General features: G+C 37.3%; 195 protein-coding genes, 3 tRNA genes and 2 riboswitches (2 of these 200 only partly in view). Of the genes, 87 read left to right on the top strand and 111 right to left on the bottom strand.

What is annotated here, in order from left to right:
* The 8 genes from LC418_RS03205 to LC418_RS03240 form a co-directional block, all read left to right on the top strand.
* On the top strand, positions 1-1,344 hold the 3' portion of the coding sequence (locus tag LC418_RS03205) for a GH92 family glycosyl hydrolase (RefSeq protein ID WP_223558083.1). It extends 891 nt beyond the left edge of the window; 1,344 of the gene's 2,235 nt are visible here — the last part of the coding sequence; its start codon lies beyond the left edge, outside the window; the stop codon is at positions 1,342-1,344.
* Between the two features lie 29 nt (positions 1,345-1,373).
* Entirely contained in the window at positions 1,374-2,801 is a 1,428-nt protein-coding gene (locus LC418_RS03210) for a glycoside hydrolase family 125 protein (protein ID WP_223558084.1), read from the top strand.
* A gap of 34 nt (positions 2,802-2,835) precedes the next feature.
* Positions 2,836-5,160, top strand: a complete 2,325-nt coding sequence (locus LC418_RS03215; RefSeq protein ID WP_223558085.1) for a glucosamine-6-phosphate isomerase — start codon at positions 2,836-2,838, stop codon at positions 5,158-5,160.
* A 76-nt stretch (positions 5,161-5,236) separates the two neighbouring features.
* Entirely contained in the window at positions 5,237-7,375 is a 2,139-nt protein-coding gene (locus LC418_RS03220; RefSeq protein WP_223558086.1) for an endo-beta-N-acetylglucosaminidase H, read from the top strand.
* A gap of 56 nt (positions 7,376-7,431) precedes the next feature.
* Entirely contained in the window at positions 7,432-9,846 is a 2,415-nt protein-coding gene (locus LC418_RS03225; RefSeq protein WP_223558087.1) for an endo-beta-N-acetylglucosaminidase H, read from the top strand.
* Between the two features lie 142 nt (positions 9,847-9,988).
* A complete protein-coding gene (locus LC418_RS03230; RefSeq protein ID WP_223558088.1) occupies positions 9,989-10,864 on the top strand; it encodes an ROK family protein in 876 nt (291 codons plus the stop codon).
* 4 nt (positions 10,865-10,868) lie between these two features.
* The gene (locus LC418_RS03235) at positions 10,869-13,139 is read left to right on the top strand and encodes a GH92 family glycosyl hydrolase (protein ID WP_223558089.1); all 2,271 of its coding nucleotides are present in this window, start codon (positions 10,869-10,871) and stop codon (positions 13,137-13,139) included.
* 54 nt (positions 13,140-13,193) lie between these two features.
* Positions 13,194-13,691 carry a cupin domain-containing protein gene (locus LC418_RS03240; RefSeq protein ID WP_223558090.1) on the top strand — a complete coding sequence of 166 codons (498 nt, stop codon included), beginning with the start codon at positions 13,194-13,196 and terminating at the stop codon, positions 13,689-13,691.
* Positions 13,692-14,003: 312 nt separating this feature from the next.
* On the opposite strand, the gene LC418_RS03245 is transcribed toward LC418_RS03240, so the two are convergent.
* The 5 genes from LC418_RS03245 to LC418_RS03265 form a co-directional block, all read right to left on the bottom strand.
* A complete protein-coding gene (locus LC418_RS03245) occupies positions 14,004-16,688 on the bottom strand; it encodes a TonB-dependent receptor domain-containing protein (protein WP_223558091.1) in 2,685 nt (894 codons plus the stop codon).
* A gap of 68 nt (positions 16,689-16,756) precedes the next feature.
* Entirely contained in the window at positions 16,757-17,116 is a 360-nt protein-coding gene (locus LC418_RS03250) for a hypothetical protein (protein ID WP_167409440.1), read from the bottom strand.
* 19 nt (positions 17,117-17,135) lie between these two features.
* Positions 17,136-17,774, bottom strand: coding sequence for a hypothetical protein (locus LC418_RS03255; RefSeq protein ID WP_223558092.1), 639 nt, complete (start codon positions 17,772-17,774; stop codon positions 17,136-17,138).
* A 79-nt stretch (positions 17,775-17,853) separates the two neighbouring features.
* On the bottom strand, positions 17,854-18,540 hold the full coding sequence (locus LC418_RS03260; protein ID WP_002982671.1) for a response regulator transcription factor: 687 nt from the start codon (positions 18,538-18,540) through the stop codon (positions 17,854-17,856).
* 162 nt (positions 18,541-18,702) lie between these two features.
* Positions 18,703-20,250, bottom strand: coding sequence for a sensor histidine kinase (locus LC418_RS03265; RefSeq protein WP_111958796.1), 1,548 nt, complete (start codon positions 20,248-20,250; stop codon positions 18,703-18,705).
* 199 nt (positions 20,251-20,449) lie between these two features.
* Here LC418_RS03265 and LC418_RS03270 point away from each other — a divergent pair, with 199 nt between their 5' ends.
* Positions 20,450-20,935, top strand: a complete 486-nt coding sequence (locus LC418_RS03270) for an SRPBCC family protein (protein ID WP_223558093.1) — start codon at positions 20,450-20,452, stop codon at positions 20,933-20,935.
* A gap of 139 nt (positions 20,936-21,074) precedes the next feature.
* Here the strand turns inward: LC418_RS03270 and LC418_RS03275 are convergent, their stop codons facing one another.
* From LC418_RS03275 to LC418_RS03295, 5 genes are all read right to left on the bottom strand, one after another.
* Positions 21,075-21,413, bottom strand: a complete 339-nt coding sequence (locus tag LC418_RS03275; protein WP_111959025.1) for a hypothetical protein — start codon at positions 21,411-21,413, stop codon at positions 21,075-21,077.
* Between the two features lie 8 nt (positions 21,414-21,421).
* Positions 21,422-21,592 (bottom strand): hypothetical protein, encoded by a 171-nt coding sequence (locus LC418_RS03280; protein WP_223558094.1) that lies wholly within the window; start codon positions 21,590-21,592, stop codon positions 21,422-21,424.
* Between the two features lie 34 nt (positions 21,593-21,626).
* On the bottom strand, positions 21,627-23,669 hold the full coding sequence (locus tag LC418_RS03285; protein ID WP_223558095.1) for a S9 family peptidase: 2,043 nt from the start codon (positions 23,667-23,669) through the stop codon (positions 21,627-21,629).
* A gap of 168 nt (positions 23,670-23,837) precedes the next feature.
* Positions 23,838-24,578: a uroporphyrinogen-III synthase gene (locus LC418_RS03290; RefSeq protein ID WP_223558343.1), complete on the bottom strand. Its 741-nt coding sequence runs from the start codon at positions 24,576-24,578 to the stop codon at positions 23,838-23,840.
* A gap of 12 nt (positions 24,579-24,590) precedes the next feature.
* Entirely contained in the window at positions 24,591-25,259 is a 669-nt protein-coding gene (locus tag LC418_RS03295) for a DUF4271 domain-containing protein (RefSeq protein ID WP_223558096.1), read from the bottom strand.
* Positions 25,260-25,335: 76 nt separating this feature from the next.
* Here LC418_RS03295 and LC418_RS03300 point away from each other — a divergent pair, with 76 nt between their 5' ends.
* The 4 genes from LC418_RS03300 to LC418_RS03315 all read left to right on the top strand — a co-directional run bounded on the left by LC418_RS03300 (position 25,336) and on the right by LC418_RS03315 (position 28,743).
* Complete coding sequence (locus tag LC418_RS03300; protein WP_111958802.1) at positions 25,336-26,052, top strand: polyprenol monophosphomannose synthase; 717 nt, start codon at positions 25,336-25,338, stop codon at positions 26,050-26,052.
* Positions 26,049-26,417, top strand: a complete 369-nt coding sequence (locus tag LC418_RS03305; RefSeq protein WP_111959031.1) for a DUF4296 domain-containing protein — start codon at positions 26,049-26,051, stop codon at positions 26,415-26,417. Before LC418_RS03300 ends, LC418_RS03305 begins: the two co-directional genes overlap by 4 nt.
* Positions 26,418-26,487: 70 nt before the next feature.
* Positions 26,488-27,618, top strand: coding sequence for a tRNA guanosine(34) transglycosylase Tgt (gene tgt, locus LC418_RS03310; RefSeq protein ID WP_111958804.1), 1,131 nt, complete (start codon positions 26,488-26,490; stop codon positions 27,616-27,618).
* Between the two features lie 15 nt (positions 27,619-27,633).
* A complete protein-coding gene (locus LC418_RS03315) occupies positions 27,634-28,743 on the top strand; it encodes an LptF/LptG family permease (RefSeq protein ID WP_223558344.1) in 1,110 nt (369 codons plus the stop codon).
* Here the strand turns inward: LC418_RS03315 and LC418_RS03320 are convergent.
* Complete coding sequence (locus LC418_RS03320) at positions 28,737-29,453, bottom strand: biotin--[acetyl-CoA-carboxylase] ligase (RefSeq protein ID WP_223558097.1); 717 nt, start codon at positions 29,451-29,453, stop codon at positions 28,737-28,739. The two genes, LC418_RS03315 and LC418_RS03320, sit on opposite strands and share 7 nt — an antisense overlap.
* Positions 29,454-29,538: 85 nt before the next feature.
* On the opposite strand from LC418_RS03320, the gene rsfS reads away from it, so the two are divergent.
* From rsfS to LC418_RS03360, 8 genes are all read left to right on the top strand, one after another.
* Positions 29,539-29,907, top strand: coding sequence for a ribosome silencing factor (gene rsfS / locus LC418_RS03325; protein ID WP_111958808.1), 369 nt, complete (start codon positions 29,539-29,541; stop codon positions 29,905-29,907).
* Positions 29,908-29,923: 16 nt separating this feature from the next.
* Positions 29,924-31,939 carry an ATP-dependent zinc metalloprotease FtsH gene (gene ftsH, locus LC418_RS03330; protein ID WP_223558098.1) on the top strand — a complete coding sequence of 672 codons (2,016 nt, stop codon included), beginning with the start codon at positions 29,924-29,926 and terminating at the stop codon, positions 31,937-31,939.
* A gap of 135 nt (positions 31,940-32,074) precedes the next feature.
* The gene (locus tag LC418_RS03335) at positions 32,075-32,656 is read left to right on the top strand and encodes an LUD domain-containing protein (RefSeq protein ID WP_185116555.1); all 582 of its coding nucleotides are present in this window, start codon (positions 32,075-32,077) and stop codon (positions 32,654-32,656) included.
* A gap of 24 nt (positions 32,657-32,680) precedes the next feature.
* Positions 32,681-33,553, top strand: coding sequence for a phosphatidate cytidylyltransferase (locus tag LC418_RS03340; RefSeq protein WP_223558099.1), 873 nt, complete (start codon positions 32,681-32,683; stop codon positions 33,551-33,553).
* The gene (locus LC418_RS03345; RefSeq protein WP_111958816.1) at positions 33,553-34,206 is read left to right on the top strand and encodes a phosphatidylserine decarboxylase family protein; all 654 of its coding nucleotides are present in this window, start codon (positions 33,553-33,555) and stop codon (positions 34,204-34,206) included. The genes LC418_RS03340 and LC418_RS03345 overlap by 1 nt, the downstream gene beginning before the upstream one ends.
* Positions 34,207-34,444: 238 nt before the next feature.
* Entirely contained in the window at positions 34,445-34,858 is a 414-nt protein-coding gene (locus LC418_RS03350) for a transposase (RefSeq protein WP_223558100.1), read from the top strand.
* Positions 34,855-35,184 carry a helix-turn-helix domain-containing protein gene (locus LC418_RS03355; RefSeq protein WP_111958820.1) on the top strand — a complete coding sequence of 110 codons (330 nt, stop codon included), beginning with the start codon at positions 34,855-34,857 and terminating at the stop codon, positions 35,182-35,184. Before LC418_RS03350 ends, LC418_RS03355 begins: the two co-directional genes overlap by 4 nt.
* A 667-nt stretch (positions 35,185-35,851) precedes the next feature.
* Complete coding sequence (locus tag LC418_RS03360; RefSeq protein ID WP_223558101.1) at positions 35,852-36,241, top strand: helix-turn-helix transcriptional regulator; 390 nt, start codon at positions 35,852-35,854, stop codon at positions 36,239-36,241.
* 147 nt (positions 36,242-36,388) lie between these two features.
* On the opposite strand, the gene LC418_RS03365 is transcribed toward LC418_RS03360, so the two are convergent.
* The 4 genes from LC418_RS03365 to LC418_RS03380 form a co-directional block, all read right to left on the bottom strand.
* Complete coding sequence (locus LC418_RS03365; RefSeq protein ID WP_223558102.1) at positions 36,389-36,733, bottom strand: DUF1801 domain-containing protein; 345 nt, start codon at positions 36,731-36,733, stop codon at positions 36,389-36,391.
* A gap of 27 nt (positions 36,734-36,760) precedes the next feature.
* Positions 36,761-38,593, bottom strand: coding sequence for an ABC transporter ATP-binding protein (locus LC418_RS03370; RefSeq protein ID WP_223558103.1), 1,833 nt, complete (start codon positions 38,591-38,593; stop codon positions 36,761-36,763).
* Positions 38,594-38,781: 188 nt separating this feature from the next.
* Entirely contained in the window at positions 38,782-39,705 is a 924-nt protein-coding gene (locus LC418_RS03375; RefSeq protein WP_223558104.1) for a M28 family peptidase, read from the bottom strand.
* 418 nt (positions 39,706-40,123) lie between these two features.
* A complete protein-coding gene (locus LC418_RS03380; RefSeq protein ID WP_111958828.1) occupies positions 40,124-40,513 on the bottom strand; it encodes a DUF4293 domain-containing protein in 390 nt (129 codons plus the stop codon).
* A 145-nt stretch (positions 40,514-40,658) separates the two neighbouring features.
* Between LC418_RS03380 and rho the strand changes: the two genes are divergently transcribed.
* Positions 40,659-42,515 carry a transcription termination factor Rho gene (gene rho, locus LC418_RS03385; RefSeq protein ID WP_223558105.1) on the top strand — a complete coding sequence of 619 codons (1,857 nt, stop codon included), beginning with the start codon at positions 40,659-40,661 and terminating at the stop codon, positions 42,513-42,515.
* 358 nt (positions 42,516-42,873) lie between these two features.
* Positions 42,874-43,470 carry a superoxide dismutase gene (locus LC418_RS03390; RefSeq protein ID WP_111958832.1) on the top strand — a complete coding sequence of 199 codons (597 nt, stop codon included), beginning with the start codon at positions 42,874-42,876 and terminating at the stop codon, positions 43,468-43,470.
* An 88-nt stretch (positions 43,471-43,558) separates the two neighbouring features.
* Here LC418_RS03390 and LC418_RS03395 read toward each other — a convergent pair whose 3' ends face one another.
* Both LC418_RS03395 and LC418_RS03400 read right to left on the bottom strand, forming a co-directional pair.
* Positions 43,559-43,978: a DUF6146 family protein gene (locus LC418_RS03395; RefSeq protein ID WP_111959037.1), complete on the bottom strand. Its 420-nt coding sequence runs from the start codon at positions 43,976-43,978 to the stop codon at positions 43,559-43,561.
* Positions 43,979-44,032: 54 nt separating this feature from the next.
* Entirely contained in the window at positions 44,033-45,220 is a 1,188-nt protein-coding gene (locus LC418_RS03400; protein ID WP_223558106.1) for an endonuclease/exonuclease/phosphatase family protein, read from the bottom strand.
* Positions 45,221-45,464: 244 nt separating this feature from the next.
* Here LC418_RS03400 and LC418_RS03405 point away from each other — a divergent pair, with 244 nt between their 5' ends.
* Entirely contained in the window at positions 45,465-48,341 is a 2,877-nt protein-coding gene (locus LC418_RS03405; RefSeq protein WP_223558107.1) for a carboxypeptidase-like regulatory domain-containing protein, read from the top strand.
* Positions 48,342-48,358: 17 nt separating this feature from the next.
* On the top strand, positions 48,359-49,756 hold the full coding sequence (locus LC418_RS03410) for a M949_1556 family lipoprotein (protein ID WP_223558108.1): 1,398 nt from the start codon (positions 48,359-48,361) through the stop codon (positions 49,754-49,756).
* 334 nt (positions 49,757-50,090) lie between these two features.
* Here LC418_RS03410 and LC418_RS03415 read toward each other — a convergent pair whose 3' ends face one another.
* From LC418_RS03415 to LC418_RS03435, 5 genes are all read right to left on the bottom strand, one after another.
* Positions 50,091-50,561 carry a DUF6702 family protein gene (locus tag LC418_RS03415; protein ID WP_223558109.1) on the bottom strand — a complete coding sequence of 157 codons (471 nt, stop codon included), beginning with the start codon at positions 50,559-50,561 and terminating at the stop codon, positions 50,091-50,093.
* Between the two features lie 58 nt (positions 50,562-50,619).
* Positions 50,620-51,372: an LOG family protein gene (locus LC418_RS03420; RefSeq protein ID WP_111958840.1), complete on the bottom strand. Its 753-nt coding sequence runs from the start codon at positions 51,370-51,372 to the stop codon at positions 50,620-50,622.
* 6 nt (positions 51,373-51,378) lie between these two features.
* Complete coding sequence (locus tag LC418_RS03425) at positions 51,379-52,092, bottom strand: nucleotidyltransferase family protein (protein WP_111958842.1); 714 nt, start codon at positions 52,090-52,092, stop codon at positions 51,379-51,381.
* A gap of 75 nt (positions 52,093-52,167) precedes the next feature.
* Positions 52,168-52,584 carry an RNase adapter RapZ gene (locus LC418_RS03430; RefSeq protein ID WP_223558110.1) on the bottom strand — a complete coding sequence of 139 codons (417 nt, stop codon included), beginning with the start codon at positions 52,582-52,584 and terminating at the stop codon, positions 52,168-52,170.
* Positions 52,585-52,675: 91 nt separating this feature from the next.
* Positions 52,676-53,695: an aminoglycoside phosphotransferase family protein gene (locus LC418_RS03435; protein ID WP_223558111.1), complete on the bottom strand. Its 1,020-nt coding sequence runs from the start codon at positions 53,693-53,695 to the stop codon at positions 52,676-52,678.
* Between the two features lie 221 nt (positions 53,696-53,916).
* Between LC418_RS03435 and xrtF the strand changes: the two genes are divergently transcribed.
* Together xrtF and LC418_RS03445 are read left to right on the top strand one after the other, a co-directional pair.
* Positions 53,917-54,447: an exosortase family protein XrtF gene (gene xrtF, locus LC418_RS03440; protein ID WP_223558112.1), complete on the top strand. Its 531-nt coding sequence runs from the start codon at positions 53,917-53,919 to the stop codon at positions 54,445-54,447.
* Positions 54,434-54,874, top strand: coding sequence for an exosortase F system-associated membrane protein (locus LC418_RS03445; RefSeq protein WP_223558113.1), 441 nt, complete (start codon positions 54,434-54,436; stop codon positions 54,872-54,874). The genes xrtF and LC418_RS03445 overlap by 14 nt, the downstream gene beginning before the upstream one ends.
* A gap of 24 nt (positions 54,875-54,898) precedes the next feature.
* Here the strand turns inward: LC418_RS03445 and LC418_RS03450 are convergent, their stop codons facing one another.
* The 18 genes from LC418_RS03450 to LC418_RS03535 all read right to left on the bottom strand — a co-directional run bounded on the left by LC418_RS03450 (position 54,899) and on the right by LC418_RS03535 (position 79,651).
* Entirely contained in the window at positions 54,899-55,900 is a 1,002-nt protein-coding gene (locus LC418_RS03450; protein WP_223558114.1) for a cation diffusion facilitator family transporter, read from the bottom strand.
* A 53-nt stretch (positions 55,901-55,953) separates the two neighbouring features.
* Positions 55,954-56,946: an aspartate-semialdehyde dehydrogenase gene (locus LC418_RS03455; RefSeq protein WP_111958854.1), complete on the bottom strand. Its 993-nt coding sequence runs from the start codon at positions 56,944-56,946 to the stop codon at positions 55,954-55,956.
* Between the two features lie 75 nt (positions 56,947-57,021).
* Positions 57,022-57,453, bottom strand: a complete 432-nt coding sequence (locus tag LC418_RS03460) for a hypothetical protein (RefSeq protein WP_111958856.1) — start codon at positions 57,451-57,453, stop codon at positions 57,022-57,024.
* Between the two features lie 84 nt (positions 57,454-57,537).
* Positions 57,538-60,216, bottom strand: a complete 2,679-nt coding sequence (locus LC418_RS03465) for a TonB-dependent receptor (RefSeq protein WP_111958858.1) — start codon at positions 60,214-60,216, stop codon at positions 57,538-57,540.
* Between the two features lie 209 nt (positions 60,217-60,425).
* The gene (gene nadC / locus LC418_RS03470; RefSeq protein WP_223558115.1) at positions 60,426-61,286 is read right to left on the bottom strand and encodes a carboxylating nicotinate-nucleotide diphosphorylase; all 861 of its coding nucleotides are present in this window, start codon (positions 61,284-61,286) and stop codon (positions 60,426-60,428) included.
* Positions 61,287-61,296: 10 nt separating this feature from the next.
* Positions 61,297-62,868, bottom strand: a complete 1,572-nt coding sequence (gene nadB / locus LC418_RS03475; protein ID WP_223558116.1) for an L-aspartate oxidase — start codon at positions 62,866-62,868, stop codon at positions 61,297-61,299.
* Between the two features lie 30 nt (positions 62,869-62,898).
* Complete coding sequence (locus tag LC418_RS03480) at positions 62,899-63,525, bottom strand: NAD(P)H-dependent oxidoreductase (protein ID WP_223558117.1); 627 nt, start codon at positions 63,523-63,525, stop codon at positions 62,899-62,901.
* A 125-nt stretch (positions 63,526-63,650) separates the two neighbouring features.
* Complete coding sequence (locus tag LC418_RS03485) at positions 63,651-65,912, bottom strand: T9SS type B sorting domain-containing protein (RefSeq protein WP_223558118.1); 2,262 nt, start codon at positions 65,910-65,912, stop codon at positions 63,651-63,653.
* Between the two features lie 248 nt (positions 65,913-66,160).
* Positions 66,161-68,413, bottom strand: coding sequence for a T9SS type B sorting domain-containing protein (locus LC418_RS03490; RefSeq protein ID WP_223558119.1), 2,253 nt, complete (start codon positions 68,411-68,413; stop codon positions 66,161-66,163).
* Between the two features lie 158 nt (positions 68,414-68,571).
* Entirely contained in the window at positions 68,572-69,048 is a 477-nt protein-coding gene (gene rnhA / locus LC418_RS03495; RefSeq protein ID WP_111958870.1) for a ribonuclease HI, read from the bottom strand.
* An 85-nt stretch (positions 69,049-69,133) separates the two neighbouring features.
* Positions 69,134-70,723, bottom strand: coding sequence for a replicative DNA helicase (gene dnaB / locus LC418_RS03500; RefSeq protein ID WP_111958872.1), 1,590 nt, complete (start codon positions 70,721-70,723; stop codon positions 69,134-69,136).
* Between the two features lie 275 nt (positions 70,724-70,998).
* A complete protein-coding gene (locus LC418_RS03505; RefSeq protein WP_223558120.1) occupies positions 70,999-73,119 on the bottom strand; it encodes a T9SS type B sorting domain-containing protein in 2,121 nt (706 codons plus the stop codon).
* A gap of 100 nt (positions 73,120-73,219) precedes the next feature.
* Positions 73,220-75,358 (bottom strand): T9SS type B sorting domain-containing protein, encoded by a 2,139-nt coding sequence (locus LC418_RS03510; RefSeq protein ID WP_223558121.1) that lies wholly within the window; start codon positions 75,356-75,358, stop codon positions 73,220-73,222.
* 91 nt (positions 75,359-75,449) lie between these two features.
* On the bottom strand, positions 75,450-76,685 hold the full coding sequence (locus tag LC418_RS03515; RefSeq protein ID WP_223558122.1) for an MFS transporter: 1,236 nt from the start codon (positions 76,683-76,685) through the stop codon (positions 75,450-75,452).
* Positions 76,686-76,777: 92 nt separating this feature from the next.
* Positions 76,778-77,140 (bottom strand): hypothetical protein, encoded by a 363-nt coding sequence (locus LC418_RS03520; RefSeq protein ID WP_111958880.1) that lies wholly within the window; start codon positions 77,138-77,140, stop codon positions 76,778-76,780.
* Between the two features lie 68 nt (positions 77,141-77,208).
* Positions 77,209-78,708, bottom strand: a complete 1,500-nt coding sequence (locus LC418_RS03525; protein ID WP_223558123.1) for a GH3 auxin-responsive promoter family protein — start codon at positions 78,706-78,708, stop codon at positions 77,209-77,211.
* A gap of 130 nt (positions 78,709-78,838) precedes the next feature.
* Positions 78,839-79,087: a hypothetical protein gene (locus tag LC418_RS03530; protein WP_111958884.1), complete on the bottom strand. Its 249-nt coding sequence runs from the start codon at positions 79,085-79,087 to the stop codon at positions 78,839-78,841.
* A 171-nt stretch (positions 79,088-79,258) separates the two neighbouring features.
* A complete protein-coding gene (locus tag LC418_RS03535) occupies positions 79,259-79,651 on the bottom strand; it encodes a hypothetical protein (protein ID WP_111958886.1) in 393 nt (130 codons plus the stop codon).
* Between the two features lie 256 nt (positions 79,652-79,907).
* Here LC418_RS03535 and mfd point away from each other — a divergent pair, with 256 nt between their 5' ends.
* The 7 genes from mfd (at position 79,908) to pth (ending at position 88,726) form a co-directional block, all read left to right on the top strand.
* A complete protein-coding gene (gene mfd / locus LC418_RS03540) occupies positions 79,908-83,276 on the top strand; it encodes a transcription-repair coupling factor (protein WP_223558124.1) in 3,369 nt (1,122 codons plus the stop codon).
* A gap of 355 nt (positions 83,277-83,631) precedes the next feature.
* Positions 83,632-84,450, top strand: coding sequence for a hypothetical protein (locus tag LC418_RS03545; RefSeq protein WP_223558125.1), 819 nt, complete (start codon positions 83,632-83,634; stop codon positions 84,448-84,450).
* A 5-nt stretch (positions 84,451-84,455) separates the two neighbouring features.
* Positions 84,456-85,271, top strand: coding sequence for a hypothetical protein (locus LC418_RS03550; protein WP_223558126.1), 816 nt, complete (start codon positions 84,456-84,458; stop codon positions 85,269-85,271).
* A 7-nt stretch (positions 85,272-85,278) separates the two neighbouring features.
* The gene (locus LC418_RS03555; protein WP_223558127.1) at positions 85,279-86,022 is read left to right on the top strand and encodes a hypothetical protein; all 744 of its coding nucleotides are present in this window, start codon (positions 85,279-85,281) and stop codon (positions 86,020-86,022) included.
* A gap of 151 nt (positions 86,023-86,173) precedes the next feature.
* Complete coding sequence (locus tag LC418_RS03560; RefSeq protein ID WP_223558128.1) at positions 86,174-87,046, top strand: hypothetical protein; 873 nt, start codon at positions 86,174-86,176, stop codon at positions 87,044-87,046.
* Positions 87,047-87,144: 98 nt separating this feature from the next.
* Entirely contained in the window at positions 87,145-88,077 is a 933-nt protein-coding gene (locus LC418_RS03565; protein ID WP_223558129.1) for a hypothetical protein, read from the top strand.
* Positions 88,078-88,162: 85 nt separating this feature from the next.
* A complete protein-coding gene (gene pth, locus LC418_RS03570) occupies positions 88,163-88,726 on the top strand; it encodes an aminoacyl-tRNA hydrolase (protein ID WP_111958900.1) in 564 nt (187 codons plus the stop codon).
* A gap of 133 nt (positions 88,727-88,859) precedes the next feature.
* Here pth and LC418_RS03575 read toward each other — a convergent pair whose 3' ends face one another.
* The 8 genes from LC418_RS03575 to LC418_RS03610 form a co-directional block, all read right to left on the bottom strand.
* Entirely contained in the window at positions 88,860-89,495 is a 636-nt protein-coding gene (locus LC418_RS03575; protein WP_111958902.1) for a carbonic anhydrase, read from the bottom strand.
* Positions 89,496-89,538: 43 nt separating this feature from the next.
* Complete coding sequence (locus LC418_RS03580; protein ID WP_111958904.1) at positions 89,539-91,131, bottom strand: SulP family inorganic anion transporter; 1,593 nt, start codon at positions 91,129-91,131, stop codon at positions 89,539-89,541.
* A gap of 138 nt (positions 91,132-91,269) precedes the next feature.
* Positions 91,270-91,569 (bottom strand): hypothetical protein, encoded by a 300-nt coding sequence (locus LC418_RS03585; protein ID WP_040993425.1) that lies wholly within the window; start codon positions 91,567-91,569, stop codon positions 91,270-91,272.
* A gap of 21 nt (positions 91,570-91,590) precedes the next feature.
* Entirely contained in the window at positions 91,591-92,259 is a 669-nt protein-coding gene (locus LC418_RS03590; RefSeq protein WP_111959041.1) for a carbonic anhydrase, read from the bottom strand.
* Positions 92,260-92,607: 348 nt separating this feature from the next.
* Positions 92,608-97,539: a T9SS type A sorting domain-containing protein gene (locus tag LC418_RS03595; RefSeq protein WP_223558130.1), complete on the bottom strand. Its 4,932-nt coding sequence runs from the start codon at positions 97,537-97,539 to the stop codon at positions 92,608-92,610.
* A 436-nt stretch (positions 97,540-97,975) separates the two neighbouring features.
* Positions 97,976-98,527, bottom strand: a complete 552-nt coding sequence (locus LC418_RS03600; protein WP_223558131.1) for a serine acetyltransferase — start codon at positions 98,525-98,527, stop codon at positions 97,976-97,978.
* Positions 98,528-98,538: 11 nt separating this feature from the next.
* Entirely contained in the window at positions 98,539-99,690 is a 1,152-nt protein-coding gene (locus LC418_RS03605) for a glycosyltransferase (RefSeq protein ID WP_223558132.1), read from the bottom strand.
* Complete coding sequence (locus LC418_RS03610; RefSeq protein WP_223558133.1) at positions 99,691-100,254, bottom strand: DapH/DapD/GlmU-related protein; 564 nt, start codon at positions 100,252-100,254, stop codon at positions 99,691-99,693. It lies immediately after the preceding gene.
* Positions 100,255-100,298: 44 nt separating this feature from the next.
* On the opposite strand from LC418_RS03610, the gene LC418_RS03615 reads away from it, so the two are divergent.
* Genes LC418_RS03615 through LC418_RS03625 form a run of 3 tightly spaced genes read left to right on the top strand, consistent with a single transcriptional unit; the run spans position 100,299 to position 102,295 of the window.
* Positions 100,299-101,273, top strand: coding sequence for a 3-oxoacyl-ACP synthase III family protein (locus tag LC418_RS03615; protein WP_223558134.1), 975 nt, complete (start codon positions 100,299-100,301; stop codon positions 101,271-101,273).
* Positions 101,274-101,303: 30 nt separating this feature from the next.
* Entirely contained in the window at positions 101,304-101,537 is a 234-nt protein-coding gene (locus LC418_RS03620; protein ID WP_111958916.1) for a hypothetical protein, read from the top strand.
* Entirely contained in the window at positions 101,537-102,295 is a 759-nt protein-coding gene (locus tag LC418_RS03625; protein WP_223558135.1) for an SDR family NAD(P)-dependent oxidoreductase, read from the top strand. Before LC418_RS03620 ends, LC418_RS03625 begins: the two co-directional genes overlap by 1 nt.
* On the opposite strand, the gene LC418_RS03630 is transcribed toward LC418_RS03625, so the two are convergent.
* From LC418_RS03630 to LC418_RS03640, 3 genes are read right to left on the bottom strand one after another with little or no spacing between them, the layout of a single operon-like run.
* On the bottom strand, positions 102,292-103,458 hold the full coding sequence (locus tag LC418_RS03630; RefSeq protein WP_223558136.1) for a glycosyltransferase: 1,167 nt from the start codon (positions 103,456-103,458) through the stop codon (positions 102,292-102,294). The two genes, LC418_RS03625 and LC418_RS03630, sit on opposite strands and share 4 nt — an antisense overlap.
* On the bottom strand, positions 103,458-104,297 hold the full coding sequence (locus tag LC418_RS03635) for a glycosyltransferase family 2 protein (protein WP_223558137.1): 840 nt from the start codon (positions 104,295-104,297) through the stop codon (positions 103,458-103,460). Before LC418_RS03635 ends, LC418_RS03630 begins: the two co-directional genes overlap by 1 nt.
* A 6-nt stretch (positions 104,298-104,303) precedes the next feature.
* Positions 104,304-104,846, bottom strand: coding sequence for an acyltransferase (locus tag LC418_RS03640; protein WP_223558138.1), 543 nt, complete (start codon positions 104,844-104,846; stop codon positions 104,304-104,306).
* 105 nt (positions 104,847-104,951) lie between these two features.
* On the opposite strand from LC418_RS03640, the gene LC418_RS03645 reads away from it, so the two are divergent.
* The 8 genes from LC418_RS03645 to LC418_RS03675 all read left to right on the top strand — a co-directional run bounded on the left by LC418_RS03645 (position 104,952) and on the right by LC418_RS03675 (position 111,750).
* Positions 104,952-105,722 carry a class I SAM-dependent methyltransferase gene (locus tag LC418_RS03645; protein WP_111958926.1) on the top strand — a complete coding sequence of 257 codons (771 nt, stop codon included), beginning with the start codon at positions 104,952-104,954 and terminating at the stop codon, positions 105,720-105,722.
* A gap of 128 nt (positions 105,723-105,850) precedes the next feature.
* The gene (locus LC418_RS03650) at positions 105,851-106,879 is read left to right on the top strand and encodes an acyltransferase family protein (protein WP_223558139.1); all 1,029 of its coding nucleotides are present in this window, start codon (positions 105,851-105,853) and stop codon (positions 106,877-106,879) included.
* A gap of 30 nt (positions 106,880-106,909) precedes the next feature.
* Entirely contained in the window at positions 106,910-107,041 is a 132-nt protein-coding gene (locus tag LC418_RS20875) for a hypothetical protein (RefSeq protein WP_262901760.1), read from the top strand.
* Between the two features lie 8 nt (positions 107,042-107,049).
* The gene (locus LC418_RS03655) at positions 107,050-108,777 is read left to right on the top strand and encodes an HAD-IIIC family phosphatase (protein WP_223558140.1); all 1,728 of its coding nucleotides are present in this window, start codon (positions 107,050-107,052) and stop codon (positions 108,775-108,777) included.
* Positions 108,778-108,784: 7 nt separating this feature from the next.
* Positions 108,785-109,024: an acyl carrier protein gene (locus LC418_RS03660; protein ID WP_111958932.1), complete on the top strand. Its 240-nt coding sequence runs from the start codon at positions 108,785-108,787 to the stop codon at positions 109,022-109,024.
* A complete protein-coding gene (locus tag LC418_RS03665) occupies positions 109,024-109,404 on the top strand; it encodes a VOC family protein (protein ID WP_111958934.1) in 381 nt (126 codons plus the stop codon). The genes LC418_RS03660 and LC418_RS03665 overlap by 1 nt, the downstream gene beginning before the upstream one ends.
* Positions 109,404-110,822, top strand: a complete 1,419-nt coding sequence (locus LC418_RS03670; RefSeq protein WP_223558141.1) for an MBOAT family O-acyltransferase — start codon at positions 109,404-109,406, stop codon at positions 110,820-110,822. Before LC418_RS03665 ends, LC418_RS03670 begins: the two co-directional genes overlap by 1 nt.
* Position 110,823: 1 nt before the next feature.
* Positions 110,824-111,750: a hypothetical protein gene (locus LC418_RS03675; RefSeq protein WP_223558142.1), complete on the top strand. Its 927-nt coding sequence runs from the start codon at positions 110,824-110,826 to the stop codon at positions 111,748-111,750.
* Between the two features lie 71 nt (positions 111,751-111,821).
* On the opposite strand, the gene LC418_RS03680 is transcribed toward LC418_RS03675, so the two are convergent.
* From LC418_RS03680 to LC418_RS03835, 32 genes are all read right to left on the bottom strand, one after another.
* Positions 111,822-112,760: a glycosyltransferase family 2 protein gene (locus tag LC418_RS03680; RefSeq protein WP_111958940.1), complete on the bottom strand. Its 939-nt coding sequence runs from the start codon at positions 112,758-112,760 to the stop codon at positions 111,822-111,824.
* 2 nt (positions 112,761-112,762) lie between these two features.
* The gene (locus tag LC418_RS03685; RefSeq protein WP_223558143.1) at positions 112,763-113,698 is read right to left on the bottom strand and encodes a glycosyltransferase family 2 protein; all 936 of its coding nucleotides are present in this window, start codon (positions 113,696-113,698) and stop codon (positions 112,763-112,765) included.
* Entirely contained in the window at positions 113,695-114,843 is a 1,149-nt protein-coding gene (locus LC418_RS03690) for a glycosyltransferase family 4 protein (RefSeq protein WP_223558144.1), read from the bottom strand. Before LC418_RS03690 ends, LC418_RS03685 begins: the two co-directional genes overlap by 4 nt.
* Positions 114,843-116,645, bottom strand: coding sequence for an asparagine synthase (glutamine-hydrolyzing) (gene asnB / locus LC418_RS03695; RefSeq protein WP_223558145.1), 1,803 nt, complete (start codon positions 116,643-116,645; stop codon positions 114,843-114,845). Before asnB ends, LC418_RS03690 begins: the two co-directional genes overlap by 1 nt.
* A 5-nt stretch (positions 116,646-116,650) precedes the next feature.
* Positions 116,651-118,249 (bottom strand): hypothetical protein, encoded by a 1,599-nt coding sequence (locus tag LC418_RS03700; protein ID WP_223558146.1) that lies wholly within the window; start codon positions 118,247-118,249, stop codon positions 116,651-116,653.
* A 5-nt stretch (positions 118,250-118,254) separates the two neighbouring features.
* A complete protein-coding gene (locus LC418_RS03705) occupies positions 118,255-119,043 on the bottom strand; it encodes a class I SAM-dependent methyltransferase (protein WP_111958950.1) in 789 nt (262 codons plus the stop codon).
* 48 nt (positions 119,044-119,091) lie between these two features.
* Positions 119,092-120,018 carry a glycosyltransferase family 2 protein gene (locus LC418_RS03710; RefSeq protein WP_223558147.1) on the bottom strand — a complete coding sequence of 309 codons (927 nt, stop codon included), beginning with the start codon at positions 120,016-120,018 and terminating at the stop codon, positions 119,092-119,094.
* Positions 120,019-120,050: 32 nt separating this feature from the next.
* Positions 120,051-120,971, bottom strand: a complete 921-nt coding sequence (locus LC418_RS03715; protein WP_223558148.1) for a glycosyltransferase family 2 protein — start codon at positions 120,969-120,971, stop codon at positions 120,051-120,053.
* Between the two features lie 7 nt (positions 120,972-120,978).
* Positions 120,979-121,647, bottom strand: a complete 669-nt coding sequence (locus LC418_RS03720; protein ID WP_223558149.1) for an NAD-dependent epimerase/dehydratase family protein — start codon at positions 121,645-121,647, stop codon at positions 120,979-120,981.
* A gap of 75 nt (positions 121,648-121,722) precedes the next feature.
* Positions 121,723-122,649, bottom strand: coding sequence for a glycosyltransferase (locus tag LC418_RS03725; RefSeq protein WP_223558150.1), 927 nt, complete (start codon positions 122,647-122,649; stop codon positions 121,723-121,725).
* A gap of 14 nt (positions 122,650-122,663) precedes the next feature.
* Positions 122,664-123,530, bottom strand: a complete 867-nt coding sequence (locus tag LC418_RS03730; protein WP_223558151.1) for a glycosyltransferase family 2 protein — start codon at positions 123,528-123,530, stop codon at positions 122,664-122,666.
* On the bottom strand, positions 123,530-124,384 hold the full coding sequence (locus LC418_RS03735; RefSeq protein ID WP_223558152.1) for a glycosyltransferase family 2 protein: 855 nt from the start codon (positions 124,382-124,384) through the stop codon (positions 123,530-123,532). Before LC418_RS03735 ends, LC418_RS03730 begins: the two co-directional genes overlap by 1 nt.
* On the bottom strand, positions 124,377-125,501 hold the full coding sequence (locus LC418_RS03740) for a glycosyltransferase WbsX family protein (protein ID WP_223558153.1): 1,125 nt from the start codon (positions 125,499-125,501) through the stop codon (positions 124,377-124,379). Before LC418_RS03740 ends, LC418_RS03735 begins: the two co-directional genes overlap by 8 nt.
* Positions 125,502-125,504: 3 nt before the next feature.
* A complete protein-coding gene (locus tag LC418_RS03745; RefSeq protein ID WP_111958966.1) occupies positions 125,505-126,119 on the bottom strand; it encodes a DapH/DapD/GlmU-related protein in 615 nt (204 codons plus the stop codon).
* Between the two features lie 11 nt (positions 126,120-126,130).
* Positions 126,131-127,282 carry a dTDP-4-amino-4,6-dideoxygalactose transaminase gene (gene rffA / locus LC418_RS03750; RefSeq protein ID WP_111958968.1) on the bottom strand — a complete coding sequence of 384 codons (1,152 nt, stop codon included), beginning with the start codon at positions 127,280-127,282 and terminating at the stop codon, positions 126,131-126,133.
* Complete coding sequence (locus tag LC418_RS03755; protein ID WP_223558154.1) at positions 127,279-128,418, bottom strand: acyltransferase family protein; 1,140 nt, start codon at positions 128,416-128,418, stop codon at positions 127,279-127,281. Before LC418_RS03755 ends, rffA begins: the two co-directional genes overlap by 4 nt.
* A 4-nt stretch (positions 128,419-128,422) precedes the next feature.
* Positions 128,423-129,055, bottom strand: a complete 633-nt coding sequence (locus LC418_RS03760; protein ID WP_223558155.1) for an acetyltransferase — start codon at positions 129,053-129,055, stop codon at positions 128,423-128,425.
* Positions 129,052-129,687, bottom strand: a complete 636-nt coding sequence (locus tag LC418_RS03765) for an HAD family hydrolase (protein WP_223558156.1) — start codon at positions 129,685-129,687, stop codon at positions 129,052-129,054. The genes LC418_RS03760 and LC418_RS03765 overlap by 4 nt, the downstream gene beginning before the upstream one ends.
* 3 nt (positions 129,688-129,690) lie before the next feature.
* Positions 129,691-130,671, bottom strand: coding sequence for an ATP-grasp domain-containing protein (locus LC418_RS03770; RefSeq protein WP_223558157.1), 981 nt, complete (start codon positions 130,669-130,671; stop codon positions 129,691-129,693).
* Positions 130,650-131,471: an NAD-dependent epimerase/dehydratase family protein gene (locus LC418_RS03775; RefSeq protein WP_223558158.1), complete on the bottom strand. Its 822-nt coding sequence runs from the start codon at positions 131,469-131,471 to the stop codon at positions 130,650-130,652. The genes LC418_RS03770 and LC418_RS03775 overlap by 22 nt, the downstream gene beginning before the upstream one ends.
* 3 nt (positions 131,472-131,474) lie before the next feature.
* The gene (locus LC418_RS03780) at positions 131,475-133,328 is read right to left on the bottom strand and encodes a DCC1-like thiol-disulfide oxidoreductase family protein (RefSeq protein WP_223558159.1); all 1,854 of its coding nucleotides are present in this window, start codon (positions 133,326-133,328) and stop codon (positions 131,475-131,477) included.
* Positions 133,309-134,640: a glycosyltransferase gene (locus tag LC418_RS03785; protein ID WP_223558160.1), complete on the bottom strand. Its 1,332-nt coding sequence runs from the start codon at positions 134,638-134,640 to the stop codon at positions 133,309-133,311. The genes LC418_RS03780 and LC418_RS03785 overlap by 20 nt, the downstream gene beginning before the upstream one ends.
* Before the next feature lie 6 nt (positions 134,641-134,646).
* Positions 134,647-135,882: an ABC transporter ATP-binding protein gene (locus LC418_RS03790; protein ID WP_111958980.1), complete on the bottom strand. Its 1,236-nt coding sequence runs from the start codon at positions 135,880-135,882 to the stop codon at positions 134,647-134,649.
* Between the two features lie 39 nt (positions 135,883-135,921).
* Entirely contained in the window at positions 135,922-136,767 is an 846-nt protein-coding gene (locus LC418_RS03795) for an ABC transporter permease (RefSeq protein WP_111958982.1), read from the bottom strand.
* A 258-nt stretch (positions 136,768-137,025) separates the two neighbouring features.
* Complete coding sequence (locus LC418_RS03800) at positions 137,026-138,126, bottom strand: DegT/DnrJ/EryC1/StrS family aminotransferase (protein WP_223558161.1); 1,101 nt, start codon at positions 138,124-138,126, stop codon at positions 137,026-137,028.
* A gap of 18 nt (positions 138,127-138,144) precedes the next feature.
* Positions 138,145-139,116, bottom strand: a complete 972-nt coding sequence (locus LC418_RS03805; RefSeq protein WP_223558162.1) for a ketoacyl-ACP synthase III — start codon at positions 139,114-139,116, stop codon at positions 138,145-138,147.
* A gap of 10 nt (positions 139,117-139,126) precedes the next feature.
* Complete coding sequence (locus tag LC418_RS03810; protein ID WP_223558163.1) at positions 139,127-139,357, bottom strand: acyl carrier protein; 231 nt, start codon at positions 139,355-139,357, stop codon at positions 139,127-139,129.
* 4 nt (positions 139,358-139,361) lie between these two features.
* A complete protein-coding gene (locus LC418_RS03815; protein ID WP_111958990.1) occupies positions 139,362-139,889 on the bottom strand; it encodes a GNAT family N-acetyltransferase in 528 nt (175 codons plus the stop codon).
* Positions 139,890-139,942: 53 nt separating this feature from the next.
* Positions 139,943-140,356, bottom strand: coding sequence for a sugar 3,4-ketoisomerase (locus LC418_RS03820; RefSeq protein ID WP_223558164.1), 414 nt, complete (start codon positions 140,354-140,356; stop codon positions 139,943-139,945).
* A gap of 200 nt (positions 140,357-140,556) precedes the next feature.
* Positions 140,557-141,420 carry a glucose-1-phosphate thymidylyltransferase RfbA gene (gene rfbA / locus LC418_RS03825; RefSeq protein WP_111958994.1) on the bottom strand — a complete coding sequence of 288 codons (864 nt, stop codon included), beginning with the start codon at positions 141,418-141,420 and terminating at the stop codon, positions 140,557-140,559.
* A 12-nt stretch (positions 141,421-141,432) separates the two neighbouring features.
* Positions 141,433-142,512: a dTDP-glucose 4,6-dehydratase gene (gene rfbB, locus LC418_RS03830; protein ID WP_111958996.1), complete on the bottom strand. Its 1,080-nt coding sequence runs from the start codon at positions 142,510-142,512 to the stop codon at positions 141,433-141,435.
* Positions 142,513-143,829: a UDP-glucose dehydrogenase family protein gene (locus LC418_RS03835; protein ID WP_223558165.1), complete on the bottom strand. Its 1,317-nt coding sequence runs from the start codon at positions 143,827-143,829 to the stop codon at positions 142,513-142,515.
* Positions 143,830-144,045: 216 nt separating this feature from the next.
* On the opposite strand from LC418_RS03835, the gene rimP reads away from it, so the two are divergent.
* From rimP to pckA, 16 genes are all read left to right on the top strand, one after another.
* A complete protein-coding gene (gene rimP, locus LC418_RS03840) occupies positions 144,046-144,513 on the top strand; it encodes a ribosome assembly cofactor RimP (protein WP_111959000.1) in 468 nt (155 codons plus the stop codon).
* A 15-nt stretch (positions 144,514-144,528) separates the two neighbouring features.
* On the top strand, positions 144,529-145,764 hold the full coding sequence (gene nusA / locus LC418_RS03845; protein ID WP_111959002.1) for a transcription termination factor NusA: 1,236 nt from the start codon (positions 144,529-144,531) through the stop codon (positions 145,762-145,764).
* Between the two features lie 77 nt (positions 145,765-145,841).
* Positions 145,842-148,793: a translation initiation factor IF-2 gene (infB, locus tag LC418_RS03850; RefSeq protein ID WP_223558166.1), complete on the top strand. Its 2,952-nt coding sequence runs from the start codon at positions 145,842-145,844 to the stop codon at positions 148,791-148,793.
* Positions 148,794-149,403: 610 nt separating this feature from the next.
* Entirely contained in the window at positions 149,404-152,262 is a 2,859-nt protein-coding gene (locus tag LC418_RS03855; protein ID WP_223558167.1) for a SusC/RagA family TonB-linked outer membrane protein, read from the top strand.
* Between the two features lie 22 nt (positions 152,263-152,284).
* Positions 152,285-153,898, top strand: a complete 1,614-nt coding sequence (locus tag LC418_RS03860) for a RagB/SusD family nutrient uptake outer membrane protein (protein ID WP_223558168.1) — start codon at positions 152,285-152,287, stop codon at positions 153,896-153,898.
* A gap of 19 nt (positions 153,899-153,917) precedes the next feature.
* Positions 153,918-154,721, top strand: a complete 804-nt coding sequence (locus LC418_RS03865; protein WP_223558169.1) for a hypothetical protein — start codon at positions 153,918-153,920, stop codon at positions 154,719-154,721.
* Between the two features lie 170 nt (positions 154,722-154,891).
* Positions 154,892-155,545 carry a hypothetical protein gene (locus LC418_RS03870; RefSeq protein WP_223558170.1) on the top strand — a complete coding sequence of 218 codons (654 nt, stop codon included), beginning with the start codon at positions 154,892-154,894 and terminating at the stop codon, positions 155,543-155,545.
* 369 nt (positions 155,546-155,914) lie between these two features.
* Positions 155,915-158,749, top strand: coding sequence for a SusC/RagA family TonB-linked outer membrane protein (locus LC418_RS03875; protein ID WP_223558171.1), 2,835 nt, complete (start codon positions 155,915-155,917; stop codon positions 158,747-158,749).
* Positions 158,750-158,769: 20 nt separating this feature from the next.
* Entirely contained in the window at positions 158,770-160,152 is a 1,383-nt protein-coding gene (locus LC418_RS03880; protein WP_223558172.1) for a RagB/SusD family nutrient uptake outer membrane protein, read from the top strand.
* 70 nt (positions 160,153-160,222) lie between these two features.
* A complete protein-coding gene (locus LC418_RS03885; protein WP_223558173.1) occupies positions 160,223-160,912 on the top strand; it encodes a hypothetical protein in 690 nt (229 codons plus the stop codon).
* Between the two features lie 33 nt (positions 160,913-160,945).
* Positions 160,946-162,883: a putative porin gene (locus LC418_RS03890; RefSeq protein ID WP_223558174.1), complete on the top strand. Its 1,938-nt coding sequence runs from the start codon at positions 160,946-160,948 to the stop codon at positions 162,881-162,883.
* A gap of 14 nt (positions 162,884-162,897) precedes the next feature.
* Positions 162,898-164,484, top strand: coding sequence for a bacillithiol biosynthesis cysteine-adding enzyme BshC (bshC, locus tag LC418_RS03895; protein WP_223558175.1), 1,587 nt, complete (start codon positions 162,898-162,900; stop codon positions 164,482-164,484).
* 38 nt (positions 164,485-164,522) lie between these two features.
* A complete protein-coding gene (locus LC418_RS03900) occupies positions 164,523-166,469 on the top strand; it encodes an amino acid ABC transporter substrate-binding protein (protein WP_223558176.1) in 1,947 nt (648 codons plus the stop codon).
* A 70-nt stretch (positions 166,470-166,539) separates the two neighbouring features.
* On the top strand, positions 166,540-167,415 hold the full coding sequence (fabD, locus tag LC418_RS03905) for an ACP S-malonyltransferase (RefSeq protein ID WP_111956933.1): 876 nt from the start codon (positions 166,540-166,542) through the stop codon (positions 167,413-167,415).
* A gap of 10 nt (positions 167,416-167,425) precedes the next feature.
* The gene (locus LC418_RS03910) at positions 167,426-168,331 is read left to right on the top strand and encodes a GYDIA family GHMP kinase (RefSeq protein WP_223558177.1); all 906 of its coding nucleotides are present in this window, start codon (positions 167,426-167,428) and stop codon (positions 168,329-168,331) included.
* 127 nt (positions 168,332-168,458) lie between these two features.
* Positions 168,459-170,075: a phosphoenolpyruvate carboxykinase (ATP) gene (gene pckA / locus LC418_RS03915; RefSeq protein ID WP_223558178.1), complete on the top strand. Its 1,617-nt coding sequence runs from the start codon at positions 168,459-168,461 to the stop codon at positions 170,073-170,075.
* A 109-nt stretch (positions 170,076-170,184) separates the two neighbouring features.
* Here the strand turns inward: pckA and LC418_RS03920 are convergent, their stop codons facing one another.
* Positions 170,185-170,592 (bottom strand): type II 3-dehydroquinate dehydratase, encoded by a 408-nt coding sequence (locus LC418_RS03920; RefSeq protein WP_223558179.1) that lies wholly within the window; start codon positions 170,590-170,592, stop codon positions 170,185-170,187.
* Positions 170,593-170,633: 41 nt separating this feature from the next.
* Positions 170,634-171,617: a helix-turn-helix domain-containing protein gene (locus LC418_RS03925; RefSeq protein WP_223558180.1), complete on the bottom strand. Its 984-nt coding sequence runs from the start codon at positions 171,615-171,617 to the stop codon at positions 170,634-170,636.
* Between the two features lie 586 nt (positions 171,618-172,203).
* On the opposite strand from LC418_RS03925, the gene LC418_RS03930 reads away from it, so the two are divergent.
* The 3 genes from LC418_RS03930 (at position 172,204) to LC418_RS03940 (ending at position 178,356) form a co-directional block, all read left to right on the top strand.
* The gene (locus LC418_RS03930) at positions 172,204-173,451 is read left to right on the top strand and encodes a hypothetical protein (protein ID WP_223558181.1); all 1,248 of its coding nucleotides are present in this window, start codon (positions 172,204-172,206) and stop codon (positions 173,449-173,451) included.
* A 282-nt stretch (positions 173,452-173,733) separates the two neighbouring features.
* Positions 173,734-173,830: riboswitch (SAM riboswitch) on the top strand.
* Between the two features lie 83 nt (positions 173,831-173,913).
* Positions 173,914-176,844, top strand: coding sequence for a SusC/RagA family TonB-linked outer membrane protein (locus tag LC418_RS03935; protein WP_223558182.1), 2,931 nt, complete (start codon positions 173,914-173,916; stop codon positions 176,842-176,844).
* Between the two features lie 18 nt (positions 176,845-176,862).
* Positions 176,863-178,356: a RagB/SusD family nutrient uptake outer membrane protein gene (locus LC418_RS03940; RefSeq protein ID WP_223558183.1), complete on the top strand. Its 1,494-nt coding sequence runs from the start codon at positions 176,863-176,865 to the stop codon at positions 178,354-178,356.
* Between the two features lie 60 nt (positions 178,357-178,416).
* Here the strand turns inward: LC418_RS03940 and LC418_RS03945 are convergent, their stop codons facing one another.
* The 14 genes from LC418_RS03945 to LC418_RS20880 all read right to left on the bottom strand — a co-directional run bounded on the left by LC418_RS03945 (position 178,417) and on the right by LC418_RS20880 (position 193,377).
* Positions 178,417-179,031 (bottom strand): hypothetical protein, encoded by a 615-nt coding sequence (locus LC418_RS03945; protein WP_223558184.1) that lies wholly within the window; start codon positions 179,029-179,031, stop codon positions 178,417-178,419.
* Between the two features lie 5 nt (positions 179,032-179,036).
* The gene (locus LC418_RS03950; RefSeq protein ID WP_223558185.1) at positions 179,037-179,510 is read right to left on the bottom strand and encodes a hypothetical protein; all 474 of its coding nucleotides are present in this window, start codon (positions 179,508-179,510) and stop codon (positions 179,037-179,039) included.
* Between the two features lie 7 nt (positions 179,511-179,517).
* Entirely contained in the window at positions 179,518-180,177 is a 660-nt protein-coding gene (locus tag LC418_RS03955; protein ID WP_223558186.1) for a hypothetical protein, read from the bottom strand.
* Between the two features lie 115 nt (positions 180,178-180,292).
* Positions 180,293-180,517 (bottom strand): hypothetical protein, encoded by a 225-nt coding sequence (locus tag LC418_RS03960; protein WP_223558187.1) that lies wholly within the window; start codon positions 180,515-180,517, stop codon positions 180,293-180,295.
* A gap of 40 nt (positions 180,518-180,557) precedes the next feature.
* Positions 180,558-181,112: a hypothetical protein gene (locus LC418_RS03965; RefSeq protein ID WP_223558188.1), complete on the bottom strand. Its 555-nt coding sequence runs from the start codon at positions 181,110-181,112 to the stop codon at positions 180,558-180,560.
* Positions 181,113-181,122: 10 nt separating this feature from the next.
* Complete coding sequence (locus tag LC418_RS03970; RefSeq protein ID WP_223558189.1) at positions 181,123-181,662, bottom strand: hypothetical protein; 540 nt, start codon at positions 181,660-181,662, stop codon at positions 181,123-181,125.
* A 327-nt stretch (positions 181,663-181,989) separates the two neighbouring features.
* Positions 181,990-182,361, bottom strand: a complete 372-nt coding sequence (locus tag LC418_RS03975; protein WP_223558190.1) for a hypothetical protein — start codon at positions 182,359-182,361, stop codon at positions 181,990-181,992.
* 132 nt (positions 182,362-182,493) lie between these two features.
* A complete protein-coding gene (locus LC418_RS03980; protein ID WP_223558191.1) occupies positions 182,494-182,961 on the bottom strand; it encodes a hypothetical protein in 468 nt (155 codons plus the stop codon).
* A 193-nt stretch (positions 182,962-183,154) separates the two neighbouring features.
* The gene (locus LC418_RS03985) at positions 183,155-183,649 is read right to left on the bottom strand and encodes a hypothetical protein (protein ID WP_223558192.1); all 495 of its coding nucleotides are present in this window, start codon (positions 183,647-183,649) and stop codon (positions 183,155-183,157) included.
* Positions 183,639-190,271, bottom strand: a complete 6,633-nt coding sequence (locus LC418_RS03990; protein WP_223558193.1) for an RHS repeat-associated core domain-containing protein — start codon at positions 190,269-190,271, stop codon at positions 183,639-183,641. The genes LC418_RS03985 and LC418_RS03990 overlap by 11 nt, the downstream gene beginning before the upstream one ends.
* 52 nt (positions 190,272-190,323) lie before the next feature.
* Positions 190,324-190,800, bottom strand: coding sequence for a hypothetical protein (locus LC418_RS03995; protein ID WP_223558194.1), 477 nt, complete (start codon positions 190,798-190,800; stop codon positions 190,324-190,326).
* 8 nt (positions 190,801-190,808) lie between these two features.
* Positions 190,809-191,984: a hypothetical protein gene (locus LC418_RS04000; protein ID WP_223558195.1), complete on the bottom strand. Its 1,176-nt coding sequence runs from the start codon at positions 191,982-191,984 to the stop codon at positions 190,809-190,811.
* Between the two features lie 6 nt (positions 191,985-191,990).
* Positions 191,991-193,055, bottom strand: coding sequence for a hypothetical protein (locus LC418_RS04005; protein WP_420837277.1), 1,065 nt, complete (start codon positions 193,053-193,055; stop codon positions 191,991-191,993).
* Positions 193,056-193,251: 196 nt separating this feature from the next.
* The gene (locus tag LC418_RS20880; RefSeq protein ID WP_262901761.1) at positions 193,252-193,377 is read right to left on the bottom strand and encodes a hypothetical protein; all 126 of its coding nucleotides are present in this window, start codon (positions 193,375-193,377) and stop codon (positions 193,252-193,254) included.
* Between the two features lie 405 nt (positions 193,378-193,782).
* Here LC418_RS20880 and LC418_RS04010 point away from each other — a divergent pair, with 405 nt between their 5' ends.
* The 18 genes from LC418_RS04010 (at position 193,783) to LC418_RS04095 (ending at position 216,788) form a co-directional block, all read left to right on the top strand.
* Positions 193,783-194,106: a DUF6660 family protein gene (locus LC418_RS04010; RefSeq protein WP_223558197.1), complete on the top strand. Its 324-nt coding sequence runs from the start codon at positions 193,783-193,785 to the stop codon at positions 194,104-194,106.
* A 135-nt stretch (positions 194,107-194,241) separates the two neighbouring features.
* On the top strand, positions 194,242-198,603 hold the full coding sequence (locus LC418_RS04015) for a CusA/CzcA family heavy metal efflux RND transporter (protein WP_223558198.1): 4,362 nt from the start codon (positions 194,242-194,244) through the stop codon (positions 198,601-198,603).
* Position 198,604: 1 nt separating this feature from the next.
* On the top strand, positions 198,605-199,867 hold the full coding sequence (locus tag LC418_RS04020; protein WP_223558199.1) for an efflux RND transporter periplasmic adaptor subunit: 1,263 nt from the start codon (positions 198,605-198,607) through the stop codon (positions 199,865-199,867).
* Positions 199,868-199,996: 129 nt separating this feature from the next.
* Positions 199,997-200,878 (top strand): bestrophin family protein, encoded by an 882-nt coding sequence (locus LC418_RS04025; protein ID WP_223558200.1) that lies wholly within the window; start codon positions 199,997-199,999, stop codon positions 200,876-200,878.
* 21 nt (positions 200,879-200,899) lie between these two features.
* Complete coding sequence (locus LC418_RS04030; protein ID WP_047450562.1) at positions 200,900-201,319, top strand: Fur family transcriptional regulator; 420 nt, start codon at positions 200,900-200,902, stop codon at positions 201,317-201,319.
* A 356-nt stretch (positions 201,320-201,675) separates the two neighbouring features.
* Positions 201,676-203,328, top strand: coding sequence for a heavy metal translocating P-type ATPase (locus LC418_RS04035; RefSeq protein ID WP_420837278.1), 1,653 nt, complete (start codon positions 201,676-201,678; stop codon positions 203,326-203,328).
* Between the two features lie 456 nt (positions 203,329-203,784).
* The gene (locus tag LC418_RS04040; protein WP_223558202.1) at positions 203,785-204,147 is read left to right on the top strand and encodes a hypothetical protein; all 363 of its coding nucleotides are present in this window, start codon (positions 203,785-203,787) and stop codon (positions 204,145-204,147) included.
* A gap of 156 nt (positions 204,148-204,303) precedes the next feature.
* The gene (locus tag LC418_RS04045; RefSeq protein WP_111956984.1) at positions 204,304-204,579 is read left to right on the top strand and encodes a YHS domain-containing protein; all 276 of its coding nucleotides are present in this window, start codon (positions 204,304-204,306) and stop codon (positions 204,577-204,579) included.
* Positions 204,566-205,249 (top strand): SCO family protein, encoded by a 684-nt coding sequence (locus tag LC418_RS04050; RefSeq protein WP_111956986.1) that lies wholly within the window; start codon positions 204,566-204,568, stop codon positions 205,247-205,249. Before LC418_RS04045 ends, LC418_RS04050 begins: the two co-directional genes overlap by 14 nt.
* A gap of 295 nt (positions 205,250-205,544) precedes the next feature.
* Positions 205,545-206,219 carry a superoxide dismutase gene (locus tag LC418_RS04055; RefSeq protein WP_223558203.1) on the top strand — a complete coding sequence of 225 codons (675 nt, stop codon included), beginning with the start codon at positions 205,545-205,547 and terminating at the stop codon, positions 206,217-206,219.
* Positions 206,220-206,222: 3 nt separating this feature from the next.
* Positions 206,223-206,591 carry a hypothetical protein gene (locus tag LC418_RS04060; protein WP_223558204.1) on the top strand — a complete coding sequence of 123 codons (369 nt, stop codon included), beginning with the start codon at positions 206,223-206,225 and terminating at the stop codon, positions 206,589-206,591.
* A gap of 193 nt (positions 206,592-206,784) precedes the next feature.
* Positions 206,785-207,612, top strand: a complete 828-nt coding sequence (locus LC418_RS04065) for an MbnP family protein (protein ID WP_223558205.1) — start codon at positions 206,785-206,787, stop codon at positions 207,610-207,612.
* A complete protein-coding gene (locus LC418_RS04070; protein ID WP_223558206.1) occupies positions 207,605-208,651 on the top strand; it encodes a cytochrome-c peroxidase in 1,047 nt (348 codons plus the stop codon). Before LC418_RS04065 ends, LC418_RS04070 begins: the two co-directional genes overlap by 8 nt.
* A 2-nt stretch (positions 208,652-208,653) precedes the next feature.
* Positions 208,654-209,595, top strand: a complete 942-nt coding sequence (locus tag LC418_RS04075) for a transporter (RefSeq protein WP_223558207.1) — start codon at positions 208,654-208,656, stop codon at positions 209,593-209,595.
* Between the two features lie 192 nt (positions 209,596-209,787).
* Positions 209,788-209,972, top strand: a riboswitch (cobalamin riboswitch).
* Between the two features lie 166 nt (positions 209,973-210,138).
* Entirely contained in the window at positions 210,139-212,112 is a 1,974-nt protein-coding gene (locus tag LC418_RS04080; protein WP_223558208.1) for a TonB-dependent receptor plug domain-containing protein, read from the top strand.
* Complete coding sequence (locus LC418_RS04085) at positions 212,109-213,242, top strand: YncE family protein (protein ID WP_223558209.1); 1,134 nt, start codon at positions 212,109-212,111, stop codon at positions 213,240-213,242. The genes LC418_RS04080 and LC418_RS04085 overlap by 4 nt, the downstream gene beginning before the upstream one ends.
* 14 nt (positions 213,243-213,256) lie before the next feature.
* Positions 213,257-214,465 carry a cell surface protein gene (locus tag LC418_RS04090; protein WP_223558210.1) on the top strand — a complete coding sequence of 403 codons (1,209 nt, stop codon included), beginning with the start codon at positions 213,257-213,259 and terminating at the stop codon, positions 214,463-214,465.
* A gap of 28 nt (positions 214,466-214,493) precedes the next feature.
* Positions 214,494-216,788, top strand: coding sequence for a DUF5074 domain-containing protein (locus LC418_RS04095; protein ID WP_223558211.1), 2,295 nt, complete (start codon positions 214,494-214,496; stop codon positions 216,786-216,788).
* A 131-nt stretch (positions 216,789-216,919) separates the two neighbouring features.
* Here the strand turns inward: LC418_RS04095 and LC418_RS04100 are convergent, their stop codons facing one another.
* The 9 genes from LC418_RS04100 to LC418_RS04140 all read right to left on the bottom strand — a co-directional run bounded on the left by LC418_RS04100 (position 216,920) and on the right by LC418_RS04140 (position 222,242).
* On the bottom strand, positions 216,920-217,693 hold the full coding sequence (locus tag LC418_RS04100; RefSeq protein WP_223558212.1) for a T9SS type A sorting domain-containing protein: 774 nt from the start codon (positions 217,691-217,693) through the stop codon (positions 216,920-216,922).
* A gap of 157 nt (positions 217,694-217,850) precedes the next feature.
* On the bottom strand, positions 217,851-219,056 hold the full coding sequence (locus tag LC418_RS04105; protein WP_223558213.1) for an MFS transporter: 1,206 nt from the start codon (positions 219,054-219,056) through the stop codon (positions 217,851-217,853).
* 52 nt (positions 219,057-219,108) lie between these two features.
* On the bottom strand, positions 219,109-219,765 hold the full coding sequence (locus LC418_RS04110; RefSeq protein ID WP_111957010.1) for a FadR/GntR family transcriptional regulator: 657 nt from the start codon (positions 219,763-219,765) through the stop codon (positions 219,109-219,111).
* A gap of 153 nt (positions 219,766-219,918) precedes the next feature.
* A tRNA-Glu gene (locus LC418_RS04115) sits at positions 219,919-219,990 on the bottom strand.
* 93 nt (positions 219,991-220,083) lie between these two features.
* Positions 220,084-220,155: transfer RNA gene (locus tag LC418_RS04120), tRNA-Glu, on the bottom strand.
* Positions 220,156-220,165: 10 nt separating this feature from the next.
* Entirely contained in the window at positions 220,166-220,420 is a 255-nt protein-coding gene (gene rpsT / locus LC418_RS04125; protein WP_040993501.1) for a 30S ribosomal protein S20, read from the bottom strand.
* A 67-nt stretch (positions 220,421-220,487) separates the two neighbouring features.
* Entirely contained in the window at positions 220,488-220,808 is a 321-nt protein-coding gene (locus LC418_RS04130; RefSeq protein ID WP_111957012.1) for a hypothetical protein, read from the bottom strand.
* 11 nt (positions 220,809-220,819) lie between these two features.
* Positions 220,820-220,894 (bottom strand) — tRNA-Glu (locus LC418_RS04135).
* Positions 220,895-220,952: 58 nt separating this feature from the next.
* Positions 220,953-222,242: an N-acetylmuramoyl-L-alanine amidase family protein gene (locus LC418_RS04140; RefSeq protein ID WP_223558214.1), complete on the bottom strand. Its 1,290-nt coding sequence runs from the start codon at positions 222,240-222,242 to the stop codon at positions 220,953-220,955.
* Between the two features lie 51 nt (positions 222,243-222,293).
* On the opposite strand from LC418_RS04140, the gene LC418_RS04145 reads away from it, so the two are divergent.
* The 3 genes from LC418_RS04145 to LC418_RS04155 all read left to right on the top strand — a co-directional run bounded on the left by LC418_RS04145 (position 222,294) and on the right by LC418_RS04155 (position 225,858).
* Positions 222,294-224,879, top strand: coding sequence for a putative LPS assembly protein LptD (locus LC418_RS04145; protein WP_111957016.1), 2,586 nt, complete (start codon positions 222,294-222,296; stop codon positions 224,877-224,879).
* A gap of 143 nt (positions 224,880-225,022) precedes the next feature.
* The gene (locus tag LC418_RS04150) at positions 225,023-225,403 is read left to right on the top strand and encodes a RidA family protein (protein ID WP_062700765.1); all 381 of its coding nucleotides are present in this window, start codon (positions 225,023-225,025) and stop codon (positions 225,401-225,403) included.
* Positions 225,403-225,858 (top strand): hypothetical protein, encoded by a 456-nt coding sequence (locus tag LC418_RS04155; RefSeq protein WP_111957020.1) that lies wholly within the window; start codon positions 225,403-225,405, stop codon positions 225,856-225,858. Before LC418_RS04150 ends, LC418_RS04155 begins: the two co-directional genes overlap by 1 nt.
* A 61-nt stretch (positions 225,859-225,919) precedes the next feature.
* Here the strand turns inward: LC418_RS04155 and LC418_RS04160 are convergent, their stop codons facing one another.
* Positions 225,920-227,446 carry a trypsin-like peptidase domain-containing protein gene (locus LC418_RS04160; RefSeq protein WP_111957022.1) on the bottom strand — a complete coding sequence of 509 codons (1,527 nt, stop codon included), beginning with the start codon at positions 227,444-227,446 and terminating at the stop codon, positions 225,920-225,922.
* A 370-nt stretch (positions 227,447-227,816) separates the two neighbouring features.
* Here LC418_RS04160 and trhO point away from each other — a divergent pair, with 370 nt between their 5' ends.
* Both trhO and LC418_RS04170 read left to right on the top strand, forming a co-directional pair.
* Entirely contained in the window at positions 227,817-229,169 is a 1,353-nt protein-coding gene (gene trhO, locus LC418_RS04165; protein ID WP_223558215.1) for an oxygen-dependent tRNA uridine(34) hydroxylase TrhO, read from the top strand.
* A 21-nt stretch (positions 229,170-229,190) separates the two neighbouring features.
* Positions 229,191-229,766, top strand: a complete 576-nt coding sequence (locus tag LC418_RS04170) for a 5-formyltetrahydrofolate cyclo-ligase (protein WP_223558216.1) — start codon at positions 229,191-229,193, stop codon at positions 229,764-229,766.
* On the opposite strand, the gene LC418_RS04175 is transcribed toward LC418_RS04170, so the two are convergent.
* Together LC418_RS04175 and LC418_RS04180 are read right to left on the bottom strand one after the other, a co-directional pair.
* Positions 229,715-230,296 (bottom strand): hypothetical protein, encoded by a 582-nt coding sequence (locus LC418_RS04175; protein ID WP_223558217.1) that lies wholly within the window; start codon positions 230,294-230,296, stop codon positions 229,715-229,717. The genes LC418_RS04170 and LC418_RS04175 overlap by 52 nt on opposite strands.
* On the bottom strand, positions 230,280-230,686 hold the end of the coding sequence (locus tag LC418_RS04180) for a hypothetical protein (protein ID WP_223558218.1). Its footprint extends 775 nt past the window's final position; only the last 407 of its 1,182 coding nucleotides appear in the window; its start codon lies beyond the right edge, outside the window; the stop codon is at positions 230,280-230,282. Before LC418_RS04180 ends, LC418_RS04175 begins: the two co-directional genes overlap by 17 nt.

The raw sequence follows: 230,686 nt of genomic DNA on the forward strand, positions 1-230,686 counted from the left end.
AGAGATCTAATCAACAGATTCCAGGTGACCGGCGGTACGGACGACCAGAGAAAAATCTTCTATACCGGAGTGTACCACACCTTTATCGCCCCTAATCTGTATATGGATACCAACGGAGATTATGTGGCCGCTCAGGAAAATATGAATACCAAATCGTTTACGAACTACAGCACCTATTCCTATTGGGACGGTTTCAGAGCAACCCATCCTTTGCTGACCATTATGGATCAGAAACATACAAAAGAATTTGCCAACTCGCTGATCAGCAGGTATACAGACCGCAAAGATCACATGCCAATCTGGGAACTTTGTGGTTACGATAATTTTTGCATGCTTGGTTATCACAGTGTATCCGTAATCTGGGATGCCATTTCCAAAGGCGTACCGGGTATTGATCAGGAAAAAGCATTTGCAGCAATGAAAGATGCTTCTTTAACGGATAAAATGAGCAGCAGTGATGGTGGCGGAGGCCTTAATGATTATATCAAATTAGGGTACACACCATCTGAAAACGGTGCTTCAGTTTCTGCAACGCTGGAATACGCGTATGATGACTGGTGCATTCAGCAGCTTGCCGAGAAATTGGGTAAAAAAGAAGAGGCAGAAGTTTATAAGAAACGTTCTATGAATTTCCTGAATACATTCAACAAAGAAAACAACCATTTCTGGCCAAAGCAGAAAAACGGAGAATTCCTACCGGACTTTACTTTAAACGACTGGAAAAAACTACAGCCACACTGGGTTTCCGGAAATATATGGGCGTATGATTTCTTCGTTCCTCACCAGATTGATGAAATGATGAATCTATACGGAGGTAAAAAAGGATTTGAAGAAAAACTGGACAAAACTTTTACCGAAGAGCTTAAAATGATCGGTGAGCAGCACGTGGATATTTCAGGATTCATTGGTTCTCTGGGATTCGGTGATGAGCCGGGACACCATGTTCCATACCTGTACAACTATGCGGGAGCTCCTTACAAAACCCAGAAAATGGTCAAATTCATCCGCGATAATATGTATGCGGCAAAACCGGACGGGATTGTCAATAACGAAGACTGCGGCCAGATGTCTGCATGGTATATTTTCTCATCATTAGGATTCTATCCTGTAACTCCAGGAAAACCAGTATACGCAATCGGAGCACCACAGTTTCCGAAAGTATCTTTAAAGCTGGAAAACGGGAAAACTTTCACGGTGATTGCTGATAAAATTTCCGATAAAAACATCTATGTTCAGAAAATGTTCCTGAATGGGAAAGAATTCAAAAGCTGGGAAATCAATCACAGCGACATTATGAATGGTGGCGAGCTGAAATTTGTAATGGGAAGCAAGCCTGTAAAATAGATCAAACAATAACGAAATATAAAAGTATAATGGAAAGGAGAAAGTTTATAAAGACAAGTGCACTGGCAGGAGCGGGACTGATGTTTACTCAAAATGTTTTCGCAAAAACATTAAGCGTAGAAAATTTCCCTGTAGTCCGCGTTCCGAAAGATAAAAGACATTTTACGAGTGAAGCGGTAGAAAGTGCAATTGAAGCTTTTAAAAAGAAAGTGAAGAATAAAGAGCTGTCGTGGCTTTTTGAAAACTGCTTTCCCAATACTTTAGATACCACCGTTTTTTATAAAGAAATCAATGGAACTCCGGATACTTACGTTATTACGGGAGATATTGATGCCATGTGGCTTCGCGATAGTTCTGCACAGGTTTTTCCATACCTGCAGTTCTCAAAAAAGGATGAAAAACTTCATAAGCTGATCTCCGGGGTTATTCATAAACAGACAGAATTCATCCTTAAAGATCCTTATGCCAATGCTTTCTATAACGACGAAAATAAAATAAGCAAGTGGAAAGAATACGATCACACAGATATGAAACCCGGCACCCACGAAAGAAAATGGGAGATCGACTCATTATGCTATCCAATCCGTTTGGCTTACCACTTCTGGAAGACGACGGGAGATACAAAACCCTTTGATAACAACTGGCTGCAGGGAATCAAGCTTACTTTGCAAACCTTTACAGAGCAGCAGAGAAAAACAGATCTGGGACCCTATAAATTTGAACGTACAACAGCCTGGGCAACAGACGGAATTCCAATGGGCGGTTACGGCTATCCGACAAAACCTGTAGGATTGATCAATTCTATGTTCCGTCCGAGTGATGATGCTACCATCTATGCTTTCCTTATCCCTTCTAATTTATTTGCAGTCGTGAGTTTACGTCAGGCAGCGGAAATGGTTTCACAGATCAAAAATGAAAAAATGTTAGCCCAGCAGCTAAATAGCCTGGCTGATGAGGTAGACGCCGCCATCAAGAAGTACGGAATCTACGATCACCCTCAATATGGAAAGATTTATGCGTTCGAAACGAATGGATTCGGGAGTTATAATTTAATGGATGATGCCAACTGTCCAAGCCTTCTGGGCCTTCCTTATCTGGGCGCTGTAAAAGCTGATGATCCGGTTTATGTAAATACCAGAAATTATGTTTGGTCACAGGATAATCCGTTCTTTTTCAAAGGAAAACTGGCAGAAGGAATCGGCGGTCCGCACATCGGTCTTGATATGATCTGGCCGATGAGTATCATCATGAAAGCGCTTACTTCCAATGACAAGAAGGAAATAAAATGGTGTATAGAAACCCTGCAGAAAACTCATGGAGGAACAGGATTTATGCATGAATCCTTCCACAAGGATAACGATAAGAAATTTACCAGGGAATGGTTTGCCTGGGCCAATACATTGTTTGGAGAACTATTATGGAAAACTTTTAACGAGAATCCTGACCTGCTGACTTAAGGTTGTTCCCGTATAAAACAAAATACAAAACGTAATGGAAAAGAACAAAACTTTTACGCCCGTAGAACAGTCATTTTTAAATGATGTTCCACACAACAATAAGGTAAATGTTCCCTATATCGTTGTAGATAACTTTCCGAATTTAGGGATGCTTACAGCCCTGCGCTTTCTGGAGTGGGTTCATGAAAACCCGGCAGGAGTCATCAGTCTTCCCACGGGTAAAACGCCGGAATATTTTATTTTCTGGACCCAACATATTCTTGAAAACTGGGACAACGAAAGCATCCTTGAACTGAGGAAGAAACATGGATTGATGTTTCAGGATAAACCCTCACTGGCAGAACTTTATTTTGTTCAGATTGATGAATTTTATCCTATACAGTCATCACAGGCGAATAGCTTTTATCATTACGTCAACAAATATTATATTGAAGGTTTTGGACTGAAACGTGAAAATGCACTGCTCATCAATTCCAATGAAATTCCTTTAGCAGAAGGCAAGGGTTTTGAAGAAATTTTCCCGGATCATAAAGTAAACCTTGAGCTGAGATACCGCGAAGCCCGGAATCCTCAGGAAAAACTACAGAAAGAATCTATTTTTTTAATTGATAACTGGTGCTCGGAATATGAGCAGAAGATCCGTGGATTAGGTGGAATAGGTTTTTTTCTGGGCGGAATAGGTCCCGATGGCCATATCGCTTTCAATATCAAAGGTTCCGATCCTTACTCTACCACACGGCTTACATCAACCAATTTTGAAACCCAGGCTGTTGCAGCAGGAGATCTCGGAGGGATTGAAATTTCAAAGGAAAGGCTGGTGATCACCATTGGTCTGGAAACCATTACCCATAACAAAGATGCCGTAGCTATTATTTTCGCGGCAGGAGAAGCAAAGGCTCCTGTGATAAAAAATGCTCTTGAGCTTCCGCCATCCAATATATATCCGGCCTCTGTTCTTGCAGGGCTCCCGAATGGAAGATTCTATATCACGTTGGGAGCGGCAAGTATGCTGAATGATTATATTGATGATTACTACCGTTCCGGCAGCTGGTCACAGGAAAAAACAGACAAAGCCATCATGTCCCTGACTCGGAAGCTGAATAAATATGCGGAACATCTAACACTGGATGATCTCAGAGAAGATCAGTATACACAGCTTATTCCCGGCCTTGGCGAACATACCGTTCAATCTGTCATTGATTCCATTAACGGGAAAATTAAAAAAGGAACAGAAAGGCTCAGCAGCGAAGTTTTTTACCATACCGGACCACATCACGATGATATTTCTTTAGGATTGCTGCCTTATATCCACTATCAGTCGCGTAATGAGACCAATGCATCCCATTATTCGGTTCTTACTTCAGGATTTACGGCGGTTACCAATAAGTTTCTGATAAAAATTCTGAATGCCACTCTTTATTTTGTGAAGAAAGACGAAATAGAAATGCTTCAGTACCCCGATTTTTTTGAAGCAGGATATAAAAATAAAAAAGATAAAGACGTCTACCATTACCTGATCAATATTGCCTCCGGAAGTGCTTACGAAAGGTCGAGAGCTGTTTCCCACAGAATGGTAAGGAATATTGTTGAGCTCTGGAATCTCAAAAACAGACAGGATCTGGAAACCAGGATCAGTGAAATCATCACTGCCGTGAATTTTAGCTATGACGGACAAAATCCTGAGCCAAAGATCCAGACCTTAAAAGGAATGATCCGTGAATACGAAGAAGAGCTGGTATGGGCCCACTTCGGAGTGAGAACCAAAAATGTTCATCATCTGAGACTGGGATTTTATACCGGTGCGATTTTTACGGAGAAACCCAATCGGGAAAGAGATGTTATCCCGATCCTCAAACAGCTGCGGGAGATAGATCCTACCGTAATCAGTCTGGCATTTGACCCCGAAGGCAGCGGTCCTGACACCCATTACAAAGTTCTGCAGGCCATAGCCGAAGCTGTAAGGGAATGGGGCAAAGAAAAAGATCTTTCAAATATTAAAATCTGGGGGTACAGAAATGTTTGGTATCAGTTTAATGCAGCGGATGTCACGCATATTTTCCCTGTATCGCTGAATGCCATGAGTACGATGGATGAAAGCTTTACCAACAGCTACATGAGCCAGGTGGATGCTTCATTCCCGAGTTACCGTTACGATGGAAAATTCAGTCACCTTTCCATTCAGACCTGGGTGGAGCAACTGAAAGATGTTCAGCTGGTTTTAGGAAAACCTTATTTCTACGACAATGAAAGTCCGCGTCTCAGGGCGACCCATGGTCTGCTCTTTTTCAAAGAAATGGATGTGGAAGAATTTTTGAAATCGGCCCGTGAGCTGGAAAAGTCAACGGAAGGAGCCTTCTAGTCTGCATTTATATTGCAAAATTAAATTTCAAGGAATAAATTTCAGATCATACCAAAAACAACTTAAAAAAAACATTATGAAAAAAGCCATTACTATGTTGATCGTAATGATCATTCATGCCATTCCTGTGCTGAATGCACAACAGCTTAATCCTACAGGAATATGCTATGTGGAGGTAAACAACAACAATATCCTGAATGCAGGTTCATACAAACTGCAGACATCAGGTAAATATTTGTTTAATGTCGTCAATATTTTTGCTGCCAACATCAATTATGATACAGGCAGAGGCAGGCCTTATCTGTACTGTAATAACAACGTTACAAAAGTGTTGACCAACGCAGATACTTACATAAAACCCCTTCAGGCAAAAGGAATGAAGGTGGTACTGACTATTTTGGGAAATCATCAGGGAGCGGGTATTTGTAATTTTCCAACCCGTGAATCAGCCAGGGATTTTGCCCAGCAGCTTGCCCATACTGTAAATACTTATGGGTTAGACGGAATTGACTTTGACGATGAATATTCTGATTACGGACAAAACGGAACCGGCCAACCCAACGCAAGTTCTTTTGTGATGCTTGTACAGGAATTAAAAGCTTTACTGCCGGATAAAATGATCACTTTTTATTACTATGGCCCTGCTGCTTCAAGACTTTCATGGAACGGACTTAGAGTAGGGGATTATGTCAACTACAGCTGGAATGCTATGTACGGAACTTTTTCCGCCCCTAATGTTCCGCCTCTTACCAATGCACAGATCTCTCCGGCAGCTGTATGGCTGGGAAATACTTCCAATTCCACTACAACCAGCCTGGCTACCCAGACAAAGAACGGCGGATACGGAGTATTTATGTGGTACGATCTGCACGGAACCAATGAAACATCACAACTTTCAGCTGGAACACAGACGTTATATGGGGAACAGACTATCTTAAGCACTGCCTTACAGTCATGGACACAGGGAACCAATTGTGATGCCCCGATAGGATTATTTACCAGCAATCTTACAGGAATAAGTGCAAAATTAAACTGGTCAGCCGTAGGAACCAGCACTTATGATGTAGATTATAAACCGGCTACTTCTACTACATGGACGAATGTTGCAACAGCTACAACAGCTACATCTGTAACCATATCAGGATTAACAGCCAATACGGAATACGACTGGAGAATCAGAACCAACTGTAGCGTAAAGAGTACCTATATGTTTGCCCCGAGATTCAACAGTGGAACAGGAACAGCTCCTTCGGGATCGACCTCTCTTTCTTTGGATGGAAGCACGGAATCTGGTGCGGCGGGAACCATCAATCTAAGCGGATCTGCATTATCACTGGAGGGCTGGATAAAACCATCCTCTTTTAAATCGGCATCCCCTTATATTTCATCTCTTTTAGGAACGGAGGTAAGCGACAGCAATTCAGCATTTTTAAGATTAGGCGATGCCAATATTGCCAATAACAAACTGCAATTTGTGGTAAGCATCAATAATGTGCAGCAAAAACTGACCGCTGCTACAGCATTGAATGCCAATACATGGTATCATGTTGCAGCAACCTACGACGGTTCTGCCATGAAAATTTATATCAATGGAGTTCTTGATGCCACTAAATCCCAGACCGGAAGCGTTTCCTCCAACGGAGCTTTCAATGTAGGATATTTATACAATACATCAAGGAATTTCAATGGTAAAATAGATGAGGTTAGAGTTTGGAAAAGAGCATTAAGCCAGACAGAAATCAGCCAGAATATGTGTAATGTGACTCTTCCGGCAACTTCTCTTACAGCTTATTGGAAATTTAATGAAGGGAGTGGTTCTTCGGTTCAGGACAGTTCAGGAAACGGAATTACTCTGACATTAACTGGAGTGGATGCTTCCAACTGGGGAACAGACGTGCCTTGTCCGGCAGGTTCTCAAAAAGTTTCAACAGCAAGAATCCAAAATGCAGGTCTTGAAGAAGTTACAGCAAAAAAGATAAAGTTATACCCGAATCCTGCAAGTAAATCTTTGCCATTTACAGTTTCAGTTCCCGACGAATATAATAAAGGAAAACTAACGGTATATAGCCTTACCGGGAACCCTCTGGAAACAAAAACAATCAATGCGGGAGATCAGCAGTATGATCTTTCAAGACTTAAAGAAGGCAATTATATCATTCAGTTTGAATCTCAAAATGGAAGCCTGAAACAAGCTGAAAAATTAATTATAAAATAAAAAATCAACATCATCGGGCTCCGGCCCGGTGATTTTACCGAAACTAAATTAATACTGTGAAAAAAAAATCTATTCTTACCGCCCTGATCTTACTGGTCATTCACGGGGCAACCATACTTAAAGCCCAGCAACTTAACCCTGTGGGGGTCTGCTATGTGGAAGTGAACAACAATAATATGCTGAATGCTGGATCGTATACTTTGCAGAACACAAACAGACAGCTTTTTGATGTAGCAATTATTTTTGCAGCCAATATTAATTATGATGTTTCCAAAAGCAGGGCTTATATTTCGAATAACAATAACGTCACAAAAGTCCTGAATGACGTCAATACCTATGTCCGCCCCTTACAGCTGAAAGGAATTAAGGTACTTCTGGATATCCTCGGAAATCATCAGGGAGCCGGAATTTCCAATTTCCCGAACCGTGAGGCAGCTCGTGATTTTGCCCGGCAGCTAGCCCATACCGTTTACACCTATGGTTTGGATGGGGTGGATCTTGACGATGAATATGCAGGCTACGGAAATAACGGGACTGGGCAACCCAACAGCAGCTCTTTTGTAATGCTTTTGCAGGAGCTAAAGGCAGCAATGCCGGATAAGCTGATCACCTTTTATTATTTAGGACCGGCAACTTCAAGACAAAGCTACAACGGTGATGCAGCCGGAAATTATATCAATTACAGCTGGAATCCCTATTATGGAACTTACAGTGCGCCTTCCGTACCGCCTCTTACCAATCCCAAGCTTTCTGCAGCAGCTACATGGATACAGAATTCAAATCCTCAGTCCACTTCTGCTGCTACTCTTTCCACTTTGGCAACCAATACAATTAATGACGGTTATGGCGTTTTTATGTGGTACGATCTTAACGGAGTTAATAATGCTAGTTATTTAAGCACTGGGTCAAATATTCTGTACAACGAAAATACCCTGCTTACCGGACCGCTTTATTCCTGGGCCCAGGGAGATGCCTGTGACCCGCCTCTAGGACTTGAAGCGACTAATACCACCGGAACTTCAGCTAAATTAAACTGGACAGGCAATGCTTCCCAGACTTATAATATTGATTATAAACCAGCTAATTCAACTACTTGGACAAACATTGCAAGTAATTATTCCGGAAACAATATTATGGTTAATAACCTGACGCTGAATACGGATTATGACTGGAGAATACAGTCGAACTGCTCAGCAACTATAAAAAGTACCTATTTGTTTGCTCCCCGTTTTAATTCCGGCAGTACATGTGGAACACCCTCTGGGATGAAGTCTGAAAGCTTTTTGGGAACAACAACCAAAGTGTCATGGGATGCGGTAGCAAGTGCTTCCGGCTATAATTTACAGTATAAAACAGCTGCAGCAACAACCTGGACTGATGTTCAGAATATTTCCACAAACTCTTATACCTTACCGGGATTAACGGAGAATACAAATTATGTATGGAAAGTACAGGCTGTATGTGGTGGAACAACCACCAGCGTATATTCGGGAGAGTCAACATTCAACAGTGGATTTGCTCCCGTGCAGAGCCCTGGCGCAAGATCACTTTCTTTTAACGGAAGCACAAACTACCTGAATGCAGGGCAGTTTAATCTTAGCGGGAATGCCGTAACGTTTGAAGGATGGGTAAAAGTAAATGCCTTCAAACCCAGTTTTCCCTATATCTCATCAGTAATTGGAATTGAAGTGGGAGATAGTAACTCTGCAATGCTGAGATTTGGAGATGGGAACCTGGCTAATAATAAGCTGCAATTTATCTTAAGTTTCGGATCTGCTCAGGTAAAACTTAACAGCGTTACAGCATTGGCAACTAATACATGGAATCATGTAGCTGCAACCTACGATGGATCAGCAATGAAAATCTATATCAATGGGGTGCTTGATACCAGTGTAGCTGCTTCCGGAAATTTTACAGCAAACGGAATTCTTTATCTGGCCAGAAATTATGATAATTCCCGTACCCTTAACGGATTCCTGGATGAATTCAGGGTTTGGAAAAGAGCATTGACCGCTTCAGAAATTCTTACCAATAACTGTAACGTTCCGGCCGGTTCTCCCAATCTTGAAGCCAACTGGAAAATGAACGAAGGCAGCGGAAACGGGGCTTTAGATGCTACAGCAAACACTCATTTTGCGACTCTGGTCAATATGTCAGCTTCCAACTGGCGAACAGATGTAGCCTGTGCTGCAGCGTTATCAACAAAAGATATTGCTTCAGAAAAAAATAACATGAACTACGCTTATCCAAATCCTGTTAAAAAAGGAAATGATATTCATTTTACCATTAAAGATAAATCTGCCAGTGAAATCACGTTATATGATATGGTAGGAAAATTAATAATGAACCAAAAAATTAATAAGAATGATGTGGTTATTAATACCGGGAACTTATCTGCAGGAACTTATATTTATAAGATCAATTCAAAAGACGGTAAGATGAAATCTTCAGGAAAGGTGATCATAGATTAAAATTTGAATCCTCAACAGGCGTATAAAAAGTAAAAATAAAATTAGGGGATTTAGGATGACAGGCGGGGAGTATAAAATACTTTCCTGTCTGTCCCTTTTAATGAAAAAGAATAATTTATACAGAATATAAAGAAAGAATATAATGCAGAATATAGTAGGAATAGACATTGGTGGCTCGCACATCACCATGGCCCAGGTTGATCCTGAAAAACGTGAAATTATCAGTTCTACCTATGTGAGAGAACATGTGGACTCCTTCGGGACACGCGAAACCATTTTTTCTTCCTGGATCTCAGCCATCGAAAAAGTGATCCATAACCTTGTCAGAAATGAACTTCTGATCGGTATAGCCATGCCGGGTCCTTTTGATTATGAAAATGGAATATCGCTGATGCAGCAGGGAAAATTTATTGATATTTATAAAGTCAATATTAAAGACGAATTAGCTCAAAGACTTTCAGTTTCCCCGGATCAGATTCATTTTGTGAATGATGCCGGAGCCTTTCTTGAAGGGGAAGTTTTTGGAGGTTGCGTACAGGACTATAATAAGATTTTTGGTGTAACCCTCGGAACAGGTCTGGGAACAGCTTTCTATAATGGAGAAACAGCTTCAGATGAAGATTTATGGGATTCGCCTTTCAAAGATTCTATCTGTGAAGATTATCTGGCAACACGCTGGTTTGTGAATCAGTATGCGGCATTAACCGGTAAGAAAATTTCTGGCACCAAAGACCTGCTGGACCAGCCGGAAGATATACAGACTCAGATATTTGATGATTATGCAGATTCATTTGCCAGGTTCATTATAAAATATGTAAAAGACTATAACCCTGAAGTGCTGGTCATTGGCGGAAATATTGCAAAAGTATATCCTTACTTTAAAAAGAGGTTAAATCAGCATTTAGCAGAGCATAAAATCAATCTTCCTATTAAAATTTCTGCTATTTTTGAAGATGCAGCTATTCTTGGTGCTGCGGGGTATGCTTTGAAAAAAGCCAGGATCAATTTAACAAAATGATATCATGAAGTCTTTATTCTCAAGTTTTTTTATTCTATTCAATATCTTAGCATTTGGCCAGGAAGTGTCTCTTGCCGATTATGTAAACCCTTTAATGGGAACACAATCCAAACCTTCCTTGTCCAATGGAAATACCTATCCTGCCATAGGACTTCCCTGGGGAATGAATCTCTGGACTCCTCAAACCGGAAAAATGGGTGATGGATGGGCATATACCTACGACGCAGATAAAATAAAAGGTTTTAAACAAACCCACCAGCCGTCTCCCTGGATGAATGATTACGGTGCTTTCGCCATTATGCCGGGAGTCGGTAAACTAAAATTTAAGGAGGAAGAACGGGCAAGCTGGTTCAGCCATAAAGCAGAGAATGCAAAACCTTACAGCTACAGCGTTTATCTGGCGGATATCAATGTGACCACAGAGCTTACTCCCACAGAAAGAGCAGCTTTCTTCAAATTCGATTTTCCTAAAACAGACAGTGCCTATATCGTTATTGATGCCCTGAATAAAGGATCTTACATTAAAATTCTTCCCAAAGAAAGAAAAATCCTTGGGTACACCACTAAATATTCCAGAGGAAAATATAACAATTTCAAAAACTATTTTGTGGTCCAGTTTGATAAGGATTTTGATTTGACGACTACCTGGAAAGACAGTGTTTTTGTGAAAAACCAGCTGGAAATCACAAGTGATCATGCCGGGGCAATTGTCGGATTTAAATTAAAAAATAAAGAAAGCGTTTATGCAAGAACAGCTTCTTCATTCATCAGTTTCGAGCAGGCAGAACTGAATCTTAAAAGAGAAATCGCGGACAGAAATTTTGAACAGGTAAAAACAGATGCAAAAAATATCTGGAACAAAACCCTGGGAAGAATTGAAGTAAAAGGCGGAACGGATCAGCAGATCAGAACATTTTATTCCTCCCTTTACAGGACATTATTCTTTCCTCAGAAATTATACGAAATTGATGCTCAGAACAAAGTAAAACACTGGAGTCCTTATAACGGAAAGATTCTGGACGGAAAAATGTTCGCAGGAACCGGATTCTGGGATACCTTCCGTGCTCTTTATCCTTTCCTGAATCTTGTATATCCAAGTATGAACGTAGAAATGCAGGAAGGTTTATCCAATACATTTAAAGAAGGCGGATTTCTTCCGGAGTGGAGCAGTCCTGGATATTCCGATATTATGATCGGGAACAATTCCGCTTCAGTGGTTGCCGATGCTTATATCAAGGGACTTCGCGGATATGATGTGGAAACACTTTGGCAGGCAGTGAAACATGGAGCCAATAACGAAGGCCCGATCGATGCTGTAGGCCGTAGAGGAGTGCAATATTACAATACTTTAGGCTATGTTCCTTATGATGTAAAGATCAATGAAAATGCTGCCAGAACCCTGGAATATGCTTATGATGATTTTGCCATTTATCAGTTAGGAAAAGCATTGGGAAAACCAGCTTCAGAAATTGATATTTATAAAAAAAGGGCTTACAACTATAAAAATGTATTTGACCCGGAAACAGGTCTGATGCGTGGAAAAAATAAAGACGGAAAATTCCAGTCGCCATTCAATCCGTTCAAATGGGGTGACGCCTTTACCGAAGGAAACAGCTGGCATTATACATGGTCCGTTTTCCAGGATATTGACGGTTTATCCCAATTGATGGGTGGGAAAAAGAAATTTGAAGCCAAGCTGGATGAGGTATTCTCACTTCCACCGGTATTTGATGACAGCTATTACGGAAGCGTAATTCACGAGATCCGCGAAATGCAGATTATGAATATGGGACAGTATGCCCATGGAAATCAGCCGATCCAGCATATGATTTACCTGTACAATTATGCCGGTGCCCCGTACAAAACGCAATACTGGGCAAGACAGGTGATGGATAAGCTTTATTATGCAACACCGGACGGCTATTGCGGGGATGAAGATAATGGTCAGACTTCCGCCTGGTATGTATTTTCTGCCTTAGGATTCTATCCGGTGACCCCGGCTACAGACCAATATGTTTTGGGAGCGCCGCTTTTTAAAGAAGCTGTAATCCATTTGGAAAACGGCAAGAAAATTGTAATAAAAGCACCGGAAAACAATGCTGAAAATCTATATGTAAAATCTTTAAACGTAAATCTTCGGCCGTATTCGAAAAACTGGCTGAGCCACAAAGAGTTGATGAGTGGAGCTGTACTGGATTTCCAGATGGATAATAAACCGAATAAAGAAAGAGGGTCCCAGGAAAAAGACTTTCCTTATTCGATGTCTAAAGAATAAGAAATACAAACTTTTATATATTTAAAAATAATTTAGAAAAGAAACGCAATTTATATGAATGCAGAGAAAACAGAAATATTTGATAAAGTAGAAAAAATGCTTGGATCCCAGGGATTTACTATTGCATCAAAAGATAATACCAGACCTTGGGGAGGATTTTTCGTGATCGATGAAAACCAGGCGCAGGATTTTGCCAATCAGTATTTTGATGGGATTGATGTAGAAAGCCTGAAAATAGGTGGAAAACTGAGCCCGAAAATACTTCTTGTTGCCCCGAATGCCCGCTTAAGCTGGCAGTACCATCACCGCAGAGCCGAGATCTGGCAGGTAGTGGAAGGAACAGTTGGGATAAAAACAAGCAATACCGATGAAGAAGGCGAGCTGAAAGAATACCATCCAAAAGATCAGATTAAACTTCAGCAAGGTGAAAGACACAGGCTGATCGGTTTAGACGGCTGGGGAGTAGTGGCGGAAATCTGGCAGCATACCGATGCTTCCAATCCTTCAAATGAAGATGATATTGTACGTGTACAGGATGATTTCGGAAGATAATTGCAAAAATAAAAAAAGACTGTCTTAACAACAGTCTTTTTTATTTGTATCAAATAACCTTTAAACCAAATTAATTTTTCCTTATTTGTGTTTTTAAGTTTTCAAAAAGTTCTTGAGGTTATCTGTACATCAATATTTTTGTTTCATCATTTTTGTTTCCAGTAACATTCCCCGTTGGTTAATTTTACTGGTACAAAGTAACAGCTTTCTAAAATAAAATACCTTATAAAAAGCATCGATATATATCGACAGACTATAGATGTTTATCGACAGGAGCCGGCAATGTCAATCATGAACTTTTGTTTAAAAAACTTAAAAAGTTACATCCAGTCCCACATAAAAGTTAGCCTTCATGATAGGGGCATACACCATTCCGCCATCAAAATAATTTCCAAATGGATTTCTAAAATCAACAATTGCATTTTTTTGATAATATGATGTAAGGTTCTCACCTCCTAGATAAGCTCTGATTTTTTTATTAAAATTTCTGGAGATCTGTGCATTCAGCACAGCATAAGAATCAGAATATATTGGCAGTTGGAATTCAGCAGGGTTGCTTGATGTATTGGGAAGCCTCTGCTTTCCTACCCAATTCAGGGTGGTATCAAAACTCCAGAATCCTCCTTTATCATTTTTATTTGTTGCATAGGCAAGGTTCACAAAGCCTCTGTGCTTTGCCATGAACGGAACTTCTCTTCTGCCGTCCAGATAATCTGCCTGAACATCATAATATTTATAAGCCAATCTTACATCAAAATTTTTGAAAGGTGTAAAATCCCACTGCGTCTGGAAAGAATTCGCAAAAGATTTTCCTTCTAAATTATAAAAAGTAAGCTGTTGTGGAGACTGGTCAAGATCAACAAGCACCTGGTCCTGGAAATCTGTTCTGAAAAAATCAGCAACAACCGAAGATTTTCTTCCAAAGAGTTTAAATTCCTGCTGAAGGCTGGCTCCGTAGTTCCATGCGATCTCAGGTCTTAAACCATAAATATCTCCACCATTCTGCAAAATCTGGATACTTCTGTTTGATGCAAAATACTGTTGGTTTTCAGCAAAAACGTTAGCAGTCCTGAATCCTCTGCCTGCAGAAAGCCTTAAGATTGTCTGCGGCGTGAAATCATATTTAAAATTAAGTCTCGGAGTAAACTGAGTACCTGCAAGATTATGAAAATCTGCTCTGGCTCCTGCTACCAAAGTATATTTTAATCCCGTTAATGTATATTCTGCAAAAATCCCCGGAACGATTTCATTTCTCTTCATATCGTCTGTTAAATACGTTTCCTCGTAGCCGTCATATAGAAAACTGGCTCCTGCCTTGTACTTATGATTAGTATTTCCGATAATGCTTTCAAAAATTAAATTTGAATAATAAGTATGCTGTTTCCCGGCATAATTTCTCAATCCGAAAAAACTGTCCTGCTGATGATATACATACTGATTCATCCATCCCAGGCTCTGGTAAGGCTTTCCTTTGAAGACATACCCTGTTTTATTCCAGACCTGGAATCTTGAAATATCAATACCCACACCATATGCCCCCTGTTCGTCCTGAGGCAGTTTTTTATCAAAAGCAACCTGTCCGGCTGTTCTTTCGTCTCTGATAAAATTGATCCCGAAATGAGACCCGAATCCCGATTTTTCAAGATCATTATAATTAAGGAGATAAGCTGCGTTAATCTGGGTTCCCTTGGGTCTGTCCAGGAAAGTATCATGATTCATATCCGTGTCTCCAAATGTTCCGTTTCCGTGCAATAAGAATGTCTGTGACCATTTCTCATTGATAGGAGAGACACTGGTGATATTGGCTTCCGCTCTTCCGTTGAAATCAGCGAATATATTCAATGACGTTTCAGGTTCCTTGGCATTTTTCAGAAGCTCAGTATTGATCTGTCCTGTAATACTTTCATAGCCGTTCGTTACCGTACTTCCGCCTTTTGTCAGCTGGATGCTTTCGATCCATCTTCCGGGAATGAAATTCAGTCCGTAAGCCGAAGCAAGACCTCTGATTTCAGGAAGAAGCTCCTTGGTTAAACTGGTATATTTTTGGTCCAGGCCGAGCATTTTCAGCTGTTTGGTTCCCGTAACAGCATTACTGAAAGAAACATCTACGGTGGCATTGGTTTCAAAGCTTTCAGACAGGTTACAGCAAGCTGCTTTTAGTAATTCTTTTTTATCAATATTAAAAACAAGACCTGCCTCTTTTTTGCTCAATGCAGTTGCTGCTTTTGAACCGGTAACCGTTACGCCTTCAATGCTTTTCTCATGCTGTTCATGAGTTTCATTAAGAGTTGCACCATGTTCTTCATGATCGTCGTGTTTTGCGCCCTCTTCATAGTGAACATTTGGGTTGGCTTCTCCAAAAGGAATATCTCTGTCATACAGACAACATCCGGGAAGGCTTTTGTAAACATCGTCTGAAGCTTTGTATTTTTCATTGTCATGACCGGCATCTGCAATCGCTTTTAAAACCTGATCCGACGAGGTTTTTGAAGGATCAAAATTTAAGGTTACCGTCTGTTTTTCCGCATTCCATTCTGCGGAATCTGCACCGGTATCTTTTGCGGTTTTTTCTATTCTGGCTTTACATGAAGCACAGTTTCCTTTTACATAAAACTCATTTCCTTTTTTAGAATGATGCGGATGAGCTTCTGCAATGGAAGGCTGAAGGTCTCTTTCATAATGGCAACATCCTGGAAGACTTTTATAAATTTCGTCAGGGGACTTGAATTTTTCATTGTCGTGACCGGCATCGGCTACTTTCTTTAAAATTTCGTCGGGAGAAACTTTGCTGTCGGTTTCCAGGGTTAAAGTCTGCAGATCAATAGAATAAACAGCGGTTTTGGCTCCTGCTTTTTTAGCGGTAGTTTCTATTCTGGATTTGCACATCTCACAGTTTCCTTTGACTTTGAACTGGGATTTTGAAAGGTTTTGAGCGGATATAAAGTGTACAGACACGATCATTAGACCAAGAATGAACTTGGAAATATATAATTTCATTTTGTTTAAAAGTTTAGATTAATTATAAACGGTCCCTTAAAATGCTTAACGGACTCACTGTTTGATAATTAACCTATTTTAGGCGGCTGCCAGATCTCTTTTAAACGGTCTGATAAATGAGGCGGTGAATATTGGAACTGCGGATTCTTATTCGCTTTGTAATAAGACGGTTCAAAATGTAAATTCTTTGAAAACGGAGTTTCTATATAAGTATAGCACGCAACGCAAGTTGAGCAGCAGTCGTCATTACATGAAGACTTGGTTTGGCTGTCCTTACTCTCTTTTGAAGAGTGATTTTTGCAGCAGTCGCTTTTTTCAGACTTGGTTTTGCAGCAGGTATCCTGCATAGATTGCGAGTAGAAGCTGTCTTTAGGAACTAAAAAAATTCCTAGACAAAAAATAACTGTAAGAATGTGAAACAGCTTCATCTTTGCAAAAATACAAAAATTATGATAAAGGATCACCAACTTTTAAAGCACAGTTGTGCCATGGTTCTCCGTGTGCAGGGTTCAGTTTAGGTTTTTCACCTGTTGGAGGAGCGGCTGTTACAGGTCCCGGAACATTTTGCGCTGCGCTTTGAACAGGTTGTGGCATTGGAGCTGGCGCCGGCGCCGGCTTACTATTTAAGGGCTGTCCTACCGGGATATCACATCTGTGGCCGGGCTGTCCGTGCGGAGGATTCATTCCCGGAGCCGTTTTAACCGGCTGTGCATTATTGTTGATTGCCACTTTGCCTGCTGACATAGAATTGGCATCTATTTTAATGGAATTATTGGGGTTTTGACCGGGTGTTGTCTGGATAGTTGTCGGATTTACATTGAGCGGTTGTCCTACGGGAATATCGCATCTGTGGCCGGGTTGCCCATGTGGAGGGTTTTTAATTCCCGGAACTACCGTGGCAGAAGCCGGATTTGGATTGGACTGTACACCTGCCTGCTCCATCAGGGCAGTTTGAGAAGTTGAATTAACGGCAATGCTGGGCTGCTGAACACCTGCTTCTTCTTTTATATAAGTAGGCTTTTCGTCCTTTTTGCATGAAACAGCTAATATTGAAATGGCAATAATGCCCAAGAATGTATTTTTCATATCCAATCGGTATGAAACAAAATTAGCAAAACATTTTTAATTGTTTTGCTAATTTTATATTTATAATTGGTATATAGGCTTAATTTTTAACTAAAAGCCTAAATCCTTCACCATGAACGTTGATAATTTCCAATCCTTCATCATCTTTTAAGAGTTTACGGAGTTTGGCAATATACACATCCATACTTCTTGCGGTAAAGTAATTTTCCTTTTTCCAGATTTTTCTCAACGCCAGATCTCTCGGCATGAAATCGTTTCTGTGGATACAAAGAAGTTTTAACAGCTCATTTTCTTTTGGAGAAAGTTTGTATTCTTTATCACCAACTTTAAGCTGTCTCAGCATAGAGTCGAAGAAAATGTTACTGATCTTGAACTGCTCCTGCTCCTCATTTTCCAAAGTAGAGCTTCTCTGCAAAATCGCTTTGATCTTATACAAAAGAAGTTCTGTATCAAACGGCTTTGTAATATAGTCGTCCGCACCCAGTTGGTATCCTTTTAGGATATCTTCTCTCATATTTCTTGCTGTAAGGAATATGATAGGGGTGTTTTTATCGATTTTTTTTACGTCTTCGGCTAATGAAAATCCATCTTTTTTAGGCATCATCACGTCGAAAATACAGATGTCAAATTCATTTTCTGTAAATTCTTTCAAACCCTGCTCTCCATCTGTAGCAAGGGTTACCTCAAAGTTATTGATCGTTAAATAATCCTTCAGCACTGCTCCGAAACTCTGATCGTCTTCTACTAATAATATTCTGTTGCTCATGATTTTAATAATTAAAATTAATGATTAAAAATTAAGAATGAACCTCCTCACTCTATCTTCTATATTTGTTATTTGGTTTCTATTTTTAATGATAAATGATCTTGATCTCATTGATTTTTATAGGATCTTCTCATTCATTACTCATTACTTATCATTGATGATTTAGCTCATCGGCAGTTTTATCGTAAACGTACTTCCTTTGTCTTTGTGAGAGTCTACAATTATCTGCCCTTTGTGCAGTTCTGCGATTTTCTTTACGTAAGAAAGCCCCAGTCCCTGTCCTTTTACATTGTGGATATTTCCGGTTTCTTCTCTGAAGAACTTTTCAAAGATTTTAGTTTTATTATGGGTCTCCATTCCCATTCCCTTATCGGAAATTTCTATGACATACCAGTTTCCTTCATTACTTGTTTTTACTTTAATCTCAGGGGTTTCAGGAGAATATTTGTTGGCATTGTCCAGTAAGTTCACCAGCATATTCGAGATGTGGAACTCATCTATTTTAAAAGTATAGTTCGTTGCAGTAAATTCCTGTGTCAAAGAACCGTTTCTCTGCTGCACAATGAGATTAAAAGATTCTGTCGTTCTTTTGATCAGTTCACGTACATTGGTCTCCTTTAGAAATAGCTCTACCTCATTTCTTTCAAGCTTGGACATATTCAAAACGTTTTCCACCTGCTTTTTCATCCTTAAATTTTCCTGTTTGATCAGTTCCGAATAGTATTTTACTTTATCTGGATTGGTAGCAATCTTATCATTGGCTAAAGAGTCTGTGGCTACAGAAATTGTTGCCAGTGGTGTTTTAAACTCATGGGACATATTATTGATGAAGTCTGTCTTCACTTCAGCCAGTTTTTTCTGTCTCATCATATAATTGATGGAGATAATATAAATCCCAAGAATAGTCAGTAATGACAGGAAAGTTCCCAGAAGCATGGGCCAGTTGTTCATCGCCAGGGAATATTCTTTTTTAGGAAATACTAAAGCCAGACTGTATAAAGTCCGGTCTTTTTTATCTGTAAAAAGGGGATAGCTATAGGTATTGCTGTCTTTTTTCTCTTTATAAACCTTATTGACAACACTGGTAAGCTTGTTGTTCTTATCAATTACCCCGTATCCGAATTTTGCAGTGATGCCTTTTATTTTCAGTTCTTTAGCGATTACCGAATCAAGAACTTTAGTGTCTACTCTTTTATCGATGGGCAGATTGGTGCCAACCACTTTCACAAATTCTTTTATGGCATAATCCCCGTTTTCAATATCATTGTTAAGGTCTGTGGTAAGAAGCTCGCGGTTGGTGGTGTCTTTCTTTATTTTATAAGTTGCATCGTCTGTATACAGAGTTGTCAGTTTTACCGAATCACCTTTCTGAGAGATCGGAAGCTGTGTTTTTGATATGATGTTTTTAGAATAGATGATCTGACGCTGTGCGCCGGAATCTTCTACCTGCTGAATGGTTGTTAAAGAAGGCTGGTCTTTGCTGGCAAGGATATTGTTTCTTAAATTAGTATAATCCTGGTTCAGGTATTTATCAGCTTCAATTTCTTCAATATTTTTTGAAGTGTTTTCTAAAGCAGCATATACTTTATTGGAAAATTCCTGCTCAAGAGCACCATAATAACCTTTCAGCCAATAAAATTGGAGCGTAACAAATACAATCAGTGAGATTGTCATAAACACCGAAATTATTGGGATGAACTTATTATTCATTATTGGATTTTATATATTGAAAAAAATGAATGTTAAAATTAATTATTTTAAGACTTGATAAACAAAAAACGAGCCAAAAAATTGTTTAATTTCTCTTAAAAGGGAGTTTTTTAACAATTATTTATGAATTTACAATAACTTGTCATATGAAAAGTCCTGTAAATGGATAAAGGAGTAGCTTTAACAAAAATAATTACTTATGGAATCTAATATCATTTTTAACAAAGATTTTGATTCAAACAGTGTATATGTCATGAAAATATATGACGCTGACGTTTCAAAAGTGTGGGACTATTTTACCAAATCCGAATTATTGGATCAATGGTGGGCACCGAAGCCCTGGAAATGTGAAACTGTAAAACAGGATTTTAAAGAAGGTGGAGTCTGGCACTATGCCATGGTAGGACCTGAAGGTGAAAAAATGTATGGTCAGATGGCATATGGTGAAATCACAGAGCATAGAAATTTTGATGGTGTAGATGCTTTCTGTGACGAAAAAGGAAACATTAATGAAGATTTTGCACAGGCAAAATGGCTGCTTGGATTTACAGGAGTAGAAGAAGGTACAAAAGTGACCATCAATATTTATTTTCCAGCTTCTGAAGCTATGAAGCAACAGCTGGAAATGGGTTTTGAAGAAGGTTTTAAAATGGGACTGGCGCAGCTGGAAGAAATTCTCAAATAATATGAAAATTTTTAAAGGCCGGAATATGTTTATCTTTGGCTTTATAAAAAAAGACGGGCTAAACCCGTCTTTTTTTTATTTATATATGCATTGTAGCATTCATCATTTATTGCCTGATTGGCAAATTACCATCAGTACATCAAATCAGCTCCTCTTCCTGAAAATATTGTATAATTGCTTTTTTCATCAAAAGAGACTGTTCGTTTGGCTTTAGTTCCGGAAGCTCTTCCAGCTTGTCATACTGTGGCCATCCATCTTCATAATGAGTAAACTTATAGTAACCGAAAGGTTCCAGCAATCTGCACACTGCAATATGAATCAGGTTTACTTTGTCTTCTTTGGTGTATTTCTGCTGGCCGCTTCCTAATTCCTGCAGTCCGATCAGAAATAAAAGTGTTTCAATCGGAGGATTTTTCTCAGTATCAAAATTGTCTATAAAAAACTGTTCTATTTTTTGCCAATATTCAGATTCGTTCATAGTATTCGTCATTTTTTTTCTTTAGCTTCTGCATCTTCTTCTCTTGCTTTTTCAAGAAGCTGCTGCAGTTTTTTTTCTTGTTTTTCTTTAAAAATTTCCCGCTTCTCTGCCTTTCGGATTTTATCCTTTTGTATTAAATAATACACAATGGCTATTGCAAGAAATATTAATAATAACATGATTTTGTTTTTAAAGCTGAAGAAAAGATTAAAATTATTTTTTATCTATTTTCAGCAAGAATGCATATTCCAGAGCGTCTTCCTTCAACGATTCAAACCTTCCGCTGGCTCCGCCGTGACCTGAGCTCATATCAGTTTTGAATAATAAAAGATGATCATCTGTTTTCAATTCTCTCAGTTTTGCAGTCCATTTTGCAGGTTCCCAGTATTGGACCTGAGAATCGTGAAGGCCTGTTGTAATCAATATATGTGGGTAGTCTTTCGCTTCAACATTATCGTAAGGCGAATATTCCTTCATGTACTCATAGTATTCCTTGTCATTAGGATTTCCCCATTCATCATATTCTCCGGTTGTCAATGGAATAGTTTCATCCAGCATTGTTGTCACCACATCTACAAATGGAACCTGTGCTACAATTCCGTTAAAAAGCTTAGGCTCGTAATTCACAACGGCTCCTACCAGAAGTCCGCCTGCGCTTCCGCCCATTGCATACATGTGGTTTGATGATGTATAATTTTCCTTAATTAAATGCTTTCCGGCATCAATAAAATCGAAGAATGTATTTTTCTTGAAAAGCATTTTACCGTCTTCATACCATTCTCTGCCTAGATATTCACCACCGCGGATATGAGCAATGGCGTAAATAAATCCTCTGTCTAAAATGGAAAGCCTTACATTAGAAAAACTTGCATCTACAGTATGTCCATAACTGCCATAACCGTATAACAGTAAAGGTATGTCTGCAGATTTTTTGGTGTCTTTATGATAAACCAATGAGATCGGGATTCTTGTTTCTCCATCCCTCGATTCTGCCCAGATTCTTTCTGAAATATAATTTTCAGGAACAAATTTGCCACCAAGAACTTCCTGCTGTTTCAGGAGCTGAGTCGTTTTCTCCTTCATATTATACTCATAGGTTGAGCTTGGCTGCGTCAGTGACGTATAGCCATAACGGAGAACCTCAGTGTCAAACTCCATGTTGATCCCGATATAGGCCGTATATGTTGGGTCGGAAAAAGGAAGATAATAAGATTCCTGGGTTTTTTCATCGATGATTTTAATCTGGAGAAGCCCTTCTTCTCTTTCTTCAAGGACCAGATAATCCCTGAAAATTTCAAAACCTTCCAGCAGAACTTCAGCACGATGTGGAATAACATCTACCCAGTTTTCCATTCCACAGTTGTCAATTTTGGTCTTTACGATTTTAAAATTGATTGCATCATCTGCATTGGTGATGATATAAAATTCATCTTCAAAATGCTCTACCGAATATTCCAGATCATCAATTCTGGGCTGGATGATTTTCCATTCTGCAAAAACATTGTCAGAAGGAATGAACCTATGCTCGTCGGAAATTGTGCTGGAGCTGGCAATGAAAATATACTCCATGGATTTTGTCTTGAAGACATTCACATCAAAAGTATCATCCTTTTCATGAAAAATCAAAACATCTTCCGCAGCATCAGTGCCCAGCTTATGTCTGTACACCTGGAAAGCCCGTAAACTTTCATCTTTTCTGATGTAAAATACATGCTCATTATCATTGGCCCAAACTGCTTTTCCTGTTGTGTTCAAAATCTGGTCAGAGAAGACTTCACCTGTTACAAGATTTTTAAAGCTAATGGTATAAATCCTGCGGCTTACGTTATCCGATGAAAAAGAAACCAATTCATTATTCGGGGAAACTGCAATGCTTCCCACTTCAAAATAGGTTTCGCCTTCTGCTAAAATATTAACATCAACAATAATTTCCTCTTCATTATCCAGACTTTTATGCTTTCTGCAGAAGATAGGATATTCTTTTCCTTCTTCATAGCGTACAATGTACCAGTATCCGTTAAAGAAATAGGGGAGAGATTCATCATCTTTTTTGTAGCGAGCCTTCATTTCTTCAAAAAGCTCTTCCTGAAAGGCCTCGGTGTCTTTCATCATAAACTCTTCATAGGCATTTTCCTCTTCAAGATATTGTATCACTTCCGGATTTTCCCTTTCATTAAGCCAAAAGTAATTGTCAATTCTTCTGTCGCCGTGTATTTCTAGTATTTTCTCTATTTTTTTTGCCTGTGGAGCTTTCATTTAAATATTTTAAATTTATTTGGCCTGGTGTAATGTGCTATAGATTTTCATAATTTGAGAATAATTTATAGGACATTTCATTCAATATTAATTCTTGTTCAAATTTAGTTAAAAAAAAGCCATCTTTCCTGTATTGAAAAGACGGCTGTTTATATTGAGTATTAAAGTCTACTTATGAAGAGCTTTAATATACTTTTCAAGTGCCATTGTCATAGATGGGGTTTCCTTTGTAGGAGCCATAAGATCTACCTTTAAGCCTGCGTCTTCCGCTGCTGCTAAAGTAGTGTTTCCGAAAACACCGATCTTTGTTTCTTCCTGCTTGAAATCCGGGAAATTCTGCTGAAGAGATTTGATTCCCTGTGGGCTGAAAAAGATCAGCATATCATAATCTTTAGCATTGATACCCGTAAGGTCGCTGCATACCGTTCTGTACATGATTGCTCTTGTCCAGTCCACATTGGCTGTTTCCATCGTTTTTACGATATCCGGGCTTAATACATCTGAAGACGGCAGAAGGTATTTTTCAGCAGGGAATTTCTTAAACAGAGGCAGAAGATCCGAGAAGTTTTTCTCCCCAAAACTAATTTTTCTCTTTCTATAAACAATATGTTTCTGAAGATAGTTGGCAATCGCCTCAGACTGGCAGATATATCTCATCGTATCCGGAACCGCAAAACGCAATTCTTCGGCAAGTCTGAAGTAATGGTCTATCGCATTTTTGCTGGTGAAAATAATCCCAGTAAACTGCGTCAGATCTATCTTCTGAGTTCTTAGTTCTTTGTTGTCAACTCCTTCGACGTGGATGAAAGGACGGAAATCAATCTTTATTTTTTCCTTCTTTGCTATATCCAGATATGGAGAAGACTCACTAGGCGCTGGTTGAGAAACCAATATAGACTTTATTCTCATCATTGACTTTTATTAAAAAAATAACAACTTCCAAAGCAACAATAAAGGTGCGATTTGGAGGGTGCAAATATACAAAAATTTATAATACCATTTTTCGGGAAGTATATTGTTTTTGTGAAACAAATAGAAGAAAATCTTGAAAACAGCAACAAACGCAAAGAAGTAGAAGTAATACGAAAATATTTTATTTCTGTCTATCGGGAAATAATAATGGGTTACACACAGGATTATTAACAAAAATGAAAGGATAAAGTAGAATTTTGTGGAGGTAAAATAAAAAATAGTCCATTTTCTGCCGTCACCTATGCTTTGGTAGAATAAAAAGCCCAACGCAGATTTCGAGGCATAAAAAAATATGACCGCAAGCAGTGTATATCCAAATTTATTAAGCTGATACCCGAAAAACTGCAGATCATTAATGTATTTCGGAACGATGGGAATATACTGTGAAACTAAAGCAGATAGTGTAAGTGCCGTTACGCAGGAAGTAATGATCCAGCTCGGAAGGTTATTGCTGGCATCAAAATATTTCTGGAGCAGAAAGTCTTTCAGGCTGGCATCTCTTTCGATGATATTCATCATGAAAACATACAGAAATATGCATCCTATTAATATAAAGATTACCCAGTCATTGTTCTCAGGTATTCTTACGTGGTTTATAAAGTTTTGTGATAACAGCAAAAGAATATTTTTTGCAAAATTATAGATTATTTTGTATAAAATAAAAAGGTTAAATAAACTATCTTTGCAAACTGAAATGAAAAAACTCGTCATCATCCCTACCTATAACGAAAAGGAAAATATAGAAAATATTATTTCCGCGGTTTTTGCATTGGAAGATGACTTTCATATTCTGGTGGTGGATGACTCTTCTCCGGACGGAACAGCAGAAATAGTTAGAGACCTGCAAAAAAAATTCCCACACCATCTCCATATGTCGGTAAGGCATGTAAAAGACGGTTTGGGGAAGGCATATATCCACGGATTTAAATGGGCTATCGAAAACAAATATGATTATATTTTTGAAATGGATGCCGATTTTTCACATAATCCAAATGATCTGCCCAAACTTTTCGAAGCCTGTCTGAATGCAGACATGGCAATAGGATCACGCTACTCCAAAGGAGTCAATGTAGTGAACTGGCCAATGGGACGGGTTCTGCTTTCCTATTTTGCTTCCAAATACGTAAGGTTTATTTTGGGGCTCCCCATTCATGATACAACCGCAGGCTTTGTCTGTTTTTCCAGGAAAGTTCTCGAAGAGATTGGCTTGAATAATGTGAAGCTTAAAGGATACGGCTTCCAGATTGAAATGAAGTTCAGAGCTTTTAAAAAAGGTTTTAAAATTGTAGAAGTTCCTATTATATTTACAAACAGAATTTTAGGAGAAAGTAAAATGAACGGCGGCATTATTCATGAAGCTGTATTTGGAGTTTTAAATTTAAAATGGAAATCAATAATCAACAGATTATGAAAAAACTGGTCTTCATTTTCGTTACCCTGTGCATGTTCTCATGTGGCGACTATATCGACAAGCCTAAGAACCTGATCGAGCCTGAAAAGATGGCTGAAATCCTGGCTGATCTTGCTATTACGGATCAGGCAGTCATTATCTATCAAAACAAAAATTTAGAAGCAGGAACAAGGTTTATCCTTAAAACCCACAAGATAAAATCTGAGGATTTTGTAGAAAGCTTTAAATATTATGTCGTTAAAGACAAAATGAAAAATATTGCGGAAGACGCACAAAAAATAGTATTAAAAAAAGACCCCAAAGCGGATAAATATATACAAGATAAGCTGAAAAACAGTGGAAATGCGCCCGTTTTAAACAGGTAATTATGATGCGGAAACGTTTTCTGCCACCAAAGCAGAACCGTTAATAGCGGCGAATTAAAAGAATATACGAATGAAATTTTTTAATATAGAAAAAACCTCTGAAGGAAAAGCGAGAGCAGGAGAGATCACTACAGATCACGGCAAGATCCAGACGCCTATCTTTATGCCTGTAGGAACTGTTGCAAGTGTGAAAACAGTTCATCAGAGAGAATTAAAAGAAGACATTAAAGCCCAGATTATTCTGGGTAATACCTATCACCTGTACCTTCGTCCAACAATGGATATTATGCAGGAAGCAGGAGGACTGCACAAATTCATGAACTGGGATCTGCCGATCCTTACTGATTCAGGAGGTTTTCAGGTATTTTCGCTTTCCAAAAGCAGAAAAATGTCTGAAGAAGGCGTGAAGTTCAAATCTCATATCGACGGAAGTTATCATATGTTTACCCCGGAAAAGTCTATGGAAATCCAAAGACAGATCGGGGCAGATATTTTCATGGCTTTTGATGAATGTACGCCTTATCCGTGCGAATACAATCAGGCCAAAACATCTATGGAGCTTACACACCGTTGGCTGAAAAGATGTATTGAATGGACCGAGCAAAATAAAGAGATTTACGGTCATAAGCAAAGGCTTTTCCCGATTGTTCAGGGATCTACCTATTCAGATCTTAGAAAAATATCGGCAGAAGTTATTTCCGAAGCAGGAGCGGAAGGAAATGCTATTGGCGGGCTGTCTGTAGGGGAGCCGGAAGAGGAAATGTACAGAATTACAGACGAAGTGACGGATATTCTTCCTAAAGACAAACCAAGGTATCTTATGGGAGTAGGAACTCCATGGAATATCCTTGAGTCCATTGGTTTAGGTATCGATATGATGGACTGTGTAATGCCTACCAGAAATGCCAGAAATGCAATGCTTTTCACATGGCAGGGCGTAATGAATCTTAAAAATGAAAAATGGAAGCGTGACTTTTCTCCTCTCGACGAGTTTGGAACAAGTTATGTAGACAGAGAATATTCAAAAGCATATCTGCGTCATTTATTTGTGTCAAAAGAATATCTTGCAAAACAAATTGCCTCAGTACATAATCTGGCATTTTATCTGGATCTTGTGAAAGTAGCGAGAGAGCATATTGTGGCAGGTGATTTCTATGAATGGAAAAAATCTGTAGTGCCAGTTCTTAGACAAAGACTTTAAACAGAGAAGAATATGATCAAAATTATAGACAGATATATCATTAAGAAATACCTTGGAACATTCAGTTTCATGCTGATATTGCTGTCTATAGTTGTATTGGTAATCGATGTACAGCAGAAGATTCCGAGGATAGAAAATGCAAAAGCATTGGACCCTAAGCTGGATCTAATGTACTTCCTGATCAATTTCTATCCATTCTGGATCATTAACCTGATAGTAACATTTCTTTCTATTCTGGTGTTTATTTCCGTGATTTATTTCACATCCAGAATGGCAAATAATACTGAAATTGTTGCAGTCATCAGCAGTGGAGCCAGTTTCCACAGATTCGCAAAGCCTTACCTGTATACCTCACTTTTCATTGCGCTAATATCACTTCTGGTGAATCATATGGTGCTTCCATGGGCTAATATCAAGAAAAATCAACTTGAGGCCTATACCTATAATGCGGCGAATAAAGAAAAGATCCTGGGGACGGGTCCTGCCTCTGCACAATTAAGCAAAATGGAATACATTTTCGTGAATTCCTGGAACAAAAGAGAAACGAGAGGTTCAGGTTTTGTGTATCAGAAATTTGATAAAACCAGAAAGATGACTTACGAGCTTAAGGCATCGGAAGTATATTGGGATAAGGCTAAAAAACAATTTACGCTTACCAACTATCTGGAAAAGACCATCAATAAAGATAACTCTGAAAAACTGGGCAGTGGTGCTGAAATAAAGAAAAGCTACGGGCATTCCCCGGAAGAGCTTTTCCCGAACGAGCTTCTGGGACAGAATAAAACTACTCCGGAGCTTATAAAATTCATTGACAGGGAAAAAGAAAAAGGAAACAGCAACCTGAATTCTTATCTTAATGAGTTCCATCAGAGAACTTCAATGCCTGTTTCCATTATTATTTTGACGTTTCTGGCGCTTTCGCTGGCATCCCAGAAAAAAAGAGGAGGTCTCGGAGTTAACCTTGCCATAGGGATTTCCCTTGCGTTTGTTTTTGTTTTCTCATTTGAAGCATTAAAAGTGGTTTCAGAGAACAAAAGCCTGTCGCCTGCTGTTGCCATGTGGCTGCCTAATATGGTTTTCTTCCCACTTACACTATACCTGTATCTGAAAAGAGCCAATCAGTAAAGAAGCTTGATTTCTTTATGATAGAAGGCCTTTAAGCCATCTCTTTCAAGCTCTATCCAGAGCTCTCCCTTTTCGTCAGCATTCCTGATGATGCCATTTTGTCTCTCTTTTTCTATTTCGAAAACTGAGATCTCATCTTTACGGAATAAATTCCGGTTGAATTGATCAATGATTTCCTGTTCCGAAGGAATATTTTTCAGTTTTTCTGATAGATATTCGTGAAGATTTAAAGCAAAATCATCAAGGTCGTAAGCCTGTCCGGTCTGCGTCAGAAGTGATCCTGCCTGCGATATTTCCTCAAAATGATCCTGCAGAACATTGAAGCCTGCCCCAATGATAAAATAATTATTTTGATTAATTTTTTTCTTTTCAATTAAAATTCCGACGATTTTTTTATTTTTAAGGATAATATCATTCGGCCACTTTATCTTTACATCATTATCAGTCAAATTGGCAAGGAAATCCCGGATAACCACTGCGGTATAGTAATTGAATATAAAATCTGAGAGCAGAACGCTCTGAGCCTTAACAGCCAGCGTATACGCAACATTTTTTCCGGCCGCCGCCGCCCAGGTATTTCCATATTGTCCGCGGCCTTTAGTTTGGTTGAATGTATATAAAGCGATAAAATCTGAATTTCCGTAAAGTAAAAACCGGGATATTTCGTCATTAGTAGAAGAACACTCTTTTAAATAAAATAATTGACCCATTTAAGAAAACTTTAAGACTTTAAAGGGCTAAAAATAAGGCTAAAGTAAAAGAAAAACAATAAATTTGCAGATTATAGATATTTTAATGAATAAAACAGCAGAAAAGCAGGCACTAATAGATAAAATTGTTGAAGCCATCCAGGACGTAAAAGGAGAAGATATAATGATTTTTGATCTTTCAAAAATTGAAAATTCTGTAGCGGAAACTTTTATAATTTGTAGCGGAAACTCCAATACTCAGGTTTCTGCATTGGCAGGAAGTGTAGAGAAAAAAGTAAGAAACGATCTTAAAGATAGACCTTGGCATGTAGAGGGTACCGAAAACTCAATGTGGGTTTTGGTAGATTATGTAACAGTGGTAGTGCATATTTTCCAGAAAGAAGTACGTGAATATTACGATATTGAAGAACTTTGGGGAGATGCAGCAATTACCAAAATAGAATATGAATTTTAAATTTTAAAAAGTATAAATGAACAATAAAGGATTCAACTGGTTTTTTCCAATTGCAATCGTGGCTCTTTTGTTATTTTTCGGTTCCAATTTTTTAGGAGGCGACAGTGCAAAATCTATTGATGAGGATGCTTTCTTTAGGGAAATGCAGGCAGGAAAGGTCCAAAACGTTATCATATACAAAGACACAGAGAAAGCTGATGTTTTCCTGACAAAAGCAGCAAAGACAGCAATGGTCAGTAAAACGGCCAACCAAAGCAATCCTCTTTCTGCATTCGATATGGCTCCAAAAGCAGATTTTTCCGTAAAATATGGAGATCTTCAGCTTTTCCTTCAGAAATTTGATCAGATAAAAGCTGCAGACGCTAACATCAAAACCACAAAAGATTACGGAGCAGGCAAAAATCCATTCATGGATATCCTGGTTTCAGCATTGATATGGATAGCGATCTTAGGTCTTTTCTACTTCCTTCTTTTCAGAAAGATGGGTGGAGGCGGAGGTCCTGGCGGACAGATCTTCTCAATAGGAAAATCTAAAGCGAAACTTTTTGACGAAAAAGAAAGAATCCAGGTGACATTTAAAGATGTTGCAGGTCTTGAAGGCGCTAAAGAAGAAGTACAGGAAGTAGTAGACTTCTTGAAAAATTCTGAAAAATATACAAAACTGGGAGGTAAGATTCCTAAAGGAGTTCTACTTGTAGGCCCTCCGGGGACCGGGAAAACATTATTGGCAAAAGCTGTTGCAGGCGAGGCCAAAGTACCGTTCTTCTCCCTTTCAGGTTCAGATTTCGTAGAAATGTTCGTAGGAGTAGGAGCTTCAAGAGTTAGAGACCTTTTTGCCCAGGCAAAAGCTAAATCCCCGGCTATCATCTTTATCGATGAGATCGACGCTATCGGACGCGCAAGAGGGAAAAATAATTTCTCAGGCGGAAACGACGAAAGAGAAAACACCCTGAACCAGCTTCTTACAGAAATGGACGGTTTCGGAACAGACGTTAACGTTATTGTAATGGCTGCAACCAACAGAGCGGATATCCTTGATAAAGCCCTGATGAGAGCCGGACGTTTTGACCGTTCGATCTATGTAGACCTTCCGGAATTGCACGAAAGAAGAGAGATATTTGATGTTCACTTGAAAAAAATCAAGCTGGATGACACCGTTGACAGAGATTTCCTAGCAAAACAAACCCCTGGATTCAGTGGAGCGGATATTGCGAATGTATGTAACGAAGCAGCATTAATTGCAGCAAGAAACAGTCATACTTCTGTTACAAAACAGGATTTCCTTGATGCTGTAGACAGAATCATCGGAGGTCTTGAGAAAAAGAATATGGCGATCAAACCTTCTGAAAAAAGAAGAGTTGCTTATCATGAAGCAGGTCATGCTACGATCTCCTGGCTGGTAGAACATGCAGCACCACTTTTAAAAGTAACAATTGTTCCGAGAGGACGTTCCTTAGGTGCAGCCTGGTATCTTCCGGAAGAAAGGCAGCTGACCACTACTGAGCAAATGCTGGACGAATTGTGTGCAACATTAGGAGGCAGAGCAGCAGAGCAGGTTATTTTCAATAATATTTCTACAGGAGCATTATCTGATTTGGAATCAGTAACGAAAAGAACGCAGGCTATGGTTACTGTTTACGGTCTAAGCCCTAATATTGGGAATATTTCCTACTATGACAGCTCAGGCCAGTCTGAATATTCTTTCGGTAAACCTTATTCCGAAGAGACGGCTACGAAAATTGATGCAGAGATCAAATCGATCATCGAAACTCAATATGAAAGAGCGGTAAGAATTCTTACTGAGAATAAAGATAAGCTTGATGCTTTGGCAAATAAACTTTTGGAAAAAGAAGTGATCTTCCGCGAAGATCTTGAAGATATATTCGGTAAAAGAGCATGGGATCCTGAGTTAACAGAAAGACCTGTTACCAGCACGATTTCTACTGTGAAACAACCCGATGAGCAAATCATTATCCAAGATAAAGAAGAAGAAAGTGAAATTCAGGCTCCGGAAAGCCCGACTCAGCTTTAAAATACTTCCAAAATATATTCAAATAAACCTGACATTCTTAGAATTGTCAGGTTTTTTCATATTTAAGGACTATTTTTAGAATCTATTGTAATTAATTTTCTATTTTTGTATAAAGTTGACTAAAAATAGATTAAGTTGAATTTATTCAAGAGGATTGTAAGCAAACTTACCAACCAGCCTGAGGAAGAAGAAAAACAGAGTCTGGAAAAGCTCGGGGATTCGCTGAAAAATGCGGATCTTGACTATAAGTTTGCGCAATTATTTACGCATTCAGGAGGTTTTTTTAATTACTGTGCAGATGAAGCGGAAGCTCTACAGACTTTAAACCAGATTGTGAAAATAGAAGGAATCAGTAATGTTTTCTGCTGGGACAAGGAGCTTCAAAACTTCTTGAACGTAGTGAAAATACCCTATACTTCTGAAATGGAGCATAGCAACGATGCTGCTTTCATTACCTGCGAATATCTTATTGCCTATGACGGCAGGATCATGCTTTCGCACAACAATATCCTGCATTACCACTCTTCAAGACTTCCGGGTAAAATCATTATCATGGCCAATGTATCACAAATTGTGAACAACCTTAATGATGCGATGGGAAAAATAAAAAGAAATGGGAATATCAAGAACCTTACTTCCATCAGTGGAGGTCAGTCAAGCTTAGATACTTCTTCCAATACGAATACAAAACTGTTTTTATTGCTGCTTGAAGATTAAGCATCAACTTATAAATTTTACATTTTGGACAAAAACCTTATTCAAAGAACCATTTCCGGACTTGTTTACGTTGCCGTTATCATTCTTTGCACAACACCGCTGGGTGCCCAGCTGATCAACAAGATCCATCCGGATCTTATCAGACAGGAATACCTGTATTACGGTCTGATAAGTCTTTTGCTGCTGGTAGGTACCTGGGAATGTGTTAAGATCATGAAGTTTGGGAAAGGCTATGAAAAATGGATTGTACTTCCGCTGGTCATTTTTATTTATTATATTTTTTCCAAAAGATATTTCAAGCATGATTTCTTTTTCGATTTCAGACTGAACGAAATACTGGCTATTTCCCTGATTGCTATTGCGGTAGTTACATTATTCAAATATTCCAATGAATTATATTATGACAGCGGAAAGCTGATATTTACGGTAATCTATGTGGCATTGCCTTTCAGCTTTGCATTAGGTCTGCCCAAGTTTTCCAGCTTTGAAGGAACGTTCTCACTTGAGGTCCTTTTCCTGTTTATCCTGATCTGGAGCAGTGATACTTTTGCTTACCTTACCGGAAAGTTTTTCGGGAAACATAAAATGGCCCCTAAAATCTCCCCCAAAAAGACCTGGGAAGGATATGCCGGAGGAGTTATCCTGACGCTGGTTTTATCTTACTTTGTAGAGCATTACCAACCGGAACTTCGCGGAAACTGGATGGTGGTAGGATTCCTGGTTGCTGCATTCGCTCCGTTGGGTGACCTGGTAGAAAGCCAGCTTAAAAGAAATTTCGGGGTAAAAGACAGTGGAAACATCATTCCGGGGCATGGAGGTGTACTGGACAGACTGGACAGTTTTTTAATCTGCGTTCCTGTCGTATATTTGTACTTTATTTTAGAAAAATTTATTTAATGAAATTACATAAGGAATCAAAAGGAACGATTACCGTAGCAACGATACTGTTTATCATCATAAGTATATTGGCTATTTATTTTCTTAAAATATGGTCTTTGCTGATCATTATGCCATTATTGGTGGTTTATAGTTTGGTATTTTGGTTTTTCAGAGTTCCAGACCGTAATATACTTGAGCATAGAGAAAATGTGATTGCTCCGGTAGACGGAAAAGTGGTTATGATCAAAGAAGTGGATGAGACTGAATTTATTAAAGGAAAAGCCATTCAGGTTTCCATTTTCATGTCACCGCTGAATGTTCATATCTGCCGATATCCGGTTTCCGGAAAAGTGATCTATAAGAAATACCATCCCGGAAAATATCTTGTGGCATGGCACGAAAAGTCATCTACAGAGAATGAAAGAACTACGGTAGCTGTAGAAACAGCAACCAATCATCAGGTAGTATTCAGACAGATCGCGGGATATGTGGCAAGAAGGATTGTTTTCTACTGTAATGAGGGAGATCAGGCCAAAGCAGGACATGAGTTCGGTTTCATTAAATTCGGCTCAAGAATGGATGTTTTCCTGCCCTTGGATACCGAAATCATCTGCAAGATAGGAGACATTACAAAAGGAGGTCTGGATGTGATCGCCAAAATGAAAGATTAATATAGAATAAGTCAAAATATAAAAAAGGAGAAATTAAGTTTTCTCCTTTTTTGTTTTCATATGAAGCTGACAGTTTGAAATTATTCTGATTCCTCCATAATCTCTTTGTGTATGAGTTTTACTACTCATGCGTAATATTGAGTAGGTTATGATGAGGGGGCTACGTGGGTTGTCAATAATTTTGTACCCGCGACAGCAATAGTTAATATTTTCAGTCAATAATAAAAACAAATGAAGGATGAATTTAAAAAGTATACATATTGGAAAGCTTATACATGAACGGGTTCGTGAAGTTGGGATGCCTGTCGGCAGAATTGAGAAGTTTATGAAATGCAGTGAGAACGAGATTGAAAGTATGTATCGGGAAAGCAGTATTGATACCTTTTTATTGTTAAGATGGAGCAAGTTACTGGAGTATGATTTTTTTAGAGTGTATAGCGGGCATTTGATTCTTTATGCCCCTCCCAGTAAGAGGCATGATATTTCTAGGCCAAAAGATAACTTTCCGGCTTTTAGAAAAAACATATATACTGAGGAAGTGAAGAGTTTTATAATAGAAAAGATTGTCAGCAAAAAGATGACAATGAATGACGTGGTCCTGAAATACAGAATACCTAAAACCACTCTTTCCAAGTGGATTAAAAAAGCATGAAAGATACAGGGCCGGATTATAAAAAAATATATACTGATATTATTGAGGAGAAATTCCCTGATAAAATGAATAATTTCAGGATCATGCAAAAAATTGAAACGATTAATACTGTTATAGATATTATAGCATTAAACAGAATGATTTTTGGTAAGCAAGAGCTTTTAGTGGAAAGTAAAAATCAAAAACTTCGCTCCTATGACCAAAGGTCCATTCTCAATATCCTTGAATATCAGAAAAAAAATAAACTTAATAATACGCAAACGGCGAACTATTTCCGAATGAGCCGGAATACTCTTTCCAAGTGGAAGCGTATTTTTAAAATATAAGTTTGTAATCAATCTGTGGGAGAATTATCTTTACTGTGTATTTTGTAATACAGTCACATTTTAAACGTTTTGGAATATGATAAACAGGATTTCTAAACTAATTAACAGTGAAAATGAAGTATATGATAATTATTTAGACCATAACTATATAAAGCTGATCAATCGTTATCTTTTATTTCTTTTTTTACTGTTTTTATTTTATTCGGTATTTTTCTTTGGAGATGGTGGGAGATCTACATTTCTTATCTGTATTACTTTTTTCTGGTTATTTTTAATATTTTTTATAGGAAAAATCAGTAAATTCAGAAGAGTTTTAAAAGCAACAATAATAATTGTTTTTATAGCTCTTACATTCATAATAAGTTTTTTCTATATATATACTTCTAGGAATGCAGGTGTTGAATATTTCTATTTTTCGCTTTTATTTGCATTGCCTTTCTATTTCAATTACAAAGAAGATTATTATCTTATATTGTTTATTGTGATCATTATTGCTCTAAACTTTGTCGGCTGTTTATATTTTGAATTGAATTTTTTACCAAGAAGCAAATATATCAAGGAGGCAGACTTTAAGATAATACAATTGCTTAATATCATTTTTTGCTTTACGAAATTTCTCATAGATGCGTTCTTTATATACCAGAAAGATAAACTCATTAACGGTTTAATGAAGGAAACGGAGATTAAAGATTCAACCATCGAAGACCTGCTTAAGACCAATAATGAATTGATGAAACAGCAGATCACTAACAATAATCTTACTGAAGACAATATTGCCGAAATTTTAGAGCTGGCAGAAGTAGATTCACCTCTCTTTATTGAAAAATTTCAGATTTATTTTCCGGATTTTATGCCTAACCTTTTAAATATCAACTCAGGTCTTATTAGTTCCGAAATCCATATCTGTGCATTAATGAGACTGAATTTTGATACTAAAAAAATTGCTTCATGTACCAATAGCAGTGTGAGAGCGATTGAAAGCAGAAAATATAGAATCCGAAAAAAATTGGATATCCCCTCTGATATTAACATCAACAACTTTATACTTAAAATATAAGCCTGGTATCCTGAATTTTTCTACTCATGCATGATGTTAAGTAGTCCTATTTTGATTATACCAGATTGATTTAAATTCTTTTGCATTTCGTTAAAGCAAAAGAATTTTCAGCTGTATTTTGTTGAGCTTAGTCTCTGTATTGGCTGTTCACAGGTACTGTTTTATATCATCAATGACATTCATAATAAAAGAAACAGGTAAATCCTTTTCCATATCAATTAAAAGGATTTTAAATTTCCTTCTGCCATCCCGGATAAGTTCAGGGTAATCGAGTTTATCGCCGTGATAAAAGCTTACATAATGCTGCTTATACTTTTTGCTGTAATAAAGATAACACAGCATTTTCTTTTTGTATTTAAAGAATGGAAGCCCGAAGCTTAATGTTTCTGTTATATTTTCCGTATCAGATTCCAGAATTTTTTTGCGTAAAAACAAAAGAGCACTTCTTTCAGGTTCTTTAATTCTGTAGAAATACTCTTGTATAGGATTCATTTAAATGAAATTTAATTCAATCAACGATTAGTCGAAATTTTGAAGCTCCACCAGTTTGTGGTACATTCCTTTCTTAGCGATAAGGTCATGATGTGTTCCCTGTTCCACTACAATTCCTTTCTCCATTACTACAATCCAGTCTGCTTTTTGTATGGTTGAAAGGCGGTGGGCAATAACCAGTGAGGTTCTGTTTTCCATCATTTTATCCAAAGCATCCTGAACAAATCTTTCGGATTCAGTATCCAGGGCAGAAGTGGCTTCATCCAGGATCATTACCGGTGGATTTTTCAATACGGCTCTGGCAATAGAAACCCTCTGTTTCTGTCCACCGGAAAGTTTATTCCCATCATCCCCGATATTGGAATCATAGCCTTCGGGAAGATTCGAAATAAAGGTATCGGCATTAGCAATTTTTGCCGCCTCAATAACTTCTTCTTTTGTGGCCTCAGGTTTCCCCATCAGTATATTATTATAGATGGAATCATTGAACAATACAGACTCCTGGGTTACCATTCCCAGAAGCTGACGGTATTCTTTTAATTTTAAATGTTTAATATTAGTTCCGTCAATTAAAATTTCACCTTCATTCACATCATAGAATCTGGCCAGAAGGTTGGCAATCGTTGTTTTTCCGCTCCCGCTCTGTCCTACAAGGGCTATGGTTTTTCCTTTCGGAATGATCAGTGAGAAATTCTTAAGGATAACATTGTCTTTATCATAATAGAATCCAATGTTTTTGAATTCAATTTGGTTGCTAAGGGTAGAGATAGAAACCGGCTCTGCAATTTCTTCTACCTTTAAATCATAATCAAGAACTTCAGCTACTCTTTCCAAACTTGCCATACCTCCCTGGATAGAAGATATTGCACTGGAAAGCTTTTTGGCAGGATCCAGGATTTGGAAGAACATTCCGATGAAAACCAGGAAAGCCTGAGGTTTCATAGTCTGTTCCTCTAAAATCTGAGTTCCGGCATACCACGTAATAATAAGAATAGTGATGGAGCCAAGGAATTCGCTCATAGGAGAGGCCAATTCTCTTCTTCGGCTCATATCTATGGCGAAATTCTGCCAGTTGGTTGTTGTTTCGTTGAATCTGTTCTTAAGGATCTTATCCGCATTAAAGATTTTGATTACTTTAGAAGATTTTAAAGTTTCGTCTACCAGTGAAAAAAGATTTCCCAGTTCAGCCTGGGCAAAATGAGCCTGCTTTTTTAAGCTTTTCCCCGTCCAGGAGATCAATAATCCCATAACCGGGAAAACCACCAGTGAAAACAGGGTAAGCTGGGGAGAAAGTAAAAATAATGCGATTAATGAAGAGATGATCATAAACGGGGAATTAATAATATCCACCAAGACCCCCATAATTCCACCTTCTACACCCCCGATATCATTGGAGATTCTGGACATCATATCTCCCTTTCTCTGCTCCGTAAAGAATGAAACAGGAAGCTGTAGGAATTTATTGTACATCGCAGTACGAAGGTCACGGGTAATCCCCACACGGTAATTCACTAAAAGGAATGCGCCTACGTACCTGAAAATATTTCTTAATAAAAATGAAACTGCTGTAATCGCACACAGAACAGCAAGTACATAAACAGCACCATGCTGATCAATTTGTACCTGTACAAAATAATAAGCTTTATCTTTTATATAATTGAAATAATCGCCGAAGGCACCGCTCCATACCGGTTCTTTTCCTTGTTTTTCAATCGTACCGAACATCAGCCCCAAAATAGGAAGCATAGTTCCTACAGATAAGATATTGAGTAAGGAGTACAGTATATTGAAAAACATACTTCCGAAAAGGTATTTTTGATGCGGTTTCGCGAAATAAAGTATTCTTTGTAATGGTTTCATTCAATGAAAAATTGGATAGCAAAATTACGTAAAATTAAAGGAAAAGACGTTCTTAATCCTGTTTTACTTTAATTAATATGTTTCAGTAAATTGTTTTTTGTTACAAACGTTTGTTTAATTTTCAGTGATTAGAAGGGTTCAGGGCATGAAAAAACCGCCAGTCCGGCGGTTTTGTTTTTTATTATTTATTATTGAAATTTTACTTTGTTATTATATTTCGGAGCAAAATTCTGTGGTGTCAGTTTTTCTAAAGTTTTTCCAACATTATTGATGATGGTTGTTAAATTATCAAAATCTACAACCTTTACATCATCACTTTCGTTATGGTAATGGGACGCTTTTGTCATGTCCACGGTAGAAAATGAATGAGCAATAATCTTTTTCTTGACAAAGCTCACATTGTCTGATCTGTAGAATAATTTTTGTGCAGCATACGGATCGGAATTGATTTTTAATCCGTTGGCCGCATACTTATTAAAAAGCTCATCAAAATCAGAAAATTCATCGCCTGTCATAAAAAGAGCATTCTTTCCGAACTGGGATTCTGTAGCCACCATTTCAAAATTGAAAAGTGCAGTCATATTATTATATACCTTATCTAAGCCGGTATCTGTAGAAATAGCTCTTGAACCCAGCATTCCTTTTTCTTCACCGTTGAAGGCCATGAAAACCATTGAGAATTCAGGCTTTTTATTTTTAAAATAGTCGGCAATACCTGCTAAAGTGGTAATTCCGCTCGCATCATCATCTGCCCCGTTATAAATATTGTCACCGGTTTTATTACTGGTCCCGATATGGTCGAAATGCCCTGAAAATCCTAAGTATTTATCTGTTTTTCCTTTTTTGATTCCACATACATTATAAACTTTCTTTCCTTCATATTCGAAAGGAATCAGGTAAGAATTTCCCGTACAGTATTCAAGTTTGTTTTCTTTAAAAAGCGTTGCAATGTATTCTGCAGCCTTATCATTTTCCGGAGTTCCGATCTCGCGGCCTTTCATTTCATCTGAAGCAAGAGTTGCAAGTATGGTGGTTACTCTTTCTTTTGAAACTTCCTGTGCAAATGTAAATATTGAACAGAATGACAGGACCAGGTAGGTTAGTTTTTTCATTTTTTGATACAATTTATAGGATCAGTCGTATTCTTAACGGAAATGTTGCATGAAATGATATAAAATATCTGGTGAGCATACATTTTTGAATCATTAAGAAGGTTAAAGGGGGTAAATATAATTAAGAAAATCATCTGCTTTTAAGTGAAGCTGAACTTAATATTCTTAAAAGCCTATTCAATCTTAATGGTTTATTTTAAACGCAAAGTTTAATTTAAAAATGTAAAAATTAAGGATGCAAAGTGAAAATCAATCTTCGATTGATTGAATAAGCGCTCGTATTACCATCCGCTTAATCAACGGCGAAGCCCGCATCTTTGCCCCACTTAAAATAATAAAACTTAGATGTGAAACTTTGCGTTAAATAAAAAAAACAGCTCCTTTCGGAACTGTTCTCACTCAAAAAATCGTTGTAAGGCTATCGAAGTCGGTCTACAGATTTCACGAGCCTCTCATCTCTGCGGATATATGCGTTTGCAATAAACAGACATATTACCGCGATCAATGGGAAAACCGGCTCAATACCCTTCTCAGGAATCTGAATTCCTCCGGATAAGTTTAGTAACCAGTACGCCAATACACCAATCAACAAAACGTTTATAATGATGCTGAATGTATTCAGCAAAATTTGTCTTTTCCTGTTTTTAAAACTGAAAATACTCAATGCTCCTGCTAAAACAAGTACAATACAGCCAATATTAATCACCGGAATATTGCCGAAAACGTCAACATCCTGTCCCGTAATGAAAAGGAAAACAGCAGCCAAAACTGCCAAAAGGGTCCATATAGTCTGTATTCTCTGTAACATAGATTATTAAATACCTGGCAAAAATAACATAAATTTTGCACAATTCAAAAATAAGTGTAGATTTGCATTATACATATGTACTTGAAAACAAAAGTCACCGGACTTACTTTTCTTACTCACAATTAATTACATTTTTACATTAAGTATGTTTAACATAGAAACGTTAAGGTCAAAATCCGTAACGGAACTGACTAAAATCTTAAAAGATTTAGGCGTTAAAGTTGCTAGAAACAGCAATGATAATGATAAGATCTTTGCCGTTCTTGACTTTCAGGCTTCTAACCCTAAAGTTGCAAAAGATTATTTCAACGCCACAGAAACCAGTATGGATACTGAAGAAAAACCGGCAGATAAACCTGCAAAGGCTCCTGTAAAAAAAGCAGCGCCTAAAAGACAACCTGCCAAACCCAAAGCAGAAGCAAAAGCACCTACTGAAGAAAGCCCTAAAGCTGAAGAGAAAGTAGAAGAAAAGATGCCGGCTGCTGAAGAAATAAAGCAGGAAGAGCCTAAAGCTGAAACAGTTTCCGCTCCTGAAGAAAATAATTCAGCACAGGCTAGGAAAAAAAGAAAGAGAGTAACTGCCAACACAGGCAATACAGAAACTCCACAAGAAAGAGCAGAAGCTCCTAAAAATGCAGAACCTCAGGGATCTGCTCCATCAGAAGAAAAGCCTGCTACTTCCCAACCTCAGGCCAGATCCCAACAAAAAGGACACAACAATCCGCAAAACAGCGGAAACCAAAATAAGAACCCTAATCAACACCAAAACCAGGGTCAGAACCAAAATCCTAATCAGCACCAGAATCAGAATCCAAATCAAAATCAGCAAAGACAACATGCTGACAGAAATGAGGAGCATCATTCTGAGCACAGAAAAGAGTTTAGTTTTGACGGGATGGTTAGTATTGAAGGGGTTTTGGAAATCCTTCCGGATAACTACGGATTCCTTCGTTCATCTGATTTCAGCTATATCTCTTCTCCTGATGATGTGTATGTTTCTACAGCACAGATCAGAAATTTTGGTCTGAAAACCGGAGATACCGTTAAAGGAATTGTAAGACTTCCAAAAGAAGGTGAAAAATACTTTTCCTTGCTGAAACCTACAGAAGTGAACGGACGTGATCTTGCGTTCATCAAGGACCGTGTTGCCTTTGAATATTTGACTCCGCTTTTTCCTGAAGAGAAATTTAACCTTACAGGAAATGGATCTACACTTTCAACAAGAATTGTGGATCTTTTCGCACCTATCGGAAAAGGACAGAGAGCGATGATCGTTGCCCAGCCTAAAACAGGTAAAACGATGTTGCTTAAGGATATTGCCAACTCTATTGCGGCCAATCATCCTGAAGTATATATGATGGTTCTTCTGATTGACGAACGTCCGGAAGAAGTTACCGATATGGAAAGAAGTGTAAATGCGGAAGTAATTGCCTCTACATTTGATGAAGCAGCAGATAAGCACGTAAAAGTAGCGAATCTTGTTTTAGCAAAAGCCCAGAGAATGGTTGAATGTGGACATGATGTAGTGATCTTGCTGGATTCAATTACGAGATTGGCAAGAGCTTATAACACCGTTACGCCGGCATCAGGTAAAGTTTTATCAGGTGGTGTGGATGCTAATGCACTTCACAAGCCGAAAAGATTTTTTGGAGCGGCCAGAAAGATTGAAGGAGGCGGTTCATTAACCATTATTGCTACAGCGCTTATCGATACAGGTTCTAAAATGGACGAAGTAATCTTCGAAGAATTTAAAGGAACAGGGAACATGGAACTTCAGTTGGATAGAAAAATTGCCAACAGAAGAATTTATCCTGCAATTGACCTTGTGTCTTCAAGTACGCGTAGAGATGACCTTCTCTTAGATGAAGTTACTTCTCAGAGAATGTGGATCTTCAGAAAATACCTTTCTGAAATGAATCCTGTAGAAGCAATGGAATTTGTAAATAAAAACATCAGAGGAACTTTAAATAACGAAGAATTCCTGATGTCTATGAATAAATAGATTAATTTAATTGTTAATAAAAAAGCACGGGGATCAGCGATCTTCGTGCTTTTTATTTGGATAGGAGAGTTTTTGAAAATCTTAGCGCTTGAAAGTCTTAGAGTTTAGGTATTTAAAAAGCTTGAAGTTGGGGACTGTTAAGGAAAGACAGCTGCTCATATTTTTATTAATAAGTACAACTTTGAGATGTATTTTATACTGCGATACCTCCATCTTCCGACTTTCTGCTTCCCTCCTATAAAAATTAATTCATTCTAAATCAATATATCAATGTTAAAGATTTATTAAAGTAATCCCCAATTGTTGATAATCGCTTAAATATTGGCTAAATTTGGATATAACATTAAAAATAAAAATTATGTCATTTGAATTACCTAAATTAGGATATGCATACGATGCATTAGAGCCAACTATTGATGCAAAGACTATGGAGATCCATTATACAAAACATCATCAGGCTTATATTGACAATCTAAATAAAGCAATCGAAGGAACTGAATTGGCAGGAAAAACAATCGAAGAGATCTGCCAGACTGGGACTGACAAGCCGGCCGTAAGAAATAATGGAGGAGGACACTTTAACCACTCTTTATTCTGGGAAATTTTAACCCCGGGTGGAAGCAAAGAGCCTGTAGGAAATGTAAAAGCTGCCATTGAAAATTATGGAGGTCTAGAAAAATTCAAAACTGATTTTTCTGATGCGGCTAAAACCAGATTTGGTTCAGGATGGGCTTGGCTGATTAAAAATGCAGATGGATCCGTATCTGTTTCTTCTACTCCAAACCAGGATAACCCGTTAATGCCTGTTGCAGACGTGAAAGGAACTCCGGTTCTTGGATTAGATGTTTGGGAGCATGCTTATTATTTAAACTACCAAAACAGAAGACCTGATTATGTTTCAGCATTCTTTGATGTTGTAAACTGGGATAAAGTGGAGGAATTATTCAACAAATAATTTTCAGCTATTATAAAAATAAAAAGGTTCAGAAGAAATTCTGAACCTTTTTTATTGTAGATCAAATGTATAAACATTAGTGTTTATTTTATCTAACAGCATCGCTTCCGGAAAGTCCATTCATTCTTAGTCCGTATTTCCAGCTGACATAGGCAAAAACCTGATACAGCTTATACTCGAATTTTATTCCGTAGTTTTCTCTTGGGTCGTAATCTATACCTGACTCTATAATATTCCGGTATTTCCCTGAATTGTAGTAGGAATTCCATTCGGTAACCAGAAATGTATTTTTTGTTTTCAGATAAGATTCTGAGTACTGGCTGATCGGTTTGGCTACAGCATTTAAAAAGTAATCAAACTGGGTATCAATCACAGTAAGCTCCCATTCTCCGTCTTCGTTCTTAGAAGGCTTCATTTCTGATTTTTCTTCTTCTTTCTTGGGACTGTTTTGGGAAAAACAGCTGAAAGGAATAAAGGCGAAGAAAAATAGTATAATAAGATTTTTCATAATGAACATTGTATATAAAATAAGCACTCAAAATGAGTGCCTAAGTCAATTTTTTTATGGTTCTTTCTGAAGAATAACAAATGCCGGGAAGTGATCACTGTATCCTCCTGTAAATCGGTCTCCATCCCAGGATCTGAAAGGATATCCTTTGTAATTTCCTTCTTTATTCACTAAATAAGGTGGAGCAAAGATTTCTGCTTTGTATACAGAATATTCTTTTGTCACCTGATCAGCTATTAAATTTTTGGAAACAATAATCTGGTCAAAAAGGTTCGGAGCATCCTGGTAAGCCAGAGAAGCGATCCCTTTTTTATATAAAGGATACATTAAATTAAGATATGGTGTAGTTTCGCTCAGATCTTTGGGGCCTGCAACAGCTTTTAGATAATTTTTCAAACTTGCGCTCACAGGATCATCATTAAAGTCACCCATTGCAAAAAGTTTAGTGGAAGGGTCTGCTGCTCTTATACTGTCCATCTGCTGTTTCAGTAAAGCGGCAGCAGCATTTCTTTTAGGTAATGAAACGGCTTCGCCACCTCTTCTTGATGGCCAGTGATTCATGAAAAATGCAACTTTTTCATTGTCCAGGAAACCTGTTACTACCAAAATGTCCCTTGTATATTCTCTTTTACCATCATCACCGAAAACTTTTAGTTCTTTTTTCAATGAATTGGTAGGGGTAAATCTTCTTTTCTGATAAATTAATGCAACATCAATTCCTCTGTAATCATAAGAATTATAATGAATAATTCCGTAGTCATATTTGGCAAGAACAGGCTGCTTTACCAGGTCTTCAATGACCTGCCTGTTTTCAACTTCAATAAGTCCAACTACTGCAGGTGCTGTTTTCGTATACTGTGCACCCATTTCAGATATTACCTTTGCTTCGTTGGCAAGCTTGGCCTTATAAATTTTAGTATTATAATTTTTACTGCTGTTTGGCGTAAATTCGTCAGATCCGCTTTGATATCTTACTGCTTTTTTGCCTATTAAAGCACCGTCACTCCAAGGCCCGTCATGTTTCTCTGCTTCTAAAAACTTAATGGAATCCATTGGAATGCTTCGGTGGAAAGCCGGATTACGGATATCTTTTGTACCATCAATATAGTCTGCCGAACGGATGGTGTCCCAAAGGTTTTCAACATTCAAAAAGCCAACAGTAGCCACTTTCCTAAGTTTTCCCTGTTGTGCAAAAGCCATTATTGAAAAAATAACAGCGATAAAGCTCATCAATCTCTTCATCCTCTAGAGTATTAAAATTATTTAAACCACAAATTTACCTTTTTTTAATTCACTCCATTTAAATATTTGTAAATTTAAAACAAGATAAAACAATTCTTTTATATAATGAATCTTAAAAGGTTGCAATGTTAAGAAAAAATATTGTTAAAAAAGTTGGAGATTCCAAATTTTGATTAAATTTGTGCCCCCAACTTTTAAACTGTTGAGAATTAAGAAGAAAAGTATTAAAAAAAATAATATACTCATGATTAAAAAACTATCATTAGTCTCTTTATTTACTTTACTTCCTGCTTCATTCTATTTTGCGCAGACTACTGTATTTGCGTATCTTAAGGATGCTGATGGAAAGCCTGTTGAAAGGGCAGAAGTAGATCTTAAAGGGAGCGAAAATGATGTAACGGCTGACAAAATTGGATACTTCCAGTTTGTAGACCTGCAGCCGGGCCATTATCAAATTATGATTACGAAACCAAACTTCGAAACCAAAATGATGGAGTTTGACGTAACCGATGAGAAAAGAAAGGATCTAGGGGTCATAACTCTATATTCTGCACTTACCAACGCAGATCAAGGATTAGCGATTATAGACAATGATGATGATGACAGCAACAGCAGCGGGCAAGCTTCTACAGTGGGATTATTACAATCTTCTCAGGATATTTTCAGCAGAATTGCTGCTTTTGATCTAGGATTTTACTGGTTCCGTCCGAGAGGAATTGATGGGAGAACAGGAGAATCTATGCTGAATGGTGTCTCAATGGTAAAATCTGATAATGGTAATGTTGACTTCAGCAATTGGGGTGGATTGAACGAGATCACGAGATATCCGGAGATCGCATCTAACCATTCTCCGTCTGAATACGCTTTTGGTGGAAACAGCTCTGTTGTTTATAAGAATACGAAAGCCAGTGAGTATAGAAAAGGATTCCAGTTTACACAGTCCTTGACTAACAGAAACTACAGAAACAGAACCTCTTTACGTTATACCTCAGGAATGAGTAAAAAAGGGTGGGCATTTACTGTAATGGGAGCCAGAAGATGGGCTGAGGAAGGAATTCAGGAAGGAACTTTCTACGATGCTTATGGTGCTTACCTGGGTATAGAAAAGAAATTCAGTGACAGCCATACGATAACATTCAATGCGATAGGTGCACCATATAGAAGATCTACAGCCAGTCCAAGTACTCAGGAAGTATATGACTACAGAGGTGTACATTACAACTCTTACTGGGGATGGCAGGATGGAGAAAAAAGGAGTGAAAGAGTTCGAAAAGGATTCCAGCCGCTTTTTCAGGTTCAGGATTTCTGGAAGATTAATAAAAATTCCAGCCTTTGGACAACTGCATCTTACCAGTTTGGAAAAGATAAAGGTTCGCGTTTGGACTGGAATGGGGTAACCAATCCGTCACCTACTTATTATAGAAACTTACCAAGTTACTATATCAACAGTATTATTTATAACTCCGTTAATAACACTGAAACTGATCCCATGCAGTATAACACGCTTTGGGATGCCTATAATACAAGCATGTCTAATTGGCAGAATGGAGATCCCAATGTTACTCAGATCAACTGGGGGCAGATCTATGCCAATAATCAAAAGAACGATGCTGCAGACCAGGCTGAAATGGCTCGTTTGTACGGATTATCAGGGAAACGTTCCAAGATATATCTTGTAGATGATGTAAGTGATGATAAGATCTTCAACGCAGGTACACACTACACGTACAACTTTAACGACCGTATAAAGTTTATCATGAACGTTTCTTATCAGAACTACAAATCTGAACTTTACCGTGAAATGAAAGACCTTTTAGGGGGTGATTATGCTATTGGTGTTGATCCGTTTAAAGAGTCTGCTAAACCTGGTTCTACAGGATTCTATAATACGTTGGATCCTAACGTTCAGTTGAGAGTGGGAGACCGTATGACTTATAATTATATTTTGAGAAGACAGGAAGCAAAAGTAAATCCGGGACTGAAATTCTCTACCGGTAATTTCGATGTATTTGTTTCTGCTATGGCAGGATATTCCACTTCAAACAGAGAAGGTCTTTTCAAGCATTATTTATATGAAAACTCTTACGGGAAAAGTAAAGATTACAATTTCTGGAACTTCGGTCTGAAAGGACAGATCGTTTATCGTATCAACGGACGTAATTTCTTAGTGTATAACGGAGCGATGTACAATCAGGCACCATTCCTGGAGGATTTGTTTATCAATCCTAGAATCAATGCCCTTGTTAATCCTAATATTAGGAGTACGGTTTACACGGCTAATGATTTAAGCTATGTTATCAATACACCTTTCCTTAAATTAAGAGCATCAGGATATATTGTAGATACACAGAATGAAACCAACGTACAGCGCTTCTTTGCAGACGGGATCCAGATGAGCAGCACCAATCCAGACGGATCTGTTTCTCAGGTACAGAGTGCATTCGTTACTCAGGTGATGTCTAATCTTGAGAAAAGAAATATGGGAGTGGAATTAGGTGTTGATCTAAAAGTTATTCCTACTTTATCTTTACAGGGACTTGCAAGTTTAGGACAGTATACGTACAGAAATAATCCGGAAGTTTATTTGGTTTCTGATGCATCAGGAAGCAGTGTGACTTCTTTCGGTAAAGCATATCTGAAAGATTATAAGCAGGGAGGTACTCCTCAGAGAGCTTTCTCATTAGGTTTCCGATATAACAATCCAAAATACTGGTGGGTAGGAGCCAACTGGAACTATTTCGATAATAATTATCTGGATCCGGCTCCGGCTTTGAGAACGAATAACTTTATTCAGAACCCATATTCAAGTACTCCTTATTTAGGTCTTACCGATGGTGATGTACGCGATATGCTGAAACCGGTAGAACTTCCTTCTGCATTTTTCCTGAATGCTAATGCAGGGAAATCATTCATGATTGGAAAGTATTATATATTATTGACCGCTTCTGTAAATAATATCCTGAACAACAGAAGATTCATCACAGGAGGTTTCGAACAGACAAGAGAAACAAAAGCTATGGATTTCGCTTATGATTATTATAGCCCTAAACCCTCTTTCGGACCGAAATACTGGTATACTCAGGGGCGTTCGTACTTCGTTAACTTACAATTCAGATTCTAATAAATAAAAAAATAACAATGAATAATTTCACTAACTTTTTCAAAACGGCATTTGTGGCAGTAGGTGTACTGTCTGCAGTGTCTTCTTGTGTAAAGAATGATGATTGGGAAACTCCTCCAATCGCTTGTTCAAATAAATTTGAGGCGCCTACCATTTCAATGGCTGATTTTGCAGCTCAGGCTCCTGCAACTGGATACAAATTAATTACAACAGATCAGATTTTCGACGGTTATATCGTTTCTTCTGATGCTCAGGGAAATTTTTATAAAACGATCTCCTTCCAGGATAAAACGGTAAACCCTACTGTGGGTCTTCAGATCGAAGTAGATAAAGCAAGTAACTTTGCAGACTTTCCGGTAGGGGCACATATCAGAATTAATGCTAAAGGATTACGTTTAGGGCTTGACAGAGGATCAATTAAACTTGGTTCTGAAGATCCGAATTTTGCCATTGGTAGAATTCCTCAGGCTCTTGTAGGAAGATATGTTTCCGGAGTTTGTGGTGGAAACGGATTGGATATCCAGACTATTATTCCAACAAAGCTTAATTCATTAAATGATGCAAAACAGGCTAATCTGATCAATACTTTAGTAACGGTGTCTGATGTGCAGTTCAATATAAGTGAAATTTTCCCGGTACAGAAAAAATATCTTGATTATGATGCAGGAGGCCAAGGCTTGGATACAGACAGAAATATTGAAGATAAATTAGGTGGTACTGCAGTAATCAGAAACTCAGGATTCTTCAAGAGTGGAGGAGAGCTTTTACCGAAAGGGAGCGGAACTGTTACTTTTGTGGTAAGCAGATACAATACAACATGGCAGATGCTGATCAGAAGCTTGTCCGATATTAATTTCACTGGAACAAGAGTAGATTCAACGCCGCCTAAAGGAGGTACTGAGATCACTTATTCAGGTTCTTTCCTTGAAAACTTTGAAAGTTACTCGCTGACTCCTGCTAACCTTGAAGTGTATCCTAAATATGTAAATGATGCGGTATTAGGAAACAGATACTGGCAGTTAAAAACTTTCAGCAACAATAAGTATATTCAGCTGGGAGCTAATTCAGGGTCTGGAAATTATTTGACCTATTTTGCGGTACCTGTTGATTTTACAGTTGCCAATACGTTGAAATTTGATGTAAATGTTGGATTCTGGAACGGTAATGCTTTAAAAGTATACTACACAACCAATTATACTCCACTTGGAGATATTACCGCAGCAACAAAAACAGATATTACATCTGCATTTACAATTCCACAAACCCCTGTTAGCGGGTACGGTACATTAACGCCTGCGGGAACTTATACTTTACCTGCCGGATTAACGGGTAATGGATTTATACTGTTTGAATATACCGGAGCATCAACTGGTGTTACAACGACTATTCAGTTAGATAATATTCAGGTTCAATAATTTAAATCTGATATTTTAAATACAGGCCGTCTTTCGCAGGACGGCCTTTTTTATGTTGTGATAAATGATAAGAGCAAATGCAAATGGAGAATTAATAAAAAAGCATGACATATCTGTAGCTTTTGATTTAATGATATTGAAAATGAATTTATTATGCTCGAGAAATATGATATCACAGATTGCTTAAGCGGATTCCCTTTTAAATATGCTAAGGGGTGATCCGGAATATGATTGAAAAGCCACATATGAAGAAGGTTTTAGATTGAGTTATATAAAACTGTAAAAACAAAAAACCACCGCAGATGCAGTGGTTCATATTTTAAAATTATTCTGTTTAGAAAGCAACTTCATTCACTTCCTTGCCTCGCTGGAAGTTCATTACTTTCTGGCTTCCTTTGTAAGCAACACTAACAATGTTGATCTGCTTAGGAAAAGCACTTAAAAGAATAGTGTTTTTAATTTTTAAGGTATTGATATCGGAAACACCACCGGTCTCAAAATATACCCATACAGTTTCTCCGCTTACCTGACTTCCGGTGAAAGTTATAGTTTTTGGAGAGCCATTGACGAACACATCAAAATTATTATTTACATATTTTTTTACTTCTGCTTCAAATCCTGCTGTATTAGGATTGATTTTAATAGCATCAGAAATATGGTTAGTATTCATTTTTGTGGTAAACTTCAATGTTTTGCTTCCATCTATATAATCAACTTTGGTCATTGAAGAGAAAAAGTCTACATACATAAAACTCATTAACACAAAAAATGTTAAAATTCCTGATATATATAAAAGTTTTTTCATCTTAATTAATAGATTTACAATCATTCTTGCTAATTATAGGTCACAAATAATATGCCAATTAAAAATTTACGTTCACAGAATATTTATCATAGAATGCCTTGATGTGTGCAACAGCCTCGTCAGCAGTGTCTACCACACGGTATAAGTCTAAATCATCTTCGGCAATCATTCCTTCTTTTAACAGTGTTGCTTTGAACCAATCCAATAATCCGCCCCAGAATTCACTTCCTACCAGAACAATCGGAAACTTGCCTATTTTATTGGTCTGAATCAGGGTCATTGCTTCCGTAAGCTCGTCCAGAGTACCAAATCCGCCCGGCATTACTACGAATCCCTGGGAATATTTTACAAACATAACCTTTCTTACAAAAAAGTAATCGAAGTTCATAGAATAGGATTTATTAATATACGGATTGAAATGCTGTTCAAACGGCAGATCAATATTGAGCCCGATGGATCTTCCCTGTGCATTAAAAGCGCCTTTATTTCCAGCTTCCATGATCCCTGGGCCGCCTCCGGTAATGATTCCGAAGCCCAGTTTGGTGATCTTTTCAGCAATTTCAACAGCCATTTCATAATACCTGCTTTCAGGCTTCAGTCTTGCAGAACCAAATATAGAAACGCATGGTCCTATCTTGGCCAGCTTTTCATATCCGTCCACAAATTCAGCCATTACTTTGAAAACCATCCAACTGTCTTTGGTGATGGTTTCGTCCCAGGTTTTCTGTCTGAGACTGTTGTGAAGTTTTGTTTCGTTAATATCAAGTGCAGGATTTACTAAACTTTCATCCCTGGTTCCATCCATTTCCATTGCAAATTATTTAAAATATTTTTCGGCTTCTATTACAGATTCCGGTCTTCCCACATCTATCAGAATGCTGTCATGTACAAATCCGTGGATATGCTCAGTCTGCATCAGGTCAAGATACTCCTCCATAACAGAAAACTTGCCGGTTCTCTTTATTTTTTCAAAGATAGCAGGGTTGATGCAGTGAACACCACTGAAGGCAAGAGCCTTAAAGCCTTTGTTGAATTCCGCAAGCCTCTGCTCTCCCGACTGTACATTAAGCCAGCCTCTCAAAACCATATCATCATTGAAAAGCAGCTTTCTGGAACTGTCTCTATCGGAAACCGCTAAAGTAGCGAAATCTTTTATCTTTTTATGATATTCAACGAGCGCATCAATATTGATATCCGTTAAAATATCAGCGTTCATGATTAGAAAATCTTCCCCGTGATCGAGGAATCTTCTAGCAAAAATCAAGCCGCCACCGGTTTCCAGCAGTTCGTCCCTTTCATCTGAGATTTCAATGCTGCAGCCGAAATTACTGTTTTTATTTAAAAATTCAACAATCTGATTTCCAAAATGATGGATATTGATCACAAAATCTTTTATTCCAAAGCCTTTAAGATAATTGATATTTCTTTCCAAAAGCGGTATGCCGTTTACCGGAGCCAGTGCTTTTGGATGGTGATCCGTAAATGGTTTTAGCCTTGTGCCTTTTCCGGCAGCGAAAATTAAAGCTTTCATATAGTCTAGGTAATGAGTGATACGTAATGAGTAATTTCAGGAATTGATGAAAAGTAAAATATTACTTATTGCTCATTATCCATTACTCATATTCAGGTGGTGCTGTTCGTCATGGTGGAGGCTTATTTCTATTCCTTCAGGATATTTTTCCCTGATGAATTCAGCAATCTTGATCGCAGAATACACGGATCTGTGTTGTCCGCCTGTACACCCGAAATTGATCTGCAGGTCTTCAAAACCTCTTTCCAGATAATTGTCAATATTAATTGAAATAATGGATTTTACCAGCTCGAGAAACTTAGGCATTTCGGTTTTTGTTTCAAGGTATTCCTGAACCCCGATATCATTTCCTGTTTGGATTTTGTATTCCTCAATTCTTCCTGGATTTAAAATTCCTCTGCAGTCGAAGGTAAAACCTCCGCCGTTTCCTGAATGGTCTTTAGGAATTCCTCCTTTTTTGTAAGAAAAACTGTGTATGTCGATGTGTAACATTATTCTTTATTTTTATTTAAACCATTAAGGCTTATTTAGTTTTATTGATAACCGGTTATCTGTAAGCTGTCGGCTTGATCGGAGTCGAAAGCTAGCTATTTAAAATGTAATTAATTTTCAATTTTGATTCTTCCGAAGACAGTTGTTCTATTACTTTTTTCAGTTCCGGATAATCCTGCATCTGTTCCCAGGATGCGGCAAACTGCGTGATATTGTGAATTCCTTTTTCAAGGCTGACTATAAAATGCTGTTTCCTTTGGATTAGCCCTCTGAAGCCATAGGCTCCAAGTACCTGCAGAAATCTCATCATCTGAATTGGTTTTACCGAATTTTTTAGTTTAGTTTTGATTTCTTCATTTTCAAACTGCATGATATAATAGTCAAGCATTTCATTTTTAAAATCTTCCGGAAAGTTGGCCTTGGCCTGGAAGAGGAAAGAAATCACATCATACATCAATGGCCCTTCCATCGCAGATTGGTAATCGATGAACGAAACTTTACGATCTTCATTGACCATAATATTCCTTGCCTGAAAATCGCGGATCATCATTCCTTTGGGTTCAAGACTTTCAATAAGCTGGGCAATATGTTTAAATTCTTTCAATAAAACAGATTTACTGTATTCGAGCTCCAGAATATCAGCTACAAAATTTTTAAAATAATACAGATCATGAATCACGGGAAGCTCGTCATACCTTTCGTATTCAAACGTTTTTGAAAAATCAATTTTCGCCTGGGTCCGGATTTGGAGCTGGAAAAGCTTTTCTAATGTTTGCTTTACCAATGTTCTTACGTTATCGGAAAGTCCTTCTGTTGTAATAACATCTGAAAGAGTTTGTTCTCCTAGAAATTCCTGTATATACATCTTTTTGTCGTCTGAAACAGCAAAAATATTGGGTGTGTTGAGGTCAAGCTCTGAGAAGATTTCAGAATAATAAAGGAAGCTTTCGTTTTCTGCGGTATTTTCATTGCTGGTGACAATGTATTTTCTGGTGTTGGATTTAGCCAGGAAATTTATTCTCGCAGAACCACTTTGAGCCAGTGTAACGAACTCAGAAGATGGTTCACCCAGATAATTTTCAAAAAATCGTTTTGCGTTTTCGGAAGTCATAATATGGAAACAAATATACTAATTTAATGGGAGTTTGATTGTTTTGATTGTTTTGGCTGTTTGAGGGTTTGAGATATTAGAGCTGGAGTAGGATTATCAGTGGATTTGGAGCTCTGGATGGTGATTGAGACTTGATGTTAGTTAAGTTATTTTGTAAAATCTAACGTCTGATATCAAATATTTATTAACCTAAGTTTCAGTCTAATTTCTATCTTTGTATCATGTTAAAGGATTTTAAACCGGTTTTAAACATTTTGCTGAGGTTCATCGTCATCTACCTGGTGCTGCTTCTAGGGTATCAGTTTTATCTGAACAGCGGTAAAGAAAGTGGGCTGGATCCTTTTTCCCGGATGATTGCTGATCAGGTTGCCGCCGTTCAAAAGACTATAGGGTTTCCTACATTGCTTTATGATGATGTAAAAAATGAACAGGTTTGGTTTTATGTAAAGAAAAACTATGTGACAAGAATGGTGGAGGGATGTAATGCTGTTTCCGTCATGATCTTGTTTATAGCTTTCGTTTTTGCATTTTATAAAGGTGCTAAAACATATATTTTCGCATTGGCTGGGCTTGTTTTGCTTTACATTATGAACCTTCTGCGAATCATGGGACTAAATATCGTTATGGTAGATCATCCGGAATATGGAAAAATATTCCATGATTTTATTTTTCCAGCAGTTATTTATGGGACTGTTGTGGTTCTGTGGCTGGTTTGGATTAAATTCTTTGCTTTGAAAAATGAAAATTCTTAACTGGCTTCTGGTGATAGCGGGAATCTGCGGTCTTATAAGCGTACGGATGCTTGAAGACAAAATTTTTTATGACCCTTTTCTCGAATATTTTCATGAAGCGATTAAAAATATTGCATTTCCCCAGTTTGAATGGGGGAAATTAATTGCAGGACATCTTTTCAGGTTTATGCTTAATCTTGCCTTTTCGTGCCTGATCATTCAATGTCTTTTTAAAAACCGCCAGTGGACGGCACAGGGAGCATTGCTGATTACCATTATTTTTGTGATTACTTTTCCTATTTATCTTTACTGTATACATGATAAGTTCGAGATAGGATATCTTTTCTCTTTTTATATGAGAAGGTTTGTCATCCAGCCGCTGGCTTTGCTTTTGATTGTTCCGATGTTTTATTATAGAAAACAATTAATGGAAAGAGCAGATAAATAAATCTGACAAATTTATTATTACAGGCTAATCTGCAGTATGTTTATCCACACTGGTGACATTTTCAGGAGTCCACTGTACTCTCTTTACAAAATCTTTTTCGCGGACAGGGCAGTCTTTTATCTGGCATACAGGGCATGATACTGTTTTGCAGTCATCCATATGGAAATTAAATTCTACGCTTCTTTTTGTATTTTTAGCTAAAAGAATAATCATTTTTTCCATTTCATTGTGCGCTTCCCGAAGGCTGTAGTACCAAGGTAAGGTAATATGGGCATCAATATGGAGATTGGCTCCGAATTGCTGAATTTTCATATTGTGGACATCGATCCATTCTATTCTTCTGTTCTCTTCGAGTACTCTGATAATCTGGTTCAAAAGATCAGGATCCTGTTCATCCATAATACCGCTTAAAGATTTTCTTACGATTTTATAGCCTACGTAGATGATGTAAAGTCCAAAAATAAGGGCTACAACTGAATCCAGCCAGTAGATTTTAGTGAAGTAAACAATCATTAAGCTTATTACGACACCCAATGTCGTGATGGTATCGGATTGAAGATGTTTCCCTGATGATACAAGAACCAGCGAGTTTTCTGCCTGCCCTTTTTTAATGGAAATATATCCCAGGAGATAATTAACAATAGCGGTTGCAGCAATGATCCATATTCCCATATCTATTTTGCTCAGGGTTTTCCCTACAATAAGGCTATTGACGCCTTCATAGATGATCATAATACCGGCAATGGCGACTAAAGCCCCTTCGATACCGGATGTTACAAATTCTACTTTTCCGTGGCCGTATGGGTGGTCCTCGTCTCTAGGTTTTGCGGCAAGATGAAGGGAGTAGAGCCCCATAAATGCACTGATGACATTGACGATGCTTTCCATGGCATCAGAAAACACGGCATCGGAATTGGTGAGCTTCCAGGCAATAATCTTTCCTATGAATAGAATGACCCCGAAAGCAGCAATCAGCTTTTGGAATCCTATTTTGTCTTTGCGGGTAATGGTTTTTTTATTTTCCATAGTTTGATAAAAAAAAGAATCTCAATTCTGAGACTCTTTTTTATTTTGTTAGTTTAAACTAAGTTGTTGGCTGCTAAGTATTCTGCAATCTGTACAGCGTTCGTTGCGGCTCCTTTTCGCAGATTGTCTGCCACGATCCAGAGATTCAGCGTTTTGGGCTGTGAAAGATCCCGTCTTATCCTGCCGACGAAAACTTCGTCTTTCCCTTCGGAGTACAGCGGCATTGGATATTCGTTGTTTTTCACGTTGTCCATTACCACTACGCCTGGTGTCTCGGATAATATCTTTCTTACTTCGTCAAGGTCAAACTCGTTTTCAAATTCAATATTTACACTTTCTGAGTGTCCTCCCTGAACAGGAACTCTCACTGCAGTTGCTGTAAGATTAAATGTATCATCACCTAAAATTTTCTTAGGTTCTTTCATCAATTTGATCTCCTCTTTCGTGTAGTCATCATCGCTGAATACGTCACAGTGAGGAAGAGCATTTTTGAAAATCTGATAAGGATATACTTTGGCAACGCTGTCATCTCCGCTTATTTCAGCATTGAGCTGATCCACGGCAGCTTTTCCTGTTCCCGTTACAGACTGGTAGGTAGAAACAACCACTCTTTTCAGGTCATATTTTTTATTCAGTGGCCCCAGAACCATTACCAACTGAATGGTAGAGCAGTTAGGATTGGCAATGATCTTATCTTCTTTGGTTAAAACATTAGCATTGATCTCCGGAACAACCAGTTTTTTGGTAGGGTCCATTCTCCATGCTGAAGAATTGTCAATCACTGTGGTGCCAGCTTCCGCAAAAAGAGGGGCGAATTCAAGAGAAGTGTCTCCTCCGGCAGAAAAAATAGCAATATCCGGTTTGGCAGCTATAGCGTCCTTCATGCTTACGATGGTAAATTCTTCCTGTTTATACTTCACCTTCTTACCTACAGATCTTTCGGATGCCACCGGAATTAATTCTGTTACAGGGAAGTTTCTCTCCTCCAAAACTTTAAGCATAACTTGTCCAACCATTCCTGTTGAACCGACTACAGCTACTTTCATTGATTTAATTAAAAAATTTAAGGTTAAACTATTACAAAGTTATAACTCATCATTGATAACTTATTATTTTATGTTTTAAGCCCCAAAGACTCTCGTCCAAGGGAAGGCAAATGCAAATAAACCTGCAGCGATAAGACCCATGATCACAATACCTAAAGAAATCGTGTCATTGGACTTCACTTTTTTGTTGATGATGGTCATCAATACAGCTGCAATCAGCATAGAAAATGGGTGCTCCACATACTGGAATCTTAAATCGGCATTTTTCATTACTGATCCCATATCCAATCCTTTTGTGAAGTTGATCACCAGCATGACGATCCCTATTAAAAACTGAACATGGAAGAAAATCATCGTAAAGAGAGTCGTCTTCTTTAAAAATTTGTTCACTTTACCACTGAAGCCAAACATTGTGGCTAAAAGGGCAATAATAAATAATGAGACCAAAAGAAGTTCAAGATACCCGAATCCTTTGTGTGCATTAAGCAAAATCTTGTAAAAATCCATATTCAATTTTTTGTACACAAATATAGCAAAAATCCCGGCGAAAAGCCGGGATTGATATTTATAAAATCTAATATTGTGATCTTATTAGAATCTGTAAGAAAGTGAAGCTGACCAAGTTCTTCCGAATCCGAAATAAACGTTGTTGCTAACATCCAAACCTTTGTAGAAGTTATTTGGATTTGCGTTGTAAGCATCTAATTGCTGTTGAGCAGTCTGCCCACCCGCAATATCTTTATAATCAGATATTGTTTTTTTGTTAGATGATCTTAAATCTGAAATGTATGTAGTGTCAAATAAGTTGTAAACATTTGCAGATAAAATCAATCTCTGTCCATTTTTCAGATCAAATGTATAAGATGCTCCAACATCAGTGAGGTTATAAGAAGGTGCTTTTAAAGAACCTTTTTCTGCTCTGGCTGCAGGAATTTGTCCATTTTCTCCAATGATAAAGCCACTGTTGATACTAAATGTTCCATAAAGGTTGTCATAATATCTCCAAGTTCCGTAAATATCAAGGTTTTTAACTGGTTTCACAGTAGCTCCAATAGCTGCTGTGGTTTGCGCAGCATCAGATACTTTAAGACCATCTAAAGCTAATGTAACCTCGTTTTTTCCGTTTGAGCCAACAATAGGAGCTCCGTTTTCATCAACTAAAAGACCTGTAGGATTGTTTTTATATTTCCAGTTTCCTATAGATAACATTCCGTTAAATTCTAAAAAGTTCAAAGGCTTGTAGAATAATTCTAGCTCAGCACCCATATGCACCTGCTTTACACCATTTAAGCTAACAGTTGCTCTTTCCAAACCATAAATAGTAAGGTTTGTAAGACGAACGAATCTGTCATCCCAAGAAGTATAATATAAGTTAAGGTTTGCTCTTAATTTGGAAGATCTGAAACCGTAACCAAATTCTGCAGAAGCAATTTTTTCATTCTGAAGATCTTTATTTACAACTTGTAGGTTACCTGTTTGTCTTCCGTCTGAAACAGAATAAGGATAAACTCCGAAGAAGTTTGGCTGTTTAGAATAATAACCCGCGTTTACAAATACGTTATGATTATCATTGATATTATAATTAACACCTGCTTTTACATTATAACCAAACAGATATTTCATCTCTGTTTTTGTATTTACCTTTTCTCCTAATTGTTCGGTAACACCATCTATAATCCAGTTGTCAATTCTTGAGAACCCTTGTTCGGAAGCAGAACCCTGTACAAATGCTGAAAGATTGTCCTTAGAATACTCTAATTGTCCAAAAACTCCACCCCAAAGAACTTCTCCGTTATAGTTTCTGTATACAATTTGGTCTTTATCTTTTATAGCTTTAATGAATGGGTTAGCAGAAGGTGCTGCATTGTAAACAAGGTTTACATCCATATTAGGATTATTCTTGTTGTCTTTTTCAATAAATTTGTTATTTCCCCAAAGATCGGTTAAAACTCCCGGGTGATAACCGTAGTAATATCTTCCATCTAGACCAACTGAAAAATTAAAATTATCATTGATTTTATGTTGGAAATTGGTAAGGAATCCGTACCAATCGTGAGAGTTTACTGAAGCTCTTCTTACTAGACCATTCGTTCTTTGTGCAATTCCTGGCGTTGCATTAACTTTATTGATTGGAGCTGCAGGATTTGATGGGTTCCATAATACTGATTGTCCTTGGTTCCACGCAACAATGTCATCAAAACGGATTAAACCATCTTGAGTTTTCGGAAGGCTGTTTATACTTGTTCCATTAATGGATCCGATAACTCCGGTCCCTCCTCCACGTCCCCAAGAAGCATAAACAACAGTTGATAATTTAGATTTTTCGCTCATTGTCCAATCCCAGTTGATGGATGCAACAGGCTTACTATAATAATTTACAGATTGAGAATATTGTCTTCCATTCAAATATCCCCAGTTAGAATTATATTTTCTGTTTGGCTCATCCCCAAAAACCTTATCCAATTTACCATCACCCATATCTAAATATGTAGCAATACTTCCGTTAAAGTTTTGGTTGTGCCATTGAGGAGCCCCAGTAAACGTGAATTGGAAATCATGCTTTTTATTTGGCTGCCATCCAAGAGCAAAATAATAGTTGTATGCTTCAAAATCAGAACCATCTATATATGTTGCACCAGCAGTTCTTGCCATTAAGAATGAAGTAGACCACCCGTTTGCAGATTTACCAGTATTGTATGAAAATAATGTTTTCAGGTATCCGTCATTACCAAGACCTAAAGTTACATTACCCTCTTTCTTTTTATCAGCAGCTCTTGTAATAACGTTAATGGTTCCTCCAATAGATGCAATAGCTAATTTAGATGATCCTAAACCTCTTTGAACCTGCATAGCAGAAGTAACATCTGATAAACCAAGCCAGTTTGACCAGTATACTGTTCCTCCTTCCATATCGTTTACAGGAACACCGTTAATCATTACTGCGGTGTTATTAGTATCAAAACCACGAATGTTAACACGGCCATCACCGAAACCACCACCACCTTTTGTAGCATAGATAGAAGGAGTAGAATTTAAGATTTCCGGGAATTCCTGATTTCCTAATCGTTGTACAATTTGTGCTTCCTTAATGGTTGAAACTGCTACCGGTGTTTTTCTATCTTTAGCAATATCAGCAACACCAGTGATTACAACTTGTTCAATGTCATTGGATTTGGTTTTCACCGTATCCTGAACTTCTTGAGCATAATAAACACTTGCTGTAGATAATGTAATTACTACAGATAGCATCGATTTGTTGATTAATTTCATAATCGTTAGTAATAGTTAGATTTAATTTTCTGCAAAATTCGCGAAATAAAATTTAACTAATATTAACTGTATGTTAATTTTTACTCAATCTTAATAAGATTTAACTTATTGATTTTCAGATTCATAAATAAAAATTGAATTTTTACATGAAAAAAATCATATTATTGAGTTTTTAACAAATAGGGGCTGTTTTTATTAAAAATATAACGCTATTTCACGGCTTTGAGACTCAAATCAATATTTTCAGCCGAATGGGTAAGGGCACCGGCAGAGATATAAGTGACCCCGGTAGATGCAATTTCTTTTAACATATCACGGGTAATTCCACCTGAGGCTTCAGACTCACAAGAGCCGTTAATCATTTCTACTGCCTGCTTCATCATAGATACGCTCATATTGTCGAGCATGATTCTGTCTACTTTTGCTTTGATGGCTTCTTTTACCTCTTCAAGGTTTCTTGTCTCAACTTCGATCTTTAATTTTTTCTTAGCATTTTTAACATAATCTTTTGCCATTTTTACGGCATTCGTAATACTCCCATTATAATCGATGTGGTTATCTTTCAGCATGATCATGTCATAGAGTCCATATCTGTGATTAGTTCCGCCACCTATAGCAACGGCCCATTTTTCACATACTCTGAAGTTAGGAGTTGTTTTTCGGGTATCTAAAAGTTTTGTTTTTGTTCCTACCAATCGCGAATCCCAGTCGTGGGTAAGGGTAGCAATACCGCTCATTCTCTGCATGCAGTTCAGAATAAGTCTTTCGGTGGAAAGAATAGATCTTGCGCTGCCGGTTACTATTAAAGCTACATCACCAACTTTCGCTGCTTTTCCATCTTTAATGAAAATTTCAACTTTCAGATCTTTATCAAAAGTTTTAAAAATAATTTCCGCCAACTCAACACCTGCCAAAATACAGTCCTGCTTTACCAGAAGTTTGGCACTCTGCTTCAGGTCCTTTGGAATTGTGGAAAGGGTAGAGTGGTCACCATCCTGAATGTCTTCTTCCAGGGCGTTTTTGATGAATGATTTTAATACTTTATCTGTAGCGTAAGCTGGTCTTTTCATTATGTATGTTTTAAGCTAAGTCTTTATTATAAAATGCCCCTTTATTTTCAGTCATTTCCATAGATTGGGTAATGATGAGGTGGGCAACGGTTGTCAGATTTCTTAATTCAGATAGTTGTGGCGAAAGAATAGAATAGTGGTAAATCTCGTCCACGGCTGCTGCAATCTCCTGATGCTTCTGTAAGGCCATGTTAAGACGTCTGTTGCTTCTTACGATACCTACCAGATCGCTCATCATTTCCTGAAGCTGTTTTCTGAGGTAGCTTATGATCACCATTTCGTCCATGATTTTCATTCCTTCCTCATTCCATTCCGGAACGGCTTTAAGATCATCGAAGTTGAAGTTATTTTCATTGAGGAGAGCAACTGTTTTTATAGCGGCATTATGTCCGAAAACCAAGCCTTCCAATAATGAGTTTGATGCAAGTCTGTTCGCACCATGCAATCCGGAATTGGTACATTCTCCTACTGCAAAAAGATTACGGATGGAAGACTGACCGTCCCTGTCGACTTCAATACCGCCCATCAGATAATGGCATGCCGGTACTATAGGAATCAATTGGATAAAAGGATCAATTCCTTCTTCTTTACATTTTTTATAAATATTCGGGAAATGTTCCAGGAATTTTTCATGATCCATATCGCGGCAGTCAAGACCGGCAAATTCATCACCTGAGATCTTCATTTCATTATCAATGGCTCGGGCTACAATATCTCTTGAGGCTAATTCTTCACGCACATCATATTTATGCATGAACTTTTCACCGTTTTTGGTTCTTAATTTAGCACCATCTCCCCGGACTGCTTCAGAAATCAGGAAAAGCATTCCGTTGATCTTGCTATACAGAGCCGTTGGATGGAACTGGTAGTACTGCATATTGGAAACTTTGCCCTTTGCGCGGGCTACAAAAGCAATTCCGTCACCGGTAGCAATGGTAGGATTTGTTGTGTTTTTATAAACATGTCCCGCACCTCCTGTAGCAACCAATGTTATTTTGGAAGTGATCTTTTTGATCTTTTTTGATTTTTCATCAAGAATATAGGCGCCGTAACAGTTGATATCACCTTCGCTTACTGCCTTTCCTGGAACATGATGCTGGGTGATGATATCAATAACATAATGATGGTCGAGGATCTCAATATTCGGGCTGCTGTTGGCTGTTGCTAGAAGAGCTCTTTCGATCTCGAATCCGGTAATATCTTTATGGTGTACGATTCGGTTTTCCGTGTGGCCGCCTTCTCTTCCCAAGGCAAACTCTCCATTTTTCATATCGAAATTAGCGCCCCATTCTACAATTTCGTTGAATCTTGTGGGAGCTTCCCTTACGACCATTTCTACAACGTCTCGTTTGTTTTCCCCATCTCCGGCACGCATGGTGTCTTCGATATGCTTTTCGAAATTATCGTTTTTAAAGTCGGTGACTACGGCCAGTCCGCCCTGTGCGTATTTGGTATTGCTTTCGTCTTCGTCGGATTTTGTTACGATGATGATCTTGGCATCAGGGAGTTGTTCAGAAACTTTAATGGCATAGGAAAGTCCCGAGATGCCGGAACCAATTACTAATACATCCGCTTTTATCATATGCTTGCTTTAGGTACGATCGTTTAAATATTAAATAAATTTAAACAATTTTTCGTTTGGTTTTCTTACTTTTTTCATGTGTTGAAAATGATCTTCCTGAGAACGGTAGCCTAAAGCCAGAGTGACAGTTACTTTTTCTGTTTCAGAATTGATGTTGAGAATTTCCTCTATCATCTCCTGCCGGAAGCCTTCCATAGGACAGGAATCTATATTTTCAATAGCGGCGGTATACATTAGATTGGCAAGTACGATATAAGACTGCTTTTCTGCCCAGTTGAAAATTTCATCCTGTGTTTTTTGGGTAATATGTTGGTTAATACTTTTTCTGAAAAGGTCGAGTTTCTCAACAGGAGTTTCCCTTACCTCAGAAATATGATTAAAATAACCGTGAATATAGCTTTCCTCAATAGTTTTCTTCGAAATGATAACAATAAGGTGCGAGCAGGTAGAAATCTGTGAGGGATTATAGAAAGCCGGAATTAATTTCTGCTTCATTTCCTCGCTTTCAACTACCAGTATTTTGTATGGCTGAAGCCCAAGTGAACTGGCAGACAACTTTCCTGACTCTAGAATATTGTGCAGGATGTCCTGGGGAATAATCTCATGATTAAATTTCTTCACAGAATATCTTCTGCTTAAAGCTTCCAAATAATTCATAGGGCAAATTTAAGAATAGAATGCGAATAAAGTGCGTTTATAATGAAATATATCCTTTTATAAAAATAAAAAGATCACTCCAAATTTGGAGTGATCCCGGTATTTAAAAAATAATCAATTTTAATTTACTCTCTGTTTTTTACCATAATCCAGCCTGAGAATTTGATTGGAGTATTCTTGCTGTTATTTTCATTCCATGTGATAGAATACCAGTAATTTCCTGTCGGAACTTTTTTGCTTCCATTAGTGGTGCCATCCCAGACATATCTGTTGGACTTATCAGCCTGGAAAAGCTTGTATCCATATCGGTCGAAAATTCCGATTTCCAGATTCTTTTTATTGGAAAGTGCTGAATAATCAATAGCGTCGTTTACGCCGTCTCCATTTGGAGTGATCACGTTGATAATATTAGGAACCGTGATGTCGATCTGAATGGGCTCACAATCATAGTTGTCCTTTACATAAATCTTAGTTTCACCTCTGGGAACATTTGAAAATATATTGGAATCCTGCCATTGTATATTATCCATTGAATATTGGTAAGGCGGTGTTCCTCCGTTAACAAAGACAGTTACGGTGCTTCCTGAAATATCAATATTGGTAACAACGGGCTGCTCTGAAGCATATACCTTTACGGTCTGCAGTGTAATACAGTCTCCGGTTTTTAATTTTACCCAGTAAGTTCCTACACCTACATTGGTGATGGCCTGTGTCGTTGCTCCTGTGCTCCATTGGTAACCATTGAATCCAGGGCCTGCATCCAGTGTGGTTTTGTCCTCAATACAGATGATTTTGTCCTTTAATACGCTGGATGAAACCGGAGATAAGACGGTGAGGGTAACTTTTGCAATAGAATAACATCCCTGCGCATTGAATACTTTTATATAAATGACTCCGGATGGAGCAGTATATGCTAAGAAATTTAAAATTTCATTCGTTCCGTTTTCAGCATCTGTAAGGGATGGATAATATTTTTTTATTGCTCCCGTCAATACTGTTACCGGTGCATTGCTTAAATTGAATGTTCCCAGTGAAGGATTGGTTTCAAGGAAGCATGTTCTTAATGATGCATCGGTAACGACCACAACCGGATTGAGATTCAGGGTAACTTTTGCTACACTCACACATCCCTGGGGAGTGGTCACTTTTGCAAATAATATGGCCGCTCCTGATGCGTAAGTTGTAGGATTGGGAATCTGGTTGATCCCTGCATTCAGGTCTGACATTGTATTGTAAAATTCCATTGTACAACCAGGAACTGTTGTTAAAGCAGCTGTGGTAAGGTCAAATGTTGCAGTACCTGCATTATTGTTGTTACATCCCGTAAGCGAAGCATCAGTGGCTGCAAACGGAGTGGGGTTCAGCTGTATGACTCCGTCTCCATTATCGCAGAGTGTAGAACTAGGATCTTTAATGACTACTTTAATTGTAGTGTTGCCGGAATACGGGAAATTTGAAGGATTGGCAATAGGTGTTGAACTTCCTAAAACATAATAGGTGAATATGTAATTTGCCGGATTATTGACAAATTGAGCATTGAAAGACGTTAGGTCCACAGTTCCGGTACCGGTTGCAGGATTGGTACATACAAATGGAGTTACTGTAGCATTCAGAATGGGAACTTTGTCTACAAACACTTTTACATTTTTGATAGAATGTCTTGCGCTGGCACCTCCTGTAGCTGCCGAAAATCCAAAGTATCCCTGTGACATTCCAATGGCAGCGCCCGAAGGAGCGAATGACTGGTCTGCAATAAGAACACCGTCAATTTTTATTTTAATGATCCAGTTCGTAGGGTTGGTAAGGTCTGTTTCCCCGTTTACTTCTACGTGTTTATAGTTTGGTCCTACGAATGGCTGAGTAGGGTTGAGGTCTGGAGAATGAAATGTGCTGCCGGGTGTTGTGTTATATTCAATATTGTTCCCGGCTGTATTGTTGGTGCCATAAAGAACGTGTACTTTACTCATCTGTCCTTCCGTGGTATTATTGAAAATATCAAATCCTACCATCAGTCCGGAAGCATTTCCGGGAATTCCAAGTCCACCACCGGATACGAATCCTGTCGGCGGATTGGCAAGATACCAGAAAGTAAATCCGTCTCCTCTTCCGAATTGTGTCGTTCCGTTTCCGTCAATTCTAAAGTCAAATTCTACCTTCCATTTGTCACAATAACTTAATGTGATAGGGGTAGCCAGTTTTATAGCGCCATACAGGTTTCCGTTATCGGTTGTAAGCCTGATGAAATCTGTATCAACAGCTGCATTTGAAACAAGGTCCCAGCCCGTTGTGTTGACAGGGTTTCCTGCAAGCTGATATGTTTGTGAAAACAGCTGACCTGAAAAGCATAGAAAAATAGTTAAATAATAAAGGAGTAGTTTTCTTTTCATATGAAGCGATTAGTTTTTGAGGTTATTCCTGTAAATATATTTATTTTATTTTCTAATATATAATGTATAATTGTCAAATGATTAACAAAAATTGTCAATTTTATAAGTAATTTTTAAAATTTATATGAAATGGTTAAAAATAAAATATATCTTATTTATTAAGTTAAGATATGATAAGCCTTGATCCCACAAGCCCAATCCTATTAAAAAATCACTCCGGTGAAGGAGTGATTTTGTATGAAAAGCTATTATTCTCTGTTTTTTACCAATACCCAGCCTGAATATTTCGTAGGAGTATTGTTTTTATCATTTTCATTCCATGAAATAGAATACCAGTAAGTCCCCGTGAGGATCTTTTTGCCGAAGGCAGTTCCATCCCATTTGAAATTTCTTGTTTTATCGGCTTCATAAAGTTTATTGCCATATCTGTCATATACTATAAAAACCAGATTTTTCTTATAGGCCAATGCGGAATAATCAATAAAGTCATTCACGTTATCGCCGTTCGGTGTAATGGCATTGATCAGATTGGGAACGGTGATCTGAACTTCAACGGGTGAACAGTTGTAAAAGTCTTTGACAAAAACTTTTACCTCTCCTCTGTGCAAGCCTGTAAATATATTTGAATCTTGCCAGTCGATACCATTTAAAGAATATTTATATGGTGGAGTGCCTCCTGAAACATTCACAGTTACCGTTGTATTATGAATATCAATGCTTGAAATAACAGGGTTTGCCGAAGCAATAACCTTCACGGTCTGCAATGTAATACAGTTTCCTGTTTTTAGCTTTACCCAATAAAGACCAACACCTACTCCCTGTATAGAAGGAGTGGTTGCTCCGGTAATCCATTCGTAACCATCAAAGCCCGGACCTGCATCCAGATCAGTTCTTCCGTCAATGCAGATAATTTTATCTTTTAAAACGTTTGATTTCACTGGTGAAAGTACAACGAGGTTAACTTTTGCTATAGCGAAACATGCGTTTGAGTCAGTTACCTTTACATAGACTGCAGTACTCACGGACATATATTGAGATGGATTGACAATCTCATTGGTTCCGCTTAATGCATCTGCCACGCTTAAATAATATTTCTTTGTAAACCCGCTCGTCAGTGTCGTCACATTGGCTGAAGTAAGGTCAAATATGGCAGTCGTAATATTATCCTGCAGAAAGCATGACTGTAGCGTGGCTTCTTTTACCGGAGTTTCAGGATAGAATGTTAAGGTGATTTTTGCCGTACCGGTACATCCCTGCGGCGTAGTCACTTTTACATAGACTATGCCGGGTGCGGAAGTGTAAGAATTGGGATTCGTGATTTCATTGGTTCCGGCATTCAGATCATTCAGTGTTTTATAATATTTTTTAGTGGCGCCAAGTACATTCGTTACATCTGCAGTATTAAGGTTGAATAATCCTGTTCCTGCTTTATTGTTGTTACATGCCGTTAAAGTTTTATCGGTAAGTGTAAGAGGAGCCAGGACCAGCTGTATTTTTCCGTCCGGATTATCACATAATATTCCTGCATTGTCCTTTACAATCACAGTAACCGTAGTATTGGCATTGAATTGGAAATTAGTGGGATTTGTAATAGGTGTTGAGCCTTGCAAGTACGTGAATGTATAATTGGAAGGGTTACTAACGAATTGAGAATTGAAAGTTGTTAAATTTACAGATGCAAACCCTGTAGTCGGATTTGGACAGAAAGTCTGTGTCGCTGTACTTTGTAAAATAGGAACTTTATCGGTGTAGATTTTTACATTTTTAATAGAATGTCTTGACCTTGCCCCTCCTGTAGAAGCCGAAAATCCAAAATATCCAATGGTCATAGCAGCTGCCGTGCCCGATGGGGCAAAAGACTGGTTACAGATGGTCGTACCATCAAGTGTTATTTTTACAATCCAATTCGTAGGAATAGCCGGATCTACCTGAGCTGTTACTTCAACATGCTTATAAGTTGTTCCCTGAAAAGGTTGGGTGGTATTCAGGTCCGGTGAGTGAAAAGAGCTCCCCGGAACATTGAAGAATTCTACATTGTTGCTATCTGTTGTATTGGCAACCTGCCCGTAAGCAACATGTATCTTACTCATTGTAGCGGTAGTGGTGTTGTTGTAAGTATCAAAACCTACAATAAAACCGACTGCATTTTGGGAAACTCCAAGGCCGGAACCCAATACACTTGCAACAGGCGGGTTCGCCAGATACCAAAATGCAATTCCGTCTCCGTTGGAAGTTTGGTTAGAGTCCATTCTGAAGTCGAATTCAACTCTCCATTTATCACAATATTTTAAATTAATCTGATCATTCAGTCTTATAGATCCGGATTGGTTATTGGTATCCGGAGTAAGCTGAACAAAATCACCTAGTACCTGGGTTGGAGCAACCATGGACCATCCTGTGGTATTTACAGGGTTTCCGGTTAACTGGTAAGTTTGAGAAAACACTCCCCCTGACAAAAAAAACAGAAAGAGAGAAATGTAAGACAGTAAAGATTTATTCATTGAAGTGGAATTACTTTATTTTAGACGTTGTAAATATATTAAATCCTAACCGATTAATATGTATTTAATGTTAATTTAACTGAAAATATTAATGATTTGTCAATGAATTGTAAAATGAATAGGTGAATAGAGAATTATAAAGATGTTAATTTAGATTTTTAAAAAAGAGAATTGCTTTCCAGCCCTTCAAAATAAGTATCGACTTCCAGATCAGGTGAGCTTGCAGCTGCCACGGCAAGTTTATCGCAGAGCTCATTTTCAAAGTGCCCTGCATGGCCTTTTACCCAATGCATTTTTGGGTTGTGTTTGTTGTACATTTCAATGAATCTTTTCCAGAGATCGGGGTTTTTTACATTTTTCCATCCTCTTTTGATCCATCCTGCAATCCAGTTTTGGTTCACGGCATCAGCTACATATTTGCTGTCTGTGTAAATATGAATATCGTTCTCCGAAGACTTTAGTTTTTCCATAGCGGAAATAACAGCCAATAGCTCCATTCTGTTATTGGTGGTTTTTCTGAATCCTTTGGAGAATGTCTTCTGATAATTTTTTTCAGGAACACGCATAAGAATTCCATAGCCTCCTTTGCCGGGGTTTCCGCTGCATGCACCGTCGGTGTATATTTCTATTCTCAAAAGTTAAGTCTATATAAAACTGGTATTCTGTAAAAACTAAGTTTGAAGGAATGCCAAGCTGTTGTTAATTTAAAATAGTATGTTTCTAGAATGGGAAATCGTCATCATCATCAAGGTCATTCATTGAAGATCCTGAAAGCTTTGAACTGTCTGGTAAATCAAATGCAGCTCCAGGTTGAATAGTAGTTCTTATTTTATCAAAACCACTAGGCTCGTTAGATCCGAAATTAGAAGGATAACCTCCCATACCACCGTCTAATGCTGCTTCAATATCCCCGAATTTTGCAAAATGTTTTAAGAATGATAATCTGACATCGGCTGTAGCACCATTTCTATGCTTTGCGATGATCAGTTCAGCCTGATTTTCCGTTGGAGTTTCCTGGCCTTCTTCATCATTGTCCCAAACGGCAATTTTATAATATTCAGGTCTGAAAATAAAAGATACAATATCCGCATCCTGCTCAATCGCTCCGGATTCCCTAAGGTCAGAAAGCTGAGGTCTTTTTCCCGGGCGTGCCTCCACACTTCTTGATAACTGTGAAAGGGCAATAACAGGTACATTCAGTTCTTTGGCAATAGCCTTTAATGAACGCGAGATCATGGAAATTTCCTGTTCACGGTTTCCGACTCCTTTACCTCCACCTCCTGCAGTCATCAGCTGAAGGTAATCCACCATGATCAGCCTTACACCATGCTGCATCACCAGTCTTCGGCACTTTGCACGGAAGTCGAATATGGAAAGAGAGGGGGTTTCGTCAATAAAAAGTGGGGCATTTTCAAGCTCGGATACGTTGGAGAACAGTCTCTGCCATTCTTCATCATCCAAAGTTCCCTTTCTCAGTTTTTCAGAAGAAATTCTCGTTTCTGAAGCAATCATCCTCGTGATAAGCTGTACAGATGCCATTTCCAGGGAGAAAAGCACCATCGGAATCTTATGGCCAACGGCAATATTTCTGGCCATCGACAGAAGGAATGCTGTTTTACCCATCGCCGGACGGGCTGCAATAATGATGAGGTCAGAATTTTGCCAGCCTCCCGTTTCTTTGTCAATATCCCTGAATCCGGAAGGAACTCCTGAAAGCCCTTCCTTATCTTTCAAAGATTTAATGGTATCGATAGCCTGCTTTACCAATGAATTGGCGGTGTCGAATCCTTTTTTGATCGTACCGTTGGTAATTTCAAAGAAAGATTGTTCAGCCTTATCCAAAAGTTCGAATACATCAGTCGATTCTTTATAGGATGAATCGATCACGTTGGCAGAAACATTAATCAGACTTCTTAAGATATATTTTTCAAGAATAACTCGGACATGATATTCAATGTGAGCGGAGGAGCTTACTCCCATGGTAAGATCAATAATATAATGATCACCTCCGGCCTGGCTTAATTTATCCTCTTTTTTTAATTCCTGGATAATGGTCATAAGGTCTACAGGATGGTTGCCTTCGTAAAGTTTTAGAATTGTGGCAAAAATAACCTGATGTCTGGGATCATAAAATACTTCAGGAGTAAGAAGGTCAATAGAGTGGTCAAGACCTTTTTTGTCTATCAAAAAAGTTCCTATAACCAGTCTTTCAAAATCTACAGCATTGGGTGGCATTTTTCCATCCGCAATAGACAGTTCTCTTGCAAAATTTCCGTGCGTAAGGGATGATAATGTTTCTTTCTGCGCCATGATGCAAAGATAGCTTATTTAAAAAAAATAATTAAAAAATAGTAACTAACAAGTTATCAGCAATCCTGCCTTAACCTATAGCAGTAGAACTCAAAATAAATGTTAGTAAAAATGTGGGGATCAAAAATAGAAAAATTTCAATAAGTACTATCCATCAGAATGAAAATAGTCAATGATTTTTTATTGAATAATGAAATTGAATGGTTGGTTAATAATGAAATACAAAAAAAGACTGCCACAACTGGCAGTCTTTTTTTGTATAGCTAAAAATAATCTTATTCTTTATTCTTCAACAGTATCCATCCTGAATATTTCGTTTCAGTATTGTTCTTGTCGTTTTCGTTCCATGAGATCGTATACCAGTAAGTGCCGGTAGGGATTTTCTTGCCGGAAGCTGTTCCGTCCCATTTATAATCTCTCATTTTATTAGCTTCATAAAGCTTATTGCCATATCTGTCATAGACGATGAAAACAAGATTTTTCTTATAAGACAGGGCAGAGTAGTCGATCTCATCATTGATCTTATCCCCGTTTGGAGTGATCGCATTGATCAGATTAGGTACAGTAATGGTGATCTGAACAGGGGTACAGTTATAAAAATCCTTTAAGAATATTTTATTATCCCCTCTAGGAAGCCCGCTGAATGTGTTAGTCGACTGCCAGTTGGTACCGTCAATTGAATACATATAAGGAGGAGTTCCACCTGAAGCGTTCACTGTTATAGTATTGTTGCTGATGTCTACACTGGAGATTACCGGTTGCGAAGAGGCAAAAATAGTTACAGTCTGAAGTGTAAAACATTTCCCGGTTTTTAGCTTCACCCAATAAACTCCTATTCCTGCGTTATTGATAGATTGTGTGGTAGCGCCGGTGCTCCATTCGTATCCATCGAATCCAGGCCCTGCATCCAAAGTTGTTTTTCCTTCCGCACAAATCGTTTTGTCTTTCAGCACAGCAGATTTTACCGGAGGAAGAACTTTCAGTGTGATTTTGGCGATAGAATAACACTGATTGGCATTGGTAACTCTTACATACACTTCAGTACTTGTCGTAAGGTAAGCGGTCGGATTACCAATAGGATTAGTTTCGGCTTTAGCGTCGTTTAAGGTCTTATAGAATTTTTTTGTTTGCCCTGCTACAGCGCCTACATTAGCTGTTGTCAGGTCAAATTTAGCCTGCATGATATCATTTTCAATATAACATTCTTCCAGTAGTGCATCCCTTAGGGCAACAACGGGATGATATGTTAATGTTATTGTTGCTATAGCTGTACATCCGAATGCGGAAATCAGCTTAACATATATTGTTGTAGGAGCAGAAACGTAATCGGTAGGATTGGTGATTTCGTTAGTGTCAGCATTCAGGTCAGCAAGAGTAGGGTAGTATTTCTTAGTAATAGGGCCGGTAAATACATCTGCTGTTGTCAGGTCAAATTTTCCTGTTCCTTCGCCATTATTGTTACATGCAAAAATACTGGCATTTTTCCCGGTAATGCTGGCGTTTACAAATTTGAATTTACCACTGATAAAACATTTGTTGACGGCGCTATTAGGGTTGTTTGGATCAAAATAACGGATTCTGTAGTAATAAGTGGTCGTTCCGTTTACTGTAGCAATGGTAAGAGGATCTTCTCCTGTTACAACATCGTTGGTATTGTCATGGTAAGTAACCAGGAAATTAGGATTATTTCCATTGATAATACCAGGTGTAAGCGTAGTGAAGTTAAATTGTGATGGCAGTCCGCATACCATAACCGTTGAAGGATCTGTCGGGTTAGCCGCAGGAATTCCTGGCGGGATAAAAGGATTAGGAGCAAGAACCGGATCATTGAACGCAGAGCTTAAGGTAGCTGTACCGCCCCAGATCAGCTTGAACCCGTCGTCAGAACTTTCGAAATTGTCAACAATAAGATAATAGGTTTCTCCAGCCTGTACCTGCATATAAGGACTCCATTCTCCCTGGTTTCCTGCCGTTCCGGTACCATTGGGGGCTCCTGGAGGCGGGATAGTCATGCTGAGTCCGGTATCCCCATTGGGTACCCTTCCTGCATAATTACACCTGATTGGCGTTACAAAGGTGTTGTTGGTGTTCAGAGATGTGCACCCGTTGGTGGTAGGACCGTATACTGCAAAATCGTAATCATCTGAATTAACGTTTGGATCGATAGTGAATGATAGAGTTCCTGATGTTGCTATCGTAAAAGTATACCATACTGAGTAATTTTCATCTCTGCCCAGGCATCCGTTTGCTGACAGCTCCTCTTCTATATTTCCATGCCCTGAGGGCGTGTATGAGATATCCGAGTTTCCACAGAGCGGAATGGCTGTAACACAGTCGGACTGTGCGTAAAATACCTGAGCTATAAATAAAATTAAAAGAAGTAATGTTTTTTTCATGTTTAAAATGATTTTGTGAAACAAGATTTGAGTAAATAAAGTTATCAGCATTTATGTTGAAAAAACCGCCCCGTAGAGCGGTTTTTATTTTAACAAGAGATTATTCTCTATTTTTTACCATTACCCATCCTGAGAACTTGAATGGAGTATTCTTTTTATCATTTTCATTCCAAGTGACAGAATACCAGTATGTTCCCGTAGGAATTTTTTTGCCGGCAACTGTTCCGTCCCATTTATATCCATTAGACTTATCTGCCTGGTGGATCTTGGTTCCGTATCTGTCAAAGATGCTGAATATAAGTCCATTTTTGCCAGATAATGCTGAATAATCTATTACATCATTTACACCGTCTCCGTTTGGAGTGATCACATTGATAAGATTAGGCACCACAACTGTTATCTCAATAGGTTCGCAGTCATAAGCATCTTTTACATATACAGTATGGTCTCCTCTTGAAACATTGGTGAAGACATTAGAGTCCTGCCAGTTGATGTTGTCCATAGAATATTTGTATTCAGGTGCTCCGGCAATAACATTTACAGTTATAGTAGTGTTGGAAATATCAATGCTTGAAACAACCGGTTGTTCAGAAGCATATACTTTTACAGCCTGTAGTGTGATACAGTCGCCGGTTTTTAATTTAACCCAATATGTTCCTACCCCTACATTGTTGATAGCTTGCGTAGTTGCTCCCGTGCTCCACTCGTAACCATTGAATCCAGGGCCTGCATCCAGTGTTGTTTTATCCTCAACACAGATGATCTTGTCCTGAAGAACATTCGAATAAACAGGAGAAAGTACAGTTAATGTTACTTTTGCAATAGAATAACATCCCTGTGCATTAAATACTTTTACATAAATAACTCCGGCTGGAGCAGTATAGGCTAAGAAACTCAGAATTTCATTGGTTCCGTTTACCGCATCTGTTAGAGACGGATAGTATTTTTTGACCGCCCCTACTACAGTTGTTACTGTGGCATTGCTTAGATTGAATGTTCCAAGTGAAGGATTTGTTTCAAGGAAACAAGATCTTAAAGAAGCATCAGTGACAGCTACCAGGGGATGAAACTTCAGAGTGATTTGCGCTGTTGCAGTACATCCGAATTCATTGGTTGCTTTTACATAGATTTTTCCTTCAGCAGAAACAAACTGATAGATAGCAGGACTGGTGATCTCATTCGTTCCAGCGTTCAGATCAAACAAGGTCGGGTAATACTGGAGAGTATGAGTGGGACCGGCTCCTATAGCGGCAGTAGTAAGATCGAACATGGCTGTTCCTGAACCGTTGTTGCTGCAACTCGTAAGCGTGGCGTTGGTTAATGTAAATCCGCCGTCCCTGAATTTGAATTTTCCTGTAATAAAACAGCCATTCATGGGGTTTGTAGGATTCGCAGGATCCTGATATACGATCCTGTAGTAGTAAACTGATGTAAGGTTTACAACCTCTGAAGTGACAGGATTTCCTCCTGTAATGGCATCATTCGTATTTTTATGGTAAGATACTTTGAAATTTGGACTGTTGCCATTGATGATTCCTGCGCTTAGACTAGCAAAATTGAATGGAGTGGCAAGTGAACATATCGTTACTTCATTCGGGTCTGCAGGATTAGCTGCAGGAAGTCCCGGAGTAACAAACGGAAACGGAGCCAGGGTAGGATCGTTGAATGCAGAGCTTAAACTTGCAGTACCTGTCCACGTTAGCGAGAATCCATCTGGTGAACTTCTATAGTTATCTACCACAAGATAATAAGTCTCACCAGCCTGTACGACCATATGTGGACTCCATTCAGCTTGATTTCCGGCACTTCCATTGGTGTTTGGCGGCGGCGGTGGCGGTATTGTCAGAAGTAAACCTGTATTTCCCTGAGATGAACCTGTACCATTGAAGTTACATCTTAATGGAGTTACAAAAATGTTATTGTTATTTAAAGAAGTACATCCGTTTGTAGTAGGACCATAAACAGCAAAGTCATAGTCATCAGTATCAATGGTCGGATTAATCACAAATGCTAATGTTCCTGATGTTGACGCTGTGAAGCTGTACCATACAGAAAAGTGTTCGTTATCCGTATCACTCAGGCAGGAATTGACACCAATACCTTCCAGGACATTCCCTGGTCCCGAAGGGGTGTAAGAGATGTCCGAGTTTCCACAAATAGATATTGCACTAATACAATCTGATTGGGCATATAAGATGCGTGAGCAGATGATTAGGAAAACGAGTAATGCTTTTTTCATAAAGGGGGATTTAAAAAAGACAAATATAAAAAATTATTAAAGTTAAATTAAAGTTTTTGTGATATATTTAATAGAATCAATATATTATTGTCTAATAATTCATTTTTCCCAGCTTGGGATTTGTGCTCCCTACAAGAAGGGCTACCAACACCGTCATAGTTCCTCCGAAGACTACAGACCGAACCACACCGAGTAGTTTTGCCATGAGTCCGCTTTCAAACTGCCCCATTTCATTGCTGGACATGATGAATATAGAATTGACGCTCAGTACACGTCCTCTGATATTGTCAGGAGTTTTCAGCTGTACTATAGTCCCTCTGATTACCACCGAAATTCCGTCAAGCATTCCGCTCATGACAAGGAACATAAATGAGAGCCAATACAGTTTGGATAAGCCAAAACCAATGATGCAAAGTCCAAATCCGGCAACAACGGCAAGAAGAATTTTTCCCTGATTTTTCCTTAACGGAATAACCGCCAGAAGAGTGATGATGCACATAGAACCTATATCTGAAGCAGCATTCAAAAGACCGAAACCTTCTGCTCCCGCATCTAAAATGTCAGTGGCAAATACCGGAATCATAGCAACGGCCCCACCAAACAGAACGGCAAACATATCAAGGCATAATGCCCCTAAAATTTCTTTTGTCTTAAAGATATAGGAAATACCCTCGCGCATGCTTTCCACCACATTTACATTCGCCTTTATATACTCGGAATGCTGTTGTTTCAGCTGCCAGAAGAACAGAGAAGCGATAAATATTAAAGAGATAATAACGATTAATGTCCATTTTACACCGAAAAATCCTATAAGAAGCCCTCCCGCAGCATGTCCGCATACAGAAGAGATCAAAAATGTAGCCTGGTTCAGGGTTACTGCATTCGGAAGATTTTCTTTCTTTACTATTTTAGGAATCATTGAAGGAACGATAGGCCCAATAAAGGCTCTTGCAATTCCGGTGAAAAATATAACGGTGTATATAAAATAAGTGATTTCATGTCCGTTAAAATGCATTTCGACATTGAAAAATGCAGGGATCAGCAGCAGGCCAATCAGGAAAATATATGCATAATTGCAGATCAGGAGCAGCTTTTTTTTCTCATTCATATCAATGACATGGCCAGCATATAAAGCACAGCTTACCGCAGGAATTACTTCCGAAAGTCCGATAAGGCCTATTGAAAAAGGATCTTTTGTCAACTGGTACACCCACCATCCCAATAAAGTAGCGAGCATTCTGAAGGCTAAAACAATAAAAAATCTTCCCGTAAGAAGATTCCTGAATTCAACATTTTGCAATGTTTTTAACGGTGTAAAGGAAATCATGCACAAAAATAGCCTTAAATATTTATTTAAGGCTGCTTATATACTGTTTTTCTGAATGATAAATCAAATAGGTACCGAAAGATAAAATCTATTTAGTCAGCTCTCAATGCACTGATCACAATGGCTGCAACACCGGCTGCGCCAATGACGGTAGCGCCTGCTGTTACTCTTGCTTTAGATCTGTCTTTTACAGCAGCTACATTGGATTTCGGGATAATTACCTCTGTACTGTCCTTTTTACCTGCAGTTCCTATAAGGTTGTCACCATCTATGTTTCGGAATAGCATTTTCTGTTTGGCAGAACCATCTTTCATGGTAACAACATACATTTTTCCAGCCTGAAGATTAGAATAATTGTTTTTTGAAATATCCTCGCTGTACTTTGTAGTAGCGCAGGATGAAATGACAAATAAGGATGTTAGTAAAGATGACTTTAAAAGTACAGATGCTTTCATTATTATTTTTATTTTTTCAAATTTATAATTTTTTTCGAATATATGTTTTGGGAATTGAAAAAATATCTCTAAAGTTTATAAATTTCCAATAGATCTGCAATTTTTCTGTCATTGGCAAGTCTTGGTGTTTTATTCTGGCCTCCCAGTTTGCCCTGCGATTTTGCATACTCATGGAAAGCATTCCTTTTAAGTGGGGTAATATGCAGTGGCTGAAGGATATTTCCGGTAATAAGATCATCGTAGTACGTATTTCTCTCCCGAAGCTGACGATCCAGCTCATTTCTGAACAATTCTAAATTTTCCGGTTCCTTTTCAAATTCTATCAGCCATTCATGATATGGAAGACCCTCCGTAGGATTTACCTGTGGGGCAAGATGGAATTCTGTGATCTGTGATGTATATTTTTCTACAGTAGCCTTCATTGCTTCCTCTACCTCAAAGGCGATCACATGTTCTCCAAAAGCAGAGGTGAAATGTTTGGTTCTGCCACTCACCAGGATTCTATACGGATCTTTATCGATGAACCTTACAACATCACCTATTGAATAAGCCCATAAACCTGAATTCGTAGTGAGGATCAGTGCGTAATCTTTATTAAGCTCTACATCTTTTAATGTTAATCTTCTTGCAGCAGGCTTGCCATACTCTTCCAGAGGAATGAATTCATAAAAAATTCCATGATCCGTTAAAAGAAGCAGACCTTCCTTAGTGTAATCATCCTGAAAAGCAAAAAAGCCTTCAGATGCCGGAAACGTCTGGATGATATCCACTTTTCCACCCAGCAGGTCATTCATTTTATCCCGGTACGGCTCATAGTTGACACCTCCTGTTACAAGAAGCTGGAGGTTGGGGAAAAGCTGCTTGATCTTTTTACCGTGTTTTTCAGTAAGCTTTTCAAAATACATGATCAGCCATGGCGGAATTCCGGAGATCAGCGTCATATTTTCGTGTTCTGTTTCTTCAATAATCTTATCTACCTTCGCTTCCCAATCCTCCATAATATTGGTGCTCCAGCTTGGAAGGCGGTTCTTTTGAAGATAGGCTGGGATATGGTGAGCCACAATTCCGGAAAGCCGTCCCGTTTTAATACCGAAAACTTCCTCCATTTCAGGACTTCCCTGCAGAAAGATCATTTTTCCGTTCACAAAATCAGCATTGTTTTTCTGGGCGATATAATGGAACAGTGCACTCTGTGCACCTGCAATCTGAAAAGGCATTCCCTCCTTTGAGATGGGAATATATTTCGAACCGGAGGTTGTGCCTGAAGTTTTTGCAAAATATTCAGGAGTTTCCGACCAGAGAATATTGGCCTGTCCTTTTTTTACCCTCTCAATATAAGGTTTCAGATCTTCATAATCCGAAACAGGAACTCTGTCCTGGAATTCTTTGATAGACTGAATGTTTTCAAAGTCATGTTCCCTTCCGAAAAGAGTTTTCTGAGCCGTTTTCACCAAAGCCAGCAAAAGGGCCTCCTGATTTTTTACTGAGTTTTTTTTGAATTCCCCGGTTTTCTGAACATGCTTTTTTGCCCAGACAAGTGCCACATTTTTCTTGAAGAAATTTAACATGCCTCAAATTTATAAATAAGTATAGAATATAAAATTATTTTTCAGCCATATATGCCACAAAAAAAACCGGCGAATGAGTTCACCGGTTCTTCGAAATTTGATTATGAAAATAACAACTATATGTTAAAGTTTACTTGTTTTCTTTGTACCTCTTATCTGGAGTGCCGTCTTTTTTAAGTTTTTGGTTTTCCTTATACCTCTTGTCAGGGGTTCCGTCCTTTTTCATTTTTGCTGCAGGTTTTGCAGTTTTTGCTTCAGGAGCTTTTACTGTTTTTGCTGTCTGGTGATGAGGGGCAGCAGGTGTTGCCGGAGCAGTCTGTTGAGCAGTTGCAAAGCCTAGTCCTAGAGCCAGGGACATTGCTGTTAATAATTTTTTCATAGGTGTACGGTTTGTTTTTCCTTGAGTAAAGATATACAAAAAGCAGGCTGGAAATCCAGAATTTTCAACCTTAACTAAAGTTTATTACTGCTTAAAAAAAACTTAATGAAAGCTTTTAAAAGAAAAAAGCCTGCTTCATAAAGCAGGCTTTCATGTGTATGAATAGTTGGGTTAACGTGTACAGTTGGCGGTCCAGGTTTTACCGTCCTTGTTGTATAGAATTTTCAATTCATTATTGTCAATTCTAATATAAGTTGTGGCATTGGAACCAACCATTACAAGCGTATGGTCTCCTTGCTGTTGAAATTCTACTCCGTTAAGATCCGGAATACCGTTCGAGAATGCGAAATTATATTTCGTACCGCTCGCGATTTTGGTTACAAATACACTTCCGTTATCTGTGCTGTTGTTGGTAGATCCATCATTATAAGAAATGCTCCCCTTATATGTTCCTGCGAAGAAATCGTTGTTTACTGGATCATCATCATCACTACAAGATGCAAAAGATAATGCGGTAACAAAGACCAACATAAAAATTCCTAAGATTTTAATTGCTTTTTTCATAATTTTATTTCTTTAAAAAGTTTGATAGGTTGAAATTTTCAAACACTATGCCATGCCAGAATATCCGTATTTTTTTTAACTTTTAATTAGATAAATTGGTAAAAAATTAAGATTTGGGTAGGTGTTGCGTATTTTGATTGTGTTTTTAGTAATCCCTGATTTCTGAGGGAAGAAAAAAATATCCTTATCTTTGTTGTAAGCAAACGGTTTCGGAACACTCCCGAAATCGCTTTTGTCGTTTATACTATTACTATTTATGCAGCTAAAACCTATTCACGAAAAGTTTCTTCCCGACCTGCTTCAAAAAGAATTTGGAAAAGAGATCTTTACCCAGTTAGAGAAAAGCCAGCATATTTCCGTGAAAGGAAGTGCAGGATCTTCGGTTTCTATTTTTGTTTCCGAACTTTTTCTAACTCAGAAGAAGACCATTCTTTATCTGGTGGATGATAAAGAAGATGCCCTGTATGCCAATACTGAAATGGAAGATCTGCTTGGAAAGGACAAAGTGCTGTACTTTCCGGCAACACATCTTGAACCTTATCAGGTAGAAAAGACACAGAATGCAAATCTTGTACTCCGGACTGAAGTTCTGAATAAAATCAATTTCGGGAAAGCTCCTAAAGTTATTGTGGCTTATGCGGGCTCTCTGTCCGAAAAGGTTTTGAAAAAAGAAGACTTTAAGGCGATCTCCCATCACATAAAAGTAGGTGATCAGCTGGATTTTGATTTTGTAGACGAGCTGTTGAATCATTATAACTTCCAGCAGGCAGATTTTGTTTCCGAACCGGGAGAGTTTTCGGTAAGAGGAGGAATCGTTGATGTGTTTTCGTATTCCTATGAAAAGCCTTACCGTCTTACTTTCTTTGGAAATGAAGTGGAGAATATTAAAACCTTTGATATAGAAACACAGCTTTCCATAGATAAGGTGAAAGACTTTCAGTTGGTTTCCAATATGAATTTTTCAGTAACCGGAACCCGGGTTTCGCTGCTGGAGCTGCTGCCTAAAGAAAGCTTTGTTGTTTCCAGAAATGGTGCCGTTGGAATGCAGAAGATCAGAAACTTCTATGAGAAAGCACTGGAAAAATATGATACTTTGAATAAAGATATTGCTCACAAGGCACCACAGGACCTCTTTATTTCAGATCAGGATTTTCTGTTTGATTTTAAAAAATTTAAAACAGTTGATTTTGCCGGAATTCCTATTGAAGGGCTTAAAGAAATCACTGAAATAAAAGTTGAGCAGGTTCCGCAGCCTTCCTTTCACAAAAACTTTGAACTGCTGATAGAAGACATTGAAGAAAGACAGGCCGAAGGTTTTGATACCTGGATCTCTTTCTCTACAGAAAAACAAAAAGAAAGACTGGAATCTATATTTGAAGAGCTTGAGCACGAACTTCCTTTTAAAAGTTTCAAATCTGAGCTGCATGAAGGTTTTGTAGATAATGGCCATAAGCTCTTAGTATATACTGACCATCAGATTTTTGACCGCTATCAAAGATACAAAGCAAAAAACACCTTTGCAAAATCCGAACAGCTTACCCTGAAGGATCTGATGTCTCTGAAAATAGGCGATTATATTGCCCACATCGACCACGGAATCGGTAAATTCATGGGGCTTGTCAAAGTAAATAATGATGGAAAAATCCAGGAATGCTTCAAATTGACTTACAAAAACGGAGACCTATTATATGTAAGTATTCACTCCCTGCATAAAATTTCAAAATATAACGGTCCGGACGGAAAAGAAATTGTGCTGAGTAAGCTGGGATCTCCGGCCTGGAAATCATTAAAACAGAAAACAAAGGCAAAAGTAAAACAGATTGCTTTTGACCTTATAAGATTATACGCTGAAAGGAAAACGGCAAAAGGATTTTCCTATACTCCGGATTCCTATCTGCAGAATGAGCTGGAAGCCAGTTTTATTTACGAAGATACTCCGGACCAGGAAAAAGCAACCATAGATGTAAAACGGGATATGGAAGCTGATACAGTAATGGACAGGCTGGTTTGTGGTGACGTAGGTTTCGGAAAAACTGAAGTAGCAATCCGTGCTGCATTTAAAGCGGCAACAGATGGGAAACAGGTCGCTGTATTGGTTCCTACAACAATTCTGGCGTTTCAGCATTACAGAAGCTTTAAAGAAAGACTGAAAGATTTTCCGGTGAACGTTTCTTATGTCAACAGATTCAGAACAGCCAAACAAAAAGCAGAGGCTTTAGACGGCCTTAAAAACGGGAAGGTGGATATTATAATAGGAACCCATCAGCTGGTAAGCAGTTCCGTAAAGTTCAAAGATCTTGGACTGCTGATCATTGATGAGGAACATAAATTCGGGGTTTCGGTGAAAGATAAGCTGAAAACACTGAAAAGCAATGTAGATACCCTTACGCTAACGGCTACTCCCATTCCGAGAACACTGCAGTTCTCCCTGATGGCAGCTAGAGATCTTTCAGTGATCAAAACACCACCGCCTAACAGGCAGCCTGTTGATACACAGCTGATAGGTTTTAATGAGGAAACCATCAGGGATGCTGTTTCTTATGAGATTCAGAGGGACGGGCAGGTATATTTTATCAATAACAGGATTGAAAACCTTAAAGATATTGCCGGACTTATCCAGAGGCTGGTTCCGGATGCAAGAGTTATTACAGGGCACGGGCAGATGGAGGGCAAGCAGCTGGAAAAGAATGTGCTCGATTTCATGGAAGGCAAATATGATGTTCTTGTTTCTACAACGATTGTTGAAAGTGGGGTGGATGTTCCTAATGCGAACACCATATTCATTAATGATGCCCAAAGGTTCGGAATGGCAGATCTTCACCAGATGAGGGGAAGGGTAGGGCGTAGCAACAGAAAGGCTTTCTGCTATTTAATCACGCCTCCTTATGATATGATAACCTCTGATGCCAGAAAGCGTCTTGAGGCTATTGAGCAGTTTTCAGACCTTGGAAGCGGTTTCCAGATTGCTATGAAGGATCTTGAAATCCGTGGAGCGGGAGATCTTCTCGGGGCTGAACAGAGTGGCTTTATTAATGAAATGGGCTTTGAGACCTACCAGAAACTGATGCAGGAAGCATTGGAAGAATTAAAGGATGATGCGGATTTTGAAAACCTGTTCGATAATGAGGAAGACAGACAGAAGCTGTTCAAATCTGTAAAAGATGTCAATATTGATACTGACCTTGAACTAATGCTTCCGGATTTTTATATCTCCAATACGGAAGAAAGGTTATTGCTGTATCAGAAGCTTGCAGAGATTGATAATGAAAAGGAGCTCTATAAATTTGAGCTTGAGCTGATCGACCGTTTCGGAGCTTTGCCAAAAGAAGCGGTGAATCTATTGAAGAGTGTTGCCTTGAAATGGCTTGCTGCAGACATAGGATTTGAAAAGATCGTCATGAAAAATGGTGTGTTTTTAGGATATTTTCCTGCAAATCCCCAGGATAAGTTCTATCAGACAGACAGGTTCAGGCATATTATCAGTTATTTAACCCAAAATCCAAAGGAAGCTCAGCTTAAAGAGAAGATCGGGAAAGATGGAAATCTGCTGATGATGAGAAAGGAAAAAGTGAAAAATGTAGATGAGGTTAATGTACTTTTGAAAACGATTATCGGACATAATTAAAAGGGAAATACCTCATTTTAATAATCAAAAAACAAGGAAGACCTAAAAATTTACTTTTTAAGGTCTTTTTTTATTGAAAAAAAACATGATTTTTACACGAAAAAAATAGGGTATCATGCGGATTTAGAAGCATTTGAAGTCACAATATGATGATAAAAAATAATGCTGAATCATCGGCTGACATTGGGTTTAACTGATGCAATCTCATCAGGACCGGTTTTAAAAGTATTTTTTGTAGTAATAATTCTACTTTTTAGTACATTAAATTCTACAGCATAATCGCTTTATTAGTACGGGTTTACGGGTTTGTAAATGGTTTTTTATGATTTAAATTCATACCTTTGCAGCCCTTATTATGAAAAGAATTATTTATTGCGCAGCCGGGCTTTTATCGCTTTGTGTGAGCGCGCAGGTGGGAATTGGGACATCTGCTCCTAAATCTACTCTCGATGTCAACGGGAAAACCACCTTAAGAAAAGAACTTAGAGTAGGCGGCACATCCGCCCAGGTTGGAAATGCAGGACTGAACGGCCAGGTTTTGGTGTCACAGGGAGAAGGTCTGCCCCCAGCCTGGAAATCGTTGAATGTTTCCTTTATGGAGGAAGGACAGTACAAACTGATCAATTCATACCTGTCATCCGATCAGGCTGGTATTACAGAACTTTCAAATGGTATTGCAGCAGATAATGTTTACAAGAACAATGTTGGGGATGATATTACCGATGTCACGAAAGGGAAATGGTCAAAAATTGCCGGACTTGAAAACAATTTTATTATCAAAAACGGAAGAAACAGGCTTACCTATCAGTTTCAGACAGGTATTGAAATGAAGGCTCCATCTGCAACAACTTCCCAGTCTGTCACTTTTACCTGCGGGGTTTTCAGAAATGGCAAATTGGTAGCGGTACGTCCGGATAAGATCGTTTCGAACAATAATACAGAGAAGCTGGGGATTCAGGATTATATTTTCACCCTTAATTATACAGAGCAGAATGTTCCGCTAGGCGCACAGAAGCTTGAGGTGGCCTGTAGAAAAATCAATTCCTCAAATCTAAGTTCACAGTTTACAATCGGGCGTAATGTATCTGATATCAATACGGTTTCCAATGCATTTACTCTTGAGTCTGTTATGAAGATTGATGTTATTGAATACGTAACTTATAAAAGCAATTAATTGTGATGAAAAATATTATTTCGATCCTGTTTTTTATGACAGGGCTGTCTCTTTCTGCCCAAGTGGGAATTAAAACGGATTCACCAAAAGCGAAGCTTGATGTAAACGGTGATATGAATCTAAGGAATAAAATCGTTGTTCTTAACGTTACAGATAATACTTTGTCTCAGGGTAATAATGACCAGATTCTTGTTTCTCAGGGAGAAGGTTATCCTCCGATATGGAAGTCACTGCGTATTCCTGAATATGAGCCGAATAAGTTTTACCTTATCTTCAATAACTCCTTTTCAGACAGAACCGGAGTAAAATTTACCAATAGTGAACAATCCAGTATTACTGCCAAAAATACGGCTTTTACTAAAGGAGCAGACATTTCAAGCCTCCCGGGATTTAAGAAAATCACAGGCCTGTCACAGCCTATCAGTGTATTCAGTACGGAAAGTAAAACGTATTTTCAGTTTGAAACTGTGGTACAGGCTAATCTTCCTGTAAACGGGACACCCGATATTTCCATAGATTATGCATGCGGTATTTTTGTGGATAATAAGCTGGTTAATCTCAGACAGAGAAACCTAAAGGCAAGTAGTGCCGGAAGTACCTTTATTACTCACAATCAGATCGGGATAGTAACCAATCTTTCCAAAGGACAGCACGATGTAAGTGTTGCCTGCTCAAGGCTAGGATCTTACAGAACAGCAAGTGATGTTGTATTGGCTATAGGAATAAATGCAGATACCAACATTAACAGTTTTATTACTCAGTCTTCCCTGAAAGTTGATGTGTATGAGGTTCCTCAGGTATTTAATCCAATTATAAATTAATCCAGGCATGAAAAAAATTATTATCATAAAGTCTTTATTTTTTGCAGTGTGGGCAACTGCGCAAGTAGGAGTGAACACGCCAAATCCCGTGAACATGCTGGATATAAACGGCGACTTAAACGTTACAAGAGAAATCAGAACCGGTGGAACGAATCTGCTGAGAGGATCTGCCGGATCTGCGGGAACTATTCTTCATAACAATTCAGAGCTGAATGTGAATGACTGGAAAAGCATAAAAATTGCCGATGGGCAGGGAAGTATGTCTGTGTTTTCATTGAATACCGTTGCAGATCAGACTGGAGCAAGCTTTTCTAATCCTAACGGTTCCACCTCTCCTTATTCGGAAGGGACAACGATTACCTCTGAATGGACGGTTCTCCCGGGAACTGTTGACACTTTTTCCATTACCAATGCAGTGAATAAAGTGGCGTTTACCTTTCAGACCACCGCCCAAAAAACGGGAAACTCGAATGCTTCAACAGGTTTTGCATGCGGTATCTTCGTAGACAATTCACTCAGAGCAGTGAGGACAGATGTTTTAATAGGCTCGGAAGGAAGTTATAAGATTTTCAACCTTAACGCAACACTTACCAACCTTACACCTAAAAATAATTATAACGTGAAGGTGGCCTGTACAAAAAGAAACCTTAATTCAGGAACATTGGGAATAGGAAGGGCAGTAAACACAGATTACCTGAACAATGAAATGTCTCAGTCTGTTTTAACGACATCTGTCCTGCAGCCTTATTAATTTCATGATATATCATAAATAAAGACCTGAAGACACTATGTTTTTAGGTTTTTTTTGTAAAAAGATATAGATTGTTATGAATTTGTTGAATAAGTAAATGTTTTCGTCAAAAAAATGAATTATATTTGTCAACTCACTAAAATATTTTTTCATGGGAAAAAACTACCTTTTTAAAATCATTGCCGGGGTATTTTTCGGACTAATGGTTTCATGTGACAATTCTTCTTCAGATCAATTCGAGCCCAGTGCCAATACAGGAAACAATGGGAATACACCACCCCCTCCAGCGAGAGTTCTGGAAAAGATTACGTTAAATGGTGCTATCCAGGAAGAATATACAGTCAACGGTACTGCTTTTCAGAAAGGCATGCTTAGAGATGGGAATACCAGTAATTATTATACGGGCACTGTAACCTACATCAGCAATAAAATTGGAAAAATAAAGTTCCTTGGAAGCCTGGCAGGAAGCATGACTTATGATTTTAGCGTAAGTGAAGACAGCAAAGGCAATGTTTACAGTGCAACGTGTACCGGTACCGCTGCTACTGCAATAGACTCTTTTGTAAGTGATTACATATTTACTTATGATGCCAGCGGTAAAAAACTTGTGAAAATCCTTGAAAAAAGAAAGGTGGCTGGAAATACAGCATACAGCTTATTCACGGAAAGCACTTTTACCTATATGGGAGATAATATTTTTAAAGCTGAATGTGCGAAAGGAACACTGACAGCAACCGGAGCGCCTAATATGGCTACTGCAAAAATGACTGTTTACAGCTATCAGAACTATGACTCTAAAGTTAACCCGTTCTCTACGCTTCCTAAAACATTCTTTACTGCCTGGAGTCTTGTCCGCCCTGAGAATTTTTATAGAATTTCTCCGAATAACCCGACCTCGGTATATGTGATGCCGCCATCTCCCGCACCGGCAGTAAATACACCTATGACCTATCTTTACGATGGTTATAACTATCCCGTTTCGGATAAAGATCAAGTTCTTAAATATACTTACAGAACTCTGTAAAGCCCAATTGGTTATCAGTTTTACTGGAATATAAATAAAAACATAACTTTTGTTCAAAAAAAAGTTATATTTGTCAAAAAATAAACAATTACCTGGAAATGAAACAGCTTTTCTACTTTATTTTATTAATAGCAGGATTTTCATCAATACATTCCTGTAAAGACATGCTAGACGAAGACGGAGATCCTTTATTGGACCTGAATGAAACAGGAGGGCTTATCGGTCCAAGAGCATTATACAGAGAAATTACAGATAAGGATACATTAGCAGAATATCACTACAGTGGACTTTTGGTAACGAAAGTAATCACAGACAGTGCTTCAATCACCAATATTGCATACAGCGGCGACAAAGTAAGCCAAATTGACTTCAATGGATTTTTGGATCTGGATGGAAACGGAAAGCTTGATAAAGATAGCGTTTCTTACAGCCAGTTATTTACTTATGGGCCTAATGACAAACTGGTAGTTATTTCTGAAAACCGTTCTGTTTTCAGAAGACCTCCACCGGTGCCACCGGCAACTAATCCTGGTCCACAGACTCTGTTAAGAAAAACAAAAACCCATTATGAGCTAAAGTATAACGGTTCTACTGCTAAACTGGATTCTATTATTATGAAAAATGGTCCTGATGTTTCAGGAACTCAGTTTGCATTTATCAGTTATTCTAAAACCGGGTATACTTATTTGGGAGATAATGTATCTAGGGTAGTAAGAAATTATGGACCTATGGCCGCAGGGGTATTTGGAAGACCTACCACCAGATTTGCATACGATTTCGTTAATTACGATACTGAGATCAGTCCATTTACACTGCTTCCTTCAGCATACAAAATTTCAAGACTTTTATCAACTGAAATTAATGATAAGGAAAGTCATATCTTATCCCCGAACAACCCTAAGAAAAGATCGGTAACAGATCTTATACCTCCTATTCCGTCCCCGATTAACTGGACAACCAACTACAACTACGATCCGCAGACTTATATGACAAAAGGATTTGGTATAAACTACATTTATAAACCTTTTTAAAAGAATCTTTACAATATATAAGCCCAATCTTTTGTAAGATTGGGCTTTTTATTTTTTATCCCTTAATTTTGCAAAAAATTTCTGAATGAAATATTTAATAGTCGGACTTGGAAATAAAGGTCCTGAATACGAAAATACACGCCATAATATAGGATTCAAAGTAGCTGAGAAAATAGCTGAAACATTGGAAGCTTCATTTAATACGACCAATTTCGGCTGGATGGCAGAGGGGAAATATAAAGGAAGAAAGGTTCTCATTCTAAAGCCGGATACCTATATGAATCTTTCGGGAAACGCTGTGAGATACTGGATGCAGAAAGAAAATATCCCATTGGAAAATGTGCTGATCATTACAGATGATCTGGCCCTTCCGTTCGGGACCTTACGGATGAAGATGAAAGGTTCTGATGCCGGCCACAACGGACTGAAAAGTATTAATGAAACACTTAATACCCAGAATTATGCAAGGCTGAGGTTTGGGATTTCTGCAGACTTTTCCGAAGGCCGCCAGGTAGATTATGTGCTGGGGACCTGGAATGAGGAAGAATCTGAAAAGCTGGGCGAAAGAATTGAAAAATTTTCTAAGGCCAGTCTGTCTTTTGTATTTGCCGGAATTAACAATACAATGTCAGCATTTAACGGAAAATAGGAATAACTAAAATACAACAAAAGACCATCGGAACATCCGATGGTCTTTTGTTGTATTTTAAAAATCAATTTCCAATCTAACTATAACATGATTTTTTATTTATATGTAATAAAAATGTACAGATTTTTATCTCTTAAAGCCAGGTAACAACTCCGGTTTCAACATCGTAATTGGCTCCGACTATTTTGATTTTACCTTCGTCTTCAAGCTTTTTAAGTGTTGAACTTTGCGTACGGATATCTTCGATGGCATTTTTTACGTTTTGCTGATTCAGTCTTTCCAAAAGTGAACCGTTTTTTGATGAACGTTCTTCGCCTTCTTCAATGATTTCATTAATGATGGGATCGAAATGATTGATTAAGTGGTTGAGATTATCCATTCCCATCCCCTGAATTTGTGCAGCATCCAGACCACCTTTTAATGCACCGCATTTAGTGTGTCCTAAAACGACAACAAGCTTGGAGCCTGCAACGTTACAGCCAAATTCCATTGAGCCTAAAATATCCTGATTGACAAAATTACCGGCAATTCTGATACTGAAAATATCTCCTAATCCCTGATCAAAGATAAGTTCCGCAGAAGTACGGCTGTCTATACAGCTTAAAACTACTGCAAAAGGCCACTGGCCTTCACGTGTTGCATTAACTTGTTCTAAAAGATCTCTGTTTGCTTTTAGGTTGTTCACAAACCTTTGGTTTCCGTCTTTTAGAAAATTTAATGCTTTTTCAGGATTAATGGTAGATTGGGTTTCGTATGTATGTGCTTTCATATGATTGATTTATTCTTTTAAATTAAAAATTACTGTAATGAGCTTACATAGCTCTTCTGTGGGTGATAAGGATGTGAGAGTCTTCATCTGTTTCATAATCCTTGTATGAAGTTTTGAAGCCTAAAAGTTCCACATTAATATCTTCTTCTTTGGCCCGGATATTGGCGAAATCCTGGATCATTTCCAGTACATCTGTAGCAATATATGAAGTTCCCCTTGCATCGATGGTCACAGTAGAATTGGGTTTCACATTTTTTAATGTTTTTTTGATGGCTGCCTTATTCAGGAAAGAAACTTCTTCAGCAAGCTTAATATTGATTTCATCGGCATCATTCAGCTTTTCTCTGCTCAGATAATAAGCACGCTTCATATTTCCCTGTAGGATATAGAATACGGAAATAGCCAGGCCAATACCCACTCCTTTAAGAAGATCGGTTGCCACAACAGCTACAACAGTAGCGACAAAAGGAATGAACTGGAATTTACCCAAATGCCAGAAATGCTTGAATGTGGCAGGTTTTGCCAGTTTATATCCTACAAGAATCAATACTGCAGCAAGTGTAGCAAGCGGTATTAAATTCAGTATGAATGGAATAGTAAGCACACATACCAATAAAAGGACACCGTGAATCACAGCTGAAAGTTTTGAAGTGGCACCGGCGTTGGCATTGGCAGAACTCCTTACCACTACAGATGTCATTGGCAGGCCTCCGATAAATGAACTTATTAAATTTCCGATTCCCTGTGCTTTAAGCTCAAGATTGGTGTCGGTAATTCTTCTCTGCTTATCTAACCTATCTGAGGCTTCAATACAAAGCAGGGTTTCAATAGAAGCTACAATGGCAATAGTTGCCCCTACTATCCATACCTTAGGGTTGGTGAATCCATTAAAATCAGGCATCGTAACAAGATTTTTGAAATCATCCAAGGACTGCGGTACCGGTAATGAAACCAAATGCTGAGTATTGATCGCCAAAGAGCTGCCGGACAGTTTGAATGCTTCATTCAGAAGTATGCCTGCCACTACTGCAACCAATGCTCCGGGAAGCATTTTCATTCTTTTTAAAGCTGGAATTTTATCCCATGCAATAAGAATACCTACAGAAACCAGCGTTACCAGGATAGCTCCTATGTGTATGGCTCCGAATAATTCTGTAAAGTATCCGAGATTTAAACCATTGTCAAAAATAGATTCATGACCTTCGTAATCTTTATCGAATCCCATGGCATGTGGGATTTGTTTCAAAATAATGATGATACCGATAGCGGCAAGCATCCCCTCTATAACATTATTCGGGAAATAATTGGATATACTTCCGGCTCTGATGAATCCCAGGATTAACTGGATAAGTCCGGCAATGATTCCTGCACAAAGGAAAAGCTCAAAAGCTCCCAGATCTGTAATAGCTGTTAGAACAATAGCTGTAAGACCGGCTGCAGGACCAGATACCGATATATTTGAATTACTGAGAAATCCCACTACTATTCCTCCTACAATTCCGGCAATTACACCCGACAAAGGTGGTGCCCCTGATGCTAAAGCGATTCCGAGACATAATGGAAGCGCGACTAAGAATACAACGAGCCCAGAAGGGAAATTCTCCTTGATTCCTCCTATAAATGATGTTTTTTTCATGATGTTTTGAAAAATACTATAACCGATTGATCTGTCTTTAGATAATCAATTATAAAAGATTGGAAATTTAATTTTAAAGCACAGGTATCCGATATCAACGTTGATATGAATACTATGAAATCTAATGATACTTAAAAATTAAGCTTCCGGAGGCGGAGAAAATATGGTAAGTAGCGGCGACAGATGAAAGGAATCATCTATCAGCTCAAAAGACACCCCCTGAAGATCAGGCTCGGAAAACTTCACGTAATCGAATACGTCCAAAGTTTTCGGAAGGGTCTTTTCGTAAACAATAAAGGATGATGGGTGAGAATGTGGTTCTTCTTCATTGATGATTACATTGGTCCTTGCTATATCCCAGCCTGCAACCGCAGCAATGCCCGGCAGTGCTGTGAAGTTTAGGAAGAAGGTCAATACAATAATACTCCAGAATTTCATCTTACATTCATTTTAGAAAAACTAATCTGTTTTTCTGCTCATTACCCAATCAGAACTTGTAAGGTTGTAGATTTTTTGGATGTCTTTCAGAATTTTCTCGAAATCAATTTCCAAATCAATGATCTTACCTGTTCTAAGGTCAAATACCCAGCCATGTACAATAGGATATTCATCTATGATGTATCTTTCCTGTACGCAGGCCATTTTAATCACGTTGATGCACTGCTCCTGAACATTCAGTTCTACAAGTTTGTCATAACGTTTTCCTTCATCTTCGATAGCGTCTAATTCAGTCTGGTGCAATCTGTAAACATCACGGATGTTCCTTAACCAAGGGTTTAATAACCCAAGATCCTGAGGGGTCATTGCTGCTTTTACTCCGCCACAGTTGTAGTGTCCGCATACGATAATGTGTTTTACTTTAAGGTGTTCTACAGCATATTGAATCACCGCTGTGGAGCTCATGTCTAAAGTATTTACAACATTAGCAATGTTTCTGTGGACAAAAACTTCTCCAGGTTTTGCACCCATAATCTCTTCCGCTGTAGCTCTGCTGTCTGAACATCCGATATATAAATAATCAGGATTCTGAGTTTTTGCCAGCTCGTGAAAGAATTCCGGGTCTTGTGAAATTTTAGACTCTACCCATTTTCTGTTGTTTTCGAAAATAATTTCGTACGACTGTGACATAATTTTAAAAATTAAAAAAGGTTTATAATTATTTATTTCGTTTAAATTATTTTCAAATTCAATAGATTAAATCAATAATTATGCAAAAATATAATTTTTGCCGAAAAAGCAGCTACTTTTAACAAAATTTAATATTAAAATATGCTTAAAATCATGTTTAAAATGGCTGCTACATGGTGTTTCCATACAATTTCTTTAGAAAAAATGATTATTCACACTTCAAGAAACTTGGATAAAATTACAAACTATAAATGATAAAAATTAAAATTGAGGATTAAAATATTCTTAATTCTATAAAAAAACCGCCTCATTTTTGAGGCGGTTCAAATTTTAAACAGTTGTTTTCTGTTATTGTTTAATAATTTTCACTATTGTTTCAGAATTATTGATTCTTACTAAATAAATTCCGGATATTAAAGATGAAAGATCTGTTCTTTCGTTTTCAAACTTACCTGATTTTACCAGCTGACCGGATAGGTTGTAAATCTGATAATAATATTCTTTAGCGATATCATTTCCTTTGATATACAGCATATTCTTCACAGGATTCGGGAAGAACTCAAGTTTGTTCTGAGCTACTTTTTCCTCGATCACTGATTTTGCAAGAACATTGTTTGCCTTAGCTAAAGCATTTGGCGCAACTGGGATGGTGAACGGTTCATACCTTCCTATTTCATTTCCATTGGCATCGTATTTAATTTCAGCACAACGGCAGGACATAGCTGCCTGCGGACGGAAACCGAAAGTTGGCGTTAAGAAATAATAAGGATTGGAAGTTGTTTTAAATAGCATCCCTAAAGAGCTTCCACCACTACCTTGGCTGGCGGATGTCCAGATACCAGAATACTGGAAAGCCTTTAAACCTGAGGTGCCATTAAGATAATCGCTCATCGCATTACCTCCGTTAAAACCTCTTATACCCGTATTAGGAAATAAACCTATATTGTATTCTGGTCTATTTAATATATATCCGTAAGCTACGGCTCCTTTTCCTGAATAATAGGCATATAGAGTACCGCCGATATAGTTATATTTAGCCGGGTCGTAATTTTCATACTTCACCAGTGCATTGATATCTCCCGGATCTATACCATAAGCAGTATTAAATTGCTTATTATAGAACCAAGGTGTATTTCCTTTTGAAATAAAATTACCAAGGATAATTCCAGTGGAAACGCTTTCAAGATCTACTATTCTCCAGCCTGCAGGACATGGATCGTATGCAGATTTTTCGGTAGCATGCCCCCATCTTTCCGGCATGTTTCCATTCTCATCAGAAACCCAGTCTAATTTTGCTGTATCGGTTTGATATAGATAATTTAGTGGGTTGTTAACAGAATACTTTACTATTTTCTTCAGTTTATCTGCTTTTGAATCGGATGTAGAAACATTAGCGGCAGCTGAATAGGTAGGGTAAGCCTGAGTATAAGAAGTTAAATAATCTGATTCAGGCATATTAGCTGTATAAGGTATTGCCCCGGTAGTAGCATTGGCAGGGTTATTTTGTCTGAATACATTATATGCAGCGTAATTGGTCCCATAGTTATAATAAGACGGTCCCGGATTGTAAAACACTGGCAATGGATCTTTTCTGCCCCATTGATAGTGTAAACCTCCACTTTCACTTATTTGAGCTAATCTGGCTAGTACGGCAGGATTTCCTGTTGGAAAGCTAGCTGTAGTAGGAGCAGCCAGACCTGATGCAAATACGGAACCGGAAGGTTCATAAATATGCTCATTCACCAGCTTATCTTTGGCTCCGAGATCCCTGTCCATAAAGGTCGTTTTCATAGGTACACCTGCACTGGTCATCGGATCTACAAACTGCTCGTTAGCAGGAATAACCCCTCCATTCCCAGCGTTTTCAGGATCTACATCATACTTTGTGATTATAGATCTTGGTGCCCATATATGCCAGCTCCATAATACCGGATCATTATGCTTGTTTGCTGACCAGGTTCCACTACCCATGTGGAACGCAACCACAGCATTACCATATGTTTTTGAATTTAAGGTAACTCTTAATATGGCGCTCTCTATAGGGCCGTCTCCACCTATAATTTCCATTGTTTTGATCAGACTCGTATTGGTGGTCCAGACTACGGATGAGGTTTTCGTGCCGTCTGCCGGGAAAGAGAAGTCCGTACTTAAATGGAGTTTATACATTGCATATGCCTTTCTTAAAGGGATATCAATAATCCTGTCATTATCCCTGTTTGAATCTATACTATTTCCGTTTGGATTGGGTGTTACCAGGTCAGAATTGGTATATTCTACATAACTGTTTGGAAGTTTGGTCCATGATTTTAAAGTTTCAGTAGAATAAATCTCGCTTCCTGAATAAACATATTGAGTGTCAAATTCCTGCGACATAGAGGCGGCGTTAGGGTCATAAATACAACGAACACCACCACTGCCTGTATAAGCACTGCTTGAGAATCTATGCCACCCCGGTCTTGGCTTGGATCCACTTAAAGGATCTGATATTAAAGCCAGTCCGGCAGCTCCGAATGAAGGATAACGTACGCCATTGATAACTTCAGAGGCAGTCATGAATGTAGAAGTTAATAAACCTCCATCAGCACTTTGGTCCTGGAAATTAAGAACCGGCGTGATCCATCCTGTCCCGTATTTTAATGGGCCTGTGCCATTTGGATATGATTCATAATTTCCATTAATAGGGAATTTGCCCAGATTCATTCCTGAAACCCCTGAAAAATCGAATCCAAACTGAGGATAAACCTTTATGCCCGGATAGTCTGCATTTAATGTAGTAGCATTGAATTCCGGGTTAACGGTATTTCCGGTATGTTTTCCCCAAGGGCTGTATCTGTTTTCATCCGGCATTGGAGTTCCGGAATTTCTTCCTCCTGAAAAATAACTTGAAGGGACTCTCCAGTTACACGGACATGGGTCATATGATGATTTCAATGCGTATCTGGTACTGGCTTCCCCAACAACAGCATCGTCTATATCGGAATAGTTACCCTGACGTGTATCTCCCCAAAGATCCCACGCAATGATGTTTTCACGGTAAGGAGGTTCATATTTCTTATATTTTTGCTTCGAGAACCATGTAGTAATTCCTATTGATGTCCAGCTGTTATCACCGTTCTGTTTTAAAAAGTCTTCACCATCATTTGATAATGTCTGGTCTTTTGTAGCAACAAAAATTGGTGTTGCAATAAAGCTGATAGGGTTTTGAATGGAAAACCGGATGTTTCCGTTTGGCGTATCTGTCCCCGTATTGATTTGGGTAGAATATTTATTACCTCTTACTTTTATGAATTTAGACTGGAATGCCGGATCATTATAATTTAGATTAATCTCTCCATTAATAGGATACAGGCTTAAGTCTTTAAGTCCGAATGGCGGGAACGGGTCTTTTCTTCCCCACTGATACTGTAGTCCGGCTGATTTATGCCAGTCGTTTCCAACGAAACTTGCATTGGTAGCACCCAGGTTTCTGTCCATCCATTTCCAGTTTGTCACGGTATTTCCATCTTTATTCTTTTCAAATCCATGATGGTAGGTACTTCCATTGATTCCCGGATCATCGGTAACCCATACGTGCCATGACCAGTAGATTTTGTCATTTACTTTGTATGATATTACTGCATTACCTTCTTTTACTTTGTTGACCATTACCTTGATCCTGGCATTTTCTCCTGTCCCTTCTAAAGCAACGGATTTTATAAGTCCTGGTTCATCTTCCCAATATAGTCCTGCCTTTGCAAGTCCCTGCTCAGGAATAGGTGTATAGTTGCCACTGTCATCCTTCATAAAATCTCCACCTTTGGACCACATTTCGTGGGCTTTTTTCACAGGAATATAAAGACCGTCCACATTAGTATTGTTTTTTGGATCCTTACCTGTGAAGATATAACTGTTCGGAGCTTTGGTCCAGTCTGCATAATCAGATTGAGCGCCGGCATTTATAGTAAAGCAGGTAACAGGACAATCCTCCGTGGTTGGATTTCCGAAAATTCCTACATATTTTATAAATTTGTTGATCTCACTTTCTATATCCATCAAAGGTCTGGACGGACCATTCCAGCCAGTGATCACTTTTCGGTTTCTAATAGCTCCAACACCATACAGCGAAGCCTGGGAAGTATTACTTAATGAAAAATTCTCAGAACCCGGCCCTCTTTGTTTGTTATTAAGCGGAGGGTAACCAAAATCATCAGTAGTATTATAGTTGCTTATGGCAGTAAGGGAAACGTATTGTCCATTAGCTTTATAAACTCTTAGTCCTGTGATCTTACTGATAACAATAACTACCGGCTGCTGATTGGCGAAAACATCACCCAGCTTTTCATTGATGTAATTATAAAGGTTGTAGTATCTGTTAAGAAGAGAATTAGGATTGGTAAAGTCTAAATATCCTCTTCCCCAGTCTTCTCCTCCTTCTTCCGGAGGTAAGAACCAGTTACTGAAGTTAATAAAGAAACTTTCATTAGAAAATTTTCCGGCAAACATATAAACCGGATCATGATAAGAGAACTCAAAGGGACTTGTATCACTATTCTGATAAATATATTTTTGGGAACTTGCAATAGTAGCAAGATTATTAGGGTTTGTAATATTAACAACCGGTGAATTAGCGTTGGCATTATCCAATGCTGCATTTCCCTGGAAAGATAAAACAATATCATCCAGTTTTCTTGCCAAATGCTGCGAAGTCACCCTGTCTTTTACTCCCGAAACGGTTCCGTTGGAGTTGTATAAAACGGTTCCGTTTTTTTTAGGCGTGAATAGAATAGTGTATTGGTTTTCATCCAGGTCGCAATTGGCGTAAGCATAATTCGATTGTTTGTAATGGCTTACGGTTTTGTCCCAAATGACGGACTGCCAGTTGGTAATGGTGGCGTCTGAGCTTAATTCAACCTTAACGGAGTGCGTATTCAAAGCCGATTGAGGTAATTCAAAATTGGCTGTAAGCTCTTCATTATATTCATAGTTGCCGGCAAAAGTCTTACACCATAAAGAGACCCAGTTGTTTTGGGCGTCTTTGTACTTGATGGTAACTTTTACATCTCCGGCGGTATTGGGTTTCTGGAAGTTTCCTTTAATAACCACTAACCCCTTTTCATTCACATTTTGTGGAATGACGATAAGAGGATCCAGATCATAGACACTCGGTGGGAGAGGTGCCCTGTATTTGAATCCAATACTGATCTCATGATGTCCGGGGACGGGAATTGCCCTCGGGAAAGCATGAGACGATGCAATACAAAATACTGCAGCAAAAATCTTTAGTGTCGATTTTTTTTTCATACGTATAAAATTAAAAGTGTTTTTGTGCGAAATAGGATACTAGGCTTTATAAACTGTAGTAAATGACTAAAAACAGTAATATTCCAATCCCAACCTGGTTATTGGTAAATGGAGCTTTGCAATAAATAAAATATTTACCGGTTTTTATATAAAGACTAGGTTGGTGATTTAGATCAGATTCGTGAAAACAGGTTTCAGGAATGATAAAAATGGGGCAATATAGAAAACTGCGCCATGCTTAGAAAGTGAATTTTTTTCCATGTTGTTGTGTTTTAAAGTTATATTGTGTTTTTTTGAAAAGAGTTTAAAATTTTAAGCTTGCTCAAATCTTAAAAACTTTTTAACAAAAGTCGATAAAAAAATATTTCCCTACAATAGGGAAATTAATTTTTAAGGAAAATGTTATATAGATTTATAAATTTATAACAAGGATTTTTTATATTTTATTATTGATATAAGCTTCTGTAGCACTTTCTGTCGGGTAAATTGTTCCGGGATTTCCAACTACCACAGAATTGGCAGGAACATCAAAATTAACATACGAATTGGGTGCAATTAAAACATTGTTTCCGATAGTAATTCCACCTACAATTACGGCATTGGCTCCTATCCATACTTCATCACAAATTGTAGGGAAACCTTGAAGCTTACCTCTGTTTTGTTGGCCGATCGTAACGCCTTGCGCAATATTGCAGTTTTTCCCGATTTTAGCTTTAGGATTGATCACTAAGCTTCCCCAGTGGCCTAAGTAAAACCCTTCTCCAATTTCCGTTTCGGGATAAATCTGATAGCCGTATTTTATTTGATAATGTCTGAGGACAAACTTCCAGAATATTCCTAAAACAGGGGTTTTATTATATTTCTGAGCTTTTCTTAGGATATAAATAAAATGCAGATTCGGATTGATACATTTTTTCCAGATCTCAAATGAAGAGAGCCATTTTCCGCTTTCCCTGTAAAAATCCTTTTGTATGACAGTATAATCCATTTTAAGCTTTTTTATAATTCATCAATGATTTCCTGAAGCTGTGCCACAGATTTCTGCAGTACAAAAGGCAGATCAGTCATTGCAATTTCTTTTTCATAGTGAGCTGCAAGCTCATGGTTGGTAAGAAGCTTCTTCATCCCCTCATAAATTCCATCCTCTGAATTTGGAATAATGACACCCAATTTTCCTTCTTGGAGAAGATCTTTTATTCCTGAAACATCTGTAGAGACAATCGGTTTGTTCAAAATCAAAGCTTCCGCGATAATGGTAGGGAAACCTTCATGTCTTGAAGACATCACATAAAAATCAGCCCTTTTCAGATAAGGGTAGGGATTACTTCTGAAGCCTAGCATTTTTACAGTTTCCTGAAGACCCAATTGGTTAAGTTTGGTCTGAATATTCTCAAAATCAAAACCATCACCAATAATGATGATCTGGTGTTTCAGTCCCTCGTCGATCAGTTTTTTATGCACTTCCAGAAGCCTGTCGTAGCCTTTCTGCGGATAAACCGTCCCAATGGTGATAAAAGTAGGAAGACTACTGGAAAAAGGATAATCATCAATTGCTGTATTTGCCTTGTTGAGAGTATCATCTTTATCTATCGGGTTATAAATTTTAATAACCGCCTGCTTTTCCATATCAGTTTTTGCCACCTTCTGCATTTCCTCTTTCAGTTTATTGGAAATAACCAGTATCCTGTCAAAGCGGAAAAGCTGTCTGATCACATCCGGCGTATATTCTTTCAGATTAAAAATGTCGTTCTGTATCCAGATAATTTTTTTTGAATCCTTTTGAGGACTGGAAAGAAGTTCTCTGTACATTCCGTGAATAGCTGCTATTTCTACGTCGTACTTTTTATTTTTCAGAATAAACCGGTAAAGAAGAGCCGGAAACCAGAGAAATAGCTTCTGATAAAGCACTCTGAATGCTTTCACAGGGATTTCGTGAGGTCTGTTGGTGGTAATCATCTCACCCTTAAGAAGATATTGCAGATTGACCCATGACGGAACCTCCTTGATATACATTCCTGTATAAAGATTGATCAGCAGATCTATTTCATATTTATCTTCAGGAAGGTTTTTGAGAAAGTTGATGAGAACTTTTTCTGCACCGCCATGCCGGAGAGAGCCTATACGAATAAGAACTTTCTTTTTTTGTGACATTTATTTTTTTACGGGTTTATAATTGTGAGGGAGATTTTTGATGAGGTATTTTTCTAAAGCAGATCGGTCAGCTTCCAGCTCTAAAGGGTAAACCGTATTGTTGTCTAATAATTTTTCGCCATACTGCTCAATGGTACAGATAAATTTTGCAGGAGCTCCTGCATACACTGAATTATCAGGAATGGAACTGCTGACAACACTTAATGAACCTACAATACAATTGCTTCCGATAGAAACCCCGGGTAAAAGAATAGTGCCTTTTCCAATAAAAGTATTGTTGCCGATTTTTATTCTTCCGAAAGTTCTCCCATTTTTATATTTCTCAATTCTTTTGGTTACCCGGCCATCTCCACCGTGATTGATGAAAGAAACACCCTCTGCAATCGTTACATTATCACCCATTTCTATAAGAAAACATTCTGAGCCAAAGTTTGGAATACCTTGAACATACAGATTGTCACCAACTTTCATTCCTCGATGAATGGCTACTTTTATAGCAGCATTTTTCACTAAGTCTTCATACAGGGAACGGATTTTCAATATGATTCTAAATAGGAGCATCATTATTGTGAATTTGTTTTTTATTTTTACAAAGAAAAAGAATTTCTATGATAAAAGTTTCCAAAATAGAATATTATTTGCCCGATAAGGTTCTGACCAATGAGGACCTAGAGAAAGAATTTCCTGACTGGAGCTCTGATAGAATTCATGAAAAAATAGGGATCAGACAGCGCCATATTTCTTCAGACAACGAAACTGTTCTTGAGCTTGCTGTAAAATCTTCAGAAAAACTTTTCGCGAACTATGACAGGAATAAGGTCGATTTTATTCTCTTTTGTACCCAGAGTCCGGATTATTTTCTTCCCACTACCGCCTGTATTCTTCAGGATAGACTGGGCCTTAGAAGGAATATCGGAGCAATGGATTTTAATCTTGGGTGCTCCGGATTCATTTATGGACTGGCTTTTGCTAAAGGATTGGTAGCAGCCGGTATTGCGAAAAGTATTTTACTGATCACATCAGAAACCTATACAAAGCATATCAATCCAAAAGATAAAGCCAACCGAAGCATATTCGGGGACGCATCAGCTTCTGTAATTGTAGAGAAGGATAAAAATGCTAAGGATTATCAGTTCTGCCTGGGTACAGACGGGAGTGGTGCCGAAAATCTTATTGTAAAGAAAGGAGCTTTCAAAAAAGATTTTGAGCTTAATCCTGAAAATGATTTTGATCCGGAGAATCTTTACATGAACGGACCCGAAATTTTTAATTTTACCATCGAAAATATTCCGGGACTGGTAAAGGAAACTTTGGAAACAAATGGGCTGACGATAGAAGATATTGATCATTTTGTTTTCCATCAGGCCAATTCTTTTATGCTGAATTATTTAAGGAAGAAAACTAAAATACCGGCAGAAAAGTTTTATATCGATATGGAAAACACTGGAAATACTGTTTCGGCAACCATTCCAATTGCCCTGAAAGATATGATGGAAAAGGGAATGCTGAAAAAAGGAGACAGGGTATTGATGGCAGGTTTTGGAGTAGGATATTCCTGGGGAGCAACCGTGCTGGAAATTTGAAATAGAATATAATGTAGTAAAATAAAATATATGAAGACATCCGTTTTTTTAGAGAAATTGCAAGAAGAATTAGAAGAAAAGGAAACATTAACAATCGAAACAAACTTAAAACAGCTGGAAAGCTATGATTCCATCAGCCTGCTTTCTGTAATTGCATTTGTTGATGAGAGTTTCGATAAGAAAATTGATTCAAATTATTTTAAAGATATAGAAACTGTTTCTGATCTTATGAATATTATCGGTAAAGAAAACTTCGAAGATTAGTGAATCAGTTTTCTTTAAAAGACAAAATAATTCTTATTACAGGAGCTTCTTCCGGTATCGGGAGAAGCTGTTCTGTAGAATGCAGCAAGAGCGGAGCAGATCTTATCCTTATTGCCAGAAACGAAGAAGAGCTGCAGAAAACAGTATCTCTGCTGGCTCCGGATAGCAAAGCTGAAACCATTATTGCAGATATCACTAGAGCTGAAAATCTTGAAGAACTGATCGCTGAAAAAGTATTGGTTTTAGGTAAAATCTCAGGATTCATCCACTGTGCGGGGATAGAAAAAACACTTCCTCTGAAAAAACATACTCCCCAGCTTTATGCAGATATTTTTGCAGTCAATGTCATGTCAGGTTTTGAAATTGCCAAAATTTTATCCCTCAAAAAATATAAAAGTGAAGTTGCCAGTTTTGTCTTCATTTCTTCAGTAGCAGGAATGGTGGGCGAAATAGGAAAATCAGCTTATTCAGCAAGTAAAGGTGCCGTGATCGCAGGCGCCCGGTCCATGGCTATGGAGCTTTCAAGAAGTGGAATAAGGGTGAACAGCATAAGTCCGGCAATGGTAAATACTCCGTTGCTCGAAAAAATGTTTGAAAACGTTGGTGAGGAGGCTGCAGAAGAGATCATTAAAAAACATCCGTTGGGAATAGGGCAGCCTGAAGATGTAGCCAACGCTTGTGTTTTCCTGCTTTCGGATGCCTCAAAATGGATTACAGGCTCGAATCTTGTTGTGGACGGAGGATATTCCGCCCATTAATTTTTTTTGTAGAGATCTTCAAGAATTTCTTCCACTGCACTAAAGATTTTCTGATTGTCAAACTGGTCTTCTATGGTTTCCAAGTTTTTTCTGATCCTGGCAATAAGCTCCGGATCTGTAAGAAAAGTCTTCATGGCAGCATACATCTCATTCGTTTCATAATTGATGAGGTAACCGGTTTCTCGGTCTTTGATCATCACTCCTACATCTCCTGTATCGGTAGCAATAATAGGTTTCTGAAGGATTAAAGCTTCAGCGATTACCAGCGGCCAGGCTTCGGATTCGGAAGGCAGAATAAAATAGTCTGCATTTTTCACATAAGGATAGGGATTCATCTTATTACCACTCAAAATAAACGTATCCTGAACATTATTTATCCGGATCTGCTCGGTAAGGTTTTTCATTTCTTCACCGCTGCCTATAACGATAATATTATGATGGTAGCCTTCATCAATTAATCTTTTGTGGGCATCAATAAGTTTATGGTATCCTTTTCTGTCGTGAAGACGTCCTACGGAAACAAAAACAGGGCCCTGAGGAAGAGGTTCTATTTTTTCCTGTGCTTTTCTCTTGATTTCGTCAATAGGAATGGCATTGATCACTACACTTTCTTCAGGATACTTCAGTTCCGGATAATAGGTATGCATCAGATCTTTGATTTTCTGTGAACAGTAAATCATATGGTCAAACTGTGAAAAATTATCCAGAATATCAGGAACCAGCGGCTGTAATTTAGGTAGATTAATTTCAGAGTGAAACCATCCTAATTTCTTAGAGGCTTTGTTGCTGGAATTGATAACAGATGAAAATGCTGAATAAGTAGGAGCGATCTCTATATCGAATTTTTTGTTTCCTAAAAGACGGTCAGAGATTGTATGGCTTTTCAGTGCGCGGGAAAGTTTTAACCTTCTGCGAATCAATTGGATTTTTTGGATCAAAGGATTTTTGGATAAATCTTCTTTTCCGTCAGCAAAATATATCTTTTTAACATGTTTAGGGAATTCATCCCTTAGCTCACCCTGATTCAGATTCAGACATACGGTTATATCAAATTTTTCAGGACTGAGATTATTAAGAATACTGAGGATTACTTTTTCCACGCCGCCCATCTCCATGGAACGGTGTCTGAAAAGGACTTTTATTTTCTGATTTTCTGCTGGCATTACCTGAAAAGTTTTTGTAAAGTAATAGAGATTTTTCTTTTTATCCTATATGGAACCGAATTCTGGTATTCCAATAGTTTGAAAATTTCCTGCTGTCCGGTATAGGTTTCCGGAATTTTCATCCCGTTTATGCTTTTAATATTCCTTCGTTTCATCGCATTGAAAACCACCTGGGCAAAATATTCGTAAGATTTTGCTTTATTCTCGTTTTGTGAAATTCCGCCTGTATGGGTTCTGTAAAGATAATTGGTGTCGTCGATAAAATAAACATCGCCTTTTTCATACATCTTTAAATAGAGATCCTGATCCTCAGAGATCTTCAGCGCAACATTCATTTTCTCAGTCTGTTCATAAATATCTTTTCTGAACGTCACAAAATGAGCAATCTGAATAGGATAATTAAAAAAATACGGATCTTTATTCTGAACCTGCATGGCAGATTTAAACGGAGCGATAGGCTTCAGATCCTTATCACAGCTCATAAATCGCGAATAGGCCAATACTACGTTCTTTTTCTGCACGAATACATTTACTGCCTTTTCAATAGCATGAGGAAGAATAGCATCGTCAGGGTCTACAAAGCCGCAGATGTCTCCCGAAGCAAGATCAATAAGTTTACTTTTGGTAACTCCCACGCCGGAATTTTGTTCATTTTCGAAGAATTTAAACCGTTCGTCACCGGCAATGATGGCTTTTATCTGTGTCTTTTCTTCATCGGACGAGGCATCATCCAGAATGATGGCTTCCCAATTTTTGTAGGTCTGGGCAAGTAATGAGCTATAACAGTCTTTGAACAGCATAGCATTATTGTAATGGGCAATAAGTATTGAGAATTTCATCTGAATTTAAAGGGAATTGAATACTAAATCCTGCTTGTTAACAACCTGCGTATTGGCAGGAACATCTTTGAATATGGTACATCCTGCTCCGATAATGCAGTTGTCACCTATTGTAACACCTTTCAGCACTGTAACATTACTTCCCAGCCAGCAGTTGCTGCCTATTTTTATGGGAGCTTTAGTAAATTTAGAAGAATGGAGCTTGAAGGTAGGAGAAGTGTCATAGGTATGGTTATGATCATAAAGTCTGACATTTTCACCAAACAATGTATTTTCACCAATTGAAATATGTTCAAGACAGTTGATCGAGCAGAAGTTATTCATGAAAAAATGGTCACCTATTTCTAAGTTGGCATCTTTCATCATCAGGATACAAGTGTAATTTCTGAATTCCACAGACTTTCCGATGCTCATGCTTTTTATATCCTTATCCAGGATAAAGCGTCCACCCACGCCCAATCTGATATTTTCAAAAAATACTTTAGGGTTTTTTTTCAGAATAGAAAGCTGTTGCCTTCTGTATATTTTTTCGAAAAAATTGTAGAACATACAGGAGTTTTTAATTTTTTTATTTCACTTGGGCCTCACAAATATAATCTGTTTTTACATAATTGAGAAAAAAATATTTATTTTTGCGGTATTAAATACAACACAGTGAGTGAAATAACAAGGGTTCTCAAGACATTTATAGGGTATTTGAAAAGACCCGATCTTTATCCGGAACTGGGCCGGAAAATAATTAAAAATACAGTCAACAGAGGCAATGCTTTCAAAGGAAAGGAAAAAACAAATTCCTGGGCTGCCGGAAAAGCTGTTTCCCAGGCAGAGGCTGTTTCAAAATTGTTTGGGTTTGATATAGATGCTTTTCGTAAAGATTATGCAGAAGTATTAAAAACTGCAGAACAAAAGGAAAAGGCATGTCCTGTAAAAATGGGGGGTCCCGGTGCTTTGGAGCTGATGTATTATGCATGTGAATTTTCCAATGCAAAGCATGTCGTGGAAACAGGTGTAGCATATGGATGGTCATCGTTGGCCTCACTTCTGTCTCTTACAAAAAGAGACGGAACACTGTATAGTTCAGATATGCCATACCTGGCACAGGATGGAGATCAATATGTAGGCTATGTGGTACCGCAAAACCTTAAAAAAAATTGGAAATTATTCCGTTTTGCAGATAAAGAATCGCTGCCTAAGATTTTTGCTGAAAACTCAGTTTTTGATGTCCTTCATTACGATTCTGATAAGAGTTACAACGGGAGAATGTGGGCCTATGATGAGCTGTATAAGCATCTGAAAAAAGGAGGCGTTTTCATCAGTGATGATATTGGTGACAATTCTGCTTACCAGGATTTCTGTGAAAAAAACAGTATAGAAACAACGGTAGTGGAATATGAAGGGAAGTATATCGGGGTTTTTGTCAAATAGTTTTAGAGAAGATTAATTGTTCGGGATGTCCGGCCGTATTTTCATGACGGGCGGGAAAGTGTTTAAAGGTCTTCTAATATTTTTTCCTTAACTAATATTATTATAAAACTGTTGAACAGTTCTTGTGAATGAAGATAAGCCAGATTACCTTTACCAGATTCCTTGCAGCTATAGCTATAGTTATTTCTCATTTTAATAAAGATATGTTTGTTTATAAAACAGATTATATTTCAAATATCTTTTTAAAGGCGAATGTTGGGGTAAGCTACTTTTTTATTCTTTCTGGATTTATTATGATCGTAGCCTATCATAAAAAAGAGAAAATAGAGTATATTGAATATTATAAAAACAGGTTTGCAAGGATCTATCCGTTATATGTAGTGGGGCTGCTGCTCTACCTGGTCACCAGATATTCAAATTTCAGCATTATCAATGTTTTTTTATATCTGTTTGGGCTGCAGAGCTGGATTCCGGGTAAGGCAATGATCCTGAATTTTCCGGGATGGTCTATTTCTGTGGAATTTCTTTTTTATCTGATTTTCCCGGCGCTGTATAATTATTTTTACTCCAAAAAAAATAAAAGCATATGGGTGGCAGGTATCGTGCTGTGGATCATTACCCAGGTATTCTCCCATCTCTATGAAGCTTCACCATCCTACAAAGGCCCACATACGGAAAGCCATGAATTTCTATATTATTTCCCACTGATGCATGTAAGTGAATTTTTGGTGGGAAACCTTGCCGGATTATTCTTTGTGAATAATTTTAAGCAGAAAAATTATGATATTCCTGTCATTCTGGTCTTTGCATCTGTAATGCTTTCACTCATCTTTGTTCCTCTTTTTTATCATAACGGACTTATGGCAGTGCTTTTTATTCCGCTGATTCTTTTAATTTCCTGGAATAACGGGCTGGTGACAAAAATTTTGGCGTTAAAACCATTGGAATATTTGGGTGAAGCGAGTTATGCGGTATATATTACCCATATCCCTATTCTGTATATTCTGAGGGAAATTCTGAAACGACAAAATTATAAATTTGATATTAACAGTGTGTTCTGGATTTATCTGGCTGTACTTATCATTACCTCGATGCTGTTCTATCAATTTATTGAAAAACCACTTAGAGATTATCTTAAAAAATTAAATCTCAGATAAAATCTTTATTTTTGCAGCAAAACAAACACAATGAAAAAAAATACGAATGTTCCCAAAGCATGTAGAGAATACAGATACACTAAAGATCCGGAAGCCTTTAAAAGAAATAATACGGAACTGGCAGCATTGAGAACTGGTACATTCATATTTTTAATAAAATAAAAGAATTCATGTACAAAACGTTTTCAGAACTGAAAAAAGGCCTCCGAAGAGATATCCCACATCTTAAAAAGATCAAGGTGGCATTACTGGGTGATACTGCTACACAGTTTCTCAATGTTGCTTTGAAAGGGACCGCTATGAACGAAGGCTTTGAACTTGAAATTTTCGAAGCTGATTTCGGTCAGATTTCACGGCAGATCTTAGATCCTACTTCGGAATATTATGAGTTCAACGCAGATTATACCATCATCTTTGAATCTTCTCATAAATTATTGAGCCAGTATTATAAGTCTTACAATACACAGACTGCTTTTGCGGAAACCAAGATTTCTTATATTGAGGATCTTTACCGCACGATTCAGAACAGAACTAAAAGCAGGGTGATTTACTGTAATTTTCCGGCGATCAATAATCAGATCTTTGGCAACTTTTCCAATAAGGTAGAGTCATCCTTTGTTTTCCAGCTGAATAAACTCAATTACTTGCTTTCGGCGGAACTGGCGATCAAGAATGATAATTTTTTTATTGCAGATCTACTTTCGATCCAGAATAAGTGGGGAAGAGATTTTATGTTCTCTCCGAACATTTATGTGAACACAGAAATGGTGCTTTCCCTGGATGTTCTTCCAATTGTTGCCCACCATATTAACAATATTATTTCCTCTCTTGAAGGAAAGTTTAAGAAATGTCTGATTCTGGATCTGGACAATACCACATGGGGCGGAATTATTGGTGATGACGGCCTGGAAAATATTCAGATAGGAAGTTTGGGGATAGGAAAAGCATTCACTGAGTTTCAGTACTGGATCAAAGCACTTCAGAGAAGAGGTGTAATCCTGGCTGTTTGCAGCAAGAATGATGAAGATAAAGCTAAAGAGCCTTTTGAAAAGCATCCCGATATGGTCCTTAAACTGGATGATATTGCTGTTTTTGTGGCTAATTGGGACAATAAAGCGGATAATATCAGGAAAATCCAAAGTATTCTTAATATCGGATTTGATTCCATGGTGTTTCTTGATGACAATCCGTTTGAAAGAAATATCGTACGCGAAAACCTTCCTGAAGTCTGCGTTCCCGAATTGCCTGAAGATCCGGCAGAATATCTGGAATATTTATACGGACTGAACCTTTTTGAAACATCCAGCTTCTCGGAGAATGATGCGGAACGGACCAAACAATACCAGGTTGAAGCACAGAGAGCAGTTGATCTGGACAGCTTTACCAATGTGAAAGATTTTTTGAAAAGCATGAATATGGTTTCAGATGTGAAATCTTTCAACAGCTTTTCAAAACCTAGAGTTTCACAGCTGACACAGCGTTCCAATCAGTTTAATTTAAGAACGGTGAGATACACGGAACAGGATATCGACAGCTTGATCAATTCCGGGAATCATTACACTATTTCCTTCACACTGGAAGATAAATATGGCGATAATGGATTGATCTGTGTAATTGTTTTGGAAAAGAAAGATCCGGAAACCCTTTTTATAGATACCTGGCTGATGAGCTGCCGTGTATTGAAGAGAGGAATGGAAGATTTTACGCTCAATACTATTGTGGAAACGGCAAGAAAACATGGATTTAAAAAGGTTGTGGGAGAATATCTTCCTACGGCAAAAAACCAGATGGTAAAAGATCATTATGAAAGATTAGGATTTACCGAGCATAATGGACAGTGGATTCTAAATGTCGACGAATATCAGTCAAAAGAAGTATATATTATTAATAAAAATTAAATAAAACATGGATAAGAACGAAATTTTGTCTAAGCTTACCAATGTCTTCCGTGACGAATTGGATAATGAAGATATTGTATTAAACGCAGAAACTACAGCCGAAGATGTTGAAGAATGGGATTCCCTTTCCCACATTCAGTTAATTGTTGCGGTGGAAAAAGCTTTTGGAATCCGTTTTACCTCTTCTGAAATTCAGGGATGGAATAATGTAGGTGAAATGGCTGATTCTATAGCTTCAAAACTATAATGAAATTTCATCATGTTGGAGTTGCCTGTAAAGATATACAGGCAGAGCTCCAGAATATACGAACGCTCCATAAAATTATTGAAGAAACTCCTGTGGTTTTTGATGTCAATCAGCAAGCGGAGCTTTGTATGGTAACCGTGGAAGATGGTTTAAACATTGAGTTGGTTTCCGGAAAACCTGTAGAAAATCTTTTGAAAAAGAGAATTTCATATTATCATATCTGCTATGAAGTTGAAGATATTGAAAAAACAATAGAACATCTTACCCAAAACGGAGGCATGCTTATTTCTCCTCCTAAAGAAGCTATTCTTTTTAATAACCGGAAAGTGGCTTTCCTGATGCTTTCTTATGGAATTGTTGAACTTTTAAACAGTAACTAATGCAGTTTACATCATTAGTATTCATCCTTTTTTTCTCAGTTGTATTTGCTGTGTATTGGTGGGTTTTAGGTAAAAGGCTTAAAGCTCAGAATATATTTTTATTATTGGCCAGCTATGTATTTTATGCAAATTGGGACTGGAGGTTTTTAATACTTTTGATCATAAGCTCAGGGGTTAGTTATTATTTGGGATTAAAAATCTCTGAGAGTAAAACTCCTGGAAGAAAGAAATTTTTAGTTAATCTCGGGCTTCTTTTCTCCATTGGAACCCTGTTTTACTTTAAATATTTTAATTTTTTCATAGATTCTTTTGCACAGCTGTTCAATATTAAAAGTACACTTACTTTAACAATAATTCTTCCTTTGGGAATCAGTTTTTATACCTTTAGGATGATAAGCTATCTGCTTGATATCAAGAATAATAAATTGAAGGCAGAGACAGATGTGCTTGCATTTTTTAATTATATTGCTTTTTTTCCGAGTATGACTTCCGGACCTATTGATAAGGCCGGTTTGCTATTACCACAATTGAAGAAAGAAAGGGTTTTTACATTAGAAAACGGTTCAGATGCTGCCCGGCAGATTCTTTTGGGGGCATTTAAAAAATTAGTTGTTGCTAACAGTATCAGCCCCATTACTCAGGAAATATTTCAGAACTATGATCATCTTTCAGGCAGTACTGTTGCTTATGGAATGATTTTATTCCTTTTTGAGATGTATGCGGATTTTTCCGGATATTCTGATATGGCAATTGGCTTTGCCAAGCTTTTGGGATTCAAGATCACGAAAAACTTTGCCTTTCCGCTATTTGCACAGAATATTGCTGAATATTGGAGAAAATGGCATATTTCACTCACTTCCTGGTTAACGGAATATGTTTTTACTCCCTTGGTCATTCAGTTCAGAGATTATGAAAAGAAGGGACTGATTGCTGCCATTATTTTAAACTTTATATTAATCGGAGCCTGGCATGGACCAAGATTTACGTTTGTGCTGTTTGGACTGCTGCACGGGCTTTATTATGTCCCATTGATTTTAAAAGATAAACTGAACAAGAAGAAAAAGTTTTCAAAGACTGTTCCTACCTTTCAGGAATTTGGAAATATTTTGCTGACGATGACGATGGTTTGTTTTGCCTTGGTCCTTTTCGTTGCTCCAACACTTAGTGATGCATTGGGAATGTACAGAAGAATTTTCAGTTTATCCGTTTTTTCAGTTCCGGAGTATATAAAAATTAAAATTTTAGGATTAATAGGAATTATAATATTGATGGACTGGCTGAATAAAGATAAAGAACACGGTCTTGAAATCAGCAGGTTTAAGCCTGTTACGAGAAGAGTTTTTTACGTATGTCTTATTTTCATGATTTTATATTTCGGTGTATTTGGTAATAGTAGTTTCATCTATGAACAGTTCTGATATGAAAAAGTTTTTATTTAAAATATCCTTTTATATTGTTGCAATTGTTGCCGTTCTATTGTTGCTGGGAAGTTATGCAGATGGTAATACGGATGATAATTACAGACATTTTACAGGTCCTAAACCTTCCAATATAATTATGGGAGATTCCCGCGGTTCCCAGGCTTTGGTACCGGATGTTCTGGACAGGAAATTTAAGGACAGGAAATTTGATAATTTTTCTCTCAATCTTACTGAGTCACCTTACGGCCAGATCTATCTTGAAGCGGTAAAGAAAAAGCTTCATCCTGATACAAAGGATGGCATCTTCATCCTGACTGTTAATCCCTGGAATGTATCTACAGGTAAAGATGTAAAAGATGCTAAAGAATATACTGAGAATACTTCCGCATTGGCAGATATGCATTTTTATGAAATGGCACCTAATTATGAGTATCTTTTAAAGCATTATCCTAAAAGCTGGTTTAATATCTACAAAGACAGGGAAGCAGGGGGAAGGTCCAATACCTATCTGCATAAAAATGGCTGGATGGAAGTAACGGTTGATATCAATCCTGCTGATTTAAGGAAACGAGAGGCCAGTAAAATAATCCAGTACAAAGAATTTGCAAGCACCCAAAAAATATCACAATACAGACTGGATGCCCTGCAAGACATCATTCAATACCTTAAAACTAAAGGAACCGTTTATATTGTAAGAATTCCCGGGTTTAAAGGAATTATGGAAATAGAAAACAAATATTCTCCGGATTTTAGCAAAAAAATAGAATCAATTGCTCAAAAAAAAGGAGTGAGATTCTTAGACTTTTCTATGCAATCCGATCAATATATCTTTACAGACGGAAATCATATGTACAAAGAATCCGGTAAAATATTTACTGCTCAGATAGCCGATTCTATTCTTCTGGATAAGAAAAAAAATAACTGATATCCTATCCTGTTTTGAATAAAGGCTGGAAGAGTGAAGATGGATGCCGGAAGTTACTGTAGGCTTCCTGCTTAAAACAGGTTTTTCCGGAAATTAATATTAAATAAGCCTGAACGGATACTTGGGTAATCTGTAACCAGATATTTAGCAATCATTCCCCATTTTTTGAAAGTCGGTGCAATGGCGATCTCAAAACTGCGAAGCATTCTATTGATGTGAATTTTTACATGTTGTGGAACGGTTTTCTCATTTTCAGCCCATTTATTTAATTCTCTCCAAAGCATAACACGCGTTTTGGCAGGATTTATTTTCCCTGAATCTACTTTAGTAATTCTGTTGTTCTCATGTACGCCTCTTAAGGCAATAGCTTCATCATTAATACCTGTATAAAGCTTAAGGTAATAAGCGAATCTTATCACGATCTCCGAGTCTTGGTGAAGTCGGAGAGAGGTTTCGAAAAATCTGTCCATTTTAGACAGTGAGGATTTCCTTAGAGTTAAAGTATCTAGGTGAATAAGCCCGAAAGTTCCGCGTAAACTTATCAGTCCCTGATAAACATCTTCGGGATTGGTTTTTTTATATACGGTATCCAGTTTATCTTTATAAATAGGATAGTACTGTTCTCTGGCCTTTTCTGAATAATATTTTACCCCGATTGCCCCATACACACCTTCTACATCAGGATTTTTAAAAAGCTCTCTTTCCGCATCGAATCTGTTGGGCAAATAATAGTCATCCGCATCCAGAAAGGCGATAAAATCTCCTGTTGCTTTTTCCATTCCTAAATTTCTGGAAGCTCCCGCACCATGATTTCCTTTGTCAGGATGCTGGAAAAGCTTAATCCTGTCATATTTTGCGGCGAGTTCCCGGCAAACATGAAGAGCATTATCCGGAGACTTGTCTTCAACTAAAACAACTTCATATACTTCTTCGAACTGAAGAGCTGATTCTACAGCCTGTGAGACATATTCTTCAGCATTATAAACGGGAATGATTACGGATATTTTCATTATTATCGGTTAAGATACGTAAAACGGTATTGTGTTTTTAATATTTGAGGGTTTTTGATTACCTCTAAAAAGATACAAAAATATTTATTTAATCCTGTTTTTAAGGATAAATCAAATGATTTATAAGTTAAATAAATCTTTCTTTTACAGTCTGAAGGCAACGGATTGGAATCTGCCCATTCATGTAATGATTTCCATAAAAGAAACTGTCTCTGATTATACTGCGGTGAATATCTTATAATTTTTGTAATCCTGTTATGATCATGGACCCCTCTTATGGCAATAGCTTTATCTATAATCCCGGATTTTAAATAACCGTGATAGGCCAGTTTGATGATAAAATCGGAATCCTGATGTACACGAAGATTTTCGTTGAAGCGCAGATTGTTCTTCACCAGCACTGATTTTCTGAGGGTAAGTGTATTCAGATGGAAAAATGTTCCAAAGACTTGAGAAGTCAGCCCTAATAATCCCTTCAAAACAGTTTCACCTTCCGCAGGAAAATTAACGGTGGTCAATGAGACCTCTTTAAACTTATCCTGAAACTCTTTTCTGCCTTTTTCAGATAAATATTCTACGCCGATAGCCCCGAAAACGCCTTCGGTTTTTGGTTCTTTAAAAGCTTCTTTTTCCACATCAAAACGATTGGGAAGATAATAATCATCAGCATCCAGAAAAGATATGAACTCACAGTCGGCTTTTTCAAGACCTAAATTTCTTGTGGCTCCAGCGCCATGATTTCCTTTGTCCGGATGTTGATATAATTGAATCCTTGAATCTTTTAAGATCAGTTTTTGGCAGACTTCTAATGAATTGTCGGTGGATTTATCCTCAACCAATACAATTTCTTTTACTTCTTCAAACTGTAAAGCAGAATCTACCGCTTTCCCCAAAAACTCGGATGCATTGTAAACAGGTATAATTACAGAGATATTCATGCCTTGCTGTATATGGCTTTTAATTTTTCACTGACCATAAGGGGATCGTGATTCTTTTTGATTCTTTCCAGAGAATTGGCTGATTTTTCAGGCAGCTGTTCTGAGTTGGTAAAAATACTCTCCAAAATATTTTCAAGCTGTACTTTCAAGGTTCTTTTTAGTTCTTCACGCTGTTTATCCGTAAAGTAAAGGGCTTGTTTCAAACGGTTTTGAGGAAGATGAATAAGCCAGCCGCAGTCTTCATTATTGATTTCCGGCAAGGCACGTATATCTGTCGTAATCACAGGAACGCCGGCTGCCTGCATCTCCAGAACAGAAAACCCATAGGTATCCGACCAGGTGGGCAAAAGACCAATATGAGACTGCTTAATCAGTTCCAGCACTTTTTCATTAGGGATATTTTCAAAAATTTCAATCCAGTCTTCTTTTTTCAGTATTTCTTTAGTTTCCAGCGCTTCTTTTTCAGTCACCTTGGTTACATAATTGTCTGTTTTAAATGACGAAACAATACTAAGCCTGAAATTGTATTTCTGTCTTAATTTCTTTAAAACCTCTATCATTTCAGGGCCTCCCTTCAGGTGAAACTGTGTTCCTACGAAAATAAGATTAAAGATTTCTGTGTTTTGGTAAATCTCCTGTGAATTTCTCGGAATAATTTCCTGAGAAGGGTGGATTACTGAAAGCTTTGATTTTATGATTTCCTGAAATTCAGGGTAATTTTTTAGAAGCTCCAGCTGAATATTGGCAGCTGCATTTGAAATTGAGATAATTCCCAGGCAGTTCCTTTTGCCAATCTGTTTGAGGGCATTTTCTGTTTTCTCATTGCGAATGTGCTGAGGTTCGCTTTTCTGATGATCATTTTTGGTTTCAGGAAAACGTGGTACCAGGGTTTCAAAAGAAGTCACCCATTTCTGGGAAGAATAATTGATGTCGTTATAAAGGTGAAGAATATCAATTTTAGGTTTCTGATAAAAGAAATACCTTCCTTCAATATCCGTCTTTTTTCTTAATAAGATTTTTTTTACGGTAGACAGTGAATGAAAAAGATTGTTGTTCTTTCTTAAAAAAACATATTCACATCCAGAAACTTTATTTAAAATATTTCTTTTAATGGGATAGTCATTTTGTGTCAGTCCTATTTTCATTACTGTAAATGATTTTTATTGTTCTGAAACCAAAGCGCAAGAATCAACAGATTCCAATGTTGGTGATGTCTGTTAAGCTTTTTCTGCACTTCGTTAAAATCTAAAAAATTAAATATATAGCTTTCCTTATTTTCAAGAAGTTCTTTACTTAGATCCTGAAGTTCAGTTTCTTTGAACCATTCTTTTACAGAAGCTCCAAAGCCGTTCTTTTTGCGGACTGCAATTTCTTCTGTCCAGGCTTTGGAATAAGCCTTTCTCAATATAATTTTATCTTCTGTAGAATTAACTTTGTATTGCCATGGCATTTGAATACAGAATTCCGCAAAATCAATATCCAGAAAAGGGATCCTTACCTCTACAGAATTATACATGGAAGTTCTGTCGCCTTTCAATAGCATATTGGCCGGAACATACTTCTCCAGATCGATTCGCATCAGATCATTAAAATTTGTATTAGTAGGCTTAAAGCTGAATTCCTGTCCTGGAATTTCCTCGGTAATTCCCAGTTGTCTGATTTCAGAAACGGTAAAGTAATTCCGGACCTTATTCTGATGGTAATCTATAGTGTCGCGATATTCTGCCCTTATGCGCCTTTCGGAACCCATATCCCTGAATTTACCGGCTAAAAGAATCATCTTTGAAAGATAGTCCGGGTAAAAGCCTTTTTGAGAAAGGTTGATGTTGTATTTATAAAAAGTATAGCCTCCAAAAAGCTCGTCGCCTACATCACCGGAAAGAATCACCTTAAGATCTTTCGCTGCTTCTTTGAAAATGAGATGGGTAGGGAGTAGGGAAGAGTCCATTAGCGGCTCATCCATATAGGAGTAAACTTCCTGTAAAGTTTCGGAAATCTTCTGTTTTTTATCTAAAAGAATATGATGATCGGTTTTATATTTATCTGCAATAGCCTGTGCATAAGGCATCTCGTTAAGATCTCCACTTTCGTAACCGTACACCAATGTTTTTATATTTTCTTTATATTTTGAGGCAACGGCAACAATGGTACTGGAATCCAAACCTCCTGAAAGGAAAGAACCTACGGGAACATCAGCTACCATCTGTTTTTTTATAGCATTATCTAAAAGATATTTAAATTTTTCAATACTCTCATCCATACTCAGTTTGGAAGTTTCGGTAGGAATAGTCCAGTAAGGTTTTATATCTATTTTTCCTTCTTTATAGACCAGCGTATGAGCAGGTTTGAGGTTGAAAATATTCTTGTAAATGGTTTTATGAGGATGAATGTAACCGTTTTTTAAATAATAGGCGATCTGTGCTTTATCAATCTCAGGTTTTATTAATCCTGATGCAAGAATGGCTTTAATTTCGGAAGCGAAAATGAACTCACCGTTTTTTCCGACAGCATAATAAAATGGCTTCTCTCCGAAACGGTCTCTTGCACAGAACAGTTCCTGTTTTTCTTCATCCCAAATTGCAAAAGCAAACATTCCCGGAAGATCATGGATCAGATTTTTCTCTTTTTTCTGATACATGGCAAGCACCACTTCGGTATCTGAACTTCCATGATAAGAATAATCGGAATACTGATCTTTTATGGCCTGGTAACCGTAAATTTCGCCATTCAGCACGATGCATTCTTTTTTTGTACTGGAAAACATGGGTTGTTTTCCGTTTTCAGACAGATCTATAATCGAAAGTCGACGATGGCCTAAAGCCGCATTATCATAAAATTCATGGTGTGAAGAATCTGGACCACGGTATGCGATGGCATCTGTCATCCTTTGAATTTCACTTTGATAGTTTCTGGCATTATGGGTTATGATTCCGGCTATTCCGCACATTTGTTTTACTTTTTTTGATATTGAGAGGGAAGATATAAGGTAAATCTACCTGCTTTTATCACTTTATACTGTTCAGGATGATTTACGAATTTTAAAGGTACGAATTCTTTCGGGCTGAAAGGATAGTCGTTACTTTCAAGATAAATATAATCGTCCGGGGTTTTCCCCACTTTTTTAATGATATAATGCATATAATCTTTTAATGGGAAGTAATAGAAGATAGGAGGATGAGCATCAAGAATATACAGATATCCTATCAGGTGATTGCTGGAATAAATTACGTTGGACTGATTCTGCAGGTAAGGACGCAAATCTTCAATGTCTTTTTTCCTTTGTTTATCCAGATACAGATCGTAGCCGTTCACTTTTACCTTTTCTGTCTGCTCCGTAAATATGAAATCTTTCCAGCCTTTTGTTTTAAGAGTATCCGGAAAACGATAGATCATAAAAGAAACTGCAAGAAGGTAGCCTGAAATCCAAAGTATATTTTTGTACAGTCTTATCAGGCATATGAATATAAGGACGAAATAATAATATTTGTAAGCAGGAAGCCGCAAATGAAACCAGGTTTGGGAACCAAATGCCAGACAATAAGGAATGATCAGAATTAGCAGAACCAGGTATTTGTTTTCTCTGGATTCTGTTTTGCTGGTCCAGAACCTTACAACAAGGAGGTGGGTGAACACAATAAAAGCAAAAATATAATACTCGCTTGAGCATATAAATAATCCTAAAGTAATGATCCCTATAACTGCTAAAACTTTATCCAGAATTTTAACGGAATTCTCCGAAAATCTGGATTTCCATAATAAGAAATAAGCTATTGCAGCAGGTAATACTGCATTCAGGAAAAGATAAATGCACCAGAATACCATGAAGGTTTTAGAGTGCTGCTTTTTATGAAAGCCAAGATAGTCTTTAAGGAATCTGAACTGATAAATAAAATTATCCAGAGTATCGAGAAAAGTGAAATATACAATGATTCCGGTAATAAAACCTGCCAGGAACCAGATGGTATTAGCTTTCCAGCGCTTCAGGTCACACAGAATGATAAAAACAAATATAGGGGCTATAACAATGCTGTGAGAATTCCCGTTGAACAAAACAAAGGATAGAACAAATCCGGCTAAAACCTGAATAACCTGTTTTTGGGTCATCAATGAGATCAATATCAGTGAAACGCCGGTATTGACCAATATGGTATTGCCAATATACTGATGAATAATAAGGTTACTGATAGCCCAGCTTTCAAATCCGAGAAAAATACCTAAAAGGCTTACTATAAAAATGTTGCCTTTTAAATTAAGGTATCTGAAGACGGAGAAGCAAAGCAAAAAATTGCTCAGCACCAACGTGGTTATAGAGATAATCCTGAAATGGTAAATATTCGGGGTATAGAGAAATTTAAATATTCTGAAAAAATTGGTTCTGTCAAAACTTAGGCTCTCTCCTTTATTTTTATAATATGACAAATAATAAGCTTCATCATTAAAAATAAATCCCTTGTCAAGATTGGCATAGGTAAGATATGCCAATAATACGGCCCCAGCCGCAAATACAAAATAAATAAGTATCTGAAGGGGATTGGGAAGTGATTTATTCATACCGGCTATTTTTTACATTCAAAAATAAAGGCGGAAGCAATATTCTTACTCATCGGGTGATACTGTAAAATCACATCCAGAAATTTAATAGGGAAGGTAAGGCACATCACAATGATTAGTAAAATATTGTGCAGAGGTTTAATACCAAAAGAAAATAACATGACAATCCATTCCTGTAAAGGCCAGAGCATTCCTCCTGTAGGGCTTATGGAGTGGATTTTAAGGTCTTTAAAGGCAGCGAACTGTACTTTGATCCCCTCATAGGTATATCTTTGGAAGTCATATGGAGAGGCGTGAAAAGCCTGCATAAAAGGAATCTCGCATAAGAGTTCTCCGCCAGGCTTCAAAACCCTGTGGATCTCTGCAATTACCGCCTGAGGATCCGGAACGTGCTCCAGAACAGCAATATTGATGATCTGATCTATAGAATTATCTTTAAAAGGAAGTTTGGTAATATCGCAAACGACATTCACCGGATTATAGGGGATAAGATCAACATTGATGATATCATCTCTTAGGTCCGTATATCCGCTTCCTAGATTGACAACAACTTTATCAGTATTTTTGGTTTTTTTAAGAACCCTACTTAAGAAAAAATATCTTGAAGGATATAAAGGGGCAATGATATAAATGAGAAGTTCATATAACCATACATATTTTTTGAAAAATGTTTTGATCTTGTCTAAAGAATCAGAAACAATGTCTTCATCGAATTCAAGAAATACAAATTTTCCGTTTTTGTATTCATAATTAAACTTAGCGGTATCAATAATTGATTCTATTTTGTCTTTCATCTGTGTTTAACGTTTAAGGGATATATAATATTGGGGATACTGATAATTTTAAGTGTTGACCGTTTTTTCGATAATGGTATACGGCCTGTTTCTCACCTCATTATAAATTCTGTAAATATATTCTCCAATAATTCCTAAACTGATCAGCAGGATAGAATTGAAGAAAAGAATAATAATGATAATAGTGGTATAACCAGCTACTTCAATCTCATTTGTAAAATATCTTATGATTGTAAAAAGGCTGAATACTATTGAGATCAGCAAACCGATATTTCCTAATATACTAATGATTTGAAGAGGAAGGGATGAAAAAGAAAAAATTCCGTCTTTAGCAATGTTAATAAGTTTTTTTAAAGAATAGCCAGATTCGCCCTCTATTCTTCCACTTCTGTCATATTCCAGACCGATCTGTTTAAAGCCCACCCAAGCCCTTATTCCTCTCAGATAAGGATTCTGTTCATTAAGGGTTAGCATTTTATCTTTTACATTCTTTGTCATGACACAGAAGTCGCCGGAATCTAAGGGTATTTTTGTTTCACTTATCGAATCAAGGAGTCTGTAAAATCCCGTATAGGCCAATTTTTTTAATCTGCTTTCCTTTCTTTTTTTTCTAATGCCATAGGCAACTTCATATCCCAGATCTAGTTGGGTGAAAAAACGGGGAAGCAAGGATGGGGGATCCTGTAAATCATCATCAATAATAGCAATATAATCGCCAGTAGCATAATGGAGACCTGTTTTTACAGCGATCTGGTGGCCAAAGTTTCTTGAAAGTTTAATTCCTTTGATATAGGGGTACTTCCTGGAAAGCTCTTCTACCACTTCGAAACTATTATCCGGGCTTCCGTCTTCTACCAGAACAACTTCCAAATCCCAGCCGGACTCCTTTTTTTGGACGTCAACGGCTTCTATGGTTTTGTGAAGAAATTTGGCCGAACGATAAACCGGTATTACGAGGGTTATTTTTCGATTCATTGTGTAATAAAGTTTAAAAATACATAAAATAATTATATTTTTAAAAACGTAGGTCCTTCCTGACTTACTTCTGCTTTTATTTTATTCAGAATATCGGCCTCTCCGGATATTTTTTTATATTTTTCCATCAGCTGCTTTGAAACACTAAGTTTACCCAGTGCCGAATTTTTAAAGATACTTTGGATCAAAGCTTTTTTTTCTAATTTCAGTGCATCCGGAAGATTGGGATTCATGATTTTGGTTTCAAGAGTCAGATCTTTATATCGGGTATAATCTACTTTATCAAGAAACTGTTTACCATCATGTACTACCTTGCTGCCCGGGGCGAGAATCACTTTCTTTTTGTGAAAATGTAGCCTGTTCACATATTCGTTATCTTCACCGTAATGAAAGAAATAAGGGTTGAATCCTCCAACAGTTTCTATCGTTTTTTTAGGCAGTAGCCAGTGTGCGGCATTCACAAAACTGATTTCATAGTAAGGTTTCAGTGTCTGGAAATACAGATCAGATATCAGTCTGGTCTTTTCCCAGTTATGAGCAATATATTTATCTAAAAATATATCAAGCTTCTTTTCTGTTCCATCTACATGGACAGGACTTATGATCCCAACTTCTTCTTGATGGGGATGATCATGATATATTTCCAGAAGTTTTTCAATGCTGTCTTCATAGAGCCATGCATCCTGATTCATAAGGTAAAAAAAATCTGCTCCTTTTTGGTAGGCTGCTTCTATACCGGTATTATTGGCTTTCCCGAATCCAAGATTCTGCCCAGAATGTATGAAATGTACTTCAGGAAAATGTTTTTTTATATAACCCTGAGTTCCGTCCGAAGAGCCGTTGTCCACAACGATGCACTGTAACGGAACTGATGACTGTCTTAAACTGGTAAAACATCTTTCGGCCCATTTCATGGCATTGTACGTAACGATAATAACGTGAATACTGAGCATGGCGGTTCTAAATATACTTTCGGGTTATAGATTCCAGATATTCCTGGGGATTTATTCCCGAGAAAAATGTCTGTGTATCTTCATCAAAATCTACTTTATAAAAATCTCCTTCATCTACCTGTGAATAGAGCGCTGTATTTCCTGTTTCTTTTTCAATGGAAGAGATAATCTCTTTCAGGTCATAATAATAAGGAAAGGCAAAGTTGACTGTTCTGTTGCTAAAACCTAAACAATGGGAATCCAGAAATTTTGAAATATCCTCAATATCTAAAAGAAGTCTTCTTGCTTTAAGATGCAGGGAGAATTCCTTTTTGTCTGCAATCTGCGTTTTAAGAAAATTAAAAAGGGTATTCGGATTTCCTCCTTTACCTACCACATTTCCTACCCTAAGGATAAGGAAGCTGTTAGCATTGTTTTCGATATAATTTTCCACTGACTTTTTGTGTATTACATAAGCACTGTTCTGTTTAGATTGGTCATGAATGCTTAATGTAGAGAAATAGACCAATTTTTTTTCTTTATTTTCTTCATATACAGAATTTAAAAGAGAAAACTCTCTTTCAAATTCTGCAGCTCTTGTTTCCAGTGAGTTTGACACTCCGGAAGCAAAGAAAACCGTGTCGTTTCTGTCATAAGATTTTACAGCATTGGCTATCATACCATTTCCGATAATCATACGTTGTGTTTTTTCATTAAATGTGTTATATAAGGGGAGCAATATTTCATATTATGACTTGTGAATCAAATGGTTTTATTTTAAAAAATCAAAGATATGAAAATAGTATTTCATTTTTATCCTGGTTATAAAACGATCAGGAAAAGAGAGTTTCATCAGATAGTCTTTATACTTCCTGTGGCAGTAATTGATGTATTCTTTACTCAGTTCAGTATTTAAATTTAATCCGGAAACTGCATTTTTCACAAAAGAATACCTCTTGAATATAACAAAAACCTCTTCACGGGTCAATGGATTTTCTTCTTCGGCAGTGAACTTTGAAAATTTATTAAATCCGATATTCTGCTGTGGATGAATCCTGTATTCTCCCAGAACCGAATCTTCTATCCAAACCGAATTGGTATCGGCAGCCAAAAGAAGAAGTTCATAATCGTGGATAATTGTTTCATTTACTCTTTTTAACGGCAGATGTTTTTTTAGAAAGGTATTACGGACCGCCATACTCATTCCGGGGAATACATTTCCCTGATATAGCAAACGTTTGACTATTTCCTGGAGGGCTCTGAAATGTTCGGGGTTAAAGTTTTCGATGTCCCAATAATTCAGGTTTTCCTTGTTATCCAGGGATTCACCGAAAAGTTTAATATTGTGGCATACCGTATTGATCTTCTTATGTTTTTCAAAAATTTCTGTGATCACTTCCGTTTTATTGTCATACCAGCGGTCATCCTGATCGCATAGTAATACAATATCACCGGAACATAAGCTCATGGCTTTTTCAAAATTACGTACATACCCCAGATTCTCCATATTCTGATATACCTTGATGATCTCTGGGTATTGTTCTGCATAGCCGGAAAGTATTGGCAATGTATTATCTGTAGAGCCATCATCACAGATAATGATTTCAGAAACCGACAGAGCCTGGTTCAGAATACTGTCCAGCTGTTCGGCAATATAAGCTTCGCCATTATAGGTACATAGTGCTACAGATGAGGTCATAGTATATAGATTTCTCAGTTTTTTTTCTGAAAAAGAGTGTAATAATATCTTTTCAGGGCAAGATATCCCGAAACAACTTTACCACCGGTTGCTTTATTGAATTCATGCTTCAGCTGTGAAAGCTGGGTCATATGAACGTCAATCATATGATAGGCAAGCCTGTCGTGAAGCTCATCTCCATATAATTTTTTTAATATGGGAAGGAGGCTTGTTCTTTGACGCAGAACTTTATAAGGATCGGAAGATAAACTTTTTTTATCGTCTTCTTTACGGTAATGGGCCAGTGGTTCATCAATCAGAAGTACCTCAGGATTGTTTCTGGTAATATACATCCACATCAGCCAGTCTTCATTAATACTTAAGGAAGTATCAAACGTAAATCCTTCAAGAAGTTTTCTGGAAATCAGAGCACAGTGTATGGGAATTGTAAATTTAAGGTTCCACTCGAACACGATATTTTCAAAGGTGGCAAAATCTTTTTCAATGCGGTTGTATCCCGGAAAATGAGTTTTGTTTTTGTAAATCGTAAACTGGCTTAGAATCAATGGGTATTTTTTTGCACCGGCAAGGTTTTTTGCAAACTTTTCACGGTGTAAAGTGTCATCAGAATCCAGAAACTGTATATAGTCTCCTGAAGCCCGTTGAAGCCCTGCATTCCTTGCGGAGGAAATTCCCCCATTCTCTTTACTGATGTATTGAAAACGTCTGTCTTTTTCTACCCATCTTTGGGCAATTTCTTCAGTATTGTCACCGGAACCATCATTCACAATAATGCACTCCCAGCCAGTAAAGGTCTGATCTGCCAAAGACTGCAGACATTCATCAAGATAGGCTGCCTGATTGTAACAAGGAACGATTATGGAGATTGCAGTATTGTTCATTACAGGTATTTATAAAATTTGCATAAACCCAGCATGTTGCCCAGCTTTACCCATCGGGAGTTTTTGATTTGCTTTTTCAGATTGGTATTGTGGGTGACTTCCTTATCGTATTTTCTGCGGAGTACATAACTTTCTAAAAATTGCTTTTCTATATTAATCCCTCTCCGTTCGGCCATCTTTATAAGGGCCACCCAATGCCAGAAAGCCGCCTGGTCTTCACTTTTGTTGGAGATTCCTCCTTTATGCACCCTGTAGAGATAAAGGTCTTCGTCTATGTATTTTACGGGAGCTACCTCACACATCTTCATGTACCAGTCTTTATCTTCGGCAATTTTGAGATAAGGGTCTATCCCTGATGTTTTATTGTAAACAGATTTTTTTAACGTGGCAAAACTGGTAATCTCAGCATTAAAGTTCAGGTATTTTTCATCTAAGGCGGTAATTTGAGCTGCCTTGTGAACTCTTACCTTGTTTAACTGGTCATCACAGTAAACAAAATTGGAATATACCAAACCTACCTCCGGATTCTGTATGTGTACATTAAATACCGTTTCGAGTGCGGTACTGATCAGTGCGTCATCAGGATCCAGGAAACCACATATTTCGGAACCGCTTAGTTCAATAAGTTTTCTTTTCGTAAATCCTATTCCTTTATTGCTGTCATTGGTGAAAATCTTAAAGCGGGAATCTTTTTCAGTTATATTTCTGATAAGTTCCAGAGAATTGTCTGTAGAAGCATCATCTAAAATTATAGCTTCCCAGTCTGTAAGGGTTTGGGAAAGCAAACTGTCAAAACATTCTTTGAAAAAACGTCCGTTATTATAATTGGCGATTAAAACAGTTATTTTAGTCATTGCTGCTTTCTTTTGATAATATTTTTTTCAGGGCTTCCAGATAACCGAATCCATTTTTACGGTCCGGTTCCAGGATATTTCCTTCTGCCCACTCATTCCAGGATTTTACCACTAAAAATTTTTCGGGATAATTTTTATCTTTCAGAAAAGTTGTTGCTTTTTCTACCTGTTTTTCAAAAAGTGCCGGGCTGTTATTACCTAAAATAATACCGCGGTTACCACTTCTCGGGGTATTATCCCAATTGGAAATAAGGCATGGGAAAGTATCAACATCCGTTTCATCAAAATGAAGATCATTAATTACATCCGGTGCATTCTGAATATCCACAGGTTTTTGAAAGTCAGTTGTTTTAAGTCCCAAAAGACCTTTAATTCTGTTGGTGTAATACTGTTTTGCAGTAATTAAAGGCTTTTTATTCATGTACGGGCGCCATGCTCGTAAAAAGGCATTTGATATCTTCCCCTGATATCCTAATGTCTTATATCCGTAATCGTCTTCTGTTTTGTTGCTCCCTATTAAATAAAGATCATCAAATCCATTTTCCTTGGCGAGACTTCTAAATTTTTCAAGATAGTCCGGAGCCTTTTCATGGATGTTGATTGGATCATAAACGATGAAAACAGGTTTATTATCTACTTTAATATATCTTTCATCTTTGAAGAAAGGCAGAAGATATTGGAAATGGGCTGTTAAATCTTCATCGGTAGGATATACCTGCTCAGCTAGTATTTTATTTTTTAAGCCATGCCAGATTCCCGACCAGGTTTCGTTAGCCCAGCAGAAACAGAATGGAAAGTCCGGTTTTCCGGATTCCAGTACTTCATTGGCAATACGCTCAAGCAGCTGTACTCCGTTTCCAAACCAATAATGGTAATAAATAAAACCGTGTACTCCATAATCGCGTGCCATCTGGGCCTGCTGTTCTCTCACTTCGGGAACGCGCAGATCATAATATCCCAGATCTGCAGGGCAGATAGGCTGCTCATGTCCTTCAAATAAAGGTTTCGCCTTTCCTACATTGGTCCATTCTGTAAATCCTTTTCCCCACCATTCATCATTTTCAGGGATGGGATGGTACTGAGGAAGGTAAAATGCAAGCGTTTTTATTTGTTTCATAAATTATTTTTCTAGTGTTTTTATCAGTTTGGCAGGTATTCCTGCAATCACAGAGTTCTTTGGAAAACTTTTGTTAACAACAGAATTAGCTCCTATGATAGAGTTTTCACCAATAGTAACCCCGGGTAATATGCAGACTCCTTCTCCGATCCATACATTGTCTTCAATAATTACCGGACCTTTGGAAGACAGAGGTCTTTCAGCAGGAACCCAGCCCAGATCTTCAGCACTGATATTTCCATGATAATGGTCCGAAATGTATATCCTGCTTGCCATAAGCACATTATTGCCAATACTGATCTTATCAATGGCTCCGATGTGAACATCAGAATTAAAATTCACATTGTTTCCAATATGAATTTCCGGCTGGAAAGATTTTCCGTAAAAACGGTCCCAGGTCTCAAGCCTTAAGTTGAATAATGAGCTGAAATTATCACCTATGCTAATATATTGAGGATTTTTGATCCAATATGTTTCTGGAAGGCTTGATTGCTTTCCGAAAGCTTTGAAATGAGTTTTTGCCCAATTGTTATTCTGCTGCTGTTTATATTTTTTATAAGCTTCAGAATGCAAAATTCCGAATAAAAATTTAATGATATGTTTTTTTATAAAGCTCATATTTTTCAGGTCTACTTTTCCAGTGATGAATAATACTCGTGAATCAGGCTGTTGATATTTCTTTGTTCTGCTTCTTCGAGTTCATAATAGAACGGAAGTCTCAAAAGGCAGTCTGTAAAATGATCTGAGTTCGGAATATCAATAGGAGAGTTATCTTTTAAAAAGAATTCGCTTTTGTTCAGACTCAGATAGTGGAATACAGGATGAATATCTTTTGTTTTTAAGAACTGAATGAGGTTGGATCTTTCTTCATAGCTTCTGCAGATGATAAAGAACATATGTGCATTATTGGTCGCATAAGCCGGTATTTCCGGCAGTGTTATAAATCCTTTATCTTGTAGCGGTAATAGATTGCTGTAATACTCATTCCAGATCGTGATTCTTTTTTCCTGGATGGTACCCAGGTTTTCAAGCTGTGCATATAAAAAAGCAGAGAGTATTTCTGACGGGAGAAATGATGATCCAAGATCTACCCAGCCGTATTTATTGACTTCCCCTCTGAAAAATGCACTTCTGTTAGTCCCTTTTTCACGGATAATCTCAGCACGTACATTATATTCAGGATTATTGATAACGAGCATTCCCCCTTCTCCACAAATGATATTCTTGGTTTCGTGAAATGAGAAAGCAGCGAAATCTCCAATGGAGCCTAATGCTTTTTTGGTGCCGTCGGAAAAAGTATAATAACTGTCAATAGCCTGTGCAGCATCTTCTACAACGAAAAGGTTGTGCTTTTTGGCCAGTTCCATGATTTTTTCCATATCACAGGCAATACCCGCATAATGTACGGGAACGATTACTTTTGTTTTTTCAGTAATATGCTTTTCTATTTCTGCAGGATCTATATTGGGATTATCGGGATATGAATCTACGAAAACTATTCTGGCGCCACGCAAAACGAAAGCATTGGCAGATGAAACGAAGGTATAGCTGGGAACAATTACTTCATCTCCGGGCTGAATATCACATAAAATAGCAGCCATTTCCAATGCATCGGTACATGATGTGGTAAGCAGTACTTTTTGAAAGCCAAATTTTTCTTCAAAAAAGGAATGGCACTTCTTTGTGAAAATTCCGTCCCCGGAAATCTTACCGCTTTTTACCGCTTCTTCAATATATTTAAGTTCGTTTCCTACTATAAATGGCTTATTAAATGGGATCATAGTGTTTTAAATTTTGAATCTTTAATTTTTATAAATCTTTTTTCAATATAGGTGAAAGAAATGTAACTGATGAAAACAGTTAAAGCCGGAATACCAATATATATTCCGATATTAAATGCAAATATATTATTATAAAATGCTAATATCTTATAAAAAATAGGGAATAGCAAAAACATCACAAAAGGATGGTACATATAAATTCCATAAGAAATGTTTCCCAGATATGAAAAATATTTGTTTCTAAAGGTAATTGGGTTCGACTGATTGATGCTAACCAGTATCAATAGCAGAAATACAAATCCCAAAATAATATTCTGGATATAGAGTGTGAATACCGGAACAGCAATTAGAAATCCTATTAATAACAGCACTGCTATATAAATGGATTTGCTTTTTGTATATTGTGTAATAGCCTCGGAATATTCTGAAAAAAAATAACCTCCTAATGCACCAATCGCCATAAATTCGAATGGAATGACAGCAGCCAGTGTGCCTAACAGAGAATTTGGGAATTGAAGGTTAATCATAATAAAAGCAATTAAAATAGCTCCAAAGACTACGGCTATTACCTTTCGTGTAACAAAAGAAACGATGATGGGCCAGACTATATAAAATTGCTCCTCCACGCCCACGGACCAGGACTGGGATGCTCCTACAATTACTTTTCCCGCATATAAAGCAAAATTAGGAAGAAATAAGGCATAAAGTAATATCGCTGTTAAATCATAATTTGAAGAATCTGTAATTCGATTATAGTATGAAGGTGTTATTGAAAATATCTGAAAAGAATTTACTAGAGCAGGAATGAGAAATAAAGAAATTAAAATTATGACATAGTACAATGGCCATATTCTGAATACTCTTCTCAGGTAGAATTTTTTAAAATCTATGCGGTTGTTTTTCTTTTTTTCTGATAACAAAAGATACGTGATCAGAAAACCACTGAGTACAAAGAATAGATGTACACCGTTCTTACCTAAGTGTTCGATGAAATAGGCTGTATATTTTGAATCAAATAAGGAAGCTAATTTGTCCCGATATTTGAATAACTCAATATGGTGCATAATGACAGAAAAAGCAGCAATTGCTCTTAATTCATTTAATCCACCAAAAAAAATGTGTTTTTTTGAGTCCATCTACTTATCGTATAAATTTTACAGGATTTCCTACATATAGTCCCGATTCATCAATGTCTTTGATAACAACACCGCCGCCTCCGATCTGGGTTTTGGCAGTCATTGTAATATTATCTATAATAGTGGAATTAATACCTATAATGCACTGTTCTTTCACGTTTACAAAACCTGCAATAGCAACAGCTGGAGACAGAAAAGAATGTTTTCCTATCACTGTGTCATGAGCCACTGTGCATGAAATATTCATTAATACATTATCTTCAATCGTTACATTCTGGTCAATAACACAGCTGGGATATATGACCGATCCCTGTCCAATGGATGCAGACTGATCTCTATAACAGGAGGAATGAATAAATGTATGAAACGGAACTTTTCCTTCAAGGCTTTGAAACAGTTCTTTTTTTGCATCAAGATGCTTATAGCCAATGGCGATTAGAATTACATCAAATTCATTTTGCTGATATTTTGTAATTACATCTTGGTTTCCTCCAATAACTGGAATTTGATCAATAATAGTATTCAGCGGCTGAAACTCATCAAAGAAAGCAACCACCTTATCGCTGGAATCATGATGGATATGATACGCAATCTGCTGTCCTAAATGTCCCGATCCTATGATGGCAATTCGTTTCATATATAATGTATTATTTCTTTGAAACTTGAAATCCTGTTTTCTGCATAAGGAAATATATTCTCTCTGTCAATCAGTAAAGTATTCATTCCTGTTTTTTGTGCAGGAATCACATCCAGTTTTAGTGAATCACCAATATATAGAATATTTTCAGGATTTACACCAAGTTTTTCAACAGCAAGGTGATAAAAATCTACTGAAGGTTTTCTGCAATTTTCATTCTCAGAAATAATAATTTCGTCAAATATATTTTCTCCAATTAATTGATCTGTCAGATTTTTCAGCGTTGAATTGAAGTTAGATAAAACCGCTTTTTTGATATTAAGTTCTTTTAATATGCCGCAGTCATCAAATGCTGCCCAAGGAAGATATGAGCAGGCGGAGAAAATGTCGGATAATATTTTTTCTGTAGGAATTATACCCAATGCTAATAATAATTCAGAATTAAATTCTGTGTAAAAGTCTTTTGTTGTTCTGTCGGGAAAATTGATGATTTCAGAGACCATTTTATGTCTCAAAAATAATGCTTCCTTTTCTACAGAATAATGGTGTTTTTCAAGCACTATAATTAATTGATCCCACAGGGAGGGCTTGTGAATTAATGTATTAGCAGCATCCAATAATAAAATTTCCATATTTTAAAAGATATAATGAGGCGATGAATTATCTTTTAAATCATCAATATTAGATTGGTTCGGATAAATAACATCCATTAAAATTCTAACTGCAACTCCTTCAATAATATTGGTTTTGCTAGGAAGAATATTGTAAAGATGTTCTTCTAATGTATATTTAACATCTTCAAAACCAAAATTAGATCGGATGGAATTAGTTCCGGAAATCCTGCAGTTGACTTCGAATGGAATAATGTTCCCCTGCTCATCAACAATAGATTGAAGGTTTGCACTTCCCACAAAATCATTTTTATCGACAAGTTCTTTTAGTATTATTTCCAGTTCTGTGTCAAAAGATCTGTTTACAGTACATTCGCTGGTAGCTCCATTTTCTAAGGTACGTTCAAGGTTTATAAAACCATGAAGCTCATTATTTTTGTTGACATAAAATGCAGTGGTAATTTCTTTTCCCTGTATAAGTTTCTGTACCATATAAGTTTCATCAAATCCAGATAAATCCTTAGGGTTAATATGTAGTCCTCTTGATCCTCTTCCTTCCCGAGGTTTTACAATATAATCTATGAAAGTACCTTGAATATAGTCTTTTGGAAGATAGGCTTCTGCAAAAGGAAGATTATTTTCTTTATGATGTTCATAAGATAAATATTTATCTAAATATTTTTTTGATGTACTTACCTCGCTTACTACTGCCTGAGCCTTCAGTTTGTCTTTATGTAATGCCAGATAATATACTTCATAGTCGGTAGATGGAATGATCAAATCTATCTTTTCCTTTTCAATGATAAAGTTAATGATATCAATATAGTTGTCCGCCATTGCATAAGGGACCTTATAAAATGCATCACACAGGTGATTGCCTGCAGAAAAATCTATTACATTGCAGCCAACGAGACGAATAGGAAATTGAGTTTTAATAATGTTTCTTAAAATACCCTGACCTACATTTCCTCCGATTCCTGTGACTAATACCGTTTTGTTTTCCATTGTATTAATTCTTTTACTCCTTGTTCCAAAGTGGCAAAGGTATGTTGATATAAAAAATGGTTAGATTGTTTATATTCTACTGATCTTGATAGATCCTCTCCCTTAAAATCGATGGTACAGTTTGTTATTTTTTGTATTATTTGTGCGACTTCTTTATTACTGTAATTCTTGGGTGAAATCCCCATTATAATAAGGTTTTCAGTACATAATGCTGCTTTTCTCGCAAGTGAGGCAACATCTTTTGCATGTACATAGTTTTGAATTCTTGTACCGTCTCCTAAAAGTGTTATATTATTTTCTTCTATTGCAGATTCAATAATTTTAGGCAGAAAGGTTGTTGCTTTCATTTCTTCATCATACATGGAGGAAATTCTTATAATTCCATATTTAGAGTGTTGCTCAACTATTTTTTCACCCCAGAGCTTACTGATTCCATAAATGGATTGAGGAGAAGGTTTCGTTTTCTCATCAATAACTCCAGATTCTATCGCATCATAAACTGCAACGGATGAAAAGAAAATGATCTTGGCCTGTATAAATTTACGGCAAATAGACTGGATTAATTTAATGTTGACATCATAGAGCTCATCACTTTTATGTATGTCATTTGTGATTATAGCACTTACGATATAAACAATGTCATAATTGGGATTTAAATGGTCTATGTTTGAAATAGAAAAGCTCTCAACGTGCTGATCAGATGGTTTACTATTGTATAAGACATTAACTTCATCGTTGACATGCTCAAGAATCAATCGTTTTGATAAAATGCTGTGAGCACCTACAATCAATACTTTCATAATTTATAAAGTTTCAATTTCCGGAATGTTAATAGAATATTCTTTATCGTGCCAAGTGGCAGCTCCTACGTCCATCCACGGCTTTTCCATTTGTTTCTTTAGAAAACCTTTTTCCCAATTGTGAGGAGTATCAATCTTTTTTACTTTGATTATAAATGTAGCGTCATTCAGGTTTATTCCATTCATGTTAGCCCAAAATGCTGTAAAATCCCGAATTCCTTTTTTAAGATTATTTTGATTTATTATGTTGTCATTAGTCCGGAAAGACCATTTTGCCCAAGTGGGCCCATAAAGATATGAACCTGTAGTTCCATCCTTTTTAATTATTGGGAGCCAGGTTTCCTTACCATTTTCATCTATGTAAGATAATGCTATAATATGATTGTATTCGCTAAAATGATAATCCATAAAAACAGCATGATGGGTAATTCCCAGATAAGTTTTGGATGGCTTTTCTACTGCGCTTGAGAGTTTGCTTATTTGTTTTCCTAGTAAGGTATTTTCAAAACCTCCTTTTTTTCCTATTGAATTATAAGAAACAATTACCTGTAGCAATATGATGATACACAGACTTATTTTGATAAGAGAGATTTTGAGGTCTTCAAGGGTGTAATTCTGAAGGATTTTCAATTTATCCTCATCAGGAGGAATTACAGGTGGTGTATAGCCGCAGTTTTCTTCCGTACAGCGCTCTGTATTTCTGTTTTGGGCGACATACTGATAGACTATTTTTCCTATATGATAAATTCCAGGAATGTGTAAGATCCAGCTTAACGGCTTTAAGTAAGTAATGACATTGAAAACCTGAATATATGTGTCCAGTCCTTTATAAACTTTTCCGTTTCGTACAGAATGAATGTCATCCAGAAGTGTATCTGTAGGGATATTCTTTAATAATTCATTTTGTTCTGCGTAATACTGTACCGTTTTGAAATCAATCCTTTTTGCAATATCAAAGTGTTGGATAGTAATTTTAGTACGGTTGCATAAAGGGCATTCACCGTCATAATAAAAGGTAAGTTTTGCAGGTTTTTCAGAGGTTTTAAATAATTTTTCCCACCAGGAAACAGGAACCATCAATAGGTAAATGGCACACATCCCTAGTCCAAACCAAGGAATAGGGTAGCAAATTACTATCCCTAAATGTAATCCTAAACCTATTATTAACATTGGAACTCTCCATTTTTTGCGAAAAAAAGTAAACAGGAGAGTGGTCTCAAATGCTAAAGTTAGGTACCCAAGAAATAACATCAGATATTTTTGATCGAGCACATAAGGTATAGAAATATAATTAGTGTTTGGAACAGAAGTAGGTAGCCACATGCCTAAACCTTTTATCCAAAATACTGATGTAAATTTATATAGTATAGAATCAAAATACACAATGGCAATCCCAACAAAAACAGGAATGAGGTAAGATAAAACACTTACTTTTTCAGGAGGGCTGTACTGGAATCTGGTATTGGAATATTTATACTTTAGCAGAAGCCTGTCCAAAGAGAGGTTTCTGGATATAGGTAAAAACATCAGGAGAAAGTTCATCCCAAGATAGGCATAAAACATATGATACTCATAGCTATTGATGCTGCCAATAAGAATAATGGTCATCAGATAATTGACAATGGTTGCCAGTCTTGTGAAGAGCCCCAGCATTATAAAAATGAGGGCAATCATCCATATTTTTATAGGGATCCCAAAGTCGATTTCCGCAGGATCTAAAAAAGGAATTTTATCGAAGATCAGATGTTTGAAATAATTGAGCTGAACAACTTCACAGAATAACACCAATGTGTAGGCAATCCTGAAAATGGAAAGCCCAAGCCCGGAAATTTTTTTATTATAAAGTCTTTTGATCATCCTGTTCTAAAATTTTGGTGAAAATTTCTTCCGCATATTCATACGATGAAAATTCCTGAACCTGCTGTACCGCATTTTTTGAAAAAGCTGCATATTGGTTTTTATCCAGTTCAAATATTTTTCTGATTCCTTCTGCCAGCTGGCGGCTGTCTTTCATAGGAATTTTGTATCCGTTGTAATCGTCAATGACCATATTGGTTAATACTCCTGTGTTGAAGCCTACAACGGGGGTTCCACAGGCTAAAGCTTCCGAAACCATCATCGGGCCGGAATCTTCAATAGAAGAGTTGACAAAAACGTCCGTTGCCTGATACAATAATGATAACAGTCTGTAGTCCTTGATATAATCTATTTTCTGCTTCTTAAAAGTAACCCTATCGAATTCTTTATTTATACTGTTGGAAACAACTAAAAGATTTATTTTATTTTTCAGATCTTCCGGAAGCTCCTGATCCAGGATTTCTAAAGCTTCAAGAAGATATTTAAAACCTTTACGGGGATCTTCCATGTTCTGTGCTCCGGTAAGGATATAAAAATTATCCTCCGATAAAGAGAAAATATTTTTAGCGATATTTTTGTTCTTATCGTTGAGCAGGGTAGTATCTATCAGGCTGTTGATATTGTAGATGATCTCCTGCTCCCTGTAGATTTTTGATTTTTTTGCCTGTTCCAGGGTTAAACCCGATCCCGCAATAATTTGAAAAGAAGCTTTTTGGGCATTTTGATATTTTCTTTCCAGATTATCCTTTGCCACGTGTTTTTGAGATTCATCGGGAATTGCCGGACAGTGATCACAATTGTTCATATAGCCTTCACATCCCCAGGAAAAATGACATCCTCCTGTAAAATGGTTCATATCCACTGTGATATTGTATATTTTTGCCCGCGTGGCTTTTTGAATGTTGAAAAGATCCGTACTGTTAAGAAAATCAATGGTCATACCGGTAAAAATATAATCCGGGACGAAGCCCACAGATTTTAACAGACTTTCCACATTGATATGTTCTGTAATTTCATCTTTGCTCAAAAAAGAATACTTACTTTCTGTTATCAATGCTTTTTTTACTGCAGCCTGAGGCTGTGTCAATTTTGTTTTTATTTTCCGTATAACCCTCTCTGTTAAAGATAAATTTTTAGTAACAGGAGGATGCTGTATAGGAATATAAGGTTTTATAAAATCATCCGCTTTCGTTTTATTCTTTACACACATCACCACTTCATGTCCCATATTTTTTAAAATATGAGCTACTTTGTACATGGCTTCATAGGCGCCGTTTACATCGCCTGTAGATAAAACTAATATCTTTTTCATAAGTACTTACATCCATAGTACAGGAGGATGAATGATGCCATTATCAGTATCTCCCGTAAGAAAGTTTTCATGCCCTGTTTCAACGATACTGATCTGGATGCCTCCCTTTATATAATCATAAAGTTCGACCCCCGGAGTATCTAATGCTACAGAAAGTATATACGTGTTGGGGATAAGCTTGTTGCCCTCGATCTGTATAGACAGGCTGTTCTCATGCATATCGTCAAATGTTTTTCTTGTAATGAAAATAACATTTTCAAACTTGTCTAAGATGGCAATATTGACGCGTACTCCCTTAGTAACGCTTCTGTTGATATAGTCTATATTGATGTTAATATCATCGGTATGACTGAACTCCATGGTCTCAATATTCTTATTATTGAAAATTTTGACATTGTGAATCTGAGCCTTTTTACTCAGGTCTTCAATGTATTTGAATTCAGAGTTTGGAGATAATTCATGGATGATATAGTTTTCCAGAACCTGATTGATACTTCCTTGGTCTGCAAGCATACCGTTCTTCATAAGAATACCGCTATTACATAACTGTTTTACGGCAGCCATATTATGGCTTACAAATAAAATGGTCCTTCCCTCTCCTCTGGTAACATCGCCCATTTTTCCAATACATTTTTTCTGGAAATCCGCATCTCCTACAGCCAAAACCTCGTCAACGATCAGGATTTCAGATTCAAGGTGTGCGGCAACTGCGAATGCAAGACGCACATACATCCCCGAAGAATATCTTTTTACCGGAGTGTCTATATATCTTTCCACTCCTGAGAAAGCAACGATCTCGTCAAATTTTCTGGTAATCTCTTTTCGAGTCATTCCGAGAATAGCACCGTTGAGAAAGACATTTTCACGCCCCGTCATTTCAGGGTGAAAACCTGTACCAACTTCCAGTAAAGAAGCAATTCTGCCGTTGGTGTGTATTCTTCCGGTGGTAGGCTTGGTCACCTTACTCAGGATTTTCAGCAGGGTAGATTTTCCGGCCCCGTTTCTTCCGATGATTCCTACAGCACTGCCTTGCTCGATTTCAAAATCGATATCACGGAGTGACCATACATATTCAGAATTTCCTTTTGTTGCTCTGTCGTTGGCTTCTCCGATTTTTAAATATGGATCTTCCTTACCTCTTACTTTGTGCCAAAACCTGTTCAGGTCGTGAGAAAGCGTACCTGTTCCCACTTGTCCGAGACGGTATTGTTTTGATATATTTTCTGCTTTTAAAGCCAGCATAGTTTAATTGGAATTTAAAATTAATAAAAGATGGTGTTCCTAAACGGTGTCCATGAAAGTTTTTTCAACCTTATTAAAAACAACAACGCCTATCATCAGAAGGACCAAAATGATCACTGAGCTGACTCCCAGCATTGCAGGTGAAAAATCTCCGGAACCGATCCATGCATATTTAAAACATTCAAAAATGCCTGTCAGTGGATTATAGTAAGCCAGTTTTCTGAAAATACCCTGTAAGGCAGATACCGGATAAATTACCGGAGTTGCATACATATACAGGCTTATCCCGAATCCCAACAACATGCTGAGGTCTTTGTATTTGGTAGTAAGTGAAGAAAAAATCATTCCAACTCCTAAAGCGAAAAAAGCCATCAGGATGATAAGGAATGGTGTGGCAAGAACCCAGATGTTAGGATGAACTTCTCCTTTGGTAAGGTAATATATCCAGGCCAGGATGAATAAAAGGAATTGTACTGTAAACCGCATCAGATTGGATATTACTATTGACAAAGGGGTTACGAGTCTTGGAAAATAAACTTTTCCAAAAATACCAGCATTCCCGGCAAATGTATTAGACGTTGCAATAAGTGAGGTCGAAAAATAATTCCAGAGGGTAACTCCTGCAAGGTAAAATAAGAGGGGAGGTCCATCTGTGGGAAGTTTAGCTATTTTACCAAAAACTACAAGATATACAACCGTAGTCAAAATAGGGTTAATAAAAAACCAAACCGGGCCTAATACAGTTTGTTTAAAGCTGGAAACAAAGTCTCTTTTAATAAACATATAGACTAAATCTTTATATCTCCAGACCTCTTTAAGTTTTAAGTCCAATAAAGAATGATCGGCATCAATCGTTTCTGTCCACTTCTGCTGTGGTTCATTCATTTGTGTAAGTTTTTGCAAATTTAAAATATTTAATTCTTATTTAGTATTTTTAATTAGTGAATAATTATTCACATAAATCCGAAAACAACAACTAATATATTAATATTTGTTATTATGAACAAAAAACTATTAGCCATAAAGCTAATAGTTCTTGAAATTTATAATAAGAATCTTATTTGTTGACGGATTGTTTAGGATATTCATTGTGAAGCATCTTGCCTGAAATGGGCTTTAAACGCATTACAGATATTCTTTAATTTAAAATTCGTTAACAGCTTTGATAATAGCCTGTATTTCTTCCTCTTCCAAAACAGAGGAAATCGGAAGGCTCAGTACTTCATCATGCATTTTCTCTGTAATAGGGAATGAAAGGTGGCTGTATTCTTTGTATGCTTCCTGCTTATGAGGCGGAATAGGATAGTGGATAATGGTACTGATACCTTTTTCCGTTAAATAAGTCTGAAGCTCATCTCTCTTTTCTGTTCTTATGACGAAAACATGCCATACGTGTTCTTTTTCGTCTGCAGGATTTTCAGGAAGGATGATCTTTGGATTGTTGATCTCTGCGATGAATCTTTTGGCGATTTCTCGTCGGGTACCATTTTCGTGGCCGATATATTTCAGCTTCACATCCAAAACAGCGGCCTGAATTTCATCCAGCCTGGAGTTTAATCCTTTATAAATGTTAATATATTTCTGGTTTGAACCGTAGTTGGCTATAGCACGTATGGTCTCGAATACTTCTTTGTTATTCGTGGTTACGGCTCCTGCATCACCTAAAGCTCCAAGGTTTTTCCCGGGATAGAAGCTGAAACCTGCAGCATCACCAAGGTTTCCTGATTTAATACCGTTCCACTCTGCGCCTATTGCCTGTGCATTGTCTTCTACGATCTTTAGATTGTACTTTGATGCGATATTTTTAAGCTCTTCAGAAAAAACAATTCTTCCCTGAAGATGAACAATGAGGATGGCTTTCGTTTTCGGTGTTATTTTTTCTTCAATTTTTGAGATATCAATATTATACGTATTGACATCCGGTTCTACAAATACAGGAATAAGCCCATTGTCTGATAAAGCCAGAACTGAAGCGATATACGTGTTGGCCGGAACAAGCACTTCGTCGCCCGGTTTCATTACCCCTAATTCTATATAAGCACGGAAGATAAGACGAAGGGCATCTAGCCCGTTGGCTACACCTAAAGCATATTCTGAACCGATATATGAGGCAAGATTGGTCTCAAAGTTTTTAAGCTCATTTCCCAACAAATACCAGCCGCTGCGGAAAACACTTAAAATTTTGTTCTCAATTTCTTCCTGATGCTGTAAATTGATCTTCTGAAGATCAAGAAATTTTATCATAATGCTATTTTTTAACGCTCAATTATTTTTTCTTAAACAGACTGCTCCCCAGGAATATCCTACTCCAAAACCAACAAGCATTACATTTTTGGGATCTCTTGCCGTAAGTGAATTTTTAAAAGCAATAGGGATGGTAGAAGATACGGTATTGCCGTAATCCAGCATGTCGATGACGAAATTCTCCTGAGGAATTTTAATTCTTTTTCTTAAGAAATCGAGCATGAATGTATTGGCCTGATGAAATATAAAAGTATCAATGTCGCTTTTTTCAAATCCGTTTAATTTTAAATTTTCTTCTACAAGGCCGGGAATGGCTTTTGAAGTGAAATCAAAGATCTTAGGACCATTCATATGAAGATAATTATCCCTGTCTTCCGGATCGCCAGTATTTTTATTTCTGACAGCACCATTTTTAACAATCAGGTTTTTGGCACCTTCTCCATCCGTTCCTACGGAAAACTTCAGAATTTCATAGTCCCCGTCTTCGGAGATAAGGGTTGCAGCAGCTGCGTCCCCAAAAAGGCTGATATTTCCTTTATCATCTTCATGAATGTGCTTTGAATAGGTTTCTGCCGTTATCAGAACAACATTCTTCATCATTTTAGAATCAATAAGGGCATTAGCCAGAGATAGTCCGTAAATGTATCCTGAACATCCCTGGTTGATGTCTATGGCTCCGCAGGTTGTATTTAAGCCGGCCTGAGCCTGTACAAGGCAGGCTGTTGCGGGAAGGAAATAATCCGGACTCTGCGTGCATACGAGCAGATAATCTATCGCAGACTTATCAATTTGATGTTCTTCAACAAGTTTATTAAGAGCTTTAACAGCAATATCTGAAGTGAATTCATCCTCTCCGGTAATATTCCTGTTTCTGATCCCTATTTTTTCAAGAATTTTATCACTTTCCCAGTCAGGAAATTTTTTTGAAATCTCCTCGTTGGAAATGACCTTCTCAGGAATATATGTTGAAATATGTTTTATAAAAGCCATTATTTAATATTTACTGTTTTTTCTCAACAATAAAAGAATATAGTTCGTTGATATCTTTGAAGGAGGTAATCTGTTCAGGCTCAATATCTACACCATATTCGTCTTCTATCATTACTTTGATCACCATTGCGGTAAGCGAGTCCCAGTAGCTTTCTTGGCTATATGCTGTTTCAGGTTCTATAACTGTATCTGTATTTTCCAGCTGTGACTGGAAGTTCTTTATAAATTCATTTATTGACATAAGTTTATATTTTAAATTTTTTCAGAATATCTGGAAGTATCGTATTAAAGGTGTCTCTTTTTAATAAATAATAATTATTTTCATCGTCGCTTCTTATCAGCTCCGGCTGAAAGAGTTTGTGATAGCTGTTGACTGAAGCATTTTGTTTTCTTACTTCAAACTGCAGGATGTCAAAATTTAATTCGTTCAGCACAAAGTCTTTCACTGCAATATCTACTTTTATTGAATTTTTGATGTTGGAATAGTCCGGTTTGGAAACCCAGCTGCCAATTTCGGGAAGTCCGGAATCTATTTTATAAACCCTGTAGGTTGCATAATCTTCATTGTTTTCATCAACTGCAATAAAATAAAACTCTTTTTTCTGCTGTTCCCGTTTTTTATAATCCGAGATCCATTGTTTCTGAGCTTCTACATCCTGAGAAGTTTTTGAGATAAATCTGGATTTTTTTTCATTATTCCTGATGGATACTATAAATGAAGCATCATCAGCTTCAACAAATCTTAGTTTAATTCCTTTATATTCAATTACCATCGTATGTTATTTATATTTAGTACCGCCACCATCCAGGTGAAGTGTAGGATAGCTTATTTCTTCTTCGCTGCTTCCTTAAAGCTTTCATAGTCCCTGAAGTAATCTTCTTCGTCATATGCTTCCGAAGCCAGACACAACAGAACTGCATTATGGGAAAACTGAATATCTCGCCATACCAGTTTGGGGATATATAAACCTTTTGTAGGGTGGTCTAAAGTAAAAGTTTCCTTATGGCCATCTTTATCCTCAGTATTAAAGGTGATGGTTCCTGAAACAGCAAATATGAACTGCTGCAGTGCCTTATGGGCATGTCCTCCCCTTGTTACATCATGAGGCGTATAATATGTCCAGTAGACACGTTTTATCTCAAAAGGAACATTTTTCTGAGTCTCTGCTATAGTAATATAACCCAAATGGGATGATCCTATTTTATCGAATGTAATAATTTGCGGTTTATTGTATTCCATTAATCTTATAAAAATTCTTTAAGCCCTCAAAGTTAATTATAAAATTACTATCGGAGTACAGCCTGTTAATATTATGTAATTATGTGTGAAAATTTACATCAAATAAGTCTTTCGGATTAAGGAAAATATAAGATTTTTTACATTAAAAAACTATCGGCTATAAAGCCAATAGTTGTTATAAAGTTCAGAATATGATAATGTTACTTTCTGACGAGCTTCTTAAGGTATTCGCCATAGCCGCTTTTGCCATATTTTTCAGCAGTTTCAAGCAATTTTTCTTCGTTGATGAATTTATTATGGAATGCAATTTCTTCAATACAGCCTATTTTGAAGCCCTGTCTTTTTTCAATAACACTTACAAATTCAGAAGCATCATTCAGGGAGTCAAAAGTTCCGGTATCAAGCCAGGCGGTACCTCTGTCCAAAACGCCTACTTCAAGTTTTCCTTTGCTTAAATAAACATTATTGACATCCGTAATTTCAAGTTCTCCTCTCGCAGAAGGCTGAATGTTTTTTGAGATTTCCACTACTTCATTATCGTAAAAATATAAGCCGGGAACTGCATAATTCGATTTAGGATTTAAAGGTTTTTCCTCAATAGATATAGCTTTAAAATCATTGTCAAATTCTACAACTCCATACCTCTCCGGATCGGAAACGTGATAAGCGAAAACCACTCCGCCATCCGGATTGGTTTTATTCTTCAGCAAAGTGCCCATTTCAGAGCCATAGAAAATATTATCTCCCAAAACCAATGCAACGGGATCATTGCCAATAAATGTATCCCCTAAAATAAAGGCTTGGGCAAGCCCGTCCGGACTCGGCTGTACAACATATTCTATATTACATCCAATCTGGGATCCATCACCTAAAAGTTTGATAAATCCTGGTTGGTCATGAGGGGTTGTAATGATCAGGATATCTTTAATTCCAGCAAGCAACAAAGTTGAAAGAGGGTAATATATCATTGGTTTGTCGTAAACAGGCATCAACTGTTTACTTACTGCAATGGTAAGAGGGTAAAGTCGTGTCCCGGATCCTCCGGCTAATATAATGCCTTTCATCTTTTGTGTGTGTTAATTATATTGATTTTCGTAGTATTTCTGATAATCGCCACTGGTAACATTTTCTAACCACTCTTTATTTTCAAGATACCAATCGATAGTTTTTGAAAGTCCTTCCTCAAAAGTCACAGATGGTTTCCAGCCTAGATCTTTATTAAGTTTAGTCGCATCAATAGCATAACGCTTATCGTGTCCCGGTCTGTCTTTTACGAAAGTGATTAATTTTTCAGAATGACCTTCCGGTTTTCCTAACTTAGAATCCATTTGCTTGATCAATTCTTTCACCAAATCAATATTCTGCCACTCGTTGAATCCTCCAATATTATAAGTTTCACCGGTCTTAGCTTCATTAAAAATCTGATGAATACCTTTTGCATGATCGATTACAAATAGCCAGTCTCTTGTGTATTTTCCGTCACCATAAATTGGCAATGGTCTTTCATTAATAATGTTTGAAATGCACAGAGGAATTAATTTTTCAGGAAAATGATTCGGACCATAATTGTTGGAACAGTTAGATATGATGAATGGCATTCCGTAAGTATTTCCATAAGCTCTTACCAGGTGGTCAGACGCTGCTTTTGAAGCTGAATATGGAGATTGTGGATCATAAGCTGTAGTTTCCAAAAAGAATCCTGTTTCGCCAAGACTTCCGTATACTTCGTCCGTAGAAACATGATAAAATAAATTATTTCTTTTCTCATCAGGAAATCTGCCATGCGTGTGATCCGGATTGAGAGTCCAGAATTCCTTACATAGATTAAGAAGGTTGGCAGTTCCGTTCACATTGGTATTAATAAATGCCATTGGGTCTGTAATGCTTCTGTCTACGTGGCTTTCTGCCGCTAAGTGCACTACAGCGTCAGGGTTGTATTTTTCGAATACTTTTCTTAATTCTTCAGGTTTTGTAATGTCTGCCTTTTCGAAAACGTAATTAGGCTCGTTTTCAATGTCCTTAAGGTTTTCCAGATTTCCGGCGTAAGTAAGGGCATCAAGATTAATGATCGTTGTTTCCGGATTATTTTTTACGAACTCTCTTACAACGTGAGAGCCTATAAATCCGGCTCCTCCGGTAATAATTATATTTTTCATCTATTTATTTTCTATGGTTTTTCTTCCTATACTTTTATAATGAAACCCATTCTGTTGTGGGATTTCTAACGGATACATATTTCTTCCGTCAAAAATGACTTTGTTATTCATTTTCTTAGCCATCAGTTCAAAATTCGGATTTTTAAACTCAGGCCATTCCGTAGCAATGAATAAAGCATCTGCATCTTCAAGAGCATCATACATTCCCTTCGCATAATGGATCTTTTCACCAAGAAGTTTCTTTACATTACTTTCTGCTACCGCATCATACGCAGCAATTTCTGCGCCTTTCTCTAATAAAAGAGCAATATTGTCCAAAGAAGATGCTTCACGGATATCATCTGTGTTAGCCTTAAATGCCAGACCCCACATGGCAATTTTCTTTCCACTGATATTTCCTCCGAAGTATTTCTCAATCTCTGAAACCAGAATTACTTTTTGTGAAGTATTTACTTTTTCAGTAGCCTCAAGGATCTGGAAATTGAAATCCTCCTGGATTCCGGATTTGATAAGGGCTTTTACATCTTTAGGGAAACAGCTTCCGCCATATCCGATACCTGGAAATAAAAAACGGTGTCCTATTCTGTCATCACTTCCCATCCCAAGTCTCACTTTATCTACATCAGCACCTACTTTCTCACAGTAATTGGCAATTTCATTCATAAAAGTGATTTTTACGGCAAGGAATGAGTTGGCGGCATATTTCGTAAGCTCCGATGATTTTTCATCCATAAAGATGATCGGAATTCCTGTATTGGTAAATGGCTGATAAATCTGAGCCATAATATTTTTTGCTTTTTCAGAGCTGGCACCCACAACGACCCTTGAAGGATTCATGGAGTCTTCCACGGCAAATCCTTCTCTTAAAAATTCGGGATTGGAAACTACATCAAAAGGGATGTTCGTTTTAGAAGCAATTACTTCTCTTACTTTATCCGCGGTTCCTACGGGAACAGTACTTTTATTTACAATGACCTTATATTCTGTCATCATTTCTCCAATATTATTGGCAACCTGGATGACATATGAAAGATCTGCAGAGCCGTCTTCTCCCGGTGGTGTTGGCAGTGCGAGGTATATGACTTCGCTTTTGTCTAAAGCTTCTTTAAGATTGGTGGTGAAAAATAATCTTTCGGATTGAATGTTTCTAAGAAACATCTCTTCAAGGTTCGGCTCATAGATGGGAACAATGCCGTTTTTCATACCTTCTACTTTCTTTTCATCAATATCAACACAGTATACTGAATTGCCAAGTTCTGCCAGGGTAGTACCTGTAACCAGCCCTACATAACCTGTTCCTACAATTGTTATATTCAAAATGTATGTTTTTAAATTTCAGGACAAAAATAATAAAAATACTTTCACCTGCCTGTTTAATTTACCTTAATCGAAATTTTAAGGTATTTACTTGATAATTAAGTAGATTTTGCTTTTTTAGAAAAAATGCGTATATTTGCAGTGGATTTACAGGAAAAATGGGAAGGCTTCGGAAGAAAGCCTTTTTTCGTACTGGTAAATCAAGATAATTAATGTATGGAGTTTAGAAAAAGAATTGAAGAATTATTAAATGAATTCCTTGAGACCAGAAAGGATTTATTTCTTGTTGATCTGAAATTTTCTGCAGGAGATGATATTACTGTGATCTTGGATGGTGATAATGGGGTGACTCTTCAGGACTGCCTTGATGCAAGCCGTGCGATAGAGTTTAACATGGATCGTGAGGAGCATGATTTCAGCCTTCAGGTAATGTCTGCGGGACTAAGTGAGCCGCTCGCCGCTCCGAGACAGTTCAGGAAAAATATCGGAAGAGAAATAGAAGTATTGCTGAATGATTCTTCCAAAATTGAAGGTGAGCTGGCAAAAGTGGATGAGGAAAAGATCACACTTATTTTACGCTACCGAAAGCCGAAAGAAGTCGGAAAAGGGAAAGTGGATGTGGAGGAGGAAAAAGAAATTCCTTACTCTGAGATAAAAAAAGCGTTAGTAATAATTAAATTTTAAAAGAAAAAAAAATAAATGGATAATATAGCGTTGATTGAATCCTTTGGTGATTTTAAAGACGAAAAAGGGATCAGTAAGATTGATCTTATGGCAATTATTGAAGATTCACTGAAGACCCTTTTGAGAAAAAGATTTGATTCAGATGATCATTTTGATGTAATTGTGAACCCTGATAAAGGAGATTTTCAGATATTTTTAAATAAAACGATTGTAGAGGACGAAATGTCTGAAGATGACGATCTGGAAATTGAGCTTTCTGAAGCTAAGAAGATTGACCCTACTTTTGAAGTAGGTGAAGATTTTACAATGGAAATCCCTGTTGCCCAACTGGGTAGAAGAAATATTCTTACCTTAAAGCAGATCCTGGCCACAAAACTTCAGGAACATAATAATGCAATGCTTTATGAGCAGTTCAGAGATAAAATTGGGGAAATTGTTATTGGGGAGATTCACCACATCCGTCACAAACATGTGATCTTATTGGATGATGAGGAGAACGAATTCATTTTGCCAAAAGAAAATCAGATTCCATCCGACTTCTTTAAAAAAGGCGAAAATATCAGAGCTATTGTTGAGACAGTAGATTTTAAAGGTTCAAAACCACAGATTATTATTTCCAGAACTGCACCCAAATTCCTAGAGAAATTACTGGAACTGGAAATTCCTGAAATCCAGGATGGAACAATCATGCTTAAGAAAGTAGTAAGAATTCCTGGTGAGAAGGCAAAGATTGCAGTAGATGCTTATGATGACAGAATAGATCCTGTAGGTGCTTGTGTGGGAGTGAAAGGATCCAGAATTCATGGGGTTGTAAGAGAGTTGAGAAACGAAAACATCGACGTGATTCAGTGGTCTAAAAACCCTGAAATCATGGTGAAAAGAGCTTTAGGAAATGTTACCATCAACAAAATTGATATCAACGAGGATGCAAACTATGCACTGGTTTATACTCCGGTTGAAGAGATTTCCAAAGTGATCGGAAAACAAGGACAGAATATCAGACTGGCTTCTTGGTTATCCGGATATGAAATAGATGTTTATAGAGAATCCAGCGAGGATGACGATGTTGATTTGAGAGAATTTAATGACGATATTGAGCAGTGGATTTTAGATGAATTTAAGAAAGTAGGTCTTACTACTGCGAAATCAGTACTGGATAAGGATACCGAAAGCCTTCTGAATATGGTAGATCTTGAAGAAGAAACCATCGAAGATGTAAAACGTATTCTGAGAGAAGAATTTGAAGATTAAGATTTTAATGAATTTTAATAAACAGTAAAAAAGAATACTTTAATTTTAAGAATTAAAAAAAATAGTAAATAATATAGATGCCAAAAATAAGATTAAATAAAGCGGTTAAGGAATTCAATATTTCGATGTCCAGATTAGTAGAGTTTTTACAGTCAAAGGATTTCGAAGTTGAAAACAATCCTAACGCTCAATTAGAAGAAGCGGCATATTCTGCATTGGAGGCTGAGTTTGCCAAAGACGGCGAACAGAGAAAGGCTTCCCATGAGGTGGTGATCACTAAAGTTCCGGAAGAAAAACTGGAAATTGAAGAAAAGAAAACCCCTGAAGTAATAAGAGCTAAAGCAAATAAACCGGAAACTAAAATTTTAGGTAAAATAGATCTTGAATCTAAAACTCCTGAAGTTGAAGAAACTCCTGCGGCGCCAGCACCCGTAGCAGTACCGGTTGAAGAAAAGAAAGAAGAAGTTGTGGCTGAGCCGGAAGTTAAAGCAGCTCCTGAAAAACAGGAATTCAAAGTTCTGGATAAAATCGATCTGTCCCAAATAGAATCTAGAAATAGACCTGTAAAAAAAGATAAACCCAAAATGGAGGAGAAAAAAGAAGAGGAAAAACCGGCAGAACCTGTGAAAGAAACTCCAAAGCAGCTTGAGCCTGCTGAAAATAAGGCAGAGCCTCAAAAACCAGCTGAGCCTGAATCTCAGGAACCTCAGAAAATAGAAACTGTTTATCAGAAGCTTGACGGTCCTAAAATCGTTGGTGAAAAAATTGATTTAACACAGTTTGCACCAAAACCTGGTTCTGGCGCTAAAAAGAAAAGAAAGAGAATTGAGAAACCCGGAGGGCCAAATCAGCAAGGCCAAGGGAATAATCAAAACTCAGGAAATAATAACAATAACCAAGGAGGTCAGGGTAATCGGCCGCAAGGTCAGGGAGGCCCAGGAGGAAACCGTCCACCAGGACAGGGAGGTCCAGGAGGGAACCGCCCGCCAGGCCAAGGAGGTCCGGGAGGTAACCGTTTTGGAAATAACCAAGGAAACCGTCCACCAGGTCAGGGAGGCGGATTCAAAAAAGGTCCAGGCGGAAACAACAACAGACCAGGGCAGAGAACTATGCCTGTTGAGCTTACCGACGAACAGGTTAAGAATCAGATCAAGGAAACTCTTGAAAAATTAACCAATAAAGGAGGTAAATCCAAATCTGCTAAACACAGAAAAGATAAAAGAACCTACCGTAGAGAACAGGATGAACGTCAGCAGGAAATTGATGCTCAGGACAGATCATTAAAAGTTACCGAATTCATCACAGTAGGTGAATTGGCGAGTTTAATGAATGTTTCCCCAACAGAAGTTATTTCTGCTTGTTTCTCTTTAGGTGTAATGGTAACAATGAACCAAAGACTGGAAGCTGATACTTTGTTATTAGTTGCAGATGAATTTGGTTATAAAATAGAATTCTCAGATGCTGACCTTGAAGAGGTGGAATCTGAAGAGGATATGGATACTGAGGAGGATCTTTCTCCAAGAGCACCAATCGTAACGGTAATGGGTCACGTTGACCACGGTAAAACGTCTTTACTTGACTACATCAGAAAAACTAACGTTATTGCTGGTGAGTCAGGAGGAATTACTCAGCACATTGGAGCCTACAACGTAAAATTGGAGAACGGACAAAGAATTACATTCTTAGATACGCCGGGTCACGAAGCATTTACCGCGATGAGAGCCAGAGGTGCTCAGATTACCGATATTGCAATTATTGTAATTGCTGCTGATGATGATGTGATGCCTCAAACGAGAGAAGCAATTTCTCACGCACAGGCTGCAGGAGTGCCAATGATCATTGCCTTGAACAAAGTGGACAGACCAAATGCTAATCCTGATAATATCCGTCAACAACTTTCTGGGATGAATATCCTGGTAGAAGAATGGGGTGGAAATGTTCAGGCGCAAGAAATTTCTGCGAAATTTGGTAACAACATGGATGTTCTTTTGGAAAAAGTATTACTTCAGGCAGAAATGCTTGATCTGAAGGCTAATCCTGACAGAGCAGCTCAAGGAGTTGTTATTGAGGCTTCACTGGACAAAGGAAGAGGATACGTAGCTACTATGTTGGTACAGACCGGAACCCTAAGAGTTGGAGATTATGTAGTGGCAGGTAAGAACCACGGTAAGGTAAAAGCTATGCTTGATGAAAGAGGCAGAAACCTTAAAGAAGCCGGTCCTTCAATTCCTGTTACTATTTTAGGTCTTGATGGAGCACCAACGGCAGGTGATAAATTTAAGGTATATGCAGATGAAAGCGAAGCTAAAATAATAGCCAATAAGAGAGAGCAGTTACAAAGGGAACTTTCAATCAGAACTAAGAAGCATACTACACTTGAAGAACTTGGAAGAAGAATTGCTTTAGGTGAATTTAAAGAATTGAATATTATTCTTAAGGGTGACGTGGATGGTTCAGTAGAAGCATTATCTGATCAGTTACAGAGATTATCTACAGCAGAAATCAACGTTAATATCTTACATAAAGGGGTTGGACAGATCACTGAATCAGATGTTAACTTAGCAACTGCTTCTGACGCAATTATTATCGGATTTAATGTTAGAGCCGGTGCTAATGCTAAAGAATTAGCAGATAAAGAAGAAATAGAGATCAGAACCTATTCAGTAATTTATGCTGCTATTGATGAGGTTAAAGAAGCGATGGAAGGCATGCTTTCTCCTGAGATCAAAGAACAGGTAATCGGTAATGTTGAGATCAGAGAGGTGTTTAAAATCTCTAAAGTAGGTACCATTGCAGGATGTATGGTTCTTTCAGGTAAAGTAACCAGACAATCTAAAGTAAGGGTATTAAGAGATGGTATCGTTAAATTCGACGGAGAGCTGGAAAGCTTGAAGCGTTTCAAAGATGATGTAAGAGAAGTAACCAAAGGTTACGAGTGTGGATTGAACCTGAAAGGTTATAACGACATTGAAGTCGGAGATATTCTTGAAGTTTACGAACAGGTAGCTGTTAAGAAGAAGCTGAAATAATAGTTTTAACAATTATAATAGAATAGAAAAGCCACTTTGTAAAAAGTGGCTTTTTTTGTAATCGCTTTTCTCAATGTCACGAAATGGCGTTGATATAAAAATTATTGTATTATTTTCTTTTTAGTATTGGGGCCGGAATATTCTAGGCAAGTGTTTAATTTATTTAACTTAAATATTAATTGCAGAAATTTATATCAGTAAAAACTTTATCACTTGCTAGTATTGATTTTGTGTGAATGCTTATTATTATTGAGTTTTTTATAATTCAATTTATATTGAAAATAGTGAATTATCTGGAGTTTATCTGTTTTTTTTATCCGTAACTAAGTGATATTCATTATTTTGTTTTTATATTTTTTTTACTAATAGATTAATTTATATTGATTCTAAATTGAATAATATTTATTTTTGTAAAATAGAATTATTTTGATTAATTTAATGTTTTTGTTTCTGTTTTTATAATTATTTATTGTTTTCTTTGATTAATAATTATTCATTAATATGTGATTATTATAATAATGATAAAATTTACTTCTATTTTAATTTTTGTTGTTTGTAAATATTAGGATTTATTAACATATTTGTCGGATGATTATTAAAATTTGTTAATATGAATATTAAATTACGTGTGTTGAGTATTGGTGTTCTGTTTTTTATGAATGGAGTGTACGATGCTCAGAAAAAAAAGATTGACACTGCTAAGACAAAGGATATTGAAGAAGTTGTCATTCTTGGTTACAATAGAACTTCCACAAAACCTAAAGATGTAAGTGCAAATACTACAGTTAATGCTGAAGTTTTGGAGAATAGGCCTAATGTAAGTTTCTTGAATTCATTACAGGGTTCTGCTCCGGGAGTAACCATTGCATCAAATTCAGGTTCTCCTGGTTCTGCAAAAATTGATTTAGTGATTAGAGGTATTTCATCACTTTCGGCAGATACAGAGCCATTAGTGATTATCGATGGTGTACCTACAGGAGCTAATCAATTTAGGAATTTGAATTCAGAGGATATTGAATCTATTTCAATCTTAAGAGATGCTGCCGCTACCTCCATTTATGGTAATAGGGGAGCAAATGGTGTATTGCTTGTGAGAACTAAAGGTGGGAAATTCAATTCTAAGCTGAAGTTAAGTTATTCTGCATTGACCGGGGTAAGTGTAATGCCTAAGAATAAATATAATATAGCAGATTCACACCAATTACTTAGGATTCAAAAAAATGGTGGTGCATTGAAAGGTGCAACGATGACTGATCAGCAAATTGCTGATTTTGATATAAATACTAATTGGGAAAAAACTTTCTTTAAAGCTGATGTTACACAGCAACATAATATTTCAGCGACTTTTGGAGGTGAAAATACATCAGTATATTCCTCTCTTGGGTATTTAGAGCAAGGTGGTCTTGTTCCGAATACTAAGTTCCAAAGATTTACATTTAGAAATAATATTACAGGTAGATCCGAAGATAAAAGATTTAATTATACCGCAATCATTGGTTTGGGATATTCTAAAAGAAGTCAGTTAAATCAAGAAAATAACTCCGGAATAAATGGAAATGTTGTTCAAAATCCATTGCTAGGATCTTTTATTGCTTTACCGTATCTAAAATCAGGTCAGTATGGTAGTGGTAGGGATTTATTTAATGCTATTGGGAATGCTTCTTCAGCAAATGGAAATTTTGCTTATGTTTTAGAGGATGTATTAAGAGGGGATCAGTCTGTATTTGGTAAATTTAATGAAACTTCAATTTTTGCAAGTGCAACTACTTCTTATAAGCTTACAGATGATATTACTCTAAATAACAGAACAGGAGTGGATGTTAAATATGCAAACTCATTTGCAGGAAGACATCCTAACGGCTACCTTTCAATAGTTGTAGCTTCAAATGCAGGAATAGAATATGGAGGGAGTGAAACGATAAACAATTCAAGAGAATTAAACTTTACAACCGTAACGAGTGTTAATTATAATAAAGTATTTGGAGATCATACTATAGGGCTCGGCGCTTATATGGAATATAATAAGGTTCACTTTTATTCTAGCAGCCAGGTGCAAAACGGATTGGATCCAAAGACGTTCGCAATCGGTACCGGAGTAGGATATATTGCTTTTGATCCGGATAAAGACATCTATTTACCAGCAGTAGGTGCGAATAAAGTTACGGCTGGAGCATTGTCTTATTTTGCTACTGCAGATTATGATTTTGCAGATAAATATGGTTTCAGTGGAACATTGAGAAGGGATGGAAGCTATAGATTTGCCCCAGGAAATAAATGGGGAACTTTCTGGTCTGTTGGAGGACGCTGGAATATTGATAAGGAAGGATTCATGAGTGGTTCATTCTTCGATATGCTGAAATTAAGAGCCTCTTATGGTACGCAGGGAAATGCTAACGTTATTGCTGCTGGAGATGATACAAACCCTTTATTGCTTGCAACAGGTATCAGTAGAGAAATTAATGTTGTAGGAAATGGGTATGGGAATACGCCGGGGTACTTTTTGAATAATTTTGCCAATGCCACGGTGCAATGGGAAGAAATAAAGCAGGCAAATATTGGTATGGACTTTAAGTTGCTTAAAAACAGACTTGAAGGAAATATAGATGTCTACAGAAAAAATACAGATATGCTTTATTATAATATTCCATCTTCTGCCATCCTTGGTCAGTATAACTACAGGGGGAATTATGGAAGCCTTAAAAATGAAGGTGTAGAATTAGTATTAAGATACAATGTGCTTGTTAATCCAAACTACAAACTGAGTGTCTTTGCTAATGCATCATATAATGAAAATAAAATTACTAAACTTTTAGTTCCTGTAACGACAGGTTCTTTGCTTCTTGAAGAAGGCGGTACTATTAATGAGTGGAATTTAGTGCCTTATCTTGGAGTTAATCCTAATAATGGGAATGAACTATATCTGGATTCAAACGGAAACGTTGCTGAGCAGGCTTTAGATAAAGACAGAAGAAAAACAGGCAAGAATTATTTTCCTAAATACACAGGAGGCTTCGGTTTAAATAGTGAATATAAAGGGTTTTTCTTAGATGTCCTATTCTCTTTCCAGGCTAAATTCTGGAGATCAGATAACCAGTTGTCTTGGGCTTTAAATCCTGCTTATATGCGTGCCGGATATAATGTGTCTGCGGATTTACTTAACGCATGGACGCCGGATAATCGCGACACAGATATTCCTGCTTTAAATGCACCAGTATCAAGTATAACAGATAGGTTATTGTTTGATGCTTCATATTTAAGAATGAAAAATATCACATTTGGGTATAATGTTCCAAAGAAATTTTTTAACGAGAATGCTGTAATTAAGTCTGCTAAGATTTTTGTTCAGGGTGAAAATATTATGACATGGACTAAGTGGAGAGGATATGATCCTGAAGGATTGGGAACATTCCCATTAAGTGTATATCCTAACCCGAGAACATTCTCACTTGGGGTTAACTTAGATTTTTAATTTACAATTAATGAATTTCAATATGAAAAATATTTTTAAAATAGCAATTTTATCTGCATTTGTTTCTCTGAGCTTGTCTTCTTGTAACGATGCTTTGGATATTATTCAAGATGGGGAACTGAATGCGGAAAATACTTTTGTAAATACCGAAGATATGAATAAGTATCTTAACGGATCTGTATATGCCGGTTTAGATATAACTAATAATTTATTTCTCTCAGCACAATTGACGGATGAACTAGGAATGGGGCCTCAGAATTCAGAATTGGCATTAAGTGCCCATCAGTTTTATCTGGATGTTACCAATGGCCCGACAGCTAATATTTGGTTAGGTAACTATACAACCATCAACAGAGTAAACAGGCTTATGGAAGGTGCTGCTAAAATAACACCACCTGCCGCTGATCAAGCTAAGTATAATAATATATTGGCTCAGGCAAGATTGGTGAGAGCATTTTCTTACTTTACGCTTCTGTCCTATTTTTCTACAGATATGAAAGATCCTAATGCTTTAGGTGTGATGTTGATTGATCATGTCCCTGGATTATCGGAAACGGTGCCAAGAGTTAATAATTCAGCCATTTTTTCTTTTATTGATGCTGATATTGCATATGCTGAAACTAATTTAGCAGCAGTTAATGGCGATTATTTCAGAATAGGTAAGAATTTTCTAAATGCATTTAAAGCAAGATACTATCTGTATAGAGGAATGTATCCTCAGGCTAAAATTGCCGCGCAGGCTGTATTGAATACTTCTGGACTTGTTTTGACTAGCCCATTGTCTTCTTCTATTCCAGGCGCTATTCCTGGTACTTTGGCTCAGAATAATGCTGCACATAAGACATTGAATGATTATTTGACTAGAAACCCTTATGTTAAAATGTTGAATAATACCATTCAAGGAGAGATTTTATTTGCATTAAATAGACCTATAGTAGGGGCATGGGGAAATATTGGCAGTTTATTTGCGTCAAATTCATCATCATTAAATGGTTCTATATTATATGATATGGGGAGAAAGACGTTTAATTTACTGAATGTTCCTGGTGACATTAGGAGATATGCTTATATTGATCCGACGGCTAAAATAGATGCTAACTATGCTACTATTACTACTTATAGAGAGGCAGATGTGCTAGTTATAGATAAATATCCTGGAAGGCCTAAGTTAATGCCGGATCCAGTTTCTACAGATATTTACAGAGAAAAAGTGGTATCTCAGGCGCCATTAAGAAATGATCTTCCTGTTTTCAGACTTTCTGAAATGTATTTTATTCTTGCAGAATGTGCAGTTGAAGAAGGTAATTTTGCTGGTGCTGCTGGATATATAAAGAATGTTAGGGATGCTAGGAGTTATACTACCCCTGTTACCCTGCCTGTTTATTCCGGTAAGCCGGCAGCTTATGCAGATATTCTTTTAGAAAGAAGAAAAGATCTTTATCTGGAAGGGCACAGGTATTTGGATTTAAAAAGATTGGGAGCAATTGCTGGAGTTGCAATTGACAGACATCCAACAGATGATCTTAAATCAATTCCTGTAACGATTCCAATTGATGATTATCGTATGAAATCTTTACCTATTCCAAGAGCTGAAACTCAAGGGAATCCAACAATTCAACAAAATCCGGGATATTAATTTTTTTAAAAAATTAGAAATGAAAACAATAAATTATTTATTCATATTACTCTTCTGTTTCACGGTATCTTGTACAAATGATGCTATTCATTACGAGGGAGAGTCCTATCTACACTTTATTACTTCCGGTTCTGATCAGTTTGTAGAGCAGGGCATTGGACAGAAAGACGTTAATATACCGTATGGCACAATTTCTACTGTTTCAGGAGATAATGAAGTCAAATTGGTTGTGGATCCAAGTTCAACGGCAAAAGAAGGAGTAGATTTCCAAATTGTAAAAGGAACGGATAATCCTTCAGGAAAGAATAATGGTATGTTCACCATCAGGTTATTAGAAAGTGGTGCATCTGTTAATGCAAAGAAAGCAACTTTCACATTACAGTCGGGTACTATTAAAAATGCAATTATTGACTATCAGTCTTATACCATGGTGATGTCATTAAAGTGTTCCGCAACACTTATGAATGCTAATTTCAAGAACACAGTTGCTTTCTGGAATACTGTAAATGGTAATTATGATATTGTTCAGTCTTCTACAACGAAGCAATTGAAAGTTAAAGACTTTTTGGATACTGGCGTTGATTTGGTTTTAGATTATAATCCAGATACCTATATTGTGACAGTTCCGGATCAGTATACGGGGTCCAAATATGGTTCAGCTCCTTATGCTGGAGCAGAGATTTGGGTTAAACAGTCTACTGATGCAGCGCAGATTTCATCTTTTAATCCATGTACAAAAATTTTGACAGTATATGCAAACTATTATCTTAAAGGTACTACAGCTGGATATGGGAACAATCAAGAGCGTTTTGTAGGGAATTAAATAGGTTTTTAGAAATATTAATAGCCTGTTTAAATTTTATCTTTAATAAAATCTTTAGTTATAGAATCAAGTTTTCTCATGCTAAATAGGATTTTATTACATTATAATGGTATGGTTTCCTACCTTGTGTAATTTGAAATTTAAACAGGCTTTAATTTAAGACAACGGATATGAAAAAAATAGGACTTTTATTATCATTATTAAGTGTTGGTTTTTGCTTTTCTCAAATTAAAAACACAGCATTGAATACGCTTAACTATGACAGGTTGATGTCACAAGCTGTTAATAAAATTGGTGTAAGTGGTCTGGCTGACAATGAATATGAAGGATCGCCCTTTTTAGATAAAGAATTTTTACCTTCAACAATTAAGGGTGAAACGGGTACATTTCTTTTAAGATACAATATTTATAATGATGAAATTATTCTGAAAAAAGATGAAAAATATTTCAAGGTGCCTAAAGAAGGAATCGAATATTTTAATATAAATAATAAATATATCATAAGATTAATTAATGATGGTTACTATATTCAATCTTCCTCTGAAAAAAATAATTTTAGTATTGTGAGAAAAGAAATGGTGAAATTTTCAAAAGGAAAAATTGCCGAAAATACATATGATCAAAGTATGCCAGCTAAATTTTCGAATATAAAGCCTGACTATTTTTTATATAACTCAGATACTAAAACCCTGATTCCTTTAACTCTAAAGGATCTTAAAAAATCATTTAATGCTAAAAGTTCTGATCTTGATCTCTTTTTTAAACAAAATAAATTAAAGAAAATAGAAGATTATAATGCATTGATTGAAGTACTCGCAAATTAAGTTGGTCATGAAAGACAAAATGTATATTATTCTTTTTGTCTTTTCTTGCTAAAAGCTATATTGCAGTTGGTTAGCGGTTATTTTCCTTAAGAAAGGGCTTTGATTTTGAACAACTTTTTTAAAAATATAATTTATATCGATTCTAAATAATATTTTTCATATTGGTAATAATTTGTTAAAAAAAATAACATTAAGTAAAAAAAAAAAAATTATGTAAATAATGCTGAATAATATTGCTTAATCCATATTATTTTAAAGATTATGAGCAGAACTAATTAACGAACAGTTGTTAATACCGCTGTCAATACACTTGTGAGTGTTAATATTTATTAACATATTTGCGAATTAAATATATTAAAATTTGTTAATATGAATGTTAAACTACGTGTATTAAGTGCTGGAGCTCTGTTTTTCTTAGGACAGGTGGCTTTTGCACAAACGACGAAAAAGGACACAGCATCTACTACTCAGATTGATGAAGTAGTAATGGTTGGATTCGGACAGAAAAAAGCTGTTTCAGAAATTACAGGTTCTACATCTACAATGAAAGCAAAAGCTATTGAAGATATTCCTGTTGCGTCGGTTGATAAAATGTTACAGGGTAGAGTAACTGGTGTTCAGACCGGTTCATCTTCAGGACAACCTGGAGGTTTTGCTTCTGTAAGAGTAAGAGGGGTAGCTTCCATTAATGGAGGTGTTTCTCCTATTTACATTGTTGACGGGGTAAGAGTTTCGTCAGGTGACCTTTCAGGAAATAGTGTTACTGCAAACATCCTTGCAAACATGAACCCTGATGATATCGAAAGTGTAACTGTTCTTAAAGATGCGGTTTCTACTGCTGTGTATGGAGCAGATGCCGGTGCAGGTGTTATCATTATTACAACTAAATCAGGTAAAAAAGGAAAACCTAGATTTAGTGTTAGCTTTAATCATGGTGTAAGTGACAGAGCTGTTGAAGGACATAGAGGATTGAATGCATCAGAGTATCAGAATCTTGTTGCAAACCAGTTGTTGAACAGACTACCTTCTCTTGGAACTGTTGAAGCTGCAACGAATTATCTGAGAAATGGAAATGCAGGTTCAGGAGTAGCAGCGATTTACAGATTAGGAGGAGATACAGACTGGAGAAAAGAATTGTCTCATAATGGAGGTGCTTACGTACAAGGTGCTGATATCAGTATGTCCGGTGGAAATGACCAGATTTCTTACTATAATTCCATTAACTATTTCGACCAAAACAGTATTGTAAAGAATTCTTATTTTAACAGATTGACTTTTACCAATAAAATAGATGTAAAAGCGACAGATAAGTTCAGATTCGGGACCAACTTACAGTTTTCTTACAGTAAAATCAGTACACTTGCAAACGGGGGCGGATTTGCGAACCCTATTCTAAGCGAATATTTCTTAAGACCTACCGATCCGGTACGTAACGCAGATGGAACATATTATTGGGGAGGAAACGGAAGAATGTCCAATGGATTATTCAATACTGCAGCTTTACTTGATTTAAATTCGCAGGTAGGAAAAACAGCGAGAATCTTTGGTAATATGTATGCTGAATACGATATTCTTAAAAACTTAAAATACAGATTCGTTTTTGCTCCTGAATACATCACGCTTGAAGAGGATGAATACAGAAGTCCGGTACATGGTGATGGTACGAACTATAATGGATTAAATATTGCAGGATCAAGAAGATATTTTAACTTTAACGTTCAGAATATCTTAAGTTATAACTTTAGATTGGCAGACAAACATAATTTTGATTTCTCAGCAATTCAGGAAGCTTATAAATCTGATTTCAGAGACCTTACTGCATCAGCATCATCCGTAGGATCTTTAAGCCTTAGAACGATTACTAACTTTGTGAAAATGCAGTCAATTGCGGGGACAAGAGTTGAAACCAGCAGATATGGTTATGCATTAACAGGTCACTATGACTTTGATAAGTTAGTTTTATTAGATCTATCATACAGAAGAGATGTATTGTCACGTTTTACACCTGGACAAAAGGGAGGTGACTTCTGGTCAGCAGGTTTAGGAGTTGACCTTGCAAGACTTGACTTTATGAAAAATATAGATGCGATCTCTACCTTGAAGTTCAGAGCTTCTTATGGTAAAGTAGGTAATCAGGTTACTGCTATCCCTTATGCATTGTATGCTTACTCAACAAATTACAACGATCTGGCTGCAGCTTCTTATTCTGGAATATACAATCCTAACCTGAAATGGGAAACGATTAAGCCTTTTAATGTAGGATTTGATTTCGGATTCTTCAAAAACAGATTGACTGTTTCTGCAGATTATTATAACAAGAAGACAGAAGATTTGATTTATAACATTCCGTTATCATCAGCTCAGGGTCTTGCAAGCTATGTTGACAATATCGGAACACTTGTTAACAGAGGTTTCGAATTTGCTGTAAATGCAGATATTTTCAAAGGAGACAGAGACCAATTTAATTTAACCATCGGGGCAAATCTAAGTACTTTACATAACGAAATTACTTCATTATATGGAGGAGATGTGAATACAGCATTACAGACGGTTAGAGTAGGAGAAGGTGCAAGAACATGGTATCTGAGAAAGTGGGCTGGAGTAGATCCTTCAAATGGAGATCCGCTTTGGTATATCAACGGAGTTGACGGAGAAACTACCAATAATTATAATACGGCTAAGCAGGCTGTTCAGGGAAGTTTCTTAAGTAAAATATTTGGTGGTGGTAACATCAACATGTCTTACAAAGGAATCGGACTTGATGCACAGTTAACTTATGGATTTGGAGGTAAAATCTACGACAACTGGGCTAACTATACAATGAGTGATGGACAGTATACAGCCAACTATTCTGGATATGCAGATCAGCTAGATTACTGGACACCAACTAATACTGGTGCAGCTAATCCAAAGCCTATTTTTGGCCTTGGAAACAAGCGTGCCAATCAGGCTTCTACCAGATTCTTGTATGACAGTGATTACTTAAGATTAAGTAATGCAAGACTTTCATATACATTTACAAAAGATTTCCTAAACGGTTCAGGGCTTAACTCAGTACAAATCTTTGTTATGGGTACTAATATGTGGACACATACATTCGATAAGAGACTTAAATTGGATCCGGAAATTAACTTAGATGGAACGTCTGACCTAAATTTACCAATTATGAGAACATACAGCCTCGGTGTTAATATTGGTTTTTAATAAATAAATAAAAAGATATTATGAAAATAAATATTCTAAAAGCTGCTGTCGTGGCAGTCGGAGTATCAATAGCTGCAGTTTCTTGTAGCGATGATTTCGTAGAAACAAAATTTTATCAAGATGTAGAACAGGCGCCTTTAACAAGTTTAACTGAAGTAGAGTCTTTCGCAAGAGGAATGTATACTTCAATGAGAGCTCCTAGTTATTACGGAAGAGATTATGGATTATATGCAGAAGTAAGATCTGATGAAATGTATAGTAATGGTGCTGCGGGATATTACAATACAGTAAATAACTATACCATGACATCAGCTGATGCTTATGCAAGGGATACGTATAGACAAATCTATACGGCTGTTGCCAAAGCTAACATTCTGATTGGTACGGATCCTAATGGTATCAAAGGAACTGTAGATGAAAAAGAAGCAGTTAAATACCATATTGGTCAGGCATATGCTATGAGAGCGTTTTTCTTTTTTGATCTACTAAAACTTTATGGTCAGAAATATACAGGAGGTACTTTGGGTATTGTAACCCCTTTGAAGTATGATCCTAAGGCTATGCAGGCAAGAGGAACAATCGCTCAAAATGAAGCACAGATTGAATCTGATTTTAATGCAGGTCTTGCTATGATGGAGGCTAACAGCAGTAGTTTTGGAGAAGGTTCATCCGGATCTGTAGATGTAACTATTAATGCTGTTAAAGCTTTAATGAGCAGATATTATCTTTACAAAGGAGATTATGCTAAAGTAAGAACACTTGTTAATGATATTGTAGCTTCTACTGAATTTAATGTTATTCCAACATCTTCATATGTTAGCTCTTGGAAGTTTCCACAACAAAATAACAGTATTTTTGAGCTTGCTGTAGGAGTTGCAGGATCAAACAGTACTGATTCATGGGGATACATGTTTAATTATAACGGATATTCAAATACTGTAGTAAGTGAAGACTTATTTGCTGAGTATGATACAAATGATATTAGAAGACATGCTTCAATGATCCAGTTTGATGAAGAGTATTATCTTAACGGAAAATATCCAAATCTGGAAGGAACAGATAACATTAAGATCGTAAGATACGAAGAGGTTATTCTGAACGGTGTTGAAGCTGAACTAAACGGAGGTAGTGCTGCTAAAGCCCTTCAATATTATAATATGATTCTTGTAAACAGAGGTCTTCCTGCCGCAGGAACTGTTACTATGGCTGACCTGAAGCTTGAAAGAGCTAAAGAATTGGTTGGAGAAGGATTGAGACTGTGGGATTTATTGAGATGGGGAGATCCTGTACCAAGACCTTCAGGTGCTAGTACAAACCCTCTTCTGACAGCGTTCCCTATTCCTAGAGTAGAAACTGATGTTGCCGGAACTCTTGTAAAATCTAACCCTGGTTACGATAACTAATAAAAATTTAACAAAAAAAGCCTGTTCATGCAGGCTTTTTTTTATATTAAATGTCTAAAAATATATTAAAATGAATAAGTTCAATATAGCTCTGTTATTTGTAGGATTTAGTTTATTCTCTTTTGCACAGAATGCTAATAAAAGCGGAAATATAAGTACCAATAATGCTCAGAGACTTCCTTTTGAAGACAGAAAATTAATAGGTGATACAGAAATAAGGGATGGGAGTCCATATGTGAATGGGAATGGCTTTAAAAAAGTAAGTATTTCAGGATATTCGAATAATGTTCCGGATCTTCGATATAATGCTTTTAGTGATGAAATGGAATTTCTTAATGGAAAAGATACTTATTCTGCCAATAAAGAAAACGGACAAATTATCAAATTTGTTGATGGTAAAGTATATGAATGCCTAAACTATAATTTAGAAGGAAAAGATAAATTTGGATATCTTGTACAATTGGTAAACAATCCTGAGAAATATTCTTTATATAAAAGAGAAAAGATAGAACTGTTAAAAGGAGAAAAGAGTCCTAATGGGATTACGAAAGATAGAAATGATTATTATGCCAAAGAAAAAGATGTTTATATCATTAAAAAAAATGGATCTTTTACTAAAATGGCTAAAAACAAGAAGGATCTTTTAAGTGATTTTCCAATAAAATCAGACGAAGTGGAAACATTCATCAAAGAAAAGCAGGTGAATTTTAAATCAGAAGCTGATCTAATTAAACTGGTAACTTATATGAATACATTGTAACAGATTTTATATTTTTGTAGCTTAAATGTTACAATGAGATATTTTTTTGTCATAGTTACCTTCGTATGCTTTAATGTTAAAGCCCAGGTCGTTAATAAAACAGATATTAAAAGCCCGCAAAAAGAAGAAGACACCCTTGTCATAGACACCGGTAAAAAAGATTCACTGAAAATCTTTAAGCCTACTATTAATGATTATCAGTATCAGACCCAATTTTCTGAGAAGAAGGTTTTTGATACCGTACTGACTTTTGATAAGACCCATATCTTTTCACAATATAACAATACAGATAATTTCGGGCGAGCTCAGGTAGCCAATATAGGAGCAGGATTCAATCCTTTGGTGTATGAAGTGAATCCGGAGCAGAACCTGGCCTTACTTCCTTCCAACAAGTCATATATGATCATCGGAGCTGATGATGTAAAATATTATGATGTAAAAACACCTACTGCCGCCTTCATTTACCATACTGCCATGAAAAATGGTGCCGCATTGAAATCTACCTATACCCAGAATATTGGGAAAAGGTTTAATTTTGCTCTTGAGTATATGGGACTTCGTTCCCAGGGATTTTATAGAAATTCATTAGCGTCGAATAACAATACTTTATTTTCCGGACATTATGTTTCCAAGAGTGGAAATTATGAATTGTTTGCTCATTATCTTCATCAGAATGTCAACAATCAGGAAAGTGGAGGAATCACAGAAGATGAGCTTTTTCAGAATGGTGACAGCAATTATAAGAACAGGCAAAATGCTCAGGTTAATCTGGCTTCATCAAGTTCTCAGTACTCATACAGAAGATACTATCTGAGTCATCAGTTTACACCGTTCAATTCAGAAAAATTTCCATTCAGTATAAGACATACGTTGTCTCATCAGGGTAATAAATATTTTTACAATCAGGGAGCAGTAGAACCCTACTGGTATGATAACGTTTCAGAATTAACTAACGGTTTTCCTCTTACCACAAAAAAATATTCAGATAACTTCAGCAATACATTAAGCCTTGTTTTCAATAATGAAAAATTCAAGCTTGATGGTGGAGTACGTTATCAGATGCTGAAATTTGGAGTGAGAGACATTGCGACTGTAAATGGAGTTACTCTTCCTGGCGAATTTAAAGAAAATAGAATTGGAGCGGTAGGAAATCTTCAGGTGAAACTTTGGGATAAGTTCCAGCTGAAATCCTTTTTAGAATTTTCCAATGGAAGCCAGTTCGGGAGTTATCTAAGAACTGCCAATAACATAAAGTTTGAGCCGGTGAAAGATTATTTTGTGAATGCAAAAGTAAATTTTCAAAGTGCTTATCCGTCATTTAATTATCTTTTAAATACTTCCGTTTACAATAAATACAACTACTATCTGGAGAATGCAAAGAATCAGACTGTAACAGAGATTGGGGGAAGTGTTAATCTAAAATGGTTCAAAACAGAAATTTTTGCCAACTATTTCAGAATAGATAATTACACCTATTTCAATGCTGATGGAGCGCCGGAACAAAGTAGCAATTCATTGAACATTTCCCAAATCGGGGGAGATGCTACATTTAGTTATGGTAAATTTCATCTTAATACAAGGCTTCATTTCCAAAATGCTTTGACGAATAAAGAACTTCTTCCAATGCCTAGTTTTATAGGAAGAGCCAATTTCTTCTTCCAAAGTCAGGCATTTAAAAAAGCGGCGGAAATTCAGGCAGGTTTGAAGGTATATTATTTCTCAAAATTTGCCTCAAGAGATTACTTCCCGATTTTAAACGAATATATTCTGCCAGATGCCAATTCATTTTCTATCGGAGGACAACCTATTGTAGATCTGTATATTAACATGAAGGTTAAAAAAATGTTCTTCTATGTAGAAGGCCAGCAGATAGGAACGGTAATTTCCAATAATAAAGCTTACGCATTTCCACACTATCCGGTTTACGATTTTAGATTGAATATTGGTATTGTGTGGTATTTGTTCAACTAAAAGCAAAAACAACGTTGAAAACAATAAATAAGATATCATTTAATGATATAGAAAGCATTCCACAACTGGTAAAAGATTTCCTGAATCAGAAAATTGAAGGCTTTGAAAAAAATACCTTTTCTTTAGATCACTTTAAAGATCAGATTCATCTCAAACAGAATTCTTTTACACAGGATCAGAGAAGTATTTTATCTGATGTACTGGAAATGCAGCTTTCAGAACTTACCCTTTCTTCAAAACAGAAAGAGAACCTGGAAAACCTCAAGTCGCCCAATACATTTACTATAACTACCGGACACCAGTTAAATCTGTTTTCCGGACCTGTTTTTTTCGTCTATAAAATTTTACAGACCATTAAAACCTGTACTTATCTTAAGGAAAATTTCCCGGATTTTAATTTTGTTCCTATATATTGGATGGCCTCGGAAGATCATGATTTTGCAGAGATCAACCATTTTAAAACAGAGCACAATTATTACGAAATCAACGAGAAGTCCGGTGGACCGGTAGGCAGGATAACGATCAGCGATACATTCTTTATTTCTGAATTTGAAAAAGAATTTAAAGATTCCGTATTCGGAACAGAGCTGATTTTAATGATGAAAGAAGCTTATAAGCCTGGGAATACATTGACAGAAGCTATTAAAATTTTAGTGAACAGACTTTTTTCTGAATTTGGACTGTTGATTATTGATGGTGATTCCAAAGAACTTAAAAGCCAGATCAAAGATATTTTCAAAGATGAGCTGCTGAATTTCAGCTTACAAAAGAATTCAAAAGAAAAAGTAAGTTTTCTGACAGAAAAGTACGGAAAAGTACAGGTTAATCCCCGTGATATCAATCTTTTTTATCTTTCTGAAACCAGAGACAGAATCGATTTTGACGGTGAAAAATATATTGCAGTAGACACCAATAAAAGATTTACGCAGGAAGAAATACTTCAGGAGCTGGAAAACCATCCTGAGAAATTCAGCCCGAATGCTTTAATGCGGCCGGTTTATCAGGAAAAAGTACTTCCTAACCTTGCTTACATCGGGGGAAATGCAGAAATCATGTATTGGCTGGAACTTAAAGACTATTTTACAGCGGTTAACATTCCTTTTCCTGTTTTAATTCCAAGGAACTCCATGTTTTTCATTAAAGAAAAAACAGTTGGGAAAATTGAAAAACTGGATCTGAATATCGAAGATTTTTTTGGGAATTTCACTGCTATTACCAATCAGAAAATCCTAAAAGACAGCAATGTATTATCAATATTGGAAGAAAAAGAAATACTTTTAGAAAAAAGCTTTTCCGAACTCAAAACGATAGCAGAAACTACAGAACGCTCTTTTGGGAACATGGTAAAAGCAGAAGAAGTAAGACAGTTGAAATCATTTAAAAGAATGAAAAAACGTCTTTTGCATGCAGAAAAAATAAAGCAAGGGGAGCTGCTCGAAAGACTGGAAAACCTGTTTTTAGATGTTCATCCTTCAAAAACATGGCAGGAAAGAGTCTATAATTTTAGTGTATTCTTTTCAGACTATGGTTATTCATGGCTTGAAAATTGTTGGGAAGAAATGGTGGTTCAAGAATCCAAATTAATAATTGTTGCCATTTAATTTTAAAGAAGTATTTTTGTAAATTATAATTATCGAGTATGATAAAAAGGTTTTTTATTTTGTCCAGTTTATGTATGGTTTTGGGGGTATCTGCCCAGAACTCGCACACCGTTGTAAAAGGAGACAATCCTTATAATATTGCAAAAAAATACGGGATTACTGTAGATGAACTGCTAAAGCTGAACCCAAAATTCAAAGACGGTAAGCTGGCCATAGGAGACGTGGTTATGGTAAAAGCTGAAAAGCATACTGCTCCGGCTGCCAAACCTGCAGTTGTGGAAAAAGCAAAACCAGGTCATGCAAATGCTCAGGTTGGAAAAATTATTCTTCAGCCTAAACAAACGATTTACGGAATTACAAAACAATACCGTATTTCTGAAACCGATTTAAGAAAGCTGAATCCAGAACTTGACGCTCATATGAAAATAGGGGATGAGATCACTTTACCTCTTGAAAGTATCAAAAAGTATGGAGGAGAACAGCAGACGGTTCCTGCGGCTGTAGTTACTAAATCTACAGAAACTCATACAGAGACATCCGCGGCAGTTACAACACCTGCAGAAGGAGAAGCGTATGTGATCCAGTCAAAAGATAATTATTACAGAATTACAAAACAGTTTGGAATTAGCCAGCAGGAACTTTTTGCCTTGAATCCGGGATTGGAAGAAAAAGGCCTTAAGCCGGGCGAAACCATCAAAATAAAAAGAACAAATACTGATGCAGCTGTGGTTTCCGAACCCGTAAATCCGAAAACAAAAATAGATTCAGGAAGCGAAAAATCTACAGCAACTGTAACTGCTGTGGCAGATGATTACGTTACCTACACCGTTCAGCAGGGAGATACTGTATTCTCTATCGTTAATAAATTCGGTGTTTCAATCGATGAGCTGATTGCTCTGAATCCCGATCTTTCCAAAGGACTGAAAACCGGAATGGTCTTAAAGATCAAAAAGCAGGATCCGGCTTACGTGAAAAAGAGTGGAGATGCATTGAGCGTTGTTTTAATGCTTCCTTTCGGATACAGTACCAACGAAACCCAGTACAGAGCAATGGCGCTGGATTTCCTTACCGGAGCTAAACTGGCGATTGAAAGAAATGCAAGAGGCGGTCAGAAGCTTGATATCAAAATTGTGGATTCAGGAAACGAAGCCTCATTTAAAAATTCAATGGCGCAGATCAATCCGGATAATACAGACCTTATCATCGGCCCATTCTTTAAATCCAATGTGATTGATGTTCTTGATTTTACCAAAAATCAGAAAATACCGGTTGTAGCACCTTTTGCGAATTCTCCCGAACTCTACAATTATAATAACCTGATCATCGTTGAAACCAATGACCAGACCTATGCAGATAAAATTGTTGAAGAAGTAAAAGCTGTATATTCGGATCAGAAAATATATGTAGTGGCAGACAGCAAAAAAGAAATTGCAAACTACATTAAAGGAGGTCTTGAAAAAGCAGTTAAAAATCCAAATATAATGGTAGTAAACTCTCCCGCAGAAATTCAGTTGGATCAGAATATGATGACAGGACAATCCGCTCCGGTTATTGCTATTCTGGCCAGCGATAACGATGCTGCCGGAGAAGCTTTTGCCAATAAAACAATTGCTCTTTCCAAAGAAGTACAGGGAGTAAAAGCATTCAGCATGTACTATTCTCCTGTTTTCGAGAAGAAAGTAGATGAGCTGAGCCAGGCAAGCCTTGTGTATCTGATGGACAGAAAGATTAATGCAGATGGTAGTTTCGAGAAAGAAATCTTAGCTGCTTATAAAAGTAAATACTGCAAAATACCTCCAAAATATGCCATCGTAGGCTTTGATGTCGTGAATGACATGCTGACCAGAGAAAATAAAAAAGGAGAAATCTTTAAGCAGATGAATAAAGTTCAGACCCAGCTTGCTACCAAGTTTGAATTTGTAAAATCTAAAGCAAACGGGGCCTATGTAAACACCGGTTACCGAGTGATAAGATTAGTTCCTTAACCGATTTATGCCTTTTTAAAAGGATATTTTTAACATTATCTTTATATTTGCATAATATTTAATTCAATACATGAAAGCACTTGTATTTCCTGGGCAGGGTTCTCAGTTCGTAGGAATGGGAAAAGAATTGTACGATTCTAGAAAAGACATAAAGGACTTAATGGAATCTGCCAATGAAATTTTAGGTTTCGATATTCTTTCCTTGATGTTCAATGGTACGGATGGAGATCTTAAGAAAACAGAGGTTACCCAGCCTTCAATCTTTATACATTCAGTAGCTGCTTTAAAAGCAGTGAACGGTCTTGGAGCCGAAATGGTTGCAGGACATTCTTTAGGAGAATTTTCAGCTTTAGTCGCCAATGGAGTTTTATCCTTTGACGACGGCCTGAAATTAGTATTCGAGAGAGCAAAAGCAATGCAGGAAGCCTGTGATGCCAATCCGAGCTCTATGGCTGCAATTTTAGGTCTTGAAGACGCTAAAGTTGAGGAGATCTGTGCACAGATCAGCGGTATTGTGGTACCTGCCAATTACAACTGTCCCGGACAATTGGTAATTTCAGGAGAAACGCCAGCTGTAGAAGAAGCATGCATAAAGCTTAAAGAAGCAGGAGCAAAAAGAGCTTTGTTACTTCCTGTAAATGGAGCCTTCCATTCTCCGTTAATGCAACCGGCACAGGAAAGACTGGCAGCAGCCATTGAAAAAACAAAATTCAGAAAAGCAACTATTCCGGTTTACCAGAATATTACGACTACAGCCGTGATTAATCCTGAGGAGATCAAGCAAAACCTGATCGCTCAGCTTACAGGTCCTGTAAAATGGACACAGTCTGTTCAGAATATGATCAAAGACGGAGCCTCTAATTTCGTAGAAGTTGGTCCTGGAAAAACCCTACAGGGATTGATCAAGAAAATTGACGCTTCTGTAGATGTTGCTTCTGCAATCTAATTAAAAAAATATGAGCGGAATATTTTCACCGGGAAAGCTTATGCTTACTTCAGAATATTTCGCGATAGACGGAGCTCTTGTCCTGGCGGTACCAACCAAGCTTGGACAAGAGTTTTTTTTTGATGAAAAAGACGACGAAAAATCCTTGATCTTTTGGGAAGCCCATCATCAAAACAAATTATGGCTGAAGGCCGTCATTGATTATAAAAAATGGCAGATCCTCGAAACCAATCTTTCTTCAAGCGCTGAATTTATTCTGAGAACCCTTCAAAATGTTCAGCAGCTTTCTAAATCTAAATTTAAGAGCGATCATACTTATTATCTGAAGACTAATCTTCAGTTCCCTGCAGACTACGGGCTGGGTAGCAGTTCTACTTTAATGAACAATCTTTCAGTGTGGGCGGATATTGATCCTTTCCATCTCAACAGCATAAGTCTGGGCGGAAGCGGCTATGATATTGCGGTTGCAAAAGAGAAATCTGCTGTTCTTTTCAGAAGTAAACCTGAAGTAAGCTATGAAAAAGCAGACTTTAATCCACCATTTAAAAATGAGCTGATTTTTATTCATCTAAATCAGAAGCAGGACAGCCGTGAAGGGATCAATTTTTACAAGTCAAAACAAAAGTCACAGATACTCGTTGATGAATTTTCGGATATCACAAGAAAAGTTTTGTTATGCGATGAATTGGAAAAATTTTCTGAACTGATGATGATTCATGAGCAAAAAATTTCAAAATTCCTTGAAATACCCACAGTTAAGCAGAGGTTTTTTTCAGACTGTCCCGTTTTTGTCAAAAGTTTGGGAGCCTGGGGCGGAGATTTTGTAATGAGTGCCAAATTTCACGGCTATGAGGACTATTTTTGGGGAAAAGGTTTCAATACTGTTTTCGAATGGTGTGATATAATTGATTTATAATCAATAATTTACAATCCTGTTTTTTTATTTGTCATTCTGACTTATATCATTATATTTAAACCACCTTTAACAAATAATTAATATTAATTTTGTTGAGCCCAATAAAGAAATAGAAAATATAAGTAAAATGAAACACGCTAAAATCATCCAGGATTTAGAAAAATTAGGGATTAAAGGGAATTATGAAGTCGTCTATAACCCGTCTTACGAAGAGTTATATCAGGCTGAGGTAGCTCCTGAAAATCAAGGCTTTGAGAAAGCTGAACTTACGGAATCTGGTGCAGTATCAGTAAAAACCGGAATTTTCACAGGTCGTTCACCTAAAGACAGATACATAGTTCAGGATGATGTTACAAGAGACACAATTTTCTGGGATGGGAAAGTAAACCTTCCTACTACAGCAGAAAATTTTGATGCTTGTAAAGGATTAGTGCTGAACCAGCTTTCTGAAGCTAAAAAAATCTATGTCGTTGATGCTTTTTGTGGTACCAATACAGATACCAGATTAAAAGTAAGATTTATTGTAGAAGTAGCGTGGCAGGCGCATTTCGTTACTAATATGTTTATCCGTCCGTCTCACTATGAGCTTGAAAACTTTGGAGAGCCGGATTTCACAGTAATCAATGGTTCCAAAACAACCAACCCGAACTGGGAAGCTCAGGGACTGAATTCTGAGAACTTCATTATGTTCAACCTTACTGAAAAACTACAGATCATCGGAGGTACTTGGTACGGAGGTGAAATGAAGAAAGGGATGTTTGCCATGATGAATTATTACCTTCCATTGAAAGGAATGGCTTCAATGCACTGTTCTGCCAACGTAGGTGAAGAAGGTGATGTAGCTCTTTTCTTCGGTCTTTCCGGGACTGGAAAAACAACTTTATCCGCGGATCCTAAGAGATTCCTGATTGGTGATGATGAGCACGGTTGGGATAATAATGGTGTATTCAACTATGAAGGAGGATGTTATGCTAAAGTTATTGACCTTTCAGAAGAAAAAGAACCGGATATTTTCAGAGCGATCAAAAGAGATGCACTTCTTGAAAACGTAGTTGTAAACAATGGAATCGCTGATTATAAAGACGGATCTATCACAGAAAATACAAGAGTATCTTACCCGATTTATCATATCAACAAAATTGTTCTTCCTTCTAAGGCAGGACATGCTAAAAAGATCGTTTATCTTTCTGCCGATGCATTTGGAGTATTGCCTCCGGTTTCTATTTTAGATGAAAACCAGGCACAATACCACTTCCTTTGCGGGTATACTTCCAAACTGGCAGGTACAGAAAGAGGAATTACTGAACCGGAACCATCTTTCTCTCCTGCTTTCGGAGAAGCTTTCCTTACCCTTCACCCAACCATGTATTCTAAAACATTGATCGGAAAAATGAAGGAGCACGGAGCTAAAGCTTATCTGGTAAATACGGGATGGAATGGAACTGGAAAGAGAATTTCTCTTAAAGATACCAGAGCAATCATTGATGCAATCATTGACGGTTCTATTGAAAATGCTCCTAAAACTCAGGTTCCGATTATGAACCTTGAAATTCCTACACAGCTTCCAAATGTTTCTGAAGGTATCCTGGATCCTAGAGAAACATACAGCACTGCTGCGGAATGGGAAGAAAAAGCAAGAGATCTTGCGACAAGATATATCAAAAACTTTGAACAGTACTGCGATACTGAAGAAGGGAAGAAGTTAATTGCTTCAGGACCACAGCTTCAGCAGCAGACTACTTAATACAGCAAAAGCCTCATCACCCGATGAGGCTTTTTATTTTAATGATATCAGAAATGTCATGCTGAGCGGAGCCGAAGCATCTTATCCAAAAACATTGCAATTCTGTTTATTATTTCAAGCTTAAAATCGCCAGTCTGTACCCGTCCATTCCAAAGCCGGACAATACTGCATCCGTATTAGCTGCCGTAACAGATTTCTGACGGAATTCCTCTCTTTTGTAAATATTACTGATATGAACCTCTATTTTCGGTTTTCTGATGTTTTTCAGGCAATCCGAGATAGCATACGAATAATGAGTATAGGCTCCGGGATTAATTACCAAAGCATCAAAGTCATCTTCCTGTAACCTGTTGATAATCTCTCCTTCAATGTTGGACTGATAATAGCTTAATTCATGAGATGGAAATTCAGTTTTTAATTTTTCCAAATAATCCTCCATAGAAATATTTCCATAGATTTCAGGTTCTCTTGTTCCCAGTAAATTAAGGTTCGGGCCGTTAAGGATAAGGATTTTCATTTAAAAAATTTAATCAAAGATAAATAATTTTCTACAGAGTACTATTCACGATTATTTTTCAGATTTTTCTGAAAATATTCTGAGGGAGTGATTCCTTCTATCTGTTTAAAAACTCGGTTAAAGGTAGATTGATTAGAAAAACCGGCTTCTGTATAAATATACATTAAAGTGGTTTTTTGAAAATCAATCTCTGTAAACAGTTTTTTTACATAGTTGATTCTATAGATATTGAGGTAAGTATTAAAATTAGAATAGCCTTTGTAGCGTATGGCTTTGGAAATATAGGTGCTATTGACATCTAATGCTACACTTAATTTAGATAGATTGAACTTTTCATCTTTAAAAAGTTTATCCCTGGTCATGGTAATTTCTATTTTTTCAAACAAATTTTCCATACTTTCTCCGTCAACGTCGTCCCATGAGGGTTCAATACTCTGTACTTTTTCCTTTTGAATTCCTCCGGCTTTAAACTGAGACAATATTTCCAGTTTCCTGATTTTATCTTTATAATAAATTAATAATGAGACCACTAGAATATTCGAAATAAAGAGAATTGTATCCGTAAGCATCACTTCTTTCTGCGTATGCTCCGGAAATGTGAAGCTTAGATTATTGGCGGCAATATATCCGGTGATAATTAATACCAAGGTATAAGCAATATAGGCAAGCACTTCTTTTTTTGAGAAAAAGATATAGGCACCCAGAGGAATGGGTAAGAGCCAGCAGAAGCTTGCCACCGAATTATTCCAGAAGGCGAGCATAATGTAGAAATTGTAAATAGGGGCAGATATGAAATATAAATGCACGATCTGGGCTATAGAATATTTTCTCCTTATCAGTGAATAGCTGTAGGCGAAAAAAAATAGTCCTCCAATTAAATACCAGGACATCATTTTGTCATAAATAAAGAATGTGAAAATAACGGCATACAATCCTAAAACAAACATCATAAGAATAGCATATCTATCCATCAATATATGCTTTAACTTTTCTATCTGTTCATTCGTTGTATTTACTTCTGGCATCTGAAATTTGTATTAAATAAAATAAGTTAATGAATTCTGGTAATTCATTGTGTTAGTATTTTGGTTTTCAAAGGTATATAAAATTTAAATCATTTTCAAGATTGTGATTTATCGTTTTATTTTTTGATTTAATAATCAGGATAATTTTGCGATAGAATTGTACCCGAAGATGAATCAGATGAATTCCTATGTTTTATTAAAAAAATTACCCTGTATTTTGATGCTGGCAGGATTTCTTTTTGCACAGGATGGGAAAGATGTTGGTTCTGCCGGGAACAAAAGTATTGAAAAAAATATAAAGGAAACCGTATACACCTTAGAGATAACAGTCACTTCAGGATTTGAGAAACGGGCAAATGTATATTTGATGTCTATAAAAAGGTATTGTAGGAAAATTCTCTTATGGAAAAGAGGAACTGTTTTTTTGAAAATCTTATTCTCTCATTTTTCCTTGACCGTACTTCTGTATGGAGCCTCCGCCCATATGTCCTTGAAACCATAATATTCGTATAAAACTCAAATGATAATGCTTGAAACAGAGCTCCCAAAAATCATTTGTCAACTTTTTAATTAAAAACAATTCAAAATGAAAAAAAAACTATCGGTATTTTTAATGATTATTTCGGGTTTATTTTATTCTCAGGTTGGGATTAATACTGCAAATCCACAAGGAACTTTCCATGTGGACGGCTCAAAAGATAATAATGCAACTGGGTCCCCAACGGCTGTACAGCAATCCAATGATTTTACGGTGACATCATCCGGAAGTATAGGAGTTGGCACTACAGTACCTGATGCATCTGCAATTCTGGACATTAATGTGGATGGGCTTGCGGTTGGAAGTAAAAAAGGACTTCTGGGACCGAAGGCAGCATTGACCTCTCAGACTGATCAGGTTACAATACCTTCACCGGCTGCAGGACTGCTTGTGTATAATTTAGGAACCGGAGGGCTTGGTTATGTAGGCTATGTATTCTGGAACGGTACGGAATGGAGAACATTTAACAATGGCTCTCTTGCTCCCGGAACATTAGGTGCTATTACCTGTAACGGAGTTACGCTTTCACCGGGAACCTATACTGCCGGAACACCTTATACAGGGACAATGACTGTTCCTTATACCGGAGGAAACGGTGGCGTTTATCCTGCGCAGACTGTAGGGCCTGTAAATGGGCTTACTGCAACATTAGCTGCAGGGAATTTCAATGTAGGATCGGGAATTCTTAGCTATACGGTATCGGGTGTGCCTACTGTTTCCAGTCCTACACTTACCACTTTTGCCATAAATATCGGAGGACAGAGCTGTAGTGCAACAGTGGGGGCAGGAGCAGTGATTGCTCCTGGGGAGCTGGTATATTACCATTCTTCAATTCCGCGTAAAACAGCCTCATTTCTTTTAAGCCAGTTTCTTAATGATCTTCCTATAATCAACAATACTTTTAGAGTTGATGCTTTCATTACTTCTCCCAATGCATTTGATTCCAGTGGGGCGAGTACGAATTTTGATCCCCGTCTCTATAATATCACGGCGGCCAACGCAAAAGTATGGGTTTCTGAAGTATCGACCCATACCGGTGACTCCCATGGGGGCAATCTATTGGTCTTTCCAAATAATTATGCCCAGTTTGATGATGGAGTTTATCTTACCTATGGTAGAAACGAAACAGTAACTTTTGACATTACTACTGCGGATAACAAATGGTATAGAGTCTATTATGCACTGCGTATAGATAATAAATCTTTTACCAGTGCAGGTAATGGGAATACTACTACGGATTCCAATAATTTAGATAATACGTTGGAAGTTTTTGTATCCATCCAGAGGCTGTATTAATTTGATTTAAAAGTAAAATCTAAAATTTGATTTCAAAATAAAAAATGACGCTGCCACTGCCAGCGTCATTTTTATATTCCGGATACGCATCGGATAAAATATCAATTCAATTATTATTAATGATATTTCTCATATTTAACAATTATGTAATATTTGTAAGTGCTTGTTTATTGGGTTTTTAAATAAAAATTAAGTTGATTTTTGGAAATATTTCATAATAAAATTTAAAGTCTACTTGTTTTGTAGACTAATTGTTTTTAGATTTGCAAACATATTTCGATCGGCTTATAAAGAAAGATGGAGGGAACTGACCCTGTGAAATCTTAACAACCTGCCCTGAGCAAGGTGTTACATTCAGCCTATAAAGGAAAAATAAGCACATGGTTTATCGTATTGAGCGATGCCCTTTGCTGTCTTTTCTGCAAAGGGCAAGTTTTTAATATATGATAAATAAAATTGATTATGATTAGTAAGAATTTAATTAATTCTAAAGTTTGGATTCCACCTGTTGCTGTATTTTTCTTAGGAATAATGGGCATACAGGCTCAGACCCAAACTAAAAAGGATACGGTTAACGAAAAGGAAATCGATGAAGTGGTTGTCATTGCTTATGGTAAGGCTAAAAGAACAAGTTATACCGGTTCAGTAGCTACCATATCCAGTGATAAAATCAATAACAGACCGGTTACCAATATTACAAAAGCGCTGGAGGGGCAGGTTCCGGGAATTCAGGCAGTAAGTGCCTCAGGACAGCCGGGTTCTACTGCTTCTGTGAGAATAAGAGGGGTTGGCTCCATAAGTGCTTCAAGTGATCCGTTGTATGTGGTAGACGGAATTCCTTTTGATGGAAACATCAATTCCATCAGCCCCAATGATATTGAATCCATCAGTGTTTTGAAAGATGCAACGGCAAGTTCATTATATGGTTCAAGAGGAGCTAACGGGATTATTATCATCACAACAAAATCTGGTAAGAAAGGAGAATCAAGAATCAATTTTAATATCAGTCAGGGATTTTCCAGCAGAGCGGTAAAGGATTATAAGCAGGTAAGCACGGATCAATATTTTCAGCTGTATTGGGAAGCATTGAGAAACGGGTATAAATCGGGACAGATTACTTCTCAGCAGGCAGCACAGATGGCGAGTGATAACCTGACAACTGCTTTGGGAATCAATCCTTACGGAGCCGGTTTTCCCAACCCTGTAGGTACTGATGGAAAGCTTGTTCCCGGAGCAAAAGCATTGTGGAATGATGACTGGAGAGATATTCTTCAAAGAACAGCTTCCAGAAGCCAGGTGGATTTTGATATCAGTGGAGGCAGCGAGAAAAGCAATTATTTCTTTTCATTAGGATATCTTGATGATAAAGGAATTGCTATAGAATCTGGATTTCAAAAATTTTCCACAAGGTTAAAAATCAATTCTGAAGTAAAGAAATGGCTGAATGCAGGTGCTAATTTAAGCTATACCAACAGTATTCAGAATGCGCCGCCGTCTTCAGATTCGAGAACAGACAATATCATTAATGCGGCAAGGGTAATTCCGTCTTTCTATCCGTATTATGAAAGAAATGCAGATGGAAGCTATGTGTTGGATGCTGGAGGAAATAGAATTTATGATTTCGGGAAATACCGGCCTACAAGTGCATTGCAGAATCAAAATGCAGCGGCAACACTGCCTCTGGACAAGAACGAGAATAAAGAAGACAATTTCTCAGGAAAAGGATTTTTAGATTTTACTTTCCTTCCGGAACTGAAATTTAAAACCAGCTTTTCTGTTGATTTGGTGAATTATAATGGTCATTACTATTCAAATCCTCTTATCGGAGAAGGCAGTGAGATCGGTGGCTCTGTAACGAAATCAAACAGTAGAACATTATCTTATACAACCAGTAATATTCTGACTTTCGATAAAAAGTTCGGCAAACATCATCTTAATGTTTTGGGAGGGCAGGAATTTTACAAATATGATTACCAGACGATATCCGGTTCCAGAAGCCAGTTTTCGCTTCCTTATTATTATGAACCTGATGCAGCTGCTTTATTGGGAAGCTTCAGTGGAAACAGCGACAAGTTTTCGTTGTTGAGTTTCCTGGGAAGAGCAGAATATGATTTCAACAATACTTACTTTTTATCAGTATCTGGAAGGGCGGACGGCTCTTCAAGGTTCTTTGCAGATAACCGATGGGGGAAATTCTGGTCAGTTGGAGGTTCATGGAAAGTTTCAAATGAAAATTTTATCAAGGATTTAAATATATTCAACCAGTTGACACTGCGAGCAAGTTATGGCGGCCAGGGGAATGATAAATTAAGAAGACCTAACGGATCCTCCCTTTACTATGCTTATCAGGAATTGTATAAATTTTATAATAACCTTGGTGAGCCGGGGACTGTTCTGGAAAAAGTACAGACCAATGATGTGAAATGGGAAACCAATCTTAATTTAAACGTAGGTCTTGAATTTGCCGTTCTTAATAACAGGGTGAAAGGGAATATAGAATATTTTAAACGTAAGAGCCAGGACCTTTTGTTTAATATGCCGGTTGCCCCATCTCTGGGAATCAGTGATTTTCCTTTTAATGTAGGAACAATACAGAACACAGGTTTCGAATTTTCACTTTTCACAACACCGGTTAAAAATGATAATTTCCAATGGAATGTGGATGTTAACCTAAGTACTCTGACCAATAAAATAACAAAGCTTCCTAAAGGATCTGTCATTACAGGAACCAAACGTCTTGAAGTAGGTGGTTCTATTTATGATTTCTTTATTCCTGAATGGATGGGAGTAGATCCTTCCAACGGAAAGCCTCTATGGAGATACATTTACCAGGATGCGAATGGAAATACAGTGGACGGCACCACTTCCGAATATGCAAAAGCAACCAAAACAGTACAGGGATCCGCGTTGCCTAAAGTAATGGGAGGAATTACCACGAGTATTGCTTATAAAAACTTTGATCTTTCAGGATTGCTTACATTCAGCATTGGAGGGAAAATCCTTGATACGGATTATACATCATTAATGTCTAACGGAAGCGCCGGGGGACGTGCATGGAGTGCAGAAATGCTGAACAGATGGACTCCGGAAAATCCCAATACCGATGTTCCTGCGTTAAGTACAACAACGAATAACTGGACTTCCACTTCTTCAAGATTCTTATATTCCGGAACCTATGCCAGACTTAAAAATGTGAGCCTGGGCTATACACTTCCTTCTGATTATTTTGAAAAATTAGGACTGAAAAAATTCAGAATCTATGTTCAGGCAGAAAACCTTTTGACTTTTTACAAGCATAAAGGAATGGACCCGGAACAGGCACTGGATGGAACAACCTATTACAGATATCCTGCCATGAGAACGATAACTTTCGGTCTTCAGGCGACTCTTTAACCTATTAAAATTGAAGCAATGAAACAATTAAAATATATATCTTTTGCCCTGATCGCAGCATGGTCACTGACAAGCTGTGAAAACGAACTGGAAACGGCTCCTACAGATCAGGCTAACGGTGCAGAGGTTTTCAAAACGGCCGAAAGCGCAGAAACGGTAATCAATGGTGCCTGGGCAAAACTGAATGATGACGGGCCCACTTATGCCAATATCGGTTACTCAACAGTCTTGAGGACAAGTGATGCCATGGGAAGTGATGTGGCGGTTTTGACCAATAAATATGGGTTTCCGTCTGCCTATGCTTTTACGGAAATGATCAACAATACAGCTTCGAGACCACAGTTCATATGGTCGACATTATATTCAACCATAAATAATATGAATAATGTGATTACCCGTATTGACCAGACCGAAGGGAGCCAGGAGAAAAAGAACCAGGTAAAGGGACAGGCTAAAGCATTGCGGGCCTTCTGTTATCTGAATCTGGCCAGCTTTTACCAGTTCAGCTATTTAAAAGACAAAACAGCCCTTACAGCACCTATCTACACAGAGCCTTCAACAATCGGTTCAGTTCCGAAGAAGAGAGCAAGTCTGGAGGAAATTTATACCCTGATTAAAAGCGATCTTACGGAAGCAGATAATTTATTAGCCAATTATACCAGAAATAATAAAGATAAGATCAACAAAGCTGTGGTAAACGGGCTTTTAGCAAGAACTTATCTGAATACCGGAGAGTGGAGTAAAGCGGTTGCGGCTGCAAAGGTTGCCAGAACAGGTTATCCGCTAATGACAGCTGAAAAATATAAGGAGGGTTTCAATGACATCAGCAATGGTGAATGGATCTGGGGACATGGACAGACTCAGGAACAGTCAGGGGCAAGCTATGCTTTCCACTATCTGGATGTGTCTTCTTCGGGAAGTTATTACTACAGTTTTATGGCAGATCCGTTTTTCAAAAATTTATTTGATACCAATGATATCAGATCCCAGCTGTTTCAGTGGGATGGTCTGCCGGGCAGGGAAGGTCTTTTGAGATATTCCAAGTTTAAATTTAAAACAGGTCTTATCGCAGATATTGTACTGATGAGAGCTGCAGAAATGTACCTGATCGAAGCTGAAGCAGAGGCAAGAAACGGAAATATTACCAATGCCGTTACAGTTTTAAATGAATTGAAAACAACTAGAAATGCCAATCCTTACACTGGAACTCTTGCCCAGAATGATGTAGTAAAAGAAATCCTGATTGAAAGAAGAAAAGAACTTTTCGGGGAAGGATTCTCTCTTTCAGATATTATCAGAACGCAGGGGACAGTGGTGCGAAAGCCTTATGTAGATGCCAGTGGCCAACCGATAAAAGTACAGGTTATCACTCCGGACGGAACGGTAAAAACGGTGAATGGTAGAGGACATTCTGTCTTTAATTTTCCGGATCAGACTGCCTTTGCACCGAACAGTAGGTATTATCTGTTCAGTATTCCGCAGAAGGAGATTGAGAATAATCCGAATTTGTAGTTGTTTAGATTTGATTTTTTAAAAGCCGTAATGTTCAAACATTACGGCTTTTCTATTAAACTAATTGGTATTAATAACTTGAAGGAGTTTTGGATAGTCACCATCTTGTCCAAAATTTTCTGTATTTGCATTGGTTCCGACGATATGTTTTTGATGACAATCAAAGCATATTTTTGCTATCCCAATAATTGCTTTTTGTTTTTTGAAAATCAAAATATCCCGATAAATAGGAACACATGCATATTCAATATTTTCACTTACAGTCTTTTCAATAAATATTTCATTGATTTTTTTTAAGTTTTGAGTTTTTATTACTGATTTTTTGAAACCAATTTTTTCCAGACTTTTTATAAACTCCGTATCATTTATATCCTTGGGAGTCTTGTTAATAAGTATGTCAAGTTTTAACTGATCTTTTTTTGAGCGATTCTGACTACTATCTAAAATCATAACTGCATTTTCATCAATACTAATATGATAATGATCTATCACATCATAATCAAAGTATAGTTTTCCATGCTTTGGAATGAATTTTTGTTCAACAGGTTTATTTGATTGCTGTCTATTTATACTGCTATGTTCTGGTTTTTTACAGCCTAAAAAGAAGTAAATAATAGTTAATAGCAGAAACCTCAACTTTAATGCTGTGTCATCTTTCCATCTAAGTTTTATCATGATTTTTATTTTTTATAAAACTCCCAGTAAAAATTCGTTTTATAGGTTTCAGAAGAAGTAATATGACTTTCAATCTTATTTTCAATTTTAGTAAAAATAGAATTACCATTATTATCGCATTCTATTTTATTGAAATTATCCTTCTCTGAATTGAATGTTAGCGTTGATTTATGTACAATTACATAATTCTCAAAATAACAATCACTCATTGCTGACTTTGAAGAAGCATATAATTTGTAAATGGTTTCTAAATCTTCTCGTGTAAATCTTATATATAATTTTATATTTTTCTCTAAATTATTTTTAGAGTATTTCTTGTATTCATATATTCCAGTTGAGCTGTTGTAAACACGTTCTTCCTGAATAGCTCCTAAGTCATAATCTGCGGTATGATATATAAAGTCTTTTTTTACTTTGCTCTGAGCTGTACAAGCTTGAAAAGCATTAAATAAAATTATTAAGTATATATAATTTTTCATAAGATAATTATTTCATTGAACGTTGAAAAACTGACATAAGCTTCTTATAGGCTGTTTCTATTAAGTTTTGTCTGGCAAAATCTAAGAGTTTAAACATTTTATCTAATCGAAACTGAGGTATAAAATCATCAATGGGGTAGTTATTTATTGTTCTACTAATATGCTCTAGTTTGTATACTGCGAATTCTTCTGTAGTATCTAACATTTCTGTGTATCTATTTTTTAGTCCAAATTCTTTTTCCCAATCAATACTTTCATTAAGTAACCTTAATTTATTCGAAAGTGCATGTCCCGTCTCATGTATCATTGTTTCGGCTAGTAATTGGGGTTTTTGAGCAGCTAAAGGAGAATATACTATATTGGATTTACCTGTAAAATAATTTGCTTTTGTAGTATATGCTAAAACATGGGTGTCATTTCCAGGATTCATAGTCCCATCTGTCCATGCTGCATCTCCAGAAGTTTCGTCCCCAACTCCGTAATCATCATAATAAAAATTTTTTCGAGTTTTATTTATATTATTTTGCATAGTATCACTTCCAATAGTTGGGTCATATTTATAAGTTGAAGTCGTAGAGTTATCAGCCATTGTTATTCTAGCCTTATTCCCTCCACTAGCAAAATACCCTACAGTGTAACTCACAGCAGCTACTGCACCACCAATCACAGCTCCTTTTAAAACTCCATTTAAAAAGTTATCACCATTAATTAATGAAACAATACCTCCGCTTCCACCCCCAGCTAGGGCTCCATTTCCAATCGTAGCCCAGAACCCTCCGGTACTAAATATTTCTCCAGCTCCAGCTGAAACGGCCCGTAACAGTTCCCATTAGAATAGATTTTGCAAAGCCACCCCAGGACCAATTATTATTTAATGTTGTCTGAAGGGCATACATGCCTACGCTTATTGCTGCTCCAATAATGGCGCTAGATATCGCTGTAATCCAAAAATATCCAAGTCCAACACAAAACACTAAATGCAAATTCCCATTCGGATTATTATACATTAAAGGATTATTCAGAAAATATCTATAACCTTAAATTCTTTTAGTTTTTAATTTCTATATATCCATTTTCCGGATATTTTATTTTCTCATATTTATTGTTGTCAAATCTGTTACTTTCAAAAAAGAATATTTTATACTTTTCAGGATCTGATTCTTTACAATTCAATAAGTATTCGACTATATATTTTGCTTTAGGAGCAAGCTTAAATTCATATTGTTTCATATCTCTGGTTTTTGAAGAATCAATGCTTACAATTTCTTTCTTATTATCTTCTGAAATACAATAAGCCGTAACCCTGTTTGTAATAATATTTGGTATAAATTGTTTAACAACAACATCATCAGATTCTTTGATATTCTGTTTTACTGCTTCTTTTGCAAAAATTAAACGTGGAACAGGAAAATGTAATGTATCATTTCTCAAATTAGAAACAGAAATCTTTAAAATATTTTTGTGAAATTTTAAATGAGTAACAATTCCTTCAGAACTGACCGTATTTTTGCTTATTTCAAAATCAATTATGCAATCTTTTTTATCTACTTTATTCTCGCAAGAAATAAAACAAATAATTATTAATAGTAGGAAATTTTTCATTTTTTTAAGATTAATAAGGAGTTTTAATACCTAATTTTCTATTAAATACAGGCAATAAAAAGTTTCTCAGCATATTGAATTCTTTGACATTATTACCAGTTACATTATTATTAATAGCATTTAAAATAAAATCTTTATCCATACCGATTGCTGGATTAGCTGGGAATTTATTAAATGCGGAAAGGTGATTTTCCAAATCATAAATTGCAGCATGTCCTAAATCACCTATTGTACTATAGCCCGAATTGAATAATTTTTTATCATGCAAATATTTTATAAAAGCATTACCACCATACATTGCATATGAGTGTGCAGTTTCATGTACCATAGTTGTAAAAAGAAGTTCTTTTGATGCAAATGCAGCTTTAGCATAATGAATAGTAGATTTCATTGTAAAAAAATTAGGTTTTGTTGTATATGCATAGGCTTTTCCGTTAGACATTTGGAAAAAGCCATCTGACGATTGAGAGTAATAATCTGATCCAGCAACATCTTGTCCTACTCTATAAAGATTCATTTGTGTAGAATCATAGCCTGCCTCATTTCGCATATTCTTTAAAGTTTTATCTGAATATATTCTAAAGAATTGTTTGCATTTCCATTATCTTGACCATTGTAATATTTAGCTTCGTGTTCCATTCCCCCATACTTTACATAGTAGTTTACCGTATGACTCACAGCAGCCACTGCACCACCAATTACAGCTCCTTTTAAAACTCCATTTAAAAAATTATTTCATTAATTAATGAAACAATACCTCCGCTTCCACCACCAGCTAAGGCTCTATTTCCAACCGTAGCCAAAAAACTTCACACTAATTTTCTCATGTTCTAATGGCAAAATAAATCTGCTTTGCCGTGACAAAGCAGACTCCGAATTATCTTTTATAAAATTCCCAATAAAAAGTTTCTTTATAAACTTTTGTTGATTTAAGCTTATTGATAATAATAGCATTTAAATCTTGCATTTTTTTATTTTCCTTGAAATTATAACATTTAGTACTATCAACATAATTATTCTCATGGTAAAAGCTTATAAAAGTGTTCTCTAATAACTCACCATTACTTGTATCATAAAAGCAATTATATAATTTTATTGGTTTTAAATAATTATACAAATTGTATATTTCTTTTTTGGAATTTTCATCTAATTTTATCTGAATAGTTTTTGTTGAAAATTTTTCATCAATATTTTCTTTTTCTGTTAAATTATAAATTCCCGTTTTACTATCATAACTTATTTTTTTCAAAAACTATATGATTTGAAAATAAGGAAGAACTATATTTAAAGTCGTAATTAAAATCTTTTACGGAGTTAACGTTTGGTTTACAGCTAATTAAAATTAGAAACAATAGACTTGTACTTTTTTTCATAATTATATTTATTTCATGACTCTATCAAAAATAGGTAGCAATTTTTCATAAATAGAACTTATTGAGCTTCTTTCTGTTGTAGAAAGCCTCCTAAAAAAACTATCTAATCTCACTGTACTCAACTTACCTATAATTGGTATATTATTTTTTAAAGCTGTGAAATTTTCTAATTTATATATAGCAAAATGTTCAGTATCAGCAAGCTCTTCCCAGCCAATATTATTAGCCTTTAAATCAATTAATGATCGTCCTAATCCAAGAAATGATGCATATGCATGTCCAGTTTCGTGTGCCATTGTTAAAAACAATGCTTTCGAGTTTTGTGCAGCAATCGGTGAAATACTTACTTTTGACAAACCAGTAGTTAAACTTTTAGGTGACGTATATCCCCATGCTTCGGTAAGATTTCCATGATCCATATACTCTATAAAGCCATTAGAGTTTCCTTCTGATAATGAATATTCCGCCCCCCCCATGTACCATCTGAAAAGTTTTTCGTTTTTGTGCTATTAACACTTTCTTGCATAACTTTCTTTGAGACTGATGGATCATATCCATATTCAGATGAATTATACATATCACTTTTTGAGAAGTATTTGGTTTTATAAGCACCTGTAACAAAATAGTTTGTTAGATAAGAAACTGCTGCTACAGTACACCTATTGCTATTTATTTCTGTATAAATTCATCTGGATATATCAATCTATACGTAGGCAAAATAAAATCATATAATTTTGCTTCAACTTGATCATATTTCTCCTTATCCTTCAAATCTGTATTACATGGCAAGTTCTCCACATTTTCATTTTTATTAAAACTAATTGTTGAACTTGATAGGAGTTCATTATTATCAGTAAATACACAATTGTGCAAATTTTTAGATTGTAGTTTTAAATACAAATCATAAATTTCCTTAATATTTTTTTTTGTTAGATTTACTGTGACTGTTTTTGTCTTATAATTTCCATCAGGATATAATTGTTTTACTTGATAAATTGCAGTTTTACTATCGTAAGATTTAATTTCATCAATTACTCCATTATAGTACAGAATATCCTTGTATACTAGATGATGATTATCTTTTTTTTGAGCTATGCAGCTTTGGTGAAAAATGATATACACAATCAATGATAGAGTTTTTAGTTTTGCTTTTTTATTTTCCATAAAACATAAATCGGTTAAATACTGGCATGAGTTTATTGTATGCATTATCAACTACACTTCGAGAAATTTGGTTTAATCCATTATATAGTTTATTAATCATAGATGGTCTCATATAAAAATTACTTTTTAATCTTGTTGAGTTAGATATGAGATTTTTATCTGCATATACATGTTCCAATTTGGACATAGCTAAATGTTCACTGGTATCAGTTTTTAGCTGTACATCAAACAAACCTAATTTTTGAGAATATGCATGACCAGTCTCATGTACCATTGTTGCAGCTAAAAGTTCTTTGTTTTGGGCTGTTATTGGTGCATATACAATATTAGATTTGCCCGTCCAGAAATTTTTTGGAGTGGTATATGCATAAACTTTACTGCCATCTCCAGGATAAATAAGTCCATCACTACCTCCAAATCCAACGGTATCCTTACCTACACCAAATTCGCTAATTTCTGATTTTGTAAAGTTTTTTCTCATTGTATTTACATCATTTTGCATTGTTTCATTACTTATACTAGCATCATATGTATTACCGCTAATATCCGAAGAGGTAGTTTTATATTTAACCTTATTATATCCTTGAGCATAATAATTAACAGTGTAACTCACAGCAGCCACTGCACCACCAATCACCGCTCCTTTTAAAACTCCATTTAAAAAATTATCACCATTAATTAATGAAACAATACCTCCGCTTCCACCACCAGCTAGGGCTCCATTTCCAACCGTAGCCCAGAACCCTCCAGCGCTAAATATTTCTCCAGCTCCTGCTGAAATGGCTCCTGTAATAGTTCCTATTAGAATAGATTTTGCAAAACCACCCCAGGACCAATTATTATTTAATGTTGCCTGAAGGGCATACATGCCTACACTTATTACAGCACCGACAATTGCACCGGATATCACTGTAGCCCAAAAATATCCTAGCCCAACACCAATTAAGAAAGGAAGGACCTCTCCACTTGGATCATTATACATCAGTGGATTGTTGAGTACATACCCATATTTATTATAATTCTGGGTATTGTAGGGATCCTGAATATTTTCATCAGCATTTAAGAATCTTCTTAATAATGGATCGTACAATCTACCGTTCATGTGGATGATTCCTACTTCTGCAAAATGCTCATGGCTTGTGTACCCTCTTTCTACTAATAGCGAAGTCGCATCAATTATATTTTTATCAGTGATAATGGCTCCGTTTCCAATCTGCAGATGAGTGAAATTCCCCCATGCATCAAAGTGTCTTTGCTCAAGTTTATTTCCTGTTTCATCACTAACAGCAAGTATGCTTCCCAAATAATCCTTGTGCAGAAATTTGTAAGAACCGATGCTCTCTGTAAAGTTCTTTAAATATACAATATTTGATTCATAAGGATTTCCTCCGATATATAGAATGTGCTTTTCCTTTCCGGTAGTATTGTCCCTGAGCACTTCAAAACTTCCGTCTTCACTGTAGAACTTGGTGAATTTACCATCCCCATCGATGCTGAAGTTTCCTCCATAAGTCACTCTTTGCCTCATGCTGGTTAAGCCGTATTGGAAGGCAACATCTCCTTTTTCTCCATCAATGAAAACGGGGTCATTATTTTCGTTGTAGGCAATGCTTTGGATTAGATCATTGTTGTAGTTCTGAGTTCCGGCAGCATTTAAAGTCATTCCGGTAGGCTGATAGATCTTGGCAGGGTTCTCAAATTTAATTGTTCCCACCTGATCGTTTTCCATGATCCGACCTTTAACATCGTAAATATTTCTATTTGTAGCAGGTTTGATTCCGGTGACAGGATTGGTCCAGTTGATGAGTCTGTTATTATCGTCATAATCGAATGATTCTGTAATATTAAAATCTCCTCCTGTGGTTCTGCTTTTCAATTCATTTTTAATTGCGTCAAATGAATAAGAGAGTTGAAGAATAGACGGCTTAACGGATGAGGAATGATTTACATTAGTTAAGAAGCCATTGACATCATAGGTATTGTTAATGCTGGCTGCTCCTAATTTGGCTTGAAGTACCTGCCCTTTAGCGTTTGTTTCATTAAGTTCCCATAATACTTTTCCTGAGTTTTTATCTTTTACCTGATATAATTCCCCGCTCCAGGCACTGTAGTTATTTTCAATCTGGACTTTTGTGAGAGTGCCTGACGAATATAACTGTTTCTCATAAGAAATAACCCTTGCCTTATCATCATAGGTAATTGCTTTCTGGATATAATATTTTTCGTTACTGCTTTCTGAAGATGATAAAACTCTGCCTTGCGGATCATAAGAAACACTGGAGCTGTATGTTTTGCCTTTGGATGTTCCTGATTTTGAGCTTATCCTTCCTTTATCATCGTATTGGTATGTAATAACTTTATTAGTTGCCTGCCCGCCATCGGTTGTAGACAGTTCTTTCTGCAAAATAAGCTGGCCGAAAGTATTGTAAGTGTATTCTTTAGTACCTTTTGGACTTATTATTTTTTTAGGCTGGCCGAAACCATCATATTCATATTTATAGATTCCGTTGGATGGATCATTAAATTCTGATTTTCTTCCCCATGAATCGTATTTTGTAGTAACAATATTTTCAGCATATTTAGCCTGAACTTGCTCTCCTGCAGCATTGTAGGAGAATGTAATAATCCCTCCTTTATCAGAAGATGAAATTGTATTTCCAACAGCATCTGCCGTTTTTGTAGTCGTTCGCGCATTACCATTGTTTTCCTTTACTGTTGTTGTTAAACCTGAAACCGAAGTCGCTACCTCTTTTCCATTGAATGATTTTGCCGTTATTTTTGCCGGGAAAACCGTATCGTCATAAGTAATTGTGTTCCATTGAAAAGGATTACTCCCTTCAAAGAAAGGTTCACTTTCTGCAGTTTTTCTTCCCAATATATCATATTGAGTTTCTTTTGAAACAAATTGTCCTTGCGTGAATGCTTTGGTTGAAACTTTATATTCCTGTCCCAGTTTGTTAGTATATTTTTTTGATACATTACCATTAGGGTCATACTGTATAATTGTTATATTGGAATTGGCATCTTTTACATACTGATAAGTTGTAATACCTTCCAAATTGGTTTTGGAAGACAGAAGTTTGCCCCATGCATCATATTTATTGACTAGTATATTTCCAAGTGGATCGGTTTGTTTTTCAATCTGTCCCGAATCATTGTAAATAAAATTGGTTTCTAGTCCTAAATTATCGGTTTTCTTTTCTACAAATCTTCCTTTAGGTTCATATACAGCTTTGTTAGTTTGTACCTGGGAATCTATACTATTACTGATCGTTTTTTGAGTGACATTTCCAAAGCCATCATAATCATATGTTTCCAAAAGATAACCGGTATTATCTCTGTTCCAGGTTTTAAGTGTTTTTAAAAGGTTATTGTCATAAATATATTCTTCCTTGGCAGATTTTGTATCACCATAGGCCTGTACAATATCAGTTTTATATTCTGGTCTTCCAATATAGTAAGCTGATCCCGCTCCTGTTGGATTATGGATATATTTAAATGTAGAAGTTGTTATAGCATATCCGTTATTCACATTGGTTACACTTTGGGCTGGAAGATAATAATCTCCGTAGGTAAGACTGCCTGTAGTGATAGTTCCTGTTAAAAATTCCTTAGTTATAGTACTTTTTGGAATAATTGCCGTTACAATTTTAGGTTTATCAGTTTCTGAAACAGGTGTGGTTACTAACTGTCCGTTTAAAAGTTTATCTTCTTGATAAATAGTGGACTTAAAGCTTAATAGCTGGGTGTTGTTCTCAGAGATATCTGTTGGGAAAATTTTTGATTCATCATTTGTTCTGATAGACCATTCCTTTACAGGAACTCCATTCATAAGCGGATCTATTTCTACTCCTGACCAGATCTTGGTATTTTCAGTTCCATCTGCATACCACGAAGAACGTACGGACTGATAATACCCTAATGAGCCTTTCCCTTGCAAATGTCCGGTCATACCCCTGTACCTGAAATCTTGTTTTTTCCCTTCCAGTTTCAACTGTGATACAGCATAAGACTGATCAACTCTGTTTAAAGAGAAGTATGGATAATATTCTTTTTTGATTTTGTTATAAAAAAATGAATTACTTTCAGGGATAAGTTCTTTATAATCTACCGTCGTTATAAGACCGCCCTGATTAATTGCTGTAATTCTAGTTAACTCAGCTAAGGAGGTTTGTGCTCTGTATTTGTGTACTCTTGTTTTATTAAACAAAAAAATGTCGTAATAGCTGTTGTTGGACTTAATTGGGTTAATTATAGGTTGAAATAAACTAAGGTCACCTCCGCTAATAGTATATGATTGGCTTGTACTGTTTAAGCCGGCGGTAAAATCAGTACCACCATTTCCATGCAGCGTTTTAACTTCATATTGTAACTTTCTCCATGTTGCATTTCCATAACTATCTACACCTCCTACAGTATTTTTAGAATAAATAAAAACAATGTCGGATTTTCCATCTTTATTGGTGTCTGAAATAGAATAAAAATGACGATCAATCAACGACCATGTTACTGGTTGGTTGGGACTTCTATATTTAAGAAAATTAATCTTTAAAACACTTTGAAAACCATTTTCCGTACCCATGTAAAATCGCCAGTTATCATCTACCTGGTTATCTGTTACAGGAATTGTAAAATCAAGATTTCCATCTCCGTTAAAATCCCCATATAAGATAGGAGTTTCAGGATTTTTAACTTCAGATAGATTTCCTGTAAATTTTATCTTTTTCAAATATTTATCTGAGGCTGTTTTAATAAACTCAAAAGCGGTATATCCTGTATTTGAAACATTGATAATTTCAACTTTTCCATCTCCGTCAATATCTAAATATTTTTGATTGCCATAAATGCTTTCATTAATTCCAGTATCTATTGTATATGTTGATAATGGGTTATTTTGATTCTTTAAATCCACAATGAAGTTATCTATTTCATAAGTAGCACACCTAAGAATAGTACAAGGATCAGGGCGATTAGTCGTTCCGGAAGAATTAGGATCGCTACAGTTAGGATCAGGAATCCACTGGCAAAGTTCTTGCCTCAGTGTTAAAAATATATCTGAGATACCATCTCCGTTAAGATCACCTTCATTCAATGTAGGAAGTAACATTCTACAACCTGCAGGATGAGGATCAGTTGTACTTTGCGTACATTGTGATTCATCATATACTAATTTTTCAAATACTTTGACAAAATTATTATTTCTGAAGATATAACCTACAATTTTACCTTCTTCATATTGTACAATGCCATTTCCATTATAAATCTGGCCTTCTTCGTCTAATAAGGTACTGACAACCTTTGCTTCACTATTAAAAATTTTACCGGTCGAAACATCTGTATATGCATCGTTGAAAGCACCAAGTTTTACAATACCATTATTCATAACAAAGTCCAAGTAAGAGTCTCCATTAAGATCTCCGGTGAGCTTGACATTCTCAAAAGAATCACTGTTATAAGGCAAAACACCATAATAATCTCCTGTTGATGAGATTAAATTTGGATATGAAAATGTCACAGGATTAGCACTTGTATTTTCAGAATTGAATTCCGTAATTTTATTGACTAGCTGATAATTGGTGCCATTATTAAAATACTCTATTGCGTACCTTTTAAATGTACTTCCATTAGATTTTACAACAACATCATTTAACAACTTATCTTGGAGAATTGAAATACCATTTATAAAAGATGTTTCTTTTAAGTTTCTTGTTGTGTTTGTATTATAATTAAAAATAATACTGTTAAAGTTTGCTTTACTTAATAGATCATTCCCTCCCCATTCTATACTTGCTATAGAGGCAACGTTGCTGGATAATGTTTGGGTATAATTATAATTAATATGATTCCCTTGCGCATCTTTCCATTTTACAATATTGTATTCTATGGGTGTTCTGGCTGTACTATTTCCTGAAGCAATTGCTCCGTACCAAGCCTGAGAACCATCTTCAAAAGTCACTTCCCAATATTCAGGACCTTGCCAGGCTTCTCCCGTTACAGATCCGATGGATCTTATTTTGACATTCGAATATTTTTCCGTAACATATTCAGCTCCATTCTTACCGTATTCTCCGGATTTTAAAACCAGTCGTTGTCCATTGAAGCTATAATAATCAGAATAATCTAACTTGATTCCTCTCGTTTCGCCATTAGTCTCAACCGTTTTCCCAACTCTCGAAATGGTAGTGATTCCTGAAATATTCCAGCCATACCCTGCAATTCCATTACCTGAACCACTGATATAAACAAGATTAATTTGTGGAGCTACACTTTTTACCCCAGGTGGAAGAGCAATAGGTATAGTAAACTGAAGTTGCCCAGCTCCGTTCACTTCAATGTTTCCTTTAGTGTCATGAAAGCTCTGTCCTGATGGTGCTGTAGTACCAGAAGGATTACCCGCACCAGCTCCTGAATCCACAGGTCCTCCCCCCGGGTTCTCCGTACCAGGCCCAATTTTAGCAACAAAAGGATTGGATATATTTGATGTTGCGTGAAACCCTTGTGCAAGCACTACGGTTTGCGGATCCTGAACCGTTCGCGAGGTGCTTTCAGCTTGGTATAGTATAGTTTGTGAATACCCTAATATTGAGAGACAGGATATTATGAATGAATAGAAAATTTTCATATTCTTTTTCTTTGTGTTAATAAATTGTTAGATGACGAATCAGATAAATAGCTTATCGTTTTGTAACGTTTCGGCTAAACACTCTGCCGTCTTTTAATGTAAAACGTAGAATATAAACACCCCAGTCATACCCAGTCATATTAATCTTCAGCTGACGGTTTAGCCCCGGAATATTCTGTTGCTGAAATTTCCAGTGTACCGTACTGTGCTGATACAGTGAAACGGATTCTATAAGATCATCTGCTTCTTCAGTCCAGTCCATGGTAAGAACGTCATTAACGGGTACAGGATAGAGCCTTATCTGTTTCAAGAAGGTTTTTTCATCCATAGCAAGAGCTTCTTGCTGTTGCAAGGGAGCTACTGTTTTAGTTTCCTGTTTTGCTGTGTCAGTGGGAGCTGTTTTTCCTGCAACATTAGGGCCTCTGTATCTTTGGTTTCCGGCTTCGTCATATTTGAAATAGACTTCAGTTTGTGAAAAGCCTAAAAAGCCTATAAACAATGAGAATGTAGAAAGTAATTTTGTTTTCATTTGTGATTTTATTTTTTAGTGGAAAGAAGTTGTTGGACTTGTTTTTTTAGTTCTTTAATTTCTTCGGATTGAGATTTATTTTCTTTATCCTGCTCTATAGTATACAAAGTCAATTCCTCAATCTTTTGCAACAGTTTGATCTGGAATTCTCCCACATTTACTCCTTCTTTTTCCATAACTTTTGCAGAAGCAATTTCCGGCAAATGTTTTTTCTCTTTAATATGTTTTTCAACATCTTCAAGTTTAGGCAGGCTATAGTTTTCTTCAAATACAAAATCAGCAGTTGGTGAAAGAGTTACTTTTACTTCTTTTGCCTCAAACTTTCCATTTAATGCTGCATTACCTGTCTCTCCTGACAACACGAATGCCTTGCCCCATTCCCATGCGTTTGCACCTCCATAAGCTATATGAAGTGTTTTTCGGCCGTCATCTGGTGTGTGAAAAATCCATGAATTAGATCCCCCACTTATAATATCTTGAAATTGGGCATTTCCTACTACATCAAGCTTATATACCGGAGAATTAGTGCCTATTCCTATATCACCGGCTGCATTAATCCTCATTCTTTCAATATTATTTGTACCAAAAGTAATAGGGTGATCAAGAAATGTTTTCATTTTTAAAGTCCCTAAGCCATCTCTAGCATAAGAGATATCAAAAATATTAGTACCTAATTCATTGATAAGAAAACCTACTTTATTTGAAGGCGCAACTGCATAGTCAGAAATTTTTGAAGTTATAAAACCATTATCCACTTCTAATTTATATTCGGGAGTAAAAGTCCCAATTCCCACATTTCCAGAAAATATACTTTTTTTGTCTAAAGGATAAAAATTCACAACAGCATTATTATACTCCTTCCCAATATAATATGAATCTATTTTGTTAGCATCTCCTACAGCACCAAATCCTCCTAAATTTGTACTTCCCGTTGCATCCAAAAAATTATAACCTCTGGCCCAATAAGTATCATAAGCCCTTATTGCGATTCCAGAAGCAGGAATACCTTCATCCACTAATATTCTTCCTTGAACATCTAGTGCTGTTCTTGGGTTAGCTGTCCTTACGCCTACATTATTAGAAGTTGGATTAGTTGTCACGGCTACACCCGCATTAGGTGAATATAATTGTGCAAAAGAAAATGTTGAAATAAGTAAGGCCACAGCCAGTAATTTTTTCTTCATAGTGTTTTATTTTTTTTCAGAAAGAAGTTTTTCAATTTGTTTCTCTAGTTTTTCGACTTTTTCAGATTGTATGTTTAGAACCTTATTTTCTTCCTTAAGTAACCTAATTTGTTCTGATTGAGCTTTTATTTGCTTATTTTGCTCTATTGAGTATAGAGTAAGCTCTTCTATTTTTTGCAGCAGCTTAATTTGAAATTCACCCACATTTACGCCTTCCTTTTCCATTACTTTTGCTGAAGCAATTTCGGGAAGATGCCTCTTCTCTTTGATATGTTTTTCTACATCTTCAAGTTTAGGCAGGCTATAGTTTTCTTCAAATACAAAATCTGCTGTTGGTGTAAGAGTTACTTTTACTTCTTTGGCTTCAAATTTACCTTGCAGTGAGGCATTGCCGTTGGAATGTAAAGCCAAAGTCTGTTGCTTGATTCCTGTATTAGATACTAAATTAAAATTAATCTCATTATCTAACAATCGAATATATGAGCCTCCTTTTGAAGGGTTTATTCTTTCCATACTGCCCCCATTCAAAAAATTTTTTATATTATTCCCAATACCCACCCCGGAATAGGTTAATCCTGGTTCAGAAGCCCAAATCATTAAATCAGCAGGAGCATTACCATCATTATCTGCATGCAATAAGATTGTAGAAGTATAATGCTTCCCATAAATAGAAAGTTTCTCTTGAGGTGAACTTGTATTTATACCTATATTACCATCGTCCGCTAAGAATAAAGGCACATCACAAATTCCGCCAGCACAACGGTTGACTGCATCATATCTCATGAATCCCAACCCTTTTGCCCATGTATTTCCTTTCCATATACTCCATTCCTTTACCTGGCCGGATTGTGTATATGAATCATCAATAAACCTCAGGCCGGTCGGGATATAGGTCCCATTACCTCTAATGATAGGAATACTGCTGTTTGCATTAATATCAAGACTAGCTTCAGGAGCATTGGTTCCGATACCAATATAATTATTTGAAGAGGCTTGTATTGCACCAGCAGGAGTGTATAACTGTGCAAATGTGAAAGATGATGCCAATAAGGCCAGTGATAATAATTTAATTTTCATCTGTTTATAGTTGTTTATTTTTTGTTCAATTAAATAAATTAGGTAAGTTTCTCTGCATTACTAAATGTCCTTCATCAATATTTTCCCACGTATTTTGCAGTGGCATTACTAAAAGAATGACGGTTACGCATTGTGGATTCATTAGTCCATCCTTCTGAAAAGGATCGGTGTGACTTTTGTATTGTTGGCCTTAGAGATCAACAATTGCTTCTGTAAACCTGTTCAAAGGAGTAGCACTTGAGCTATCTGTATTCCGGTTCTGTGCAAATTGTGATGAAGCTGAAAAGCTCAGAATAATTAATAAAGATTGTTTCATAATTTTTTTTTCAGTAAAAGTGTTTTTAAAAATGGTTATGTAAAATGTCAGTAGGTGAGTAACTGAAGGCTGTGTTTTTTAAGTAATAAGGTTATGGTTTTTCAGCAAAAATAAAAAATATTTAAATCAAAAACTGACAATAATGATACAAATCATTAAAATGGGAATTATATGATGACAAATTAAAAAAAAGCATAATAATTTTAGTTAAAAACTTTTTTAAATCAAAAAATATTAAGCGGGGAAAATCAAAAAATACCGATTTTGAACTTGTAAATAGTTGTTTATCAGTATTAATTTATTTTTTAAAAATTTAATGCTCCTTAGAAAGAAATTGGATGCTAAAAATATAATAAATCACTCTATGGTCTTTCCTTTTTAGAAAAAAACTTTACCTTTGTCCATATGAACCTGTTAAGATGGATACTTGCATTCTATTTCATGGCATTATCACTGATGCCCTGCGAAGATGTGCACCGTCCTTCAGGGCCTTCAGAAATCAAACTGTCATTCAATATTCAGGAATCCCATTCAAAAGATAAAGGAGATATCTGTTCACCAATGTGTACATGCAGTTGCTGTCAAATGACGGTATCTTCTTTCAAAATGGATCCATTGTTTGAAATTCCGAGTCATGTTCAGGCTTACTTTTCAAAGAAAATTCTTTTCCAGAAAAACAATTTCGCTTACCAGATGTACGACCATATCTGGCAACCCCCTAAGATTTAATTTTTATTGATTATTAGAAAGTTAGGCTTTCTATCTATTGAACTTTGCAATACCATTGCAGAGGTCTCCGTGATATTTTTGCAACGGCATTATCGTCGTATGCAGTTATTACCAATAAAAAATTAAATACAGATCGTGTTAGATAAAATCATAAAATTCAGTATCAAAAACAAGGTGGTAGTGGGTATCATGACCCTGCTTCTCATTATCTGGGGAGTATGGAGTGCTACAAGGCTACCCATAGATGCGGTTCCTGATATTACCAATAATCAGGTGCAGATCATCACAGTATGTCCTACACTTGCAGGACAGGAAGTGGAGCAGCTTGTTACCTTTCCCATAGAGCAGAGTATTGCCAATGTTCCGGATATTCAGGAAACCAGAAGTATTTCAAGATTCGGGCTTTCCGTGATCACTGTGGTATTCAAAGAAAATGTAGACGTTTATTTTGCCAGACAGCTGATCAATGAACAGTTGAAGCTGGCTGTTGAAGAAATCCCCAAAGGAGTGGGAACGCCGGAACTTGCCCCTGTAAGTACAGGTCTTGGGGAAGTGTATCAGTATATTCTCCATCCGAAAAAAGGCAGCGAAAAAAAATATTCTGCCAAAGAGCTTCGCACCATGCAGGACTGGATTGTCAAAAGACAGCTGAACGGAACGCCGGGCGTTGCAGAAATCAACAGCTTCGGAGGAGAATTGAAACAATATGAAGTAGGGGTAAATCCTGACCGCCTTAAAGCAATGGGCGTAAGCATTTCCGATATCTTTACAGCCCTAGAAAAAAACAACCAGAATACCGGTGGGGCTTATATAGACAAAAAACCGAATGCCTATTTCATCCGTGGAATCGGTTTTGTAACCTCATTGGAGGACATTAAAAATATTTCCGTTAAAAATGAAACAGGAAGCGTTCCGATTTTTATAAAAGATGTTGCAGATGTGCGTCTTGGAAGTGCAGTACGTTACGGAGCATTGACCTACAACGGTAAAGTAGATGCGGTAGGCGGTGTTGTCATGATGTTGAAAGGAGCCAACAGTAACGAAGTGGTCAGCCGCATTAAAGCTAAAATTCCGACTATTCAGAAATCACTTCCCGATGATGTGGTGATAGAACCATTCTTAGACAGAACAGATCTTGTAGGAAGAGCCATCAATACCGTAGAAAAAAATCTTATTGAAGGTGCGCTGATCGTTATTTTCGTCCTGGTGGTTTTCCTTGGCAACCTGAGAGCAGGATTGATTGTAGCGTCTGCCATTCCATTATCCCTTCTTTTTGCTTTGGGAATGATGAATGTTTTTGGAGTCAGTGCTAATTTGATGAGCCTCGGGGCCATAGATTTCGGATTGATTGTGGATGGCGCCGTAATCATTGTTGAAGCCACTTTACATCACTTAGGTGTAAGAAAATCGGTACGGAATCTTACCCAAAATGAAATGGACGAGGAAGTTTTCTTTTCCGCATCAAAGATCAGAAGCAGTGCGGCTTTTGGAGAAATTATTATCCTTATCGTTTATATCCCGATCCTTACACTGGCCGGAGTAGAAGGGAAAATGTTTACCCCGATGGCTAAAACAGTAGGATTTGCCATTTTAGGAGCATTAATCCTTTCACTGACCTATATTCCGATGATGAGCGCCCTGTTCTTGTCCAAAAAGATTTCGCACAAAGAAACCTTTTCAGATAAGATGATGAACTTCCTGCAGAAGATCTATCAGCCGATTTTGCAGAAAGCTGTTAAAGTAAAATACATCATTGTTTCGGCCACAGTTTTCATTTTCGTCGTCAGTGCCTTTATTTTCAAAAATATGGGTGGCGAATTTATTCCGCAGCTGCAGGAAGGAGATTATGCATTCCACTGTATCCTGCCGCAGGGAAGTTCACTTAGCCAGAGTATCGAAACCTCCATGCAGGCTTCAAGACTTATCAAACAGTTTGATGAGGTGAAAATGGTTGTGGGAAAAACCGGTTCTGCTGAGGTTCCTACCGATCCTATGCCTCCCGAAGCCTCCGATCTGATTGTCGTTTTAAAACCACAAAAAGAATGGAAATCAAAAAAATCATACACAGAACTTGCTGATGAGATTAGTGAGAAATTAGAAACTATTCCCGGAGTGTTCTTTGAAAAGAACCAGCCGATTCAGATGCGTTTCAATGAGCTGATGACGGGGATCAGACAGGATGTTGCCGTTAAAATTTTCGGTGAAAACCTGGATTCGCTGTCTATTTATGCAGATAAAGTAGGAAAGATCATCCAGACCGTTGACGGTGCGACGACTCCGCAGATTGAAAGAATAAGCGGACTTCCCCAAATCAACGTAGAATACGACAGAACGAGAATGGCCAATTATGGTTTAAATATAGAAGACGTAAACAATGCTGTAAGTACAGCCTTTGCTGGAAAAGCAGCCGGACAGGTTTTTGAAAACGAAAGGCGTTTTGATCTCGTAGTCCGTCTCGACAGCCTTCACAGAACGAATATCGATGATGTGAATAATTTAATGATCTCTACCGGGACAGGAACACAGATTCCGCTTTCCCAGGTGGCCAATGTCAGCTATAAACTGGGTCCTGCACAGATCAGCCGTGAAGAAGGAAAAAGAAGAATTGTGATCGGATTCAATGTTAAAGACCGTGATGTACAAAGTGTGGTGAAAGATATTCAGGCGAAATTAGATAAACAGATCAAGTTACCTTCCGGATATTATTTTACCTATGGCGGACAGTTTGAAAATCTGCAGGAAGCCAGCAAGCGTCTGATGATTGCTGTTCCGGTTTCCCTGTTTCTGATTTTTATGCTGCTCTATTTTACCTTCCACTCGTTTAAGCAGGCTGCCTTAATCTTTACAGCCATTCCGATGAGTGCCATCGGAGGTGTATTTGCCCTTCTTTTAAGAGATATGCCGTTCAGTATCAGCGCCGGAATCGGGTTTATTGCTCTTTTCGGAGTCGCAGTTCTTAACGGAATTGTTTTGATTGGAACTTTTAACCAGCTGGAAAAAGAGGGTGAGACAGATGTATTGAAGAGAGTATATGAAGGAACAAAAACCAGACTAAGACCCGTTCTGATGACCGCAACGGTAGCTTCCTTAGGATTCCTGCCGATGGCAATTTCTACAGGAGCAGGAGCAGAGGTACAGAAACCATTGGCGACTGTAGTCATCGGAGGATTGGTTACCGCTACATTCCTTACCTTATTTGTTCTGCCGATGCTCTATATTATTTTTAATTCAAAGATTCCACGAAAGATGAATAGAATTAAGCCAGTTACAACAGTTATTGTTCTTGGATTTCTGATGTTCGGACAGACATTCAATGCGCAGACCAGACAGATTTCCGTAGATCAGGCAGTAGAAATGGCCGCCGAAAATAATTTGGTTTTAAAATCAAAGGATCTGAATATAAAATCTGCCGAAGCTTTGAAAGGAACGGTAAAAGAACTTCCCAAATTAAACTTTGAAGCTCAGTTGGGGCAGTATAACAGTCCGAAATTCGACCAGTCATTTGCCATTTCGCAGAGTATTCCTTTTCCTACGCTCTTCAAAGCAAGGAGAGAATTGATCACTGAAAATATAAAAACCAGACAGATCGATAAAGAAGTTTCGGCAAACGAACTTACAAAACAGGTAAGAACATATTATTATCAGATCGAATATCTTCAGTACAATAAATTCAAACTGAAAGATCTTGACAGTCTTTATCAGGATTTTATCAGGATCGCGACCGTAAGATTTAAAGCAGGAGATATCAAGAAGATTGAAATTAACACGGCAGAAACCCAAAAAGGAGAAATCAGTCTGTTGCTGAAACAGAATGAAGTGTATTTAAATAATGCCTATAAAAATCTAAAGACATTACTGAATACTTCCGAAAATTTCGAAGTTCCGTTTAAAAGTGATTACGAACCCCTGAAGACAGAAAATATTCTGGACAGTTCATCAGTAGCCAATAATCCTACGGTTAAAGCTTTTTATCATGAAATGGAAATTGCTGAAAAGAATAAAAATGTGGAAAAATCCCAGGGACTTCCTGAATTCAGTCTTGGTCTGACGAGCCAGTCACTGATAGGTTTACACACCAAAAACGGACAGGAGAAATTCTATAATGCCGGAGACCGTTTCAATTCGTTTTCTGTAGGCGTTGCCATTCCATTGACGTTTGGAGCAACAAAAGCTAGAATGCAGTCTCTGGAATACGAAAAATACGCCGCTGAAACCAATGCGAAGATGCAGCAGAAACAACTTTCGACACAGCTTGAAAATGCTTTCGGGCAGTATCAGCAGGATATACAGCAGTATGAATATTATGTAAATCAGGCCATTCCGAACGCTGAAAAAATTGTCAAGGCAGCTCAGTTAGGCTACAAAACAGGAGAAATCTCTTACGTAGAATATCTTTTTGCCCTGCAGACCGCCACCAACATTCAGTTGAAATATTTAGAATCCATTCAGCAGGTCAATCAATCTGTCGTTACCATTAATTCAATCATCAATAAATAACATGAAAATAAAGCACAATATCATATATCTGATCGTCACGGCACTTTTACTTATAAGCTGCGGAAAAAAAGAAACGCCGGCAGAAAACCCCGAAGTAAAGACTGAAAAAGCTGAAGGCGGTCATGAAGAAGCAATGCAGACTATCGCTTCATTAACGGAAGCACAGATCAAATCGGTCGGAATATCTTTAGGTCCCATAGAAATGAAGGAACTTACGTCCACTGTCAAAGCAAACGGACTTCTGAGAGTTCCCAATAATAATAAGGCCACCATCACCTCTCTGTACGGCGGAGTAATCAAAACTCTGAATGTACAGGTAGGAAGCATCGTAAGAAAAGGACAGGTGATTGCAACCATCGCCAATCCTGAATTTATCCAGTTACAGGAAGAATATCTGACGACGAACAGCATAATTACCTATGCAGAACAAGAATACAGAAGACAACGCGAGCTTTTTGACAATGATGCAGGTGCCAAGAAAAACCTGCAGAGTTCAGATGCCGAGCTTAAAACCCTGAGAACGAAAAAAGCTTCCCTTTTGAGACAGCTTCAGATGATGGGAATCAGTCCGGGAAAAGTAAATAATGGGAATATGAGATCCGGATTGGTCATTACCGCACCAATCAGCGGAACCGTCAGCAGTATTTCAGCGCAGATCGGAAGCTATGTAGATGTTTCATCACCTGTGGCAGAGATTATTGATAATAATTCTATCCACCTTGATCTGCAGGTTTTTGAAAAAGATCTTCCTAAAATGAGAGTAGGGCAGATCGTGCATTTCAAGCTGACCAATAATCCTGAAACAGAATATGATGCCATGGTTTACAGTGTAGGATCTTCTTTTGAAAACGAAAGCAAAACGGTCTCAGTACATGGCACAGTGACCGGAAATAAAGCTGGTCTCATTGACGGAATGAATATCACCGGAATTGTCAGCCTTGATAAAAATACAACACCTGCTGTTCCTAATGAAGCCATCGTAGAAGCTGACGGAAAATATTATGTCTTCATCCGTACCGATAAAAAACCAGAGGAACATGAAGAGGAAGAAGGTGGAGACGATCACAAAAATGAAAAAGGAGAAGCTGCCCAATATCAAAAAACCTTGAATTTTGAAAAAGTAGAAGTGATAAAAGGGACATCAGATATGGGTTATACAGCCATTACACCTGTAAAAGGAATTCCTTCTGATGCGAGAATTATAGTGAAAGGAGCTTTTTTCGTTAATGCTAAACTTTCCAATTCCGGCGGGCATGAGCATTAAAATAAGGAAATGCTCATTAATTTATAGGAACAGACCGGAAAAACTACCGATTTTTATGCCTAAATTAGAGGTGTTTACGGTACATTTTCAGAGTCAGAATATAAGAAACATTCTAATACATCTTCAGTTATGCTGCTAAACAAGAAAATATCCATCTGGTATTTCATCCGTGAAATAAAAAACCAGATCCTGTATATGGGAATATTTGCTGTGTCCATAGGATTATTAGACCTTCTCCCGTGGTTCCGGAAAATCTCACTTCCCCTTAATATTCCGGCTCTTTTGGGAACGGCTGTATCATTGCTGCTGGCGTTCCGGACTTCCCAATCCTACGAAAGATGGTGGGAAGCCAGAACAGTCTGGGGCGCGATAGTAAATGATTCAAGAACGCTGATGAGGTTGATCATCCAGTTTTTCCCGGCAGGAGAAGATAAGATCATCAAGGAATTTGCAGAAAGACAGATCATCTGGACTTATGCACTTGGTGAATCTCTGAGAAGACAGCCTTTTTCAGACCGGGTTCAGAATTATCTGGATGACCATCAGATTAAAGCGGCGAATATTCCGAATGCCCTTCTGGATGTACATTCCCAACGGCTCAGAAATATTGCTTCTTCAAAAGTTCTAACGGATTTTCAGCAGATGCAGCTGAATGACATTATCACCAGGCTCTGCGATAGTATGGGAAAATGTGAAAGGCTGAAGAATACAGTTTTTCCAAGGTCTTACAGTATTTTGCTGCATACCCTAATCTATGTTTTTGCAGCCATCCTTCCGTTTGGGCTGGATGATTCTCAGCTGGCTGTTGAAATATTAATAACCTTCCTTATTCCGGTCATGTTTCTTGCGATTGAGAAAACATCTATTATCATGCAGGATCCTTTTGAAAACGGACCTGTAGATACGCCTGTGACCGCATTGGCACAGACCATAGAAATTAATATTAAAGAAATGATAGGAGATCAGAATATTCCTGTTAAAAAAGATAATTCTTTGTATTACGAAATGTGATCCACTAAAATAATCGTACAAATGAAAAAAGATATAGAAACCAAACTCATCGATAAAAATACCAAGCCCACCAGCATGCGGATTCTGGTGTATGATTTTTTGAGTACCCAGGAAGCGGCACTCTCCCTTTCGGAAGTGGAAAATCATTTTGACAATGCAGACAGGACGACGATTTACCGGACACTGAAAACGTTCGAAGAAAAAGGAATTGTCCACAGCATACAGGAAAATACCACTACAAAATACAAATTATGTGATGACGGCTGCGATGAGAAAACCCACAAAGACTGGCATCTGCATTTTTACTGCAAAATATGTAAGCAGACGACCTGTAGGGAAGATATTTCCTTTCCGGAAAATGTTCAGACCAATTTCAGAATCGATGAAATAAGACTTTTTGCCAAAGGAATCTGCGAAAACTGCCTTGAAAGTTTGCAATAGTATTGCACTGAGTATAACCTTAATTTTACATTAAAATAGTATTTATGGAAGAATGTTGTAGCACAAAGCCTAAAAATAAAGAACCTCATACACACAATCATTCCGAAGGAGACGGACATGATCACTCCCATGATACAGGAGATAAAACACCTTTTCAGATGTTTCTTCCTGCCATCATCTCTTTCGTGCTGTTGCTGATAGGAATAGCATTAGACAATTATATAAAAACAGAATGGTTCACGGGCTGGATACGTTTAGTCTGGTATCTGGCAGCCTATGCTCCCGTAGGTCTTCCGGTTTTAAAGGAAGCCTATGAAAGCATCATCAAGGGAGATGTATTCTCTGAATTTTTCCTGATGGGAATCGCTACAGTAGGCGCATTTGTGATCGGGGAATATCCCGAAGGTGTTGCTGTAATGCTTTTCTATTCTGTAGGAGAAGTATTCCAGGGAATGGCCGTTTCAAGAGCCAAAGGAAACATCAAAGCATTGCTGGATCAGCGTCCTGATGAGGTAACGATCATTGAAGCCGGCCAGCCAAGAACCATTAAAGCCAAAGAAACCAAAATAGGAGATATCATCCAGCTGAAGCCTGGAGAAAAACTGGCTCTTGACGGTGAACTGATGACTGAATCCGCTTCATTCAACACCGCAGCGCTCACAGGTGAGAGTAAACCAGACACTAAAACAAAAGGGGAAGCCGTACTGGCCGGGATGATCAATATGAACAGCATTGCTCTCGTAAAAGTGAATACCGCTTACGAAGACAGTAAGCTGAGTAAAATTCTGGAACTGGTTCAAAACGCCACCGCACAGAAAGCTCCGACAGAATTATTCATCAGGAAATTTGCAAAAGTATACACCCCGATTGTCGTATTTCTTGCCATAGGAATCTGTCTTTTGCCTTATTTCTTTGTAAGTGATTACCGGTTCAGAGACTGGCTGTACAGAGCCCTGATCTTCCTGGTGATCTCATGTCCTTGTGCATTGGTGATTTCCATTCCGCTGGGGTATTTCGGAGGAATCGGAGCAGCGAGCAGAAACGGAATCTTATTTAAAGGAAGTAATTTCTTAGACAGTATCGCAGAGATCCAGAATGTGGTGATGGATAAAACCGGAACTATGACGGAAGGTGTATTCAAAGTACAGGAAGTAAGCATTCAGCCTGAATTCAATAAAGAAGAGATCCTAAAATTAGTCAATGCCCTGGAAAGCAAAAGTACACACCCTGTAGCTACAGCAATCCATAATTATGCAGGAGAGATTGATCATTCTCTTCCCCTGGAAAATGTGGAAGAAATTGCAGGACATGGCTTAAAAGTTTCAGTCAATGGAAAAGAATTGTTGGTAGGTAATTTTAAGTTGATGGATAAATTCAATATCAGCTACGATACCAATCACGCCAATATTGTCTACACGCTAATTGCCATAGCTTATGATAAAAAGTTTGCAGGCTACATCACCATTGCAGACAGTATAAAAAGCGATGCCAAAGAAACCGTCGAAAGTCTGCACAGAATGGGCGTAAAAGCCACCATGCTCAGTGGGGATAAAAATACCGTTGTACAATATGTGGCAGACCAACTGGGTATTGACAGTGCTTTTGGAGATCTCTTACCGGAAGACAAAGTCAATAAAGTAAAAGAAATCAAAGCCAAAAATCAAACTGTAGCCTTTGTTGGCGATGGCGTAAATGATGCTCCGGTAGTAGCACTTAGTGACGTAGGAATCGCTATGGGAGGCCTCGGAAGCGATGCCACGATTGAAACCGCAGATGTCGTTATCCAGGATGATAAACCGAGCAAAATCCCAATGGCGATCAATATCGGTAAGCAGACTAAAAAGATCGTTTGGCAGAATATTGTTTTAGCCTTTGCAGTAAAAGCTGTAGTCTTAGCGTTGGGGGCTGGAGGCCTTGCAACGATGTGGGAAGCCGTATTTGCAGATGTGGGAGTAGCGATGCTGGCTATTTTAAATGCGGTGAGGATTCAGAGGATGAAGTTTAATTAGGGAGTAGGGATAAGGGAGTAGATGGTAGGTTGCAGGTAGTAGGTAGCAGGTGCTAAATAAAAGGTTTTAGACTGTAAGATAATTAGCATCCAAATTTTATCGGAGATAAAATCCTAGCGCCTTAAAACAGTCTTTTTGTAATCTCTTTCGCGTCTTTGCGATTAAAAACAATGCATCATCCATTAAAAAAATATGAAACGCCAAACCTTATAGGTTTCCAAAACCTATAAGGTTTTTTATTACAGCAAAAAAATCTGCGAAATCCCATAATCCGCGGGAGGAAAACTATCACAACTACAAGAAACCTTATTTTCCCTAATCCCTAATCCCTAATCCCTAATCCCTAATCCCTAATCCCTAATCCCTAATCCCTAATCTAAAATTAATCAATGACATTCATCATAAATAATCCATAAACCCAATTTGAGTAGTATATTTGTACAACAGAACTGATCATTGAGACTTTTTATTTCCATATTCATCATTTTTACCATTGCATTACGCCCTGTTTTGCCATTGGTGAACTATGCCGTGAACTATGATTATATTGTAAAAAATCTCTGTGAGAACAGAAATATTCCTCAGTCTACGTGTAAAGGGAAGTGCTACGTCAGCAAAGAACTGGCGAAAACAGAAAAGCAGTCCAATAATTCCCAGGTCATCAAAATATCCGTCCTGGATGTTTTTGTTTCCCACGATACCCTTTCATTTTTAGGACAGAAAGAATCTGAGCCTGAAGATGAGGCTATACACTCAGATTATAGTATTGGTCATGCTTCGGAATACTTTTCCAGGATATTCCATCCTCCTTTAGCTTAATTTCAACTATTCTTTTAGTTTTTAATCAAAATATCCTCGGATTTTATTGCCTAATTATGTTTTTTTAAACAATCTGCAGTAGAAACGGGTGGTTAGCTTTGTATTAAAAATTAATTTACACATTCATCATACTATCAATTTCAATTTACCATTAAAATGAAATCAAAAATTATTTTGACTGCACTATTGTCAGTTTCATTATTCGCCTGTGGCCAGGAAACCCCTAAAGTAAAACATAAAAAGAGCACTGCCTCTTCAAAATCGACGGTTAAAAAAGTAAAATTTGCCAATGCGGAAGATCCTATCTGTCACATGAAAACAGAAGATGATATGAAAGATACAGCAGTCTATAAAAATAAAACGTACGGTTTTTGCAGTAGCCTATGTAAAGACGAGTTCAAAAAAAATCCTGAGAAATATGCCCAAAAATAATAAGACCAAAAACGGAGCAAAAAGAAAGGTAATCATTCCGATTGCGATTTTCGCTCTTCTGTTTCTGGGAATAGGTGTAGGAATGGGATATTTCAAGAAGAACCTGTATACCGTAATGAAGGTTCCCGATTTTGAACTCACCGACCAGAATAATAAAAAAATCACCAATAAAGACATGCTGGGAAAAGTATATCTGGTAGAGTTTTTCTTTAGCAGATGTCCTACGATTTGTCCTGTGATGAACCGGAATATGAGATTTATTGAAGATGAGGTAAACAGTCCTGAATTTGGGATTATTTCAATAAGTATAGATCCGGAAAATGATACACCTGCCGCATTGAAAGAACATGCTAAAAGTGTAGGCGCAAAATCTCCGGACTGGCATTTTCTTACCGGAAACAGAGATTATATCGGAAAACTGGCAGACCAGTTCAATATCTATGTGGGAGATAAGGAAGACGACAGCGAAAGCCTTAACCACAGCGGAATGATCGCTTTGGTGGATAAAGAAGGAAATATCCGTTGCAGATACAATAAAGACAATATGCCCATCCTGTATTATTCAGGATTGAATTATGAAGATCCTGAGGGAAAAACTCCAAAACTTAACGGAAAGTATCATCCAGACCGGGAAATATTGATAGAGGATATTAAGAAATTATTGAAATAGATTTGGGAAAGGAAGATGGAAGAATGAAGTTGGAAGTTAATGATGCGGATAATGATGAATGATGGTCTTAATGTAAATGATTAAAAGACCAATGAAATTGAGATCATGGAGTAGAGGAGTCTTAATGCAGAAGATAATGATTAATGGAACTCATGAATGCAGATGATTAAAAAGATAAGATGATGAAGTGTAGATGAAGTATAGTCGTCTTCAGACAGAAATGACTTCCCTTTTCCATCCTCCTGCTTTCCTTCTATAAGTATAAAAATATTGTTAAACCATAAAACAAAACGTTATGAAGATTTTGAAAATAGCAGCTTTAAGTGCCGTATTCGCCGCACAGTTTGCTTTTGCGCAGTTTAAGCAGACACCGCTTCCTTATGCATACAATGCACTGGAAGGTTCGGTAGACGCACAGACAATGGAAATTCACTATTCAAAGCATGCTGCAGGTTATGTTGCCAATCTGAATAAGGCAATTGCGGGAACACCTCAGGAGAAGCAAACCCTCTTCCAGATCCTTTCAGAAGTTTCCAAACTTACGCCGGCAGTAAGAAACAATGCAGGAGGACATTACAACCACGAGCTTTTCTGGACCGTTCTTACACCTGTAAAAGACACCAAGCCTTCTGAAAAGCTGGCTAAAGCGATCACGGAAACTTTCGGAAGCATGGATGCGTTCAAAGAAAAGATCAGCAAAGCAGGTGCAGACCGTTTCGGTTCAGGATGGGCATGGCTTTCTGTGGATAAAAACGGAAAATTATTTGTGTCTTCTACAGCGAATCAGGATAACCCTTTGATGGATGTAGTAGAAGAAAAAGGAACTCCGATTTTAGGAATTGACGTTTGGGAACATGCTTATTACCTGAAATACCAGAACAAAAGAGCAGATTATCTTACTGCCATCTGGAATGTGCTGAACTGGAAAGAGGTAAGCAGAAGATATGATGAAGCCCTAAGCAAGAAATAACAGATGAATTTAATTTGCAGCATATTCCTCACTCTTTATATGGCGTTCAGACCTCTGATCCCATTGGTGGAGTATGCTGTAAATTATGATTATATTTCCACCGTTCTCTGCATCAATAAAAGCAAGCCGGAGCTTCACTGTAACGGTAAATGCTACCTGAGCAAAGAACTCGCAAAAACGAATAATTCAGATTCTTCACCTTTAAACAAAACCAAAAATTCAGGACAGAAAATTCTTGATATCTGTACGCTTCCTGAAATTACAGGAATAAAAAAAGCAGAAAGTTTTCTTTCTCTGAACTTCAATTTTCTCTACGAAACAGCCTATTCTTTTCTGTTTCTCAAACACATATTCAAACCACCGGTTTTTTAAGTTCAATTTTAATCTTTATCAACCACAAAGAACCGAAGATTTTAAAAGCTTAAGCGTTCTTCTATGCAGTTTTTCCATACACTTTAAATAACTAAAGTGTCAAAAAATTTTTGTGCCTTTTGTGGTTAAAAAAAATGAATGTTCACCCATTCAAAAGCATTTCTATTTTAAAAATTCAACTTAAAAAATCAAAATGAAAATTTATAAATTTTTATCATTACTCTTTATTGCCTTTAATTTATTCACTTTATCATCATGCCGAAACAGCGATGATGACGATCCACAGGATACTTCAACCGGAAACCTTCAGATCAAATTTGAAAACGGATTCAATAACCTGGGGAATATCGTACTTAACCAAACTGTACAGACTTCAGCTGCCGGGCAGAAACATAATTTCTCCGCTGTAAAATATGTTATCAGCAACATCACACTGATTGACGAAGGCGGTAATGAATTCAAATACAATGAAAATAACCCTGATAAAGGTGCTTTCATCGTAGATCAGGCAGATGCCATTGCAGGAGTTGTTTACCTTGATCTGAACGGAATCCCGAAAAATAATTATAAGAAAGTAAAATTCGGACTTGGGATCAGTCAAAAGGCTTATCTGTTGGGGCAAAACGGGCAGGCAGAATTCTGGACGAAAGCCAAGCAGAAAGGGATGTCATGGTCATGGGCAGCCGGTTACGTCTTTGTAAAACTGGAAGGTAAATACGGAACTGCCTCCGCAGATACGGAATTCATGAATCACACCGGAAACATGGGAAATGTAACGGCTAATAATACGCCGGATCTTTACCGGGAAATTACGTTGAATCTTCCGACAACCGCCAGAGTAACGGCTCAGGTAAGACCTTCCATTCACATCCTTGCAGATTTAAATCAGTTTCTGAGTGGAAGTAAAACACTTTCCCTAAATACAGAAAACAATATGATGATGGGTTCAAGCCAGCACTTGGTGGATGTTACCAATAACCTTGCTGCAATGTTTAAAGTAGATCATGTTCATAATGATTAGGATTTTATTAAAAACAATGCTGCTGGTCATTACTTTTCTGAGCTGTTGGTCCTGTTCAGATGAGGTAATGCAGCCGCTGGAAAAAGATGAGGCCTATTCATTGCAGTTTCCGTCGTACTTTCCGGAGATGACGTTCGATGCATCCGGTAATCCGGTGACGAAAAATGGAGTAGAGCTGGGAAGAAAATTATTTTACGAGGGCAGGCTTTCCAGAAACAACACCATATCATGTGGTTTCTGTCATATTCAGGAAAATGCTTTCACGCATCACGGCCACACTGTGAGTCATGGAGTGGACGACAGAATTGGAATCCGTAATGCACCACCCATTCAAAACATGGCCTTCCTGAAAAGGTATATGTGGGATGGAGTGATCCATAATCTGAATGAGCAGCCGATCATTCCGATCACGGATGCCAATGAAATGGACAGTTCCATGCCCGAAGTGATTTCTAAATTAAAGGATGATCAGAAGTATAAAAAACTCTTCATGGCGGCATATGGTGACGAAAATATAACCGGTGAACGAGTATTGAAGGCTTTGTCACAGTTTATGGTCAGCATGATTTCTGCAGATTCGAAATATGACAGGGTGAAACAGGGAAAAGAAAATTTCACCTCTGAGGAATCTCAGGGATTGGCTCTTTTTAGCCAAAAATGTGCTTCGTGCCACAGCGGAGAATTATTTACCGACGAGAGTTTCAGGAATACGGGAATGTATTACAATGCCCAGTTCAAAGATGCGGGCCGTCATCGTGTAACCCTTGATCAGAAAGACTGGATGAAATTCCGTGTACCGAGTCTTAGAAATGTAGAATATACCGCACCTTATATGCATGACGGAAGGTTTTACACGCTGGCCGCAGTTCTTAATTTCTATTCAGATAATGTGGAAGACAATCCCAATCTGGATCCGCAGCTGAAACAGAACGGGCATATCGGAATTGCGATGAATACACAGGAAAAGCAGTTTGTCATCGCCTTTTTGAAAACCTTATCTGATCAAAACTTTATTTCTAATCCAAAATTTGCAGAATGAGCATGAAAAAAATAATTTTTATACTGAGCCTGACATTATCATGGGGCTGTCAGGCTAAAACCATCAACGACAGTCTGTATATCGCAGATCCTATAAATAATATTATATTGGATGACTGTGATGCTTGCGGCTGTGCGGCAGGAAATGGTTCTTCCGGTTTTGAGTCTTTGCTGAACCCGCAGTTTATCGGGATCAAATATTTTGCCCAGCATTATAAAGCCAAAGAAAACCTTTTTGTAAAAGATCTTACACAGGATCAGTATTTCAATACCCTGCAGGTTTGGGGAAAAATTCCATTGACAGAAAAGCTGAGTGTATACGCCAGCCTGCCATTTCATTTTCATGAGAAGAGAACAATGCAGGGCGATATCAACATTAATGGAATCGGAGATCTGAACCTGATGGGAATTTACCGGATCCTCAGTTCCAAAGATCATTTCCATCAGCTCAACGGTGGTTTGGGGGTGAAAATTCCTTTGGGAAAATTTGATGAAAAAGGAGCTTCAGGAGTCAATCCAAGTTTTCAACTGGGAACGGGAAGCTGGGATTATCAGGCTGCTTTGAACTATAAGTTTCAAAAGAATAAACTGGCTGTACTGATCAACACAGATTACACCGTAAAAACCGAAAACAAAAAGAATTACCGTTTTGGAAACCAGTGGAATTATGCCGCAACAGGTTTTTATCAGCTTGCAGGAAATGAAAAGACCATTTTCTCTGCCAAAGGCGGACTTCAGGGCGAAGTCTATGATAAAAACAAACAGTTTGACGAGGTATTGCCCAAAACAGCCGGAAGCGCTTTATATGGAAAAGTCGGTTTTGAGGCTTCTTATAAAAAGTTCAGCCTGGGTGGAGAAGTCATGCTGCCTGCTTATTCCAATCTGGCAAGCGGGGACATTGAAGCAAAATCCAGGTTCAGTGTTTTTATCAATTTTGGAATTTAATATAATGGCCAAAGCCACCAGGTACAGATTGTTCAATCTTTAGTCTCGTAAAAATTTCAAACTTTAATCTAAAAAACAGGTGGCTGAGATTCCCGAGCCACCTGTTTTTAATACATCTTCTTAATATTTTCTTTTTTTCATAGTGTTGAGAATTAATTTATTATGCCGTTATTGCATATATTAAGTTATTTTCTATCTTTGCCGCAATCTGGTGCGCTGTAAAAAGCACTTAAAAGGGAACCTGGTGAAAATCCAGGACAGACCCGCTGCTGTAAGCTCCACATCAAAGTTTTTGAAGAGTATATCCACTGTTTTTTAATGGGAAGGATTTCAAAAACGGAGTAAGTCAGAAGACCTGCCAGAAGATAAACGTTTGATGCTTTCGTGGAATAAAGCTTAGGACAACAAGGATTCTGTGCAGTAACAGCTGCGCTTTATCTTTGCTATCTTATATCCATTAGCGTCAGCATTATTCTCAATGAGCTAATGGTCAGAAAATGTACTGCTTCACAGTTTAAAAAAGTTGTTATCACATTATTTGTGATGGCATCTCAACTTATATTCTCTCAATCCGGAGACACCATCAGGGAGAAAACCATTCTTCCTATCCAGCTTTACAAAAAAGATTTTAAAGAAATTCTTCCTGCACAGGTACTTTCCGGAGAACAGCTTGAAAGACTGAACAGTCAGTCGGTGGCCGATGCCTTACGGTATTTTTCGGGAGTTCAGATCAAAGACTATGGTGGGATGGGCGGCCTGAAAACTGTTAATATCCGGAGTATGGGAAGCCAGCATGTGGGTGTTTTCTATGATGGTATCCAGCTGGGAAATGTTCAGAACGGAATCGTGGATCTTGGAAAGTTTTCACTGGATGATCTTGAAGCGATTTCTTTGTATAACGGTCAGAAAAGTGAAATTTTTCAGCCGGCAAAGGATTTCGGATCTTCCGGATCTATTTATCTTCAGCCTAAAATACCAGTTTTTAAAGGGAATCAGAAGACCAACTTAACGGTGAAGCTGAAATTAGGCTCCATCAGTTTATTTAATCCTTCCTTCCGTGTGGAACAGAAGCTTTCAGAGAGAATTTCGGCAAGTTTCAGCTCGGAATTTGTACAAAGCGATGGGTTGTATAAGTATAAATACGAAAAGAAAAATTCTGATGGATCTGTTGCCAATGATACCATTGCAAGAAGATATGATTCCTACATCCGGGCGAAACGTTTTGAAGGCGCCTTAAACGGAACCATTAATGATGGAAGCTGGAGCGTACGCGGCTACGGCTATATTTCCGATCGTGGAGTTCCCACAGCCATTGTTAATAATAATTTCACCCCTAAAGGTCAGCAGATGCTGGATGAAAACTATTTTGTTCAGGCCAGTTTCCGTAAAAAGCTGTTCCCAAAATTTGAAACTCAGTTCAAGGCTAAATTTGCCTATGATTACACCCGTTTTTTAGATACGGTGAATGTGGCAACAACCGTTCTGCCCATAGATAATTCTTATGTTCAGAGGGAACTGTATTTTTCCAACTCCAATATCTATTCTATTAATCAAAACTGGGATGTAAGTGCGAGCTTTGATTTTCAGTATAATAATCTCAATGCCAGTCTGAGAGATTTTTCATACCCTACACGATATACTTCACTCGTTGCTTTTGCTACAACCTATCAATGGAACCGGTTTAAATTTTTGGGAAGTATTCTCGGAACTTTCGTTCATGAAAACGTGAAAATGAATGCAAAATCTCCCGATAAAACCGAATGGGCCCCTTCCGCTTTCCTGAGCTATCAGCTTTTAAAATCCAAAGAGCTTACCGTAAGGGCCTTCTACAAAAGAGTCTTCAGGATGCCTACTTTCAATGATCTGTATTACACCATGATCGGAAATGTCATGCTGAAACCTGAATACACAAATCAGTACGATGTAGGTTTTACCTACGAGAAGCTCTTTGACCATCAATTTTTTAAAGGTATTTATGTGAAAGTGGATGGCTATTATAATGAAGTTGAGAACAAGATTATCGCTGTTCCTACCACCAATCTTTTCAGATGGATGATGGTGAATTTAGGTGAAGTGAAAATCATCGGAGCAGACGTGAATGTGCAGGCTGAATTTGACATTAATAAATTGAAACTGAAACCTTTGGTAAGCTATACCTATCAGCGTGCCGGGGACTATACTGATAAAAGTGACGATTATTACGGTGACCAGATCTCCTATGTGCCGTGGCATGCATTGACCTTTACCCTAATGGCAGACTATAAAGACTGGAGTTTCAATTACAGTTTTATGTACACCGGAGAACGCTATGATGCCCAGCTGAATAATATCAAAGCCAATTATCTCCAACCATGGTACACGCATGATTTATCCGTTCAGAAAAAATTCAACTGGCATTCTCACCAGATTAAAGCCGGTTTTGAGGTCAACAATGTCCTTAATCAATACTATGACGTGGTCAGGAATTATCCGATGCCCGGAAGAAATTTTAAACTTATTGTAAGCTTTACATTATGAAAAAACTAAACTTTTGCCTGCTGGCTTTTACTCTTTTCTTTCTGTTCTCATGTAGGACGGATGACAATATAGTTCCTTCGGAAACCAAAGAGGTAAGCAACGGAGAAAATCTGCCTATTAAAGGATTTTATCTGCTGAACGAGGGAAATATGGGAAGCAACAAATGTACGCTCGATTATTTCGATTATGCGACAGGAACGTACCGTAAGAATATTTATGGAGAAACCAATCCTTCCGTGGTAAAAGAATTGGGTGATGTGGGAAATCATATCATGATCTACGGAAGCAAAATGTATGTGGTGGTAAATGTTTCCAATAAAATTGAAGTGCTGGAAGCAAAAACGGCCAAACGAATCAAAACCATACAGCTGCAGAACTGCCGTTATCTGGCTTTTAAAGGTAATAAAGTTTATGCCAGCAGTTACGCAGGTCCCGTTGAATTGAATCCAAATTCTCCTCCGGGAAAAGTAGTGGAAATTGATACGACATCCCTGAACATCGAAAGACAGGTAGTAGTCGGGTATCAGCCTGAAGAAATAGAAGTGATGGGAGATCAGCTTTTTGTAGCTAATTCCGGAGGTTACAGATTTCCGAATTATGATAAAACCGTTTCTGTCATCAACCTCAATACATTCACGGAAACAAAAAAAATAGATATAGCCATTAATCTTCACCGTATTAAAAAGGACAACTACGGAGATCTGTACGTGAGTTCCAGAGGGGATTATTACAATATTCCATCCAGTCTTTTCCTTGTGGATGCCGCTACAGGAACCGTGAAAAAAGATTTTCATGTTGCTGTCAGCGGAATGACGATCGTGAATGACAAGCTGTATTATTATGGGAATGAATTTAATTACAATACCCATACATACGTCAAAACCTTTGGAATCATCGATGTAAAGACAGAGCAGGTGATTTCCAACAAAATTATTGACCAGCAATACGTGGATGAGATCAAAGCACCTTACGGAATTGCTGTAAATCCTTATACAGAAGACATCTATTTAACGGATGCGAAAAACTATGTCACTACCGGCTATGTATACTGTTTTGACAAGACCGGAAAATTCAAGTGGAAAACAGAAGGCGGGAATATCCCTGCTCACTTTGCTTTTTTATATAAATAATCAGATCAGAAAAAATGGAAAGAAAAACAAAACATATTTTAAAAACGATACTGCTCTCTTCAGTCCTGCTGGGAGCTGCAGCCTGTAAAAGCGACAGCGAAGAAGTGGTAGAGGAAGTAACTTTTCCTGCTGAAGTACTTAAAGAATCTTATACGATCGACAGGCTTAAACTTTTGATGATAGACCCTAAAATTGAAGGTAAACTGACCTGGAGCATTAACGATTCTGTGATTTCCGATCATCTGCAACTGGATTTTGTCAGTTCCACTGTACAAAATTATCCTTTGACCCTGAAAGTAGAGGTAAAAGGAGCAGCGAAGATCTATAAGTCCACGATCATTGTGAATAAGGAGCTGACCCCTTACAGTAAATATATATCAAATGTTTTCGATTTCCGTCCGGCCACGGGCCAGTTCATCAATGAGATCCCTGAATATGTAAACGGAAACACAGAGGCTGATATGATCAAAAGGGCCAAAGAATCCTTAGTAGGCGAAAATGCTACCATGATTACGCTGGGAGGTTTCGGCGGCTATGTTGCTTTTGGCTTCGATCATACCATTCCTAATCTTGAAGGAAGAGATTTTAAGATTCTGGGAAATGCTTTTTGGGGAAACAGTGCCAATGCTACCCGGTCAGGATCATGTGAGCCCGGAATTATCATGGTGGGCTACGACAAGAATAAAAACGGCAAACCGGATGAAGATGAATGGTATGAAATTGCGGGCAGCGAATATTTTAAAAATTCAACGACAAAAAACTATACTATAACTTACTTCAAGCCCAATGAGAACAAGCCCCCCGTTCCCGGAAGTGAGTTTTGGCAGACTGATGTGGAGTACATCAAATGGCAGGATAATTTTGGGAATTCAGGATTTAAAACTAAAAATACCTTCCATACACAAAGCTATTATCCTTTGTGGCTTTCCGGTGCTTCTTACAGCCTTACGGGAACCAGATTGAAGGATAATTTTTACGACCAGAGCGGGACGGGGGCTTATTGGGTAGGAACATCTTACGATTACGGCTATGCAGACAATGCGCCGAACAATGATGAGGCTTCCAACATCGACATTTCCTGGGCTGTAGATAAAAGCGGGAATTATGTAAAGCTTCCCGGCATTGATTTTATCAAGGTATATACGGGAATCAATCAGGAAGCAGGATGGCTTGGGGAAGTTTCTACAGAAGTGGCAGGAGCTTACGATCTGCATCTTAAATAAAATAAATTTTAATATATAATTCGAAAAAATGAAAAAGTTTTACCTTTTGACCATGCTGTTCTTTTTTGCGTTCTTTACGAATGCACAGGTGGCAGTACAGGGAGTACCCAGAAATGATATTCAGGGTATCGGCAGCAACCAGCTGAATACAACAGTAACCACCAATATCAACTTCTCCGATATTCAGTATTGGGTAGGTAGCGGTACTAATGAAGCGGCTTTTGTGGTTCAGTGGAACGACAGCAAGAATCCTGATGCCTTGGTATGGGGCTTCCGATGGAACGGAAATGCTACCGGAGAAGATATGCTGAAGGCAATTGCAAAGGCAGATCACAGATTTTTTACATTGTTTTATCCGGGAACCCAGTTCGGAACAGCCATCGGAGGAATGGGGTTTGACCTAAACGGTCAGAATACCAACGCACTTTATAAAAACGGGAATACAACCTATCCTCTTTACCCTGTAAATGGCATTGTAAATACAGGTGCATATGATTTCGATGATTTTACGGCTGCTGATGCCGGGGATCATTGGGGATCAGGATGGTACAACAGCTACTGGTCTTATTGGGTAAAAGATCCTACGGATGCTGATTTTGGATATTCAGGAGTAGGGGCTTCTTCCCGTGTACTTCAGAATGGTTCATGGGATGTATGGAATTTTAGCCCAGGGTTGGCTTCTTTTCCTATTTCTTCAACGCTGACACCCGTATCTGTTTATGCTGCTTCTGCTTCTTCTGTTTCTACCAATTTTACTGACGGTTACTTTATGGTCAATGAAGAATGGTTCGGGCATACCAACGGTTCTGTAAATTTCATCGGCAATAATGGGCAGGTTAATTACCGTGTGTACAGCAATGCCAATAACAATCAGGCCTTTGGTGCTACAACGCAATACGGAACAATCTACGGAGATAAATTCTATTTTATTTCGAAGCAGGCTGCAGATGGCGGAGATACTCAGTATACTCCGGGAGGAAGGCTGGTAGTAGCGAATGCACAAACGATGCAGAAAATTGCAGGATTTAATAATATTGGCGGCGGCGACGGAAGATCCTTTGTAGGAGTTAATGAAAACAAAGGATACATCGGAGCTTCGAATGGTATTTTTGTATTTGATATTGCGAATATGCAGGTTGGAAGCCTGATAACCGGAACAGGCGGAGGCGGTCAGTATGCCGGCCAGATCGGAAATATGATCCGTTCTTCAAAATATGTATTTGCCGTGAAGCAGTCTGCAGGAATTTTAGTCATTGACCCGGCGACAGATACGCTGGTGAGTACGATTCCGGGAGCTTTTCATTCTATTGTTCAGGCTAAAGACGGAAGTATCTGGGCTATTCAGGATCAGAAAGTGGTGAATATTCATCCTACGACTTTTGCAACCACTTCTTACAATATTCCTACGACCAAATATTTAGGTTCATGGGGAGCGTGGAATGCAGGAAGCTTTTCAGCGAGCAGCAAACAGAATGTTTTATACTGGATCAACTCAGTTAACAGTTTTGTTTCAGGAACACAGATCGTAAAATTTGATGTAACGACAAAAGCATTTAACGAAAGTTTTGCGACCATTCCGGGACAGACAGGTACTTACAAACAGATTCCTTACGGGGCAGGACTCCGTGTGAACCCAACCACTGATGAGCTGATTCTGAATACTACTGAAAGCGGTTTTGGAGCACACTATCAGAAAAACTGGATCCATACTATTGGCGTTAACGGAACCATTACCAATACAAAAACACTTAATGATTACTATTGGTTCCCTGCTATGGCAGTATTCCCGGATAATACGCTTCCTATGGTGAGCAGTACATTTCCATCTCAGGTTAATGTGAATAATGCTTCTGTAATAGACCTGAAAACAATAGTTTCTGACGAAGACAATCTTTCATCTGCTATTGTAAAATCAATTAAGTCAAACTCAAATCCGGCTGCAGTTTCTGCAGTGATCAATGCGAATGACGAACTGGTTCTAACTCCGGTTGCTTCAGGAACGGCTGATATTAAGATCAGTTTTAATTCAAATGGAAGGGTAGTAGAGAAACTGCTTACTGTCAACAGTACAACTTCTACTTTGGCCACGGCAGAAGTGAAGAAAATTGAATTCAGTATTTACCCGAATCCGGTGACAGATATTTTAACTCTTAAAACTCAGGAAAAGATCCTGAATGTTACCATTTACGATGCCTCTGGTAAAATAATAAATGCACCGCTGAACAACGGCCAGATCAATGTAAGTATGCTTCCGAACGGAGTATATATTCTAAAAGCTGTAACTGATAAAGCAGCATATCAGCAGAAGCTGATCAAGAAATAACCATCACAGTCTATATATTTCAATGAACCGGCGGCCCATTTGGGCCGCCGGTTTTTTTACTTTAAAGCAGGTAGTAAAAAGAGATTTCGGCAGGCTGAAAGCCTGCCGAAATCTTTAATATGTATTATTATTTAATTATTGATTCTGATCTTACGGGAATAAGTTTTTTTGTCTTGCGTTTCTATCGTAAGTATATAAATTCCTTCAGGCTGTGGAGAAGACAGTTCAAAAGTTTTGGAAGTAAGGGTAGAGCGGTGTACCTCTTTGCCGGAAGTATTTCTCAGGGTAACTTCAGACCCTTCCAATGGAACAGTACCACTCAGAGTAATCTGTCCGGCCTTGCTGTAAGCCATAATGGTGGCAAGAGGATCCTGGTAAGCATAATACACCCTGAATCCGCCACCCAAGCTTAGTACACCGCCACTCAGTCTTATTTTAACTGCGTTATAGGAGCTGACGGGAACAAATTCAATAGTTGCTCTGGAAGGATTGTCGGAAAGCTTCAGTAAGTTTCCGGTTATCATTTGACTGTCATCGTTGGCTGTCGTTCCGCTCATCGTTTCTATGTATATGCCGCTTAGGAGCTGAACAGTGAGAGGAATGTCATTGGTACCGATACCAATGACTAATTTAGTATTGATTCTCACTTCAGGGAATCTCAGGGTCTGTTCAACACCACCTAATAAAACGGTGCCCATAACCATAGTAGAATAGTTGTCTTCGTTATCGCCCACGGCATTCAATGGATTTTGCACGGCACATCCCAGGCATACTCCATAGACATTGGAGAGTTGATCATGGGCATAGATTCTGTTTTGCGCCTGTGTATTGCCCGATTGGAATAAAAAAGCTAAAAATAACGCGGCCTGAAAAAGACGGCCCTTTGAAGGTAAAATGGATTTCATGCTATAGAGATTTTTGGTTAATGCTTTATCCAAATTTAAGCATAAAAGTGAAGGTGGGCAATATTATTTCTATTTAATGTGAATTATATAATATTAATAATTAAACAGAGACTTATCAGATTTATCTATGAGTTCACCCACCTTATTTCCAAAGGAATTATTTTTTTCGACCTTTAATATTAGGTAAAAAAGCAGTTATTATACCCATAAGAGGTAAGAAAGCACAGATTTTAAATACATATTCAATGCTCGTATCATCTGCCAAGGCCCCCAGAACAGCAGAACCAATTCCACCCATCCCAAACATAAAACCAAAAAACAATCCGGCCACCAATCCAATTTTATTGGGCAAAAGGTCTGTAGCATATACCAGAATTGCAGAAAAAGCCGAAGCAATAATTAACCCGATTAAAACCGCAAATACCACAGTCCATACTAAGGGAAGATATGGAAGACAAAGAGTAAAAGGTGCTGCTCCAAGTATAGAGACCCATATGATTTTCTTTCTTCCGTATTTATCACCCAGCCTTCCTCCTAAAATAGTTCCAATAGCAACCGCTGCAAGAAACATGAATAAATATAATTGGGAATCCTTTACAGAAATGTGAAACTTATCAATGAGAAAAAACGTAAAATAATTAGTCATGGATGCCAAATAAATGTACTTAGAAAATACCAGTGCCAGCAGAACGGTAATAGAAAATATAACCTTTTTGCGGGACAGTTCTACAGTTATGATATTACTGGAATGCTGCGCTGTTTTTTTAAGAGATAATCTTTCCGCATACCAGTTCCCAATTCTCCATAGCACTATAATTCCTATAAAAGCAGCGATAGCAAAAAGGCTTACATAGCCCTGCCCCAGAGGAAGCACAACTAAAGCGACCAATAGAGGACCAATAGCACTCCCTGAATTTCCACCTACCTGAAAAATGGACTGGGCAAGTCCTTTTTGTCCGCCGGATGCCAATTGGGCAACTCGGGATGCCTCTGGATGAAAAATGGAAGATCCCATCCCGATTAATGCCACTGAAATCAGAATCATATAATATTGATGGGCTGCTGCTAAAAGTAACAATCCTGCCATTGATAATCCCATTCCTACTGCTAAAGATCTTGGATTCGGCTTTTTATCCGTATAAATTCCAACGAAAGGCTGTAAAATAGATGCAGTAAGCTGAAACACCAATGTAATGATACCAATCTGAGAAAAAGACAGACTGAATTCCCCTTTTAGAATAGGATATAATGAAGGGATTGTAGACTGTATCAGATCATTTAAAAAATGAGAAAAACTGATCATAAATAAGATCGGGTAAACAATTTTGCTGGTGTCAATTGCCTGTGTCTGTAGATTTTTCATGAATTGTAATTTTATTCATCATATCATCTGATGAATTTTGTTAAAATTTATTTTAATACACTCTGTCAACGATCAGTTGTGCAATACGCGCTGCATTTTCAGAATCTTTATTTTCAATAGACTTATAAAGATCCGTATGTATTTTTTGTGAGATTTTAAAAGATTCTGTGTTATTTTTATGACTGGTTTCAAAAGTTCTGAGGATATGCTTACTTGCAATTCTGTAAATTTCTTTCAAAAGAGTATTGCCACAGGCTTCAGCAATAGAGATATGAAAATTAATATCAGCTTGGTAGCATTCTAGCGCCTGGTTTTTCTTCGCAAACTGATCTCTGAGATCCAGATACATTTTAATCGTCTCTAGCTCCTTTTCACTTCGGCTGGTAGCTGCTTTTGCCGCTATCTTTGAATCTAAAAGAGAGCGTACCTCATACACTTCGTTGAATTCAGCATTGTTGATCTGATCCTCCAGTGATTCCTGGATGTTCTTCGAAGTAACAAATGTACCCACACCCTGCTGTACACTCAGGACTCCTTTTATTGATAAAATTTTTATTGCTTCACGGATACTGGAGCGGCCTACACCATAGATCTTCATCAGTTCCGGTTCAATCGGAAGTTTATCGCCTACCGCATATTCTTCATTGGTAATCCCCTGAATTAATCTGTCTGCGACTTCCTGCGCTAATGTTCTTCTTTGAATTTGCATAAATACATCTTATCATCTGATGATTGCAAAGATAGATAAAAAATAAAGATTTACACTATTTTAAATGTGAAAATCTCGTGATAATAGATGCAGTGGAATATTTTAAAGGATAAAATAAAAAGAGAGATTCTAAGAATAGAATCTCTCTTTAAGTAGCCCGTAGGGGAATCGAACCCCTCTTACCAGAATGAAAATCTGAGGTCCTAACCGATAGACGAACGGGCCATCTATCTAACACTAAATAATTAGCGGGTTAGATTTTTGTTTTTATAAGTTTCAACTCTTATTAACCACCCGGTTAGCAGTGATTAAATTTTGTAGCCCGTAGGGGAATCGAACCCCTCTTACCAGAATGAAAATCTGAGGTCCTAACCGATAGACGAACGGGCCTACTATACTTTTACGCTAATTTATTAACGTGCTTTGTTAATTTGCTTTTCAAGTTAGCAGCTTTGTTCTTGTGGATAATATTTCTCTTAGCTAATTTATCCAATAAAGCGATAACTTTTGGCAGTTGCTCTGTAGCAGCAGCTTTGTTCTCTTCATTTCTTAAGACTTTAAGAGCAGTTCTAGCAGTCTTGTGATAATATCTGTTACGAACTTTTCTAACTTCGTTTTGTCTGATTCTTTTTAATGCTGATTTATGATTTGCCATATCGTTCAAATGTGAGTGCAAAACTATAAACTTTTTTTTAATCTGCCAAATTATTTTTTAAAATTTTTCAATTTTCTTCGGACAGGTATTTTCTGAGTTTATCTATTGCTTGTTCTATTTTTAAATTCTCTTGTTCTCGTTCTATTTTCTTGATCGTGCTGCTTAGCATGATCATCGCATTGTTCCATTCTCCAGTGGTATTGGTAAAGGAAAGTCCGTCAATTGTTACTTCAAAGGCAACCCTTTCTCCCGTCCTGTAAAGTCTGAAACTTATCTTATCATCCCTGCCTGTAATCCCCTCTTCATTGATTTGTAAATCATAACTTTTTGGGTTAGAGTGGATTTTCTTAAAAAGAAGTTTTGCTTCCTGTATTTTTAAATCCGGCATGATATCAAATTTGGTAGCCTATAGGGGAATCGAACCCCTGTTGCAAGAATGAAAATCTTGAGTCCTAACCACTAGACGAATAGGCCAAATTTTGAGGTTGCAAAAGTAATGATTAACTTTTTAACTTCAAAATTATTTTTTACGTTATTTAAAAACTTTTTGGATAATAGTATTCTTGATTCCCTTGGATTCAAGGTCTTTTTGAAGCTTTACAGCATCTTCTAAAGTATATACTTTACCATACGTGTAATAAAACACTCCATTGTCTTTATTTCTCTCCACATCTTTCAATGTCTGAAGAATAAACGAATTGCCATTCAATTTGTCGCCTGTATAGACCTCTATGGTATAATACCCCGTCAGCAGTTTTTGATTAGGCATAAATCCTACGGCATAAGCATTTCTGAACCCTGCATCCTTAGCTGTTTTAAGGTTGATATCTCTGATTGAAGCCATATTGGTAACTCCGTAGTAATATTTGTACTGTCCGTTGTCTTTAATAGGGAGAATATAGTTTAAGCCCTTTAATGCCGGATCTCCGTCGTTGTATTTAACAGGGGAGCTCAGCAGTAAAATCCTGAAATCATTTTTTAAAGGAGATTCAGCAGGCTTTTCAGGTTCAGGTTTTTTGGCAGCGATAGAAGATCCGCCTGTTTTTCTGTCAATTGCTTTTTTATAATCGATGATCGCATTATAGATACTTTCCGCAATTTCGGTTTGTCCCTTATCAGAAGCAAGATAATGACTTTCTTCAGGATGGTTGATGAAACCGGTTTCTATCAGTACAGAAGGCATCGCATTCATACGAAGTACGTGAAGGTTTTTCTGGAAAACACCTCTTGAAAATCTTTTATCCTTATTTACAAAATTACCTTCAACCAGTCCGCCAAGCAGCAAACTTGATTCAAGGTATTTGTTCTGCTGAAGTTTTAGTGCAATAAGAGATTCCGGAGAGCTTGGATTATAAGATCCGAAGGTCTGTCTGTCTTTTTCATCAAGAAAGATCACGTCGTTCTCTCTTTTTGCCACTTCCAGATTCTCATCATTCTGGTTGGGCCCCTGTACATAAGTTTCAGTTCCGTAGGCTGTAGGTCTCTGTGAAGAATTACAGTGAATGGAGACAAAAAGATCGGCTTTGCTCCTGTTGGCCAGATTGGTTCTGTCCGAAAGAGAAGGATATTCGTCGAATTTACGGGTATATATAACTTTGAAATCTCTGTTTTTTTCCAACATGGCCCCAACTTTGAGAGTAACGGCAAGTGTAACGTCTTTTTCTGCAACCCTTCCGATATCTGCATAAGTCCTGTTCGCTCCGTGGTCACTTCCCCCATGACCAGCGTCCAAAACGATCGTAAATTTCTTTTGTGAAAAAATTAAAATGCTGGAAAGAAGAAGGAGAAATGATAAAATTATTTTAAATTTTTGTTTGTACATCTTACAGTTTTAAAAATTATACTAATTTTGAGCCTTAATTAAAGAATAAAATTGGCCAAAACCGTCCTCAAAAATATATTACAAATTTTAATTATCCTAATTTTTAACAATTTTTTAGCACAGAAAACCCCTGAAAAATTGCCTAAAAATGTGGTTAATGATACTATTCCCAAAAAGGATACCATTATTGTAAAAAAGGAAGCTTTAGATGATGTTCTCCGTACAAAGGCGGATGATCAGCGTAGAGATGTTCCGAAAAAAATGACATTTCTGAATAAAAATGCCCAGGTAAAATACCAGGACATGCAGATAGATGCAGATTATATTTCTATTGACGACAACAAAAATCTGATCTATGCCCGCGGAAAACAGGACTCTTTAGGGAAGATCATAGAACCCGTAATTACCACTCAGGCTGGAAAAAAGTATGAAACCAATGAGTTCAGCTACAATACCAAAACCAAGCAGGCCATTGCTTTTAATGCCAGAACAGAAGAAAGCGAAGGGGTAATCACCGCACAGAAAACCAAAAAATATAATGATTCTGTTTTTGCCATGAGAAACGCAGATTATACAACAGATGAATACTATATCAAGAAAAAAGATACGGCCTCGGATTACTTTATGCGGGCATCCAACATCAAGTTGATCAAGACGAAAAACAAATCGCAGATTGTTACAGGTCCTATTCAGATGTATATAGAAAGAGTGCCCACTCCTCTTATTCTTCCGTTTGCCATTCTTCCATTTTCGGAAAAGAGGGCAGCCGGTATCCTGATCCCGAGTTTTGGGGAAAGGGAAGATGTAGGATTTTTTCTTAACGGATTGGGATATTACCAGCCGATAGGGGAGCATTTTGATCTTAAAATACTGGCAGATATCTATACCAAAGGAAGCTGGAACCTAAGACCGCAGATGAATTATCTGAAGAAATACAGGTATTCCGGAACTTTTACAGCGGATGTCGGAACCATGGTGAGAGGAATTAAAGGTTTGGATGATTATACCAAAAACAGCACATACAGAATTGCATGGACGCATACTCAGGACACAAAGGCAAATCCTTTTCTGACCTTCAGTGCTTCAGTGGATATCGTAAGTACCAAGTTTTATAACAACCCGCTCAATAACAACTATATTTTCAACCAGAACGTTCTGAATACACAGCAGAGTTCAGCGGTAACAGTCACAAAAAGATTCCTAAAGCTGCCTGCAACCATTACCGGGACAGCCTCCTATTCTCAAAACTTTGCCACCGGGCTTGCAGATCTTCGTCTTCCTCAGATGAATGTGGCAATCAATCAGTTTTATCTGTTTAAATCGAAAACAGGAGTGAGACAGGGTCTTCTTGAAAATATTACAGTGAACACAGGTTTTAATCTGACGAACTTTGTAAATACACAGGAAAACGAGCTTTTTACAAAGGCAATGTGGGATAAGATGCAGACAGGACTGAAAAATAATATTGCATTGGGAACCAACACAACGGTGGCCAAATATTTCACGTTCAGCTTAAGTGCCAATATTGATAACGCTTTAACGACTAAGACACTTAAAAAATATTATGATCCTGTAAAGAATGCGGATGTAGATGAAATTCAGAAAAATATTGCCGGATATTCCACCTTCTCTTCATCTGCCAGTCTTCAGACCACTCTTTATGGTATGCTGAAGTTTAAAAAAGGTTCTGCGGTAGAAGCGGTAAGACATATGATGACACCAAGTCTTAGCTTTACATATTCACCGGATTTCTCAAGCCCCGGTTTCGGATATTATAAAAACTATTATAATGCAGAGGGAGCCCTGACCCCTTATTCTATTTTTGAAAAAGGAATTGTGGGAAGCCCGTCAAGCGGAGTGGTAGGAGCCTTAGGTTTTAATATTGGAAACAATATTGAAATGAAAGTAAAATCTAAAACCGATTCTACCGGTGTAAAGAAAATAAAAATCTTTGAATCTCTTAACCTTTCAGGGAACTACAATTTTGCAGCGAAAGATCATCCATGGTCTGTATTCAGCATCAACGGACAGTCTTCTTTCTTTAATAATAAATTAAATGTGAATACCAGTCTCTCACTGGATCCTTATAAAATTGTCTTTGCTCCGGGTGCAACACAGGGAGTGAGAACGGAACAGTTTGGACATTTCAGTGTACAGGGTTTCAACGTACAGTTATCATATCCTTTAAGCAGCGAACTCTTTGGCGAGAAAACAGATTATGCCAAAAAGTATCCGGCAAAAGGAGAAATAAGAAATGAAAATTATTATTTTGACGATGATAATTATGCGCATTTCGACCAGGCATGGACTTTGAATATCAATGCCAACTATGCTTATTCAAAAGGATTGTCGGCACTTGGTACTAAGATTGCTTCTGTAGGTCTAGACGGCAGCATTAAGCTAACCCCTTACTGGAATATCAACGGGAGTACGCACTTTGATCTTGTGACGAAAGATCTTGCTTATACAAGAATCGGGTTTACCAGAGATCAGCGAAGTTTCACGATCAACTTCAACTGGGTTCCTTTCGGACAGTATAAGGTATATGACTTCTTTATCGGTATCAAAGCTAATATCTTAAGTGATGCATTGAAATACAAAGACAGAAGTTTTACGCAGCCTGGTGCACCTTTCTAATATCAGATTGACAATTGTAAATATAAATTTTATATTTGCAACCAAAATAAATCTCATGAAATCACTGTCGCCCAAATTGGTTAACAAACGAATGCAGATGATGGTAATTATATGCTGACCTTTGAAAAAATAAATATCCACATATGAAACAAATAATCAACACAGTTAATGCACCTGCAGCAATCGGGCCTTACTCACAAGCTAATATGGCCAACGGAGTTTTATACATTTCCGGACAGATCCCTGTAGATCCTGCAACTGGTAAACTGGTAGAGGGAATTGAAAAGGAAACGCACCAGGTGATGAAAAACCTTGAGGCTATTCTTACTGAAGCGGGAATGACGTTTAAAAACGTAGTGAAAGCTACCATATTCCTTAAAAGTATGGACGATTTTGCAGTAATGAACGATATTTATGCTTCATATCTTGATGCAGACAGCTATCCGGCCCGTGAAACGGTACAGGTTTCCTGCCTGCCTAAGAATGTTGATATTGAAATTTCTATGATCGCACATCAGGATTAATGAATTTTATAAGAAATACAATTGCGGTTCTTGTAGGCCTTGGAATAGCCGGGCTGATTATTACTCTTGGTATAAGGGTTTTTCCGCAATGGATCACTTTCGAAGCTTTTGCTCCCTTTGAGCACTGGCAGAGATTTCTTTACAGCATGAGAGGCGATAATGCATTTTTCGGATTTCTGCTGTTTATTTCAGGGCTGGGAACAACGATAGGAGGAGTGGCTACTGCACTTATTGTAAAGTATGCTAAGGTAGCGTATGCTATTCTTATCGGTTTTATTATGCTGTTCATAGCCATGCTGGATGTTATTGTATTTCCATACCATCCTACATTTTATAAAATCTCTATTTTCCTTACGTTTTTCCCGTTTTCGTGGATTGGAGGAAAGATTGTAGAGATTATTTATGAACGGAATAAGAAAAAGAAGATCGCTGATAAAATGAACAAAACCAAATAAAAAAAACGCTGCAAATCTGCAGCGTTTTTTTGTTGATATGAAAGACTATTGTCTGTATTGATTAAGGCATCTTGAATCCTTTGGTATAGATTCTTCCGTAGTCATCCACGAATTTCACCTGTACATTGCCCTGGTATTTATCCAGGATCTTTTCTACATCTTTCTGTGAATTGACAGGCTTACCGTTGATCTCTATAATGATATAGTTGTCCACGATTCCGATTTTAGCCATCTCACTTCCTTCGCTTACATTTTTAGCAACGACTCCGCTGTTCAGCCCATATTCTGTTTTAAACTTTTCATTAAGAGGATCAAAATCTGCTCCTATTTTTTCCGTTACGCTTAAATCATCTTTAGTACGGGTGGTTGTTCCTCCTTTCTGGTCTTTAAGGGTCACCGTAGTTGTGTTTGGCTTACCGTTTCTCAGATAAGTTACCTGAACCTTATCACCCGGACGCTTACTTCCGATAGACATGGAAAGGTCGGCGAAGTCCGTAATATCATAAGTGTCTATTTTAGTAATGATATCTCCTTTTTTCAGACCTGCATCTTCAGCACCGCTGTTATCCCCGAATCCGGTTACATAAACTCCTGAACCTGCTTTGATGTTTGTTTTATACTGCTGGTTGTAAGCAGCTACCTGCTGGTCATTAGAAAGGTCTAATGATGAAACTCCTAAGAATCCTCTCTGTACGATTCCGAATTTCTTGATATCTTCAACAATTTTTCTTGCTAAATTAGCCGGAACAGCAAATCCGTAACCCTGGTAATATCCTGTAGTAGACTGGATTGCAGAATTGATCCCGATTAGATCACCATTGACGTTAACAAGGGCTCCTCCTGAGTTACCAGGGTTAATCGCTGCGTCAGTCTGGATAAAGCTTTCAATAGGATTGGTAGCTTTGCCCTGGCCTCCCAGGATACCAATTCCCCTGCCTTTAGCAGAGACAATACCTGCTGTAACAGTAGAGTTCAATCCCAGTGGATTTCCTACTGCAAGTACCCATTGTCCAACCTCAATATTGTCTGAATTGGCAAAATTTAAATAAGGAAGTCCTTTCTCTTCAATCTTAAGTAAAGAAATATCCGTGTTTGGATCAGTTCCCACAAGGGTAGCGATGTAAGACTTTTTGTTGCTTAAGACCACTTCCAGTTTATTGGCTCCCGCAACAACGTGATTGTTGGAGATGATATATCCGTCCGGTGAAATGATTACACCGGATCCCATTCCTGATGGCATATTGTCCGGAGCCTGCTGCTTCTGTCTCTGTTGTCCTCTTCCTCCGAAAGGATCTCCGAAGAAGAAATCAAACAGGTCCTGCTCTGAAGCTCTGCTCGTTGATCTGCTCTGGTAATTTTTGATGGTAACAACAGCCGGAACTGTAGTTTTTGAAGCCTTTACAAAATCATCGCCTACAGCTCCGGTATTCATTCCTACAAATGAGGCATTAGGGGCTGCTGCTGTGAAGTAAGACTGGTCACCGTTATTGGAATGCTGACCGAAGTATTGTAGTGTCCCAACGGTAGTAGCTCCTGAGACAATTCCCACTACTGCAAATGGTAATAGTTTTTTTAAAGTACTCTTCATTGTATATCTTTCTTTTTTATTTATTGATTGTTATTTCTTGTTTTCTCGCAAACAAATTTAATGCTAAATAAGTAAGCAATTAACATGCTATGTTTCAATTTTAACTAAAATTTAACTGCTATTATATCATTTTATACATTATGTCATAATTTTAAAAGGTGTATTAACTAAACTTAAAAAATTATTAAAGAAAAAATGTCACATTTTGCAGGCCGGAAGGAAATAAATTATGTTTTTAAGGTACAACAATTAATCCAAAATCATTCATAGCCATTCTCAGACTCTTTATTACTGCTCACATGTACATCCTATTCAAATGAAAAATGATTATATTTGCAAAAATATTTTTCTCACTTAAAACGTTTATAGCATGCAACTGTATAACACCTTAAGCGCAGAAGAAAGAGCTCAACTTATTGATGAAGCTGGTAAGGAACGCCTTACGTTGTCTTTCTATGCGTATGCCAAAATTGAAGATCCCAAAAAATTTCGCGACGAATTATTTATAGCCTGGAATGCCCTTGATGCTCTTGGCCGTATCTATGTTGCCCATGAAGGTATTAATGCTCAGATGAGTGTTCCCGCGGATCAATTTGAGGCTTTTCGCAATACGCTGGAGGCTTATGACTTTATGAAAGGAATCCGTTTAAATGTAGCGGTTGAGCAGGATGATTATTCTTTTTTAAAACTGACCATAAAAGTCAGACATAAAATTGTTGCAGATGGTTTGAACGATGATACTTTTGATGTTACCAATAAAGGAATTCATTTAAAGGCTCAGGAATTTAATAACTTGCTTGAAGATCCGAATACAATTGTTGTTGATTTTAGAAATCACTATGAAAGTGAAGTAGGTCACTTTGAAGGGGCTATTACTCCTGATGTGGAAAATTTCAGAGAAAGTTTACCGATTATCAACGAGCAGTTACAGGATTTTAAAGAAGATAAAAACCTGTTAATGTACTGTACAGGTGGAATTCGTTGTGAAAAAGCCAGCGCTTACTTCAAGCATCAGGGTTTTAAAAATGTTTTCCAATTAGAAGGCGGAATCATTGAATATACCCGACAGATTAAAGAAGAAGGGATAAAAAGTAAATTTATTGGAAAGAACTTTGTATTTGACCACCGGTTAGGGGAAAGGATTACAGATGATATTATTGCGCAGTGCCACCAGTGTGGAAAGCCTTGTGACAATCATACGAACTGTGCTAACGATGCCTGCCATTTATTATTTATTCAATGTGATGAATGTAAAGCTGTGATGGAAAACTGCTGCTCTACAGAATGTTTGGAAATCATACATTTGCCTTTGGAAGAGCAGTTGAAATTAAGAAAGGGATTACAGGTAGGAAATAAAGTTTTCAGAAAAGGAAAATCTGATGCACTGAAATTTAAAAAATCAGGTGACCTTCCTGATAAGCCTTTAGCAAAAGCTGAAACAAAGAATATCCGTCAAAAAATTGCCATCAAGAAAGTATTGGTTGGAAAGACAGAACATTATTATACAAAATCGAAAATCGGACAGTTTTTAATTGAAAACAAAGAACTTTCAGTAGGTGATAAGGTATTAATTTCAGGCCCGACCACTGGTGAGCAGGAATTGACCATTACTGAACTTTTTGCAAACGGAGGTCCTTGTGAAACGGCAAAAAAAGGAGATCAGATCACTTTTGAACTTCCTTTCAGAGTTCGTTTATCAGATAAAATATATAAAATTCTTTAAGTTTTAAAACGCCTGATAAAGATGTTAAAAGCAGAACTTAGAAAAAAATATATGCAGAAAAGAAAAGCCTTGTCAACTGATGAGGCTTTCTTGTTATCTGAAAAGATTTTTGAAAACTTTGTTGATTTTTTTAAACCAGTTTCAGGTCAGAAAGTCCACATTTTCATTCCGATCGAAAAGTTTAAGGAAATAGATACTCAACTATTCATTAACTATTTTTTAAGCCGGAATATCAGAGTTTTTGTGCCTAAAATTGTCGATGCGAAATTAATATCCGTAGAGATTTTTAAGGATACAAAATTCGAAACGAATAATTGGGATATTTCTGAGCCTGTTTCTAATGGAGATTCCGGCTTATTAGATTTTAACTGGGTGATTACGCCATTGCTGTATTGCGATAGAAAAGGAAACAGAGTAGGCTACGGAAAAGGATTTTACGATGCTTTTTTTGAAATGATTCCTTCTGAAACAAAAAAAATCGGAGTTAATTATTTTAACCCCGATGAAAATATCGATGATGTCTGGGAAAATGATATTCCGCTGGACTATTTGGTGACACCTACTGATGTACTGTCTTTCTTTAACGGATCTGAGTAAAAATCTAAGAAATAAAATTTGAATTCTTTTTTGATCATTGGGGTAGAAAGCAAAATATATTGAGCATTTTTCTCAAAAGTTCCCAGGGATTTATTTTTTGAATCAAAATATTCCAGATTGAATTTCGCATAATCTAAAGTATCCTTTTTATAGAATTCTTTGTAAACATTCAGATTATTTACTTTCACCGATTTTACTTTAAGGCTGTCCAGCTCGTGAAACAGTTTTTTGAATGTAGTAGAATCGGGTTTATGAAAATAGCTTTCCATCTGTGAATAGATCACCGTGTCAATCTCTGTATTCCTATTTCCAGACAGGTATAATGTAGAAAGATCAAGAAGTTCCTGTACTTTCTGCTTGGTGATGGAATTAATCGCCTGCATGCTGTCCATTTGTACGGCAGGATAGCTTTTTACGTTGGTGCTGTTTCTTAATTTATCCAGATCACTTACTTCCGTCTTTTTATTATTACAGGAAATAAATGCTAAAAAAAGTACTGCGAAAATTAAAAGCTTATTTATTTTCTTCATCTGTGGATGCGATTTTAAATTTAATAGATATTATTTTTCCTTTACTGTCCTTTTTCATCTCTATAACATTAAGGTTTTTCAGAGAGGTAGTAGGCGTTGTTACCAGCGTAATGTATTTTTGCTTGTCAAGCCTTTCTATACCATACGTTTTATTGTCGTATACCTGATAGATAACCGCACTGTTGCTGATCAGGTTTTCCAGTTGATTTCTTTTCTGTTTGATCAGGGCTACCTGTTCTTCAGGATTACCTCCTTTTACATCTTTAATGGAGAAGTAATAGGCAGCCATCTTGTAATCATCCGGTTTCAGTTCAATCATTTCCTCATCCGGAGCATTTTCCAGATTCCTGTTGACTTCCAGATATTCATAGAAAGGAGCGCTGATCTGCA

The organism is Chryseobacterium lathyri (assembly GCF_019970085.1).
Classification (GTDB): domain Bacteria; phylum Bacteroidota; class Bacteroidia; order Flavobacteriales; family Weeksellaceae; genus Chryseobacterium; species Chryseobacterium lathyri.

What these genes read in the sequence shown, in the direction of transcription:
- rffA (WP_111958968.1), bottom strand. Translation starts at nt 127,282, where the DNA reads ATGATCCCATTTAATAAGCCATTTATAGTAGGAAACGAACTTAAATAT.
- LC418_RS03490 (WP_223558119.1), bottom strand. Translation starts at nt 68,413, where the DNA reads ATGAATAAATCTTTACTGTCTTACATTTCTCTCTTTCTGTTTTTTTTG.
- LC418_RS03425 (WP_111958842.1), bottom strand. Translation starts at nt 52,092, where the DNA reads ATGAAAGCTTTAATTTTCGCTGCCGGAAAAGGCACAAGGCTAAAACCA.
- LC418_RS03600 (WP_223558131.1), bottom strand. Translation starts at nt 98,527, where the DNA reads ATGGATTATACTGTCATACAAAAGGATTTTTACAGGGAAAGCGGAAAA.
- LC418_RS04130 (WP_111957012.1), bottom strand. Translation starts at nt 220,808, where the DNA reads ATGCCGGATTTAAAAATACAGGAAGCAAAACTTCTTTTTAAGAAAATC.
- LC418_RS04070 (WP_223558206.1), top strand. Translation starts at nt 207,605, where the DNA reads ATGATTAGGATTTTATTAAAAACAATGCTGCTGGTCATTACTTTTCTG.
- LC418_RS03910 (WP_223558177.1), top strand. Translation starts at nt 167,426, where the DNA reads ATGAGCGGAATATTTTCACCGGGAAAGCTTATGCTTACTTCAGAATAT.
- fabD (WP_111956933.1), top strand. Translation starts at nt 166,540, where the DNA reads ATGAAAGCACTTGTATTTCCTGGGCAGGGTTCTCAGTTCGTAGGAATG.
- rfbB (WP_111958996.1), bottom strand. Translation starts at nt 142,512, where the DNA reads ATGAAAAATATAATTATTACCGGAGGAGCCGGATTTATAGGCTCTCAC.
- LC418_RS03730 (WP_223558151.1), bottom strand. Translation starts at nt 123,530, where the DNA reads ATGAACAATACTGCAATCTCCATAATCGTTCCTTGTTACAATCAGGCA.
- LC418_RS03545 (WP_223558125.1), top strand. Translation starts at nt 83,632, where the DNA reads ATGAAAAGAATTATTTATTGCGCAGCCGGGCTTTTATCGCTTTGTGTG.
- LC418_RS03940 (WP_223558183.1), top strand. Translation starts at nt 176,863, where the DNA reads ATGAAACAATTAAAATATATATCTTTTGCCCTGATCGCAGCATGGTCA.
- LC418_RS03765 (WP_223558156.1), bottom strand. Translation starts at nt 129,687, where the DNA reads ATGGAAATTTTATTATTGGATGCTGCTAATACATTAATTCACAAGCCC.
- mfd (WP_223558124.1), top strand. Translation starts at nt 79,908, where the DNA reads ATGCAGCTAAAACCTATTCACGAAAAGTTTCTTCCCGACCTGCTTCAA.
- LC418_RS03460 (WP_111958856.1), bottom strand. Translation starts at nt 57,453, where the DNA reads ATGGATTTTTACAAGATTTTGCTTAATGCACACAAAGGATTCGGGTAT.
- LC418_RS03560 (WP_223558128.1), top strand. Translation starts at nt 86,174, where the DNA reads ATGGGAAAAAACTACCTTTTTAAAATCATTGCCGGGGTATTTTTCGGA.
- LC418_RS03855 (WP_223558167.1), top strand. Translation starts at nt 149,404, where the DNA reads ATGAATATTAAATTACGTGTGTTGAGTATTGGTGTTCTGTTTTTTATG.
- LC418_RS03485 (WP_223558118.1), bottom strand. Translation starts at nt 65,912, where the DNA reads ATGAAAAGAAAACTACTCCTTTATTATTTAACTATTTTTCTATGCTTT.
- LC418_RS04060 (WP_223558204.1), top strand. Translation starts at nt 206,223, where the DNA reads ATGAATTTAATTTGCAGCATATTCCTCACTCTTTATATGGCGTTCAGA.
- LC418_RS04000 (WP_223558195.1), bottom strand. Translation starts at nt 191,984, where the DNA reads ATGAAGAAAAAATTACTGGCTGTGGCCTTACTTATTTCAACATTTTCT.
- LC418_RS03435 (WP_223558111.1), bottom strand. Translation starts at nt 53,695, where the DNA reads ATGACTTCCGAAAACGCAAAACGATTTTTTGAAAATTATCTGGGTGAA.
- LC418_RS04100 (WP_223558212.1), bottom strand. Translation starts at nt 217,693, where the DNA reads ATGAAATCCATTTTACCTTCAAAGGGCCGTCTTTTTCAGGCCGCGTTA.
- LC418_RS03655 (WP_223558140.1), top strand. Translation starts at nt 107,050, where the DNA reads ATGTACAAAACGTTTTCAGAACTGAAAAAAGGCCTCCGAAGAGATATC.
- LC418_RS03930 (WP_223558181.1), top strand. Translation starts at nt 172,204, where the DNA reads ATGAAAAAAAAACTATCGGTATTTTTAATGATTATTTCGGGTTTATTT.
- LC418_RS20880 (WP_262901761.1), bottom strand. Translation starts at nt 193,377, where the DNA reads ATGAAACAATCTTTATTAATTATTCTGAGCTTTTCAGCTTCATCACAA.
- nadC (WP_223558115.1), bottom strand. Translation starts at nt 61,286, where the DNA reads ATGAAAAGACCAGCTTACGCTACAGATAAAGTATTAAAATCATTCATC.
- LC418_RS04085 (WP_223558209.1), top strand. Translation starts at nt 212,109, where the DNA reads ATGAAAAAACTAAACTTTTGCCTGCTGGCTTTTACTCTTTTCTTTCTG.
- LC418_RS03920 (WP_223558179.1), bottom strand. Translation starts at nt 170,592, where the DNA reads ATGAAAATCCTTATCCTTAACGGCCCGAACCTTAATTTACTGGGAACA.
- LC418_RS03685 (WP_223558143.1), bottom strand. Translation starts at nt 113,698, where the DNA reads ATGAATATCTCTGTAATTATACCTGTTTACAATGCATCCGAGTTTTTG.
- rfbA (WP_111958994.1), bottom strand. Translation starts at nt 141,420, where the DNA reads ATGAAAGGCATTATATTAGCCGGAGGATCCGGGACACGACTTTACCCT.
- LC418_RS03245 (WP_223558091.1), bottom strand. Translation starts at nt 16,688, where the DNA reads ATGAAATTATATATTTCCAAGTTCATTCTTGGTCTAATGATCGTGTCT.
- LC418_RS03675 (WP_223558142.1), top strand. Translation starts at nt 110,824, where the DNA reads ATGAAAAAGTTTTTATTTAAAATATCCTTTTATATTGTTGCAATTGTT.
- LC418_RS03735 (WP_223558152.1), bottom strand. Translation starts at nt 124,384, where the DNA reads ATGACTAAAATAACTGTTTTAATCGCCAATTATAATAACGGACGTTTT.
- LC418_RS03430 (WP_223558110.1), bottom strand. Translation starts at nt 52,584, where the DNA reads ATGTTACACATCGACATACACAGTTTTTCTTACAAAAAAGGAGGAATT.
- LC418_RS03420 (WP_111958840.1), bottom strand. Translation starts at nt 51,372, where the DNA reads ATGGAAATGGATGGAACCAGGGATGAAAGTTTAGTAAATCCTGCACTT.
- LC418_RS04155 (WP_111957020.1), top strand. Translation starts at nt 225,403, where the DNA reads ATGAATTTTATAAGAAATACAATTGCGGTTCTTGTAGGCCTTGGAATA.
- LC418_RS04095 (WP_223558211.1), top strand. Translation starts at nt 214,494, where the DNA reads ATGAAAAAGTTTTACCTTTTGACCATGCTGTTCTTTTTTGCGTTCTTT.
- LC418_RS20875 (WP_262901760.1), top strand. Translation starts at nt 106,910, where the DNA reads ATGAAAAAAAATACGAATGTTCCCAAAGCATGTAGAGAATACAGATAC.
- pth (WP_111958900.1), top strand. Translation starts at nt 88,163, where the DNA reads ATGAAATATTTAATAGTCGGACTTGGAAATAAAGGTCCTGAATACGAA.
- LC418_RS03790 (WP_111958980.1), bottom strand. Translation starts at nt 135,882, where the DNA reads ATGCTGGCTTTAAAAGCAGAAAATATATCAAAACAATACCGTCTCGGA.
- LC418_RS04050 (WP_111956986.1), top strand. Translation starts at nt 204,566, where the DNA reads ATGCCCAAAAATAATAAGACCAAAAACGGAGCAAAAAGAAAGGTAATC.
- LC418_RS03700 (WP_223558146.1), bottom strand. Translation starts at nt 118,249, where the DNA reads ATGAATAAATCACTTCCCAATCCCCTTCAGATACTTATTTATTTTGTA.
- LC418_RS03810 (WP_223558163.1), bottom strand. Translation starts at nt 139,357, where the DNA reads ATGTCAATAAATGAATTTATAAAGAACTTCCAGTCACAGCTGGAAAAT.
- LC418_RS03530 (WP_111958884.1), bottom strand. Translation starts at nt 79,087, where the DNA reads ATGAAAAAATTATTAACAGCAATGTCCCTGGCTCTAGGACTAGGCTTT.
- rsfS (WP_111958808.1), top strand. Translation starts at nt 29,539, where the DNA reads ATGAATAAAACAGCAGAAAAGCAGGCACTAATAGATAAAATTGTTGAA.
- LC418_RS03270 (WP_223558093.1), top strand. Translation starts at nt 20,450, where the DNA reads ATGGAATCTAATATCATTTTTAACAAAGATTTTGATTCAAACAGTGTA.
- LC418_RS04010 (WP_223558197.1), top strand. Translation starts at nt 193,783, where the DNA reads ATGAACCTGTTAAGATGGATACTTGCATTCTATTTCATGGCATTATCA.
- LC418_RS03255 (WP_223558092.1), bottom strand. Translation starts at nt 17,774, where the DNA reads ATGAAAAATACATTCTTGGGCATTATTGCCATTTCAATATTAGCTGTT.
- LC418_RS03615 (WP_223558134.1), top strand. Translation starts at nt 100,299, where the DNA reads ATGATAAAAGTTTCCAAAATAGAATATTATTTGCCCGATAAGGTTCTG.
- LC418_RS03775 (WP_223558158.1), bottom strand. Translation starts at nt 131,471, where the DNA reads ATGAAAGTATTGATTGTAGGTGCTCACAGCATTTTATCAAAACGATTG.
- LC418_RS03805 (WP_223558162.1), bottom strand. Translation starts at nt 139,116, where the DNA reads ATGGCTTTTATAAAACATATTTCAACATATATTCCTGAGAAGGTCATT.
- LC418_RS03605 (WP_223558132.1), bottom strand. Translation starts at nt 99,690, where the DNA reads ATGTCACAAAAAAAGAAAGTTCTTATTCGTATAGGCTCTCTCCGGCAT.
- LC418_RS03680 (WP_111958940.1), bottom strand. Translation starts at nt 112,760, where the DNA reads ATGAAAATATCCGTAATCATTCCCGTTTATAATGCTGAAGAATATGTC.
- ftsH (WP_223558098.1), top strand. Translation starts at nt 29,924, where the DNA reads ATGAACAATAAAGGATTCAACTGGTTTTTTCCAATTGCAATCGTGGCT.
- LC418_RS03365 (WP_223558102.1), bottom strand. Translation starts at nt 36,733, where the DNA reads ATGAATCCTATACAAGAGTATTTCTACAGAATTAAAGAACCTGAAAGA.
- LC418_RS03290 (WP_223558343.1), bottom strand. Translation starts at nt 24,578, where the DNA reads ATGAGAATAAAGTCTATATTGGTTTCTCAACCAGCGCCTAGTGAGTCT.
- trhO (WP_223558215.1), top strand. Translation starts at nt 227,817, where the DNA reads ATGCAACTGTATAACACCTTAAGCGCAGAAGAAAGAGCTCAACTTATT.
- LC418_RS04075 (WP_223558207.1), top strand. Translation starts at nt 208,654, where the DNA reads ATGAAAAAAATAATTTTTATACTGAGCCTGACATTATCATGGGGCTGT.
- LC418_RS03575 (WP_111958902.1), bottom strand. Translation starts at nt 89,495, where the DNA reads ATGAAAGCACATACATACGAAACCCAATCTACCATTAATCCTGAAAAA.
- LC418_RS03705 (WP_111958950.1), bottom strand. Translation starts at nt 119,043, where the DNA reads ATGAAAGACAAAATAGAATCAATTATTGATACCGCTAAGTTTAATTAT.
- LC418_RS03890 (WP_223558174.1), top strand. Translation starts at nt 160,946, where the DNA reads ATGAGATATTTTTTTGTCATAGTTACCTTCGTATGCTTTAATGTTAAA.
- LC418_RS03535 (WP_111958886.1), bottom strand. Translation starts at nt 79,651, where the DNA reads ATGAAAAAAGCAATTAAAATCTTAGGAATTTTTATGTTGGTCTTTGTT.
- LC418_RS03210 (WP_223558084.1), top strand. Translation starts at nt 1,374, where the DNA reads ATGGAAAGGAGAAAGTTTATAAAGACAAGTGCACTGGCAGGAGCGGGA.
- LC418_RS03305 (WP_111959031.1), top strand. Translation starts at nt 26,049, where the DNA reads ATGAAAAAACTGGTCTTCATTTTCGTTACCCTGTGCATGTTCTCATGT.
- LC418_RS03580 (WP_111958904.1), bottom strand. Translation starts at nt 91,131, where the DNA reads ATGAAAAAAACATCATTTATAGGAGGAATCAAGGAGAATTTCCCTTCT.
- pckA (WP_223558178.1), top strand. Translation starts at nt 168,459, where the DNA reads ATGAAACACGCTAAAATCATCCAGGATTTAGAAAAATTAGGGATTAAA.
- LC418_RS03885 (WP_223558173.1), top strand. Translation starts at nt 160,223, where the DNA reads ATGAATAAGTTCAATATAGCTCTGTTATTTGTAGGATTTAGTTTATTC.
- LC418_RS03990 (WP_223558193.1), bottom strand. Translation starts at nt 190,271, where the DNA reads ATGAAAATTTTCTATTCATTCATAATATCCTGTCTCTCAATATTAGGG.
- LC418_RS04170 (WP_223558216.1), top strand. Translation starts at nt 229,191, where the DNA reads ATGTTAAAAGCAGAACTTAGAAAAAAATATATGCAGAAAAGAAAAGCC.
- LC418_RS03550 (WP_223558126.1), top strand. Translation starts at nt 84,456, where the DNA reads ATGAAAAATATTATTTCGATCCTGTTTTTTATGACAGGGCTGTCTCTT.
- LC418_RS04030 (WP_047450562.1), top strand. Translation starts at nt 200,900, where the DNA reads ATGAAAAAAGATATAGAAACCAAACTCATCGATAAAAATACCAAGCCC.
- asnB (WP_223558145.1), bottom strand. Translation starts at nt 116,645, where the DNA reads ATGTGCGGAATAGCCGGAATCATAACCCATAATGCCAGAAACTATCAA.
- LC418_RS03870 (WP_223558170.1), top strand. Translation starts at nt 154,892, where the DNA reads ATGAAAAAAATAGGACTTTTATTATCATTATTAAGTGTTGGTTTTTGC.
- tgt (WP_111958804.1), top strand. Translation starts at nt 26,488, where the DNA reads ATGAAATTTTTTAATATAGAAAAAACCTCTGAAGGAAAAGCGAGAGCA.
- LC418_RS04140 (WP_223558214.1), bottom strand. Translation starts at nt 222,242, where the DNA reads ATGTACAAACAAAAATTTAAAATAATTTTATCATTTCTCCTTCTTCTT.
- LC418_RS03760 (WP_223558155.1), bottom strand. Translation starts at nt 129,055, where the DNA reads ATGAAACGAATTGCCATCATAGGATCGGGACATTTAGGACAGCAGATT.
- rimP (WP_111959000.1), top strand. Translation starts at nt 144,046, where the DNA reads ATGGAGTTTAGAAAAAGAATTGAAGAATTATTAAATGAATTCCTTGAG.
- LC418_RS03935 (WP_223558182.1), top strand. Translation starts at nt 173,914, where the DNA reads ATGATTAGTAAGAATTTAATTAATTCTAAAGTTTGGATTCCACCTGTT.
- LC418_RS03215 (WP_223558085.1), top strand. Translation starts at nt 2,836, where the DNA reads ATGGAAAAGAACAAAACTTTTACGCCCGTAGAACAGTCATTTTTAAAT.
- LC418_RS03505 (WP_223558120.1), bottom strand. Translation starts at nt 73,119, where the DNA reads ATGAAAAAAACATTACTTCTTTTAATTTTATTTATAGCTCAGGTATTT.
- LC418_RS03285 (WP_223558095.1), bottom strand. Translation starts at nt 23,669, where the DNA reads ATGAAAGCTCCACAGGCAAAAAAAATAGAGAAAATACTAGAAATACAC.
- LC418_RS04080 (WP_223558208.1), top strand. Translation starts at nt 210,139, where the DNA reads ATGGCATCTCAACTTATATTCTCTCAATCCGGAGACACCATCAGGGAG.
- LC418_RS03660 (WP_111958932.1), top strand. Translation starts at nt 108,785, where the DNA reads ATGGATAAGAACGAAATTTTGTCTAAGCTTACCAATGTCTTCCGTGAC.
- LC418_RS03360 (WP_223558101.1), top strand. Translation starts at nt 35,852, where the DNA reads ATGAAGGAAACGGAGATTAAAGATTCAACCATCGAAGACCTGCTTAAG.
- rpsT (WP_040993501.1), bottom strand. Translation starts at nt 220,420, where the DNA reads ATGGCAAATCATAAATCAGCATTAAAAAGAATCAGACAAAACGAAGTT.
- LC418_RS03875 (WP_223558171.1), top strand. Translation starts at nt 155,915, where the DNA reads ATGAATGTTAAACTACGTGTATTAAGTGCTGGAGCTCTGTTTTTCTTA.
- LC418_RS03960 (WP_223558187.1), bottom strand. Translation starts at nt 180,517, where the DNA reads ATGTATAATAATCCGAATGGGAATTTGCATTTAGTGTTTTGTGTTGGA.
- LC418_RS03590 (WP_111959041.1), bottom strand. Translation starts at nt 92,259, where the DNA reads ATGTCACAGTCGTACGAAATTATTTTCGAAAACAACAGAAAATGGGTA.
- LC418_RS03860 (WP_223558168.1), top strand. Translation starts at nt 152,285, where the DNA reads ATGAAAAATATTTTTAAAATAGCAATTTTATCTGCATTTGTTTCTCTG.
- LC418_RS03970 (WP_223558189.1), bottom strand. Translation starts at nt 181,662, where the DNA reads ATGCGAAATGAGGCAGGCTATGATTCTACACAAATGAATCTTTATAGA.
- LC418_RS03350 (WP_223558100.1), top strand. Translation starts at nt 34,445, where the DNA reads ATGAATTTAAAAAGTATACATATTGGAAAGCTTATACATGAACGGGTT.
- LC418_RS03355 (WP_111958820.1), top strand. Translation starts at nt 34,855, where the DNA reads ATGAAAGATACAGGGCCGGATTATAAAAAAATATATACTGATATTATT.
- LC418_RS03445 (WP_223558113.1), top strand. Translation starts at nt 54,434, where the DNA reads ATGAAAATTCTTAACTGGCTTCTGGTGATAGCGGGAATCTGCGGTCTT.
- LC418_RS03455 (WP_111958854.1), bottom strand. Translation starts at nt 56,946, where the DNA reads ATGAAAGTAGCTGTAGTCGGTTCAACAGGAATGGTTGGACAAGTTATG.
- LC418_RS03725 (WP_223558150.1), bottom strand. Translation starts at nt 122,649, where the DNA reads ATGACCTCATCTGTAGCACTATGTACCTATAATGGCGAAGCTTATATT.
- LC418_RS03370 (WP_223558103.1), bottom strand. Translation starts at nt 38,593, where the DNA reads ATGAAACCATTACAAAGAATACTTTATTTCGCGAAACCGCATCAAAAA.
- LC418_RS03520 (WP_111958880.1), bottom strand. Translation starts at nt 77,140, where the DNA reads ATGAAAGCATCTGTACTTTTAAAGTCATCTTTACTAACATCCTTATTT.
- LC418_RS03565 (WP_223558129.1), top strand. Translation starts at nt 87,145, where the DNA reads ATGAAACAGCTTTTCTACTTTATTTTATTAATAGCAGGATTTTCATCA.
- LC418_RS03770 (WP_223558157.1), bottom strand. Translation starts at nt 130,671, where the DNA reads ATGGAAAACAAAACGGTATTAGTCACAGGAATCGGAGGAAATGTAGGT.
- LC418_RS03740 (WP_223558153.1), bottom strand. Translation starts at nt 125,501, where the DNA reads ATGAAACAAATAAAAACGCTTGCATTTTACCTTCCTCAGTACCATCCC.
- LC418_RS03710 (WP_223558147.1), bottom strand. Translation starts at nt 120,018, where the DNA reads ATGAATCGAAAAATAACCCTCGTAATACCGGTTTATCGTTCGGCCAAA.
- LC418_RS03345 (WP_111958816.1), top strand. Translation starts at nt 33,553, where the DNA reads ATGAAATTACATAAGGAATCAAAAGGAACGATTACCGTAGCAACGATA.
- LC418_RS03965 (WP_223558188.1), bottom strand. Translation starts at nt 181,112, where the DNA reads ATGAAAAATTTCCTACTATTAATAATTATTTGTTTTATTTCTTGCGAG.
- LC418_RS03780 (WP_223558159.1), bottom strand. Translation starts at nt 133,328, where the DNA reads ATGATCAAAAGACTTTATAATAAAAAAATTTCCGGGCTTGGGCTTTCC.
- LC418_RS04035 (WP_420837278.1), top strand. Translation starts at nt 201,676, where the DNA reads ATGGGAATCGCTACAGTAGGCGCATTTGTGATCGGGGAATATCCCGAA.
- LC418_RS04105 (WP_223558213.1), bottom strand. Translation starts at nt 219,056, where the DNA reads ATGAAAAATCTACAGACACAGGCAATTGACACCAGCAAAATTGTTTAC.
- LC418_RS03555 (WP_223558127.1), top strand. Translation starts at nt 85,279, where the DNA reads ATGAAAAAAATTATTATCATAAAGTCTTTATTTTTTGCAGTGTGGGCA.
- LC418_RS03865 (WP_223558169.1), top strand. Translation starts at nt 153,918, where the DNA reads ATGAAAACAATAAATTATTTATTCATATTACTCTTCTGTTTCACGGTA.
- rho (WP_223558105.1), top strand. Translation starts at nt 40,659, where the DNA reads ATGTTTAACATAGAAACGTTAAGGTCAAAATCCGTAACGGAACTGACT.
- LC418_RS03300 (WP_111958802.1), top strand. Translation starts at nt 25,336, where the DNA reads ATGAAAAAACTCGTCATCATCCCTACCTATAACGAAAAGGAAAATATA.
- LC418_RS03280 (WP_223558094.1), bottom strand. Translation starts at nt 21,592, where the DNA reads ATGTTATTATTAATATTTCTTGCAATAGCCATTGTGTATTATTTAATA.
- nusA (WP_111959002.1), top strand. Translation starts at nt 144,529, where the DNA reads ATGGATAATATAGCGTTGATTGAATCCTTTGGTGATTTTAAAGACGAA.
- LC418_RS03795 (WP_111958982.1), bottom strand. Translation starts at nt 136,767, where the DNA reads ATGAATGAACCACAGCAGAAGTGGACAGAAACGATTGATGCCGATCAT.
- LC418_RS03745 (WP_111958966.1), bottom strand. Translation starts at nt 126,119, where the DNA reads ATGAGCTTTATAAAAAAACATATCATTAAATTTTTATTCGGAATTTTG.
- LC418_RS04045 (WP_111956984.1), top strand. Translation starts at nt 204,304, where the DNA reads ATGAAATCAAAAATTATTTTGACTGCACTATTGTCAGTTTCATTATTC.
- LC418_RS03925 (WP_223558180.1), bottom strand. Translation starts at nt 171,617, where the DNA reads ATGCCAGAAGTAAATACAACGAATGAACAGATAGAAAAGTTAAAGCAT.
- LC418_RS03415 (WP_223558109.1), bottom strand. Translation starts at nt 50,561, where the DNA reads ATGAAAAAACTTTTATATATATCAGGAATTTTAACATTTTTTGTGTTA.
- nadB (WP_223558116.1), bottom strand. Translation starts at nt 62,868, where the DNA reads ATGATAAAAGCGGATGTATTAGTAATTGGTTCCGGCATCTCGGGACTT.
- LC418_RS03595 (WP_223558130.1), bottom strand. Translation starts at nt 97,539, where the DNA reads ATGAAAAAAAAATCGACACTAAAGATTTTTGCTGCAGTATTTTGTATT.
- LC418_RS03235 (WP_223558089.1), top strand. Translation starts at nt 10,869, where the DNA reads ATGAAGTCTTTATTCTCAAGTTTTTTTATTCTATTCAATATCTTAGCA.
- LC418_RS03465 (WP_111958858.1), bottom strand. Translation starts at nt 60,216, where the DNA reads ATGAAATTAATCAACAAATCGATGCTATCTGTAGTAATTACATTATCT.
- LC418_RS03640 (WP_223558138.1), bottom strand. Translation starts at nt 104,846, where the DNA reads ATGTTCTACAATTTTTTCGAAAAAATATACAGAAGGCAACAGCTTTCT.
- LC418_RS03995 (WP_223558194.1), bottom strand. Translation starts at nt 190,800, where the DNA reads ATGAAAACAAAATTACTTTCTACATTCTCATTGTTTATAGGCTTTTTA.
- LC418_RS03220 (WP_223558086.1), top strand. Translation starts at nt 5,237, where the DNA reads ATGAAAAAAGCCATTACTATGTTGATCGTAATGATCATTCATGCCATT.
- LC418_RS04055 (WP_223558203.1), top strand. Translation starts at nt 205,545, where the DNA reads ATGAAGATTTTGAAAATAGCAGCTTTAAGTGCCGTATTCGCCGCACAG.
- LC418_RS03670 (WP_223558141.1), top strand. Translation starts at nt 109,404, where the DNA reads ATGCAGTTTACATCATTAGTATTCATCCTTTTTTTCTCAGTTGTATTT.
- LC418_RS03715 (WP_223558148.1), bottom strand. Translation starts at nt 120,971, where the DNA reads ATGCTCAGTATTCACGTTATTATCGTTACGTACAATGCCATGAAATGG.
- LC418_RS03880 (WP_223558172.1), top strand. Translation starts at nt 158,770, where the DNA reads ATGAAAATAAATATTCTAAAAGCTGCTGTCGTGGCAGTCGGAGTATCA.
- LC418_RS03950 (WP_223558185.1), bottom strand. Translation starts at nt 179,510, where the DNA reads ATGAAAAATTATATATACTTAATAATTTTATTTAATGCTTTTCAAGCT.
- dnaB (WP_111958872.1), bottom strand. Translation starts at nt 70,723, where the DNA reads ATGGCGCAGAAAGAAACATTATCATCCCTTACGCACGGAAATTTTGCA.
- LC418_RS03690 (WP_223558144.1), bottom strand. Translation starts at nt 114,843, where the DNA reads ATGAAAATAGGACTGACACAAAATGACTATCCCATTAAAAGAAATATT.
- LC418_RS03635 (WP_223558137.1), bottom strand. Translation starts at nt 104,297, where the DNA reads ATGAAATTCTCAATACTTATTGCCCATTACAATAATGCTATGCTGTTC.
- LC418_RS03275 (WP_111959025.1), bottom strand. Translation starts at nt 21,413, where the DNA reads ATGAACGAATCTGAATATTGGCAAAAAATAGAACAGTTTTTTATAGAC.
- LC418_RS03510 (WP_223558121.1), bottom strand. Translation starts at nt 75,358, where the DNA reads ATGAAAAAAGCATTACTCGTTTTCCTAATCATCTGCTCACGCATCTTA.
- LC418_RS03800 (WP_223558161.1), bottom strand. Translation starts at nt 138,126, where the DNA reads ATGATAAAATTTCTTGATCTTCAGAAGATCAATTTACAGCATCAGGAA.
- xrtF (WP_223558112.1), top strand. Translation starts at nt 53,917, where the DNA reads ATGTTAAAGGATTTTAAACCGGTTTTAAACATTTTGCTGAGGTTCATC.
- LC418_RS03395 (WP_111959037.1), bottom strand. Translation starts at nt 43,978, where the DNA reads ATGAAAAATCTTATTATACTATTTTTCTTCGCCTTTATTCCTTTCAGC.
- LC418_RS03620 (WP_111958916.1), top strand. Translation starts at nt 101,304, where the DNA reads ATGAAGACATCCGTTTTTTTAGAGAAATTGCAAGAAGAATTAGAAGAA.
- LC418_RS04090 (WP_223558210.1), top strand. Translation starts at nt 213,257, where the DNA reads ATGGAAAGAAAAACAAAACATATTTTAAAAACGATACTGCTCTCTTCA.
- LC418_RS04065 (WP_223558205.1), top strand. Translation starts at nt 206,785, where the DNA reads ATGAAAATTTATAAATTTTTATCATTACTCTTTATTGCCTTTAATTTA.
- LC418_RS03720 (WP_223558149.1), bottom strand. Translation starts at nt 121,647, where the DNA reads ATGATTATCGGAAATGGTATGATAGCCAATGCTGTAAAATCTTATGAC.
- LC418_RS03815 (WP_111958990.1), bottom strand. Translation starts at nt 139,889, where the DNA reads ATGGTAATTGAATATAAAGGAATTAAACTAAGATTTGTTGAAGCTGAT.
- LC418_RS03650 (WP_223558139.1), top strand. Translation starts at nt 105,851, where the DNA reads ATGAAGATAAGCCAGATTACCTTTACCAGATTCCTTGCAGCTATAGCT.
- LC418_RS03630 (WP_223558136.1), bottom strand. Translation starts at nt 103,458, where the DNA reads ATGCCAGCAGAAAATCAGAAAATAAAAGTCCTTTTCAGACACCGTTCC.
- LC418_RS03945 (WP_223558184.1), bottom strand. Translation starts at nt 179,031, where the DNA reads ATGATAAAACTTAGATGGAAAGATGACACAGCATTAAAGTTGAGGTTT.
- LC418_RS03405 (WP_223558107.1), top strand. Translation starts at nt 45,465, where the DNA reads ATGATTAAAAAACTATCATTAGTCTCTTTATTTACTTTACTTCCTGCT.
- LC418_RS03610 (WP_223558133.1), bottom strand. Translation starts at nt 100,254, where the DNA reads ATGATGCTCCTATTTAGAATCATATTGAAAATCCGTTCCCTGTATGAA.
- LC418_RS03320 (WP_223558097.1), bottom strand. Translation starts at nt 29,453, where the DNA reads ATGGGTCAATTATTTTATTTAAAAGAGTGTTCTTCTACTAATGACGAA.
- LC418_RS03450 (WP_223558114.1), bottom strand. Translation starts at nt 55,900, where the DNA reads ATGGAAAATAAAAAAACCATTACCCGCAAAGACAAAATAGGATTCCAA.
- LC418_RS03525 (WP_223558123.1), bottom strand. Translation starts at nt 78,708, where the DNA reads ATGTTAAATTTCTTCAAGAAAAATGTGGCACTTGTCTGGGCAAAAAAG.
- LC418_RS03260 (WP_002982671.1), bottom strand. Translation starts at nt 18,540, where the DNA reads ATGAGCAACAGAATATTATTAGTAGAAGACGATCAGAGTTTCGGAGCA.
- LC418_RS03480 (WP_223558117.1), bottom strand. Translation starts at nt 63,525, where the DNA reads ATGAATTATTTGGAAGCTTTAAGCAGAAGATATTCTGTGAAGAAATTT.
- LC418_RS04020 (WP_223558199.1), top strand. Translation starts at nt 198,605, where the DNA reads ATGAAAATAAAGCACAATATCATATATCTGATCGTCACGGCACTTTTA.
- LC418_RS03665 (WP_111958934.1), top strand. Translation starts at nt 109,024, where the DNA reads ATGAAATTTCATCATGTTGGAGTTGCCTGTAAAGATATACAGGCAGAG.
- LC418_RS03515 (WP_223558122.1), bottom strand. Translation starts at nt 76,685, where the DNA reads ATGATTTCCTTTACACCGTTAAAAACATTGCAAAATGTTGAATTCAGG.
- LC418_RS03755 (WP_223558154.1), bottom strand. Translation starts at nt 128,418, where the DNA reads ATGGACTCAAAAAAACACATTTTTTTTGGTGGATTAAATGAATTAAGA.
- LC418_RS03375 (WP_223558104.1), bottom strand. Translation starts at nt 39,705, where the DNA reads ATGAAAAAACTAACCTACCTGGTCCTGTCATTCTGTTCAATATTTACA.
- LC418_RS04150 (WP_062700765.1), top strand. Translation starts at nt 225,023, where the DNA reads ATGAAACAAATAATCAACACAGTTAATGCACCTGCAGCAATCGGGCCT.
- LC418_RS04110 (WP_111957010.1), bottom strand. Translation starts at nt 219,765, where the DNA reads ATGCAAATTCAAAGAAGAACATTAGCGCAGGAAGTCGCAGACAGATTA.
- LC418_RS03785 (WP_223558160.1), bottom strand. Translation starts at nt 134,640, where the DNA reads ATGAAAAAGATATTAGTTTTATCTACAGGCGATGTAAACGGCGCCTAT.
- LC418_RS03230 (WP_223558088.1), top strand. Translation starts at nt 9,989, where the DNA reads ATGCAGAATATAGTAGGAATAGACATTGGTGGCTCGCACATCACCATG.
- LC418_RS03980 (WP_223558191.1), bottom strand. Translation starts at nt 182,961, where the DNA reads ATGGGGGGGGCGGAATATTCATTATCAGAAGGAAACTCTAATGGCTTT.
- LC418_RS03985 (WP_223558192.1), bottom strand. Translation starts at nt 183,649, where the DNA reads ATGGAAAATAAAAAAGCAAAACTAAAAACTCTATCATTGATTGTGTAT.
- LC418_RS03400 (WP_223558106.1), bottom strand. Translation starts at nt 45,220, where the DNA reads ATGAAGAGATTGATGAGCTTTATCGCTGTTATTTTTTCAATAATGGCT.
- LC418_RS04025 (WP_223558200.1), top strand. Translation starts at nt 199,997, where the DNA reads ATGCTGCTAAACAAGAAAATATCCATCTGGTATTTCATCCGTGAAATA.
- LC418_RS03410 (WP_223558108.1), top strand. Translation starts at nt 48,359, where the DNA reads ATGAATAATTTCACTAACTTTTTCAAAACGGCATTTGTGGCAGTAGGT.
- LC418_RS03240 (WP_223558090.1), top strand. Translation starts at nt 13,194, where the DNA reads ATGAATGCAGAGAAAACAGAAATATTTGATAAAGTAGAAAAAATGCTT.
- LC418_RS03380 (WP_111958828.1), bottom strand. Translation starts at nt 40,513, where the DNA reads ATGTTACAGAGAATACAGACTATATGGACCCTTTTGGCAGTTTTGGCT.
- LC418_RS03390 (WP_111958832.1), top strand. Translation starts at nt 42,874, where the DNA reads ATGTCATTTGAATTACCTAAATTAGGATATGCATACGATGCATTAGAG.
- LC418_RS03250 (WP_167409440.1), bottom strand. Translation starts at nt 17,116, where the DNA reads ATGAAGCTGTTTCACATTCTTACAGTTATTTTTTGTCTAGGAATTTTT.
- LC418_RS04160 (WP_111957022.1), bottom strand. Translation starts at nt 227,446, where the DNA reads ATGAAGAGTACTTTAAAAAAACTATTACCATTTGCAGTAGTGGGAATT.
- LC418_RS04175 (WP_223558217.1), bottom strand. Translation starts at nt 230,296, where the DNA reads ATGAAGAAAATAAATAAGCTTTTAATTTTCGCAGTACTTTTTTTAGCA.
- LC418_RS03265 (WP_111958796.1), bottom strand. Translation starts at nt 20,250, where the DNA reads ATGAATAATAAGTTCATCCCAATAATTTCGGTGTTTATGACAATCTCA.
- LC418_RS03820 (WP_223558164.1), bottom strand. Translation starts at nt 140,356, where the DNA reads ATGGAATACAATAAACCGCAAATTATTACATTCGATAAAATAGGATCA.
- LC418_RS03585 (WP_040993425.1), bottom strand. Translation starts at nt 91,569, where the DNA reads ATGAAATTCTGGAGTATTATTGTATTGACCTTCTTCCTAAACTTCACA.
- infB (WP_223558166.1), top strand. Translation starts at nt 145,842, where the DNA reads ATGCCAAAAATAAGATTAAATAAAGCGGTTAAGGAATTCAATATTTCG.
- LC418_RS03900 (WP_223558176.1), top strand. Translation starts at nt 164,523, where the DNA reads ATGATAAAAAGGTTTTTTATTTTGTCCAGTTTATGTATGGTTTTGGGG.